Genomic DNA, 178057 nt, shown 5'->3' with positions numbered 1-178057 from the left:
GCCGGCTGACCCCCATCGAATTCGAGACCCTCATGACCACACCGGCCCTCCAGGCCGCGTGACCGAACCTGTCACCCGAACCTGCATCAGACCCCTGCGCTCCCGCGCGTACAGCTACCGCGCCGACCATCATCTGCAGCTCGTCACGGACCGGCTGACCGGCCGGACACAACGGTTCAGCCTCGATGCCGACGGCCGGCCGACGGGCCTGGACGCCGGTCGGTGGTCCGAGAGGTATCTCTACGACGACGAGGGCAATCAGACCGAGGCCATGTGGCCCGACAGTGCTCCGAACTCCGAGTCGAGGGGGCCTCGCTCCTACGACGGCATGCGACTGCGGTCTGCGGGGGCACTGCGCTACACCTATGACGCCGCCGGCCGAGTCGTCGAGCGCCGGAAGAAGCGCCTGTCCCGCAAGCCGGACATCTGGCGCTACGAGTGGGACGCCGAGGACCGGCTCGTCTCCTGCACCACACCCGACGGGGTCCTCCGGGCTTACACGTACGACGCCTTCGCCCGCCGCACGGCCAAACGCAAGCACGGGCCGGGCGGCGAAGTCGTCGAGGAAACCCGCTTCGTGTGGGACGGCGGACAACTGGCCGAGCAGTGGGACAGTGTCACACGGACGACGCTGACCTGGGAGTACGACGGTTTTCGCCCGCTGGCTCAAGCCGAGCGGCGTACGCGGCCGGATCACGTTCCCCTGGGGCGGAATGACGACGGAAGTCCCGACCAACGGGATGTCGACACGCGGTTCTTCGCCATCGTCACCGATCTGGTCGGTACGCCGACCGAACTGGTCGACCCGACCGGCGGTATCGCCTGGCACAGCCGCGCGACGCAGTGGGGCACCACGACGTGGAGCCGTGACGCGACCGCGTACATCCCGCTGCGCTTTCCCGGCCAGTACGCGGATCCCGAAACGGGGCTCCATTACAACCACTTCCGCCACTATGATCCCGAACCCGGCCGCTATGTAACGCCCGACCCGCTCGGTCTCGAGCCAGCGCCGAATCCCGCCGGATACGTGACGAATCCTGCGACGGTTTGCGATCCCATGGGGCTCGCGCCCTGCATGCAGCGCCTGGAGGATCTGGCCACACAGATCAACAACCTCAAGACGAATCCCATAGCCCGCGAGAAGCAGACCGTCGCAGTGATCCATGCTCAGGGCCCCAAGGGACCGATCACGTTCGTCTCCGGTACCAGCAAGAGCAAACTCGATGACGAACAGATGAAACTGGCCAGGAGTCTCGGACTGGTCCCCTTGCCCAACGACGAATACATGAAGGTGCCCAAGGGTGACAAAGGTGGCCACGCCGAGCAGAACATCCTTCAGTACCTGCACAGACTCAACGAGGGAAAGAAGACCCCCGTCTGGCTGCCGACTCACGGTGCGGCATCGAACGTCGTCTGCACGAAGTTCTGCTCCCCGATCATCCGCGGCAGTTCGGGCGCCATGTTCGGGCAGGTGTACCCCGGCACTCAGGGAACACAACAGAAGCAGTTCTACTGGCCCGCGCGGCACTCCCCTCGATGAACGAGGTAGAAAGGGACCCATGGAATACACGCACCTCTCCGCGGAACTCGTCGCTGATGAGGAGTTCACCGGCTTCGAACTCTTCGCGCATGACGCTTGGCAGGCACGTGACCGTGCGAACTGGCTGGTGGCGAAGACCCCGGAAGAGATCGTCGTCGGACGTGTCGGCGAAGCGTCGTCGTCGGATCTGTTCGCCGGGCGGTACCGCTGGCCCTTCGCGCAGGCAGCGGATGCTCGCGTCTTCGCCACTCCGCTGCCTGACGGCGGGCTCGCCGTGAGCGCCGACGGAGTCGTGACCACTTTCGAGGCCGACGGACGGGTGCGCTGGACCCACGAGCATCAGCCCTGGTTCGACCAGCGCATCGCAGCGGGTGCCTGCGCCGCAGACTCGGCGGGACGCCTGCTCCTGGTCACCATGATCGGCCACACGGAGGGCGGTGGCTCCTACGAGGGAGACCTGTGCGTCGCGCTGGACCTGGCGAACGGGCGACGCGTCACGCACACCGTGCTGCCTTCGGCCTCGGCCGGGTACGCCTTCCAGCAGGCGCTCACCGACCCGGCGCAGCTGTTCTTGAACGCGGCTCAGGGGGACACGTTCCACTCGCTCCTGGTGAGTGTCGAGCACGACCGGATCACGGCGGAGCACGTGGGCTTCGAGGACGAACCATTCGCGGGACTCAGCATGAATGGGGCCTTCCTGAAGATGGACGTAGGCGGTGAGTGGCTGAGCCGATACGAGACGGGGCGGCCGGATGTCAGCGTCGATGCCGAGGACGTATTGCCCGAGGGGTTGCGCTTCGTCGGCTACCGGCCGGGATTCCTGGACCCCGACCGTGTCCTGACCGCTGTCGCCGCGGACCAGGATTCGGCGGACAACCGGCATCTCGTGCTGGACGGGCGGACCCTGCAGCCGGTGGCGGAGATCGAATACGCCGGAACCAAGTGTTCTGATCCCCTGGCGCTGGGCGACGGCACATGGCTGACGGTGGAGGGCACCTCGATCCGGCGCTGGCGGACTGCCTGAGCGAGACCAGAGCCCTGTCCGGGGCGCGCAGGCATTTCCAGCAGGACTGCGCGCACCCGAGGGTGAGGAGGGCTTCGTGGATGTCATCGGCTGTCTCCAGCCGATCAGCCGGACGAATGGACGGTGAAGGGCAGTGAAGGCCGAGGACACCTCCCTACGACAGCGGCCCCTTCCCGTCGACCCCGAGGACGAGACGATGACGAACGGCCCGTGACTGTACGACCCCATGGACGACTGGCAGCGGCTACCCGGCTGGGTCGGGTTCAGCAGCTCTCGCCGAACTTGACGGCCTCGATGGTCACCGGCTGCCCGTCGAGCTTCGCGCCGGCCGCCGGGTCGGTCGAGCAGACCTGCCAGTTCGACTCGACGAGGACCATGCGGTCCTGGCCGGACACGTCGGTGACGGTGATGCTCGTGGAGCTGTCGAGCGCCTGGCGGGCGACCTTGACCGCCTTGCCCGTGAAGTCGGGCATGGTCGAGCCGGCCGCCTCGGGTTGCTTCTGGTCTCCGCCCGCGGGGCACTCCTCCTCGAGCTTGACCGTGCCGAAGTCGACCTTCACGTCGGTCGCTTGTGTGCCGGGTGCCGGCTTCTGGGAGCAGACCTTCCAGCCCCGGTCGAGGATCTGGTTGCGGCCCCGGCCGAGTGCGTCGTGCGACGTAAGGAGATAGAAGCCGGCGGCCTGCGCCTCGTCCTGGGCGCTCTGCAGGCCCTTGCCGACCATGTCCGGCAGCGTGGCGCTGGTTGCGGGCTCCGGCGTCGCCGTGTCTGCGCCGGAGGCGGGCGCCTCGGACGTGGGGGCGGTGGGTTTGGCGTCCGCGCCGGTGTCGGCGGTCGGGCCGCAGGCGGTGAGCGCGGCGAGCAGCAGCGCGGCGGCCGTGGCGGTGGTTGCGGTGCGGGTGATGCTCATGGTTACCCCAGGGACGTTGCAGAACAGAGTCGGCCGGGCGCGCGGAAGCGGACGGCCCCGTACTTCGAAAGCCTTCCCGGCAAGTCCGGCCTGTCCGGGGACGACTCATGTGGTGATGTCCTGTACGGACCCTCAGTATGCAATGTACGCACTGAGTTCACAAGCCGACACGATACACTGCACGTTCACTCCTTCCGTTCCACGCCGGGGCCCCATAGGCTCTGAGGCGGCTCAACACCGGGCGCCGAGGCGGGGAGAGAACGATGCAGAAGGACACGCCGGAGTACGAGCAGGCGCTGAACGCCGTGGTCGACATCCTGCGGGAACGCGCATGTGCGGGTGCGGCACCGTTGTCGTACGGCGATCTCAGCCGCGAGTTGGCCCAGCGCGGTCATCACGTCCCCGCCTACGAAGGCCCCATGCCCTACCTCCTGGAGGACGCGTCCGTCCGGGAGAGCCCCGACGGATCGCTGCCGCTGCTCTCCGCCCTCGTAGTGCTGAAGGACAGCGGCCATCCGTCCGGCGGCTTCTTCAAGCTGGCCCGCCGTGACCCCTACAAGCGCCCGGGTGACGACACGGAGCTGTGGATCGAGGAGATCAAGCGGCTGGCAAGGCACTTCGCCGATCGCTGACGGCTCGTCGGCACCCCAGACGGCCAAGGCCCGCCCGGCAGGCAGGGGGTCACCCCGGACCGAAACGGCGGACGAGGATCGGTGTTTGACCCTCGACATGGTCGAGGGCCCAGAGTTCTGGGCGTGGAGAACGACATGCACAGCATTGGCGAGACCGCCCGGGACAGCGGCCTGAGCATCAGCACCCTGCGGTTCTACGACCGCGCCGGTGTGCTGGTCCCCGCCTGGGTGGATCCCGCTACCGGCTACCGCTGGTACGCCCCCGAGCAGCTCGAAGAGGCCCGGCTACTGGCCCGGTTGCGCCGGGCCGCCATGCCCCTTCCGGACATCCGGCTGGTACTGGCCGGGTGGTCCAGCGCGGACACGGACCTGGTGCGAAAGCTGCTTCAGGACCATCTGCACCGTCTGGAAGCGGGGTTGGCCGATGCCCGCAGCGAGTTCTCCACGCTCCGAACTCTGATCGAACGCAGGGAGATCCCCATGACAACGCTCCGCACCGCCGCCGTCCGGCTGTCCGTCTCCGCCCCCGAGGCGGCCGCCGCGCTGGACGCGGTCCGCTTCGCCGCCGGCAGCGACCCGGAGCTGCCGATGCTCGGCGGCGTCCTGTTCGACGTCGAGGGCGACGCCCTCAGCTTTGTGGCCACCGACCGGTACCGGATGGCCATCGCGCGGACCGGTACCACCGGACACGGCGGGCCCCGTGTCCAGGCCATCGTCCCGGTTCCGCTGGTCGACGCGATGCGGGCCCTGCTGCACGGCGAGGCGCCCGTCCGGCTCACCCTGGAGGGTGACCGCGTGACGCTGAAGGCCGGGGACCGCCAGGTGGCCGGTCAGTGCCTCGACCACGACTTCCCCGACTACCGTCGCCTCGTCCGCCTGCCGGCCGGGCGGCGCGCCCTCGTCGATGTGGCGGCGTTCCGGCAGGCTCTGGAGACCGGTCCCGTCCGCGCGGGCGAGATGCCCAAGCAGGACGGCGTGACCTGTGACCTCAGCGTACTCAAGGTGACGTCCGACGGCGCGGTGGCCGTCTGCGAGGACGGGGACGACGACGAGAGCCAGGTCGCCGTCAACCGCGAGTTCCTGCTCCACGCGCTCGACGCGGGAGCCGGCGAGCGGCTCATCCTTGAACTCGGCGCTCCGACGGCGCCCATCGTGATCCGCCGACCCGCCGACGAGGACACGTACTCACTGCTGATGCCGGTCCGCCTGGACAACTGACCCAGCGGTTTGCCCTCGGCGCTCGCCCTTGCCGGCCCGGACACGAAGACCGTCTCCGCGCCGACAAGGGCGGGCTGTCCGTCATCGCTCCTTGGACGATGAACGCGCGGCCAGGGAGCCTGCCCGCCCCCGAAGCGGCGCCCGAGTCCTACGCTGCCCGTATGCCCGTATCGTGCGGCGTGCGGCCGTGCGCAACTCCCGAACGACGCCTGCCCGAGTGCGACTTGTTCTCACGCGTTTCTGAGCACGATGTCCGCCTCGGCTGTGCCCCCGGCCCAGCCCGGCGGGAGGGCGTTCATTTACGGCTCGGTCCGCGACTGATGGTGGGTGTAACCCCGTCTCGGGGGCCAGCTGATCTGGGGTGTTGCGACGACCGTTGACCAGCCCGGGGGTGCTGTGATGGGCGGTGCCCGGTCGGGATATTCGCTGGTCGCTGCTTGTTGATGGTGGTCATACTGCCGCGATGGATCCAGTGACTCTTGAGACCGACCGTCTGGTGCTGCGGGCCTTCACACCTGCCGACGTGGATGCGGTGTACGAAGCCTGCCAGGACGAGGACATCCAGTTCTACACCTCGGTGCCGGCGCCGTACCGGCGTGCGGACGCGGAGAAGCTCGTCGGCGAGAAGCTGCCCGCTCAGTGGGCCGAGGACAGGGACTACACCCTCGGCGCGTTCCGCAAGGACACCGGCGCCCTGGTCGGCTCGTACTGCCTGACCCTCATCAGCCGCGGCGTCTGGGAGCTTGGTTACTGGGCAGCCAAGGAACAGCGCGGACGCGGGTACTCCGTGGAGGCCGCTCGGACCCTGTGCGACTGGGGCTGGGCCACGCTCGACGCGCACCGCATCGAGTGGTGGGCCATGGCCGGGAACACCGGCTCGCGTGCCGTCGCCGAGAAACTCGGCTTCTCCGTCGAAGGGACACTGCGCAATCGCGGCATTGCCAACGATGGCAAGCCGCACGACTGGTGGGTGGGCGGACTGCTGAGGCCCTGATGCCCGGGGCCGGTGCTTGGCCCACAGATCGGCCAACTCTTCGATCGAATCGCCGAGATGCGCACGCGAGACGCTCGCCCGGTGCGAGTCGGAGCTTCGTGAGCGGCGTGGTGCCGAGCGGCAGCGGGAGGCCGGTCCCGGCCCGGAGCACGACCTGGTCTTCACCGACCGCCTGCTCGTCACCCTGGTCCGTCTACGTACTGGGCTTACGTACGCCGCGCTCGCCGAGCTGTACGGCATCGCCCGCTCCACGATCTCCCGTGCCATCGGGGAGATCCGCCCGTTCCTGGCGAGCACCGAGCACCGAGCACCGAGCACCGAGCACCGAGCACCGAGCACATGCTGGCCCAGCAGGCCGCCTGCTGCTCAACCACCAGCCGACCCGCCAGGCCAACACGCCCAGACCTCAATCGCGGACCAAGTCGTCAGCTGGGCTGCCGGGCGAGCGGTTGAGGAGGAGGTCGCCGGCGCGGGCCTTGACCTGGTCGCGGGTGCGGCCGGGGTGGTCGGCGGCGAGGAAGTGGCTGCCGATGGCCATGCAGAAGGCGAGCAGGCTGCGGGCCTCGACCTCGTCGGGGTCGGAGCAGAAGGTGCTGATCGCGTCGCGCAGCAGCTGCATGCGCCGGTTGTCCACCCGGCGCAGGCGGTCGGCGACCGCCGGGTCACGGCGGGCCCAGTCGCGGACGGCAAGGTCGATGGGGAGCAGGCGGTCGCAGGAGAAGGTGAGCTGCCCGGCGAGTCGGACCTTGTCCAGCACGTCGCCGCCCTCCTTCTCGATCCGGTCGAAGACGTCGTCGACGCACTCGCGCTCCCAGGCGTCCAGCATCTCGGTCAGCAGCGCGCCGCGGTCGGCGAAGTACCCGTAGAACCCGCCCTTGGTCACGCCGAGCGCCTTGGCCAGCGCCTCGACGCGCACGGCGTCCACACCGCCCGCGGCCAGCGCCCGCAGCCCCTCCTCGACCCACCGCTCGCGCGGTGTGCGCAGCGCACCCATCCTGTGCCTCACCTCACTCCCCGCCGCGTTGTGCGGGGCCGTATAACGGATTACTCTCGATATGTACGCCACCGTACAACGAGTCGGGAGGCGACGCGACGGAGCAGTCGCACGGCTCTCCGCCGCCGGCTCCCGAGCACCCAAGAGGAGTTCTCCGACGGCTGCCACCAGGTCATCGACGCACGGCCTACCCGGTTCGCTTCACACACAACGGAGCAGCGACATGACACTTCCCCCCGGCCAACGCGCCGTGGACGGGTTCCCTCGTTTCGGCACGCACCTCCATCACCCGCCTCCGCCCGTGCCCGCCGACCCGGTGATCGAGCTCTGCGGGGCGCTCACCGAGGCCGTCACCCTGCCCGTGGCCGACATCGCGAAGCTGCCACGGCAAGAGGTACGAGCCGACTTCCACTGTGTCGCCGGGTGGTCGGCCACCGACCTGCTGTGGGAAGGAGTCGCGTTCCAGACCCTCTACCGCACACGGGTCGAGCCGCTGCTCGGGCCGGGTGCGCCGGTCAGCCACGTCAGCTTCGAGGGTCTCGACGGCTACCGGTCGGTCGTGTTGCTCGAGGACGCCTTGGCCGACGACGTACTCATCGCCGACCGTCTCGACGGGCGGCCGCTCGACGGCGACCACGGCGCTCCGGTGCGGCTGGTCAGCCCCGGGCAGTACGGCTACGTCAACATCAAGCACCTCTGCCGAATCGAGTTCCACGTATCCGAACCCCCGGTCACCGACCGGTGGTCTCCCCTGGCGGGGCACGGCAGGGCGAGGGTCTGGAAGGAGGAGCGTCACCGCTATCTCCCCGGCCGCGTGGTGCGGCCGGTCTACCGGTCGCTGATCGGTCCTATCCGCGCACTGAGCGCCCGCGGCAGCCGCAAGCCGCCGAGGTGACACCGCGCCCCGACCGGGTCGGGGCAGGCGCCGTCCGGGCTGGATCGGGCCCGGCTAACACCCTGACCCCGGACGCCGCTTGGGCGCCGACAGTCGCCCCGTCATGCCGGTCGGGTCGCAGCCGCTTTGGCCCCGGGCTCATTCCTGACGCAACGGTCGCACCCCCCGAGCTGCCGGCGCCTTCCGGCAAGCGCCCTTGAGACCGGCCCCGTCCATAGGAGGGGCCCGGGCCTTCGTCCTGCCTGCCTGTCTTTCGCCATGGCACAGACGTCCTTGATGACGGCATACGCGGGTCCCGGCGAAACGCGGGTCCCGGACGGCACATCGGCACACATGGCCGCGCGGAAGGCTCTCAGGTGAGCTGCACCAGAGGTTCGGTGTTCGGCACCGGACCCCTGGTGGGCAGTCGCTCGAGTGCCGGACATGCCGGTCCGCCGCTCGGTCGTGGTCCCACGTGACGGTGGGTCAGTCGCAGCTTTGTACGGGCTACGCTCTGCACGGACCACTCCTGCAGATAGCCTGCGGGCCATGCCTGAACCCTCTCCCTTCGCCGTCCCCACCCGCTTCGACGGTGACCCCGACCGTGTCGCACTCGTCGTTCCAGGCGTCGGCTATTCGCCCGCCAGGCCGCTGCTGCACTTCGCCCGTGACTTGCTCGTCCAGCACGGCTGGACGGTCCAGGAGCTGTGGTGGCGGGTCCCGGACGACTTCTCGCAGTTCACCGTGGACGACCGGACAGCGTGGGTCGAGCGCCAAGTCACCCAGGCCATCGAGGCGGAGGCAGGGGCCTGTCGCCTTCTCGTCGGCAAGTCCTTGGGCTCACTCGCCTGCGGCATCGCGGCCGATCGGAACATCGCGGCAGCCTGGCTCACGCCTCTCCTGACCATCGGCCATGTGGTCCGTGCTCTCCAGCGAGCCGAGGCGCCGACCCTCCTCGTCGGCGGCAGCGCCGACAAGCTGTGGGATTCGCGGATCGCCGAGTCCCTACGACACGACGTCCTGGAAGTTCCCTCGGCGGATCACGCCCTGGAGCTCGCGGGCGATGTCGCGGGATCCGTCGACGTGTTGCGGCAAGTCGTCTCGCGGCTGGACCGCTTCATCGGCACTCTCGGCCGCTAGAAATCACCTCCCAGATCGCCGCCCGGAGGGGGTTCAAGACGCCGACTCGTCACGCCTCTATGCGCAGCCAGATGTCGCCGGTGCGGAGCCACAGGACGCCGTCGCGGCCCTGGCCGCACCGCAGGACGACGCGTCCGGGGACCTCGATCCTGCGGCGGCCGGTCACGGCCCAGCCCGTACCGCCGAGTTCGGCGTATACGAGTTCGACGGTCCGTTCGTTGTGGTCGCGGCGGCTCAGCACCGCACGGTTGCCGCGGACCGCGAACCCGTCCGGGGAGTCGACGGGGCTCGCGTAGCTGGTCACTTCGCCCGTGGTGCGGGTGATCCGAGTGAGGAAGGTGCCGGACCCGTCGCCCGCGTACCAGACCAGCCACACCTGGTCGCCCTCGGTCGCGGCGGTGCACCCTTCCAGCGGGGCGCTGGGCAGCCTGCGGTGCTCCCCGCGGCCGAGAACACCACGGCATTGGGTTCCCAGACGCCTTCGGTCCTGCTCGGGAAGGTGCGCCCGCCGACCAGCAGAAAGCGGGAGCCCGGAAGCAGAGCCAGGTGGCTGGGCCGGCTCTGGATGTTCACCAGCGGCGTTCGACGCTCCTGCTGCCCGGTGACGGTGACCAGTTCGGCGTCGAACGCCCCCTTCGGCCTCCACCCGAGCCATCCCTTGACGGAGGTGTTGTGCTGCAAGTACCGCCGGTGGACCAGTATGACCGCGAGTTCGCCGGCCGGCCCGGCCGTCCACCCCAGAGCCCGGTAGCCCCGCGAGACGTCGGCGGCAGGCAGGCTCCACGCCTCATGAATTGCCGGACCGGAGTGATGACTCGACTCGGAATGACGGTTCGTCACGAGCGATCGCCTCTAGGACTCCGGTGGCCTGCGCCGCCCGAAGATCCCAACTTTACCCGGCACCGGGGCGGCTCGGAAGACGCGCAGACAGACGCGGCCGTGGTGGAGGCGGTGCCCCTGCACCCCGCCGCGCCCGTGGCTACGCTCCTGTACGGCCGTGTCGCCTACGGTTCCGCGGCGCCTGCCGACCGCGCTTCCGTAGGGCATACCGTTCACCCTCCCGTATAGAACGCGATCGTCGCCGCCGTCGTGGCCGCCACGACCTCCGCGCCCGCCCCCGAGGCGGCGTACGCGGCGCCCCATGCCTCGCCCGACCGCGTCATGAAGTCCTTCGCCTCGGGCGAGGTCTGCCAGTCCGCGGCATCCACGCCGCTGATCCCGCTGCCCGTGAGGTGCTTGCCGAGCCCCAGGAGCATCAGGTCCCAGCCGATCCCGACCGCCCCCGGCCCGAACTGCCCCCGGAACTCCTCCGGCACCACGGCCACATGCTCCAGCTCGAACACGGTCCGCCCCGCACCCTCCGGCGTCAGGCGCAGCTCGACCTCGCTGAACCCGGGATCCGGCCCGAACAGCCAGCTCACCCGCAGCCGTTCCGGCGCGACACACTCAAGGATCTCGCCCCCGGCGTTCCCCTCCAGCTGATAACGCCCGCCGACCTTGAACTCCCCGCTCACCGGCAGGAACCATCTCCCGATCCGCTCGGGAGAGGTCACCGCGTCCCACACGTCGGCGATCTCCGCGTCGTAGGTACGCCGCAGCAGCACCGTACTGGCCTCACCCGCCTCGATCTGCCGCGCACCGACCTCCCGGTGCACCCGGTTGATCTCCTCGACGATCTCGCTCATCCCACTCACTGGTCCTCTCTCAGCCTGCGCTCGCGCTCACCCCGCGCCAGTTCCGTCCCCAGCGCGTCCAGCCGCTGCTCCCAAAAGCCGCGGAACCGGTCGAGCCATGCGTCCACCTCGCGCAGCGGCGCGGGCTCGACGGCGTACAACCGCCGGGTTCCCTCCGCCCGTACGGACGCGAACCCGCTCTCCCGCAGCACCCGCAGATGCTGCGACACGGCCGGCTGAGAGATCCCGAACTCCTCGCGGATCACGGCGCTGACCTCGCCCGACGCCTGCTCGCCCGACGCGAGCAGCTCCAATATCCGGCGCCGGACCGGATCCGCCAGAACATCGAAGGCGTACATGCGCCCCACTATGCCACCACTCACTTATTTAAGCCAAGGCTTATACGTCGCGAAGGTAGGGGTGTGCACATGGGCGGCGCTTCGGGCGTCCGTCCCAGCGGTGGGTCGCCAGGCGGAGCTTTGGTGATGGAGCCGTCGACAACGATCCGACCGAGGACGAGGCCGACAATCCGGTTCCCCGACAAACCCACCGACTCGCCGGAGTGCGACCTGCCCCTCGGCCGGCCTACGGGCCTTCCGGCGCTCCCGGTCCGACAGTCACCCCCACCGCACGGGACGCGAACTGCGCGAACAACGCGCCCGTCGACCCAAGACCGTCACGGCGTTTCGGGACGTACGAGTGCGGCGGCGATCGACTCACCCGTGTGCTCGGCGTACGCCATCCGCTCGCACACTTCGTGCAAGGTGCGCGGACGGTAACCGGGCCCGCAGCACCCCATATGGAAGCGGACGCCCGCGTGCAGCAGGACGGACAGCGTCCGCCAGGCAGCGGTGTCCCGGCGACGGGGCGCCGCGAACGCGGAGCCCACGCGGATCAGCGGCAGCACTATCCCTGGCATGAAGGGCCGCAAACCCCCCACCCTCCACACTTCCCACACAGCCACCCCACAGAGTGACCTTGTGAACAAAGTCAATCATCGTAGTAGCCTGGCATGACTACGGCCGCCGGGACACCGACCAACCCGGTGGCCCGATGAACCCGGAGCCTCCGCAGATGAGCACACCCAACGCCGTACCCGTCAGCCTGGCCGAAATCGCCCGGATCGCCGGGGTGGGACGCGCGGCAGTGAGCAATTGGCGCCGCCGCCACGACTCCTTCCCGTCCCGCATCGGGGGCACCGACGTCAGCCCGCAGTTCTCGCTCTCCGAAGTGGAGCAGTGGCTGCGCGATCACGGGAAGCTCGACGGCGCCGGCGGACGTGAACTGCTCTGGCCGCGCTTCGAGGCACTGGGCAGTCGCGACGAGTCGGGGCTCGCGATCGCCGAGGCGGCACGTCGCATGCGCAGCCCCCGCTCACGCACGACCGGCACGGGGCTCACCGCCCCGGCCGTCGATCTGGTCGGCGAGGCGGCCCGGCTGGGGCGGGCGGAAGGTCAACGGGAGACGTTCGAGTTCCTGCTGCAGCGCTGGCTGGACACCCACGTCCGCCAGCTGAGCACCACCCCGCCGCAGCTCGCGTCGCTGATGACCCGGCTCGCGCTCCGAACACGCGTCGACGGGGGCGACGGGGGCGGGCTCACCGTCTTCGACCCGGCCTGCGGCACGGGGCACCTGATGGCAGCTGCCGCCGAGGAGTACGGCGGCCCGGACCTGGCACTGCTGGGCTGCGAGAAGGACACGGCTCTCGCCGCCCTCGCCTCCGCCCGGCTAGGCTTCGCCCTCGAAGGACGCGACGTACGGGCGGAGATCGCCACGGCGGACGCCTTGCGGGACGATCCGTTCGCGCGGCTGCGGGCCGACATCGCCCTGTGCAATCCGCCGTTCAACGAGCGGGACTGGGGCTACGAGCAACTGGCCACGGACCAGCGCTGGACGCACGGGCTGCCGCCGCGCACCGAGCCCGAACTGGCCTGGGTGCAGCACCTGTTGGCCCATCTCCGACCAGGCGGCTCAGCCGTGGTCGTGCTCCCGCCCGCCGTCGCCTCCCGCAAGGCCGGCCGCCGCATCAGGGGGTCCCTGCTGCGTACTGGTCTGCTCCGGGCGGTGGTGGCCCTGCCGCCCGGGTGCGCGCAACCGCACAGCGTCTCGCTGCAGTTGTGGGTGCTGCGCGCGGCAGGGGAAGGCGGCTCCGCGGGTCCGGTCGCCCAGGACGCGCTCCTCGTCGACGCGACCCGGTTCGGCCGCCCGGGGGCGCGCGAAACCGGTCCGGACTGGGAGGCGTTGTCGTCCTTCGTACTGCGGGCCGTCGCCGAACTGGACGCGCCCGCAGCGAAACTGCCGGAAAGCGCCGTACGCGTCTCCCTGCTCGATCTGCTGGACGACGAGGTCGACGTCACCCCTGGCCGCTACACCGCGTCCGGCGCCGAGACGAGCGGCGTCGAACTCGCGGCGTCGTGGGACGAGTTGTCGGGAGCACTGGGTGAACTCACCCGGCTGACGCAACACCTGTCGAAGCTGGACTTCGAGGAGGGCGAGTCGCGCACGGCCACCACCGTCGGCGATCTGGTCAAGGCCGGCGCCCTGACACTGCGGGCCGGCCAGCAGCCGGCGGAACCGGTCGGTTCGGTACTTGGCAAGGACGTTCCCCTGCTGACCGTTGCCGACCTGCTCATGGGCGGCGCGCCCAGCGGAACGGTGGCAGCCGGCGCCGATCACACTGTGGCCGAGGAGGGCGACGTCGTGGTGGCCGGGGTGGTCCGCGCGTTCCGGGCGTGGGTGCATCAGGGGCCTCCCCTGGCGCTGGGGCCCCAGCTCTACGTGCTGCGGATGGACCCGGAGAAGCTGGACGCCCACTTCCTGGCCGGGTGTCTGCGCGCCCCGTCCAACGGCCGCCAGGCCGGCACGCACGCCTCCAGCTCGTCACGCGTGGACGTCCGGCGGCTCCAGGTGCTCCAACTGCCGCTGGAGGAGCAGACCGTCTATGCGGAAACCTTCCGCCACCTGAGCTCGCTCCAGGAACTGCTGACGCAGGCAGGGAGTTTGGGCGTGGGGCTGATCGACGATGTACGCGACCGCCTGGCGGCGGGCGGCCTGACGACCTGACGACCTGACGGCGGAGCGGACTTGCGGCGCGAGGCGTACGCACGGCCACCCTGGTTACGAGGGTGCCGACGCGAACCTGTAGGACCGCTGCCGCCCACGACTGGCACTCGAGCCGTGGGCGGTAGCCAGTACTACTCCGGTGTCAGCTCTCAGGCATCAGCTCAGCCGGCGCCGCCGCCGAGGAAGAAGCTCGGGTGCGGAGGCTGGTTGTACGCCGTGTTCTGCCACGCCAGGCCCGTGCGGTACATCCGGTCCTGGAGCAGTGTCACGAACCGCCGGTCCGTCTCGATGGGCGTGGAGTAGATGCGCAGCGCGTTGTCGTCGCTCCTCGGCCAGATGACCTCCTCGCGCCAGTCGCCGAAGATGTCGCCCGACAGCGACGGGGTGGCCTTGGTGCCGTTGTTGGAGTGCACGTTCGAGCCGGTCAGCAGCCGGGTGTCACCACCAGTGCCGTACTTGTCGATGCGGGTACCGTCCAGCAGTTCGCGGGTCGTGTCCCCGTCCCACCAGGCGAGGAAGTTGGCGGACGACGGCTTGCGGCCCCGGGTGGCGCCGCTCGTGTCGCGGATGGAGGAGTCGGCGGCCGACCACATCTCCGCACCGGCGTTGCCGGCCCAGATGTCACCGGCGACGCCGCGGCCGTTGTCGGTGCCGGAACCGGTCCTCCAGCGGATGCTGCCGTTGGCCGGGTCGATGTAGAGCGAGGAGGGCTGGCTGCGCGACTCGGACACCTTGAAGTACTCCAGGCCCGGGTCGCGGGGGTCGAGGTCGGCCAGGTGCTGAGCGTCGCCGTGGCCCGTGCGGGTGGTCCACAGTCCGTGGCCGTTGTCGTCGACGGCCATCGCGCCGTAGACGATCTCGTCCCTGCCGTCGCCGTCCACGTCGCCGATGGACAGGCTGTGGCTGCCCTGGCCGTCGTACCCCTTGCCGACGTTGGTCGAGCTGTTGGTGTCGAAGGTCCAGCGGCGGGTGAGCTGCCCGTTCCTGAAGTCCCATGCGGCGATGACGGTGCGGGTGTAGTAGCCGCGGGCCATGACGAGGGACGGGGTGCTGCCGTTCAGATACGCGGTGCCGGCGAGGAAGCGGTCGACCCGGTTGCCGTAGCAGTCGCCCCAACCGCAGACATCGCCGCGCGCCGGGACGTAGTCGACCGTGGACAGCGCGGCTCCGGTGGAGCCGCTGAACATCGTGAGGTACTCGGGGCCGCTCAAGACCCTGCCCTCGCTGTTGCGGTGGTCGGCCCCGGGGTTGCCGATGACCGTGCCTCTGCCGTCGCGGGTGCCGTCGGCGGTCTTCATCGCCACCTCGGCCTTGCCGTCGCCGTCGTAGTCGAAGACCTGGAACTGCGTGTAGTGCGCGCCGGAGCGGATGTTGCGGCCCAGGTCGATGCGCCACAGACGGTCGCCCTGGAGTGTGTAGCCGTCGACGATGGTGTGTCCGGTGACGCCCGACTGCGAGTTGTCCTTGGAGTTGGAGGGGTCCCACTTCAGGACGATGTCCAGGTCGCCGTCGCCGTCGAGGTCGCCGACGGAGGCGTCGTTGGCGGCGTAGCTGAAGCCGGAGCCGCCCGGCGGTCGTGAGATGGGCACGTCCAGGTAGCCGCCGCGGAACTGGACGGCGTGCTCGGAGAGTCCCTGCTCCTGCCCGTTGACGACGGCCTTCACCTGGTAGCCGGCGTGGGAGGGCGCGTTGTGGTGCCGGAAGTTCGTCGAGCCCGTGATCGGCGCGGAGTTGACCTTGGTGCCGCCGCGATAGACGTTGAACGCGACATCGGCCGGGTCGGTGGCCAGCAGCCGCCAGCTGACGAGATTGTCGTCGCCGTCGTGGACGCTGACCAGCCCGCGGTTCAGGTTCTTCTCCGCCTGTACTGTGACGCCCGCGGCGCCGGCGTCGAGCGCGGCGGCCGGGCGGGGCGCGGCCGGCTTCGCGCTCTCGCTGGTCCCGTTCGACGCGGCCACCGCGAGGCTGCCGACCGTCAGACAGCCGACCGCCACGGTCGCGGCGACTCCTACAAGTCTCGGCATACGGCTCGGGCGCCTGCGACGCCCGCCTTGTCCTGTTCCCACGTGCACTCCTGGGGGGTGAGGAAGCGATGTTCGGGCCATTGCTTCTCCCCCGGTCGCCACCGGACGGGGAAAGGTTGCCGCTGCGGCGGGGGGCGGGTTTCCTGCTCCCCGTGTCCGGCCGCACCCGTGGCAGGCAGATGGACGCCCGGTGAGACCATCTGTCCGGTGCGGCTCCTGGCATCAGCCCTATGCGACCAGCGCGGCAGCTGCTCGGGGTTGCCCACTGTTGCCAAGAGCCCCGGCACGCTGGATGGGCCGGCCGGTGACTGAGCCTTTTCAGCTTCGCCACTTCAGGGTGAGGACGGCCTTGGCGACTGACGTCACACGGTGGGGTTGACGCGAGTTCCGTCAGCGGGTCCGGAGCCGGGTGAAAGTCAACAAGGAAGCGCAGGAGACAGGCGGTTCGGTCTGTGTACTTGACGGCCTCGCCGGGCGGCCGGTGCGGTTCCTCGTGCAGGACGTCACGGCGGATGTCGTCCTTGCTGGTTGCCATGGAGGTTCCTCGGCTGGGCCCACCGGGCACAGCGGCCTTGTTTGTGAGGAGTTGGCGGACGGTCACCTCGCTGAGCGTGCCGGTCCTGCACTTCGGGCCGGAGGTGGTCGTGGGGCAGGAAACCTGCTCGGAATACCATCCCTGCGAGGTTCTCCGGTCGGTGCTCCGCAACCCCTGCAGTGGCGCCGTCGTATGGGGTCATCCGTGTAGAGAGGGCAGAGGGTAATGAGTGTGGCGGAGAGCTGGTCCCGCGTGATGAATCTTCTTCGGCAGCACGCCCCGGCCGATCACGCGGATCTGCCTGGGCCCGCTACGGAGCAGATGCTCGCGGCCGCCGAGGAACGGATGGGCATCCCCCTCCCACAGGATCTGCGGGCGTGGCTGCTGCAGAACAATCTGGATCTTCCTGAGGAAGATGTGGACGACGGTGTGGCATGTTGCGGCTTCACCGGGTTCCCGGATGAGGGAAGCTTCTTTCTGGGCATCCGGGCGATGGAGAAGCTTTATGTGAACCGCTCCATGCCCGGTGGATTCGATCCTCCGGACCAGCCGGACAATCCGTTCTGGCGCAATGAGTGGATCCCCTTCCTGTCGGACCAGGACGGCTGGACGGGCAAGTTCATCGACGTGCGGGACGGGCGTGTCGGCAGGTGGTTCGTGGGTGAGATCACGATCACGGGCGAGTACGAATCGCTGGCTCACTATTTCGACTCCGTGGCGGAGATGCTGACGAAGATCGCCGATGGAAGCTATCCGGTCTGTGAGGTCACCGAAGGGCGACTCGTCTGGTCGTGAAACAAGAGATCCCGTGTCAGTCCCGACTGAATGACCGTCATCGCGAAAGCCGTCCACACTTTTGACTCCTTCCCCCACAGCGCCTCCAGAAGCCTGGACCGCCCCAAGTACCGCGCGGACCTCGGCCGGGTCTACTCCAGCCGGATCGGCTTCCTCATGCCGACAGATCACCGCCCCCTGCGGCGATGACGAGAACACCCGCCGCATCGGCCACCCCTTCGGCAGTCAGGAAAGCACTCGCCGAGTCATGACCTGGGTTCCTCCAGCTTGACGGCAGTGGTGTCCGCGCCGTGCTGTTCAGCCTGCGCTGTGGCGAAAGACCCGTGGTCTTCCACGACTTCGCCGTCCACGACTTCCCCGTCCATCACTCGGTGCGACGGCTCCACCAGCGGCAGGCTGGCGAGGTGTCTCTTGAGCCTCTTGGCCATCGGAAGGTAGGTCGCAAGAGTGAGCCCGCCAGAGACAACAGCCCCTACGAGAGGGATGGCCTTCGAGACGGTCGTCGCGAAGGACTGCGTCGTCATCCTGACACCGAGGTAGCCCGCGACTTTTTTCACTATGGGGTAGATGACCCCATGGGTGAGTGCCTTCTGGGGCAGCTTCTTGGCGACCTGCTCCGCCATCATCCCCGCAACTTTCCCTACTGCGGCGTTCGCCGATTGGGTGCCGAACATCACGCCGAAGAACAGCGTGAGCACCCCCTTGGTCGCGTCATCGACGTCATCGCTCTCGTCGGAGAACAGATCGGGCCAGCTGTAGAGATAGGCGAGCTTCTGCGCGATACGCAGCATGTGGCCGAAGTACTGGGCCGTGTCGGCGGGCACCGTGGCGGGAAGGGCGATGATGCCGGGTACCCCCGCGGCGGCGGAGAGGGCGCTTACCTTGGCCGTCTCGTAGCGGATGGAGTCGTTGGCCGCTTTCTCCAGAACGTCGACGGTGATACCTGCCGCCGCGGGGGTCTCTTCGATCGCTCTGCGGATCTCGTCCTCGGTACAGTGGCGCGCCAGCGCCGTCCGCAGGTATGCCTCCCGCTGGATACGCACACCAGGGAGCTTGGCTGCCCCCACCAACACCGCGAAGAAGCGCGACTCGGGATTCTCTATCCCTTTACCCTGTTTCATGGCAGGAACCTACAGTAGCTCCGCGTTCCATGGGCCGGACTGAGTCAGCTCCGTTGAGACCCTCGTCATGCGAGTGCTGGTGGTGTGCGGCCCGGTCCACCACGATGCCGATCGCCATCCGGGAAGGCGACCGCCGTCGCGACCGAGCGCCTGTGGGCGGACGTGCCCGTCGTGACAGCAGGCCACGACGAACGGCTCCACCGCCGCCCGTACCCTGCGGGCGATAGCCGATGCTACCCGGTCTGACGGTGCCGGCGCGGGTGCGCGGGCCCGGAGTCACGGAGCAGGGCCGACCGTACGGGTGGGCTGAACTCGCCCGGATTCGGCGGCCTCCCCGGGTCACCGCACCGCGGCTGTCTCCGCGACACCTGCGGTCCGTGCTGCCTTCGACGCCCACGTCGCCAACTCCGCCCGGGCCGCCCGCAGCAGGGCTCCCGAAGGGGCCGTCGCACCGTTCGTGACCAGCGCGAAGTGCGTGCCGGCGGGCGCCGTGAGGAGGAGGCGGCGGCTGCCCGTGCCGCCGGGTTCTGCCGACACCGCGACCGGTAGGCCCTTGTCGTACGCCGGCGGGCCGTGGACCGTGGCCAGGTCGGAGACGACGGTCGTGGTCGCCGGGTCGAACGATGCCGGGAGGTGGAGCTCCGTCGGGGCCGGGGAGCCGTCCGAGTGCCACAGCAGGACGCCGTAGCGGCCCGTGCCCACCAGCTCCGACACGCGTGGCAGGGACAGCGGGACCGGGTTCCAGGTGAGGGTGGTGGAGCCGTCGCGGGAGCGGTCCTCGTAGGTGAAGGCGAGCAGCCGGCCGGCGGTGGCGCTCGGATAGAGGCGGTCGAGGAGGCGGGCGTCCTGGCGCAGTGCGGGGGCGCCCGAGGCGTCGAGGTGGACGGCCGACAGGTCCTCGTCGTTCCAGGCGTCGCCTTCCGTGAGGACCTTGCCGGGGTTGCCGTTCATCAGCTCGTGGTGGCGGCCGTTGTAGATGTCCCACTGCCATTGGGTGCCGGAGAGGACGGGTCCGGAGTCCTGCGGGCGCGACCACCAAGTGGCTCCCGGAATACGGGAGTCGAGTGCCTGGTACATGGCCTTCATGACCGTCGGCGCCTTGTCGGCGACCGCACCGGCCAGCGGATGGCCGAACTCGCTGACGATGCCCGCCGTGCCCGCGCCCGCCGCGCGGTCGCGGACGGCGGAGAAGTCGCCCGCGTACTGGCCGTCCTTCGCCTTGCCCCACATGAAGACGCCGGAGATGGCCTTCTGGTCGTAGAAGTGGGTGTTGAAAACATAGCGCGGGCCGAGGCCGGAGCCGGCGTCGAGGAGGCCGCCCTCCTGCCGCTGGAAGTCGAGGTTGGCGTTCCAGAAGAGGTTGGGCTCGACGAACGCGGGCTTGTCTCGCCAGCCGGCGGCGTCCATGCCGGCGCGGAACTTCTCGTAGAAGGGCCGGAGCAGGTCCCGTTCCCAGGTGCGGCTGTTCTGCCCGGATTCGTACGTCCCCGCGTGCGGCTCGTTGTACGGGTCGAAGCCGATGACGCCGTCGAACTCCTCGGGCGTGAGGTGCTCTGCGAGGTACGCCATCGTGGTCCGCGCGGTGACGAGGAAGGCGTCCTGGACGCCGCCCGTGTTGTGCCAGAAGTCGTACGCCGCCTGTGTCACGGCCTTGTTCTGGGTGATGTTCTGGCCCCAGAAGAGGCAGATGCCGCAGAATTCACGCGGGTATCCCCCGGCCTCCACGGCCCAACGGGGCGCGCCGTCGCCCGTGTACCAACTGCCCTCGTGGAAGAGGTGGCGGGAGTACAGATCCTGATGGAAGTCGGGATAGACCCGGATACCGGCCCGCAGGAACGCCCGCAGCCGGCCGGTGACGGCGGCGAGGTACTGCTCGTCGACCTGGCCGCGGACCGGTTCCGCGTAGGCCCACGAGAGCAGGAACCGGGCGGTGTTGGCCCCGCCGAGCGTGCGCATGGCGGAGGCGGACTTCTCGGCGTCGGCGACGGAGGCGAAGGGCAGGCCGTCGTTCTCGGCGAGTTTCGTCTCGCCGGAGACGTTGTAGCCGCGCAGCACGACTTCGCGGCCGAGTCCGTCGGTGAAGCGGCCGTCCTTGACTGTGAAGTCGGCGGTGGCCTGTTCGTCGAACCACAGGGAGCCGGGCAGCGAGCGCCCGGCGCCCGCCTCGGCGACAGTAGTCGCTCCGGCGGGCGACGGGGTGCCCGTGGCGGTGAGCGAGGCGCCGGCAAGGGCAAGTGCACAGGCCAGTGCAGGCAGACCGGGCAGACGTGCGTCACGCATCTTCGCCATGGCAGTGGACGGTGACTGACGAAGCGTCAGAAGTCAACGCTTCTCACGCCGCACACGGCCGGCGGCGCAGCCTTGTCAGGCCCGCGAGTTGACGCTCACCGGCCAGGTACCCGTCCACGGCGTCCAGCCCTGGAGGGTGGCGGGGATGCCGACGCGGGTGTTGCAGTCGATGACCTGGAAGTGCAGGTGGGCTCCGTGGGCCGCGCCCGTCGCGCCCGACCAGCCGATGATACGGCCCTGCGGGACCCAGTCGCCCCTGTTGTAGAGGGCCCGGTTGAGGTGGGCGTAGTGGGTGCACCGGCCGTTGGAGTGGCGGATGATCACCTCGATGCCGTTCTGCCAGTACGGCGACCAGTCCGAGACGAGGACCGTGCCGCCCTGGGCGGCGGAGACCTCGTAGTTCGCGGGGAGCCCGAAGTCCCAGGCGTACTCGTTGTACGGCCCGGTGTGCGAGTAGGTCCCTTCGGGTCCCTGGGTGACCAGGTAGGACTCACCGGCCGGGTAGGGCAGTTCGTAGTAGTAGTCGGCTGCGGCGGCCGGCGGGGCCGCGGCCAGGCCGATCCCCGCCACGGCCGCTACCGCGCTCGCGGCAGCGGCAAGCCTTCGCAGTGTCTTCCTCGCACCGTGTATCACTGGCGTCTCCCGTCGTTGCGTCCGGCGTGCGTTGCGCCGCGCCCTGCCTTCGGCACGGCATGACAACGTTGCCCCGCAACTCCTGCATGACGCATGGCGTGTCCTAAAGCTGCCATGGAACACGGAGGACGGCCGTCCGTGGCCGTGGCACGCTCAGACGTCTGCCTCGTCCGGCGCGGGTGCCGCTGCCGGTGCCGGTGCCGGTGCCGGTGGGCGGAGCATCTGGCCTGAGGCCAGTTCACGGTAGGCAGCGCTTGTCGACAGAAGCTCCTTGTGCCGTCCGCAGGCCACCGTCCGCCCGTCCTCCAGCACCACGATCCGGTTGGCATGCTGAACCGTGGAGAGCCGGTGGGCGATCACCAGCACGGAGCACTCCTGGGCGACGTCGTGCATCACCGTGGTGAGCGCCTTCTCGTTGACGGCGTCCAGTTGGGAGGTGGGCTCGTCGAGCAGGAGCAGTGCCGGGCGGGCGAGCAGGGCGCGGGCCAGCGCCACGCGCTGCCGCTCGCCGGCGGACAGGGCTCCGCCGCGTTCGCCGAGCGGGCAGGCGAGCCCGCCGGGCAGCCGCCTCACCAGGGTGTCCAACTGGGCGAGTTCGACGACCCTGCGGACCTCCGCCTCGGTGGCCTCAGGCACCGCATAGGTGATGTCGTCCCACAGTGAGCCCTGCACCACATGGGTGCTCTGGTCGACCATCGCGATACGTGCCCGGCACTCCGTGCGGCTCAGTTCCGCCGCCGGATGCCCGTCGAACAGCAGGCGCCCGGAGTCCGGCTCGTAGAACCTGGCCACCAGGGCGAACACGGTGCTCTTGCCCGCGCCCGACCGGCCCACCCGGCGAGCGGGGCGCGAGGCGCGTCGGCGTGCGCGCCGTCGTTCGCGTCCGGCTCGGCGCCGGTCACGGTGCACCGCAAGGGGCCTGGAAAGCGCGAGACCGCCCGACAGCAGAGTGACATGGCCCTGCCATAATTGAGGGATACGGCCCGGTGACCAGCCCGGCCCCCGACCCGAACCTGATCACGGCCATGGCCACAACTGCGCTGCGGCTGCGACACAGACGCCGGACCTGAAATACTTCCCGCCGTGGACAACGATCAGGTGGCGTCCTTGCCGAGGGGCGCCACCGACCCGACGACGTCCGGGCAGCACCCGGGCCGTGCGCCCGCCTGGCCGCAGTGGCAGGACGCGTACCCCGTCACTTCTCCCGGCGGACATCCGTACCTGCTGGCCGCGTTGCGGATGACGGTCCCCGGCGGCCGGCACTGGCAGCAGCACCGCCTGGTCGAGGACGACGATCTGCCGTCGAGACTCGGGCCCTTGTTCAGCACCGTGCCCGTCAGCCACTCGTTGCTCCAGGAGCCGCACGGCGGTCAGCACTGCCGCTTCAGCACCGACGGCCCGCGGCTGTGGCAGGACGACGACCCCGACCGCTGGCCGAACACCCTGTACCGGCAGCTCGCCCAACAGGACGGCCCACGGCCGGGGTTGGGTGAAGTGACGGTGACGATGCGTCTGGCGTCCCGGGACGGTCTCACCACCCGGCAGGTCTCCCGCACCATCAGCGAATGCAACGTACGGGCGGACGCCCGGCTGCTGCTCGCCCAGGTCCCGCACCGGCTGGGCGACGACGGCCGCTGACGGGCGCGGAGGCGCCACCCGCGGGCCATCGGCCCGTCCGGCCTCGTGGGAGGATCACAGGGTGCTGCGAACCGTCGAGATCACCGCCGAGTTGGAACTGCCGCTCCCCGCCCGGAGTTCCACAACCTCCACTGGCAGATGAAACTCGACCTGAGCCTGGACTGCTTCATCTGCGAGGGCACCGGCCGCACCACGCGCTTCGAGTGCGTCGAGGAACGCGCCGCCTGCACGGGGAACGACGGAGCCGGGCACCCCGCCCCGGCCCGGATCGCCGGATTCGACGTCACCAGCGGGCAGGACCGGCTGATGGTCCGGTCCGTCGTCGACTACTGGTGGGCGCCGTTCCACGACACCAGACGCGACCGGCCGGCGAGTGCGCTGACCAGCGGCCCGTGGGTCCGTCTGTACCTGGGATACGACTGCCTTCTGTCGCGGGAGCCGGGGTCCTTCAGCACGCAGAGCAACATGGTCCGCCCGGTGAGCGAGGTCTGCACCCACTGCGCGGCCCCGCTGGCGACCGACGCCCGGGCTCCCGGCATCCGGCTGCTGACCTGACCCGGCTTTCCGCGCCTCGAACGCCTGCCACGCGGGTGCCGAGGCGGCGGCCGGGAGGGACACGGTCGCGGCACGGTAGATTCCGGGCATGGCCGACGACTGGCGGACGGACCGGATCGGGAGCGCACTGCGGGGTGAGAACCCGACGGTGCTTCGGCGCCTGGACGCCGGGTTCGCGGTGATCGGTGACGTGCAGTTCCTGCCGGGCTATTGCGTGCTGCTGACGGACGATCCGGGAGCGGAGAGGCTGTCGGACCTCCCGAGGGCCGAGCGGCTGTCGTTCCTGGCCGACATGGACCGGCTCGGAGAGGCGGTCGAGCGCGCCTGCCGCGCGACGGACGCCGCATTCCGGCGCGTCAATCTGGAGATCCTCGGCAATGCCGACGGGTTTCTGCATGCGCACGTATGGCCGCGGTACGAGTGGGAACCCGCCGAGCTGGTGCGTATGCCGGTGTGGCTCTATCCACGGGAGAGGTGGGGCGACGAGCGGTTCGCGCTGGGTCCGCGCCACGACCCGCTGCGTGCCGCGATCGCCGCCGAGCTGGATGTGCTGCGCACCGCCGCGTCGGCCGCATGCCCGTGACGAGCGCGCTCAGGCAAGCGGGCCCGGGTCGGGGCCCGCCGCTTCGCGCGGTCGGCGGACGAGCGCGCCGTGGGTCCACCAGCCCAGCCCCGCCCCCACGGCGTACCAGGCCAGGTCGGGCGCGTTGAAGGTGGACCCGAGGACGAGCCGGGCGACGACGCTGTGCGCGGACAACGCCGCCGGCAGCCCCGTCAGTTGCAGGGCCTCGACCGCCCAGCTGAACGCCAGCGCCGCCCCGGCGGCCACCGCGGGCCGTACCCGGGGCGCCACGCACACGACCAGAGCGAGTACCAGGACGGTGTAGAGCGCGTCCCCCGCGTACTTCGCGACGCTCCCCTGCGCCAGCGCCCGCACCCCGAGCCCGGCGGCGACGGTGAGGACCGCGGCGGCGACTGCCGCCGGCCGGGTCCAGGAGGATGGACCGGCTCTCTGGGAATTCACGACGATCACCCTAGGACGGTCCGCGTCCCCTCCTTCACCGCACGGGAACCGCTCAACCGGCAGGCGGGGGCCGGAGTTCCGGAACCCGGTCGAGTTGCTAGGTTGGTACCTGGTACAGAAGATCGAATCTGGTGTGTGCCACCAACTCGACGGAGAACAGCACGGGGGAAGGCGTCTTCATGGCCTGGGACGAGTGGGAGCAGCTCAAGAGCTCGACGGCGATGCAGCTCAATGGTGCACCTGCCCAAGGGGGTGGCGGCTCCGCCGGAGGCGGTGGCCCTGAACTGAGAGCAAGTCAGCAGGACCTCGCGGCCGTCGGCGACTCCGCGTTCCGCCTGTTCGACAATCTGGGCAAACACGGTCGCGACGCCTGGTCCATCAGCCAGACAGCCGCCAAGGATCTGAGCACCCAGGGCTTCGCGCTGGGCGGTGCCCTCGATCACGTACAGGACAAGTGGGAGAAGCAGCTCAAGACCCTGCTGGACGCGTGCGCGCACATCTCCAATCACATGGACTACACAAAGGGCGCACACGCCGGTGACGAGTACCACATCCAGGGCGTTGTGAGCAGCATTGCGACACTGGACGCCGGATTCACGGAGAGGACGCAGCGCTGATGAATCTCGAGACGCTGCGTCAGGCGAGTTTTACCCAGCTCAACCAGGCCATCACGGCCTGGAAGGGTGTGGTGGACAAGCTCAAGACACTGGAGACCGACGCCCGGGACGATCTCAAGGCAAAGGCCGACAAGGCCAACTGGGCGGGCGTGAACGCCACCGTCTCGCGTGAGTTCGTCACCAAGACCGCGGGCGAGTTCGGCGATGCCCACACCGAGGCCACGTCGATCTACAACATATTGAAGGACACCCGCGACGAGCTGGAAAGCTACAAACAGCAACTCGACGAGGCTCTGGAGCGAGGCCGCAAGAAGAACCTGACGGTCACCTCGACCGGCGGCGGCGGATTCACCGTGACGATGATCCTTCACCCCGACCGCGCCGCAAAGGGCCACGAGGTCCCCGACCACTCGCCACAGGACGCGGAGCACCTGCGGGACGACGTGCAGCGCATCCTGAACCGGGCGACGGAGAGCGACTCAACGGCGGCGACCGTACTGCGTGCCCTCGTCGACCAGGCCGAGTACGGTTTCTCCGGCGCCTCGTACGGCGACCGGGACTCCGCGATCGAGGCGGTGCGCAAGGCGGAAGAGGCCGCGAAGCTCATCAAGGAGCACGGCGACGAGATGTCGCCCGAGCAGTTCCAAAAGCTCAATGGGCTGCTCACCTCGTACAAGAACGACCCCCTGTTCCAGGAGAAGTTCGCGACCCAGGTCGGCTCGAAGGGCATGATGGAGTTCTGGGCGGACCTGTCCAGCCCCGACAATCCGAATGAGCTGACCCGCACCCAGCTCAACCAGCTCGGCGAGTTTCAGAAGAATCTCGGTACGGTCCTTGGCGGCGCGACCCAGTCGGACAGCCCTGCCATGCGGCAGTGGGAGAACGACATGCTGAGGCTCTCCGGAGATCGTTTCCAGACGCGCAACGGCAGTATCTGGGGCTACCAGATCATGAGCAACCTCATACGCACCGGCGATTACGACGACCAGTTCCTCAACAGATACGGAAACGATCTGGTCGCCAAGGAGAGGGAACTCAAGATACCGGGCAACACCTGGAATTCGCCGCCGATGCCGAAGCTGAACTTCATCGGCGACTCGGAGTTCGGCCGTGACCCGATGGCGGGTTTCCTCACAGCTCTGGCCAACAGCCCGGATGCCTCGACGGACTTCTTCAACACGAAGGAGCCGCAGGACAATGCGCAGTGGGTACTCAAAGACCGGCCGTACTTCGACGACTCGCCGCTGGACGACGGGCCGAACGAGGCGAAGGACGCCGCGGGCAAGGCCATGTTCGCGGCGGTGTCGGGGGTCACCGACCCGGAGTCGGGTGCGAAGTTCACGGAGCACACCCCCGAGCAGCGGGAGGCCATGAAGCGCTCCCTGTCCATCATGGCGAGCACCGGCAACGACTTCCCGCCGGAGATGCGCGACAGCATGGCGTACGCCATGGGCAACCACGGCGACTGGGTGCACAAGGCCATGAGCAGCCCCCTCGTCGAGCATGAGCTGGACTCGGGGCAGCTGATGGAGGTCAGCAAGCAGATCTCACGGAACCGGGACGATTACCAGACCCTCACCCAGGTCATGCACCAGTCGATGGTGGCGGACATCCTCACGGAGAAGGCTCACCCCGAGGACAGCCTCGACCGTGCCGGCCGCACGGTGGGATTCCTGGAGGAGGCCCGCTACCAGGCGACCAACACCGCCAAGGGTGACGCTCTGGCCGACGCCTCGTGGGAGAAGTCGTGGAGGTACCACATCGTGGGCGGTCTCCTCACGCCGTGGCACCCGGCGGGCGACGCTGTGCAGCGAGGTGTGGACCTGATCACCGCGAAGATGCTCGAGGACGAGCAGAACAGGATCAACAACCAGGCGACCGCCGATCACACCGAGACGTACGCCAACCGCCGCCGGGAGCTGCAGTCGCTCGCTGACGTCTGGTACCAGCAGAACAAGGACTGGGCGGAGGACCCGACACACGAGGGCTACTCCAAGGATCAGGGCGCCTACTCCCAGATCGAGGGCTCCGCCAACGACGGCAACAAGAAGGCCGAAGGAGTGGCAGGCATCCAATGATGAAGGCACGCCGCCGATCGGCGGCTCCCGCACTCACCGCGTGCCTCGCGCTCTCCCTCGCGGCTTGTGGGGGCGGCCGGGAGTACACCCTCCCGGAAGAGGCCTGCGGGGTCACGCTCGACGAGACGAAGCTCGACCCCTTCCTCTTCGACGGCAAGAAGCTCAAGGTCACCGGTGCCCTGATCGAGACAGGAGGGGACACACGCGGCCACTGCGAGATCCGGGTGGACGGCAAGAAGGTGATCTGGATCCGGGTCAGCCAAGTCGACAGACTCTATGACCCGATGGATCCCTCCGAGGAGTTCCGGTTCCGCAACCGCGAGAAGCTGAACGGTCTCCCCTTCGCCGGTTTGGGGGCGCTGGGCGACGCCAGCGCTATGGTCAACACCGGCTGCGGCGGTCCGAAGGCGGACCACATCAGCGTGCTCGTAACCGTCGACGGCCAAGCCGGGGGCGACGTCGACGAACGCCGCAAGCAGATCGAATCCTTCACCGTGGACTTCGTGCCGAAGGTGAAAAAGCAGCTGGGCTGCACCGTCTGACCACGACACGCTCACGGCCGGCTCCCACGCGAGTCGGCCGTGAGCGCGGTAGGACGATCCTCTCCATACTGCCGGAAAAGCGAAAAGACCCCAGCTGAGCTGGGGTCCTGCTGGTGTCCGAGGGGGGACTTGAACCCCCACGCCCGATAAAGGGCACTAGCACCTCAAGCTAGCGCGTCTGCCATTCCGCCACCCGGACTCAGGTGATGCGCCCCGGTCTCCCGCGGCGACATGGACAACAATACCAGGGCTCCGGGGTGCCTCTCACCCGCATATTGCGTGGTCAGGGACGCCGGGGGCCCGGTAAACACGGGTGGCACAGCGTGTATCCGCGCGGACGCGTTCCGTGAGACTACGGTCGGTTGCGTGAGCCTTCGTACCCATCGGCAGCCGCGGCCCCTGTCCCCGCTGCGCGAGCATCTGCGGGACACCTTCTGGTTCGCGCCCAGCGCGGCGCTCGTGCTCGTCTTCGTGCTCTGGGTGCTGACCGACGCTCTCGACGCGGCGCTGCTGGAGGCGCTGCGGGAGGACGGCGACCTCGACTCCGTGCGCACGCTGATCGCGTGGGCGGAGGACGCTAAGACCATTGTGACCACGATCGCCTCCGCGATGATGACCTTCATCGGTGTGGTGTTCAGCATCTCGCTCGTCGCGGTGCAGATGGCGGCGGGGAACTTCAGTCCCCGCATCGTGCGGACCTTCATCCGGAGCCGGATCAGCAAGGCCACGTTCTCCGTCTTTCTGGCGACGTTCCTGCTGTCGCTGCTGGTGCTGACCTCCTACGACAGCGAGAAGAACCCCGAGAAGGTCGTCTCGGTGCCGCTGCTGCAAAGTGCACTGACGCTGCTGATGGTGGGGCTCAGTCTGCTGCTGTTCATCGCCTATGTGACCCAGACGCTGCAGCTGATGAAGGTCGGGCCCGTGGTGGAGCGGGTGGCGCGGGAGGCGTTCCGGGTGCTGGAGCGGATGCCGGCGCCCGGCACCGACGGGGCGCCGCTGACCGAGGTGGTGGCGACCGTCCCGCACCGCGGGCGGTCGGGGACGCTGCGGGACGTGCATGTGGCCCGGCTCGTGCGGGCCGCCCGCCGCAAGGACGTCGTGCTGCGGCTGGTGCCCCGGATCGGGGACTTCGTGGTGCCCGGGACGCCGGTCATCGCCGTGCACGGTCCGCAGGACGGCGGCCCGCGGAAGGGGCTGCCGGCGCGTCAGGTGCTGCAGGCCTCGGTGTCCGTGGGGGTGGAGCGGACGTTCCATCAGGATCTCGGGTTCGGGCTGCGGCAGTTGTCCGACATCGGGCTGCGGGCGCTGTCGTCGGCGGTGAACGATCCGACCACCGCCGTGCAGTGCGTCGACCGGATGGTGCAGTTCCTGGCGGCCGCCGCGCACCGGCCGCTGGGGACCGTGCACCACCGGGACCGCGACGGGGTGGTGCGGCTGGTGCAGGGCGGTCCCGAGTGGGGGGACCTGGTCGATCTCGGCTTCGCGGAGATCCGCGGTCAGGCCGTCCGCGACCCGCAGGTGTCGCGGCGGCTGATGGCCGCGTTCGACGATCTGCTGCGGCTGGTTCCGGACGGGCGGCGGGAGCCGTTGGAGCGGCACCGTGCGCTGCTGGTGCAGGCGGTGGAGCGGGGTGTGGCCGAGGCGGCCGACCGGGCGTTCGCGCTCACGCCCGACCGCCAGGGCATCGGATGAGACGGCGCGGCCAGAGGGCCGGCGGGGGCTCCGCTACCGGACCGCGGTCAGGGTCGCGTAGACGACGACGTTGCCCTGGTAGCCGGTGCCCCGGGAGTAGGCGCCGCCGCAGGTGATCACCCGTAGTTCGGGCCGGCCGGAGTCGCCGTAGACCTTGTCGTCCGGGAAGTCGTCGCGATCGTGGACCTCCACGGCGTCGACGGTGAAGACGGCCGTACGCCCGTCCTCCCGCATGACCTCGACGGTGTCGCCCTTGGTGAGGGCGCCGAGCCGGTAGAAGACGCCGGGGCCCATGGGGGTGTCCACATGGCCGGCGGCGACGGCCGTGCCCACCGCGCCGGGCGCCGTGCCGCGGCCGTACCAGCCGGCCAGGGCGGGTTCGTCGGCGGGCGGTGGCTGCAGCGCACCGGTGTCGTCCAGTTCCAGTGGCGTCATGAGGGCATTCACGCCGATGGCCGGGATCAGCATCCGGACGGGGTCCGACGGCGGCAGGGCCGGGGCCGCGGTGGGCGCCGGCGTGGCGCGCGGAGCGGGGAGGGCGGCGGCGGACCGGGCCTGGGCGGCCGAAGGCTGCGGCGGCTGCTCGTCCCGTACCGCGTTGGCGACGAGCAGGCTTCCCGCGATCGCCGCGCAGACGAGCACCTTGAACGAGGGGACCAGGGACGCCGGCCCTTCGGCGCTACCCGGCCGGTGACCGTTTTCCATCGTGGCGGGCCTCTGTTTCGGCAGCGGACTGTTTCGGCAGCGGACGTGACGATCCCCGCGGGCCCCCGGCACCATCGGTGCGTCGACGGTGACGGGGGCCGCGGGAAAGGCGGGCAGGGGGCAGGGGGCAGCGACGGTCAGGTGGTGGGGACGCTGTTCGCGCGACGGCGCGTCCTCGCCACCGTGCCGGCCGCCGCTCCGGCGAGCAGCACACCGCCCAGGGCGAACTGGGTGGTCCGGCCCGTGGCGTCGCCGAAGCCCGCGTCCACCGCGCCGCTGGGGCGGCCGGTGATCTGGTACGTGCCGGTGACCTTGACCCGCGGGGGGCACTTCAGGGTGACGGTGTCGCTGCCGGACGCCGCGTCGGCGGGGACCTGGAACTCGCCCACCAACTCCCCCGCCCGGTCGCCCTCGAAGAGATGGAACGAGCCCGCCGCCTCCGACTCCCCCTTGCCGTACGTCTCCTTCCCGCAGGCGGTGGTGGTGACGGTGATCGTGGTCCCCGGCGTGGCCCTTCGCTCGCTGATGCTGACGCTCCCGTCGCCCTCTCCGGCCGCGACGGCCGCGGCCGCCGGGGAGGACAGGGCGAGGGCGCCGAGGATCAGGGCTGCCGGGAGTCCGGCACGTGCGATACGCATGAAGTCCTCCAGTGAGCAGTGTCCGGCCTGTCTGCGCGGCGCCTGTGCCGAGCTCGATTGCCGTGCTCGGCACAGGCGGCCGACAGTTAGAGATCACCGCAACGGGACGAACCGACACCTCGCCGTCACCCGGTGAGCCGTACGGCCGACTCCGTCCGCGCCGTCGCCGCAGGTCGCCGCGGAGCGCGGCACGGGAAGGCGGGCGCAGACGGGCTAGTGGGCATCACGGGCCCACCCCCGGCGGCACGTCGAGCGGTGCCTGCTTGGCGGCCGGCTGGTGACGTGCATGGTCGCGGGCGGCGCCATGAGTCACGGCTACGGCGTGGCGCGGGGCAGTCCCGTCGGCGCCGCGGTCTGCGCCGGGGTGTTCCTGGTCGTGGGCCACCTCGGGGTCTGGCTCTGGATCTGGACGCCGGACGCGCCCGAGCCCGCCCGGCGCGGGCCGGGCGCGGGTCGGCGGCGGTGACGTCGCGTCCTGCGAGTCCGCGGCCGGCCGGCCGGGACGTGGGCCGAGGAAGCCACCTGCGTCCGGCCACGGGTGGCCGCGGCGGCCGGGAGACCGGTCGCCGCGGCCACCCGGCCCGGTGCGCGGGGCCGTTACGAGAGCTGGCCGTCGTAGTCGGGGAGCTTGAAGGTGCGCTCGGCGTGGCCGCCGACCAGGTCGGTGGTGTTGTTGCCGATGTTGGCGATGATCGTGTAGCCCTTGGCCTCGATCTCGGCACGCTTCTCGGTCTTGTAGGCGCTGACCTCGTGGAACAGGTCGGGCAGATCGCGGACGTACAGGCCGTCGACCGGGTAGCCGACCCGCTTCAGGTTCCAGTCGGTGAGGGAGTGGATGATGCCGGGGCGCGCGGTGACGAAGAAGACGGCGACGCCACGGGAGTCGGCGTAGCGGGCGAGGTCGCGCATCCGCTCGATGGCCGGGGTGGGCAGCTGCCAGAACGGGTGGAAGTGCGTCTCCAGCGAGGTGTTGTCGATGTCGAGGACGATCGCCTGCTTCTCGCCGTCGGCGTCGGCGGTGCGCTGCTCGATGTAGGGGCGTGCCTCGTCGACGACGGCGGCGACGTCGCGCAGCCAGGTGTCGTAGTCGACGCTCTGCGCCGGTACGGCGCTCGCCGTCCGGGCGGTGGTCGTGTCCGCGTGGGCGGAGGCGGCGGGGAGGGCCGCGACGAAGGTCAGAGCGGCGGCGGTCGCGGCGGCGCGGACCGTCCAGATGCGTGCGTGCATGGGGGGTTCTCCTGGGTGTGGAGGCAGCTCAGGGAGCCCGTTCGGCCGTGATCGGACGAACGGGTTGACATGCTCGCGCTTAATGATGGACGGCAGGCGACGTTCTTACTACCGGTCGGTAGCGTCTTTTGTTTCTCCGCGGGGCGGGCGGGCGGCCCTCCCGGTGGACCCCTGGCCACCGGGAGGGTCGCCGCCGGATCAGCGGCGGGCGCGCAGGGCCGCCAGATTGATGTAGCTCTTCCGCGCGACCTCGAGGGACTGGCCCGGGTCCGTGGCGCTGGGCGCGCCGTCGTGCTCGATCATCGGGTTGTGATAGTTCTTCGCTCCCACCCGGCGGAAGAACCTCCGGTAGTCGATGTCGCCCTCGCCGAACGTCACCATGTCGTAGCCCTGCCCGCTCTGGGTGTTGACCGCGCCGTCCTTGGCGTGGAACAGCGGGTAGCGCATGTTGTGCCGGGCCACCAGACCGGCCGGGTCGAAGACCTGCTGGCGCTGCGAGCCGTCGTGGGCGGTGTACGTGTGGAACTTGTACTGGGCCACGTGCGCCCAGTAGATGTCCATCTCCAGCCAGACGGCGTGCGGGTCGGTGACGTCCAGGAAGTACTCCAGCTTGCGGATGCCCGAACTGCGGGTCGGCCGGCCCTGGTCGTCGAGCGGGCCGCCGTCGAGCAGGAAGCCGTACGCCGAGTCGTGGTTGTGGGTGTAGAGCTTGACGCCCTCGCGGCGGGCGATGGCGCCGAGGGCGTTCCACTTGTCGGCGGCCACGTCCCAGTCGGCCCGGTAGGAGCTGCCGGTGGGGTCGCCGCCGGTGCCCATGTGGCCCATGCCGAGGATGTTGGCGATCTCCAGATGGCGCTTGAAGTTGTCCAGGTCGGCGGAGGTCAGCGGCCAGGACCCCGGGATGAAGCCGTGGTTGCCCTGCGCCCGCAGCCCGTACTCGTCCAGCCAGGACCGCAGCAGTCGCGCGCCCTCGACGCTCTCCAGGCTCGCGCCGCCCGGGGCGTTCGGGTGCTGGCGGTATCCGGCGAACTCCACCTGCTCGTAGCCGTAGCGGGACAGCTGCCTGAAGACCTCGCGGAAACCGGACGGCAGGGTCGTCGACAGCGGATCGCGGCCCGTCGCGTCGCGGACCGTGTAGAGGATGATGCCGCGCTTGTGCGGCGGGATCAGCGCGGACCTGCCGTGGTCCGCCGCGCCGGCGTCCGGCTCGCTCGCCAGGGCCGGTGCGGCGCCGACGACCGGGGCGGCGATCGCCACCGCGGCCCCGGTCGTGCAGGTGCTGAGGAAACGGCGGCGGCTGACGCCGAGACTGCGGCGCAGCGAGTCGTCGGTGGCGGTCTCTTCGAGATACGCGGTCACGTGATTGCCTCTCACTTCGAGTGGACACTTCTGCCGGGCGCGCTGCCTTCCCCGCCGGGTCCCTGGCCGCCGAGGCCGGCCAGGGAGAGCAGCAGGGACTTCACTTCGGTGGCCGCGACGCGGCCCGACACGGCGCGGGGGGTGGAGCACAGGACGAGCGGGCCCTCTTCGTCGCTCGCGGGGAGGCGGCCATGGCTGCCGCGGATCGGTGACGGGTCCAGCGGCACGACCGCGAGGCGGTAGCGCATGCCGAGCTTCTTGCGGGCCACGGCCTTGGCCGCCTTGAGGCGCACATACGGGTCGTGCGGGTCCATGAACAGCTCGACGGGGTCGTAGCCGGGTTTGCGGTGGATCTCCACGAGCTGGGCGAAGTCGGGGGCACGGGCGTCGTCGAGCCAGTAGTAGTACGTGAACCAGGCGTCCGGCTCGGCGATCGCCACCAGCTCCCCCGAGCGCGGATGGTCGAGCCCGTACTCCTTCTTGCCCTCGTCGCCGAGGAGCTGTTCGATCCCGGGCAGACCGGCCAGTGCCTCGCGGGTGGCGCCCAGGTCCTCGGGCCGGCGCACATAGACGTGGGCGAGCTGGTGGTCGGCCACGGCGAAGGCGCGGCAGGCCATCGGATCGAGGTACTCCATGCCGTCCTGGGTGTGCACCTCCAGCAGACCGGCCCGCCGCAGCGCGCGGTTGATGTCGACCGGGCGACTCACCCCTGTGATGCCGTACTCGGACAGGGCGACCACCGTGCGGCCCTCCTGCCGGGCGTCGTCGAGCAGCGGGCCGATGACGGCGTCGAGATCGGCGGCGGCGCGGTGCGAGCGGGGGTCGTCGGGGCCGTAGCGCTGGAGGTCGTAGTCGAGGTGCGGCAGGTAGCACAGGGTCAGGTCGGGGTGGCGGGTGCGCATGATGTGGCGGGTCGCGTCGGCGATCCACCGGCTGGAGGCGATGCCGGCGCCCGGCCCCCAGAAGTGGAAGAGGGGGAACGTGCCGAACTTCTGGGTCAGTTCGTCGTGCAGGGCCGGCGGGCGGGTGTAGCAGTCGGGTTCCTTGCGGCCGTCGGCGTAGTACACCGGCCGGGGGGTGACGGTGATGTCGGTGGCGGCGCCCATCGCGTACCACCAGCAGATGTTGGCGACGGTGTAGCCGGGGTGGGCGCGGCGGGCCGCGTCCCAGATCTTGTCGCCGGCCACCAGGCCGTTGTGCTGCCGCCACAGCAGTACGTCGCCGAGTTCGCGGAAGTACCAGCCGTTGGCGACGATGCCGTGCTCGGCCGGGAGGGCGCCGGTGAGGAAGGTGGACTGCGCGGCGCAGGTGACGGCCGGCAGCACAGTGGTCAGGTTCGCCTGCGAGCCGGCCGCGGCGAGCGCTTTGAGGCGGGGCATCCGGTCCAGGAGCCGGGGGGTGAGGCCGACGACGTCCAGGACCAGAAGGGGGGTGGGGCGTGTGTCGCTCATGGCAGTTCCTTTAGGCCGAGGTCGGTCAGCAGGTCGCGGGCCAGGGTGAGTTCGGCGGCGATGCCGTCGGCGAGCTGCCCCCGGGTGCGGGGTCGCAGCTCGGGCGGGAGTGCCTGCCAGGTGTAGGTCTCGACCTCGAGATGGCGGGTCAGGGGCTCGGGCACGCCCACGAGCCGGGTCAGGGTGTCCTGGAGCACGGGCAGCGTCGAGGTGAGCGGCTCGGCGGGCGGCGCGTGCAGCGGGACGTGGAAGTGGGCGCGCCAGGGGGCGCCGTCGGGGAGCGTGTCGCCGGCGACGGCCTGGTCCAGGTCGTCCGTCCCGCGCAGGCCGGCCGCGGTGAGGGTCCGGGTCTGGTGCAGGAATCGGGGCTCCGCGAAGGCGGCGAGCGCGTCGCGCACCTCCGGCAGGTGCGGGTTCTCCGCGTGCAGCGCGGCGGACAGCTGCGCCTTGGGGACGGTGACGCCGGCCGCGGCGAGGGCGGCGAGCGCCGTGCCCGGGTCCTCGAAGGAGGTGGCGAGGTGGCAGGTGTCGACGCACACCCCGATGCGGCTGCCGGGCAGGGCGCTGAGCGGTCCGATCGCGTCGGCGGTGGTCTCCACCGTGCAGCCGGGCTCCGGTTCGAGGGCGATACGGATCGACTTGCCGGTCAGTTCCTCGAGCGCGTCGAGCCGTTCGGCGAGGGTGGTCAGCGCGGCGCCGGCGAGCGCTGCGGCGTGGTCGTCGAAGTCGGTGCGCCAGGCGAGCGGGAGCGTGGAGATCGTGCCCTCGGTGACGTCGTCGGGCAGCAGGGCCGCGAGGAGACGGGCCAGGTCCGTGGTGTGGGCGAGGCGTTCGGCGTCGGCCCAGTCCGGTTTGTAGACGCGGTACTTGACCTCGTCCGCGCCGAAGCCCTCGTAGGGGAAGCCGTTGAGCGTGACGACCTCCAGGCCGCGCCGTTCCAGTTCGGCGCGCAGCCGCCGCAGCGCCGCCGGGTCGGTGACCAGGGAGCGTGCGGCGTCCCTGGCGAGCCACAGGCCGATGCCGAGGCGGTCGCGTCCGAGGCGTCTGCGGACCGGTTCGCAGTGGTCGCGCAACTGGGCGAGGACGCCGTCGAGCGTCTCCGCGGGGTGGACGTTGGTGCAGTAGGAGAGGTGGACGGTGGAGCCGTCGGGGTGACGGAAGCGCATCCGAGTCTCCCCTCATTCCCCGCCGCGCAGCACGGAGTTGCCCTCGTGCAGGCTCTCCGGCTTCGGGACGTCGAGCTGGAGACGGCCGCTGAGGCCGTAGAAGGCGACCGGATTGCGCCACAGGACCTGGTCGACGTCGTCGTCCGTGAAGCCGGCCGCGAGCATGGCGTCGCCGACCCTGCGGGTCTTGAGCGGGTCGCTTCTGCCCCAGTCGGCGGCCGAGTTGACGAGGACCTTCTCCGTCCCGTACGTCCGCAGGATGGTGATCATGCGGTCCTCGTCCATCTTGGTGTCCGGGTAGACGGAGAAGCCGAGCCAGCAGCCGCTGTCGCGGGCGGGCCGCACGGTCGTCTCGTTGAGGTGGTCCAGCAGGACGCGGTCCATGGGCAGGTTCGACGCGCGGACGACGTCGACGGTGCGCCGGAGGCCGGCCGGCTTGTCGCGGTGCGGGGTGTGGACGAGGGCGGGCAGGCCGTGGTCGGCGGCCAGTTGGAGCTGCGCGGCGAGCGCGGCGTCCTCCGCGGGGGTCATGGAGTCGTAGCCGATCTCGCCGACGGCGACGACCGAGTCCTTGACGAGATAGCGGGGCAGCGCGTCCAGCACGGGCGTGCAGCGGGGGTCGTTCGCCTCCTTCGGGTTGAGCGCGATGGTGCAGTGGTGGGCTATCCCGTACTGGGCGGCGCGGAACGGCTCCCAGCCGAGCAGGGCGTCGAAGTAGTCGAAGAAGCTGGCCGGCGAGGTGCGGGGCTGGCCCAGCCAGAACGACGGCTCGACCAGGGCGCGCACCCCGGCGGCGTACATCGCCTCGTAGTCGTCGGTGGTGCGGGACGTCATGTGGATGTGGGGGTCGAAGATGCGCATCACAACTCCTGGGGCCGCCGGGCCCGCTCACCGGTCAGGGCGAGCGCGCGGTCGAGATCGTGGGGGGTGTCGCGGCCGGCGGCGGTGCGCTCGGCGGCGTAGTCGGTGAGCATCCGGGCGAGTTCGCCGTCGCCGGCCGCCCGTGCGGCCCGGTCCGCGACGGCGTCGAGGGGCACGCCGGTGAACAGGCACTTGAGGACGGCGTGCCGCCAGGCGTGCGGGTCGAGATGGGCGGCGGCATAGGGGCCGACGGCGGCGGAGACGAGCCGGGTGTCGTTGGTGCGCAGCGCGTCGTCGACGAGGTGCACGGCGCACGGGCCGTCGACCAGGGCCGGCAGCGCCAGGAGCACGGCGCGGCGCTCGGCGGCGCTGCCCTGCTGGTAGAGCCGCGTCAGGGTCTCGACCCCGGCCCGTGCCGCGACGAGCAGCAGCGTACGGACGGCGTCCGCGTTGTCCTGGCCGCAGTGCCGCCCTGCGGCGGCGAAGCGCAGCTCCCAACTGTGCGCGGTGTACGGGGAGGAGGCGGCCTGGGGCGCCTGCGCCGCGCGGGCGGCGTCGGCCAGCGCCTCGTCGAGCCAGGCCCGGGCGGTGTCGTCGGCCAGCCGGGCGCCGACGTCCGCGCGGGTCGGGGGGACTGGTTGCGTCACGGTGCCGGTGCTCCCTTCGGGGCGGGGGCGCTGTCGGCGCGGGTCGTGTGCGCGGGGCTCGCGGATCGGAGGAACTCGATGGAGCGGCGGGCCTGTTCGGGGCCCGCGTGGGAGTGGCGGGGCAGCTCGACGACCGTGAGGCCCTGGTAGCCGGTGGCGGCCAGCGCCGCCAGCACGGGCGGGAAGTCGATCTCCCCTTCGCCGAACGGCAGATGCTCGTGCACACCGCGGCGCATGTCCTCGATCTGCACATGCCGCAGCCACGGCGCGGCCGCGCGGACGCACTCTTCCGGCGAGTCCGGCTCCAGACACCGGCAGTGGCCGATGTCGAGGGTGAGGCCGAGCGGAGCGGGGTTGCCGAGGGACGTGCGCAGATGGTGGAAGTCGGCGAGGGTGGCGAGGAGGTGGCCCGGCTCGGGTTCGATCGCGACGGGCACGCCCGCGAAGGCGGCGGCGTCGAGCACCGGCAGGATCGCGTCCTCCAGACGCTTCCACGCGGTGTCGGCGTCCGTGCCGGGCGGGGTGGTGCCGCTGAAGCAGTGCACCGCGTGCGCGCCGAGGTCGGCGGCGACCTTGACCGCGGTCACCAGCAACCGGGTACGGGCCGCGCGGCCGTCCGGATCCGGGTCGAGCAGGGACGGGCCGTGCTTGCGGCGCGGGTCGAGAACGTAGCGGGCGCCGGTCTCGACCGCGGCCGTCAGCCCGAGCTCGCCGAGCCGGCGGGCGACCCTTCCGGTGCGGGCGGCCAGGCCGGGGGCGAGCGGGTCGAGGTGCATGTGGTCGAGCGTGAGCCCGACGCCGTCGTAGCCGAGGTCCGCGAGGAGAGCGAGGGCGTCGTCGAGACGGAGGTCGGTGAGGCCGTTGGTTCCGTAGCCGAGGCGGAGGCGGTCCGGGTTCGTCTCAGGGCTCATGTGGGACTCACCTTCCGTGCGAGCCTGCGGGCGATCGGCACGAGCGCCATCACCGCGAGCCCGGTGACGCCCGCGCCGGACCGGACGGCGAGCGCGGCCTGAAGCGGGATCATGGCGCGGATGCCGCCGCCGACGGCGCGCTGCGTGAGCGGCGGGGACGGGTTGAGGGCGGCGTGCAGATAGGGGGTGGCGGCGGTACGCAGGTACGCGGCGGCGAGCAGAGCGGGTCCGGGCCAGAGCCCGGGCCCGGCGGGTGGGCGTGCCAGGGCGGCGGCCGTCGCCGCGGTGGCCGCGAGGGCGGCGAGCGGGGTGGTGGTGGAGCCGCCGTGCGCCTCGTGCCGGGACACGGCGGTGACGGCGTAGGTGTGCGCAGCGAGCACGGCGGCGGCGCGGGTGGCGCGGGCGGGGATGGTAAGTCCCCCACCCCGCCCCTTCCCGAAACCCTGACGGGACCCAGGGGGCGCCGCCCCCGAGCCCCCGGCGGCAGTTGTGCGCCGCAGCGACCGGGCGAGGGCGCCGGCGGCGGAAGGCGGGACCGGGCCGCCGGCCGCGGGCGGGCGCGGGACCGTGCCGGTGAGGCGCCCCGACGGGGCGGCGGCGCGGGTGGAACCCGGACGGGAAACAGGGGGCACCGCCCCCGAGCCCCCGGCGGCAGTTGTGCGCCGCAGCGACCGGGCGAACGCCCTGGCGGCGGAAGGCGGGACCGGGTTCGCGGCCGCCCCGCGCCGGGGCGCGGGGGCCGGTGCCGCCGGCGGCGCGGCCGGTCTGGTCGACCGAACCGCCGGGCCGGCGGCGGTCCGCACGGTCCCCGGCACGCCCCCGGGCGCAGGCGCCTCCCCCGGGCGCGCCGTCCCCCGGGCGGCCGCCCCGGACAACGTTGCCGCCGTACCCAGGAGCAGGTCCAGCGCGCGGGCCGTGGCCATCGTCGCGGGGGCCGCGCGGGTGTGTTTCAGGTGGAGGTCGTAGGACCAGACCGTTGCGGTGAGGGCCGTGGCCAGGGCCAGGGCGGGGCGGCCGGCGCGGGAGGCGAGGGTCAGGCCCGTCGCGGTGAGGGCCGCGGCCGCGGTCAGGGCCGCGGTGGGGGTGATGCGGCCCGAGGGGATCGGGCGGTGGGGGCGGTCGACGGCGTCCTCCTCGCGGTCGGCCCAGTCGTTGAGCGCCATGCCCGCCTCGTACAGGAACAGGGACGCGCCGACGGCGTACGCCGTGCCCCGGTTGGGCCGCAGCCCGGCGCAGGCCGCGCCCGCGAGGGCGTCGCCGGGGACGGTGAACAGCGCGGAAACGCGCAGCAGTTCGGCCCAGGCGCTCAGCCGGGCGCGGGTCATCGCGCCTCCCGCAGGCGGTCCGCGAACGACAGCAGCGCGGTGAACTGTTCGGACAGGCCCGCCGGGCCGCCGTCCGGGTCCTTGAAGTAGAAGCCGAGTTCGGGCAGCGGCCCGGACAGACCGGCCTCGTGGGCGCGGGCCACCAGCCGGGCCAGGTCGAGGACCAGAGGGGCCGCGAGGGCGGAGTCGCAGCCCTGCCAGATGGTCTGGAGGATCATCCGGGAGCCGAGGAAGCCGTCGAAGGCGATGTGGTCCCACGCGGTCTTCCAGTCGCCGAGCGCGGGGACGTCGTCGATGTGGACCTTGCCCTCCGGCGTCGTCCCGAGGGTGTCGGCGAGGACGCGTTCCTTGCCGGCGTTCTTCGCCGCGGCCGCGGCCGGATCGGCCAGCGCCGCCCCGTCGCCGCCGCCCAGCAGGTTCGTGCCGGACCAGGCCCTGACGGACAGGGCCCGCTGCAGGAACATCGGGGCGAGCACCGACCGCAGCAGTGTCTGGCCGGTCTTGCCGTCGCGGCCCGCGTGGGGAAGTCCACCGGCCGCGGCGGCGCCGGTGAGGGCGGGGGTGCGCAGCCCGGTGGAGGGGGTGAAGTTGACGTACGGGCAGCCGGCCCGCACCGCGGCGGCCGCGTAGAGGGAGCTGGGCGGCAGCCGTACGGCGTCCGGCTCCGGCAGGGGTTCGGTGGAGGCGACGTTGACGACGACGACGCGGGCGAGGGCGTTCCGCGAGCGGAAGGCGTCCATGTCGGCGGCGAAGGCGGCGATGAGTTCCTCGTCGCCGCGGGTGTCGCCGGCGCCGGGTCCGCCGGGCCGTATCTCCCGGTCGGCCGCGTCCAGTTCGGCGCGGACGGCGGCGGCGAGTCCGTGCGGCAGGACGCCGGCCCCGGTGAGGTGCTCCGCGCGCTTGGGCAGCGGGCAGTGGGTGGTGTCGTGTCCGCCGAAGACGAGGGTGGGCAGGGCGGGCAGCCCGGTGCCGGTGAAGGCCGGCGTCTCCGTGACCATGCCGGTCGGCGGGTGCAGTCCGGCGGTGACCGCCGCGCATCCGGCGACGGCCGTGGTGGCCACGGAACCGCGTGCTCCGACGAACCAGACTCCGGTGCGTGTGTTCCCGTCTGTCACGGGCTGCCTCCCTGCCAGGTCGTTGTTGCGATGGGGTGGAGGACGGCGGGCGGGGGGTACGGCGCCTCCCCGCCCGCCGCCGGCTCATGGGGCGGCCCCGCGGTCCTACGAGGGCAGCTCCTTCAACTGGATGTTCCGGAAGGCCACCTGGTCGCCGGACCCGTGGTTCTGGAGGCCGATGTGGCCGTCCGCCAGGCTGCGGGCCGGGTCGGTGTTGGTGAAGTCGTTGATCTTCTCTCCGTTGAGGAAGACCTGCAGACGTTCGCCCTTGACCCGGATCTCGTAGCTGTTCCACTCGCCGGGCGGCCGCAGCACCCGGTCGCGGGTCTCGGTGTCCGCCGACTTGAAGCCGTAGACCGCGCCGGTGGTGCGGTCGGCGGCGTCGGTGGCGTCGATCTGGATCTCGTAGCCCTTGTGCACCGCCGACCACGGGTCGTCAGAGGCGGGGAAGCCGACGAAGACGCCCGAGTTGTCGTCGCCGTCCATCTTCCAGTCGAGCTTCAGCGAGTACGAGCGCAGCTCCTTGGCCTGGTACCAGAGCAGGCCCATGCCGCCCACGGTGTGGAGTTCGCCGTCGACGACGTCGAACCGGCCGGGTCCGGCCTGCTTCCAGCCGTCCAGGGTCTCGCCGTTGAAGAGGGCGCGATAGCCGGTGCGCGGCTTGCAGTCGGCCTTGACCTGCCCGGTCACGTACCGCAGTCCGCCGAGGAGGTGCTGCCGGAAGGCCGGCTCCGTGTACGACTCCTTGGTGTGGCCGCCGCCGGTGTAGAAGGCGCGGCCGCCCTCGTAGGTCTGGCACCAGGCGATGGGGTGGTCGCCCTTCATGGTGCCGCCCTCGTAGGTGGTCTCGTCGAGGGTGGCGAGGACGCGGGCCTGCTCGCGCGGGTTGGAGCGGTAGTTGTACCACTCGTCGGTGCGCTCCCAGGGGCCGTCGATGTGCGCGGTGGCCGGGTGGTCGTGGTCCTCCACGCGGACGGTCGCGGGCTGGATGCGCGGGTGGGAGTCGAAGTAGGCGCCGACGAGGCCGCCGTAGAACTCCCACTCGTACTCGGTGTCGGCCGCCGCGTGGACGCCCATGTAGCCGCCGCCGGCGGCGACATACTCCTCGAACGCCTTCTGCTGGTCGGCGTTCAGCACGTCGCCGGTGGTGGAGAGGAAGACGACGGCGTCGTAACGGGCGAGGTTGGCGGCGGTGAACTGGCCCGCCGCCTCGGTGGCGTCGACGGTGATGTCACCGCTCCGGCCGAGTTCCTTCAGCGCGGCGACGCCGGCCGGGATGGAGTCGTGGCGGAATCCGGCGGTCCTGGAGAAGACCAGGACCCGCTTGGCCTTGCGGTCGACGGGGGTGTCGGAGAGCTTGAAGTCGTCCACGTCGTACAGGGCTCCCGCGCCGCCCTTGAAGACCAGGAAGAGCTTCGTGGTCTTCCCCGGCACGCCTCGTAGGGGTACGTCGATGTCCTGGAACGTCTCCCAGCCGCCGGTGACGGGTACCGGCGCCGAGCCGAGGACCTTGCCGTCCGCGGACCCGATGCGCACTTCGAGGGTGCCGCCGGCGCCGCCGGAGGAGATCCGGGCGGTGAGCTTCTTGGAGCCGGTCAGGTTGTACGGCGTGAAGGAGATCCAGTCGCCGTTGTGGATGTCGCCGACGGTCTTGCCGCCGTGGGCGGCCGCCTTGTCGAAGGTGTTGACGCCCGACTGGTCGTCGAAGTGCTCGGCCTGCCGGTGGCGGGGCTGGAGCTGCGCCTGGTCGTGGCCGGTCAGCGCGGCCTGGCCGCCGCCGCCTCCGTCGGTGTACTCGGCGTCGAGGACTCCGAAGATGTTGGCGTTGGGGTCGTGTCCGCCGTCCGCGGAGGTCTTGATGGCGCCTTCGCAGCCGGTGGCCGAGGTGATGGGGTGGCCGTGGCTGTCGTGGCCGAGGATGTAGTTGACCGTGACCTTGGAGCAGTCGACGGTGCCGTCCTCGGGGTCGGTGACGGTCACCTTGAACGGGATCTCGTCGCCGAAGTCGAACAGCGCGCCCTCGGCAGGCAGTTCGAGCTTGACCTTGGGTGCGGTGTTGCCGACGACGACATGGACGCTGGCGGAGCCGGTGCGGCCCGTCGGGTCCTTCGCGGTGACCGTGGCGGTGTAGGTGCCGTTCTCGGTGTATTTGTGGACCGGGTTGGCCTCTGTGGAGGTGGAGCCGTCGCCGAAGTCCCAGCTGTAGGTGAGGGCGTCGCCGTCCGCGTCGGTGGTTCCGGCGGAGGAGAAGGCGACGCGCAACAGCGCCTGGCCCGACGTCTTGTCGGCGGCGGCCTCGGCGACCGGCGAGCGTCCGCCGGTGGCGTTCTCGATGCGGTAGAGGCCGGAGTTCTCGTCGCCGCCGAACCAGGCGGTGCCGTAGTCGAGGACGTACAACGCGCCGTCCGGGCCGAAGGCCATGTCCATGACCTGGGTGCCGGTCCACGGGACGGGGTTGATGGAGCGGACCGTGCCGTCCTCCGCCGTGTCGATCCGCTTGATCCAGCGGCGGCCGAACTCACCGGCGAAGAAGTCGCCGTCGTACGCCTCGGGGAACTTCACCGGGGAGTCGAGCTCCGCGTCGTAGTGGTAGACCGGGCCGCCCATCGGGGACTCGGAGCCGCTGCCGAACTCGGGGAGCGAGCCGCCGTCGTACGGGATCCAGGCCGGCTGCGCGGGCGGCAGGTCGACGAGGCCGGTGTTGTGCGGCGACGTGTTCTTCAGGTTGGCGCAGTCGAAGGTGGCGCCGGAGGTCTTGGTGGCGAAGTCGTAGTCGACGTACGGGTCGTTGTCGCCGGTGCAGAAGGGCCAGCCGAAGTTGCCGGGGCCGGTGACACGGGCGAACTCGACCTGGCCGGCGGGGCCGCGCTTCGGGTCGGCGACGCCGGCGTCGGGGCCGTAGTCGCCGACGTAGAGGACGCCGGTCTTCTTGTCGACGCTGAAGCGGAACGGGTTGCGGAAGCCCATCGCGTAGATCTCGGGGCGGGTCTTCTCCGTGCCGGGGGCGAAGAGGTTGCCCTCGGGGATCGAGTACGAGGCGTCCTCGTTCACCTTGATGCGCAGGATCTTGCCGCGCAGGTCGTTGGTGTTGCCGGAGGTGCGGCGGGCGTCGTAGGCGGGGTTGCGGCCGGGGCGCTCGTCGATGGGCGTGTAGCCGTCGGAGGCGAAGGGGTTGGAGTCGTCTCCGGTCGACAGATAGAGGTTGCCCTCTGCGTCGAAGTCGATGTCGCCGCCGACGTGGCAGCAGATGCCGCGGGTCGCCGGGACGTCCAGGATCTTCTTCTCGCTGGCGTTGTCCAGCGTGCCGTCCGCACGGAGCACGAACCGCGAGAGCCGGTTGACGCCGTCGAACCTGGCGAAGTCGGCCGCGGTGCCCTCATTGGGTGCGTCGCCCGCGGGGGTGTCCATGGGCGGCGCGTAGTAGAGGTAAACGAAACGGTTCTGCGCGAAGTTGGGGTCCAGGCCGATGCCCTGGAGGCCCTCTTCGTCGTGCGAGTAGACGGGGACGGTGCCGACGACGCGGGTGTTGCCGGCCGCGTCCGTCATCCGCAGCTCGCCGCTGCGCGAGGTGTGGAGCACGCTGCGATCGGGCAGCACGGCCAGCGACATGGGCTCGCCGGTCTCCTCACCGCCCTTGGCGAGCGTGACCTGCTGGAAGTCCTCCGCGGCCGCGGAGACGGCCGCTACGGGGCCGGCCGCGGACGCGGGGGTCGGCGAGGTGAGGGCCAGCGAAGTGGCGGCGAGCAGGCCGCCGGTGAGCAGTGCGAGTGCCTTGCGGCCTCTGGGCCTTGTTCTGTGCACGAATGTCCTCCGGTAATCCGGTCGAACGGGCGGTGTGCCGTGGAACCGGAGTGCGCCGTCACTCCCGAACCACCTATGTCGTGTACACGAGATGGGACCGTAGCCGGGTTCGTCCTGGACGGAAAGCCCTTGTGCAGCAAGGAAGTTGAACTTTTTCCCAGCGCAGGACAAAGACGCCCCGGGGCAGCCCGGACCGACCCGGCGGCAACTCTCCCCACCGGGCCCTGACCTGGCCTGTTCTAGTTGTCGCCGCCCCCGAAGGCGGCGTCGAAGGAGGCGGTCGGCGGCTCGAAGTCGAACCGCTTCAGATCCGCAAGCGCTTGTGGCGCGCCCATGAGCCGGTCCATTCCGGCGTCCTCCCACTCCACCGAGATGGGCCCGTCGTAGCCGATCGAGCGCAGCATCCGGAATACGTCCTCCCACGGCACGTCACCGTGCCCGGCGGAGACGAAGTCCCAGCCGCGCCGCGGGTCGCCCCACGGCAGATGGGAGCCGAGCCGCCCGTTGCGCCCGTCCAGGCGCTTGCGGGCCTCCTTGCAGTCGACGTGGTAGATCCGGTCCCGGAAGTCGTACAGGAAGCCGACCGGGTCGAGGTCCTGCCAGACGAAGTGGCTCGGGTCGAAGTTGAGGCCGAAGGCCGGCCGGTTGTCCACCGCCTCCAGGGCGCGTTTGGTGGTCCAGTAGTCGTAGGCGATCTCGCTGGGGTGGACCTCGTGGGCGAAGCGGACACCCTCGGCGTCGAAGACGTCCAGGACCGGGTTCCAGCGTTCGGCGAAGTCCTCGTAGCCGCGCTCGATCATCCGCTCGGGGACCGGCGGGAACATCGCGACGAGATGCCAGATGGACGAGCCGGTGAAGCCGATCACGGTGTCGACGCCGAACGCCGCCGCGGCCCGCGCGGTGTCCGTCAGCTCGGCCGCCGCCCGCCGCCGCACCCCCTCGGGCTCGCCGTCGCCCCAGATCCGGGCGGGCAGGATGCCCTGGTGGCGTTCGTCGATCGGGTTGTCGCAGACGGCCTGGCCGACGAGATGGTTGGAGATCGCCCAGCACTTGAGGCCGTACTTCTCCAGCAGCGCGTGCCGCCCGTCCAGGTAGGACGGGTCGGCCAGCGCCTTGTCGACCTCGAAGTGGTCGCCCCAGCAGGCGAGTTCCAGGCCGTCGTAGCCGAAGCCCCGGGCGAGCGAGCAGACCTCCTCGAGCGGCAGATCGGCCCACTGGCCGGTGAACAGGGTGAACGGGCGTGGCATGGTGCCTCCAAACCGGGTTTACTGCCTGCCGGATCTGTTCCGGACTGCTGCCGGACTGCTGCCGGTCCGATGCCGGATCGCTGTCCGGACCGGTGCATGCCGGACCTCAGACCTCTGCTGTCTGGACGGGTGTGTAGACGGCGTTCTTCTCGGCGCTCTCCTCGACCGCCGCGAGCACCCGCTGCACCTGGAGCCCGTCGGCGAACGACGGCACCGGGTCGGTGCCGGACGCGATGGCCTCCACCAGGTCGCGGGCCTGGTGGGCGAAGGTGTGCTCGTAGCCGAGGGCGTGGCCCGGCGGCCACCACGCCTCCAGGTACGGGTGCTCCGCCTCGGTGACGAGGATCCGCCGGAACCCCGCGGTCGCGGCGGGCTCGTGGTGGTCGTGGAAGGACAGCTCGTTGAGCCGCTCCAGGTCGAAGGCGAGCGAGCCGTGCTCGCCGTTGATCTCCAGCCGCAGGGCGTTCTTGCGGCCCGTGGCCATCCGGGTCGCCTCGAAGGTGGCGAGCGCCCCCGACGCCAGCCGGCCGGTGAAGACGGCCGCGTCGTCGACGGTGACGGGCCCCCGCTCACTGCCGCCCGAGGCGGTCAGACCGGCCGAGGCGCCCTCGAGCCGGGGCCGCTGCCTGACGAACGTTTCGAGCTGCGCGGAGACGCCGACCAGCACCTCCCCCGTGAGGAACTGCGCGAGGTCGACCACGTGCGCGCCGAGGTCGCCCAGCGCCCCCGACCCCGCGTGCTCGCGCTGGAGCCGCCAGGTCAGCGGGAAGTCCGGGTCGACCAGCCAGTCCTGAAGGTACGTCACCCGAACATGGCGCAGGGTGCCGAGGCGGCCCTCGCCGATCAGCCGGCGGGCGAAGGCGAGCGCGGGGACCCGGCGGTAGTTGAAGCCGACCATCGCCAACTGCCCGTTACACCTGGCCCGTTCGGCGGCCGCGACCATGGCCTCGGCCTCCGTGACCGAATTGGCCAGGGGCTTCTCGCACAGGACGTGCTTGCCCGCCTCCAGGGCCGCGATCGCGATCTCCGCATGGCTGTCGCCCGGCGTGCAGACGTCGACGAGCTGCACATCGTCGCGGGTCACGAGGGCGCGCCAGTCGGTCTCCGCCGCGGCCCAGCCGTGCTTGGCGGCCGCCGCACGCACGGCGGCGGCGTCACGGCCGCCGATCGCGGCGAGGACCGGCCGCAGCGGCAGGTCGAAGACGCGCCCCGCGGTGCGCCACCCTTGGGAGTGGGCGGCGCCCATGAACGCGTAGCCGACCATGCCGACGCCGATGGTCGGCGGTGCGGCCTCACTGTCCCTCAGTTCCATTGCGGAATCCTCCTCGTCGGAGTCACGATCTCGTCGGTGTGCTCGGTGGGGGCGGGCAGGCCCTGCGCCGGTCAGTTGAAACCGGTGGGCAGGTACTGGTCGACGTTGTCCTTGGTGACGACGGCCGAGTAGAGGGTCAGGGAGGCCGGGATCTCCAGCTCCGCCATGCCGCCGATGCCCTTGCCCTGCCCGAGCGCGCGGGCGAGGTCGATGGCGGAGGCGGCCATGGTCGGCGGGTACAGGACGGTGGCCTTCAGCACGCTGTCGTCGGCCTTGATGGCGTCCATCGCGGACTTGGCGCCCGCTCCGCCGACCATCAGGAAGTCCTTGCGGCCCGCCTGGGCGATGGCGCGCAGCGCGCCGACGCCCTGGTCGTCGTCGTGGTTCCACAGCGCGTCGAACTGCGACTGGGCCTGCAGCAGTTGCGCCATCTTGGCCTGGCCGGACTCGACGGTGAAGTCGGCCGCCTGCCGGGCCACCTTCTTGATGTTCGGGTAGTTCTTCAGGGCGTCGTCGAAGCCCTGGGTGCGCTGCTTGGTGAGTTCGAGGTTGTCGAGCCCGGCCAGTTCGATGACCTTGGCGTTGGGCTTGTCCTTGAGCTGCTCGCCGATGTAGTTGCCGGCGTTGAGGCCCATGCCGTAGTTGTCGCCGCCGATCCAGCACCGGTACGCCTGCGGGGAGGCGAAGATCCGGTCCAGGTTGACGACGGGGATACCCGCCCGCATGGCCTGGAGGCCGACCTGGGTGAGCGCCTTGCCGTCGGCCGGCAGGACGACCAGGACGTCGACCTTCTTGTTGATCAGGGTCTGGACCTGGCCGATCTGGGCGGCCGTGTCGTTGGAGCCCTCGGTGATCTCCAGGGTGACGTCGGAGTACCGCTCGGCGCGGGACTTGGCGTTCTGGTTGATGGCGTTCAGCCACCCGTGGTCGGCCTGCGGTCCGGCGAAGCCGATGGTGACGGGCTTGCCCGGCTTGTCGTCGGCGACGGGGGCGTTGGCGCTGGGCTGCTTCTCCGTCTTGGGCTCGTTGCTGGTGCAGGCGGTCAGCAGGGCGCCGGCGGAGACCGCGGCGGTGCCGAACAGCAGTCCTCTGCGGCTGGTGGCTGGCATTTCTGGCATGACGGATCAACCCTTCAACTGGGCGGTGCGACAGGGGTGGAGGAAGTGGGTGCGGGCGGGGTCAGGCCTCGCCGGAGCCGCGCGTCGAGCGGTGCTGGACGAGTACGGCGGCGACGATGATGGCGCCCTTGGCGATCTGCTGGACGGCGCTCTCGAGGTTGTTGAGGGCGAAGATGTTGGTGATCGTGGTGAAGACGAGGACGCCGAGGACGGAGCCGACGATCGTGCCGCGGCCGCCGCTGAGCAGGGTGCCGCCGATGATGGCGGCGGCGATGGCGTCCAGTTCGTAGAGGTTGCCGTTGGTGTTCTGGCCGGAACCGGCGAGGACGATCAGCATGAAGGCGGCGATGCCGCAGCACAGGCCCGACAGCAGATAGAGGTAGAGCCGCTGCCGGCGGACGTCGATGCCGGCGAGCCGCGCGGCCTCCGCGTTGCCGCCGACGGCGACGGTGCGGCGACCGAAGGTGGTGCGGCCCAGGATCAGCCAGCCGATGACGGTGACGGCGGCGAAGACCAGCACCAGGGGCGGGATGCCGAGGATGTAGGCGTCCCTGATGCCGAGGTCGAGCACCGAGTCGACGGTGACGATCTGAGTCCTGCCGTCCGTGATCTGCAGGGCGAGGCCCCGGGCGGAGGCGAGCATCGCGAGGGTGGCGATGAAGGGCACCATCCGGCCGTACGCGATGAGCAGCCCGTTCACGAGTCCGCAGCCCACGCCGACGATCACGGCCGTGAACAGGATGCCGGCGAAGCCGAATTCCTGGGTGGCCACCGTGGTCGCCCACACGGAGGCCAGGGCCACGATCGCGCCGACGGACAGATCGATGCCGCCGCTGGTGATGACGAAGGTCATGCCGACGGTGACGACGCCGATGACGGACGCCTGGGTGAGGACGAGCTGCAGATTGCTCGTGGCGAGGAACTCGTCGGGCTTGGTGATGCCGCCCACCGCGACGAGCACGGCGAGGACACCGAGCAGCGACAGATTGCGGATGTCCAGCCGCAGCCCCAGTGGACGGCGCGGACCTCCCTGGTCCGGTGCGGACTTGGCGGCGGGCATCGGCGCGTCCTGCTGCGCCGGGGTGGCCGGCTGCGTCATGCCGTCTCAGCTCCCTTCCATCACAAGATCGAGTACGCGGTGCTCATCGAGCTCCCGGGCGTCCGCCGTGTGCACGACGCTGCCTTCACGCAGCACCAGCACCCGGTCGGCGAGGCCCAGCACTTCGGGCACTTCGCTGGATACGAGAAGTACGGCGAGGCCCTCGTCGGCCAGGCGGCGGATCACCGCGTAGAGCTCGGCCCGTGCGCCGACGTCGACGCCCCGGGTCGGCTCGTCGAGCAGCAGCACCTTGCAGCCGCGCAGCAGCCAGCGCGCGAGCACCGCCTTCTGCTGGTTGCCGCCGGACAGGGTGCGGATGCGGGCGTCCGGGTTGTCGGGGCGCAGGGAGAGTTCCCTGGTGGCCTGCTGGGCGGCGGCGCGCTCTGCACGGTGGTCGAGCCAGCCGGCGCGGGAGAAGCGCGAGAGGGTCGAGACGGAGACGTTGCGGGTGACGGATTCGAGCATCAGCAGCCCCTGCGCCTTGCGTTCCTCGGGGGCGAGGCCGATGCCGGCGCGGACCGCGGCCCGTACGCTGCCGGGCCGCAGCACGGCGCCGTCCATCAGGACGCGGCCGCCGTCCGCCTTGCGCGCGCCGTAGACCGTCTCCAGGATCTCGCTGCGGCCGGAGCCGACGAGACCGGCGAGGCCCACGATCTCGCCGGGGCGCAGCTCCAGGTCGACGGGGGCGAACTCGCCCCGGCGGGTGAGGCCTTCGACCCGCAGCACCGGCTCCCTGGCCGCGGCGACGTCGGCTGGCGGCCGCTCGGGGAAGACGTACTCGACGTTGCGGCCGGTCATCAGCGCGACGACGTCACGGGTCGGGGTGGTCTCCGCGGGCAGTCCGACGGCGACGGCCCGGCCGTCCTTGAGGACGGTGACCCGGTCGCCGATGCGCCGGATCTCCTCGAGGCGGTGGGAGATGTAGACGACGGCGACGCCGTCGGCCGTCAGGTCGCCCACGATCCTGAAGAGGTTGTCGACCTCGTCGGGGTCGAGCGCGGCCGACGGCTCGTCCATCACGATCAGCCGCACGTCGTGGGAGAGGGCGCGGGCCATGGAGACGATCTGCTGCTGGGCGGCGGACAGGTCGCCGACGAGCCGGGCGCTGTCGATCTCCGGATGGCCGAGGCGTTTCAGCAGTTCGGCGGCGGCACTGCGGGCGGCGGCGCTGCGGACGACGAAGCCGGCGGACGTCGGCTCGTGCCCGAGGAAGACGTTCTCCGCGACGGACAGCCCTTCGACCAGGTCGAGTTCCTGGTAGATGGTGGCGATGCCGAGGCGCATGGCGGCGATCGGCGACCTGAGGGAGACCGGTTCGCCCCGCCAGGTGATCTCGCCGCCGTCGGGCTGGTGGGCGCCGGCGAGGACCTTGATCAGGGTGGACTTGCCGGCGCCGTTCTGGCCGAGGAGGCAGTGGACTTCGCCGGCGTGGACCTCCAGGTCCACGCCGTCCAGGGCGCGAACGCCGGGGAACGACTTGGTGATGCCGGACATGGTGAGCAGGGGTGGTTCTGGTGCCATGACGATCCCCTCGGCGGGTGCGGCCGGTGACCGGGCGGGTCGGGCGGTGCAAGCTGCTGCGGACGCGGATACGGGCGGCTCTGGGGCGCCCCTGGCGTGGTGCGTGCCGGGGCGTACGGGTGGTGCGGGCGGGGCGGACGGAGCCGGTGGAGCGGGCGTGGCGGGTGCGCCATGCGACCAGTGCGGGTGCTGCGCCTGTGCGGGTGGTGGTGATGCGAGGTGGTGCGGTGGTGGTGCCGGTGGTGGTGCCGTCTTGCGTGTCGTCCGGCCCGGTCAGGCCGGCGAGAACAGGTGGTCGCTGATGAGCCGGGCCGCGCCGATGACCCCGGCGGTCGGCCCCAACTCGCCCAGCACGATGGGGAGATTGCCGGTGGCCAGCGGCAGGGACTGCCGGTAGACCTGGGTGCGTACGCTGGCCAGCAGCGTGTGGCCGAGACCGGTCACACCGCCGCCGATGACCACGAGCCCCGGGTTGAAGAAGCTGACGAGCCCGGCGATGACCTGGCCGAGCCGGTTGCCTCCCTCCCGGATGAGGTCGATGGCGGTGGCGTCGCCGGCGGCGGCCGCCGCCGACACGTCCGCGGCCGTGAGGTGCCCGGCCGCCTCCAGCCGGGCGGCGAGCTCGGGGGAGCGTCCGGCGCGTGCCGCGTCCTCGGCGTCACGGGCCAGGGCGGCGCCGCTGAAGTGCGCCTCCAGACACCCGCGGTTGCCGCAGGCGCAGGCCCGGCCGTCCGGCTCGACCTGGATGTGGCCGATGTCGCCGGCGCTGCCGGTCGTACCCCGGTAGACGCCGCCGCCGACCACGATCCCGCAGCCGATGCCGGTGCCGATCTTGACGCAGAGGAAGTCGCCGACCGAGCGTGCGACGCCCGCGTGCTGCTCCCCCATCGCCATCAGGTTCACATCGTTGTCGACCATGACGGGGCAGCCGAGGTCCTGGCTGAGCGCCTCGCGTACGGGGAAGCCGTCCCAGCCGGGCATGATCGGGGGCGCGACGGGCACGCCCTCCGGGTAGCGGACCGGGCCGGGGACGCCGATGCCGGCGCCGTCGAATCCCTCCGCGAGACCGGACGCCTTGAGCTTCTCGGCCATCGACAGCACCTGCTCGAAGACCGCGACGGGGCCTTCGCGGACGTCCATGGGGTGGTTGAGATGCCCCAGGACCTCCAGCTCCGCGTTGGTCACGGCGACGTCGATCGAGGTGGCGCCGATGTCGACGCCGAGGAACCGGAGCGCGGGCGCGAGCCGGATGTTGTGCGAGCGGCGCCCGCCCCTGGAGGCGGCGAGCCCGTCGGCGACGACGAGCCCGGTCTCCAGCAGCCGGTCCACCTCGACGGCGAGCTTGGAGCGGGACAGGTCCACCTGATCGCCCAGCTGCGCACGGGAGTTGGGCCCGCCGTCACGCAACAGGCGAAGCAGTCGCGCCTGGTGCGCGTTCGCAGGTCGAGCGGTCATCCGTCTCACGTGCCCCTCCCCTCCCCTGGCCTTCGGCTGGGGACCCGGTCGGCCGTCTCCGTCGGGCTTTGGAGGGGAACGTAGCAGCGCTTTACCGAACTGGGAAGAACTTGCGCACAGATCCGGGCCAACTTTCTCCACACCCGGGACAAAGGGTCGCCCACCGGTCCCTCATCCCGCGCCGCATACGGTGGGACGGATCCAACGGGCCTGCGCCGACGGGCTCTTCCGGCCGCCGATCCCGGACGTCGGATGTCCGGGTGTCACTCCCGGACGAGTTCGTACATGAGGCAGGCGAGGCCGTCACCGACGGTCCGGTTGCCGAGGAGCCGGACGGTCTGGACGACTCCGTCGAGCGAGACGTTCTCGCTGATCACGATTCTTCCCATGACGGTCTCCTTCGTCGGCGCAGTCAGTGCTACCACCGATGCGGAGACCGGGGGCGGCGACATGCGGCCGGCCGCCCGCGCGGCCCGATCGGGCGCCGGGTCAGGAGCGCTCGTGCTGGTGGCAGGTCCTGCGGGTGTGCTCCGTGTGGGCCCGCATGACCTCCGTGGCCCGCTGCTCGTCGCGGGCGGAGATGGCCGCGATCAGCTCGCGGTGCTCGATCCACGACTGGCGTCCCCGCTGCCGGGCGACCGGGGTGTAGTACCAGCGGACACGGCGGTCGACCTGGCCGGCGAGCTCCATCACCTTGGCGTGGAAGGCCGCGTTGGTGGCGACCGCCAGGTCGACGTCGTCGTCCGCGACGGCCTGTTCCCCCTTGGCGCACAGCTCTTCGAGGGCCTCGATACCGGCCGTGCCCGAGTTCGCGACCGCGAGCCTGGCGGCCTCCGCCTCCAGCAGTGTGCGCACGGACAGGAGCTGGTCGGCCTCCGCCTCGGTCGGCTCGTGGACGAACGCGCCCTGGGCGGGCCGCAGATCGACCCAGCCCTCGGTGTTCAGCCGTTGCAGCGCCTCGCGCACGGGCTGGCGGGAGACGCCGAGATGGCCGGCGAGCTCGCTCTCGACCAGATGCTGGCCGGGCCGCAGCGCACGGGTGGTGATCAGTTCCAGCAGCGCCTCGTACACGCGCTCGCGCAGTGGGCCGGGCCGCTCCAGCTTGGGCACGGTTCCCTGCGGCAGTCCTGCGGACAGCATCGGCGGTCCCCTTCCGGGCGATGGTGCGGACGAGCGACGGACGACGACAGTGATCATGGAATTGGCTATCGTCTACAGTCTACCGAGCGCGATCGTCACCGACACCGAGACGCCGGTCACGTCGGGGGTCTTGATCCAGTCACCTCAACCGTCCCGCCGGACGAGCGGTACCAGCCGATCCAGGAAGACCCGCTGGCCGCTGAGCAGCTTCGCCCGCGCCTCCTCCAGCCCGTACCACTCCGCCCGGTCGACCTCCGGGAACTCCCTGAGCTCACCCGATCCCCGCGGCCACTCCATGGTGAAGGTCCCCGGCACGACGAGGGACGTGTCCAGATCGCCCTCCATCGCCCAGACCGTCACGATCTTGCCGCTCGACTGACGCGCCTCACCGAGCGGATGCCAGTCGCCGTCCGGAGCCTGGAGCCCGAGCTCCTCCTCGAACTCCCGCCGCGCCGCGGCCATCGGCTCCTCATCGGGGGTGTACTCACCCTTCGGGACCGACCATGCCGCCTCGTCGCGCGCCTGCCAGAACGGGCCTCCCATGTGCGCGATGAGGACCTCGACACCGGCCTCCCCGCGCCGCCACAGCAGCAGCCCGGCGCTTCGCTTCGCCACCATGCCGTTCAGTGTGCCGCGCCGGCGCGGGCAGGGCAGCGGACGACCTGGCCGGGTCGTCAGGGGCAGCGGACGACCTGGCCGGCGTACGAGAGGTTCCCGCCGAACCCGAAGAGCAGCACCGGGTCCCCCGACGTGACGTCACCGCGTTCGACCAGCTTGGACAGGGCCATCGGGATCGACCCGGCCGAAGTGTTGCCGGACTCGACGACGTCACGGGCGACGACGGCGTTCACGGCGCCGATCTTCTGCGCGAGCGGCTCGATGATCCGCAGATTGGCCTGATGCAGGACCACCGCCGCGAGGTCCTCGGGGGTGAGGCCCGCACGCTCGCAGACCTTGCGGGCGATCGGCGGGAGCTGGGTGGTGGCCCACCGGTAGACGGCCTGGCCCTCCTGCGCGAAGCGCGGCGGGGTGCCCTCGATCCGTACGGCGTGCCCCATCTCGGGCACCGATCCCCACAGCACCGGGCCGATCCCCGGCTCCTGCCCGTCGGGGACGGTCTCCACCACGACCGCACCGGCGCCGTCGCCGACGAGGACGCAGGTCGAGCGGTCGGTCCAGTCGACGATGTCGGCCATCTTGTCCGCCCCGATGACCAGGGCCCGGGTGGCGGCTCCCGCCCGCAGGGTGTGGTCCGCGGTGGCGAGCGCGTGGGTGAAGCCGGCGCAGACCACGTTCAGGTCCATCACCGCGGGCGAGCCCATGCCGAGGCGCGCCGCGACCCGGGCGGCGGTGTTGGGCGACCGGTCGACGGCGGTGGACGTCGCGACGAGGACCAGGTCGATGTCGGCGGGCGTGAGCCCGGCCGCAGCCAGCGCCTTGGCCGCGGCGTGCGCGGCCAGCTCGTCGACCGGCTCGTCGGGGCCCGCCACATGGCGGGTTCTGATCCCGACGCGGCTGCGGATCCATTCGTCGCTGGTGTCGACCATGGCCGCCAGGTCGTCGTTGGTGAGCACTTTTGCGGGCTGGTAGTGCCCGAGCGCGACGACACGTGTGCCGGTCATGGATGGCTTCTCCTCGATCAGAAGTCAGGAACCACACAGTCTTGGCTGCTACCGGCCGGTACGACGGCAAGTGATCCCACAGCGTCCGGGCCAGGACTTTGGAGCCTTCCGTCGGATCGGACCCTGCGGCGTCGGCCGCAACCTCACTGTGCGGGTGCAGGAGAATGAGATCGTCGAGGTCACCTCCGCACCAAGGGCCGTTTCGGCCGCCAATGCGCACCAATACATACCAACACGTACAGAATCGGGTCTGAGCTCATGGGACGGGTCACCGAGCGCCGCCGCACCATCCGTATCCGGGACGGGGTGGTGTCGACCCGTCCCGACACCCTGGTGGCCGAGGAGCCGCTTGAGATCCGGCTGAACGGCAAGCCCCTCGCCGTCACCATGCGCACCCCGGGCGACGACTTCGCGCTGGCCGTGGGGTTCCTGGTCAGCGAGGGCGTGATCCACTCGGGGGCGCAGGTGCGGTCGATCGTGTACTGCGCGGGCGCCCAGGAGGACGGCAGCAACACGTACAACGTGGTGGACGTGGCCCTCGCGCCGGGCGTGACGGTGCCGGACATCACCCTGGAGCGCAACGTCTACACGACGTCGTCGTGCGGGCTGTGCGGCAAGGCCAGCCTGGACGCCGTACGCACCACCGCGCACTACCCGATCGCCGACACTCCCCCGGTCCGGGTCACGCCCGCTCTCCTCGCCGGCCTCCCCGACCAACTGCGGGCGGCGCAGCGGGTCTTCGACCGGACCGGGGGCCTGCACGCGGCGGCGCTGTTCTCGCCGGAGGGCGAGCTGCTCGACGTCCGCGAGGACGTCGGCCGGCACAACGCGGTCGACAAGCTCGTCGGCCGGGCGCTGACGGACGACCGGCTGCCGCTGTCCCGGGCGGTCCTGCTGGTCTCGGGGCGGGCGTCGTTCGAGCTGGCGCAGAAGGCGGTGATGGCGGGCATCCCCGTCCTGGCGGCCGTCTCCGCGCCGTCCTCACTGGCGGTGGACCTGGCCGCGGAGACCGGTCTGACCCTGGTCGGCTTCCTGCGCGGCGCCAACATGAACGTGTACGCGGGCGACGAGCGCATCGCGCTCGGCACTGAGGTGTGAGGCGCCCCGATACGGACCCGGCCGGCGGGGAGCGCCCCCTGCGCCGGCCGGGTCCTTCCGTCTCCGCGGCGCTCAGCGCCCGACGCGACGCCGGGCGTCGGACGGCGGCGGAATCATCTGGAGCGTGAGCGTCGCCGGCGGTTCCGCGATCCCCGGCCCGCCGGCCGCGACCCACGCCAGCACGTCGTCGGTGGCGTCGTCGTCGAGCGCCCACCCGATCCACGCGGCACGTGCCCCACGCCGCCGACCCTCGGTGGACGGCTGCACGACGACCACATTGGCCTGCCCGCACGGCCCGAGACAGTCACTGGTCCGCACCGCGAGCCGCCCCCCGGACTCGGCGGCGGCGTCCCGCAGCCTGGCGAGCTGCCCGGCGTGGTCGGTGCCGGGATTCTTCCGCGCGTCACCACAGCAGCAGCCACGGCAGACGACCAGCGTGCAGGGCCGGGCGCCGAAGGGTCGTATCGGATACGTCGTCACCCGGCGATCTTCCCATGCGGAGTCGCCACGCCGGGGCGCAGCGGCGGACGCCTCACCGGGTTCGCAGCGCGGTGGGCGGCGGACCGGTTCGTTCCGTCGGGTCCGCGGGGCGCGGGGTGTCGTGGGCGCGGCGTTTCGCGATCACCGCGCAGACCATCAGCTGCATCTGGTGGAAGAGCATCAACGGCAGCACCGCCAGGCTCGCCTGCGCGCCGAACAACACGGTCGCCATGGGCAGTCCGGCGGCCAGGCTCTTCTTCGAGCCGGCGAACTGGATCGCGATCCGGTCCGCCCGCCCGAAGCCGAGGCGCTTCGCGCCGAACCAGGTGAGGGTCAGCATCGCAGCCAGCAGCACCGCCTCGACGGCGAGCAGCGCCCCGAGCCGCACCGGGGTGACCCGCTGCCAGACACCGGCGGCCATGCCTTCGCTGAAGGCCGTGTAGACGACGAGCAGGATCGAGCCGCGGTCGACGTAGCCGAGCACCTTCCGGTGGCGGGCCAGGAAGCCCGCGACCCAGCGGCGCAGCAGCTGGCCCGCCAGGAACGGCGCGAGCAGTTGGAGGACGATCCGCAGCAGCGAGTCGGCCGAGAAGCCGCCCGCCGCGCCGCCCAGCAGCAGGGCCGCGAGCAGCGGGGTGAGCACGATGCCGGCGAGGCTGGAGAAGGAGCCGGCGCAGATCGCGGCGGGCACGTTGCCGCGGGCCATCGAGGTGAAGGCGATGGAGGACTGGATGGTCGACGGGACCAGGCACAGGAAGAGCAGTCCGGTGTAGAGCTCGGGTGTCAGCACCGCCGGTTCGAGCAGCCGCCCCGCGAGCCCCAGCAGCGGGAAGACGACGAAGGTGGCCGCGAGCACGGTGACGTGCAGGCGCCAGTGCCGCAGTCCGTCGAGCGTCTCGCGCGTCGAGAGCCGGGCGCCGTAGAGGAAGAACAGCAGCGCCACCGCGCCCGTCGACGCGCCGCCCGCGGCGTCGGCCGCCGCTCCCGTCGCGGGCAGGAGCGCGGCGAGGGCCACCGTCCCGAGGAGCGCCAGGATGTACGGGTCGATCGGCAGCCAGGACGGCAGGCGCGGGGTGCGGCGGCGGCTCATGTGCTCCACTTGCTCTCGGTCAGGATCGTGCCCTCCCCATGTTCCCGCCGCACCGGATGATCGGGTATCCCGTACACCGCACTGACTGCCATCACGATTCGCGATGGCGGCGTAGGATCGGCGCCGTGTACGACCCCACCCAGCTGCGTACCTTTCTCGCGGTGGCGCAGACGCTGAACTTCACGCAGGCCGCGCGCCGGCTCGGGCTGGGCCAGTCGACGGTCAGCCAGCATGTGCGCCGGCTCGAGGACGCCGCCGGCCGGCCGCTGTTCAGTCGCGACACCCACGGCGTGGAGCTGACGGAGGACGGCGAGGCGATGCTCGGCTTCGCCCGCACCATCCTGCAGGCGCACGAGCGCGCCTCGGCCTACTTCACGGGCACGCGGCTGCGCGGCCGGCTGCGGTTCGGCGCGTCGGAGGACTTCGTGCTGACGCGGCTCCCCGAGATCCTGGAGGCGTTCCGCCGCGACCATCCCGAGGTGGACCTGGAGCTCACCGTGGAGCTGTCCGGCACCCTGCACAAGCGGCTGGAGGCCGGCCGGCTGGACCTCGTGCTGGCGAAGCGGGGGCCGGGGGCGACGCTTGGCGAGCTGGTGTGGCGGGACCGGATGGTGTGGATCTCGGCGGAGGGACTGCGGGTGGACCCGGACCGCCCGCTGCCGCTGATCCTGTTCCCGCCGCCGGCCCTGACCCGCGCCCGCGCGCTGGAGGTGCTGGAGCAGACGGGCCGGTCCTGGCGGATCGCCTGTACGAGCGGCAGCCTGAGCGGTCTGGTGGCCGCGGCCCGTGCCGGCCTGGGCGTGATGGCGCACACCCGCGGGCTGATCCCGCCCGGTCTGGTCGCGGTGCCGGAGCGGGCGGGCCTGCCCGAGCTGGGCTCCGTCGACTTCGTCCTGCTGCACGGCCGGCGCAGGGACGCGGCCAAGGAGGCCGCCGAGGCGCTGGCGGGCGCCGTGCTCGCGGCGGGCGACCGGCTGCACGCGCCGGTGCCGGGCTGACGGGGGCCGGGCCGTGACCACGGCGCCGACACTGCCGGTCGAACTGCACTCGCCGGTGCCGGGGCTGACGACGGCCGGGTGTGACCACGGGGCCGCACCGCCCGGTCGACCGGCCTTGACCTCGGGGGCCGCACACCGGCCTCGGCCACGTCCGCGCCCGGTGGAGCGACGGCCAGGTGATCGGGCCGTACAGATTCGGTGGAGATTGCGCACCGGGCTACTTACCGACGAGTCAGGTATCGGGCCCCACGGTCCGTCCCACGACCCGCCCACCGCCCTGACCTGTGTCTACGCCATTCGTCCACGCTTCACGAAGACCCTCCCGCCCGACGAGATCGTGGGGTACGGTCTCGGCGCTGTGCGGAGCGCCACAAGGAGCAGCCATTGCGCGAGTTCACTGTCCCACCCATGGCCGCTGCGCCTCAGGTCGGCGGGCTTGCGGACGCGGTCTTCGACCATGCCCTCGACGACCCCGACCGCGTCGCGCTCGGCCGCAAGGACGGCGCGGGCCGGTGGCAGGACGTGACGTCCGGAGAGTTCCGCGACGAGGTCCTGGCGCTGGCGAAGGGGCTGCTGGCGCACGGGGTGCGGTTCGGCGACCGGGTCGCCCTGATGTGCCGTACGCGCTACGAGTGGACGCTGTTCGACTTCGCCCTGTGGACCGTCGGGGCCCAGTCCGTGCCGCTGTATCCGACCTCCTCCGTCGAGCAGGTCTTCTGGATGCTGCACGACTCCGGGGTCACCGCCTGCATGGTGGAGCACGAGGACCACGCCATGACGATCGGTTCCGTGATCGACCGGCTGCCGCTGATGAAACGGCTGTGGCAGCTCGACGCGGGCGCCGTGGAGCAGCTCGTCGAGGCGGGCGCGCACATCGACGACGAGGTGGTGCACCGGCACCGGCGGGCGGTCACCCCCGACTCGGTGGCCACAATCATCTACACGTCGGGCACCACGGGCCGCCCCAAGGGCTGCGTCATCACCCACTCGAACTTCATGTTCGAGGCGGACACGATGGTCCGCCGCTGGGAGCCGGTCTTCCGTTCCAAGCCGGGCGACGAGGCGTCGACCCTGCTGTTCCTTCCGCTGTCGCACGTCTTCGGCCGGATGGTCGAGGTCGCGGGGATCCGCGGCCGGGTCAAGATCGGCCACCAGCCGGTGCTCCAGGCGAGCGCCCTGCTGCCCGATCTGGCCGCGTTCCGGCCGACGTTCATCCTGGCCGTGCCGTACATCTTCGAGAAGGTCTTCAACAGCGCCCGCCGCAAGGCCGAGAGCGCCGGCAGACTCGGCGCCTTCGACAAGGCGGCCGACGTCGCCGTGAAGTACGCGGAGGCCCTGGAGCACCGCGCCTTCGGCCTGGGCCCCGGCCCGTCCGCCGGACTGCGCATGCAGCACCAGCTGTTCGAGAAGCTGGTGTACGCCAAGGTCCGCGACGCGATGGGCGGCCGGGTGCGGCACGCGATGTCCGGCGGCTCCGGCATGGACCGGCGGCTCGGGCTGTTCTTCGAGGGCGCCGGCGTCACCGTCTTCGAGGGCTACGGGCTGACCGAGTCGACGGCCGCCGCCACCGCGAACCCGCCGGAGCGCACCCGCTACGGCACCGTCGGGCTGCCGATCCCCGGCACCACGGTGCACATCGCGGAGGACGGCGAGGTGTGGCTGCACGGGGCGAACATCTTCCAGGGGTATCTGGGCGACCGGAAGGCCACCGACGCCGTGCTGCACGACGGCTGGCTGGCCACCGGCGACCTGGGCGCGCTCGACGAGGACGGCTATCTGACGATCACCGGGCGCAAGAAGGAGATCCTGGTGACCTCGGGCGGCAAGAGCGTGTCCCCCGCGGGCCTGGAGGAGCGGGTGCGCTCGCATCCGCTGGTGGCGCAGTGCATCGTCGTCGGCAACGACCGGCCGTACATCGCGGCGCTCGTCACCCTCGACCCGGAGGCGGTCGACCACTGGCTGGCCGTCCAGGACAGGCCGCCGCTGCCGCCCGCGGAGATGGTGCGCGACCGGGAGCTGGAGATGGAGATCCGCCGCGCCGTGGTCACCGCCAACACCCTGGTCTCCAAGTCCGAGTCGATCCGTACGTTCCGGATCCTGGCGCATCCCTTCAGCGAGGAGCACGGGCTGCTCACACCGTCGCTGAAACTGAAGCGGAAGGCGATCGAGAACGCGTACGCGGCCGAGGTGGAAGCCCTGTACCGGTGAGCGGCATTCCCCGCCGCGCGGGGAATGCGCGGCGGGCGATGATCGTTGACGCCGGGAGTACCTCAACCGACGACGTAAGGATCGACCGCTCGTGAGCAAGGTCCCCTTCACCACCCTCCACAACGGCGTCGCGATGCCGCAGCTCGGTCTCGGTGTCTGGCAGGTGCCCGACAACGAGGCGGAGCAGACGGTCGCCACGGCCTTGGAGGCCGGCTACCGCAGCATCGACACCGCGGCCATCTACGGGAACGAGTCGGGCACCGGAAAGGCCGTCAACGGCTCCGGGATCGCCCGCGAGGACCTGTTCGTCACCACCAAGGTGTGGAACTCGGACCAGGGTTACAACGCCACCCTGCGCGCCTTCGACACCTCCCTCGGGAAGCTCGGCCTCGACCACGTCGACCTGTATCTGATCCACTGGCCGATGCCGGCCAAGGACATGTACGTGGACACGTACCGCGCCCTGGAGAAGATCCACGCCGAGGGCCGCGCGAAGGCGATCGGCGTGTCCAACTTCCGGCCCGAGGACCTCGAACACCTCATCGGCGAGACATCGGTCGTCCCGGCGGTCAACCAGATCGAACTGCACCCGCAGCTCCAGCAGTCCGAGCTGCGCGACTTCCACGCGCGGCACAGCATCGCCACGGAGGCATGGTCCCCCCTCGGCCAGGGCAAGGACCTGCTCCAGGCGCCCACGATCGTCGCGGTGGCCCGCAAGCACGACCGCACCCCGGCCCAGGTGGTGCTGCGCTGGCACCTCCAGGTGGGCAACGTGGTGATCCCCAAGTCCTCGACGCCGTCGCGGATCCGGGAGAACATCGACGTGTTCGACTTCGAGCTGGACGCCGACGACATGGCCGCCCTGGCGGCCCTCGACGAGGGCAAGCGCCTCGGCCCGGACCCGGCGGACGTCAACTCCTGACCGGGCGCCGGCTCCCGAGCGACATCGGGTCGACGTCGACTCCTGACCCGGACGGCGCCGTCGGCGCGCCGGCACCGGTACGGCGCAGCAGCGGGCACCGCGGCTGCACCGTTTCCAGCAGCCGCGCGGAGACGCCGGCCCTGCCACACCTGTTCCCGCTCCATGGCGCCTCCGCCGTCCTCGCCGGGTGGACCGCCCCAGAATCCCGCCCCCGGCGTGCCGTGCACAGCGGACACGTCGAGGGACGCGCGTCGTTGTCAGTGGCGGGTGCGACGATGATCGCGTCGGTCGCCCGGAGGGGCCGGGCGGGGACACGGGGACGAGGCGGGGAAAGTGAACGGGCCACTCGAGCCGGGGCTCTACCTGGTGCGGAACGTGGGCAGCGGACTGCTGCTCGAGGTGTACGGCGGAGGCAGGGGCAGCGGGACCAACGTCCAGCAGGGCAAGGAGACGGGCACGCCGGCCCAGCAGTGGCACATCGCCCCGGTGCCGAACGGCAACGGGCTGTACCACTTCGTCAACGCGGCGAGCGGCAAACGCCTCGATGTGGCGAACGCTGCGGTGGACAACGGTGCCAACGTCCAGCAGTGGAAGCCGAACAACTTCGGCGCCCAGGAGTGGATCGTCGAGCGCCATCTCGACTCGCCGGGCACGGTGACGGTCGTCAGCTTCATCAGCGGGCTGCTGCTCGAGGTGGCCGATGCGTCCACCGCCGACGGGGCGAATGTACGGCAGTGGGAGGACACCGACTCCCCCCACCAGTGGTGGCGGCTGGAGCCGGTGGCCGCGGGCACGGAGGGCGGCTGACGGGCGGGGCCGGGACAGGAGCCCGGACCCGCCCGCCGCCCGCGTCCGGTCAGTCCTTGCGCGCCGTGAACACCGTGCGCGCGGTGAGGAAGTACGCGTCCGGGCGCCGCAGCAGTCCCTCCGGGTCCTCGGGGTCCAGCAGCCGGTCCATGACCGCGAGATCATCGGCGGGCAGCACCTCCTCCACCATGCGGCGCTGCCACGCGAAGCCGGACACCAACTGCTCGCGCACCACGGCCGGCAGGGGCGCCGGGATGTCGAGGAGGAAGGAGCGCGTGCCGCTCGGGGTGAGCCCCGCGGCGGCCAGCAGCGCGCGCCAGTCCTCGCTCTCGTCCTTCGCGCCCGGCAGCTCCGCCCGCATCCGGGCGAACCACTCGTCGACGGCCGCGCCGATCCGGCTCTCCAGGCCGGGCCTGCCGAGCCCGATGTCGCGCGGCAGGTGCCGGGCGGGCAGTCCGCCCTCGAGGAGGGCGAGCATCCCGCCGGGCCGCAGCAGCCCGGCGAGCGCGCCGGTCGCGGCGCGCTGGTCGCCGAGGTGGTGGACCGCCCCCGACGCCCAGATGAGGTCCGCCCCGCCCAGGTCCTCGATCCCGTCGGGCAGTTCGGCGTGGCGGATGCTGATCCGGTCGGCCTGGCCGTTGCGGGCGGCGCGGGTCAGGGCCCGCTCCAGCAGCGGCGCGGTGGCGTCGACGGCGACGACCTCGGCGTACGGGAAGGCCTCCGCGAGCACCCCGGTGATCACGCCGGGGCCGCTGCCGATGTCGAGGACGCGGCGGACGCCGCCTGCGGGGACCAGCTCGCGCAGCCAGTCGGTCGCCTGCCGGTACAGAGGGCTCTGCACCTCCGCGCCGCGCTCCAGCAGCTGGGCCTGCTCGTTCCAGTCGATATGGGTGGAATCGTGGTGATGGCTCATGCCGTCAGGGTCGCGCGAGCGGTCCCGTCCTGGCGAATTTTCTTGCCGTTCCGGCAAAGCACCACCCGTTCGGTGCTCCCGCGGACCGATCGCGCCGGCGCCTTCGAACGCGGCGCCCAGTGCGGCAGCCGCCCGCGCCGGCGCCGGTCAGCCGTCCTTGCGGAAGGCGTGCAGGGCGTACGACGGGTCCGGGCGGCGGACGTCCTGGCCGGGCAGGCGCGCCAGCCGCTCGGCGAGTTCGCGGGCCGTCGTGCCGTCCCGGTCGTCGGTGAACCAGGAGCGGAAACGCCCGGCCAGCAGGTCCTTCGCCGTGCCGCGGGGGCTGCGCCCCTGCCCGTGGCCGGCGAACCGCGCCCGGCCGGCGGGCCGCAGTCCGCCGGCGGCGGCGTACTTCTCGATCAGGCCGGCCCGGTCGGACGCGGCGGCGAACGAGCGGTGGGGGCGCAGTACGGCGTCGATGTCGCTGTCCACGTCGTGGCCGGCGTCCTTGTCGACGGTGGTGACGAACAGCCCGCCGGGCCGCAGCACGCGGGCGGCCTCCGCCACGACGGTGGCAGAGGCGGGCACCAGATGCAGCAGCCAGACGGCGCTGACCGCGTCGACGGCCGCGTCACGCAGCGGCAGCCGCCGCACGTCGCCGAGCACGACGGCCGCCCCGATGCGGCCGGCGGCCTTGCGGGCCATGCCGTGCGAGCCGTCGCAGCCCAGTACGCGCAGGCCGGGGCGGCGCAGCCGCTCGGTCACCAGGCCGGTGCCGCAGCCGATGTCGAGGAGGGTGCGGGCCCGGTCCGGGACCAGACCGAGCACGGCCGCGGCGGCGGCCTCCGCCCTGGGCACACCGCCTCGGGTCGCGTCGTAGACGGCGGCCTCGCGGTCGTAGTCGAGCATGGGCAGAGCATGCCAAACGAAGGCCCTGGTTCGCGCCGGCCCTGGTTCGCACCGGCCCTAGTTCGCGCCGTGGCCCTCGGCGATCCGCTCGACTCGCTCCGCCAGGTTGAAGTCCCGGTCCGTAAGGGCGTTCACATCGTGGGACTGGACGGTGAGGGCGACCGTGTTGTAGCCGAGGGTGAGGTCCGAGTGGTGGTTCAGCTCCTCCTGGATCTGCGCGATGTGCACGACCATGGCGGTGGCCGCGAAGTGCGAGCCGAGGCGGTAGGAGCGGGCGATCCTGTCCCCCTCGAGGGACCAGCCGGGGAGCTCCCGGAGCCGGTCCTCGATCTCCTTCTGTGACAGCGGCTCTGTGGGCATGGCCAGGCTCCTTCCGTGCGGGGCGACAGGTCGGGGACACCATAGATCCGATGCCCGGTAAACCGGATGCCCGCACCCGGCCACGCTGTTACGTTCCACCGGGTGGAACCATTGACCGACAAACAGATCCGTACGTCCTTCGTGAACTGCACCAAGGGTGAGGCCACCCGGATGCGCCTGCCCGCCGACTTCGCGGCGCTTCCCTGGGAGGACCTCGACTTCCTCGGCTGGGTCGACCCGGGCGCCCCGCTCAAGGCGCACCTGGTGCTGCCGCGGGAGGACGGCCCGACCGGCATCACCCTGCGCGTCCCGTCCACGGGCCGGACCAGCGCCGTGAAGTCGAGCATGTGCCAGGCGTGTCTCACCGCGCACGCCTCCTCCGGCGTGACCCTGTTCGCCGCCCCGCTGGCGGGCCCCGCCGGGCGGGAGGGGAACACGGTGGGCACGTATCTCTGCGCGGACCTGGCCTGTTCGCTGTATGTGCGCGGCAAGCGGCAGCCGAAGCTGCGGCACGGGCGGTACGAGGAGAACCTGACGCTCGAGGAGCAGATCGCCCGGACCATGGCCAACCTGTCGGCGTTCGCCGACAAGGTACTGGGCCTCCGCTGAACGCCGGCGCCGGCCGGACGGCCCGCGAGCGGGACCCGAGGACACCCAGAGCCGGGGCGGGTGGCGGCAAGGCTTCCCGACGGGCCGCATCCAAGGCAAGCAGGGCGTCCGGCCTCGGCGAGCCGTCCGCTCCGCCGTCATTGGGCGGATGAATGACGACACCGTGCCCTCGTTGACACGCGTTGACAACAGACCCACACTCGATCAGGTACACGTCAAAACAGAGGGGGTGGGTCAGGTCGATGCACAGACCTTCGACTGCCGTCCCCTCCCGCTCCACCCTCCTCGTTCTCGCCCGGTCGGCCACCGGCGCGTCGGAAGTCGCCACCGCAGGAACCGCTCAGGCCGACGGCTGCCGTACCTGGTCGCCGCACCGGCGGCGTGGCCGGCCCCGCGAGGGCGAGGATTCACCGGCCGCAAGACGACGGCTGCCCTCTGGTCCACTCGGCCCGCGGTGCCCTGAACACCTGCGGCACCAGAGGCTTCTGCACCTGTCCGGCAGCAACGCGGGCGGACCCGCCGCGTCGAGCCGCCGTCCGTACAGTGACGCCGTCGCCCCGGCGCCGGTCGACCCTCGTTCTGCCCTCTCCCCTACGAGCCCGGTACCAACGGTGTCGACGGCCTCCTCCGCCCCATCAGCTCTTGTGCCCCCGATGCCCCGGCACGGCGACCCCCTCACGTCGAGCACCTGAGCAATTGAACACCTGAGCACCCCCTTTGATCTCCTCCAGTCGCGGCATCCGAACCGGTCGCGCCTGCACCGGTCGGCTCCCGGCCGCGCGCTTCGACGGCTCTCCGCGCCTCGCCGTCTGCCCGCCCGGCACACCTTTCTCCCCTACGAAAGGAACACCGCCCATGTTCTCCGCACCGTCCCTGAAACTCACCGTCGCCGCTCTTGCCGTCACCGGTCTGCTCGCCGTCGCGCCTTCGGCGTCGGCGACCCCTGGGGGCTCTGCCACGCTTCCCGTGACCGCCGTCGAGTCGCCGTCCGCCGAGTCACCGTCCGCCGGTGTCACCGCGAAGATGTCGGACGCCGTCGCCGACCGTCTCGGCAACGGCCGCAAGGCACTGATGGACGCCGTCTCCGCGGACGTCCTCTCCCGTTCCCACGACGCCAGGCAACTCGCCCCGGGGGCCGCCGTCGCCAAGCTCGCCGAAGAGGGCCGCAAGGTGGTCGTCGACGTGCGCACCGTTTCACGCGACTGGGCCCGTGGCGTCGCCTACGTCGAGGCGTCGCGCGCGCAGCACGGCGAGCCGGAGGGCTGGCTCTACATCGCCCACCGTAAGGACGGCCAATGGGTCTCGGGCCTCGAAGGCGACCGCGAGTTCGCCGCACACGTGGCCAGATCACCGCTGGTCGGCGAGGCCGAACGGCAGACCATGACGGCCTACGCCGAGCGCAAGGCGACGCCTGAGACGCAGGTGTCGCCGACCGGGGCCCTGGCCAACACGAACGGGCTGCTGCTGCCATGGATGCCCGACTACTACATGACCCTGACCGGTGGCCCGCACGCCCACGACGGCGGGTCCGGCTACTGGAGCGCCCTCGACTTCGCCGGCGGCAACGCCAGCGGGCGAGTCCGTTCGTCCCGTGAAGGCACGGCGACCTCGATGTGCGGCGCCGGTGGCGGCTGGACCCGGGTGATCCACCCCGGCGGCTTCTCCACGGACTACTACCACATGTGGAACGCGACCTACTACAACGGGACGGCGATCTCCCGCAGTGCCCTGCTGGGCAACATCGGCACCGACACCTGTGCCGGTGGTTCCGCATCCGGCGCCCATGTGCACTGGAGCCTGCGCACGTACGACGCCAACTACTCCGGCCGGTACACCTGGCTGAACGGCCGCACCATAGGCGGCTGGACATGGTGGAACGGCTCCAGCCAGTACTCCGGCTGCGGTACCCGTCTCGGCTACACCGCCTGCCCCGGTACGGCGATCTACAACCGCGCCGACTGACGGTATCCCACCCCCTCAACGGGGCGGCACCCCGAAGCCGCCAGGGTCATTGCCGTCGCACGGGCCCTCGCGGCGACGGCCCTGCCGGACGGGCGGCAGCCCGCGCCGCTGTGCCGGCGCCGGCTCTCATGGGCGCCGGCCCGGCCGGGGGCCGGCTCGCCGGAGTCGAAAGCGCCGGCCCGCCCGCCCAGGGAGCCACCGCCCGCGGCCCGGCCCGCCCCGCCGGGCCGGGCCGCGGGCAACGCGGAGACGGCTCTGACCGTCACCGTGCCGTACGGCGTCACCCGACGCGGAAGCCCGCGGCCGGCAGCCGTCCACCGGCAACCAGGCAACGACCCGGGGCGCGCCGTCGGTGGGCAGGACACGGGGGATGGCGACATCAGCCGGCAAAGCCCCGAAGGTCCACCTAGTGTGCGACGGACGCAGGCCTCGACGAGGAGTCGGCGGGCCAGGTCGGGCCGGGCGTGCTGGATGGAGGCGGCCCCTGCGACCAACTCCCGTGATGTGGCCGCCAGTCGGCGCCGACGGTGATCGGCCGGCGCCCCCGGCCGGCGTGTGGGCCCGTCAGCCCGCGGACAGGACCTGTTCGATCGTGTCCGCCTCGGTCGCCGGCTTGTCCGGCCGGTGGCGCAGTACGCGCGCGAAGCGCAGGGCGACCCCGGCCGGGTAGCGGCTGGAGCGCTGCAGTCCGTCGTAGGCGATCTCGACGACGAGTTCCGGCCGCACCCGGACCGTGAAACCGTCGTCGTCGACGGCGAGTTCGCGCAGGATCTCGGTCTGCCGGCGCAGCATCTCGTCGGTGAGCCCCTTGAAGGTCTTGCCGAGCATCACGAAGCCGCCGTCCGCCGCGCGGGCGCCGAGGTGGAGGTTGGACAGCAGTCCGGTGCGCCGGCCGTGGCCCCATTCGACGGCCAGGACGACGAGGTCCAGGGTGTGGACGGGTTTGACCTTGAGCCAGGAGCGGCCGCGGCGCCCGGCGCTGTACGGGGCGCCCAGGGCCTTGACCAGGACGCCCTCGTGACCGCGGTGCAGGGTCGCGGTGAAGAACTCCTCGGCGGCGGCGACCTGTTCCGCCGCGGCCGGGTCGCCGACGACGACGCGCCGCACCCGGGTCGGCTCGGGGACGAGCCGGGCGAGGATCGCGTGCCGTTCGTGGCCGGGCAGGTCGAGCACCAGCTCGCCGTCGGCGGCGAGGACGTCGAAGTACACCGGGTACAGCGGCAGCGTGGCGCGGGCGGTCTCGACGTCGAGGCGGGAGCCCACCCGGGAGGCGATGTCCTGGAACGGTACGGGCCGGCCGTCGTCCGCCATCGCGATGACCTCGCCGTCGAGAATGAACCCGTCGCCGGTCATCTCCCGCGCCTGCTGCGCCACTTCGGGCAGCCGGCCGGTGATGTCGTCGAGGGACCTGGTGTAGATCCGGACATCGGTTCCGGCGCGGTGCACCTGGACGCGGATGCCGTCGAGCTTCTCCTCGACGGCGCAGGGGGCGCCGAGCGCCGCGACCGCCTCGGTCACGGACTTCGCGGTGTGCGCCAGCATCGGCTGCACGGGGCTGCCGACCCGCAGCCGGAACCCTTCGAGGGCCGCCGGCCCCTCGGCGAGCAGCGCCGCGGCCACGCGGGGCAGCGAGCCCTCCAGCATGACGGCGCGCCGTACGTCGGCCGCGGGCGCGCCGGCCGCTTCGGCGACCGCTTCGAGCGCGACGGCGTCCAGTGCTCCCTGGCGTACCTCACCGGTGAGGAGCCGCAGCAGGAAGCGCTGCTCCTCGGCGGTGGCCGCGGACATCAGCCGGTGGACGCCGCTGCGGCGTTCCGCCTGGGCGCCGGGACCGGAGACCCGGGCGAGGGCGGCGAGCGCGGCGTCGGTCTCGCCGACGGTGAGGGCCGGCGCGGGGGCTGGTGGTACGGGCTCCTTCAGGACGCTCCAGCCGATGCCGATGCGGCCCTGCGGCACCCGTCCGGCGAGGTAGGAGATGACGAGCGCGACGTCCTCGGGCGATGCCTCCGCGAACAGGTCCGCCAGCGCAGCGATCTTGCGCGAGCGGGCGGAGGTGGCGGCGACCTCGCGGGAGACTTCGGCGACGCGGGCGAGCAGCATGCGGCCATCGTGCCCCGGCCGGACGGCGCCCGCACCCCGGCACGGCGCCCGCCGGAACGGCCCTTCGGCGGGCGGACACCGCGGCGATTCCGGGCCCCGCAGTGGCCGGGTACAGTCTCCCCACGGTTCACCCAACTCCCCTAGCCTTCCGTCGACTTGACCCCGTCATGCAGCGATCCGCCGGGCGGGGCCCACCATCCGACGCAAAGGCAGGGACCCCCCATGGGCACGTTCTCGCGCGCCGCTGTGACGACGACCGTCGCGGCCGGACTGCTCTCCCTCGCGCTCGCCCCCGCACAGGCGACCACCACCGGCCAGGCGGACACGGGGCGGCTCCCGTACTCCGCCACCACCGGGGTCGGCGTGCACAACGCCTACGAGAAGTCGAAGTACCCCTATTTCGCGGACGCGCTGGACTCCGGCGCGGGCATGCTGGAGATCGACGTGTGGACCAACGCCTTCGGCCGGTCGTGGCGGGTCTCGCACAGCAATCCGACGGGGAACGACAACAACTGCGTGAACGCGTCGACGGCCGCCGAGCTGCGCGCCGGGTCGAGGAACCAGGACCTCGGGGGCTGTCTGGCCGACATGCGGGCCTGGCACGACGCGAACCCCGGGCACCGGCCGATCCTGATCAAGCTGGAGCTCAAGGACGGTTTCCAGGGCCGGCAGGGCCGCGGGCCGGCGGCGCTGGACGCGCTGCTGACCGCGCGCCTCGGTGACGCCCTGTACCGGCCGGCGGACCTGGTCCGCGGGCACCGTGACCTCGACACGGCGGTGCGGGCGGACGGCTGGCCGGCGCGTTCGGCGCTGGCGGGGAAGTTCATGGTCGAGCTGATCCCGGGCACGCTGGAGGAGGACAATCCGTTCGACTCCCTGTGGACCGACCGCGAGTACGCGACACATCTGCGCGGCCTCGCCGCGGCGGGCCGCCTCGGCGAGGCGGGCGCGTTCCCGGCGGTCCACCACGCCGCGGCGGGCGACCCGCGCGGCCGGTACGCGGACGCCTCGATCCGCCCCTGGTTCGTCGTCTTCGACGGGGACGCGGCGGCGTACGCGGGCGGCTCGATCGACACCGCCTGGTATGCCCGGAACCACTACCTCGTGGTGATGACCGCCGCGCACAACGTCGCTCCGGCGATCGACGGCACGAACCCGACCGAGCAGCAGGCCCGTGACCGCCTGTCGCTGCTGGCGGGGCGGCACGCGAGCGTGGTGTCCGCCGACTGGTATCCGCTGCCGTCGGTGCTGGGCTCGGTGGTCGCCAGGGGCGGTGCGTGACCGGCCGCGGGAGGCGTGTCCCGAAATCATCGCTCAGCCGGTAACTGGGGGTAACGCTCGTCACAGCCGGGCCCCGGAGTTCCCGGAATGCTACTGAGTGGTTTATCGTTCATCTACACGTGGGTGTGGACGGGACAGTGTCCCCGGGCCTCACCTTTTACCCGCAGGGAAGATCGTCCGACCGAAGCCCTGTGGGGCGTTCCGCCGAGAGGCGACCGCCGTTCGCGCCCACGCCCTGTGACCGCCCCGGCCGGAAACCCCCGTCCGGCCGGGGCACCCTCATTTCCCGCCTCCGCCGCCGCCCCTCCCGGGCGGCGGCGGTCGGCGATGCGACGCCGGCCCGCCCGCTGGTGCCGGGTACCCGCGCGTAACCAGCCAGGTGTCCCGTTTACGGGGATATGCGTTGGCGCAAAAGCCTAGCCATCCTGGCGCAATCGTTTCAGTCTTGGTGATGCAGGTCACACGCGCCACTGGCGTCGCGCCCCGGCTGAGCCGGACCGTGCCGGCGTACGTGCACGAGAGCGGAACCGCACAGCAGCAGAGGAGCGAGCGATGTCATCGACCATCGAGCAATCCGTCCGGGCCCGCCTCATCAGCGACGCGCCCCACTCCATGGCCGTCCCGGTGGTCCTCCGCTACAGCGACACCGACCCGTTCGCCGTCCGGATGGCCTTCCCGCCCGAGGCCTGCCTGAACGAGACCGGTGTGACCTGGACCTTCGCCCGCAGCCTGCTCGATGCGGGGCTGCGCGCCCCGTCCGGGGACGGCGACGTGCACATCTGGCCGTGCGGGCGGGTGCAGACCATGATCGAGCTGCGCTCGCCGGAGGGCGTCGCGCTGCTCCAGCTCGATACGGCCAGCCTGCGGCGGTTCCTGGTCCGCAGCTACGCGACCGTGCCGGCGGGCAACGAGGCGGCCGCCCAGGACCTCGACCGGGCGCTCGCCGCACTGCTGGGCAACGCACGCGGCTGAGGCGCGGACGGGCCGTGTCGTAATACCGTCCGGTCATGACAACTGCCGTGTCCGGTACCGGAGTCGGGCCGCTGCTGCGCCGCTGGCGCGAGGAGCGCCGGATCAGCCAGCTCGAACTGGCCCTGCGCGCCGATTCCTCGGCCCGCCACATCAGCTTCGTGGAGACGGGCCGCTCCCGCCCCAGTGAGGAGATGGTCCTGCGTCTGGCCGAGCACCTCGACGTCCCCGTACGGGAGCGCAACTCCCTGCTGCTGGCGGCCGGTTACGCACCCCGTTACGCCGAGACGCCGCTGGACGACCCGTCGATGGAGGCGCTGCGCGAGGGCATGGAGCGGCTGCTGCAGGGCTACGAGCCGTACCCGGCGCTGGTCGTCGACGGCGCGTACAACGTGCTCGCCGCCAACCGGGGCATCGCGATGCTGCTCGACGGGCTGCCGGAGCATCTGCTCACCGCGCCGCTGAACGCCATGCGGATCACCCTGCACCCCGAGGGCCTCGCGCCCAGGATCCGCAACCTGCCCGAGTGGCGCGGCCATCTGCTGGAGCAGATGCGGCGGCAGCTCGCCCCGGCCCGCTCCGGCGCGCTGCGCAGGCTGTACGACGAGGTCGCCGCGTATCCGCTGCCCGAGGGGGCCGGTGACGAGTGGAGCGTCGCGCCGGGCGAGGCGCCGTACCCGTACTTCGCGCTGCCGCTGCGGATCGAGCACGCGGGCCGGACGCTCTCCTTCGTGTCCTCGATCTCGACCTTCAACACGCCGCTGGACGTGACCGTCGCCGAGCTGGCCATCGAGACGCTGCTCCCGGCCGACCCGGCGACGGCGAAGTATCTGCGGTCGCTCACTCCGTAGCGGCGGCGCGCAGCGCCGACCACTGCAGGACGGCGAAGCCCGCGACGACCAGCGCCTGCAGCACGGTCCAGACCGCGCCCACGGCGGTGGGTTCCAGCCACAGCGCGAGGGCGGCGACGCTGAGCAGGGACCACAGGATGTTGGCGTCGACGACGAGCGTGACGCCGGCCCGCGGCGGCCGGGGACGGGCGGCGAGGAGGCCGACGCCCAGCCCGTAGGCGACGAGGAAGACGCCGAGGCCGGTCAGGAGCGTGCCGTCGACGCCGAGCAGCCGCCCGAGCGGCCCCGAGGCCGCCGCGTACGCGACGCCGTTGGCGCCGGAGACGACGGCGTCCGCGGCCAGGAACCGGCGCAGCACGGTCCGCGGCTCGGTGGTACGGGAGATGCCGGTGAGCAGGGCAGTGGACATGGCGGATCAGCCTCCGTCGAGGTGTACGGGCCGGTCGTGGGGCCGGAACCCGGGCGGAGTGCGCCGCCCGGGACCCGGTGCACTCAGCCTGCCGCGCGCCGCAGGAGCGGTCGATTACGCGTGAGGTAATGCGGCTTGTCGGGCGGCTGCACTCGGCATCCGCCCGACTTCGCGGGTAGGCCCCTGGATCGTCCACCGAAGTCCACGGGAGTCCGCCTAGTGTCGCCCCGGGTGGCTCCCCTTCTGGCTCCCATGGCTCCCCTCACCGCCGGAGCCGGACGCAGGCCACAAATAGCCCGCATCAATTCAAGACCGACCGGAGGTCGCATGGAATTCGCCAGCTACGCTGGTACGCACCACTTCAGAATGGAGAGTGCTGCGCGGATGGGACCGAAGACGGCGAAGGTCTACGAAACGATTCGTGCGCGACTCGCTTCGGGCGAGTACGCCCCCGGTGACAAGCTGCCGTCGGAGCGTGCCCTTGTCGAAGAACTCGGCATCGGGCGGACCGCGCTGCGGCAGGTCTTGGCGCGCCTGGTCGGAGAGGGAGCGCTGGAGGTCCGCGACCGCAGCTCCTACCGAGTCCCGGGCGGCAGCGTGAGCGTCAAGACGCCGGAAGGGCTGGAGGCGTGGCGCATCCACGGTGAGCGCAACGTCTATGACAACCGCTGGGTCAAGCTCGAACTCTGGGACGTGGAGCCGCCCGGAGTGAAGCGCTTTGAGCACCACGTCGTGAAGCTTCACCATGTCGCGATCACGGCCGTACTGGACGACCGGGATCGAGTGCTGATGATGTGGCGGTACCGCTTCGTCCCGAAGCAATGGGGCTGGGAGCTCCCTGGCGGCATCGTTGACGAGGGGGAAGAGGCCAGCGCCACAGCGCTCCGCGAAGTCGTGGAAGAGACCGGCTGGCGGCCCAAGTCACTGGAGCACGTCGTCACCTATCAGCCCATGGTCGGCATGGTGGACTCGCCCCATGAGATCTTCGTGGGTCGCGGAGCCGAGCAAGTTGGCGAGCCGACAGACCTTGAAGAGGCCGGCCACATCGAGTGGGTGCCGCTCGCGGACATCCCGGGTTTGATGGCCCGCGGTGAGCTCATGGGCTCCGGCACCCTCGTTGCTCTGCTCCACATCCTGGCGAACCGCAGCAAGCCCGGAGCTACAGCCGGGCGCTGAGAAGGTCGATGCGGCGGCGCTGCCGCACGGACCCGGTGCGGTTCGCGAGTAGTCGGGCCTGCCGCAAGTGCGAGTTGGCTTCGTCGTATTCGGCGCGAGCGAGGTGGGCCTGGACCAGATCGCTGTGGAGACCGGCTTGCGCCCGGATGAACGTCGCGTCCATGACCTTCAATGCGCCGTACAGGCTGGTGACGGCTTCATCGTCGCCGAGAAGGGCGAGGACGTTGCCCCGCCACCGGGCGAGGTGGGCGCCATTCAGAAAGATGCTCAGCATGTCCGGGTCGCGGTCTTCCGGCCCGGCCGGGATGACTGCCTCGGCTGCGTCAAGGGCTTTCCGGCAGTCATCAGGCATGTCGGCGTGGGCGCATAGCTCTGCTTCGGCCGCGTAGAGCCATGCTCGCAGCCGAGGAGATCCCGCCTGCGCCAGCGTGCGATGCGCATCGCGGACCAGGTCGACACCGAGCGCCGGCCGACCGGCCGCGCACAGGACGTACGCCTGCTCTGCCGTGGCGTGGGCCAGGTACATCGGTGCTTCCGCATCCCGCGCTGCCCGCTTGGCGAGTTCGTAGTGCCTCCAGGCGCGTTCGACTGCGCCCGAGTCGATGGCCTGCCATGCCGCGAGCGTTGAAGCACCGGCCAGGGCGAGCGCCACAGGGCGCCGTGCGCTGGGAAGAACAGCGAAGTTCAGCGTCTCTTCGAGTGATGCCAGGTGCCCCGTCATTTGGTCAACGAGACCAGCGGAACCCATTTGGCGGTCCATGGTGCGGAGCAACTCGGTCTGGTCGTTGAATGCCTTCACCATGGACGCGCTGACACTGCCGGCAGCATCGATCCGGCTCAGCAGTTCGTCGTATCCGTCCGCCCTCTCTGGTGTGGCCTGCGGCGGGCTACTCCTGAGTTCTGTGTCGGTGGCACCGAGGAGTTGGCGGAGGATCGCCGCGTAGCGGTCGGAGATAGCCCGCTTGCCGTTCTCCCATTCGGACACGTAGACGCGCAGGCTTGCCGTGGATGCGACATCGGTGACGTGCCTCCGGGCGTACTGCTCGATCTCCCGAATCAGTCGTTCCTGAGACCAGCCCCGCGCTGTCCGCGCGGTTCGAAGTCCTGTGCTCACAGGTCACCACCAGGTGGTTGATCGGTTCACGGACCGTTCCAGCATGCCTCACATCGTCGCAGGTCAACAAGGGTTAACAGGCCTGCTGTTAAGGGCTGTTGGCTACCGGCCATGCCCCATGAGCGGGTCTTCTGTAGATGCGCCAAGGCGGGCGACCGCCACCCCAATCGGTGATGCCGCTTGACTCTGGTGCGCACCAGATGCAATCTGTTGGTGCGCACCAGATGGGCGGAGCTTCTCCGGTCAGAACGGTGCGCTGAGGGGCCTTCTTTGGGCTGCTCGGACTTGCTGAACAACTGGACAGCGTGATCCACCGCAGCACCACGGCCGTGAGGACGCCGGCCGAGGCGAGTGGAGACCAGCCGACCGAGAAACGGCCCGTGTCACAACCGGGCCCACACCCCCTGACCGGGGAACGCCATCGGCTCTAAGAACCGCACGACACACCTTGAAGCTGCAACGACATCCGGGATTTCGGACCTCTCCGGGTCGAGCAGCGTCGTGCGAAAGAGGAGATCCGAACCCTGTACCAGCGCTCACGGTGCCCGACACCACAGCCGTTTCGGCGGTGTCGGGTCGCCGTGGTCGCTCGTAGCCCACGACCGACCCACCCAACGGCGCGGCTCCGGTGTCCTACCACCGGAGCCGCTTCGAGCCGTTCCTGTCTGAGAGGAACACGACTCATGAAGCACATCGTTGCTGTTCAGGCGGTTGTTACCGCCGCCCCGTTTGACCGTGAGCCGTCGGCCGCGGAGCTGGACGCGATCGAGCGTGAGATGCCCGTCATCGTGGCGGAGGTCGAGTTGCTGGACGCGCAGATCACCGCCATGGACCGGCCGGTGAACGAGCTGGACATGCGGCGGGTGCGTCGGGCCCGGAACCGGGTGATGGCCGCCCGCCGCGACCTGACCAACCGCACCGCTTCCGTTGCGGCGCCGGGGGGTGCGGCATGACGCGCACCGCTCGGTTGTCGAACACGTTCCTTGGCGATTGGGAGGTGTACGTCGTCACCGACGCTCCCGACGCCCTGGACTGGCCCACCCATCGGTTCGGCCGTTCTGCCCCGATCCCGACGCTCGATCAGCGGGTCGAGGCGCTGGCCGCTCTCGGCTACGCGCCGGTCGGCGGGGCCGAGTGGGAGTGGTTGGAGCTGTCCGACCTGGGCGACACACGGGTCTGGTTGTTCGCCTCGCTCACCGTCCGGCGGGTGGACGGGGGTGCGGCATGAACGCCAAGACTGTTCTGCCGGCCGTCGCGATGACGGGCGTGTCCATGGTGTTGACCCTCGCGGTGGTCGTGATGTGGCTGGGCGGGGCGATGCCGTGGCCGGTCGCTGTGGTCGTCGGTCTGGGGATCGATGGCGGGTGGCTCGCCACTCTGGCCTACGAACGTCGCCTGGCCGCGCAGGGTGACCACTCCACTCCGGTCACGGCGGTGGGCTGGTTCTTCGGTCTGGTCGCCACGGCGGTTCTGGTCGCCCACGCGCTCACCGCCGAAGAGTCGGCCGGCGCGTGGCTGGCGGTCGCCTGGCTGCCCATCGCGGCGAAGGCGCTGTGGCTGGTGCACGGTCTGTGGGAGCGGACCGCGCTCACCCCGTCCGCGCTCGGTGCGATCCGCGGTATTCAGCAGGAGGCCCGCGACGAAGCGGCCGTGGCGCGTGCCCGGCTGCGGGCCGACTCTGTCACCGAGGAGACGCGGCTGACCGCTGTGACGGCGGCCGGGGCGCGCGTCGCACGCGTCCAGGCGAAGACCGCGCAGACGCTCTCGCGGGCGTGGTCGACGCTCGAATCCGCCCGGGACGGTGAGGACACGAGTAGGGCGCTGACCAGCGTGACGAGCCGCGTCACGTCCGGCGTCACACCGTCGTGGGAGCTGCCGGTCTGGGGCCCCACCGAGCCGGTTCCGACCCTCGCCCTGGAAGCGGCACCGGCACTCACCGATGAAGTCCTGGAGCGGCTGGTCGACCAGATCCGGCACAGCGAAACCCCCGCCCTGTCGTATCGCGAGATGGCCACCCGGTTCCGTGCGGCCGGGCACTCCGCATCCGAGGTCCGGCTGCGGGCCGCGTGGAAACGCGTGGCGGCGTAATGGCCGGGCTGCCGGTCTACCGGTGGCGTCTTGCCCCGGACGGCTACGCCACCCGCCGCCAACTGCGGACGCTCGGGCTGCGGCCCGGCGGGCAGGACGTGGCCGCGCAGCTTGAACGGCCCCGCCGCCGTCGTGGCCCGCTGGTCGCCTACCTGTACCGCATCGACCGCGCGGTCCCCGTCCGGCCGATGACCCCGGGCCGGTGGGCGGCTCTGGCGAAGGCGAATGCCGCCCGCCGCGTGTGCCCCGAGTGCGGGCGCGATGCCGGATACGTCATCCCCGTGTCGCTCGGCACCTGCGTGCCCTGCGCCTACCCGCAAGGAGAAGCCCATGGATTCGCTGCCTGAGCTGGCCCGTGTGGTGCAGCTCCCGGACGGCACCCACGTCTACGTCCAGCCCGACCAACTGCCCGCCGTGCCGCAGCCCTACAGCGGCCCGCAGGTCGTGCACCAGCACGTCCACCACGCCCCGCCGGACCGGACGGTACAGCGCATCGCGCTCGGTTCCGGTGTCGGCGCCGGGGCGGTCGCGGCCGGCGTCTACTTCGGCCCCCTGCTCGTCGGCGTGCTGACCGCGATGGCCGCCAACCTGGCACTGCTCGCCCTGATCGCGTCGGTGTGCGCCTGGGGCGTGGTCACGGTCGTCAAGTCGGTCGGTGGTGCGGACGGCAAGGCCGCCGCGAAGAACATCGCCAAGGCCCGTCGCCGTCGCTGACGGCTGCCCCTCGTTGCCCGCCACCACGGCGGGCAACGGGAGGGAGCCGGACAGTCCGGCCCGGACGGGAGAAACAACCGTGACCAGCAACGACTACCGCGAGCAGGCCGAGAAGCTGCTCACCGGCAGGGCGCCCGGCGACATGCCGCAGCGCGTTGTCGAGCAGGCGGCGGTGTGGGCGCAGCTCGCCACCGCGGCAGCCATCTCCGAGCAGGGTCAGGCGGTGCGTGATGGCGAGTAACCCGAAGCTCACCGCGGGCGAGACGGCCAAGCTCGTGTGGCTCACCGCTCGGATGGCCAAGCGTGGCATTGCGGATGACCCGGCGAACGGTGTCCGGGTCTCGCAGCGCGACTTGGAGCGCAAGTTCGACCGCGTGTTGGAGCAGGCCCGCGAGCGCGAGGAGCGCGACGCGAAGAAGAACGGGCGCAAGTAGCTGTGCCCCGGGGCGGTCGACAGCCGCCAAGCATCCCGGCCGCCCCGGGCCCTTCCCACCACCCCATTTCCGAGCAGCGGGAGAGACCAGCATGACCGACACCTCTTCGGCCGCGCACCTGCGGCCCGTACCCGACATCGACCACACCGACGACGTGCCGGCGGGGCCGGTGCCGGTCGACAACCCGACGCTGCCTGACCCGAAGGTCAGCATCGAGAAGCGCAAGCCGGTGCTCGCCGGATGGCTGACCAACCGGCGCGACTTCCTGGCCACCGCCCGCCACGCCGGGGCCAACCTCGGCTACTCCGCCCTCTTCCATGGGGCGCGGCTGCCCGTCTACGCGGGCCGCCTGGCCCTCATGTCCCCGCGCGGCGCCTGCCGGTTCATCGCCACCACCAACCGGTGGGTGTGGGACCGCGAGGCGGCCCCGCTGCGCGACTACGCGGTCCGCACCGAGGACGTCGAGGAGTACATGCGCCTCGCCCGTCTGCGTGCCGGGCGTATCCGGCTGCGCGGGCTCGTCACGCTGGTCGCGGCCGTGTTCGGGCTCGGGTTCGCCCTCTACCTGTACGTCCTGGCCCCGGCTTTCCTGTACGCGTTCGCCGCGGGCGGGGTGCTGCTGCTCGGACTGGGCGGACAGCAGCCCGACGCGCCCGTGGTCGGCCCGGCGGTGCTCAAGACCGAGGTGCAGAAGCTCACCGGCTCGATCGTGCTCCGGGGCCTGGACTCGATCGGCAACGCCAAGGTGTCCGCCGCCATCAAGAAGGGCGGCGACATGAACGGGCTGCGCTTCACCTCGGAGATCGTCCGGGACGGGCCCGGCTACCGCGCCGACCTCGATCTCCCCTACGGCGTCACGCCGGAGGACATCATGGAGGCCCGCAAGCCCCTCGCGTCCGGTCTGCGCCGCAAGGTCGGCTGCGTGTGGCCCTCCCCGGACCCGGAGCAGCACGAGGGACGGCTGGTCCTGTGGGTCGGTGACAAGCCGATGAACGAGACCACGAAACCGGCCTGGCCGCTGCTGAAGTCCGGGACGGTTGATCTGTTCCGGCCGGTGGTGTTCGGCAACGACCAGCGGATGCGGGACGTGTCCGTGACGCTGATGTTCGCGGCGATCGTGGTCGGCTCCATCCCCCGGATGGGCAAGACGTTCCTCATGCGGCTGCTGCTGCTCATCGCCGCTCTCGACCCGCGCTCGGAGGTGCACGCGTTCGACTTCAAGGGCACCGGCGACTTCGGGGCTCTGGAGCCGGTCTGCCACCGCTACCGCGCCGGTGAGGAGGACGACGACATTGAGTACGTCGTGGAAGCCCTGCGGGAGCTGAAAGAGGAACTGCGCAGGCGGGCGAAGGTCATCAAGTCCCTGCCGCGCACGCGGTGCCCGGAGTCGAAGGTCACCCCGGCCCTGGCCGGTGACAGGTCGCTGGGGCTGCATCCGATCGTGGTCGGGTTCGATGAGTGCCAGGTGCCGTTCGAGCATGAGGAGCACGGCAAGGAGATCGAGGCGATCTGCACCGACCTGGTCAAGCGCGGCCCCGCGCTTGGCATCGTCACGATGTTCGGCACCCAGCGCCCCGACGCGAAGTCCCTGCCCACCGGCATCTCCGCGAACGCGGTGCTGCGGTTCTGCCTCAAGGTCATGGGCCAGCCCGCCAACGACATGGTCCTCGGTACGTCGATGTACAAGTCGGGGTACCGGGCCACGATGTTCTCCCGGTCCGACCGGGGGATTTGCTGGATGGCCGGTGAGGGCGACGATCCGCGCATCGTCGCTTCCGCGTTCGTGGACGCGGTCGCCGCCGAGCGGATCGTCGCTCGCGCCCGTCAGGCGCGCGAGGCGTACGGGAACGTCACCGGCCACGCGATCGGTCAGGGCCCGGAGAAGACCGGCGCCGGGTCGGACGTCCTCGCGGACGTGCTCGCCGTCCTCGCTGCCGATGAGAAGTCCGTGTGGTGCGAGCGCATCGCGCAGCGTCTCGCCGCGGCGCAGCCCGAGACGTACGGCGGGTGGAAGGGCGAGAACGTCACCGCCGCGCTCAAGCCCTGGGGCATCAAGCCCGGCCAGGTCTGGGGCCAGACCGACGACGGCAAGGGCGCGAACCGGCGCGGCATCGACCGGTCCGACATCACCGCCGCCATCACTCGCCGTGACGCCGACCGGGCCGCCGCCTGAGCCGAGCAGCGCTGCTAGACCTAGCACCCGCGACTGCTAGGTCTAGCAGCCCCGCTAGCACCCCATAGGGCCTGTGATCAGGCAACTAGCGTCTAGCGGCCCACCTGCGAAAACCCCCGGAAACCGCCCTGAGAGGGGAGGTGAACCCCCTGTGGCCCTCGCTAGCCTCGCCGTCCTGCTGATCCTCGCCGGTTACGCAGCGTTGTGCGCGCTCAGCCCCTTCGCGCCCTGCCGCAAGTGCGCCGGCACCGGCATCCGACAGGCCCGCCGCACCGTCAAGCCGTGCCGCCGCTGCTGTGGCCGGCGCTACCGGCTGCGGATCGGCCGCCGCCTGCTCAACACCGGCCGCGACATCCAAGACTCCGGCACCCGACCCCACCGACCCACCGTCCGCCCCTGACCCGGAACGGAGGTCTACGGCATGGCCGTGACCGTCTCCCTCGTCCTGCTCTTCGGCCTGGTGCTCGTCTTCCTGCTCCGCTCCCACAGTCTCAGCGCCGGAGCCGCGTTCACCGCCGCCGGGTTCGGCTTCTTCCTCGCCTCCACCGGCGCCGCCGAACCCATCAACAACCTGGCCAACGCCGTCATCAACGCCATCCCGAACATCTGATGTCGAGCCCGTTCGAGATCCGCATCATCTACGCCCCTGGCGACGCTGACCGCATCACGGCCGCGCTCGCCCGGACGTTCACCACCGGCCCCGTCCGGGCCTACCCGACGCGCGACAGGCGGAAGGTCCGGCTCTACATCACCGCCACCGCCCGCTGACGAACGCCGAGAGCGGCCCCCACTCACGCCAATGACTGGGGCCGCTCTCGTCTGCCAGTACTCACGAGAACTGGAGACATCCAGCATGACTCAACCGACACCCATCCGGCGAGAGGCCGGTGCGTCACCTCGCGTGGTGGCGCTGTGCGCCGGCTATGGCGGCCTGGAAGCCGCTTTACGGTCCGGACTGGGCGGCCTGGTCGCCGCCTATGCGGAGAACGACCCGTATGCGGCGGCCGTGTTCGCCGCCCGTCATCCCGGGGTGCCGAACCTCGGGGACATCACTGCCGTGGACTGGGAACGGGTCCGTGACCTGTACCGGCCGGACGTCATCGGCGCGGGCTTCCCGTGCCGCAACATCTCCAACGCTGGACGAAGGGACGGAATCGGTGGCCAGTGGTCTCGGGTCTGGAAGAACGTCGCTACGGCTGTGGGCGTCCTTCGACCGCGTCTCGTGTTCCTGGAAAACGTGGCGGCGCTCCGCTCGCGGGGGCTGGACGTCGTCGCCGCGGACCTGGCCGCGCTCGGGTATGACGTCCGGTGGACATGTCTACGAGCTGGTGACCCCGAAGTCGGCGCCCCGCACACCCGGGACCGCTGGTTCGCCGTCGCCCATCCCGCTGATGCCGACCCCCACCACCTCGGACGGCACTGGCGGCCCCGGCACCAGCCCGAAGCGCAAAGGCGGGATGAACCTGCGCACCATGGTCACGCGACTGCCCGCACCGCCGGAAACCTGACCCTGCTGCCCACGCCGGCTGCGCGGGACTGGAAGTCCGGCGCCTCCAACCTGTTGGGCCGCAACTCCCGACCGTTGAACGAGGTCGTGGTCAACCTGCTGCCCGGCCGGGCCGTGCATCGCGACGAGCGGTGGGTGGCCGTGGACGGCACCGACTACGGGCCCGCCATCCACCGCTGGGAGCAGGCGACCGGACGGCCCGCGCCGTGCCCGACCGAACCCGGCACCCGCGGCAACCGCCGCCTGTCCCCGGCCTTCGCCGAATGGCTCATGGGCCTGCCGGCCGGCTGGGTCACCGCCGTGCCCGACATCCCCCGCAAGGAACAACTCAAGATCCTCGGCAACGGCATCGTCCCCCAACAGGCCCACCACGCCTACGGACTCCTCCTCGGAGCCACCATCCCCGCTTCCCTGGAATGGAGGACCGCCGCATGACCACCAACCTGTTGTCCGCCGCCCTGGACGCCGCCGCCCGCGGCTGGCCCGTCCTGCCGCTGCGGCCCGGCGGCAAACGCCCCGCCCTGCACGGCGAGAGCGCCTGCACCCGCACCGGCCCGTGTGCCGGCGGACACGTGAAGTGGGAGCAGCGCGCCACCACCGACCCCGACCGCATCCACGCTGCCTGGTCCACGGGCGCGTTCAACGTCGGCATCGCCACCGGCCCCGCCGGTCTGCTCGTGATCGACCTCGACAAGCCCAAGACCAACAGCAATGCGGACACGCCTTGCGGCGTGACGACCTTCAAGGCGCTCTGCGAGCGCACCGGACAGGCCGTGCCCACCACCCGCACGGTGCGGACTGCGGGCAGCGGGGTGCATCTGTACTTCATCGCCCCGGCCGGGGCGCGGCTGGTGAACAGTGCGGGCACGCTCGCGCCGCTGGTCGACACCCGCGCGCACGGTGGCTACGTCGTCGCCCCCGGCAGCGTGACGCGTGCCGGAACGTACGACGTGGTGGACGACCGGCCGCCCGCCCCGCTCCCGGAATGGCTGTACGCCCGCCTGACGGTCCGTCAGACTCCGCGGGCACTAACGGCTGCACCGGTCGCGTCCCGGTCCTCTCGCTGCGCCACAGCAGCGTTGAACGCCGAAATCGCCGCCGTGGCCACCGCGAGTGAGGGCGGACGGAACGCCCGGCTGCTCGCCGGGGCCCGCGCGGTGGGGCGGTTCGTCGCGTGGGGCGAGATCCCGCGCACTGTGGTTGAAGAGGCTTTTCAGGGGGCGGGCGAGGCTGCCGGACTCCCGCCGGCCGAGTGCCGCGCCACCATCCGCTCCGCGCTCAACTGGTCCATCCGCACCGCCCGACCCAGGGCGGCGGCATGAGCGAGCAGCCGCATCCCCCGGCCCTGAAAAGCCTCACCGCCCCCACCGGCCAGGCACAGGCGGCCGAACAACCGGTCATCATCACCGGCATCATGCCCGGCCTGCACATCCGCATGGCCCTGCGCCCACCGGTCGCGGACTGGCTCTGCCGCTGCGGACACCACGAACGCGCCATCGGTCGCGCCGCCGTCATCGAACTCACGACACGGGTCCGCGTCTGGCACTGCCCGCACGCCGCCGACGAACAGACCACCCCCACGAGCGAGGGCGCGAAAGTCGCCGCCCGCCAGGGCGTCCGCTCTGCTCTTCGTCCTGACCCGCACCCGACCACTACCGCCGGACCGGCGGACAGGAGGACCGCCGCATGACCGCCACCAACGCCACGGCGCCCGCCATCGACGGGGCCGCACTGCTGCGCGAGGTGGAAGCCTTCCACCGCCGGTTCAACGTCTTCCCGCGGGAAGCCGCCTACGTGGCCGTGGCGTTGTGGGACGCGCACGCGCACCTGCTCGACTCCTTCGACTCCACACCCCGCGTGGCGTTCCTGTCCCCGGAGCCCGGCTCCGGGAAGTCGCGGGCACTGGAAGTAGTCGAGACCCTCGTGCCGCGCCCCATGCTCGCCGTGAACGCCCGTGCCGCCGCTCTGTTCCGGTCCGTCTCCGACCCGGCGGGGCGGCCCACGATCCTCTTCGACGAGATCGACACCGTCTTCGGCCCGAAGGCCGGGGACAACGAGGAACTGCGCGGCTTCCTGAACGCCGGACACCGCCGCTCCGGGGTCACCTACCGGTGCATCGGCGACGGGGGCAATCAGACCGTGGTGGAGTTCCCCTCCTACACCGCCGTAGCCGTCGCCGGACTCGGCTACCTGCCCGACACCATCACCACCCGCTCGATCATCATCCGTATGCGCCGACGCGCGAGGAACGAGACGGTGGAGCCGTTCAGGGCCCGGCTGCACGAAGCCGAGGGCAACGCCCTGCGAGACCGCCTCGCCCAGTGGGCCGACACCGTCCGCGAGGACATCGCCGGACGCTGGCCCGAGATGCCCGAGGGCGTCACCGACCGCCCGGCGGACGTGTGGGAACCGCTGCTCGCCGTAGCCGACGCCGCCGGGGGCGACTGGCCCGAGCGGGCCCGCGCCGCGTGCGTCGAACTCGTCAACGCCGCCCGCGCCGACGACAAGGGCTCTCTCGGCATTCGGCTGCTCACCGACCTGCGCGACCACGTCATGACCGGTATCGATCGCCTGCCCACCGTCGCCGTGCTGGACCGGCTGTGCGCGCTGGACGAAGCGCCGTGGGCGGACATGGGCGGCCGGCCGCTCGACTCCCGGGGCCTGGCCAAGATGCTCGGGGAGTACATGACCAGCGACAACACCCCGATCAAGGCGCGGAACATCAAGACCGCCGGGACCGTGCTCAAGGGCTACTACGCCCTGGATCTCCACGACGCCTGGCAGCGCTACTGCCCCCCTCCCCCCTCAGGGGCCGCTACCTCCGCTACCTCCGCTACCTCGCAGGTCAGCGGCCTGGAAACGGTAGCGGAAGGGCTGTTCCCGTCCGCTACCTGAGCGCTACCGCTACCGGCCCCGCGCCCCACTCGGGCCGGGGCCGGTAGCGGATCCATCCGCTACCGCTACCCCCATCCGCTACCGCGATCATGCCCCTGACCAGGGCGGTAGCGGAGGTAGCGGAAGTAGCGGACCTGACAGGAAAGGGGGCTGTGCCCCCGAACGGCCCGCGCCACGAAGGAGAGTCAGCCACATGGACACGGCCCCTGCCGCCTCCACACCGCAGCGCCGCCTACACCGCGTAGAAGCCGCCGCGGAGGCGCTCGGCGTGAAGCGTTCAACCGCCTACGAGGAGATCCGCCTTGGGCGGCTCCGCACGGTCCGAGTCGGTCGTCGTCGCCTCGTACCCACGGAGTACATCGAGGAGTACGTGCAACTGCTGAAGCAGGAGGCGGAAAGCGCCAATTGATCTCGTCCGAACTACTGGAGCCGCACCCCAAGGGGTGCGGCTCCAGTCATCTGAGAGGCACAGGAACCGATGACGACGGATACCGCCGATCGCCGTGCCAAGGCTGGCAACGGCGAGGATTCCATCTATTGGGACAAGTCTAAGAATCGCTATGTCGGGGCAGTTTCTTTGGGCTACACACCGGACGGCAAGCGTCGGCGGCCGAAGGTGTACGGAAAGACCAAGACCGAGGTACGCAGCAAACTCCGTGAGCTCAAGAAGGAACTGGACGCCGGTGTCAGAACTTCGAGTTCGTACACCATCGAGCAGGTGGTGAACGACTGGCTCGTACGGGGCCTGCGGGGCAGAGATACCGCCAGCATCAAGGCCTATCGCAGCTTGGCCAAGAATCACGTCATTCCTGACCTCGGCAAGGCAAAGTTGCGCGAGCTGGACCCGGACGACGTTGACGAATGGTTGGAAGCAAAGTCCGAGGAGCTGGCACACGAGACGTTGAAGCGGATCCGATCCATTCTGCGGCGCTCGATCGCCATGGCGCAGCGGCGGGGTGCCGTCCTGCGCAACGTCGCTGAGCTTACGGAGCTCCCCGAGGGCAAGGCCGGGCGACCGAGTAAGTCCCTGACGCTGGACCAGGCGGAAGCTGTCCTCCGTGCGAAGCAGGGGACATGGATTCACGCCTACGTCGTTCTGGCGCTTCTCGTAGGGGTACGGACGGAGGAAGAACGGCCCCTCACCTGGACCCACGTTCACATCGACGCTCAGAACGGTGCGAAACCGCACGTTGATGTGTGGCGGTCAGTCCGAAAGAAGGGGGAGACAAAGACCCGCCTGAGTCGCCGTTCATTGGCCATGCCGCAACAGGCTGCATCCGTGCTGGCGGATCATCGAAGGCGACAGCAGGAGGCCTACCAAGCCGCCGGCGTCCAGTGGGGCCCTGCTGGCCTCGTCTTCCCTAATCCGGATGGCACCGAGCGGAGTTCCAAGAATGTACTCAGCAACTTTCGGGGCCTGCTCAAAGAGGCAGGATTCGATGCCCCGATGGAATGGACCACTCGGGAACTGCGAACGAGTTTCGTCTCCTTGATGTCCGATCACGGCATCCCCATTGAGGTCATTGCCCGAGTCGTCGGCCACAGCGGCACAGCAGTGACAGAACGCGTCTACCGCAAGCAACTTCGCCCGGTCATCACGGACGGAGCTGAAGCCATGGAACACATCTTCAAGTCCGACGAGTCGCCGTCCACCGACGTCGCGGCCAATGCCTGATTCGGGGCACCGTGGCTCCCCTTATGGCTCCCCCTGCCTGATACGCATCGCTGCATCTGCCGCTTGACCAGGCCGAACACCATGCAGGCAGGGGGAATCTGGGTTACGCGTGAGGTAATGCCGCCTCAGCGGCTCGCCTCGTCTTCCGGCCGGGGAACCTTCGCCGGTCCGACCGGCGCCGGCGGCCCCTCGCTCTCCCGCAGCCAGCGCCGCAGCACCCGGTGCACCTGTTCCGCCCCGATCAGCTCGTCGTCGGGACCCGTGGGCGGCGAGAGCTCCAGGGGCGACAGCAGGAACGCCTGCGACTGCTCGCCGCCGAGGCCGCCGTGCGAGCCGATCTGCTCCTCGAAGGCGTGCACCACGCCGGTCCCCGGGTCGTGCATCGAGTTGACCATGATGTCGGCGACGTGCGGGAACGAGTCGGTGCGCCGCACCGCGTCGGCCGCGCCAGGACCGAAGCCGGCGAGCGGCCCGTCGTCGTCCTTCAGCGCGTCGACGGGCACCTCGGCGCCGTCGGCGGCCAGCACCACCGAGCCGTGCTCCTCGCTGCGCACCAGCAGGAAGCCGACGCCGGGGTGGTTGGCCAGCGTGCCGAGCAGCGCCGGGTGGCGGCGCCCGATCTCCTCGCGGCTCATCCGGTACGGCACGTCGGGGAACGAGATCAGCGCCAGGTTCCCCGAGGCCAGCACGATCGGGTCGGAGCCCGACGCCGGCCGTTCCTCCTCGCCGTCGCCGGCCGGCTGCCGGTGCAGCGCCGTCAGCAGGGCGTCGCGGGCCGCGTCCCTGGCCTCCGCGCCGCTCTTGGAGTGCTCCGCCCGCCGCGACACCGGCAGCCCGCACCCGGCGCGCACCAGGTCCTTCAGGGTCAGCCCGTACGCCGCCTCGAAGGTCTCCCCCGGGCTCTGGCCGTGGTCGGAGAGGAGCACGATCCGGTACGGGCGCGGCGCGTGGTCGGCGACCTTGGCGATCAGCGCGATCGAGCGGTCCAGCCGCTCCAGCACGGCCTGCGCGTCCGCGCTGTGCGGCCCGGAGTGGTGCGCCACCTCGTCGTAGGCGACCAGGTCGGCGTAGACGGCCCGGCGTCCGGCGAGCATGTCCCCCATCACCGCGGCGACCACCACATCGCGCTCGACGACCGTCGCGAACGCCCGGATGAACGGGTAGAGACCGCCGCGGCCGACCCTCGGCGTGTCCCCGCGGAGCCTGGCGCGGGTCGACTGCCCGATCTCCCTGCCCACCTCCGCGACGAACGACAGCGCGGTGCGGACGGCGTTGGCCGGGTCGGAGAAGTACGCGAAGTAGCCCGCCCGGGAGCGGTTGCCCCGGCCGCGTCTGGCCGCCATCGACAGCACCAGGGCGAGCTGGCCGGCGCCGCCGCTGAAGAGGTTGCCCCGGCTCGCGCCGTCCACCGCCAGCAGCCCGCGGTCGCCGGTGCGCGCGACGGCCCGCCGCTGCAGTTCCGCGGCGCTCGCCGGACGGTTGCTGACCACGATCCGGCGGGTGTCCTTCTCGTACCAGCGGAAGGCGGGCACGTCGTGGTTGGAGCCGTGCAGGATGCCGAGCTGGCTCGCGCCGGTCTGGCTGGACCAGTCGGTGCGCCAGGAGGTGAGCCGGTGCGTGGCGCCCGTCCAGCTCGCGACGGTCGGCATCACCCCGCTGTCGGCGGCGGCGCGCAGCACCTCGTAGCCGACGCCGTCGAGCTGCAGGAAGACCGTGCCGGGCGAGCCGGAACGGTCGTGGGCGGCCTGCCAGCGGCCGCGGCGGTGGGCGAGCCGGGAGAGCCTCCTGCGGTAGGCGTTGTCGTCGCGGACGGCGAGCGCGGTGGAGGTGGCGGAGGCGACCGCCGACATCACGGCGGCGACCACGACCGCGGTCTCGGCGTCCGCCGTGCCGCGGCCGTCGGGGATCAGCCACAGGGCGATCAGCAGCAGCGACCCGTTGAGGAAGAACACCAGCAGGCCGAGCACCAGGGCCGGTACGAGCAGCAGGGCCCTTACGACCACGGGCCACACCAGGCCGGTGAGCAGACCGAACGCCCCGGCGCCCCAGGCCGCGGTGATCCCGGTCCGGGTGATGCTGTCGCCGTCCCCCGACTGGAGCCGGAAGTCCGGCAGCAGCGCGGCCAGCGCGAGCATCGTCAGCGTGGAGACCCCCCACACGACGGCCACGCGCACCAGCGCGCTCCCGGCCCGGCGCCATCGCCTTTCGACCACGCCTCGTTCACCTCGTCTCTGAGCCGGTCTCCAGCGTGGCACAGCGCCGGACCCGTCCGACCCCGGCCCGTCCGACCCTCCCGTTAGGCTCGTACGCACGGGGAGATCCACAGCGAGGAGGCGTCGCGTGCCGGTGGAGGTCACCTGGTGGGGTCATGCCACCTGCACGATCGAGGACGCCGGGGTACGGGTGCTGACCGACCCGCTGTTCGTGCGGCGCCTGGCCCATCTGCGGCGGCGCCGCGGTGAACTGCCGCCCCGGCAGGCGGCCGTCGCCGACGCCGTCCTCGTCTCCCATCTGCACTCCGACCATCTGCACCTGGCGTCGCTGGCCCGGCTGGCGCCCGGCACCCGGCTGGTCGTGCCGCGCGGCGCGGCCCGTGCGGTGCCGGGGCTCGGCCGGCTGGTGCGCACGGCGGGGCTGCTCGTCACCGAGGTCGCGCCGGGCGACGAGGTGCGGGTGCGCGACGTGCGCGTGCGGGCCGTGCCCGCGGAGCACGACGGGCGGCGGCTGCCGCTCGGACCGCACCGCTCGCCCGCCCTCGGCTTCGTCGTCAGCGGCGAGTCGCACACGTATTTCGCGGGCGACACCGGGCTGTTCGACTCGATGGCCGACGAGGTCGGCCCCGTCGACATGGCGCTGCTGCCGGTCGGCGGCTGGGGGCCGTATCTGGGCCACGGTCATCTGGACGCGGGCCGCGCGGCACAGGCGGTGGCCCGGCTCTCGCCGCGGGCGGCCGTGCCGGTGCACTACGGCACGTACTGGCCGATCGGGATGGACGCGATCAGGCCGCACGAGTTCTACGCGCCCGGCGACGAGTTCGTGCGCAAGGCGGCGCAGCTGGCGCCGAAGGTGACGGTGCACCGGCTCGGGCACTGCGAGCGGACCGGGCCGGAGGACGCCCGGTGAGCGCACCGGGGGCCGAGGCGCTCGGCCGGCTGTCCGAGATGGTGAGCGGGCTCCCCCCGGAGTCCACCCAGCAGGCCGTGGGCTATCCGTCCCTGTTCCTGCTGGTGGCGCTCGGCGCGCTGGTGCCGGTGGTGCCGACCGGCGCGGTGGTCAGTTCCGCCACGGTGGTGGCCCTCCACCAGACGAGCCCGCTGTCGTTGCTGTTCGTCTTCCTCGTCGCGTCCGCGGCCGCGTTCGCCGGTGATGTGACGCTCTACTGGCTGGGGCGGCGCGGGATCCGGTCCAGGAACGGTTCGCGCTGGCTCGCCGCGCTGCGCGAACGCGCCGCGCCGGACCGGCTCGCCCGGGCGCAGCGGGGGCTCGACGAGCACGGGGTGACGGTGCTGGTGCTGTCCCGGCTGGTGCCCGCCGGGCGGGTGCCGATCATGCTGGCGTGCCTGCTGGCCCGGATGCCGCTGCGCCGCTTCGTCCGGGGCGATGTCCCCGCGTGCCTGGCATGGGCGGCGACGTACGGGCTGATCGGCGTCCTGGGCGGGGCGCTGTTCGCCGAGCCGTGGCAGGGCGTCGTCGCGGCGGTCGTGCTGACGGTGGTCATCAGCGGCGGGCCGGCGCTGTGGCGCAGGTTCCGCCCGGCGCGCGGCTCAGACGGTCAGCACGCGTGAGCCGCCGACCGGCAGGTCCCACAGTTCGTGGCGCGGCCGGCCGGTGCGTTCCCAGGCGGCCAGCAGCCGCCGCAGCGGCTCCATCACGGGCTCCGCGGAGAGCACGAACGTCGCCCAGTGCATCGGCGCCATGTTCCGCGCCCCGAGGTCGGTGAAGGCGCGCACGGCCTCCTCCGGGTCGGTGTGCACGTCGCTGAGCCACCAGCGGGGGGCGTACGCGCCGATGGGGAGCAGGGCGAGGTCGAGGCCGGGGTGGCGGCGGCCGATCTCGCCGAACCAGTGGCCGTAGCCGGTGTCGCCCGCGAAGTACACCGAAGGGCCGCCGGTGCCCGTACCGGTCGCGGTGAGCACCCAGCCGCCCCACAGGCTCCGGCAGGTGTCGAGCAGGGTCCGCTTCGACCAGTGGTGTGCGGGGACGAAGTCGAACCGTACGCCGCCGAGTTCGGCCCCCTCCCACCAGTCGAGTTCGGTGACGTGCGTGAAACGGCGGCGGCGGAACCAGCGCCCCAGGCCCGCCGGGACGAAGAGCGGTGTCCGGCGGGGCAGCCGCCGCAGGGTGGGGGCGTCCAGATGGTCGAAGTGGTTGTGGCTGATGACCACAGCGTCTACGGGCGGCAGTTCCTCCCAGCGGACGCCGACGGGGGTGATCCGTACGGGCGTGCCGAGGATGCGACGCGACCAGACGGGGTCGGTCAGCACGGTCAGTCCGCCGATGCGCAGGATCCAGCTCGCGTGCCCGGCCCAGGTGACCGCGAGGGTCCGCTCGTCGACCGCGGGCAGCGGTCCCGGTTCGAACGGCAGCGCCGGGATGTCCCGCAGCCCGTCCGGGCCGGGGCGCACCGCGCCCTCCGTGGCGAGCCTGGCCATGGCGCGCACACCGGGGAGCGGGGCGGTCAGCCGGTCGGCGAAGGACACGGGCCAGGTGCGCTGCTCGTACAGGGGTCGGGTACAAGGCCGTGGCCGCGGGGGGCGTGCCACTGCCGGTGCGGGGTGCTCCGCCGGTCGCTCCGTCTGTTCCGCCATCGGGGTCTCCGATCAACGCCGGTCCGGGTCCTTCAGCGCTCGTCCTGGCGCGTCCGCCGCCGTGCGGGCGGCCGCGCGGCTCACCGCAGATCCGCGAAGGCCGCTCGGAGCCTCTCCAACGCCGCCGCGACATGGGGCAGTTCCAGCGGGTCCGGGGAGGCGAGCGCCGCCAGCCGCTCCTCGTCGGTGGCGCCGATGAAGGGCGCCGTGTCCAGCCGTACGTGCAGGGCGCCCAGTTCGTCGCCGAACCGGTGCCCGCCGGGCACCGGCATGTCGAGGCGGTCGCCGAGATGGTCCTCGAGCTCCATGGAGTCGCTGACGCCGCGCGCCGCGAGCGGCCCGCGCAGCGGGCCCAGGTCGGCGTAGAGGTGACGGCCCGCCTGCGGGGGCCGGGAGACCGCGCCGGCCGTCTGCACCGCGTGGTGGGCCGCCGCGGCGACGCGCGCGTGCAGGGCGGCCGCCCGCACCGCCCGGTCGGTGACCTCCGGGGGCTCGTCGAGCGCGTGCGCCGCTGCCGCCGCCACCGGCGCGGGCACCACGGCCCCGAGCGCGGTGACGATGTCCAGGGTCCTGGCGCGCCGGGCCGCACCCTCCTTCCCCCGCGGGAAGCGGGCGACGGCGACCGGCCAGGCGGACGGGGTGAGCGCGCCCGCGAGGTCGCTGATGACGGTCACGTCGTCGGGGTACATCTCGGCGGGGCTGACCAGCACGGTCGCGTGCGGCTCGTGCACCGTGTCGCGCCAGGTCTCGTCGCTGACGATGTGCAGGCCCTCGCCGAGCGCCGCCTCGCACGCCTCGCGCACGGTCTCCGGCGGGGCGACGGTGGCGGTCGGGTCGTCGGCGACGGACAGCAGGAGCAGCCGGGGCCGGCCGCCCTCCGCCCGTACCCGGCGTACGGTCTCCAGCAGCGCGAAGGGGTCCGGGACGCCGCCGCACTCGGCGGGGACCGGGACATGGTAGGCGGGCCGTCCCAGCAGTCTGACCTGCGGAGTCCACCAGGCGGGGCACGGCCGGGGCATCAGCACGTCGCTGTCGAAGGCGCCGAGCAGCGCGAAGAGCAGGGCCTGCGGGCCGGACGCGGCGACCACCTCGCCCGGACGGGTGCGCAGTCCGCGCCGCCACCAGTAGCCGCAGGCCGCCTCGCGCAGGGTGGGCCCGCCGCCGGGCGACTCGTCCGCGGCCTTCCCTGCGGCCGCCGCGAGCACGGCGCTCAGCACGGGCAGCACCGGCAGTCCCGCGCCGGGGGCTGGCGGCCCGTAGCGGACGGGTCCGCGGCCCTCGGTGTCCGTCGCCGTCATCGCACCCACCTCCGCCGTTCCCTCGCACGCCGGAACGTCTGCCCGGTCCGCGGGCCCTCCATACGGAGGACCACGAGCCCTTTATACGAAGGATCGGCCGCCCCCGCCCCGCGAGCGGCCCGGATGTCGCGGCGGGCGTTTTGCCGGGGCCGGCCTGCGTGGTGTGAGCGGGCTCGGGGTATCCGCCGAACATGTCCGACGCGTACGCACAGGGAGAACAGGCGCTGCGCCGACAGGTCGCGGCGCTGCTCGGCGGCTGGGACCGGCGGCTGCTGCACGCCGTGGCGGCACGGCAGTGGCCGGGCGCGGAGCCGGTGCTGCCGAGGCTGAGCCACAGCGCCAACCACGGGCTGCTGTGGTTCGGCGCCGCCGCCGGCATCGCCGCGCTGGGGCGCGGCACCCGCTCACGGCGGGCGGCGGCGCGGGGGGTGGCATCGCTCGCGGTCGCCTCCGCCGTCATCAACACCGTCGGCAAGCGGTCGGTGCGCAGGACGCGGCCGCTGCTCGACGCGGTGCCGGTGATACGGCAGCTGAAGCGGCAGCCGTTCACCACGTCGTTCCCGTCCGGGCATTCCGCGTCGGCGGCGGCGTTCGCGACCGGGGTCGCGCTGGAGTCGAAGGCATGGGGCGCGGCGGTCGCGCCGGTGGCGGCGTCCGTCGCGTTCTCGCGGATCTACACGGGCGCGCACTACCCGAGCGACGTGTTCGTCGGCGCGGCGCTCGGCGTGGGGGCCGCCTTCGCGGTGCGGGGCGCGGTGCCGACGAGGTCGCAGCTGCCCGCGCCGGGCACCCCGAACGCCGACGCCCCGGCGCTGCCCGGCGGCGAGGGCCTCGTCGTGATCGTCAACCGTGAGTCCGGCTCCGCGGACATGGCCGGGCCGGTGCGGACGGCGCTGCCGCTCGCCGAGGTGGTGGAGTGCGCACCCGAGGAGCTGCGTGCCGAGCTGGAGAAGGCGGCGGGGCGCGGGCGGGCGCTGGGCATCGCCGGCGGGGACGGGACGGTCAACAGGGCGGCGGCGGTCGCGGCGGAGCGCGGCGTGCCGCTGGCCGTGTTCCCCGGGGGCACGCTCAACCACTTCGCGTACGACCTGGGCATCGAGTCCGTCCACGACACCTGCCGTGCGCTCACCGCCGGTGACGCGGTCCGGGTGGACCTGGGCCGGTTCACCCCGGGCCCGGGCGGCAGCGTGGAGCCGGGCCACTTCCTGAACACCTTCAGCCTGGGCGTGTACCCGGATCTGGTGCGCATCAGGGAGCGCTGGTCACCGCGGATCGGCGGCTGGCCCGCGGGAGTGCTGGCGGCGGCGCTGGTGCTGCGCGGGCGGCGGCCGCTCGAGGCCGAGGTGCAGGGGCGGCGGCGCCCGCTGTGGCTGCTGTTCGCGGGGAACGGCGTCTACCGGGGCGTCGACCCCACACCGGGCCACCGGCAGAGCCTGGTGGACGGCCTGCTCGACGTCCGCGTGGTGCACGCCGGCCGCGCCCCTGGCTGGCGGCTGTTCGGCGCGGCCCTGGCTGGCCGGCTGAACCGCTCCCCCGTCCACGCGGCGCAGCAGTTGCGCCGGCTGCGGATCGGCGGGCTCGAGCCGGGGACGCTGCTCGCCTACGACGGCGAAGTGGCGGACGCGCCGACAGAGTTGGTGGTCGACAAGATCACGGAGGCGTTGACGGTCTACCGTCCGCAGGCGCTGCTGTAGCGCCGCGACTCGCGTCCCGTATTGCAAGACACGGGTCTCGCGATACGGGACGAAGGCGTAGCGTACGGCTGTACTCGCCTCAGCAGAAGGAGACGTCATGCCGCAGGAGACCGCCGTCTACACCCACGGGCACCACGAGTCCGTGCTGCGCTCCCACATCTGGCGCACCGCCGCCAACTCCGCGGCGTATCTGATCGGCGAGCTCCGGTCCGGCCTCGACGTGCTGGACGTGGGCTGCGGCCCGGGCACCATCACCGCCGACCTGGCGGAGCTGGTCGCGCCGGGGCGGGTCACGGCGGTCGACGCCGCGGCGGACGTGCTCGACCGGGCCCGGGCGTACGCGGAGGAGCGCGGCCTGGACAACGTCCGCTTCGCGGTCGCCGACGTCCACGGCCTGGACTTCCCCGACGACTCGTTCGACGTCGTCCACGCCCACCAGGTGCTCCAGCACGTCGGCGACCCGGTCCAGGCGCTGCGCGAGATGCGGCGGGTGTGCCGGCCCGGCGGCGTCGTCGCCGTGCGCGACAGCGACTACGCGGCGTTCAACTGGTACCCCGAGCCGCCGGTCCTGGACGAGTGGCTGGAGCTGTACCGGCGCGTCGCCCGCGCCAACGGCGGCGAGCCCGACGCCGGCCGCCGCCTGCTCTCCTGGGCCCGCGCCGCCGGCTTCACCGACATCACCCCCGGCGCGGCGGCATGGTGTTTCGCCACACCCGCCGACCGGGCATGGTGGAGCGGCCTGTGGGCGGACCGCACCGTCGCGTCGGGATACGCGCGGATCGCGGTGGAGGGCGGCCACACGTCCCGCGAGCAGCTCGAGGCGATCTCGGAGGGCTGGCGCGCGTGGGGCGAACACCCCGACGCCTGGTTCATGGTGCCGCACGGCGAGCTGCTCTGCCGGGTGTGACGGCCGGGGTCGCACAGAGCGGGCAGTACGCGCCGGGGGTGTGTGACCGGCGGGCTCCACACGCCCGGTGCCGCCCGGACGAGGCGCCAACTACCCTCGTCCGTATGGAGATCCTCGGAACCACACTCCGCATCTGCGTCGACGATCTGGAAGCCTCCGCGGCCTTCTACGAACGCCTCACCGGCGCCCCGCCGCTCCGTTTCGAGCGCGGCGGGGTCTCCGTCGCGGCCGTCGGCTGCTTCCTGCTGATGAGCGGCCCCGAGTCGGAACTGGAGATCCTGCGGAAGGTGTCGGCGACGATCGCCGTCAAGGACGTGGACGACGCGCACGCCACGCTCAACGAGGTCGGCGCGCAGGTGCTCGCCGGCCCGCTGGAGACGCCCGTCGGCCGGAACCTCATCGCGGTCCACCCCGACGGGTCGGTCTTCGAGTACGTCGACCGCAAGCCGGCGGCGGCCTGAACGTCTGCTGCTGGAACGTCTACAGCGGGCGCTGGACCGTCATCTCCCGGGTGATGGCCCAGCGCTCGTGGTCGCGCCACGCGCCGTCGATGAAGAGGAAGTCCGGCGAGTAGCCCTCCAGCCGGAAGCCGGCCGAGCGGACGAGACCGATGGAGGCCGCGTTCAGCGGCTGGATGCTCGCCTCGATCCGGTGCAGGCCCAGGCCGCCGCGCGCGAACGCGTGGCCGAGCAGCAGCCGCAGCGCCTCGCCCGTCAGCCCGCGGCCCACGGCGTGCTCGAAGGCCCCGTAGCCGATCGCACCGCTCTGGAGCGCGCCCCGGACGATGTTGTTGACGTTGATGAAGCCCGCGATCCTGCCGGTGGCCAGCTCGCAGAAGAGATAGCCCTCCTTTGCGGGGTCCTCCAGGAGGCGCCGGGCATAGGCGGCGTAGTCGTCCTCGGTGAGCGGCGGGAACAGCCAGGGCCGGTGGTGCGCCGTGCTCCGCCGCGCGGACGCGGTGAACTCGACGGCGTCGTCGTAGGTGACGGGACGCAGGCCGACGCGGGCGCCGGCGGCCACATAGCGGCCACCGGCCGATGGTGTCTCGGACATCGCGTCAGGTTACGGAACGGGCCCGCCGCCCGGCCACTTGCCGGACCACCACCCTGCGCGGCCGGTGGTTCAGCGCCGCCGGCGGCCGCCGGACGCGAACGTCACGGCGAGCGCCAGGGATCCGACCAGGACCGCCACCCCGAACGAGGCGAAGAACAGCACCTCGGCCCAGGCGGCGTTCGCGCCCGTCGCCGTGCCGTTGGACTGCCGGCACGAGACTTCCGGCGGGAAGCTCTGCCGGTGGATCTCCAGGCAGAAGTTGGGCAGGTCGTCGTTGACCCCGTACGCGTTGAACCAGGTGAGTGCCCAGGTCAGCAGGAAGACGGCGAGCGCCCCCGCGAAGACGCCCCAGAGCAGGGTGGGGCGTTCGGCGAGCGGCTCTGCGGGCGGGGCGGGGTCGGTCATGGGGCGAGCGTAGCCAGTGCCCGCCGCGTCAGCTCAGGGCGGCCAGGTCCAGGGTCAGGGTGCGGGCGTCCGCGTCCAGGACGGCCGGGATGCCGAGCGGGACCGTCAGGTTCGTGGGGCCGTGGCCGAAGCCGAACTCCTCGACGACCGGGACGCCGAGCCCGCCGAGCCGGTCGGTGAGGACCGCGCGGATCTGCTCGTACGGGCCGCACTCCGCCCAGGAGCCGAGGAGCACGCCCGTGACGCCGTCGAGCCACCCGGCCCGCAGGAGCTGGGTGAGGATCCGGTCCAGGCGGTAGTCCTCCTCCCCCACGTCCTCGATCAGCAGCAGCCCGCCCCGCGCCGACGGGCGGGCGTGCGCCGTGCCCAGGTCGGCGGCGAGCAGGGAGACGCAGCCACCGAGGGTGGTGCCGCGGGCGCGGCCGGGGACCATCGTCCGGGCGCCGTCCAGAGCGTGCAGGATCTGTACGGACTCCGGCTCGAAGAGCGTGGCCCGCAGCGACTCCTGGGTGCGGGCGTCCTTGAGGAAGGTCGTGGCCCCGGCCATCGGGCCGTGCAGGGTGGCGACGCCCAGCCGCACCGCGAACGCCTCGTGGAGCGCGGTGATGTCGCTGTAGCCGACAAAGACCTTCGGGCCGGCGGCGCGCATCGCGGTCCAGTCGGCGAGGTCGGCCATGCGCTGGACGCCGTAGCCGCCGCGGGCGCAGATCACGGCGGCGACGGACGGGTCGCACCAGGCCTCGGTGAGATCGCGGGCGCGGGCCTCGTCCGCGCCCGCGAGATAGCCCAGCGCGGGGTGGGTCTCGCGGGTGTGGGGCATGACGACGGGGTCGAGGTCCCAGCCGCGCAGGATGTCGAGGCCGGCGTCGAGCCGTTCGTCGGGCACGGGGCCGCTGGGCGCGACGAGGGCGACCCGGTCGCCCGGTCGCAGGCGCGGCGGTCGGGTCAGCGCTGTCATGTCGTCAACTCCGTTATTTCCTCAGCTCCAGCAGCGGGACGTCGCCCCGCTGGACGCGGAAGGTCTGGGCGTACAGGGACAGTTCGGCCTCGAGCGCGCGGACCAGGGTGTCGGCCCGGCGGAATCCGTGGCCCTCGCCCTCGAAGGCGATGTAGGCGTGCGGGACCCGGCGGCCCGCCATCTGCTCCAGGAACCGTTCGCACTGCACGGGCGGGCAGATGACGTCGTCCAGTCCCTGGAGCAGCAGGAAGGGCGCGGTGATGTGCTCGACGTGGTTGATCGGCGAGCGTTCGTCGTAGCGGCCGGGGACCTCGGTGAGTGGGCCGACCAGCGACTCCAGGTACCGCGACTCGAAGTCGTGAGTCTCGCCCTCGGCCCAGGAACGCAGGTCGAGGATGGGGTAGATGACCGTTCCGCAGGCGTACACGTCGGTGGTGGCGAGGGAGGCGGCGGCGGTCCAGCCGCCCGCGCTGCCGCCGCGGATCGCGAGCCGTGCCGGGTCGGCGGTGCCCTCGTCGGCGAGGGCCTGGGCGACGGCGGCGCAGTCCTCGACGTCGACGACACCCCACTGGCCGCGCAGCCGCTCGCGGTAGGCGCGGCCGTAGCCGGTGGAGCCGCCGTAGTTGACCTCGGCCACGCCGATGCCGCGCGAGGTGAAGTAGGCGATCTCCAGGTCGAGGACGAGTCCGGCCCGGCCGGTCGGGCCGCCGTGCGCCCACACCACGTACGGCGGCAGTTCGTCGTCGGGCGCGACCCGGTCGGGGCTCTGCGGCGGGTAGATGTGGGCGTGGATGTCGCGGCTGTCGGGGCCCGTGAAGGTGCGGATCTGCGGCTCGGGGTAGTACGCCGGGTCGACCGGGTCGTCGTGCGGGCTGCCGACGACGCGGGTGCGTCCGGTACGGGTGTCGAGCTCCACGACCTCGTACGCGCTGCGCGGGCTGGCCGCGACGCCGAACACGCGGTCCCCGTGCACGGCGAGGGTGGACGCCCACTCGCTCCACGGGCCCGCGGCGTCGACGAGTTCGCCGGTCTCCGGGTCCAGTATCCCGAGCGCGGTGGCGCCCCTGCCGTGGATGACGGCGACCAGTCCGCTCTCCAGCGGCTGGAACCACTGGGAGCCGAGCTTCCACAGCGGTCCGCCGAACTCCTCGCTCCGGCCCGGGCACAGCGCGGTCCGGCCGGAGAGTTCCGTCGCGCCGGGCCGGCGGCGCTGAAGCTCCCACCAGCCGCTGTGGTCGCCGGTGAACAGCAGGGAGCCGTCCGCGGCCCACTCGACCTGGGCAACCGACTCGTCGCTCTCGCCGGCGACGGCCCGCACGGAGGTGAACGGGCCGTCGTCCGTCACCTCGCCGAGCATCACGGCCGTGCCGTCCCACGGCATCCGCGGATGGTCCCAGGCGAGCCAGGCCGCCTGGCGGCCGTCCGGCGACAGGCGCGGCCCGGTGACGAAGCGGTGACGGTCGTCGGTGAGTTCGCGGACCGCGGACCGGTCGCCGGCCGCGGAGCCGTCGAGCGGTACGGCGGCGATCACCCGGCGTACGTCGGTGGGCGAGGGCCCGGTGAACTCCTCGAGGACGCACCAGACTTCGCCGCGCTCCGGCAGCAGCCGCGGATCGGCCCAGCGCAGCCCGCCGCCGACCGCGGAGAGGGGGGTGAGCGGCCGTGGCTCGGCGTCCGGCAGGTCGGGCTCGTAGGCGTACAGCCGCTGGTCGGGGAAGTGCACGAAGACGACGAGCGGGCCGGCGCCGTCCCGTGCGATCCCGGCCCACGGCAGGCCGCCGTACTCGATGACCCGGCTGCGCACGTTCCACGGGGCGGGCAGGACCGACTCCTCCGTGCCGTCGGCACGCCGGCGCACCAGGGCGCGCCGGCCGCCCTCTTCGGGCCGCGGCGCGGTCCACCACACCTCGTCGCCGACGACGCCGAGATACTCGGGGCGGCCGTCGTGCGAGGCGGCGAGCGCCGCGTCGATCGGTGACGGCCAGGTTCCGTACGGCCCGGTGGGCACCATGTCCGTTCCCCCTACGCCGTCTGCAGATAGTGGTCGAGGACCCGGACGCCGAAGTGGAGGGCGTCCACGGGTACGCGTTCGTCGACGCCGTGGAAGAGGGCCTGGTAGTCGAAGCCCGGGGGCAGCTTGAGCGGGGAGAAGCCGTAGCCGGTGATGCCGAGCCGGGAGAAGTGCTTGGCGTCGGTGCCGCCCGACATGCAGAACGGGACGACGTGGGCGCCGGGGTCGAACGCTTCGAGGGCGGCGCGCATCTTGGCGAAGGTCGGGGAGTCGACGGGGGCCTGCAGCGGGATCTCGTTGTGGTCGAACTCCCAGGAGACCTCGGGGCCGGTCAGCGCGTCCATGGTGGCGTGGAACTCGGCGTCGGTGCCCGGCAGGACGCGGCCGTCGACGAGGGCGGTGGCGCTCCCCGGGATGACGTTCACCTTGTAGCCGGCGTCGAGGATGGTGGGGTTGGCGCTGTTGCGCACGGTGGCCTCGACCAGTTTGGCGGCCGGGCCGAGCTTGGACAGCAGCTCGTCCACGTCGAAGCCGGTGGTCTCCAGGTCGGCCGCGGTCAGCGAGATGCCGTGCAGCGCGGCCAGTTCGAGGAGCGCCGCCTTGACGGTCGGGGTGAGCCGTACCGGCCACCGGTGTTCGCCGATCCGGGCGACGGCGGCGGCGACCCTGGTGACGGCGTTCTCGCGGTTGACCTTGGAGCCGTGTCCGGCTCTGCCCTCTGCGGTGAGCTTCATCCAGGCCGTGCCGCGCTCCCCGGCGGCGACGGGGTAGAGCGCGAGGTCGGGGCCGGCGTGGAAGGTGTAGGCGCCGGACTCGCTGATCCCCTCGGTGCAGCCCTCGAAGAGGCCGGCGTGCTCCTTGGCCAGGTAGGCGGAGCCGTCCTCCGCGCTGGCCTCCTCGTCGGCGGTGTACGCGATGACGATGTCGCGGCGGGGGCGGACGCCGTGCCGTGCCCAGGCCCGCAGAACGGACAGGATCATCGCGTCCATGTTCTTCATGTCGACCGCGCCGCGGCCCCAGATCACCCCGTCGCGGATCTCGCCGGAGAAGGGGTGGACGGTCCAGTCGGCGGGCTCGGCGGGGACGACGTCGAGGTGGCCGTGGACGAGGAGGGCGTCCGCGCCGGGGTCCCAGCCCTCGTAGCGGGCCACGACGTTGGTGCGGCCGGGGGCGCGCTCCAGCAGGACGGGGTCGAGCCCGGCGCCCACCAGCCGTTCGGCGACGTATTCGGCCGCGGGCCGCTCCCGGCAGTCGCCGCCGCCGCGGTTGGTGGTGTCGATGCGGATGAGTTCGGAAGTGAACGTCACCACCTCGTCGAGGGCGCGGACGTCGATGGGGGTGTCGTTCACGTCAGCCATACTGCTCCTCCACTGCCGCCGAGACGATCGTCGTGACCGCCTTGAATGTCCGGATGCCCTCGTACATCGTCCCGCTGGTGTACACCACCCGCCGTTCGCCGCGGGCCCTGGCCACGCCGGGGACGACGGTGGCCGCGGCCGCGAGGTGTTCGGCGTCGAACTCGATCTCGACGGTGAACGGCCCGCCCGCGACCGGCTCGTGGCGTACGGCCAGGGCGGCGGCCTCCTTGGCCGCGGCGCGGATGTCGGCGGCGGTGCGCGCCGGGGTGCGGCAGACGGCGGCGTAGCGGGAGACGTGGTCCTTGACGGCGACCTTGAGCGCTCCGGGCGCGTAGCCGAGCGCGTCCTCGCAGGTCAGGTCGTCGCCGGTGACGAGGACGACGGGGACGCCGTATTCCGCGACGACATGGGCGTTGAGGTGGCCCTCGCTCGCGCGGACGCCGTTCAGCCAGACGCCGGTGATGGAGTTGGCGAGGTAGGTGTGGGCGAGGACGCCCTCGGTGCCGGCGCCGGTGTGGTAGCCGACGAAGGCGATGCCGTCGACGTCGCCGTGCTGGACGCCCTCCACCATGGACAGGGACTTGTGGCGTCCGGTGAGCATCTCGGCGCGCTCGTCGAGCTGCTCGATGAGCAGGTTGCGCATGGTCCAGTGCGCCTCGTTGATCAGCACCTCGTCCGCGCCGCCGTCGAAGAGGCCGAGGACGGCCGCGTTCACGTCGGAGGTGAACAGGGACCGGCAGCGTTCCCACTGGGGTGTGCCGGGCAGTACGTCGGCCGGCCAGGTCACCCCCGTGGCGCCTTCCATGTCGGCGCTGATGAGGATCTTCACGCTGTCTCCGTTCCGCCTCTGCCACGCTGCCAGAAGTGCACCTTACGACAGCGTGGCCGTGGACCGGAGGGCTGGTCACCCGCGCCCCGGACGTGGTCGGGGCGCGGGTGGCGGTGCCTACTGGCCGAGGACCTTCTCCAAGGAGGCGAGGGCCGTTTCGAGTTCCTCGCGGGTGATCGTCAGCGGCGGTGCGATGCGGATCGTGGAGCCGTGGGTGTCCTTGACGAGGACGCCCTGTGCCATCAGCCGTTCGCTGATGTCGCGGCCGGTGCCGATGGCCGGGTCGACGTCGACGCCCGCCCACAGGCCCCGGGCGCGGAAGCCGACGACGCCGTTGCCGACGAGGGCGGCCAGCCCGTCGCGCAGCACCTCGCCCAGGTCGGCCGCCCGGCGCTGGAACTCGCCGGTGGCGAGCAGGTCGACGACGGCCGAACCGACCGCGGCCGACAGCGGGTTGCCGCCGAACGTCGAGCCGTGCTCGCCCGGCCGCAGCACGCCGAGGACGTCGCGGCGGGCGACGACCGCGGAGACGGGGACGATGCCGCCGCCGAGCGCCTTGCCGAGCAGCAGCATGTCGGGGACGACGGACTCGTGGTCGACGGCGAGGGTGGTGCCGGTGCGGCCGAGGCCGGACTGGATCTCGTCGGCGATGAACAGGCAGCCGGCCCGGCTGGTCAGCTCACGCACGCCCGCCAGGTAGCCGTCGTCGGGGATGAGGACGCCCGCCTCGCCCTGGATGGGCTCGATGAGCACGGCGGCCGTGGTCTCGTCGATCGCGTTCGCGAGCGCGGCGAGGTCGTTGTAGGGGACGACGCGGAAGCCGGGGGTGAAGGGGCCGAAGCCGCCGCGGGCGCTCTCGTCGGTGGAGAAGCTGACGATGGTGGTGGTGCGGCCGTGGAAGTTGCCGTCGGCGACGACGATCGTCGCCCGGTCGGGGGCGACGCCCTTGACCTCGTAGGCCCATTTGCGGGCGACCTTGACGGCGCTCTCGACGGCCTCCGCGCCGGTGTTCATCGGCAGCGTCATCTCGAGGCCGGTGAGCTCGGCCAGGCCCTCGGCGAAGCCGGCGAGCCGGTCGTTGTGGAAGGCGCGGGAGGTGAGGGTGACCTCGTCGAGCTGGCGGTGCGCGGCGGCGACGAGGCCGGGGTGGCGGTGGCCGAAGTTGAGCGCCGAGTACCCGGCCAGCATGTCCAGGTAGCGGCGGCCCTCGACGTCCTCGACCCAGACGCCCTCGGCGCGGGCGACGACGACGGGCAGCGGGTGGTAGTTGTGCGCGAGGGCGGTCTCCTCGGCGCGGATGAGCTCCTCGGAGGAGCGCCGGTTGCGTACGGGGGTGAGCGTCATGCGCGGATCTCCTGAGTGCAGCACTTGATGCCGCCGCCGGCCTTGCGGAACTCGGACATGTCGACGGGGACGGGTTCGTAGCCGTGCGCGGCGAGCTGTTCGACCAGGGCGTGCGCCTGCGGGGCGACGAGGACGTTGCGGCCGTCGGAGACGGAGTTCAGGCCGAACGCCAGGGCGTCCTCCCGGGTGGCGGTCAGGGCGTCGGGGAAGAGCCGCCGCAGCACGGCGAGGCTGCCCGGCGAGAACGCCTCCGGGTAGTAGACGATGTTCGCCTCGCGCCCGTCGTGCCCGTCCTCGAGGACGAAGAGGGCGGTGTCCAGGTGGTAGAAGTACGGGTCGACCAGCTGGAGTCCGACGACCGGGACGCCGAAGAACTCCTGCACCTCGCGGTGGGCCCGGACGGTCGTGCGGAAACCGGTGCCGGCCAGGATGTGGCCGCCGACGGGAACGAGGTCGCCCTCGCCCTCGCACACCGCTTCCGGCCGGTGCACGTCGAATCCGGCGACCTTGAACCAGGCCGCGTACGCCTCCTCCTCCGGCCGCCGCTGCGGCGCGTGGAAGCGGGAGCCGAGGACCAGGCCGTCGAGGACGAGGGCCCCGTTGGCGGCGAAGACCATGTCGGGCAGTTCGGCGAGCGGTTCGACGGTCTCGACCCTGTGGCCGAGGGCGCGGTAGGCGTCGGTGAGGGCGGTCCACTGGGACCGGGCGAGGTCGAGGTCGACCTCTGTGTGCTCGCTCATCCACGGATTGATGGCGTACTTCACGTCGAAGTAACGGGGTTCGCAGACCAGGTAACGCCTGGGACGCGGCACGCGGCTGGGTGGCACCCGGGGTTCCTCCCGATTCCTGAGATGGCCAGTGACGACCGGTGACGACCGGTGACGTCTCAACGGTAGGAATCGGGAGGTTCGGGCGACAAGGAACAAGTGCTGCGTGTACACGCAGGAATGCTGCGTCGTGGGGCCGTTCGGCGGCGTTTCGCGTCGCCGCGGCCCGCACACCACCCATTCGGGGGTCAGGGCCTCTCGTTCGGTCAGGCCGGATCAGGCCGGATCAGTGAGCGGGGCTCCGTACCATCGCCACGCGCCGGGGCGGGGTCGGCCGGGGAGGTCGGCGCGGCCGGTCGACCAGAGCAGGGCGGGCCAGGGCGCGGCGTCCTCCGGCACGTCCCGGAAGAGGCGGGCGAGGACGCGCGCGCAGAGGCCGGCGGGCGGCTCCCAGGGCAGACCGAGCCCCTCGGCGAGGTCGTGGGTGTGCACCAGCGTCTCCACGACGCCCATCGCGGCGAACCCCTCCGGGTCCGACGCCCCGAAGACGTGATGGGACCGGAGGTCAGGGGATGCCGTGCGCACCATTGCGGTCAGCAGCGCGCCGCTCGCCTCCAGCACCTCGAACAGCCCGTCGGGGCCCGCGTCCCGGTCCGCGTGGACGGAGTTCGCGGGGCCGCCCGGTCGGCGGCTCTCGTAGTGGAAGGGCACCCCGCGGTCGAGCGGCGGGGTGCGCGGGCCGAGTTGGACGGCGTACGCGAACAGGTCGTCGGCGAGGTGTTCCGCCGTCTCCCAGCAGGTCCACTCCAGGGTGCCGGCCGCGCCGTCCCAGGCCGCGGGCGGCGCGTCGCGGAGGGCCGCGACGGCGAGGGCGACCGCCAGGTCGACGTCGTCGGCGGTGACAGGGGCGCGTTCTGCTGCGGCGGTTGGCGACATGGCGGGAACGGTACGCGGTGCGTCCGACAACCCGGCCGGCCGTGGGCGTCAGACGGCGCTCCCGCCCGAGGTCGCGGCGCGGCCGGCGCCGGCTTCCGGGCTGCCGGTCAGCAGGTGGGAGAGGACCATGTAGCTGATCGTCTTGCGGATGAACGGCTCGGCCCTGATGCGTTCCAGCACCGCCTCGAAGTGCTCGACGTCCGTCGCCCGTACGTGCAGCAGCGCGTCGGCGCCGCCGGTGACCGTCATCGCGGCGGTGATCTCCGGGTGGTTGCGCACGACCTCGGCGAGCCGCCGGGGCGGCGCGGCGCTGGAGCAGTACACCTCCACGTACGCCTCGGTCGCCCAGCCCAGCGCGGCGGGCCGCACGGTGGTGGTGAAGCCGGTGATGATGTCGTTCTCGCGCATCCGGTCGACACGGCGTTTGACCGCCGTGGCCGAGAGCCCGATCGCCGCGCCGATCTCGGAGAAACTCGTCCGCGCGTTGGCCACCAGAGCGGCGACGATCTTGCGGTCCAGCTCGTCGAACGGCGCGGATCTGTTCGTCATATGGTGTTCCTTCGGACGGCCCTGTCGCGCGCGGACCCTATCGGAAGAAGGCCACGGCCCGCACGCGGCGGTGTCAGCCGCCGGCCAGGCGGACGCTGCTCAGGATCTTGGCGACGGTCGCGTCCGGCACCTCGTCGTCGACGCCCTTCGCCCCGATGAACGTCCAGGAGACGATGTCGCCCTTCGCGTTCTTGAAGGCGAACGTGGTCGCCTTGCCGTCGGTGTCGCACTTGCCCTTCTTCGCCACGCCCGCGGAGGCGGCGGTCGCCACACTGCCCTGGATGCCCGACGCGGTGGTGTACGGCTTCGCCGCGCCCTGGGTCACCTTGTCCCGGTTCGGCTGCGCGTGCGCGCCGTACACCCACAGGGAGGCGTTGTCGCGGGCGGCATCCTCGAGGGTGCGCGCCCCGCGTTCGGCACGGGAACCGGCGGCGGCGAGCCGGCTCTCCTCCGGAGACCCGTCGAAGTCCCCGTCGGACACGCACCACTTCTCCTTGAGTACGGCCGGGGCGGAGAAGCCGATCAGGGGCCGCTCCTCCAGGTCGCCGTCCTCCATGACGAAGCTGACCCAGGACACCGGCTTGAGCCCCCACGCGGGCGGCACGTCGAAGACGATGCCGGTCTTCGGGTTCGTCACCGTCCGCCGGCCGGGCACGGTCGCCTGCTCCTCGGCGCCGGTACGGGCGCCCTCCGTCGCGGGTGCGGAGGAACCGGTCGGCGCGGGCGGCCGGGCCCTGCCGTCGCTGTCGCCGTCACCGCCGAGGAGTACGTACCCGGTGACCGCCGCGGCCACGACGACGACCGCCGCGGCGGCCACCGCGACGACGGTGGCCGTGTCGCGGCGCCGCGGGGCGGGCACGGGCGTCCCGGCGGTCTGCGTGGGCATGTTCCACGGCTGCTGCGGGCCGCCCGGCGCCCCCTGGGGGCCGGGACCGGGCTGCGGGTGGTGCGGTTGCTGCCCGCCGTCCGGGTTCTGCTGTCCAGGCCACATGGCCACCAAGCCTACGACCGCGCCGGCCGGCGCCTTACGGGAGGGCGAGTTCGAACCAGACCGTCTTGCCGTCCGCCGTGCGGCTGGTGCCCCATGCGCCGGCCAGGCTGCTCACCACTCTCAGTCCCCGTCCCCGCTCGGCGTCCGGGCGGGCGTCCAGCAGGGTCGGCAGCGTGTGGTCGTCGTCCGCCACCTCGAAGAGCAGCGACTCGGCGCGTACGAGCCGCAGTTCGGCCCGGTGGCCGCCCGAGTGCCGTACGGCGTTGGCCACGACCTCGCCGGCCAGCAGTTCGGCGTTCTCCGTCAGCGCGTCGAGCCCCCAGGCGGCGAGCTGGTCCCGCACCAGGCGGCGCGCCCTGGGCGCCTCGCGCGGTTCGAGGCCGAGCTCCCAGGTCGCGACGGACTCCGGGGCGATGCCGCTGAGGCGGGCCATCAGAAGGGCCACGTCGTCCCGGCGGCCGCCCTTGGCGCCCAGCGCCCGGATGATCGCGTCGCAGGCGTCGTCCATGGAGGCGGCCGGGTGGGCGGCGGACTCGCAGAGTGTGGCCAGCCCGACGCCGATGTCCTCGCCCCGCATCTCGACCAGGCCGTCGGTGCACATGACGAGCCGGTCGCCCGGCGACACCGGCACACGGATGCTCTCGAAGGGCACGCCGCCTACGCCGATCGGCGCGCCGGTGGGCAGCTCCAGCAGTTCGCTGCGCCCGTCGGCGGCGCGGACGAGGACGGGCGGCACATGGCCCGCGTTCGCGAGCCGGAGTTCGCCGGCGACCGGGTCGTAGACCGCGTACAGACAGGTGGCGAGGTAGTGCTCGCCGAGGCGCTGGGCCAGGTCGTCGAGGTGGCGCAGCAGTTGCGCGGGCGGCAGGTCGAGCGCCGCCAGCGTCTGCACGGCGGTGCGCAGCTGGCCCATCATGGCGGCCGAGTCGAGGCCGTGGCCCATGACGTCGCCGACGACGAGCGCGGTGCGTGAGCCGGGGAGTTTGACGGTGTCGAACCAGTCGCCGCCGACCTTGCCGAGGAAGGTGCCCGGCAGATAGCGGGTCGCCGTGTCGCAGCCGGCCATCCGCGGGGTGACCTGCGGCAGCATCGAGTCCTGGAGGGTCTCGGCGACGTTCTCCTGGTACGTGTACATCCGGGCGTTGTCGATGACGAGCCCGGCCCGCGCGGCGAGTTCGGCGCCGGTGACCCGGTCCATGTCGTTGAACAGAGGGCGTTCGGGGTGGCGCAGCAGGATCATGCAGCCGAGGACGACGTTGCGTGCCTTGAGCGGTGCGATGAGCATGGAGCGGCCGTTGATCAGCGGCCGCATGTCGCGCTTGTCGAACTGCTCGGCCATGGCGGTGCCCATCTCCTCGGTGAGCCGGGGCACCAGCACCGGTTCGCCGGTGATCATGCACTGGAAGAAGGGCGTGTGGGCGGGGAACGGCATGGACTCGCCGACGGGCACGACGTCGTCCCACCGGCCCGGCTCGTCGACGTGCTCGAAGGCGACCCGGTGCCACAGCGTCGTCGCGTCGGGGTCCCCGTCGCAGAGCCCCTCGCCGGCGACGACCTCCTCGCGCAGATAGGTGCAGGCGACGTCGCTGAAGCGGGGTACGACGGCGGCGCTGACCTCCCGGATCGTACGGGCGAGGTCGAGCGAGGAGCCGATGCGTCCGCTGACCTCGTTGAGGAACTCCAGCCGCTCGCGCACCGCCGCGTATTCGAGGTCCTGTGCGAAGTCGGCGGCGACGACGGGGTGTCCGGCCTCGGCGGCCGGCCGGCGCGCGCGGCGCCCGGCCCGCCGCGGCACACCCCAGTCGGGGGTGACGGGCACCCGGTCGTGGTGGCTGAACTCCAGGACCGGGTAGCCGAGTTCGAGTATCTGGGCGACGATCCGCGTCGAGTCCCGGACGCTCATGCTCGGCAGGATCTCGGGCAGGGCGCGGGCCAGTTCGTCGGCGCCGGGGAACTCGGTGTGCAGGGCGAAGCCCGGCGCGATCCGCTCGGCGCTCTCGTCGTCGGCGCGCAGCCGCCGGGCGTCCGCCGCCAGCACGAGCAGCCGCTCCTCGCCCGGGCCGACCATGGGGTACGCCCACCACAGCACGTCGAGCCGCTCCTGCCCCGGCTCGGAGAGCCGGGCGCGGCCGGCCGTCGGGTAGGCGGTGAGGCCGCCCAGACACGCCTCGAGTCCGTGTCCGGCCCCGCTGTAGCCGTCCCAGGGCTCGTGGCCCTCGTCGCCGGCCAGCACCCCGGAGACGGGGAGCAGTTCGACGGCGGGGCGCCCGACGGCGTCCGCCCGGCCCGGGCCGAAGAGCCTGCGGGCGCCGGTGGACCAGTGCGAGACGAGGCCGTCGCCGTCCACAACGACCACGGCAAGCGGAATCCGGCCGGCCACGGCTCGCCGCTGCTGTGGCGACTCCGGCGGAGCACCGCTGTCCATGGGTGGATCGCTCCTTCCCCGCCGCCCGGATGGCGGCCCGCTGTCCACCGTACGACCGGTTCGGCGTCGTGCGCCGGGCATTCACGGAAGAGGTCGTGCGCCGGAGTGAAACCGGCGCACGCCCAATCCGCCGGTGGTGCACGGCACATGACGCGCCGGACCGGCGCACCCCCGTCTCCGCGGGCGGCCGCGTCAGTCGGCGTGCCCGAGCTGGACGTCCCGCTCGGTCCGCCCGCCGCCCGCGACCTGGAGCACGGTCGCGACCGGCGGATAGCCGGAGGCGATGACCGTGTACTCGCCCGACGACAGGTCCACGAAGCGGAATGTGCCGTCCGGCCCGGTGGTGAGCGTGTCGAAGACATTGCCCGCCGCGTCCAGCAGCGTGACGCGTGCGTCGTCGACCGGCCGGCCGTCCCCGGCGCGTACGGTCCCGCGCAGCACGGCGCCGCCGGCCAGTTCGATGTCCTGCCGGGTCTCCCGGGACGGCTGCACGCTCACGGGGTGGGCGGACGGCCGGAAGGCGGGGGCGCTCGCGGCCAGGGTGTACTCCCCCGCCACCAGGTCCGACATCACATAACCGCCCTCCCGTCCGCTGCGGGTGGTGGCCACGACCTCGCCGCGCACATCGGTGAGGGTGACGGCCGCGTCCCGTACGGGGCTGCCGTCGGCCGTGAGCACGGCGCCGGCCAGCCGGCCGGCCCCGCCGAGTACGACGTCGAGGTCGACGGGCCGTTCACCGACGGTGACGGTGACGGCCTGCGGCTGGTGCCCGCCGGCCGCCGCGATCAGCACATAGGAGCCGGGGCCGGGGACGCTCAGCGCGTACCGGCCGTCCTCGCCGCTCGCGCCCCGGCCGATCTGGGCCCCCTGAACGTCGATGAGGGTGAGGGCCGCGCGCGGAACGCTGCTGCCGTCGTGGTGCTGGACGGTGCCGCAGACCGGCACGCCTGCGAGGTACGACGTGGCCGCCGCCCGGAAGGAGGCGGCCGGTGCGGTCCGCGCGTGCGGGACGGCGGTGGACTCGGCGGAGGCGTTGTGGGACACCAGCGGTCTCTCCTTGAGGAAGAAGGCGATGAACAGGCCGAGTACGAGCACCGGCACGAGGTAGAGGAAGATCCGGGGCATCGCGTCCGCGTACGCCTGGATGTATCCGTCGCGCAGCGCGGGCGGCATGGCGTGCACCGCCTGCGGCGTGACGGAGGACGGATCGGGCAGCCCGGCCCCGGCGGGCAGGCGGTCGGCGAGCGCGCCGGTGAGCCGGTCGGCGAAGAGGGTGCCGAAGACGGCGGCGCCGACGCTGCCGCCGATCTGGCGGAAGTAGTTGTTGGCGCTGGTGGCGGTGCCGAGGTCGGCGGGCGGCACCGCGTTCTGCACGGCGAGGATCAGCACCGGCATCACCAGGCCGATGCCCACGCCGAGCGCCGCCTGCCAGATGCTGTACTCCAGCCGCGGGGTGTCCGTCTCCAGCCGGGAGAGCAGCCACATCCCGGCGGCGGCGAGGGCGCAGCCGAGCACCGGATAGACCTTGTAGCGGCCGGTGCGGCTGATCAGTTGTCCGGAGAGGATCGAGGCGACGACGATTCCGCCCATCATGGGCAGCATCAGCAGGCCGGACTCGGTGGCGCTCGCCCCGTCGACCATCTGGAGGAAGGTGGGCAGATAGCTTGCCGCGCCGAACAGCGCGACGCCGACGACCGCGCCGACGAGCGAGGTGATGTTGAAGACGGAGTCGCGGAACAGGCGCAGCGGGATGACGGGTTCGGGCGCGAAGCGCTCGACGAGCAGGAAGAGCACGGTGGTCGCCAGCGCTCCGGCGCCGAGCCCGATGATGACGCGCGAGCCCCACGCGTGCTCGGTGCCGCCCCAACTGGTCAGCAGGACCAGGCAGGTGGAGGCGGCGGCGAGGAACAGCGCGCCCATGACGTCGAGCCGGGCCCGCATCCGGGGCTTCGGCAGTTTCAGCACCGCGCTGACCACGATCAGGGTGATCAGGCCGAAGGGGACGTTGAAGTAGAAGCACCAGCGCCAGGAGACATGGTCGGTGAAGAAGCCGCCGAGCAGCGGTCCGGCGACGGAGGCGAGCCCGAAGGCGGCGCCGATCATGCCCATGAAGCGGCCGCGTTCACGGGGCGGGACGATGTCGGCGATGATCGCCTGCACACCGATCATGAGCCCGCCGGCGCCGACGCCCTGGACGGCGCGGAATGCGATCAGCTCGTTCATGGTGCGCGACCAGCCGGCGAGCGCGGAGCCGGCGACGAAGACGACGATGGCGAACTGGAAGACACCCTTGCGTCCGTAGAGGTCGCCGAGTTTGCCGTAGATCGGCAGCCCGACGGTGGCGGTGAGCAGATAGGCGGTGATCGCCCACGGCATCCGGTCGAGGCCCTGGAGGTCGCCGACGATCTTCGGCAGGGCGGTGGCGACGATCATCTGCTCGAGCGCGGCGAGCAGCAGCGCGAGCATCAGGCTCAGGAAGACGAGCCGTACGCGGCGGGGGCTCAGCGGCGCGGCGGCCGTGCCCTCGGCGGGCGGCGGCGGGCCGGCAGGGCCGGTGGCCGTGGCGGCCGCTGCGGCCTGCTCGTCCTTGACCAGAGTGATGCCGCCCACGTCCGTCTCCCCTCGACGCACCGCTCGTCGCGCTGTGCGGCGTCATTCTTCGCATTGCACGCGAAGGGGGAGCAAGTCGGGCACGACCCCGGCCAGGCGTTCGAGAGGGGCCTCAACAGCCCCTGGAAACGGCGCATTTGAGGCGCTCACCAGGGGCTTTCCCGCCCGCCCGGCGCACGCGGGGGTGCGCCGGGCGCACGTCGGGACGGCGGGAAAGACCACTCGAACCGGTGAGGTTACTTCTCCATGTTCGCGGCGAGGTTGGCCAGCACACCGTCGTAGATGCGGCCGAGCCCCTTCGGGGCGAAGGTCTTCTCGAAGAAGCCGCCGATGCCGCCCGCGCCGTTCCAGACGGTGGTGACGACCACCTTGCACTTGCCCTCGCCGGCCGGGGTGACCGTCCAGGTGGTGACCATGGAGGAGTTCCGGTCCTTCTCGACGAGGCGGCCGTCGGTGGGCTCGCTCACCTCGAGCAGGCAGTCGCGGACGCGCTTGCTCGTCGCCTGGAGCTTCCAGTGGACGAGGGTGCCCTCCCCGTCGCCGCCCTCGCGGACCTCGTACTCGCTGAAGTGCTCGGTCAGGAGCTTCGCACGGGTGTTCTCGTAATCGGCCACGGCATCGAACACCGTCTCCGCGTCCGCCGCGACGATCCGTTCCGTGGTGGCCTCGACCTGCGCCATGTAGTTGCTCCTCCATCACTCGCTCCAGCGGGACGCCGCTAGCCAACCACCTCCGGCACGGGCCCCCAAATCGCGCTTGCGGCGATCATGGGAACAGGTGTTCTATTCTGGGGTCAGTGCGAACGAGGAGGCACCCATGCGCTGGGACAATCTGGCCGACGGCCCCGCCCCGCCCGGCGAATCCGCCCTGTTCGGTACGTCCGCGGTCACCACCCGGACCTTCGACACCCCCGAGTTCCGGGGCATCACCTTCCACGAGGTCCGGGCCCGTTCGATCCTGAACCGGGTGCCGGGCGCGTCACGGATGCCGTTCGAATGGACGGTCAATCCCTACCGGGGCTGCACCCACGCCTGTGTGTACTGCTTCGCCCGCAAGACCCACAGCTATCTGGACCTGGACACCGGGCTCGGCTTCGACTCCCAGATCGTCGTCAAGGTCAACGCCCCCGAGCTGCTGCGCCGCCAGCTGGCCTCGCGCCGGTGGCAGGGGGCGCACATCGCCATGGGCACCAACGTCGACTGCTACCAGCGGGCGGAGGGCCGCTACCGGCTGATGCCGGGGATCATCTCGGCCCTGCGCGACCACGCCAACCCGTTCTCGATCCTGACCAAGGGCACGCTGATCCTGCGCGACCTGGATCTGCTGGTCCAGGCCGCGGACGTCACCGACGTCGGCATCTCCGTCTCCGTCGGCTTCACCGACCGCGAGCTGTGGCGCACCGTCGAACCGGGCACCCCGTCCCCCGAGCGCCGCCTGGACGTCGTGCGCACCCTCACCGAGCACGGCATCGGCTGCGGCGTCCTGATGGCGCCGGTCATCCCGTTCCTCGGCGACCACCCCGACCAGCTGCGGGCCACGGTCCGGACGATCGCCGCCGCGGGCGCGACCTCCGTCACCCCGCTCGTGCTCCACCTGCGCCCCGGCGCCCGCGAGTGGTTCATGGCCTGGCTGCGCGAACACCATCCGCAGCTGGTGGCGCGGTACGAGCGGCTGTACGCGGAGGGCGCGTACGCGCCCAAGTGGTACCAGCGCCGGATCACCCGTCATGTGCACGAGCTGGCCACCGAGTTCGGCATCGGCCCCGCCGACCGGGGCGACCACCGCCGGCTGCCCGCGCCCGCGGAGGCTCAGAGGCCGGAACCGACCCAACTGACGCTGCTCTGACACCGATTCCAGTAGCGTCGACGGACCTCGGCAGGCAGTGTGGTGCCTTCTGGCGGCACGGAGGGGAGGCCACGCAGCGATGACCATGCGGGTGAGGGACATGACGATCGGCGACTGCGACGCGGTCGCCTCGATCAGGGTGGGCGGCTGGCGGTTCGCCTACACCGGGCTGATGCCCCAGTCGTACCTGGACGCGATGGACCCGGCGGACGACGCGGCCGAACGCCGCCGCTCCCTCCTGGCGGACGGCGCGGACGCCGGCGTGAGCAACGTGGTCGCCGAGTGGGACGGCGAGGTGGTCGGCTGGGGCTGCTTCGGCCCGCTGCGCGACAAGGACGGCGCCAGGCGCCCGGGGGCGTGCGAGCTCTACGCGATCTACGTCCGCCCGGAACGCATCTCCTCCGGCGTGGGCCACGCCCTGATGGCCGAGCTGACGGGCCGCGCGAGAGCCGCCGGCTTCGAGGAGATGCTCCTGTGGGTCCTCAAGGACAACGCCCGCGCCCGCCGCTTCTACGAACGCGCGGGCTTCACCCCGGACGGCACGGAGGAGCCCTTCGAGGCGGACGGGGAACTCGTCCCGGAGGTCAGGTACGTCCGCCGCCTGACTGCGTGACGGCGGCCGGACGTCCCCTCACGCCTCCAGCCGCGCCAGCGCCGCGTGCGCCGCCGCCGACAGTCGCGGGTGCGGCAGCGCCGCCCGTACGGCCTCGGCGGCCCGCCGGTCGCCCAGCGCGCCCAGCCCCTCGACGCAGGCCAGCGCCACCCGCCAGTGCGGGTCCCCGGGGACGAGCCGGCGGCCGAGGACCGTGATCAGGGCCGGGACGGACTCCGGTGCGCGCAGCCGGGCGAGCAGCCGCACCGGAACCAGGGCGTAGGCGACGCGGAGTTCGTTGGTGGCGAGCGCGGCGGCGGCGCGGGGCGTGCGGGGGTCGCCGAGTTCGGTGAGCGCGTGGGCCGCGGAGACGCAGCGCTCGGGGTCGCGGTGGTTGAGGAGCAGGACCAGCGACTCGAAGGCGCGGCGGTCGCCGGCGCAGCCGAGCCGGAAGGCGGCGAGTTCGCGCGCCCACAGGGGGCGGCCGGACTCGGTGAGGACGGCGGCGAGTTCGTCGTGGTCGGCGGTGGTCAGCAGCCGTTCGTACGCGGGCCCGCCGCCCGCCTCGTCACGCAGCCGGACCGCGAGCGACCGTAACTCCTCGTTCATGACGGAAGGGTATCCACGGGGCGGGCGCGAGCGATCCAGATCACAGGAATGCGTCCCGGCCGGGGGCTGGCGCGCTCGTTACCCGCGAGTTAATCTCAGGTGAGCGGGTAACCCCCGCGCTCCCGGTGGCCTGGTGACGCAGCCGCCGAGAGGTTTGTCGGTTCGGCCTCGTTGGTGTTCAGACACGACGAAGCACGAAGTACGGCGCGGCCAGGGACAGGCCCGTCGGCCCAGTAACACGACTCGCGGTTCCCGCGCGCCGTGCGCCCTCCCGGCGTGCGGCCCCCCGCGCCTGCGGCGTTCCCTGCATTCCGCCCTGCCGCGCGCTCCTCATTCAGTCGTCACTCATCCCTGGAGTCCCGTGATGGACACCCCTCTCCACACCATTGCCGTCGTCGGCCTCGGCACCATGGGCACCGGCATCGCCGAGGTCCTGGCCCGCGCCGGCCGTGAGGTCATCGGCATCGACGTCAGCGACGCCGCCGCCCGCCGGGCCGTCGTCGCGCTCGAGGCCTCCACCGCCCGCGCCGTGGAGCGCGAGCGGATCACCGAGGAGGAGCGCCGCAACATCCTCGCCCGCTTCCGCACCTTCTCCGACCCGCAGGCCGCCGCGGAGGCCGATCTGGTCATCGAGGTCGTGCCCGAGTCGTACGAGGCCAAGCAGCAGGTCTTCCGGGATCTCGACGCCGTCGTCCGCCCGGACACGATCATCGCGACCGGCACCAACGCCCTCTCGGTGACCCGCCTCGCGGCCGACTCCGAGCACCCGGAGCGCGTGCTCGGGCTGCACTTCTTCAACCCGGCGCCGGCGATGAAGCTCGTCGAGGTGGCCTCCTCCGTGCTGACCGCCCCGGCCGCCGTGGAGGCCGTCACGGCGCTCGCCCGGGAGCTCGGCAAGACGCCCGTCGCGATCGGCGACCGTCCCGGATTCGTCGCGGACGGCCTGCTGTTCGGCTACCTCAACCAGGCGGCGGCGATGTACGAGTCGCGCTACGCCTCCCGCGAGGACATCGACGCGGCGATGAAGCTGGGCTGCGGGCTGCCCATGGGGCCCCTCGCGCTGCTCGACCTGATCGGCATCGACACCGCCCGCACCGTCCTGGACGCGATGTACGCGGAGTCGCAGGACCGGCTGCACGCCCCGGCGCCCATTCTCAAGCAGCTCAGCGAGGCCGGGCTGACGGGCCGCAAGGCGGGCCGCGGTTTCTACACCTACGCCGCGCCCGGCAGCGCCGACACCGTGGACGACGCGCTCACCCCGCGGCCGGCCGACGGGGCGGCCGCCGGCCGTGAGATCCGCTCGGTCGGCGTGGCCGGCTCCGGCACCATGGCGAGCGGCATCGCGGAGGTCTTCGCCAAGGCCGGTTACGACGTGGTGCTCGCCGCCCGCAGCCTGGAGAAGGCCGACGTGGCCAAGGCCCGCATCGGCAAGTCGCTGGCCCGCTCGGTCGCCAAGGGCCGGATGACCGAGGAGGCCCGCGAGGCCACCCTCGCCCGTATCGCCCCGGCCGGTTCGCTGGACGCGTTCGCCGAGGTCGACCTGGCGCTGGAGGCGGTGGCCGAGGACCTGGAGATCAAGCAGCAGCTCTTCGCCACCTTCGACAAGGTCTGCAAGCCCGGTGCGGTGCTCGCCACCACCACCTCCTCGCTGTCCGTCGTCGCCTGCGCCCGCGCCACCTCGCGCCCGCAGGACGTCATCGGTATGCACTTCTTCAACCCGGCCCCGGCGATGAAGCTGGTCGAGGTGGTCCGCACCGTCCTCACCTCGGACGATGTGCACGCCACGGTCCGCGAGGTCACGGCGAAGATCAAGAAGCACCCGGTGGACTGCGGCGACCGGGCGGGCTTCATCGTGAACGCGCTGCTCTTCCCGTACCTCAACAACGCGATCAAGATGGTCGAGCAGCACTACGCGACCCTCGACGACATCGACGCCGCGATGAAGCTCGGCGGCGGCTACCCGATGGGCCCCTTCGAGCTCCTCGACGTGGTCGGCCTCGACGTCTCGCTCGCCATCGAGAAGGTGCTGCACCGCGAGTTCCGCGACCCGGGCCTCGCGCCTGCGCCGCTGCTGGAGCACCTGGTCGCCGCGGGGTGCCTCGGCCGTAAGACGGGGCGCGGCTTCCGCGAATATGCCCGGCGCTGAGGTCGACGCAGGGTGGGGCGGGCTGCTCGGTCCGGGCGGCCCGTCCCCTGCTCCGGGCGAGGCGGGCGGCGGCCCGCAGGCGCATCCGGCCGAGCGGATGCAGTACGTTCAGATCATGCCCCAGCCCGCTGACATCTCCCGCCGCACCGGCCGCGCCGGTGCCCCGACCGACGTTCCGGAGAGCCCCGCGGGCTCCCGCGCCGCCGCGCAGCGCCTGAAGATGCGCCGCGAACTGGCCGCGGCGGCGATGGAGTTGTTCGCGACCAAGGGCTACGAGGCGACGACGGTCGACGAGATCGCCGCGGCGGCGGGCGTGGCACGGCGTACGTTCTTCCGGCACTTCCGCTCCAAGGAAGAGGCGATCTTCCCGGACCACGACGACACGCTGGTCCGTGCGGAGGCGGTGCTGAACGCGGCTCCGCCCCACGAGCATCCGCTGGACACGGTCTGCCGGGGGATCAAGGAGGTCATGCGGATGTACGCCTCCTCCCCCGCCGTCTCCGTCGAGCGCTACCGGCTGACCCGCGAGGTGCCGACGCTGCGGGAGCGCGAGATCGCCTCCGTGGCCCGTTACGAGCGGCTGTTCACGCGCTATCTGCTGGGCCACTTCGACGAGCGCGACCACCACGACGGCAACGACGACCCGCTGCTCGCGGAGGTCGCCGCGTCCGCGGTGGTCACCGCGCACAACCATGTGCTGCGCCGCTGGCTGCGGGCCGGCGGGCAGGGCGACGTGGAGACCCAGCTCGACCACGCGTTCGCCATCGTCCGCGACACCTTCGGGTCCGGGATAGGGGCCGGCCGCAAGCACGCGGCGGTCGTGGCCGACGCGACGGCCCAGGAACCGGTCGCGACGGCCCGCGCCCAGGGCGAGGTGCTGGTGGCCGTGGCACGCACGGACGCACCGCTGAGCGAGGTCATGCGGACGATCGAGCAGGCGCTCAAGCAGTCCTGACCGGCACCACCCACCCGGCTGAGGGCCGCCCGATTCGGGCGGCCCTCAGCCGTTTTGTGCAGCGTTTCGATCGATCATCGCTCATATGTGTCGCACAGATTGCATCTGAGAGAAATTCTTGGCACGGAGTGTCTTGCGACCTGGCACGGCGTGCCATACGTTGAGAGTGTCCGGGCGGCCGGCGTGCAGAGAACACTCGTACGCCGGCTGTCCCAGCAACCCTCGTGGCTGCCCGCCCGGACGCCTGCGTCACAGGCACCTTCAAGCGCCCACCACAGCGCTGCCACAGCAGCACCACCGCCGAACCGACGGCACACCTCCACAGAGCACCACCCCGACGTACCCCTCAGCGTCCGCGCATGGACGCTTCCCGCCGGAGGCAACACCGTGAAGGAAATCCTGGACGCGATCCAGTCGACGGAATCCACGTCGGCCGACTTCGCCGCACTGAAGCTCCCCGAGTCGTACCGCGCGATCACCGTGCACAAGGACGAGACGGAGATGTTCGCCGGCCTCGAGACCCGCGAGAAGGACCCGCGCAAGTCGATCCACCTGGACGACGTGCCGGTGCCGGAACTCGGTCCGGGCGAGGCGCTGGTGGCCGTGATGGCCTCCTCCGTCAACTACAACTCCGTGTGGACCTCGATCTTCGAGCCGCTGTCCACCTTCGGGTTCCTGGAGCGCTACGGACGGCTGTCCGAGCTCACCAAGCGCCACGACCTGCCGTACCACGTCATCGGCTCGGACCTCGCGGGCGTCGTCCTGCGCACCGGCCCCGGCGTCAACGCCTGGAACCCGGGCGACGAGGTCGTCGCGCACTGTCTCTCGGTCGAGCTGGAGTCCTCGGACGGCCACAACGACACGATGCTCGACCCCGAGCAGCGCATCTGGGGCTTCGAGACCAACTTCGGCGGCCTGGCGGAGATCGCGCTCGTCAAGTCGAACCAGCTGATGCCGAAGCCGAAGCACCTCAGCTGGGAGGAGGCGGCGGCCCCCGGCCTGGTCAACTCCACCGCGTACCGCCAGCTGGTCTCCCGCAACGGCGCCGGGATGAAGCAGGGCGACAACGTCCTCATCTGGGGCGCGAGCGGCGGACTCGGCTCGTACGCCACGCAGTTCGCGCTGGCCGGCGGCGCCAACCCGATCTGTGTCGTCTCCAGCGACCAGAAGGCGGACATCTGCCGGTCCATGGGCGCCGACGCGATCATCGACCGCAACGCCGAGGGCTACAAGTTCTGGAAGGACGAGCACACCCAGGACCCCAAGGAGTGGAAGCGCTTCGGCAAGCGCATCCGCGAGCTCACCGGCGGCGAGGACATCGACATCGTCTTCGAGCACCCGGGCCGCGAGACCTTCGGCGCCTCCGTGTACGTCACCCGCAAGGGCGGCACCATCACCACCTGCGCCTCGACCTCGGGCTACATGCACGAGTACGACAACCGCTACCTGTGGATGTCGCTGAAGCGGATCATCGGCTCGCACTTCGCGAACTACCGCGAGGCGTGGGAGGCCAACCGCCTCATCGCCAAGGGCAAGATCCACCCGACGCTGTCGAAGGTCTACTCCCTGGAGGAGACCGGCCAGGCCGCGTACGACGTGCACCGCAACCTGCACCAGGGCAAGGTCGGCGTCCTCGCGCTCGCCCCGCAGGAGGGCCTCGGCGTCAGCGACCCGGAGATGCGCGAGAAGCACATCGACGCCATCAACCGCTTCCGGAACGTCTGAGGAGTCTGAGGTTCCCAGATGACAGAGCGCAAGAAGGACCGGCCCTGGCTCATGCGGACGTACGCCGGCCACTCCACGGCCGAGGCGTCCAACGAGCTGTACCGGCGCAATCTCGCCAAGGGCCAGACGGGTCTGTCGGTGGCCTTCGACCTGCCGACCCAGACCGGTTACGACCCCGACCACATCCTCGCCCGCGGCGAGGTCGGCCGGGTCGGTGTGCCGGTCTCCCATCTGGGCGACATGCGCCGACTGTTCCAGGACATCCCCCTGGAGCAGATGAACACCTCCATGACCATCAACGCCACGGCCATGTGGCTGCTGGCGATGTACCAGGTGGTCGCGGAGGAGCAGGGAGCAGACACCACCAAGCTCCAGGGCACGACCCAGAACGACATCGTCAAGGAGTACCTGTCGCGCGGGACGCACGTCTTCCCGCCCGGTCCTTCGCTGCGCCTGACCACCGACATGATCACGTACACGGTGGCCAACATCCCCAAGTGGAACCCGATCAACATCTGCAGCTACCACCTGCAGGAGGCCGGGGCCACGCCGGTGCAGGAGATCGCGTACGCGATGTCCACCGCGATCGCCGTCCTCGACGCGGTGCGCGACTCGGGCCAGGTGCCGGCCGAGAAGTTCGGCGACGTCGTCGCCCGGATCTCCTTCTTCGTGAACGCGGGCGTCCGCTTCGTCGAGGAGATGTGCAAGATGCGCGCCTTCGGCCGCATCTGGGACAGGATCACCCGCGAGCGGTACGGCATCGAGAACGAGAAGCAGCGCCGCTTCCGCTACGGCGTCCAGGTCAACTCCCTGGGCCTCACGGAGGCCCAGCCGGAGAACAACGTCCAGCGCATCGTTCTCGAGATGCTCGCCGTGACGCTCTCCAAGGACGCCCGCGCCCGTGCCGTGCAGCTGCCCGCCTGGAACGAGGCTCTGGGCCTGCCCCGCCCCTGGGACCAGCAGTGGTCGCTGCGCATCCAGCAGGTGCTGGCGCACGAGAGCGACCTGCTGGAGTACGAGGACATCTTCGCCGGCTCGCACGTCATCGAGGCGAAGGTGGGCTCGCTGGTCGAGGAGTGCCTCGCCGAGATCGACCGGATCGAGGAGATGGGCGGCGCGATGGCGGCCGTCGAGTCCGGCTACCTCAAGTCGCGGCTGGTCTCCTCGCACGCCGAGCGGCGCGCCCGGATCGAGGCGGGCGACGAGAAGATCGTCGGCGTCAACATCTACGAGACGACCGAGGAGAACCCGCTCACCGCGGACCTCGACACGGCGATCATGACGGTCGACCCGGCGAACGAGGCCCGGGTCGTCGCGGCGCTCCACGAGTGGCGCGCCGGCCGTGACGAGTCCCGTGCGGCGGAGGCCCTGGCGGCGCTGAAGAAGGCCGCGGCGGGCACCGAGAACCTCATGGCGGCCACCGTCGAGTGTGCGCGTGCGGGCGTCACCACCGGCGAGTGGGCCTGGGCGCTGCGTGACGTCTTCGGCGAGTTCCGTGCGCCGACGGGCGTCAGCAGCGCCCCGGTGGCTGTCACCGCGGAGGCGGGCACCCCGCTCGCCGCGGTGCGCGAGAAGGTGACGCGCACCGCGGACGAACTGGGCGCGGGCCGGCTGCGGCTGCTGGTCGGCAAGCCGGGCCTGGACGGGCACTCCAACGGCGCCGAGCAGATCGCCGTACGGGCCCGTGACGCCGGGTTCGAGGTGGTCTACCAGGGAATCCGGCTGACCCCCGAGCAGATCGTCTCCGCCGCGCTCGCGGAGGATGTGCACTGCGTCGGTCTGTCGATCCTGTCCGGCTCGCACGCCGAGCTGGTGCCGGACGTACTGGAGCGGCTGCGCGAGGCCGGCGCGGCCGACGTGCCCGTGATCGTCGGCGGGATCATCCCGAACGCCGACGCGACCGACCTGAAGGCGGCGGGAGTGGCCGCCGTCTTCACCCCGAAGGACTTCGGTATCACGGAGATCATCGGCCGTATCGTCGACGAGATCCGTAAAGCGAACAAGCTCGACCCTCTGGAGGTCCCCGCATGACTACCCCTGTGAACCGGCTGCGTCCGCGCCGCTCCTGCCTGGCGGTGCCGGGTTCGAACCCGCGCTTCCTGGAGAAGGCCCAGGGACTGCCGGCCGACCAGGTGTTCCTGGACCTCGAGGACGCGTGTGCGCCGCTCGCCAAGCCGGACGCGCGCCACACCATCGTGAAGTTCCTCAACGAGGGCGACTGGACCGGCAAGACGCGGGTCGTGCGCGTCAACGACTGGACCACGCACTGGACGTACCGCGACGTCGTCACCGTCGTCGAGGGCGCCGGCCAGAACCTCGACTGCATCATGCTGCCGAAGGTCCAGGACGCCCAGCAGGTCGTCGCGCTGGACCTGCTGCTCACGCAGATCGAGAAGACGATGGGCTTCGAGGTCGGCAAGATCGGCATCGAGGCGCAGATCGAGAACGCCCAGGGCCTGAACAACGTCAACGAGATCGCCCAGGCGTCGCCGCGCGTCGAGACCATCATCTTCGGCCCGGCCGACTTCATGGCCTCCATCAACATGAAGTCCCTGGTCGTCGGCGAGCAGCCGCCCGGCTACCCGGCCGACGCCTACCACTACATCCTGATGAAGATCCTGATGGCCGCCCGCGCCAACAACCTCCAGGCGATCGACGGCCCCTACCTGCAGATCCGCAACATCGAGGGCTACCGCGCGGTCGCCCAGCGCGCCGCGGCCCTCGGCTTCGACGGCAAGTGGGTGCTGCACCCGGGCCAGGTCGAGGCGTCCAACGAGATCTTCTCGCCCTCGCAGGAGGACTACGACCACGCCGAGCTGATCCTGGACGCGTACGACTACTACACGTCGGAGGCCGGCGGCAAGAAGGGCTCGGCGATGCTCGGCGACGAGATGATCGACGAGGCCAGCCGCAAGATGGCCCTGGTCGTCTCCGGCAAGGGACGCGCCGCCGGCATGAAGCGCACCAGCAAGTTCGAGATCCCGGAGGCGTGACGCAGATGCAGTTCGGACGCACCTACGAGGAGTTCGAGGTCGGGGCGGTCTACAAGCACTGGCCCGGGAAGACGGTCACCGAATACGACGACCACCTCTTCTGTCTCCTGACGATGAACCACCACCCGCTCCACATGGACACCAACTATGCGGAGAAGACGACGGACTTCGGCCGGAACGTCGTCGTCGGGAACTACATCTACTCGCTGCTGCTCGGCATGTCCGTGCCGGACGTCTCCGGCAAGGCCATCGCCAACCTGGAGATCGAGTCGCTGCGCCACGTGGCCCCGACCTTCCACGGCGACACGATCTACGGCGAGACGACGGTCCTCGACAAGACCCCGTCGAAGTCGAAGAGCGACCGCGGGATCGTCTACGTCGAGACCAAGGGCTACAAGCAGGACGGCACCCTCGTCTGCGTCTTCCGGCGCAAGGTGATGGTCCCGACCGAGACGTACATCAAGGAGCGCGGCGGCGAGCAGCCCGGCCGCCCCGAACTGCTGGACAGTTCGAAGACGAAGCAGGAGAAGTAGTCATGGCCCGACTCGCCCAGACCGCAGGTCTGACCGACGTCCAGCAGGAGATCCTGTCCACCGTCCGGGACTTCGTCGACAAGGAGATCATCCCTGTCGCGACCGGGCTGGAGCACAAGGACGAGTACCCGCAGGAGATCGTCGACGGTCTCAAGGAACTCGGCCTGTTCGGCCTGATGATCCCGGAGGAGTACGGCGGCCTGGGTGAGTCCCTCCTCACGTACGCGCTGTGCGTCGAGGAGATCGCCCGCGGCTGGATGTCCGTCTCCGGCATCATCAACACGCACTTCATCGTGGCGTACATGCTCAAGCAGCACGGCACGCAGGAGCAGAAGGACACCTTCCTGCCGCGGATGGCGCTGGGCGAGGTGCGGGGCGCGTTCTCGATGTCGGAGCCGGGTCTCGGCTCCGATGTGTCGGCCATCACGTCCAAGGGCGTGAAGGACGGCGACGAGTACGTCCTGAACGGCCAGAAGATGTGGCTGACGAACGGCGGCACGTCCACTCTGGTCGCGGTGCTGTGCCGGAGTGACGAAGGACACCCCGAGGGGACCGCCCCGCACAAGTCGATGACGACCTTCCTCGTCGAGAAGGAGCCCGGCTTCGGAGAGGTCCGCCCCGGCCTCACCATCCCCGGCAAGATCGACAAGATGGGCTACAAGGGCGTCGACACGACCGAGCTCATCATGGACGGCCTGCGGATTCCCGCCGACCGGGTGCTCGGCGGGACCACCGGCCGAGGGTTTTACCAAATGATGGACGGCGTCGAGGTCGGCCGCGTCAATGTCGCGGCCCGTGGCTGCGGTGTCGCGCAGCGTGCCTTCGAACTGGGTGTCTCCTATGCCCAGCAGCGTCACACTTTCGGCAAGCCGATCGCCGCTCACCAGGCGATTCAGTTCAAGCTCGCCGAGATGGCCACCAAGGTCGAGGCCGCGCATGCGATGATGGTCAATGCAGCGCGCAAAAAGGACTCCGGGGAACGAAACGACCTGGAGGCAGGGATGGCGAAGTACCTCGCCTCCGAATACTGCAAGGAAGTCGTCGAGGACGCCTTCCGCATCCACGGCGGTTACGGCTTCTCCAAGGAGTACGAGATCGAGCGCCTCTACCGCGAGGCTCCGATGCTGCTGATCGGCGAAGGTACCGCCGAGATCCAGAAAATGATCATCGGCCGCCGACTGCTCGAGGAGTACCGATTCCAGGGTTGATTGTCGCCTTTGGGTCGGTTACGGCCGGAAGATGATCACACCCTGTCATCATCTTCCGGCCGCCGACTCGGCTTCTGCCTTTCCCAGTTGCCGGTCGCAACCGATACGATCGCGGGAAAGCCGCCGTCCCCGTTGCCAGCGCGGCATCATCCGCTACGAAGGTCATCCATGCCCCACAGCCAAACCTCTGCACCTCGCGACAGCCTCCGTGGCGTGCGCATCGCTCGCGGAGCATCGCCGTGGCTCCTGCCGACCGTCGCCACGGCCGCACTCAGCCTGGCCCGCTCACGCCGCTCCCGGCGCGCCGCGGCCATCGCCGTGCCCACCACCGTCCTCGCGGCGGGCATGCTGTGGTTCTTCCGCGACCCCGAGCGTGAGATCGCACACGGCCGGGTCATCTCGCCCGCCGACGGTGTGGTGCAGAGCATCATGCCGTGGAAGGACGGACGCACCCGCGTCGCGATCTTCATGAGCCCGCTCAACGTCCACGTGAACCGCGCGCCTCTCGCGGGCACGGTGACGTCGGTCGAGCACATCCCGGGCGGCTTCGTCCCCGCGTTCAACAAGGAGAGCGAGAACAACGAGCGCGTTGTCTGGCACTTCGACACCGAGCTCGGTGACATCGAGATGGTGCAGATCGCCGGCGCGGTCGCGCGGCGGATCGTCCCGTACATTCCGCAGGGCACCAAGGTTGAGCAGGGCGACCGCATCGGACTGATCCGCTTCGGATCGCGCGTTGACATCTACCTTCCGGAAGGTGTCGACGTCGCTGTCGAGGTCGGTCAGACCACGACTGCGGGGGTGACTCGAATTGACCGTGATTGATCCCGACACACAGGCGACGAACTGGGTCGCGGAGGACGAGGACGACGACGCGGAGGAAATGCCGCTGTCCCTCCGGCTGTCGATAGCGGACACGCTCACCCTCGGTAACGCGACGTGCGGCTTCATGGCGGTGTACTTCACCACCACCGGCATCCTCATCCCGCACCTCTCCGGCGACGAGTCGGGCATGGCCCGCAACAGCGCGGCCACAGCCGTGATACTGATGCTGTGCGCGGCGGTCTTCGACCTGTTCGACGGCCTCGTCGCCCGCAAGCTCCGGTCGTCGCCGATGGGCGCGGAGCTGGACAACCTCTCCGACCTGATCAGCTTCGGCCTGGCCCCCGCGTACTTCGTGCTCGTGTACGGCATGGTCGCGAGCGACGCGCACGAGCGGGTCGCGGCGGTGGGCGCGATCGTTGTGCTGCTGGCGGTGGTGCTGCGGCTTGCCCGCTTCTCGTGCGTCACCGTGAAGGACGGCACCTTCCAGGGGATGCCATCGCCGTTCGGTGCGCTCACGGTCGTCTCGATCGTGCTGCTCGAGCTGCCGTTCGAGGCGACGCTGCTGGCGGTCGTCGGCACCGCGTGGCTGATGGTGAGCCGGGTCGAGTACCCGAAGCCGCGGGGCGTCCTCGCGGTGGCGGTCCTCGCCTGGATCGTGGCGGCCATGGGCATGCTGGCTGCGTGGGCGTTCGACGCGCCCGGCGGCCAGGTGCTGCTGCAGATGGGCTGCGCGCTCCAGATCGTGATGGCGGCGACGATCCCCCTCTTCGCCACCGCTCGCCGCGTGAACACGTTCCGCGACAACCGCCGCGAGAGCCGCGAGGCTCGGGCGGCACAGATCCCGTAGCGGGTTCTGACACACGCCGAGGGGCCCAGAGGCATTCGCCTCCGGGCCCCTCGGCGTTTCCGGGTCAGGCACCGGTCAGGGGCGATAGCGCAGCGGATGGTCCGCCGGCACCTCGACCAGCGCGATACGCACCCCGTCCGGGTCCGCGATCCACATCTCGATCAGCCCCCACGGCTCCCGCAGCGGCTCCCGCAGGATCTCCACGCCCCGCGCCAGCAGCTCGTCGTGGGCGGCCCGCACATCGGGCACCTGGAGCCACAGCCGCACGGCCGGCGAGGGCGGGGCGTCGGAGCGGCCGGAGAGCTCGAGGAACCCGCCGCCGAGGAAGTACACCGTCCCCCGGTCCGTGCCGGTCCCGAATTCGCGGTAGACCGCCAGCCCCAGAGCGCCGCCGTAGAAGTCGCGGGAGCGCCGCGGATCGGTGGGGCTCAGCAACGTCCTGCTGCTCAGTACATGCACCATGATCGGAGCGTAGCCGCGGGGGCCGTCACCGGTCACCGGTGACGGCCCCCGCCACGGCATACGCCCCGGACGGGCCGGGGTCATGGGCCGGGGGTCATCCTCCGGGCGCGATGCGGCCCCGCCAGGCGCCGCTCTCGCCACCGCGGTGCTCGATGTACTCCTTGAAGCGGCGCATGTCGCCCTTCACCCGCCGGTCGATCATGCCGGTCATGTCACCGGTCTTCTCGGCCATGCCGCCCGGCTCGACGTCCATCACGAGTTCCACGCGGGTGTGCGTGTCGTCGAGGCGCTGGAAGCTGACCATGCCCCGCTGCTTGGTGTCGCCGGTGACGGTGCGCCACGCGATCCGCTCGTCGGGGAGCTGGTCGACGATCTCGGTGTCGAACTCGCGCCGCACTCCCCCGATCTTGGTGGTCCAGTGGTTGTGGCGGTCGTCGAGCTGGGTGATCTCCTCGACGCCCTCCATGAAGTTCGGGAACTCCTCGAACTGGGTCCACTGGTTGTAGGCGGTGCTGACGGGGACCTCGACCTCGACGGTCTCCTTCACCGTGCTCATTATTGCGCCTCCTGACGGTTCTACGTGGTCCTGCTCGGATCCGCACGGTCCGCCGCGGGCAGGGTGTGCCCTGCGGGCCGTGCACACCGGGGCGGGTACCCAGTGACGGCGTTCCTGCACCCGCCGAACACGGCCCGCGCCGGCCCCGCCCGGAAACGCAGCACCCCCTGGCGGCGTGCGCCAGGGGGTGCGGTGCGGGCCGGAGCCCGCGGTGGCCGGTCGGATCAGCCGCCTGACGGCTTGTAGGACTCCGCCGCCTTCGCGGCCGTCGCCTCGCGGACCACCTTCAGGCCGCCCGGAACGGACTTGTCGGGCTTCATGATCAGGCTCTGGCGGGTGGAGGGCGCCTTCGGGTCGGAGAAGTCGTGGGTGATGCCGAAGCCGTTCTCGTACGCGCCCAGCGTGAGCAGCGCCTTGCCGACTCCTTCCCTCGTCAGGTCCTTGTCCGCGCACGCCTTCTTCAGCGCCTCGCCGAAGACCGCCGCCGCCGTGTGTCCGGCGACCACGCCGTTGTCGAGGCCGTCCTTCGGGTAGGCGGCCGTGTACTCCTTGGCGAGCTTCGACGGGCCGGCGTCCGGCGCGCCGATGGGGAGCGTGGAGGCGGCGATGTAGAAGTCCTTGGTCAGCGCCGGCGCCGCCGGCGTGCCCAGGAGCTGCGGCGCGAACGCGGAGTTGTTGCCGACGATCGGCACGTTGAAGCCGCCCGCCGCCGCCACACCGGCCAGCGAGGCCGCCTGCCGCGGACCGGCGCTGAGCAGGATCGCCTTCACGCCCGCCTTCTTGAGGGCCGCGACCTGCGCCGTCATGTCGTTGTCGGTCGGCTTGATCTTCTGCTCGACGACGGTGAGCCCGGCCTGCTCGGCCGCGTACTTCGAGCCGGCCAGCGCGTTCTCGCCGTAGTCGCCCTCGAAGAAGACGTGCCCGATCTTGTCGCCCTTGGCGATGCGCTTCTCGGCGAGCAGGTAGTCGACGGCGTTGATCGTCTCGATGTCGTACGTCGCGCCGACGACCCGGACGTACGGGCTGCCGAGCAGGTTCGCGGACCACGCCTGGGGCATGACCAGCCCCTTGTCCTGGCCGTCGATGCGCTGCTCCACGGCCGCGACGAACGGCGAGCCGATGAACTGCGCGAAGCCGAGCACCTTCGGCTCGAGCTCGGTGTAGCCGGCGAGCGCCTTCTGCGGGTCGTAACCGTGGTCGCGCACGGTCAGTTCGATCTTCCGGTCGCAGATGCCGCCGGCCTCGTTGGTCTGCTTCGCCCACAGCTGCTGGGCCTGGGTGACGCTCTTGCCGAGCGACGCGTAGACACCGGTCATGTCGGTGAGCACGCCCAGCGTGATCGCCTTGTCGGTGACGCCCTCCCCGGTCTTCACTCCCCCGGCGCCCTTGGTGTCACCGTCGCCGGTGGTGGCCTTGGAGCTGCAGCCGGCCGTCACCGTCAGCGCGAGGACGGCGAGAACCGCCGCGTACGTTCTTGACTTCATTTCTTCTCCCGAGGGGACGGAACGAGGCGGGTGAGTCCGCCGGGCAGGAACAGCACGACCGCGACGACAGCCGCGCCGTACAGATAGCGGGAGGCCTCACCCGGGGAGACGCCGCCGGTGCCCGGTGCGGAGACCAGGGGCAGGGCGTCGCTCCAGCGGGTGAGCACCTGGGGCAGCAGCGAGACGAACACCGCGCCGACGACGGCTCCCGCGACCGTGCCGAGACCGCCGATGACGATCATGGCCAGGTATTCGAGGGAGAGGATCATGCCGAAGTACTCGGGCACGGTCCGCTGGAAGACCAGGGCGAGCAGGACGCCGGCGAGGCCCGCGTACATCGACGACAGGACGAAGACGGAGGCCCGGTAGCGGGCGACCGGCACACCCATCACGCCGGCGGCGATCCGGTGGTCCCGCAGCGCGTTCATCGCCCGGCCGGGCCGGCCGCGGAGCACGCCGCGGGCGAAGAGCCCGCAGGCGAGGAGCGCGACGAGCGCGACGTACCAGAGCTTCTCCATCGACTGGAACGGGACGGCGGCGACGAGCACTTCCGTGTCGTCGAAGTCGAACCCGAAGAGGGAGAGCGGGGGCACCGACCGGCCGTTGAAGCCGCCGGTCAGATCACGGGCGTTGAACAGCACATGCTGGCCGACGAAGATCAGCGCGAGGGTCGCGATACCGAGGTACGCCCCGCGCAGCCGGCCCGCGATCGGGCTGAACAGGCCGCCCGCCAGCCCCGCGAGGCAGACGGCGAGCACGGCGGCCAGCCAGGTCGGCAGGCCGAGCCCGGTGAGCGCGTGGCCGCTCTCGACGTCGTTCCCGCCGGCCAGTACGGAGTAGCCGTACGCGCCGACGGCGAGGAAGAAGGCGTGGCCCATGGAGAGCTGCCCGGTCGCACCGGTCAGCAGGTTGAGCCCGATGGCCCCGATGGCGGCGGCCATGGCGAACAGCCCGGCCTGGAGCCAGAAGCGGTCGAGGTAGAAGGGCAGTACGAGGAGAAGCACCGACAGCAGGCCCCAGGCGTACGCGCGGGACCGTGGCCGCAGCCGCGACCACGCGGGCCGCGCGACGGCGGCGGCGTCCTTGGCCGGCGCGGGCTCGGACTGGGCACGGGTGGACTTTGCCGGTGCGGGCACGGCTGCCGCGGGCTCGGCCGGCTGCGCCGGCTCCGGCGGGGGCGTGGGCCCGGCGGCCGCGTCCGGGCGCGGGCGGGAGGTGTCAGACACGCGCGAGCTCCTTCGTGCCGAAGAGTCCGGCCGGCCGCACGAGTAGCACGAGCAGCATCACCAGATACGGGGCGAGGTCTCCGATCCCGCCGCCCAGGAACGTCAGTTCGCTCTGGTAGCCCGTCGCGAACGACTCCGTGACGCCGACGATCAGCCCCCCGGCCAGCGCGCCCGTCGTCGAGTCGAGGCCGCCGAGGATCGCCGCGGGGAACGCCTTGAGGGCGGCGAGCGACGTGGCCCGTTCCAGGCCGGGCGTCGGGAAGACGGTCAGGAAGAGCGCCGCGACCGCCGCGAGGGCGCCGGCGACCGCCCACGCCGACATGGAGACCCGGCCGAGGCGTACGCCCATCAGCGCGGCCGTCTGCGGGTTCTCGGCCGCCGCCCGCATCGCCACGCCCCACGAGGTGTAGCGGAAGGCCAGCAGGAAGGCCGTGATGAGCAGGGCCGCCGCGACGAACGCCGCGATCCTCGTCTGGGCGATGGTGATCTCACCGAGGTTCACGACCCGGTCGCCCCACGGGTCGCCGAGCGCCAGCACGTCCGTGCCGATCATCCGGGTGAGTTCGGTGGTGAGGAGGATGTCGACACCGATCGTGACGATGGCGAGGACGCTGTGGTCGGAGCCCCGGTAGCGGCGCATGACCAGGAAGTCGACGGCGGAGCCGACGACCGCCGCGCCCGCGATGCCGACGGCCAGCGCCGGCCAGAAGCCGAGGTCGTCGTGGAGCACGGCGGTGATGTAGCCGCCGGCGAGGAGCAGCGAGGCGTGGGCGAAGTTGACCACTTCGGTCGCCTTGAAGATCACGACGAAGCCGAGGGCGATCATGGCGTAGACGGAGCCGATGGACAGTCCGCCGAGGAGGAGTTCGGTGAAGGTGGTCATGGCGTGGCCTCCGTACCGAGGTACGCCTGGACGACTGCCGGATCACTCTGCACCTGGGCGGGCGTGCCGCCCGCGATACGGCGTCCGAAGTCGAGCACGGTCACGGCGTCCGCGAGCCGCATCACCACCCCCATGTCATGTTCCACGAGCACGATCGATATTCCGAGGCTGTCGCGTACGCCGGCGACGACCGCGGCGGTCTGCCGCCGTTCGTCGGCGGTCATGCCCGCGACGGGTTCGTCGAGGAGCAGGATCCGCGGCTCCATGCACAGGGCGCGGCCCAGTTCCACGAGCTTCTGCTTTCCGTAGGGGAGTTCACCGGCACGCCGGTGGAGGTCGTCCGCGAGACCGACGAACTCGGCGATCTCCGCGACGCGTTCGCGGTGCCGGCGTTCCTCGCGGACCGCCGACGGCAGCCGCAGGCCCGCCGCCACGAACCCGGTGCGGGTGAGCCGGTGCCGGCCGAGCAGCAGGCTGTCGGCGACCGTGGCGCTGGGCGGCAGGGCCAGGTTCTGGAAGGTACGGGCCACGCCGAGGGCGGCGATGCGGTGCGGCGGGAGACCGGTGAGCTCGTCGTCGCCGAAGCGGACGCGGCCCTCGGTCGCCTTGTAGACACCGGAGAGGACGTTGAACGTGGTGGACTTGCCGGCTCCGTTCGGTCCGATGACGGCGTGCACGCTGCCCGGCTCGACGGTGAACGAGACCCCGTCGAGGGCGGTGAGCCCGGCGAACCGGACGGTGACGTCCTCGACGGTGAGCGCCACGTCGGTGACGGTCGTCGTCGTGCTCATGCGGACCACCTCCTGAGGGTGGGCGCCGCGCGCCGGGCGCTGTCGGCGTCCTGCGCGGCGCTCTCGTCGACGACGCCGAGGTAGCGGCGCCGGACCTCGTCGGAGGCGGCCAGTTCGTCGGCGGGCCCGGAGAGCGCGACCTCGCCGACGTCGAGGACGTAGGCGGAGGAGGCGAGGCGCAGGGCGATCGCCGCGTTCTGCTCGACGAGGAGCACGGAGGTGCCAGCGGCGTTGATCTCCTGCACCGTCTCGGCGATCCGCTCCGCCATCAGCGGGGCGAGGCCGAGCGACGGCTCGTCCAGCAGCAGCATGCGCGGCCTGGCCATCAGCGCCCGCCCCATGGCGAGCATCTGCTGCTCGCCGCCGGACAGCAGACCGGCCTTCTGGTGGGCGCGGTCGGCCAGTACGGGGAACAGTTCGTGGACGCGGGCGAGCGCGGCGGCGGACTCCCGCCGGCCACGCACCCCGAGTGTGCCGGCCCGCAGATTGTCCGCCACGGTCATCCGTGCGAAGACCTGCCGGCCCTCGGGGACCTGCACGACCCCGGCGGCCACGACGCCGGCGGCGGCGAGTCCGTGGAGGGCGCGGCCCTCGAACATGATCGTCCCCGCGGTGACCCGCCCACGCTGGAACGGCAGTGTGCGTGACACCGCCCGCAGCAGGGTGGACTTGCCGGCGCCGTTCCCGCCGAGCACGGCGACGACAGCGCCCTCGGGCACGTCGACGGACACGTCCCGCAACGCCCGCACCGGGCCGTACCCCACGGACAGCGCCCGCACCTCAAGCGCGGCGGCCATACGCAACCCCTTGTCCGGCTCACCAACGGTCGGCTCGCCTCTCGGGGGCCAACATCAGCACCGGGGAGTGGTCGGGGTCCATGCCTGCGGGGCGACTCGCTGCGTCTGACCAGCGGCGGGACCCGCCCCTTGTGCGGCGGCACAACGTGCGGACCGGCGCGCAGAGGGGGCGGGTCGCCCCCGTGCACCGGGAAGGCCGGCAGAAAGCCGGTGCCCGGGACTCTTTACGGAGCGGGGTTGCCCGAGTAACTTGCCGCCGCTGTAAGGAGTTTCAGAAAATTTCCGTTCGCCTTTCCAGCGCGGAATCCCGCGCCGGAGCCCTGAGCGCGTCAGGGGAGGCGGCCGGACGGGCGCTTCTCCCGGCGCCCGGAGAGCCGGCAGCCGCGGCACCGTCGCGGCCTTCCCTGGAGAGAGCATGAAACGCATCCCCACCTGGCTGCTCACGCGCCCGACGGTCGCCGTGGTGGCCGCCGCCGGTATCGCCGGAGTGCTGACCGCGACGCCCGCCGACACGCCGCCCCCGTTCGCACCGTCCTCCGCGGCGGAGAACACGGCGACGGTCTTCTACTACACGAAGACGAAGAACTGGGACCGCTACAACCTGCACTACGCACCCGACGGAGGAGCCTGGACCACGGTGCCGGGCGCCGCCATGGAGTCCGCCTGTACCGACTGGGTGAAGAAGACGGTCGCCCTCGGCAGTGCCGCGGGTCTGCAGGCCACCTTCAACAACGGTTCGGGCACGTGGGACAACAACGCCGGCGGGAACTACGACCTGGGCACCGGCAGCATCACCGTCAAGGACGGCGTCGTCGCCCACTCCGACCCCTGCGCCGGCAGCGATGACCCCGACCCGACGCCCGCGCCGGGGCAGGGCAACGAGGCCACGCTCTACTACTCCACGGCGACCCTCGGCTGGACCACCGCCAACATCCACTACCAGCCCGCCGGCGGCGCCTGGACCGCCGTCCCGGGTGTCGGCATGCGGGCCGCGTGCACGGGCTGGTGGAAGCAGACCGTGGACCTCGGTCCGGCCACGTCCCTGAAGGCCGCGTTCAACAACGGCAACGGAACCTGGGACAACAACCGGGGCGCCGACTACGCCCTCGCCGCCGGCGTGAGCACCGTGGAGAACAACACCGTGACCCCGGACGCGGACGATCCGTGCGCCCAGGAGGCCCCGGACACCGAGGCGCCGAGCGTCCCGGCCCGGGTGGCCGCCGATGGCGACGGCGTGTCCGTCGTGCTCACCTGGGAGCCGTCCACCGACGACAGGGGCGTCACCACGTACCAGGTCACCCGTACCGGGGGCACCACGGGCGACGTCGTGACCGACGTGGGCTCCACCGTCTTCTCCGACACGGACCTGGAGGAGAGGACCACCTACGCCTACACGGTGCGGGCCGTCGATGCGGCGGGCAACGTGTCGCCCGCCTCGGCGGAGGCGATCGCGACCACCGGCAGCAGGCCGCCGGCTCCGGCCGCGGGCAAACCGCTCGGCACCGACCCGCGCAAGGACCCGATCTACTTCGTCCTCACCGCCCGGTTCAACGACGGCGACACGGCCAACAACCGGGGCGGCAGCCAGCACACCAAGTCCGGGAACGCCGCGAACAACGACCCCATGTTCCGGGGTGACTTCAAGGGCCTGGTCGAGAAACTCGACTACATCAAGGGCCTCGGCTTCTCCGCCGTCTGGATCACCCCCGTGGTCCTGAACCGCTCGGACTACGACTACCACGGCTACCACGGTTACGACTTCTACCGGGTCGACGCCCGCCTCGAGTCGGCGGGGGCCTCGTACCAGGACCTGATCAACGCCGCCCACGCCAAGGGCATGAAGATCTACCAGGACGTCGTCTACAACCACTCCTCCCGCTGGGGCGCCAAGGGCCTGTTCACGCCCAAGGCCTACGGTGTCCGCGACGCCCAGTGGAGCTGGTACTACGACGAACGCGACGACGGCTTCGAGTACGACGGCCTGACCGTCGAGCCCAAGTCCGGGAAGTCGTACTACAACGGCGACCTGTGGTCGACCGCCGAGCCCACCGGCAACACCTGCGTCGACTGGGGCAAGCCCACCCAGTACACCTCGCCCGAGGGCTACCGCATCTACAACTGCCAGTGGCCGAACCCGACCTCCGGCATGTTCCCGAAGGCGCTCTACCACAACTGCTGGATCGGCAACTGGGAGGGCGAGGACTCCCGCTCCTGCTGGCTGCACGACGACCTCGCCGACTTCAACACCGAGAGCGCCCGGGTGCAGAACCATCTGATCGGCGCCTACAACAAGTACATCGACATGGGAGTCGACGGCTTCCGCGTGGACACCGCCGTCCACATCCCCCGCACCACCTGGAACCGCCGCTTCCTGCCCGCCATCCAGGAGCGCGTCACCCAGCAGCACGGCGCGGAGGCAGCGAAGAACTTCTTCGTGTTCGGGGAGGTCGCGGCCTTCGTCAACGACAAGTGGAACCGCGGCTCCGTGAACCACTCCGCCCAGTTCTTCACCTGGAAGGAGCGCAAGGAGTACAGCGCGGACGACGAGAAGGCCGCGCTCGAGATGTACGACCACGAACAGCAGCTGGGCACCGGGAACCAGCCGACCTCCCGCAACGCCTTCCTCGACGGCAACAGCTACCACGCACCCGACCACAGCCGCTTCTCCGGCATGAACGTCATCGACATGCGCATGCACATGAACTTCGGTGACGCCTCCAACGCCTTCCACAACGGCAAGGACTCCGACGACAGCTACAACGACGCCACCTATAACGTCGTCTACGTCGACAGCCACGACTACGGACCCAACAAGAGCAGCGAGCGCTACGCCGGCGGCACCGACGCGTGGGCCGAGAACATGTCGCTGATGTGGACCTTCCGGGGCATCCCCACCCTCTACTACGGCTCGGAGATCGAGTTCCAGAAGGGCAAGAGGATCGACTGCGGCCCGACCTGCCCGCTCGCGACCACCGGACGCGCCTACTTCGGCGACCACGTGGCGGGCGAGGTCAAGGCGTCCGGGTTCTCCAGGATCGAGTCCGCGAGCGGAACGGTCGCCGGCACTCTCGCCCAGCCGCTGGTCAGGCACGTGCAGCGGCTGAACGAGATCCGCAGGGCGGTCCCGGCCCTGCAGACGGGCCAGTACTCCACGGAGGGCATCCAGGGGGACATGGCCTTCAAGCGGCGCTACACGAGTGGTTCCACCGACAGCTTCGCGCTCGTCACTGTCACAGGCGGGGCCGCTTACACCGGCATCCCGAACGGCACCTACACCGACGCCGTCACCGGCGACACACGGGTGGTCAGCGACGGGAAGCTCACCGTCGCCGCCCCCGGCAAGGGCAATCTCCGCGTCTACGTCCTGAACGGCCCGGGGAGGATCGGCGCCGCCGGGCCCTATCTGAAGTAGTCCCCGAGCCGAAGAACCCGGCCCGGGAAGGAGCCGGCCCGAAGGAACCAGGACGGGCCGCCGGAGAGCGGGGGCGGCGGCACCGGCCGCCGTCCCCGCTCTCCCGCGCCCCGGGGGCGTGCCGACGCGGGGAACGTCCGGCTCAGGTCAGGAAGTCGCGGGCGATCGACTCCGCCGCCCGCTCCAGCAGCGGCCCCGCCTCCGCCATCGACTTCGCCGGGTCCGGCTCGAGCGCCGTCAGGGCGTAGGCGCGGCGGATGCCGGCGCGGCCGAGGGCCTCCGGGGGGAGCGCCAGGCGGCCGCAGACCGCGACGACCTCGACGCCGCGCGCACGCGCGGCCGCCGCGACGCCCGCGGGGGCCTTGCCGTGCAGGGTCTGCTCGTCGAGGGAGCCCTCGCCGGTGATGACGAGGGTCGCCCGCGCCAGCGCGGGCGCGAAGCCGAGGACGTCGAGCATGACCTCGATCCCGGGCCGGAAACGCGCGCCGAGCGCGACGAGCGCCCCGTAGCCGATACCGCCCGCCGCGCCCGCGCCGGGCGAGGCCGCCTGGTCGGGGCCGAGGACGGACGCGTAGTGCGCGAGGGCCTCGTCGAGGACGGCGACGTCCTCGGGCGTGGCGCCCTTCTGCGGACCGTAGACCGCGGGCGCGCCCTTCGGCCCGGTCAGCGGGTTGTCGACGTCGCTCGCGAGGATCAGGTCCACGTCCTTGATGCGGGCGTCGAGCCCGGACAGGTCGGCCGTGGCCAGTTCGCGCAAACCCCCGCCGCCGGGCGGCACGGGCCGGCCGGACGCGTCGAGGAGACGCGCGCCGAGCGCGGCGAGCATCCCGGCCCCGCCGTCGGTGGTCGCGCTGCCGCCGACGCCGAAGACGATCGTGCGCGCGCCCGCCTCGATCGCGGCGAGCAGCAGCTCCCCGGAGCCGTACGTCGTCGCGGTCAGCGGCGCGAAGACGCCCGCCGGCAGGTGCTGGAGGCCGGAGGCCTCGGCCATCTCGACGACGGCGGTGCCGTCCCGCAGGGCGTACGCCGCGGTGAGCGGCTCGCCGCGCGGCCCGGTGACCGGCACCTCGCGGCGTTCGAATCCGGCCGCCACCGCCGCGGCGACCGTGCCGTCGCCGCCGTCGGCCACGGGCAGGGCCTCGACGGCCAGCCCGGGCACGATCCGCTGCAGACCGGCCGTGACCCGCTCGGCGACCTGCACGGCCGTGAGCGAGCCCTTGAACTTGTCAGCCGCGACGAGTACCCGCGCGGGCTGAGAAACTGCTCCGTCCGTCACCTTGCATCCCTTGCTATCGAACAGGCAGTCGCGCCGCCCCGACCCTATCGGCACCGCCGAAGGGCGTGCCACCCTGCCATCGTCCGACATCGCACCCCGAAGATGGTCGTGAAGCACGAATTCCGTCCGGCGCGTCGCCCGGTGCCGTGACCTGGGCGGGACGCCCGCCCGGTCAGGGCCGGTTCGCCCCGTCCCGCCGGTAACCGGTTCGGCCCGGTCGCGCTGGACGACGGCCGGTGCTTACGCGGGCGACGCCGCCCGGGTCCGGGGCCGGACCGGCGTCGCGCCGACGCCGTTCACCGCCGTCACGCCTGGTGGTGTTCCGGAGGCGTGATGTCGCGCCGCGTGCGGGGCTCGTCGCGTGCGGCCGCCCGCGCCTCCGTGCGGTGGCCGCGCGCGATGTAGTCGCGCACGACGAGTTCGACCGCGTCCTGCGGACTGCCCACGCCTGCCAGCACCATGACCTCTACGACCAGTTCGGCGTCGAGGGTGACCGTAACCTTCGCCATGATCGGACGGTAGCACCGGTGCTGTGGAAAAGGTTCGCGAACGCCGAAGTGGCCTGCGTAATCTCGGCTCATGACTCTCGTCGCGATCCTGAGCGGCGCCGGTGTCTCCACGGACTCCGGCATCCCCGACTACCGTGGCCCGCAGGGCCTCTGGCGGCAAGATCCGGAGGCCCAGAAGCTCGTCACGTACGACTGCTACATGGCCGATCCCGACATCCGCCGCCGCTCGTGGATCATGCGGCGCGAGAGCGCGACGTGGAACGCGGAGCCGAACGCCGCGCACCGGGCCGTGGCCGAGCTCGACCGCCGTCCGGGCGTCGCGGTGCGGGTCATCACGCAGAACGTGGACGGGCTGCACCAGCTCGGCGGGATGCCCGGCCGCAAGGTGCTGGAACTGCACGGCACCGCACGGACGGTGACCTGCACCCGCTGCCATGCCCGCTCCCCGATGGACGAGGCGCTGGCGCGCGTCGCGGCCGGGGAGGAGGACCCGGCGTGCACGGTGTGCGGCGGCATCCTCAAGTCGGCGACGGTCATGTTCGGTGAGCGGCTGGACCCGGAGGTGCTCGGCCGGGCCATGGCGGTCACCAAGGCGTGCGAGGTGTTCGTCGCGGTCGGCACGACGCTCCAGGTGCAGCCGGCCGCGTCGCTGGCCGGCGTCGCGGCCGAGCACGGCGCCCGGCTGATCGTGGTGAACGCCGAGCCGACGCCGTACGACGAACTGGCCGACGAGGTCGTGCGGGAGCCGATCGGGACGGCGCTGCCCGCGCTGCTGGAGCGGCTGGCCGGCTAGCGGAGCCGGCCGGGGACGACGGCAGGAGCGGGCCGGGCCGGCTGGAAGAGCGCTTCGTCGGCCGCGCCGCGCTCGAACGCGAGCAGCCGCTGCTTGCGGTCCAGTCCGCCGCCGTAGCCGACGAGGCTGCCGGAGGAGCCGATGACGCGGTGGCAGGGCACGATGATGCCGATCGGGTTCTTGCCGTTGGCGAGGCCCACCGCGCGGGAGGCGCCCCGGTTGCCCAGTTCCTCGGCGAGCTCGCCGTAGGTGCGGGTCTCGCCGTACGGGATGTGCCGCAGCAGGTCCCAGACGCGGCGCTGGAAGGGCGTGCCCGCGAAGTGCATCGGCAGGTCGAAGTCGGTCAGTTCGCGGACGAAGTACGCCTCGAGCTGGCGGACTGCCTCGCCGAACGGCGTCTCGTCGCGGTCGCCGAAGGTCTCCTCGGCGGGGCGGTGCCGCTGGCCGGTCATGTAGAGGCCGCTCAGCACGCCGTCGGTGGCCACGAGCGTCAGCGGGCCGTACGGACTGTCGACGACCGTGTGCTGCCGTTTGCCGGTCTCGGTGGTGGTGAGGCTGGTCATGACTGGACTTCCTTACGCGGGAAGGTGGTTGATCGGGTGGTCGTCCGACGCCCACAGGTACTGGACGGCGTAGGCGCGCCAGGGCCGCCAGGCCGCCGCGCGTGCGGTGAGCGCGGCGGGGGTGGCGGGCAGCCCGAGTGCCGCGGCGGCGCGCCGCATGCCGAGATCGGTGGGCAGGAAGGCGTCGGGGTCGCCGAGGGCGCGCATGGCGATGACCTCGACGGTCCACGGTCCGAAGCCGGGCAGGCCGGTGAGGTGGGCCCGTGCCCGGTCCCAGTCGCTGCCGGGGTCGAGTTTCAGCGTCCCGTCGGCGAGGGCGGCGACCAGTGTGGTCAGGGTCGTGCGGCGGCTGCGGGGCAGCGCCAGGGCCTCGGGGTCGAGCGCCGCCAGCGCCTCCGAGGCCGGGAAGAGGTGGGTGAGGCCGCCCTCCGCGTCCGCCACGGGCACGCCGTGCGCCCGGACCAGCCGGCCCGCGTGGGTGCGGGCGGCGGCCGTGGAGACCTGCTGGCCGAGCACGGCCCGTACGGCGAACTCGGCCGCGTCGACGGTGCGCGGCACACGCCGCCCGGGCGCCTTGTCGACCAGCGGGGCCAGCAGCGGATCGTCCCGCAGCTGGTCGTCGACGGCGACCGGATCGGCGTCCAGGTCGAGCATCCACCGGCATCGGCTGATGGCGATGGTCAGATCGCGCGGGTCGGTCATCGACAGCCGGCAGCCGATGTGGTCCGGGTGCGGGGTGAGGGCGACGATCCCGTGCCCGTACGGCAGCCGGAGCGTGCGCCGGTACGCGCCGTCCCGCCACTCCTCCACACCGGGCACCCCGGTCGCGGCGAGATGACCGAAGAGGTTGCTCGGTTCGAGGGGCGCCCGGTACGGGAGCCGGAGCGCGATCACGCCCGGCGTGGGCGGGGCCGAGGACGCGGCGCGGGTGCGTCCGGCCCGTTCGCGCAGCTCGCCGGGGGCGAGGGCGAAGACCTCGCGGACCGTGTCGTTGAAGGTGCGGATGGAGGCGAAACCGGCCGCGAACGCGACCTCGGACATGGGCAGCGGGGTCGTCTCGATGAGCAGCCGCGCGGTCTGGGCGCGCTGCGCCCGGGCCAGTGCGAGCGGCCCGGCCCCCAGTTCGGCGAGCAGCTGGCGCTCGACCTGCCGGGCCGAGTATCCGAGCCGCGCGGCGAGCCCCGGCACGCCCTCCCGGTCGACGACGCCGTCCCTGATGAGCCGCATGGCCCGCGCGACGGCGTCGGCGCGCGCGTTCCACTCGGGCGATCCGGGGCTGGTGTCGGGCCTGCACCGCTTGCAGGCCCGGAAGCCGGCCTGCTGGCAGGCGGCGGCGCTCGGGTAGAAGGTCATGTTCTCGGCCTTCGGGGGCACGACCGGACAGCTCGGACGGCAGTAGATCCGGGTCGTCAGCACGGCGGTGAAAAACCATCCGTCGAACCGCGCGTCCTTGGACCGTACGGCGCGCACGCAGCGCTCGGTGTCGGTGTGCATGCGTCCAGGATGAGGCCTGCGCGGCGCCAGGGCTGGCGGGAATCCGACACCATCCTCGCCGTGCCAGGGCGAAAACCAGTTCCCGTACGTCCGCGGCAGCTCCTAGGGTCGCACCATGCAGCAGTTCCCCCGGCACGAGGTCCGTGCGGTCTTCACCGATGAGACGATCACCGTGTACCAGGCGTACGCCGCCCGGATCGCGGACCCGGCGACGGCGGCGGGGACCTTCGTCGACCCGTTCAAGCGCACGCGGATGACGTGGATCAAGCCGTCGTTCCTATGGATGATGTACCGCTGCGGCTGGGCCACCAAGCCCGACCAGGAACGGGTGCTGGCGATCGAGATCAGCCGCGAGGGTTTCGAGTGGGCCCTCTCCCACGCCTGCGTCAGCCACTTCGACCGGTCCCGTTTCGCGACCGAGGCCCAGTGGCGCGAAACGCTCAGGTCGAGTCCGGTCCGGGTCCAGTGGGACCCCGAGCGGGACCTGCGGCTGAACCCGCTGCCGCACCGGGCGATCCAGATCGGGCTCTCGGGGCCGGCGGTCGCCCGGTACGTGGACGACTGGATCACCGGCATCCGTGACGTGACACCGCTGGCGCACGAGATCCACCGGGCGGTGGCGGCCGGCGACGTCGAAGGGGCCCGGGAACTGCTGCCGCCGGAGCGGGCGTATCCGCTTCCGGCCCAGGCGGCCGACCGCGTCGGGGCGCGCCCGGATCAGCCGTAGGTCGCGAGCGCGGTCTCGAACGCCGCGTACGCCGTCTCGTCGAAGAGCACGAACCGCACCTCGGTGACCGGCTCCGCGGCGCTCTCACGGACCGTGCGGACCGCGATGCGGGCGCCGTCGTCGAGGGGCCAGCCGTAGACGCCGGTCGAGATCGCGGGGAACGCCACCGTCCGCGCTCCCAACTCGGCGGCCACCCGCAGCGATTCGCGGTAGCAGGAGGCCAGCAGCTCGGAACGGTCCTCGGAGGTGCTGTGCACCGGGCCGACGGTGTGGATGACGTGCGCGGCGCCGAGACGCCCGGCGGTGGTGGCGACGGCCTGCCCGGTGGGCAGCCCCTTGCCGTAGTGGGAGGCGCGCAGGGCCCGGCACGCGGCCAGGATCTCGGGGCCGCCCTTGCGGTGGATGGCGCCGTCGACTCCGCCGCCGCCGAGGAGCGAGGAGTTGGCGGCGTTGACGATCGCGTCGGCGCGCTGCTCGGTGATGTCGCCGCGGACGAGGGTGATGGCCGGGTGGTGAGGCTGTGTCATGCACCCATGGTGGCCGCTGCGGGCGCCACCGCGCCCGTCATCACTCTCACCACCCGCCCGTGGTTCCTCAGCCCTCGCCCTTCACGATCCGCCGGGCGAGCAGTTCCCGTGCCCCGGCCAGTTCGTCGCCGACGGCGGCCAGCCGTGCGTCGTCGGCGGTGACGCTCGCCGGGAGCGGCACGGCGGTGAGCAGGCAGGCACGGCGCAGGTGGGTCGGCGGGTGGGTGGTGTCGACCGCGTGGCCCCGGCGGGCGCTCAGCCGTCGCTGCCGTTCGATCTCGTGCTCAGGAATCGACTCGGCGTGGGCCGCGAGCCGCTCCCAGAGCCCGCGCCATGCCTCCCGATGGGACGTGTCACCGGCCCGTCGCATCTGCCGGGTGTTGGCCTCGCGCCGCAGGGCGGATTCCACGGAGCCCACCACGAGCAGCCGGTCCATCAGCTCGACGGCCGCCTCGGTGGAACCGGCCCTGGCCGCGACGGTGTCCGCCAGGTACTCGCCGCGCTGCGCCGCGCGCAGCGTGAGCTGGTCGAGCAGCATCAGCAGCCCGAGGACGATGCAGCGGGGCAGGAAGTAGCAGGCGTTGACGAACATCTCGCCGATGGTCGGATCGGGGGTCCGGCGCACCAGGTAGTGCCAGGTGGCCAGGGAGCGCAGGGCGTTGAAGGTGACCAGGCCGCGGCGCGTGTCGCCACTCGCGTAGTGGCCGAGTTCGTGGCCGAGCAGGGCGACCTTCTGCCGGGGCGTGAGGACTTCCCAGAGCCCGAGCCCGATCTCCAGCAGGCGGCGCTGGCGGATGCCGTAGGTCGTCACGCCCGCGTTGGCCGCGGCGCTCACGACGACGGTGTCCACGCCCGCCGTGCCGGCGACGGCGGCGATGTCGTCGAGCAGGTCGAAGAGCCGGGGCGCGTCGGCCCTGCGCAGCACCGGCAGGTCGTCGGGAAGGGCGCCGAAGCGGGGCCGCAGCAGCACGGCCAGCAGCAGGAGGAGTACGCCGAACACCGGGGCGGCGGTCCCCCAGCCGAGCGTGGCCAGCAGGACACCGCCGACGACGAGCGCGACGGTGAAGCCGTGGACGCAGAGGGAGACGGCCTGGGCCAGCACGGCAGCGGTGTCGCGGTGCGGCTTCAGCGTCGCGCCCGACGTCACCTCCGCGTGGAGCTCCTGCCCGTGCCGCTGGGCGAGGGTGCGCCGAAGCCGGTCGATCCTTCCCTGGTCCTCCTCGTCCGGCGGTTCGGGATCGAGGTTCCACTCGCACTCCGAGCACCATGCGGTGAAGCGGTGATCGGTCCGCACGGTGTGCCCGCAGTCGGGACACTGCCGCACGGTTTCCGTCGTGATGTCCACGGCGTTACTTCCCTCCCCACGGCCCCTCCCCAGAGGCCGCCACTGTGTGCGCCGTGGCCACAGCAGCCACGTCGGCCGCCGCAGCGTAGTCCACGCGTCACCGCGCTGACCAGCTCTTTCGGCTCAGCGGGCGCGCAGGCGGCGCCAGACGGCCTTCGCCGCGTGGTGGCCGGACATGCCGTGGACTCCGGGGCCGGGCGGGGTCGCGGAGGAGCAGATGAAGACCGCGGGGTGCGCGGTGGCGTAGGGGACGCGGGCGAGCTTCGGACGGAGGACGGTCTGGAGGCCGGCGAACGCGCCACAGGCGATGTCGCCGCCGACGTAGTTGGCGTTGCGCGCGGCCAGTTCGGGCGGGCCGGCGACGGCGCGGGCCAGGACGAGGTCGCGGAACCCGGGTGCGAAGCGCTCCAGTTGGCGTTCGACCGCCTCGGTGGCGTCGCCCTCCCAGCCGGCCGGGACGTGGCCGTACGCCCACAGGACGTGCTTGCCCTCCGGCGCTCTGCTCGGGTCGATCACGGTCGGCTGCGAGGTGATCAGGAACGGCGTCTCGGGGGCGCGGCCGGAGACCGCGGCGTCGAGGGCGGAATCGATCTCGGCCGCGGTGGGGCCGATGTGCACGGTCCCGGCGGTGCGGGCCTCCTCCGCGGTCCACGGCATCGGGCCCGACAGCGCGTAGTCGACCTTGAAGGCGGAGGCGCCGTACTTGTAGCGCCAGTACGCCTGGCCCAGGCCGGCGATCCTGGCGAGCGCGGTCGGTGAGGTGTCGAAGATGTACGCCCGGGCGGGCGGCAGCTCGTCGAGCCGCTTGACGGTGCTGCCGGTGTGCACCGTGCCGCCCTGTTCGCGCAGGTAGGAGGCGAGGGCGTCGGAGATCGCCTGCGAGCCGCCGCGCGGGACGGGCCAGCCGACCTCGTGCGCGGCGAGGGCGAAGAGCAGGGCGATGCCGCCGGTCGCCACGCCGCTGGTCGGGGCGATGGCGTGGGCGGCGAGCCCGGCGAGCAGGCCGCGCGCCTTCTCGCCGTGGAAGCGGCGGGCGAGCATGCTCGCGGGCCGGATCGCGTCGAGCCCGAAGCGGGCGTACCGGTACGGGTCGCGGGGCAGCCCGTCCCACGGGGTGCGCAGGAAGTCCGCGGCAAGGCTGTCCCAGTGGCCGAGGTACGGCGAGAGAAGTCTGCGGTAGGCGCCCGCGTCGGCCGCGCCCAGGGACATGGCGCTCTCGCCGACGGAGCGGCTGAGCACCGCGGCGGTGCCGTCGGGGAACGGGTGGGCCAGCGGCAGTTCGGGGTGCAGCCACTCCAGGCCGTGCCGTGCCAGCGGCATGGCGCCGAAGGCGGGTGACCCGACCCCGAGCGGGTGGACCGCGGAACACGGGTCGTGGCGGAAGCCGGGAAGGGTCAGTTCCTCCGTCCGCGCGCCGCCGCCGACGGTGTCCAGGGCCTCGTGGACGGCGACCGAGAAGCCGCGGCGGGCCAGTTCGACCGCGGCGGTCAACCCGTTGGGCCCCGCTCCCACGACGACGGCATCGAGCATCGACGGCACCTTCGGACTCCTTCGTCAGCCGACGGCCAGGAGGGCCAAGGATATTCCCGGGCGGTGACATCGTGCGGCCGGGTACCGTCCGGTCCCGATGGAGAACATGATCGAGGACATGGCGGAGCGGCTCGTGCGGACGCCCGGTGTCCGTGCGGTCGCCCTCGGCGGCAGCCGGGCGCGGGGCAGCCACCGGCCGGACTCCGACTGGGATCTCGGCGTCTACTACCGGGGCGGCGTCGACACCGGCGCCCTGGCGGCACTGGCGTCCGAGCTGACCGGCGGGCCGGTGGAAGTGGCCGGACCGGGCGGCTGGGGCCCGTGGGTCAACGGCGGTGCGTGGCTGTCCCTCGACGGTGTGCCGGTGGACTGGATCCTGCGGGACCTGGACCGGGTCGAACGGGTCTGGGCGGACTGTCTGGCCGGGCGTTTCGAGACAGGTACGCAGCCTGGGCACCCGCTGGGCTTCTGGTCGCCGGCGTACGCGGGCGAGGTGGCGCTGTGCCGCGTACTGGCCGACCCCGGAGGCGAGTTGACGGCGCTGCGGGAGGAGACGCGGGAGTATCCGGAGCCGTTGCGGCGTGCGCTGGCCGACGCCGCGTGGGAGGCGGAGTTCTCGGTCGCCGCCGCGGCCAAGTCAGCCAGCGCCGGGGACACGCTGCATGTGTCGCTGTGCCTGTCACGGGCGTTCGGCGTGCTGGCGCAGGCGCTGCACGCCCACCACCGGGTGTGGTGCCTCAACGAGAAGGGCGCGCTGGCGGCGGCCGCCGCGTTCGCGGAGGCGCCCGCGGACTTCACGGAGCGGGTGACGGCAGCGCTGCGCGGCCTGGACACGGCGGCGGTGGCGGACGCCGACGCCCTGGTACGGGAGGTACGCGCCCGGCTGGGGTGAGCGGGCCCGGCGTTCGCCGCCGCCGGGCGCCGTGGGTCAGCGGGCCCGGGGTGAGCCGGGCGCCGTGGGTGTGGGCCTGGGTGAGCCGGGCGCCGTGGGTCAGGTCAGCAGCTCCCTGACCACGCGGGCCGTGGTCTCGTCGCGTGCCGCCGTGAACGGCAGCGCGTTGGAGCCCGTGATACGGAACGGCTCGCCGGTGATCGTGAGATGCGCGCCGCCCGCCTCCGTGACCAGCAGCAGCCCGGCCGCGTGGTCCCAGGCGAGCTCCCACGAGAACGCCACCGCGTCCAGGTCGCCGCGTGCCACGGCCAGGTATTCGAGGCCCGCGGAGCCGCAGGGCCTGGTCTCGACGCCCGGCACGGCGAGGCCCAGCAGCGCGCGCTTCTGCTCGGGCGTCGTGTAGTCCGGGTGGGACATCGCGACGCGGAGCACCGAGCCCGGTGCGGGCGAACCGGGCCGCAGCGGTGCGCCGTCCAGCCGGGCGCCCCCGCCGCGGACCGCGACGGCGAGCTCGTCCAGCACCGGCGCGTACGTCCAGGACGCGAGCACCTCGCCGCCGAGGGCGAGCGCGACGAGCGTGCAGAACCCGGGCTCGCCGTGCACGAACTGGCGGGTGCCGTCGACCGGGTCGACGATCCAGACCGGCGCGTCGCCGTGCAGCGCGTCCGCGACGGCCGGGTCGGCGTGCACCGCCTCCTCGCCGACGACCACGGAGCCGGGCAGCAGCGCGGTGAGCGAGGCGGTCAGGTGCTCCTCCGCGCTGCGGTCGGCGATCGTGACCAGGTCGTGCGGGCCGGTCTTCTCGTCCACCTCGTGCGCGGCCAGCCGGCGGTAGCGCGGCATGATCTCGGCGGCCGCCGCCTTGCGGACGGCCTCCTCGACGTCGGACAGATCACCGGTCAGAAAATCATCGATCATGCCTCAAGACAATCACGCCCGGCTGACATCGCGGGAGGCGTTCAGCGCCCCACCGCGTAACCCTGCATTCCCCTGGGGTTCGCCGCGGCGGACAGCACGCCGGTGGCCGGGTCGCGGGCGACCGCGCAGAGCCGGCCCTCCGACCAGGGCGGTCCGACGGTGACCCGGTGCCCGCGCCGCCGCAGCTCCTCCACGACGGCGCCGTCCGTGCGGGACTCGACGGTGACGCCGCCGGGGCGCATGCCCCGCGGGTAGAAGGAGCCGGGGAAGGCGTCGGTGTGCCAGTTCGGGGCGTCGATCGCGCCCTGGAGGTCGTAGCCGCCGCGGACCGTGCCGCGCAGGGCGACGGCGAGGAAGAAGTGGAGCTGCCACTGGTCCTGCTGGTCGCCGCCGGGGGTGCCGAAGGCCATCACCGGCACGCCGTCGCGCAGCGCCACAGAAGGCGTCAGGGTGGTGCGCGGACGGCGGCCGGGGGTGAGGGAGTTCGGCAGGCCGGGCTCGAGCCAGGTCATCTGCAGCCGGGTGCCGAGCGGGAAGCCCAGCTCGGGCACGACGGGATTGGACTGCAGCCAGCCGCCGCTGGGGGTGGCCGCGACCATGTTGCCCCACCGGTCGACGACGTCGACGTGGCAGGTGTCGCCCTGGGCGGCGCCGTTCCGCGCCACGGTCGGCTCGCCCGCCCCCGCCGGCCCCGGGCCGGTCCCGTCGGCGATCACGTCGGCGGCCCGGGGGCTCAGCACCGGGGTGCGGCCGCCGGGGCTGCCGGGCCGCAGCTCGTACGACGCCTTGTCGCCGACGAGTGCGCGGCGGGCGGCGCTGTACGGCTCTGAGAGCAGCTCGGCGAGGGGGACGTCGGCGGCGTCGCCGTACCAGGCCTCGCGGTCGGCCATGGCCAGTTTGCAGCCCTCGATCAGCAGGTGGACGTACTCGGCGGAGCCGTGGGCGGGCAGCTCCGGCGGCAGCAGGGCGAGCTGCTGGAGGAAGGCGGGGCCCTGGCTCCAGCCGCCGGCCTTGCACAGCGTCCAGCCGTTCCAGTCGTACGTCACGGGCGCCTCGTACGTGGCCGCCCAGCCGGCCAGGTCCTCGGCGACGAGGGTGCCGGTGTGGCGTTCGCCGCTGGTGTCCAGGGTGGGCCGGGCGGCCTGGCGGACGAGCGCCTCGGCGACGAAGCCGGTACGCCACACCTGCCGGGCCGCCTCGATGCGCCCCGTCCGGTCGGGTGCGGCCGCCTCCGCCTCGGCGATCAGCCGCCGCCAGGTGGCGGCGAGGGCCGGGTTGCGCAGCAGGGCGCCGGGGGCGGGGGCACGGCCGCCGGGCAGGTACACCTCGGCGGACGAGGTCCATTCGGTCTCGAGGAGCCCGCGTACGGTTTCCACGGTCGCGCAGAGCCGTTCGACGGGAGGGTGCCCGTGCTCGGCGTAGCCGATGGCGTACTCCAGCACCTCGGCCAGGGGCTTGGTGCCGTGGTCGCGCAGCAGGACCATCCAGGCGTCGAACGCGCCCGGCACGGCGGCGGCCAGCGGGCCGGTGCCGGGGACGAGGTCCAGCCCGAGCGAGCGGTAGTGGGCGGCGGTGGCCCCGGCGGGCGCGACGCCCTGTCCGCACAGTACGCGGACCTCGCCGCCGGCCGGCGCGACGATGACCGGCACCTCACCGGCGGGTCCGCACAGATGCGGCTCGACGACCTGGAGCACGAACCCGGCGGCGACGGTGGCGTCGTAGGCGTTGCCGCCCCGCTCCAGCACGGCCATCGCGGACTGGGAGGCGAGCCAGTGCGTGGAGGACACCATCCCGAAGGTGCCCTGGAGCGTCGGCCGGGTCGTGAACATGTGGCTCTCACTTCGCTGTTCGTCCGGACCGGGCCGGAGACGACTGTCGGGCGGGCGAGTTCGGCGCGGCGTTGAACACGTCGCCCGCCGTGTGCGTATGGGACTGGACGTGCCCCTTTCCGGACGCCGTCATGCCCACCTGACGACGAAGCAGATGGAGTTCTCCATGGGACGGACGACGCGAAGACGCCCGAGAGCAGGCAGGCGGACGGCCGCTGCCTCGATCGCCCTCATCCTCGGCGGAGGCGGTCTCATCGCGGTCAACTCCTATGCCGCCGCCGGTGAGGGTCAGGGCCCCTGGCCGGGCGGCACGACCAGCCAGGAGCAGCCGGGGACGTTCGGCGCGGGGCCGGTCCCGGCAACCGTCAAGTGCCCGGAGGTGGCGAACGGGCTGCCGGAGGTGCCGGACGCGGCCAGGGCGGAGGTCGACCGCGAACTGGCGACGATGGACAGCCAGATCACCGAGGCGTATCAGCGGTTCGCCGACGAGAGGGAACAGATCGAACGCGACCCGCAGTTCGTGCAGAACGCGATCCTCGGGCCGCTGCAGAGCAAGCGGGAAGCGGGCCTCGACCGGATCGCGGAGGCCATCGGCCGGGTCACCGGGCAGCGGCCGGAGGGCCTGCGGGCGCTGGCCCCGTGCAGCCTGCAGACCGACGGCGCGGACCGGGGCGACCAGGGCGGGGGCGACGGCGGCCGGGACGGGGACGACCAGGACGGGGACGGCGACGGGCAGGGGGACGGCGGCCGGGCGGACAACGGCGGGCAGGCCGGCAACGGCCCCGAGGCGTCCGACTTCGCCGACATCCGCACCGTCGCGCCGAACGTCCAGCAGCCCCCGCTGCTGCGCGGCGCCTCCCGCGGCACGTTCACCACGGAGTGCGGCGTCAACGCGAACGGCAAGTTCAACCCGGACAACATCATCGTCGCCCCCGGGGTGGCCAACGGCGCCCACCACATGCACGACTACGTGGGCAACCAGGCCAACGACGCGTTCGCCTCGGACGACGATCTCGCGGCGGGCGAGACCACCTGCCGCGACCAGGGTGACCGGTCGACGTACTACTGGCCGGTGCTGCGGCTCCAGAACGGCCGGGACGAGGACGACGTCCGGGCGGACGGCGGCGGCAAGGACCAGAACGTCGGCGAGATCCTGACCCCGTCCGAGGTGACGCTCGACTTCGTCGGCAACCCGCGGGGCAAGGTCACCGCCATGCCGCGCTTCCTGCGGATCATCACCGGCGACGCGAAGGCGTTCGTCAACGGCGACGCGAACGCCAACGCCTCGTGGAGCTGCACCGGCTTCGAGGACCGGCAGCTCAAGAACAAGTACCCGATCTGTCCCGGCGGCAGCAGAGTGGTGCGCAGCTTCACGTTCCAGAGCTGCTGGGACGGCCGGAACGCCGACAGCGCCAACCACCGCACCCACGTGGCCTTCACGGACCCGAGCGGCCGCTGCCCCGGCGGCTTCGTCCCCATTCCCCAGCTGGTCCAGCGGATCGTCTACGACGTGCCGCCGCCGGTCTTCGACGGTGCGGACGCCGCGGTCTACGCGCTGGACTCGTTCCCCGAGCAGCTGCACAAGCCGGTCACCGACCACGGTGACTTCATCAACGTGTTCGACGAGAAGCTCATGCGGGAGCTGGTGAACTGCCTGAACGAGGGACGGCGTTGCGGCCCCGGCGACGGGGGGCAGGCTCCGGGCGGCAGTGGCCCGGAGCCGAAGGACGCCCCGGCGACGGCCACCGCGTCCCCCACGGGCGCGCCCGCGCCCGCCCCGGAACCGAAGCCGGAGCCGGAGCCGGAGCCGGAGCCGGAGCCGGAATCGGAGCCGGAACGCGCGGCACCCCATGAGCCGACGGCGCCCGCCACGACCGCCGCGCCCGCTACGGCCACCGCGTCCCCCGCCGAGCAGCCCCGGCCGAAGGCGCCCGCCGCCGAGCAGCCCCGCACGGAGAAGCCGTCCGCCGAGACGCGCCGTACCGAGGCCGAGCAGGTACCCAGGTCACCCGAAGCGGCACAGGCCCCCGCGGAACCGGCCGCCGGCCGACCTGCCGGCCCCTCCCCCACGCGCAGCGAGCCCGCCGCGGCCTCAGCGGAGAGCCCGGCGGCCACGACGCACAGCCCGCCGGCCACGCCCCCGGCCGACGAGTCGAACGTCCCCCTGCCGGCCGGTGGCATCGCGCCGCAGGCCGTGGAGGGCGGTCTGGCCCAGACCGGCGCCCAGTTGTGGCCGTCGGCGGCCGGAGCCGTACTGCTGGTCGCGGGCATCGCGCTCCTGCGCGTACGCGGCCGCCGCGCGGTTTCCCGTCACCGCTGACGCGGCCCCGCAGCTGGACGGATCAGCTCGCCGCCCCGGACCAGGTCGGTCATCTCGACCAGGTCCGGGGTCAGGTAGCGGTCGTCGTGGAGGGGCTCGATGTGCGCGCGGACCGTGTCGTGGAGCGAGCGGACGCCCGCACCCAGGGACAGGCCGGCCATCTTCTTCTCGATCAGGTCGATGCCCTGCGCGGACATCAGTGCCAGCACGGCCTGCACGGTCTCGAGGCGGTCCAGGTTCTGGTGGAGGTGGCGTACGGAGGCCATCGCCATGGTGTTGTGGTCCTCCTGCCCGTCCTTGGCGGGCCGGGAGAGCGCACCGGCGGGCATGGCACGGACCTGCATCTCCGGGACGAGCGCGGCGGCCACGGTCTGGACCTGGACCATGCCGGAGTTCAGACCGGGCGTGCCGCCCGCGAGGTTGGCGGGCAGGCCGTAGCTCCACTTGGGCGAGAGCAGCCGCGCGGAGAGTTCCTGGGTGTGGACGCCGAGATCGGCGATCTGGGCGTTCAGTGCGTCGGCGGCATGACCGAGGAGGGCCCCGTCCCAGTTGCCGCCCATCACGAACTCGTGGCCCCGGCCCGAACCGCGGGCGAACACCAGCGGGTTGGAAGTGGAGGCGTTGGCCTCGCGTTCGATGTCGCGGCGGCCGTCCGCGAGGGTCTTGCGCAGCGCGCCGTAGATGTGCGGAGCGGCGCGCAGCGACACCGCGTCCTGGATCCGGGGGTGGTCCTCGCCGAGCCGCTTGCGGCCCTCCTCGGTGGTCCACCGGCTGCCGCGGAGCAGTTCCCGGAGGCGTTCCGCGACCTTCTCCTCCTCGGGGATCCGCCGTTCGGCGTGGGTACGGGCGTCCAGGCTGCCCGTCTCCGCCCGGGTGACGTCCATGAACATGGCGAGCGTGCCCTCGGCCAGGCCGGCCGCCTTGGTGGCGCGGTGCAGGGCGTCGGCGTAGGAGGCGAAGACGACGGTGCTGCCGCTGATGATGGGCAGGGCCTCGCCCTGCTCCAGCTCGAAGGACGGTGCGAGACCGGCGCGGCCGAGGATCTGTGCGGCGGGGCCCTGCTCACCGCGGTAGCGGGCGGGCGCCTTGTCGCCGGTGAGGACCATGCCGACCGCGGCCATGGGCTGGAGGTCGCCGGAGCCGAGCGAGCCGATCTGGGGGACGACCGGGGTGACGCCGGCGGTGACCAGGTCGTTCATCCGGTCGACGAGTTCGGGGCGGACGGCCATCGCGCCGCGGGCCATCTGGTTGGCGCGGAGCACCATGACCAGGCGGGCGACCCGCTCGGGCAGCGGCTCGCCGACGCCCGCGGCGTGCGAGCGCAGGATGCGCTTCTGGAACTCCTTCTGCTGCGCGCTGTCGAGCTGCTTGTCCTTGAGCGGGCCCAGTGCCTGGTTCCAGCCGTACACGCGGGCGCCCTTGGAGAGTTCGTTGAGCGCGCCGTCGCGGATCTGCCGCATCCGTCTGCGGCTGTCGTCGGAGAGTTTCACCGCGACCGACTTGGCGTCCAGGACGTCGAACATGTCCTGGGCGGTCAGCGAGTCGCCGTCCAGGACCAGTTGGAGGTGCGCCTCGGTCCGCCCGCCGGCCCCGGGGCCGGTCGGCCCGCCGGCGGCGGCGTCGGGGGCGAGGAACAGCATGATCAGGGTGGCGGAGGCGAGGAGGGAGAGGGACTTCCGCGGGGAGCGGACGGGGCGCACGGGGTGCGCCGCGGCGGGGGGAACGTGGCCTATGCGGCCAGGGGTGTCCGTCGGTGCAGGCGGCATGGTGGGGGAAACCTTTCCCGGGGAACGGAGATCGTTCGGCCTCTGGAAGGCCATACCGTGAACCTAATGTCCATGCACGCGTGGCCGCCTGCCCCGGCCGTGCGGCACGGGCTGTTCGAGTGAGAGACCGGCCGGGGTGTCCGGTCCGGGGGCGGACGGGTGTCCGGCCCCGGGAGCGGCCGGGGTGTCCCGTCCGGAGGCGGCCGGGTCAGGTGCCGTCGGCGGAGAAGTGGTGGTAGTCCGGGGGCGACCAGCGGCCGCCCCACTCCCAGCCGGCCTCGGCCATCGCCGTGGTGACCGCGTCGCCGGGAGTGATCATGCCCTTGGCGGGCGGGTCGCGGTCGAGGTGGTCCTCGCCGGCCGGCGGGTGCACCTGTCCGGAGCGGTCGACGTACGGGTTCTCCGCGGGGTTGATGTCGACCGCGTCGCCGTAGGAGTGCCGCGACAGATGGCGGGCGTCGCCCGTCACCCGGCGGCAGTTGAAGGCGGAGGTGTTGTCCGCCGCCATGGCCAGGGCGTCGTCGCCGTCGTACTCGGCCATGACGTGCATACGACGGATGGGGAAGCGTTCGTCGAAGGCGCTCTCGAAGACGTGCAGCAGGGGCCGGACCTGGTCCTGATGGACGATCAGCTCCCCTCTGTGGACCCGGCCGTCGAAACCCCAGTGGTTCATGGTGATCAGCCGCAGCCGGGACGGGGGCACCGGGCAGCCCGGTTCGTGGCTCGCGCCGAGTTTGGCCGGCGGTACGTCGCTGACGGTGGCCGACAGCTCAGGGGCGGCGGCCGCGGCGCTCTGTGCGGGCACGGCGCCGAGTGTGAGCCCGAGGGCCAGGGCGGGCGCGGCGGCCCGGCGCGCGAAATTCACCCTTTCAGGGTAAGGACCCCGCTGCGGACCTGCCCCTCCACACGGCGTCTGCCGAGGTCAGAGCCTTCAGGGCCGGGCCTCGGCGAGCCGGTCCGCGAGCCGGCCCAGCAACTCGGCGAGGTCGGCGCCGAGGCGGGTGCGGGTCTCCCCGCCGACGCCGGACAGGACGGCGCTCTCGTAGGCGAGCCGCTCGGGCAGCAGCCGGTCGAAGAGGTCACAGCCGTCGTCGGTGAGCCGTACGTGGGCGACACGGCGGTCACGCTCGTCGCCGCGCCGGTCGACGAGCCCCCGCTCCTGGAGGGCCCGCAGGCGCTTGGTGACGGCCGCCCCGGAGGAGAACGTCTCACGGGCGAGCTCGCCGGGGGTCAGTTCGCGGGCGGCGCGTCCTCCGCCTGCCGCAGCAGCGCGGCGCAGCGGTTGATGCGGCCGATCAGTTCCATCGGTGCGGTGTCCAGCGCGGGATCGATCGCCTGCCACTGCCGTACCACCGAGGCGACGCTGTCGTCCGTCACACCGCTCCCTTCTTCAGGGCGGGGCCGGGCCGGTCCGGGCTGCACACGCCGGTCTGCTGTCGCTGCGAGCGTACGGTGTGCCGTCCGGCCGGTTGCGGGCACCCGCTCGTAGCCCGTCCGCGCCGTGCGGCCGTGCCCCGGATGTGCGGGCCCCGCACCGGCGGGTCACTTGTCGCCGCGCGGCTCCACCAGCCCCGACTCGTAGGCGAACACCACCAGTTGCGCCCGGTCGCGCGCGCCGAGCTTGGTCATCGCGCGGCTGATGTGCGTCTTGGCGGTGAAGGGGCTGATCACCATGTGCGCGGCGATCTCCTCGTTCGTCAGCCCGCGGGCCGCCAGCGCGGTCACCTCCCGCTCACGGCGCGTAAGGGTCTCCATCCCGGGCGCGGTCGACCGGTCCGGCGGCCGGGACACGAACTCGCCGATCAGCCGGCGGGTGATCGCCGGCGACAGCAGCGCGTCACCGCGTGCGGCGACCCGCATGGCCTGCACCAGCTCCTCGGGTTCCGTGTCCTTGAGGAGGAAACCGGCGGCTCCGGCCCGCAGCGCGTCGAAGACGTACTCGTCCAGGCCGTAGTTGGTGAGGATCACGACGTGCACCTGGGCGAGCAGCGGCTCCGCGGCGATGTGCCGGGTCGTCTCGATCCCCGTCATCACGGGCATCTGCACGTCGACGAGGGCGACGTCGGGCACCAGCCGCCGGGCCATGTCGAGGCCCTGCCGGCCGTCGGCGGCCTCGCCCACGACCTCGATGCCCTCCTCGGCGTCCAGCAGGGCCCGGAATCCGGCGCGCATCAGCGCCTGGTCGTCGACCAGCAGCACCCGGATCACAGCGCCGCCGGCTGCGTCTCGAGCGGGATACGGGCCCGCACGGCGAAGCCGCCGCCGGGCCGCGGTCCCGTCTCCAGGCTGCCGCCGAGGGCGGTGACGCGCTCCCTCATGCCGGTCAGCCCAGTGCCTGGCACCACCGGGTCCCCCGGTGCGGCCGGTCCGTCGTCCTCGACGGCGACCGTCACCTCGCCCGCGCCGTAGACGACGCTGATGCCGGTGCCGGCACGGTCGGCGTGCCGCGCCACGTTCGTCAGCGCCTCCTGCACGATCCGGTACGCCGCCCGGTCCACGTCCGGGCGCAGCGGCCGCTCCCGGCCGCCGACGGAGAAGGAGACGGCGATGCCCGCGGCCCGGGCCCGTTCGACGAGCTCGCCGACCCGCGCCAGGCCGGTGCCGGACTCCTGCTCGTCCGCGCGCAGGACGTCGAGGGTCGCGCGCAGCTCCCGCATGGCCTCCCCGCTCGCCTCCTGGATGGCGAGCAGCGCGGCCGGCACGTCCTCACCGCGTTTACGGGCCAGATGCACGGCGACTCCCGCCTGGAGCTTGACGATCGAGATGGAGTGGGTGAGCGTGTCGTGCAACTCCCGCGCGATCCGCAGTCGTTCCTCACCGGCGCGGCGCAGCGCCGCCTCCTCACGGCCCCGTTCGGCCTCCAGGGCCCGCTGCTCGGTCTGGCGCAGATATGCCTGCCAGTTCTTGTCGATGAGCCCCGTCACCCCGGCGCACAGGAACCAGCCGGCCAGCAGCAGGGTGCGCTCGGCGCCGTCGCCGTGCGGGTCGGCGGCGAAGAACACGGCGAGGAACACCACTCCCGCCCCGATACCGACTTGGCGGTGCCCGCTGCGCGCCGCCGCGTGCACCGCGACGATCACCGGGAACGCCGCCCACGAGCCGGGCCCGGCATGGAGGACGTGCCCGAGCAGGCTGAGCGTGGTGACGGCGAGGACGATGCGCGGGGCCCGCCGGTGGCCCGCGAGGGCGAGCGACCCGGCCACGACGAGCAGCACGTCGAGGGCGCCGGGCGGCGGCTGTGCGGCGTACGCGGCGAGGAGCACCGCGCCGGCGATCACGCCGGCGAGCACCGTGTCGAGCAAGGTCTCTTTCACCCTCGGGTCCGCCCCCATGGGCGCAGCCTATGACGCCCCCGCAGCCCGCCGCCTCGTCCCGTGAGACGCCTTCCGCGCTACTCCCGGTGCAGTAGTCGCGGCGGGTGACCACCCGTCAGGACCGGTCCGCGATGCCTCCGGCCGTACGACGACGGGAACACCGGGAGGGCGTCAGCATCGGTGCCATGACCACAGCCTTCCGTTTCACCCAGCCCCAGCCGCCCGCGTCCGCGACCGGCGTGACCGCCGACGTGTACGCCCAACTGGCCGCCGACTTCGGCATCCCGAGCGCCCCGACCTTCGTGGTGCTGTCCGACTCTCCTCCGCTGCTGACCGGGGCGTGGGCGCTGCTCCGCGAGTCGCTGCTGGCCGGCCGGGTCTCCCGTACCGACAAGGAGGTCGTCGCGGCCGGGGTGTCCCTGGCCAACCGCTGCCCGTTCTGCGTGAACGCCCACACCGTCCTGCTGCACGCCACCGGCGACCACGCGCTCGCCGAGACGATTGCGCGGGGCGAGCAGCCGGCCGAGCCGGCGCGCCGACTGCTGCTCGCCTGGGGCAAGGACATCCGCGGGCCGCGGCCCTTCCCGGCGGCGCACACCGCCGAACAGGTCGGCACCGCGCTCGCGTTCCACTTCATCAACCGGATCGTCTCCGCCCTGCTGCACGAGGACATGCTGCCGGGCGGTACGCAGAAGTACCGGCTGGTGCGGAGCGTGGCGGGCCGGACCCTGGCGCGCACGGTACGCCGCGAACTCGTCCCCGGGGAGAGCCTGAAACTGCTGCGGACCAAGGGCGCGGAGCCCGCGTGGGCGGCCGGCTCGCCGGTCGGCACCGCGTACGCGGCGCTGCGCGCGGCGGCGCTGATGGGCGCCGGGCTGCTGTCGGACGACGACCAGGCGCTGGTGCGCAAGACGGTCGCCGCCCACGACTGCGTCGACCATCCGCCGCTGTCGGCCGACTGGCTGCCCGCCCGCGACGACCGGCCGGGCGCCCGGCTGGCGCTGCTCGCGGCACTGGCCCCGTACCGGATCACCGGCGAGGACGTGACCGCCTGGCGCACCCCGGAGCACTCGGACCACTGCCTGGTGCATCTGGTCGCCTACGGGGCGATGCTCGCCGTCGAGCGCATCGAGGAGCAGTTGTGACGGCGGCCGTGAAAACCTGGCGGGCTACCCGAGGGCCTCGGCGCCCACCGCGCCGCGCGCGAGCAGGAGCAGGGCGTCCCCAGGTCCTCCGCGGGGGGACCGGTGGCGAGCCGGCGCAGTTGGAGGCCCATCACCAGCGCGACCGTCGTCGCCGCGAGACGCTCCGCGTCCGGGACGCCGAGCCCGGTCAGGATCTACGCGGCCGGCTGGTCGTACGCGGCGAACGCCTCCGCGGCCGCCTCCCGCAGCCGCTCGTCGCGGCCGTCCTCGACGTACAGCTCGAACGTCGCGATGTGCCCGCTGTCGAACCCGGTCCCGCCGGCCACCCGCCCGGCGACGGCTTCGTACGGGACGTGGGCATGTTCGCCGTGACCGGTGCGAAGCCCCCGGCGGGCATCCGCACCGTGTCGCCGCGGCAGGTCGTTGCGGGGGTGGTGCGCGCCGTGGAACGCGACGTCGCCGAAGTCGACGTCGCACCGCTGGAGTTGCTGCTGCTCAGCGCCATCGCCGGGCAGTTCCCCGGCTTCGCGGAGCGCACCCGGCGCGGCGGCGCCGACGACCGCACCCTGCGCCAACTGGCGGCGACGCAGCGCTCGCGCCGCTGAGGGGCTCGCCGCCGGGCGGGCTGTCAGAGGGCGTTGTTACGGTCGGCCCCGTACCGCTCCCGTGACGAGGAGGACTCCCCATGCACCGCCGGGCCGCCCTCGACCATGTGCTGCGCCTGAACGCCGGCGCGCCCTGGTCCGGCGCGCTGGTGCTGCGCGGCAGCATGACCCTCGCGGCGTGGGCGGGCGCGGCCGCGCGGGAGCCGGGCGACCTGGACTTCATCGTGCTGGAGCCGGGCGCGTCCTGCTTCACGGACCCGCTCCACCCCTTCCCGTACGTCGACGCCGTCGATGACGTCCAGCAGTGGCCGGAGGCCGCGCACGGCGCCGCCGGGCCCGAGTTGTGGGACCCGGAGGGCGCGACCGGCACGTACGGCGTCCGGCCGGTGCTGCCGCCGGACGGGCTGCGCTGGATGCACCCCGACTCGTACGAACCGGTGGAGCTGTGCACCCGGCTGCAGGAGACGGTCGCGGCCGACCCGCACGCGGGTGGCGGTGTCACGCTGGACCCCTGGGGGATCCAGGAGGACGGCGACTGGACCTACCGCACCTACGAGACGCCCGGCGTCCGCCTCACCGTGCCCTACCGCACCGCGGACGGCGAAGCGGGCACGGTCCAGCTGGACTTCGCGAGCGACGAGACACTGCCCCAGGCCCCCGTGTGGACGTCCCACGCGGCGACGGCGGACCGCCCACGCCCGTCCTGACCGCGAGCCCCGGGCTGTCGCTCGCATGGAAGCTCCTGTGGCTGTGCGCCGACGACGTCGCCCGGGGCAAGGACCTGTACGACGCCGTCCTGCTCGCCGAGTCCCCCCGCACCCACCTCGACACCCGCCTCCTCCACCGCGTCCTCGGCCCCCACGCCCCCGCCTTCGGCCCGGACCGCATCCGAACGCTCCCGGTGGACTGGAGGGCGTTCCGGGCCGCCCACCCGCTGGTCACCGGCAGCGCGTCCGCGTGGCGTGAGCGGCTGGCAAGCGCCCTCAGGCGGGCCGGCGTGGTCTGAGGCGCATCAGGGTCAGGTAGAGGACCAGCGACGTGGCGAGGCCCACCGCCCAGCCGTAGTCGGCCAGGGGGCGCAGGAAGGGGATCAGGCCGTCCTCGGGGAACGGGCCCTTGCCCGGGGCCGAGTGGGAGCCGCCGACCGCGAGGATGCCGCCGGTCGCGAAGGCGGCGACGGCGCGGAGGTTCCAGCCGGCGGTGTACCAGTAGGGGCCGCCGGGGGTGTAGAGGGCGGTGAGGTCGAGGACGGTGCGGCGCAGCAGCCAGTAGTCGGCGATGAGGATGCCGGCGACCGTGCCCAGCAGCCCGCCGACCAGGCCGAGCCAGGTGAAGATGTACAGCTCGGGCGTCTCGGTCAGCTTCCACGGCATGATCACCACTCCGACGACGCCGGTGATCAGCGCGCCGGTGCGGAAGTTGATGAACTTGGGCGCCAGGTTCGCCAGGTCGTACGCGGGCGAGACGACGTTCGCGGCGATGTTCACCGAGATCGTCGCGATCAGCACCGTCACCAGGGCGAAGAGCAGTCCGAAGACGTTGTCGGTCTTGGCGGCGAGCGCGACGGGGTCCCACACGGCGGCGCCGTACACCGCCTGGGAGCCGGAGGTGACGAACACGGACAGCAGCGCGAACAAGGTCATGGTGGTGGGCAGACCGAGCGTCTGGCCCCAGACCTGGGCGCGTTGGCCCGCGCCGAAGCGGGTGAAGTCGGGGATGTTCAGCGACAGGGTGGCCCAGAAGGCGATCATGCCCATCAGGGACGGGAAGAAGACCGGCCAGAAGTCCGCGCCCCAGCCCAGTTTCGACGGCTGGTCGAGCAGCGGCCCGAGGCCGCCCGCCTTGGCCGTGACCCACCACAGCAGCACCAGCGCGCCGACGATGACGAACGGCGCGGCCCAGTTCTCGAAGCGGCGCAGCGCCTCCATCCCCCGGTAGATGATGGCGAGTTCGAGCGCCCAGAAGAGGAGGAAGCAGACCCACAGCGTCCACGGCTGGCCGCCGATCCTCGACGCCTCCGCCCAGCCGCCGAAGATCTTGCCGAGCAGGACGAAGATGCCCTGGCCGCCGATCCAGGTCTGGATGCCGAACCAGGCGCAGGCGACCCCGGCGCGGATCATCGCGGGCAGGTTGGCGCCGCGCAGTCCGAAGGAGGCGCGGGCGAGGACGGGGAACGGAATGCCGTACTTGGGGCCCGCGTGCCCGGTCAGCAGCATCGGCAGCAGCACGATGACATTGGCCAGGGCGATGGTGAACACGGCCTGTTTCCAGTCCATGCCGAGCGCGACGAGCCCGGATGCCAGCAGCCAGGAGGGGATGTTGTGGGCCATGCCGACCCACAGGGCGGCGAAGTTGTACGTGGTCCAGCGGCGGCGGGCGACCGGCACGGGCAGCAGGTCGTCGTTGACGAACCGGTTGCCGGTGAAGTCGGTGCCGGGCGGGAGCTCGACGCGTCCCGCCGGGTCGGATATGGGGCCCCCGGCCGACACCGGCGGCACGGGCGGGACGGTCGCGGTCATGGGCGTGACCCTTCGCAGGCGGGACCGGTCAGCGGCTGAGTGCCGGGATGATCTCCGCGCCGTACGCGTCGATCGTCGTTTCCTTCGCGTCGTGCATGTTGTAGACGGCGAACTGGTTGACGCCCAGGTCACGCAGGGCCTGGAGCTTCGCGATGTGGGCCTCGGGGGGCCCGAGCAGGCAGAACCGGTCGACGATCTCGTCGGGGACGAAGTCGGTGGACGGGTTCCCGGCGCGGCCGTGGTGGCTGTAGTCGTAGCCGTGCCGCTCCTTGATGTACGCGGTCAGCGCCTCGGGGACCATGTCGGAGTGCTCGCCGTAGCGGGAGACGAGGTCCGCGACGTGGTTTCCGACCATGCCGCCGAACCAGCGGCACTGTTCGCGGGCGTGGGCGAGGTCGTCGCCGACGTACGCGGGGGCGGCGACGCAGACCGTGACGGAGGCCGGGTCGCGTCCCGCGTCGGCGGCGGCCTGCCGTACCGCCTTCACCATCCACTCCGTCAGATACGGGTCGGCCAGCTGGAGGATGAACCCGTCGGCCTTCTGCCCGGCGAGGGCGAGCGCCTTCGGCCCGTACGCCGCCATCCAGACGGGCAGTTTCCCGTTCCGCACCCACGGGATGCGCAGCGGCTGCCCGTCGACGTCGGCCTCGCGGCCCTCCGCGAGGTCGCGGATCGCGTCGATCGCCTCGCCCAGCCGGGCGAGGGTGTTGGGCCTGCGGCCGGCGACGCGCATCGCGGAGTCGCCGCGGCCGATGCCGCAGACGGTGCGGTTGCCGTACATGTCGTTGAGCGTCGCGAAGGTGGAGGCGGTGACCTCCCAGGTCCGGGTACCCGGGTTGGTGACCATAGGCCCGACGATCAGCTTCTCGGTGTGTTCGAGGATGCGGCTGTAGACGACGAACGGCTCCTGCCACAGCACCGCGGAGTCGAAGGTCCAGCCGTAGCGGAAGCCGTTGCGTTCCGCGCGCCGCATCAGCCCGACGACCGCCGATGCGGGCGGGTCGGTCTGCAGGACGAGTCCGAAGTCCACGGGGGGCCTTTCTAGTGGTCGAGGTACTGGCAGGTGGAGCGGGGGGTGTAGACGCCGTGGCCGGCACGGCCGGTGAACCGGCGGTTGTCGATGACCACTTCGCCGCGCGACAGGACGGTCTCCACCCGGCCGGTGACCCGACGGCCCTCGTAGGCCGAGTAGTCGACGTTCATGTGGTGGCTCTCCACGGAGAGGGTCTGCTCGGCGTGCGGGTCGTAGACGACGATGTCGGCGTCGGCGCCGGGGGCGATGGTGCCCTTCTTCGGGTAGAGGCCGAACATCCTGGCGGGGGTGGCGCAGGCGATCTCGATCCAGCGGCGGCGGGTGATGTGGCCGTCGACGACGGCCTGGTGGAGGAGGTCCATCCGGTTCTCCACGCCCGGCAGCCCGTTGGGAATCTTGGAGAAGTCGCCCCGGCCGAGCTCCTTCTGGCCCGTGAAGCAGAACGGGCAGTGGTCGGTGGAGACGACCTGGAGATCGTTGGTGCGCAGCCCGCGCCACAGGGCCGCCTGGTGCTCGCGCGGCCGCAGCGGGGTGGAGCACACGTACTTGGCGCCCCCGAAGTCCGGCTCCGCGAGGTTGTCGGTCGACAGGAAGAGGTACTGCGGGCAGGTCTCGCCGAAGACGGGCAGGCCCTTGTCGCGGGCGGCCGCCAGCTCGGCCACGGCCTCCTCCGCGGAGACGTGGACCACGTACAGCGGGGCGCCGGCGACGCGGGCGAGCTGGATCGCCCGGTGGGTGGCCTCGGCCTCCAGCAGCACCTTGCGGACCTCGCCGTGGTGACGCGGGTCGGTGCGGCCCTCGGCGAGCGCCTGCTCGACGAGTACGTCGATGGCGATGCCGTTCTCCGCGTGCATCATGATCAGGCCGCCGTTGCGGGCGGACTTCTGCATGGCGCGCAGGATCTGGCCGTCGTCGCTGTAGAACACACCGGGATAGGCCATGAAGAGCTTGAAGGAGGTGATGCCCTCCTCGACCAGCAGGTCCATCTCCTTGAGCGACTGCTCGTTGACGTCGGAGAGGATCATGTGGAAGGCGTAGTCAATGGCGCAGTTGCCGTCGGCCTTGGCGTACCAGGCGTCCAGTCCCTCGCGCAGCGCCCGGCCCCTGGACTGGACGGCGAAGTCGACGATGGTGGTGGTGCCGCCCCAGGCGGCGGCCCGGGTACCGGTCTCGAAGGTGTCGGAGGCGAACGTCCCGCCGAACGGCAGCTCCATGTGGGTGTGCGCGTCGACGCCGCCCGGGATGACGTACTTGTTGGCCGCGTCGATCGTCCGGGCGGCCGTCCAGCCCTCCGAGACCGGCGAGTTGTGAGAGGCGATCGCGGCGATCCGGCCGTCCTCGACCAGTACGTCGGCGTGCATCTCGTCGGCGGCCGTGACGACCAGACCGCCACGGATCAGGGTGCGGTTGCTCATGGTCTCCTCGCGGTGCGACTAGAGGCTGTGCAGGGCTTGTTCGAGGATGAGAGCGCCTTGCTCGGCCTCCGCGACGGTCAGTGACAGCGGCGGGGCGACGCGCAGGACGCTGGTGCTGTGGCCGCCGCCCTTGCCGATCAGCAGCCCGCCCTCCCGGGCGGCCTCCAGGACGGCCGCGGCGGCCTGCGGGTCCGCCTCGTCCGTGCCGGGTCTGACCAGCTCGATACCGATCATCAGCCCGCGGCCGCGTACCTCGCGCACGGCCGGCACGCTCGCGGCGACGGAGCGCAGCCGCTCGATCAGCAGACCGCCGACCCGGCGGGCGTTGCCCTGGAGGTCGTGCTCCAGCAGGTACGAGAGGTTGGCGACGCCGGCGGCCATGGTGACCGGGCTGCCGCCGAAGGTGGAGATGGAGTTGGCGTCGAGGCAGTTCATGATCCCGGCGCGGGCGACGACGCCGCCCACCGACATGCCGTTGCCGATGCCCTTGGCGAAGGTCAGGATGTCCGGCGGGCCGTTCCCGTCGTGCGCCTGCCAGCCCCAGAAGTGGTCGCCGGTGCGCCCCCAGCCGGTCTGCACCTCGTCGGAGATCCACAGGATGCCGTGCCGGTCGAGGACCTCGCGGAACGCCGCGTACAGCCCGTCGGGCGGCGAAGTGAAACCGCCGACGCCCTGCACCGGCTCCGCGATCAGCGCGGCCACGTCGTGGGTGTGGCCGAGCAGGTCCTCGAGGTCGGCGACGCACGCCTCGATGAACTGCGCGTCGGAGAGATGCGCGAACGGGCCGCGGGAGCGGACGCCGCCGTGCACGTACAGGGTCTGGAGGGGCGACAGGCTGGTCGGTGACCAGGCGTGGTTGCCGGTGATCGACACCGCGGAGAACGACCGGCCGTGGTAGCTGTTGCGCATCGCCAGGATCTGGTTGGAGCGGCGGTGGCCGGTGGCCAGCAGCAGGGCGGTGTCGTTGGCCTCCGTGCCCGAGGTGGTGAAGAAGACCCGGGCGTCGGGGATGCCCGACAGCGCCGCGATCCGCTCCGCGAGCTCCACCATGGGGCGGTTGAGGTAGAGGGTGGAGGAGTGGAGGAGCCGCCCGGCCTGTTCGCTGACCGCCTTGGTGACCTCGGGCAGGGCGTGCGCGGTCATCGTGGTCAGGATGCCGCCGAAGAAGTCGAGGTAGCGGTTGCCGTCCGCGTCCCAGACGTGGCGGCCCTCGCCGTGCGTGATCTCGATCGGCCGCTTGTAGTAGAGCGACACCCAGTCGGGGATGACGGCCCTGTGCCGCTCGTACAGGTCGGTCACGGCTGCACCAGTCCCTCGTACGCGTCGGGGCGGCGGTCGCGGTAGAACGCCCACTGCTGGCGGACGGTCTCGATCAGGTCGAAGTCCAGGTCGCGGACGACCAGTTCCTCCTCCTTGTCGCTGGCGAGGTCGCCGACGAACTGGCCGCGCGGGTCGACGAAGTAGCTGGTGCCGTAGAAGTCGTTGTCGCCGTACTCCTCGATGCCGACGCGGTTGATCGCGGCGACGAAGTACTCGTTGGCGACGGCGGCGGCGGGCTGCTCCAGCTGCCAGAGGTGGGACGACAGGCCGCGGTGGGTGGCGGACGGGTTGTAGACCAACTGGGCTCCCTGGAGACCCAGCTGGCGCCAGCCCTCGGGGAAGTGGCGGTCGTAGCAGATGTAGACCCCGACCCTGCCGACGGCCGTCTCGAAGACGGGCCAGCCCGCGTTGCCGGGCCTGAAGTAGTACTTCTCCCAGAAGCCCTTGACCTGCGGGATGTGGTGCTTGCGGTACTTGCCCAGATAGCTGCCGTCGGCGTCGATCACGGCGGCGGTGTTGTAGTAGAAGCCCGCGCCCTCGACCTCGAAGACGGGGACCACGATCACCATGCCGGTCTCCCGGGCGAGTTGCCGCATCCGCCGGACCGTCGGGCCGTCCGGGACCGGCTCCGCCCAGCGGTAGTGCTCGGGCTCCTGGACCTGGCAGAAGTACGGAGCGTTGAACACCTCCTGGAAGCCGATGACCTTGGCGCCCTGCCGGGCCGCTTCGCGGGCGTGTTCCTCGTGTTTGGCGATCATGGATTCGGTGTCGCCGGTCCAGGTGGCCTGGACGAGCGCGGCGCGTACGACAGTGGCCATGAGCTGCTCCTTCGACGGGACGCCAGAGAGCCTCTACGCACGTAGACGCGGGTACGTAGGAGGAGAACGTAAGCCGCGTCACACACTGGGGCAAGACCATCGTCGTGAACCCGCTGAGTCGATCTTGTTTCGCACCCGAGCGGTCGACAACGGACAGACTCAGCTGTGGATGTGTCCCGCCACGCGCAGCGCGTGCACGACGTCCCGCTGCCGCGCCGGGGACGCGGCACGGGCCGCGTCGAGCAGCAGCGGCACCAGACGGGCGGGGTCGCCCGCGGCCACGGCGGCGGTGTCCGCGGGGGCGCGGACCTGCACGAACGCGGCGAGGAGCGAGTGGGCGCGGTGGGGCGTGCCGTCCGCTTCCAGGGTGAGGGCGGCGTCCGCGATCTCGTCGGCGGAACGGTATACACCCTGGCGCAGGAGCTGCCGGCCGTCGTCGCCCCGGCCGGCGGCGACGAGCGCGTCCGCGGCGGCCGCGAGCCGTAGGGCCGGCTGCGACGCCGCCTCCCAGAGGAGGGTGGCCCAGTCGGCCGCGAGCCCGGAGCGGTGCAGTTCGTCGGCGAGCGCCGGCAGCCAGGCGGTGGGGCGGGCGGCGGCCTCGCAGATCAGGGCGTGCGCCTCGCCGCCGCGGCCCATCGCACGGAGCCGGCCGAGGGCCGCGACGGTCTCTCTCGCTGCCCGCGCGGCGCCCTCGTCGGGCGCGGGGGGCGGCTCGTGTACGGGGCCGGTGGCGGCGGTGCCGCCGCCGTAGCGGGCTCCGCGGGGCGCGTCCCCCGCGGCCCCCGCGACCGGCAGCACGGGCACGGCGACGGCCTCCTCCCCACCGCCTTCGACCCCGGCGAACCGGGCGCCGCCGCGGGGGCGCTTCTTGCTCTTGCGGGCGGGCGCGGGCCGGCTGTCGCGCTCGCCGGGCGACTCTCCCCCACCCCGCCCCTTCCCGAAACCCTGCGGGGCGGGGGGCGCTGCGGGTGCAGGGGGCGAAGTTTCCCCGAACCCCTGCGGGGCCGCCGGCCACTGCGGCCCGGAGGACTCCGCCGAAGCGGCGCCGTTCCCGCCGTGCCCCTGGGCTTCGCCGGGCCCGGGGCGCGACCCCGCGTGCCGGGCGGGGCCCCGGGGCCGGCCCTGGCCGGGACGCGACGTGGCCTGCGGGGCCTGGCCAGGGCCCGGAGACCCGACGTCGCCGTCGGGAGTCCACACGGCTTGCGGGGCCTCCGCCTGGGCGGCGCCCAGGGATTGGCCTTGGCCGGCCCGCGGGGCCGGGGCCGCAGCTCCGGGCCGATCACGGGCCGGCGCCCACCCGGCGTGCGGAGCCGGACCAGGGTCCGGAGGCCCGACATCGTCAGGAGTTCCCCCTGCTGGCGGGGCCTGTGCCGACGCCGGGCCCAAGGGCTGGCCTTGGCCGGCCCGCGGGGCCGGGGCCGCAGCCCCAGGACGGTCATGAACAGGAGCCCACCCCGCCTGCGGGGCCGGGGCCGGCCCCGGGGAACCGACCTCGTCGGGGCCCCGCCCGGCGTGCGGAGACCCGGGACGGTCATGAGACGGCGTCCACCCGGCCTGCGGGGCCTCCGTCTGGGCGGCGCCCAGGGGCCGGCCAGGAAGAAGGTCGCCCGATGGACGGGTTCGGGGCCGGTCGGAGGGCGGGGGGTGGGCCAGGGACGTCGCGCGGGACTCCAGTTCGGACTGGCGGCGGACCGCGCGGCTGTGGTCGTCGCGGGTCCAGGCGAGCTCGTTGACGAGGCGGGGCTCGTCCGGGGAAGCGGCCAGGTGGCGCAGCAACTCCTCCACCCGGGCCTGCGCGCGCAGGCGCTCGTGGCGCATGAGTTCGGCGCGTTCCTCCAGCGTTTCGCGGCCGCCGGGCAGCCGGTCGTGCGCGGCGGCGGCCGCGGCGTACAGGGCGGCCGCTCGCCGGAACTCCGCCGCGTCCGCGCCCGGCAGGTCCTGGAGCAGGGACTCGACCACGTCCCAGGGCGGGATCTCGACCCCCTGGCAGCACGCCCGCATACCGTCCGGGTCGCGCTGCGCGAAGATCTCGTACCAGCCGCCGCCCCGGTCCAGCCGCGTCAGCAGCTCGTTGAAGTACCGCGCGAACGCCCGGACGTCCGCCGGGAGTTGGTTCACCGTCATAGAACGCCTGCCACCGCCCGTCACAGAACGGTGCCCTCCGCTCCGAGGGCACCGCAGGCATTCGACCGCAGGCGTGTTACGGGACGGCTACCGTCCCGTTTTCAGAACGTGACTGCGATGCCGGTGTGCGGACGCCTGCCGAGGCGCGCAACGGTCGCCGGCCAGTCGACGGCCCGGAACTGCCAGGTGTACTTACGGGCCAGCAGCTTGCGCACCGCGCCGGTTCCGGCGGCGTCGAGCAGCCGGGCGGTGCCCTCCGCGGTCGGCGCGCCCTCCTCGACGTTGCCGCGCGCGTCGCAGACAGTGACGACGACCCGGCTGTCGTTGCGCAGGCGCTTGACCTTCCACGAGTCGGTCCGGGTCCACACGAACAACTCGCCGTCGTCGACGGCGAACCACACGGGCGTGGCGACGCCGGTCCCGTTCCTACGGAAGGTGGTGACGCTGACATACCTGGCGCTGGCGAACTTCTCGGCACTCACGCCCGCGAGACTACGCCGGGCCGGCCGGCCTCACGCCACCGCCTCCACCGGGCCCTGCGCCTCCGCCGGCGCACAGCGCACGACGAGTTCGTCCATGGACAGGCCGATCGCCGCGGCCAGCGCGGCGACCGTGAAGAAGGCGGGCGTCGGGGCCCGGCCCGTCTCGATCTTGCGGAGGGTCTCCGCGGAGAGTCCGGCGGCCGCGGCGACCTCGACCATGCTGCGGTCCCCGCGGGCCTCGCGCAGCAGCCGGCCGAGCCGTTCGCCGCGTTCGCGCTCTTCGGGGGTCAGAGGGGTACGGACCATACCGGCATTCTAATGCCGGTACGGAAATACCGGCAGTACGGTGGCCGGCGGCCCGCCGATCCTCAGCGCCCCTCGGCCCCCTCGGCCCCTTCCGCACCGGCCAGGAAGCGCCGCACCAGCTCCTCGCCCAGCTCCACCGCCGACGCGTGGCTCTCGATCGGCGACACCTTCGAGTCCTTGAAGACGATGTACGTGACCCCCGAGGGGACGCCGCCGGTCGCCGGGTCCGGATCGATCCCGAGCGCCTGCGCCGCCGCGTACGACGCCTCTCCGATGATCCCGCTGGGCCCGGTGTCGCCGACCACCCCGTACACCATCCTGCCCTCGTAGATCATCACGGCGGCCGACCCGCCGCGGATGCCCGACGACCGGTAGTCCCAGATCCCGCTGGGGACCGGCACGACGACGAACGGCAGCTGCTCAGCGTTCAGATATCTGCCGTCGGACCCGGCGAAGGCCGTGGTCGGCTGGTACGAGGGGTCGGTGTCGCGGTTGCACCGCGCCGTGCGCCGGCCGTCGCAGTCGATGTCCATGTCCGCCTTCCAGAACACGGCCCCGCCGTGCTCGCAGACCGGAATGTTCGCGGGCCTGCCCCGGTCGGTGGCGTACTTGCCGTTCGAGACCTGGTTGCAGTGGCCCAACTCGGCGAGCAGCGCGGCCGCGTCGGCGCCCGCCTCCGGTGCCGCACGCCGGCTGCCGGGGGCGGGCGGCGGCGGGACGGTCGTGGGCTGCGCGGCCGCGGGCAGTGCCGCCGTCGAGAGCAGGGCGGAGCCGGCAGCCAGGGTGAGAGCGATGTTCCGAAAGCGCACGGGGGAACCTTTCTGTCGAAAGGCTCCCTACCCCTGCGCGTCCGCACCCCCTCCCCCGCACGGCCGGACGGGTTACCCGCCGCTCGGCCGTCCAGGGCCGTCCAGGTCAGCGGCCGGGGCGTACCACCATCGCGGAACCGCCGCCGCGCCGCTGCTTCTCAGCCGCCGCGAGCCATCGGCCGTCGGGCAGCCGCTGGACGGCGGTGGCCGCGCCGATCTCCTCGATGAGCCGGAACTCGTGCCCGATCGCCTCGAGCCGTGCCCGCAAGGGGCTGTTCCACAGGCCCGGTTCGAGCTGGGTCGTCGTCTGGTTGCGCTGGCTGGCCCGCGGTGCCGCGATCGCGTCCACCAGGGGCAGCCCCCGGTCCAGATGCCCCGTCAGCGTCTGGAGGACGGTGGTGATGATGGTCGCCCCGCCGGGCGAGCCGAGCGCCAGCACGGGGCGGCCGTGGTGGTCGAGCACGATCGTCGGGGCCATCGAGGAACGCGGCCGCTTGCCGGGGCCCGGCAGATTCGGGTCGTGGACCGCGGGGTCGGCGGGCGCGAAGGAGAAGTCGGTCAGCTCGTTGTTGAGCAGGAAACCGCGCCCGGGCACGGTGATGCCGCTGCCGCCGGTCTGCTCGATGGTCAGGGTGTAGGCGACGACGTTGCCCCACTTGTCGGCGGTCGTCAGATGGGTGGTGTCCTCGCCCTCGTACGTCGTCGGCGCGGCCCGCCCCGACGTCCCGCAGCGCTCGGGCCGGTTCGGGTCGCCCGGCGCCAGCGGGCTGGTGAGCACGGCGTCGTCCTTGATCAGGCACTCGCGCGAGTCGGCGAAGCGCTGTGACAGCAGGCCCCACGTCGGCACGTCCTCGAACGCCGGGTCGCCGACCCACCGTCCGCGGTCCGCGAAGGCGATCCGGCTGGCCTCGATGAACCGGTGCAGATACCGCTCCTGCGAGGCGTGCGAGAGGTCCGTGCGCTCCAGGATGTTGAGCGCCTCGCCGACGGTCGTGCCGCCGGAGGAGGACGGCGGCATTCCGTACACGTTCAGGCCGCGGTACGAGACCTTGGACGGGGTGCGCCGCACCGTCTCGTACGCCCGGAGGTCACCCTCCGTCAGGTCGCCGGGGCGTACGTTCCGGGTGGCGTCCTCGGCGACGGGCGGGGTGCGCACGGTGCGGACGATGTCCCGGGCGAGGCCGCCCTCGTAGAGCGCGTCCGTGCCGTTGCGGGCGAGTTCCTGGTAGGTGCGGGCCAGGTCGGGGTTCTTGATGACGGAGCCGACGACCGGGAGCCGCCCGCCGGGCAGGAACAGCTCCGCGGACGCCGGGAAGTCGCGGAAACGCTCCTCGTTGGCGGCGGTCTGCGCCCGGAAGGTGGCGTCGACGGTGAAGCCCTGCCGGGCCAGCCGCTGGGCCGGCTTCAGCAGTTCGCCGAGCGGCCGGCTGCCCCAGGAGTCGAGCGCGGCGTCCCAGGTGGCGGCGGTGCCGGGGGTGCCGACACCGAGGCCGCTGGTCACGGCCTCGGCGAACGGGACCGGTTCGCCGTTCTCGAGGAAGAGCGAGGCGTCGGCGGAACGGGGCGCGGTCTCCCGGCCGTCGATGGTGTGCACGGCGCGGGTCCTGGCGTCGTAGTGGACGAAGTAGCCGCCCCCGCCGATGCCCGCGGAGTACGGCTCCGTCACGCCGAGCGCCGCGGCGGTCGCCACGGCCGCGTCCACCGCGTTGCCTCCCTTGCGCAGCACCTCGATGCCCGCCGCGGACGCGTCCGCGTCGACGCTCGCGACCGCGCCGCCGTGGCCGACGGCGACCGGCGTCTTGGCGGGCGGCGCCGGCGGCGCGGCGGTGCGGGGCGTGGGCGGGGCCGCGTGGGGCGTGGGCGGGGCGGCCACGCCGATCGATACGACGGCCGCGGCAAGGGCCACGACCGTCATGTTCCGTGCGGCGGAGCGACGCATTCGTACCTCCAGTCAGCCGGTGTCGGCGCAGCGTAACCGTCCGGCGGCGCCGCCGACAGCACCGGCACGGACCGGACTCGAACAACCTTGCACCGCACCGATAGCATGCGCGCCCATGACTGACGACGTACGCAACATCGTGCTCGGCATAGTGGCAGCGGGAATCAGTGCGACGTTCGGTTGGCTCTCCCGCACCTACCTCTGGCGCCGCCGACTGCGGCGCAAGCAGGCGTTCTTCGGGCTGCCGGGGAACTCGGAGTCGCTCCTCGTCGTCAACCGGGAGGCCGGACGGGACGGTTCCGTGCACCGTTTCGACGTGTTCGCGCTCATCGAACTGTCCGCGCTGATCAAGGGCTGCGGAGCGAATGCGCAGATCGTCTGGCACGACCTCGCGCAGCAGGGCTTCGGGGAGCGCACCGAGTTCTGCGTGGGCGGGCCGTTCTCGAATCGCCGGATGGCCGCTCATCTGCTGAGCATGCTCCCCGGCGTGAAGGTGAACACCGACACCGAACCGGGCCCGGACCAGGGCGCGTTCCAGATCGGTTCGGAGCGCTACCGCATGGAGCCGGGCATGGCGGAGTACGTGCTGCTGGCGCGGCTGACCGCCGGTCAGGAGGCCCGGCCGGTCTTCCTGTTCTGCGGGCAGCGCGCCATCACCAACCAGGCGGCCACCCGTTATCTGGCCCGGCACCACGAGAAGCTGGCCCGCAAGCACGGCAACGGGTCCTTCTGCCTGCTGCTGAAGGTGGTCAACTCGGCGGCGTACGGCCCCGATGTGGTCGAGCTGGTGGCCGACGTGACGCGGCAGGCGCAGACGGCGGTCCCGGCGGCGCGCGCCTCGCACCGGGCGGCGACCTGACCGGCCGCGTCAATCGCACCGCAGCGGCAGGGACTTGATCCCGTTGATGAAGTTGGACGAGTCGGCGGGGCGGCGCGGCCGGTGTGTACGGGGGCAGGACGGTGCGCGCCTCCTCGTGCAGGATGCGCAGCTGGAGGTGGGCGAAGTGCGCCCCCAGGCAGATGTGCGGTCCGTCCCCGAAGGAGACGTGCGGGTTGGGCGTGCGGTACAGGTCCAAGCGGTGAGAGCGAGTCTCGGCCGAGCCGGTCGGCGAGCGTGATGACGTCGGCGGCCCCCTCGGGGGTCGTGTACGGGCCCTTCGCGTCGCACGCCTCAACGTAGCCGCGCAGGCAGGTCGACGAACGCGTAGTTGAATCCTCCCCTCCCTGATAGGAGGGGATTCCTGGCTCAGGCCGCCTCCTGGAGCTGCGCTCCAGGAGGTCTTGTGCCATCGGCGCCAGCCGGGTTGAGACCAGCCCGGACGAGCATCACGCGTGCGGAGTTCTTGTCCCGAGGGGACACGGCTCCGCCTCCCCGCAAGAAACAGGTGAAGCTCTGCCCGTCAAGGTCGGGGCGGACGGTGTCGTAGGCGGAGCGGTCGGCGAACCAGCCGTGCACCACGAGCACCCGGTGCTCGCCGGAGCCGTGCAGGGAGTGGGGCAGCAGGAAGGGGGCCACGGCGTCTCCGTTCACCGGCTCATACGGACGTCACCACAGTGCTGCCGGCGGCGGCCGCGGACAAGCCCTCGATCGGTGGATTGATTTTTCCGTACGCCAACTGACACGACGTCCAACAATTGTTACGCTGGCGTAACTTACCGGGGAGTTACCTCCAGTAGCACTTCACCCTTACCGTCGGGTCACTTCATTGGGACGGATGAGTCAGGAGTGACCCGTGGGACTTCCCCGCAAGGTTCTGCGCACCACCGCCATCGGCACTGTCTCGGCAGCGCTGCTCGCCGGTTCCGCCACCGCCGCGCCCGCGGCGCTCCCGGCCGCCCCGGCCCAAGTCCAGGCCCCGCTCCAGCAGGAGACGGACGGCAGCACCGCCTCCCCCGACATCCGGTTCGTCGACATCGAGGGCCACGGCGGCACGGTGCTGAAAGCCAACGTCGTCACGCCCGCGGGCGCGGCCGGCGGCGGGACGTACCCCGTCGTCGTGCTGCCCACCAGCTGGGCGATGCCGCAGATCGAGTACCTCGCGCAGGCCCAGAAGCTCGCCGCCTCCGGGTATGTGGTGGTGAGTTACAACTCCCGCGGCTTCTGGCAGTCGGGCGGCGAGATCGAGACCGCAGGCCCGCCCGACATCGCCGACGCCTCCAGAGTGATCGACTGGGCGCTGGCCAACACCCCCGCCGATCCCGGCCGGGTCGGCATGGCCGGCGTCTCCTACGGGGCCGGCATCAGCCTGCTCGCCGCCGCGAAGGACGAGCGGATCAAGGCCGTCGTCGCGCTCAGCGGCTGGGCCGATCTCATCGACTCCATCTACAGCGGCCGCACCCAGCATCTGCAGGCCGCCGCGATGCTCAGCGGCGCCGGATACCTCACCGGCCGCCCCAGCGCCGAACTCCAGCAGATCATGTCCGACTTCCTGACCTCGAACCTGGCCAGGGAGCAGCAGATGATCGAGTGGGGACGCAAGCGCTCCCCCGCCGCGTATCTCGACGAGATCAACGCCAACGGCGCCGCGATCATGCTCGGCAACGCCTGGGGCGACTCGCTCTTCCCGCCCAACCAGTACGCCGACTTCTATGAGCGGCTCGACGTCCCCAAGCGGCTCGAGTTCCGCCCCGGCGACCATGCGACCGCCGAGGCCACCGGCCTGCTCGGCCTGCCCAACGACACCTGGCACAGCGCCCAGCGGTGGCTCGACCACCATCTGAAGGGCGCCGGCAACGGCGTGGACCGCGAGCAGCCGGTGCGGATCAAGACCCGCTCCACCGGCGCGTACGAGACGTACCCGGACTGGAAGTCGGTGGGCGCCGACCGGCACAAGATCGAACTGGGTGGCGCCAAGAGGATCTGGGCCAACGTCGATTCGGGGGCGAACGGCGGGACCATCTTCCTGTCCAGCCTGCTCGACCAGTTCGCACAGCTGCCCCCGACTGCGTCGATCCCGCTGCTGCCGCGGTCGTTCGCCGCCGTATGGCAGTCGGAGCGCTACCAGGCCGGGCAGCAGGTCCGCGGGACGGCCGAGCTGCACACCACGGCCACCAGTACCAAGGAGAGCGGCACCCTCGTCGCATACCTCTACGACGTGGGCCCGCTCGGCCTCGGCAAGCTGGTCTCCCATGCGCCGTACACCTTCCACGGCAAGGAGCCCGGCCGGCCGTTCGCCGTGGACCTGGAGTTGTTCTCCACCGCCTACGACGTACCGGCCGGCCACCGTCTCGCCGTGGTCGTCGACACCGTCGACCCGCTCTACATCGAGCACAACCCGAGCGGCGCGCAGCTGACCTTCTCCTCGCCCGCGGCCGACCCTTCGTATCTGTCGGTCCCGCTGCGCCAGGAGTGATCACCGGCTGCTGCCGGCCGGCCCCGTGCTCGCACGGGGAGTGGGTGGTGCTCCATGATCCACTGGGCTGTCCCGTGCGCGCCCGCCGGCGCCGGGACGGCCGGGGGTCAGTGCTTGAGAATCTTGGAGAGGAAGTCCTTGGCCCGGTCGGTCTGCGGGTCGGTGAAGAAGTCGTCCGGCCGGCGGTCCTCGATAATGCGGCCGTCGGACATGAAGACGACGCGGTTGGCCGCGGAGCGGGCGAAGCCCATCTCGTGGGTGACGACGACCATCGTCATGCCCTCGGCCGCGAGCTGCTGCATCACCTCCAGCACCTCGTTGATCATCTCCGGGTCGAGGGCGGAGGTCGGCTCGTCGAAGAGCATGACCTTGGGGTCCATGGCCAGGGCGCGGGCGATGGCCACGCGCTGCTGCTGGCCTCCGGAGAGCTGGGCGGGGAACTTCGCGGCCTGGTCGGCCAGTCCGACCCGGTCGAGCAGTTCGCGGGAGCGTCGCTCCGCGTCCTCCTTCCTGATGCCCCGGACCTTCACGGGGCCCAGCGAGACGTTCGCCAGGACGGTCTTGTGCGCGAAGAGATTGAAGGACTGGAAGACCATGCCGACGTCGGCGCGGAGCTTCGCCAGGGCCTTGCCCTCCGCCGGGAGGGGCTGCCCGTCGATCGTGATGCGGCCGGACTCGATGGTCTCGAGTCGGTTCATGGCCCGGCACAGTGTCGACTTCCCGGAGCCGGAGGGTCCGATGACCACCACCACCTCCCCGCGGCCGACGGTGAGGTTGATGTCCTGGAGAACGTGTAACTGCCCGAAGTGCTTGTTCACCTCACGCAGTTCGATCAACGGATCGACGGCCATACGCTGCCCTGCCCACTCGTCGATGTGTGTCGCGGTCAGCGCAAACTATCCAGCCCGCCAAAGAGCTTCGCAGCCGACACGCATGAAGTCGGCATAAGCCGTACTAATACGGAAGCCGGTCGAGCGGCGTCGGGCACGGCCGTACGCACCCCGGCGCCGGGGGCGAACCAGGATCCGTGACGCCCCTACGCCTCGGCCGCCTCGCCGTAGACCTGGGAGAGCTCCGGCGCCCCGTTGAACGCCCACTCCACGCCCGCCTCGACCACGCTGATCTCCCGGCCGGACGCCAGCCGCACGACCGGGTGGCCGCCCGGCCAGATGTGCCAGGCCGCGCCGGGAACGGTGCGCACGATCACCGTGCCGAGGTAGAGGCCCGCGTCGTTGCCCAGCCAGGGCAGCTCCTCCGGGTCGTCGCGCCAGCGCGGCGGGAGCTGGTCCAGCGCGGTCAACGAGCCCGGGGAGTCGTCCAGTTCCAGTCCGGCCTGGGCCGCTCTGGCGCGCAGCAGCTCGCACTCGGACAGCAGCTCGGTGATGGCCGCCGCGCGCTCGGGGTCGTGCACGGTGGCAGCCGCCTCTGCGCCCTTGTCCCGTTCGCCGTTGCGTCCCAGCCAATGGTCCAAGAAAGGGATGTTCATACTGCAAAGACTCCCATCCGGACACCCGGGCGCACCACAGGGCGCGCGCCGGTGAACCTCAGGCGTCCAGGTCGACGACGACCGGTGCGTGGTCGGAGGCCCCCTTGCCCTTGCGCTCCTCCCGGTCGACATAGCTGTCCTTGACCGCCTTGGTGAAGGGCTCGTTGCCGTACACCAGGTCGATGCGCATGCCGCGGTTCTTGGGGAAGCACAGCTGGCGGTAGTCCCAGTACGTGAACGGGTGCTCGTACTTCAGCGGACGCGGCACCACGTCGGCCAGGCCCCGCGCCCGCAGCGTCTCCAGGGCGGCCCGCTCGGCGGGGGTCACATGCGTCATGCCCTCGAAGAAGGACGGGTCCCACACGTCGTCGTCGCTCGGCGCGATGTTGAAGTCGCCGAGCACGGCGAACGGCCGTCCGGCCGCCGCGTCCCCGGTCACCGCGACGGACAGGGCCGCCAGCCAGCGCAGCTTGTAGTCGTAGTGGTCGTGAGCGACTTCGCGGCCGTTGGGCACGTAGACCGACCAGAGGCGGACCGGGCCGCAGGTCGCCGAGATCGCCCTCGGCTCCTGCAGCCCCCCGTAGTCGGGGCCGCCGGGCAGGCCGCGGACGACGTCCTCGAGGCCCACCCTGGAGACGAGCGCCACCCCGTTCCACCGGCCGTCGGCGTGGACCGCGGACTCGTAGCCGAGCTCGCGCAGCTCCGCGGCGGGGAACTGCTCCTCGGTGCACTTGGTCTCCTGGAGGCAGAGCACATCGGTGCCGCTGCTCTCCAGCCAGGCCAGCAGCCGGGGCAGCCGGGCGGTGATCGAGTTGACGTTCCACGTGGCGATACGCATGGGTCAAAGCGTAACGGCGGGGTACGACAGTCACGGCCGGCCCGCCGCGGCCTCACACGTCGAGCGACTCGCCGGGTGCCAGCCGGCCGTGCTCCGCGCCGCCGAGCTCGCCGATCTGCCGGTCGTAGATCGGCCGCGCCAGCTCGGTCAGCAGCGCGTCGTGCACGTCGACGGCGCGGCGCGGCCGCACCTCGCGTACGTAGTCGATCACCTCGGAGATCTTGTTCCAGGGGGCGTGCACCGGCAGCATCAGTGTGTCCACCGCGTGGTCGGGCACGGTGAGCGCGTCGCCCGGGTGGAAGACGGCGCCGTCCACCAGATACCCGACGTTGGTGATCCGCGGGATGTCCGGGTGGATCACCGCGTGCAGCTCGCCGTGCACCTGGACCTCGAAGCCGGCCGCCGTGAACGTGTCGCCGTGACCCACGGTGTGGACGCGCCCCGGGAAGGCCGCCGAGAGCTGCTGCGCGACGCTGCGCAGCGTCCACAGCGCGGCGCCGGGGTTCGCCTCCAGCGCCGCGCGCAGTCTGCCCTCGTCGAAGTGGTCGGGGTGCTCGTGCGTGACGAGTACGGCGTCGGCCCCCAGGGCGGCCTCCGGTTCGCTGAAACCGCCGGGGTCGATCACCAGACGCCGCCCGTCCTTCGCGAGCTGCACGCAGGCATGGGTCTTCTTGGTGAGCCTCATGCCGCCATCCTGCTACGCCCGGGGCGTCGTCTCCTGCTGTATCACGCTCTGCGCCACCCTGAAGGCCGCGTTCGCCGCGGGGACGCCGCAGTACAGGGCGGTGTGGATCAGGACCTCCCGGATCTCCACCGGGGTCAGCCCGTTGCGCAGCGCCGCGCGGGTGTGGACGGCCAGCTCCTCCAGGTGTCCGCCCGCGACCAGCGCGGCCAGCGTCACACAGCTGCGGGTGCGCCGGTCCAGGCCCTCGCGGGTCCACACCTCGCCCCAGGCGTAGCGGGTGATCAGCTCCTGGAAGTCGCCGGTGAAGTCGTCGCCGTCGGCCATGAGCGCGTCCACGTGCGCGTCGCCGAGCACCTCGCGGCGCACCTTCATCCCGGCCTGGTACGGGTCGGGCCGGCCGGACCCGGTGGCGTGCGGCTGCTCGGGCGCGGGCGGGGCGATCTCGGCGACCGGCGCGACGGGCGCTGAGGTGACGGGCGCGGCCGGTACGGGGACGGCGGCGAGGGTGTCGTGCCAGGCGGTGGCGAAGTGGTGGGCGAGCAGGTCCGTGACGGCGGCGGGCTGCTCGACCGGCGCCAGATGGGAGGCGCCGGGCACCAGCGCCAGCCGGGCGTCCGGTATCCCGGCGACCAGCGTGCGGGCCTCCGCCGGTCCGGTCACCTGGTCCTCGGACCCGACCACGACGAGCGTGGGGGCGCCGATCCGGGCGAGCTCCGCACGGGCGTCGAAGGCGGCGAGGGCCTCGCAGGCGGCGATGTAGCAGCCCGGGTCGGTGGTGCGGACCATCTGGACGGCCCATTCGACGATGGCGGGCTGCGCGGCGGCGAAGGCCGCGGTGAACCAGCGCTCGGGCGCGCTGTGGGCCATCGGGTCCAGCCCGTTGGTGCGTACCACGACGCCGCGCTGGCGGAACTCGTCGGCGGTGCCGAACCGCGGGGAGGCGGCGACGAGCGCCAGGGTCGCCACGCGGTGCGGATGGCGCAGCGCGAGTTCGATGCCGACGGCGCCGCCGATCGAGCAGCCCGCGTAGCCGAACCGCTGCACGCCCAACTGGTCCAGGGTCGCGAGCAGCCGCTCCGCGAGCTCGCCGACTGAGGTGGCGGGGTGCGCCGGTGCGCCGCCGTGGCCGGGCAGGTCGTACCGGACGACCCGCCACCGTCCGGAGAGCTCGGCGATCTGCCGGTCCCACATGTGCCATGTGGTACCCAGTGAGGGACCCAGGATCAGGACAGGGGCGTCTTCCGGCCCGTCAACGCGGTATTGCAGGGTGTTCGGTGGTGTCTCGCTCACGCCCCAGACCCTCTCACGTCTCACGAAATCTCACACAGCCCGGGGAAGCCGGCGCCCGATGCACCCGCGGCTCGACTCGTCGGGCACTGCCGACGGCCTCGTCGATCGAGTCCTAGTACTGCAACGGTCTTTTGCGTGACGGTGGGGCAGTTTCTGGTGGTGTGTGGCCTCGTCGCTTGTAGTGGCTGATACGGGCTTGGTGTTGTCGTCC

The 178057-nt window shown here is 71.9% G+C and carries 165 protein-coding genes, 1 tRNA gene and 7 pseudogenes; 73 read left to right on the top strand and 100 right to left on the bottom strand.

Annotated features, from left to right (window positions below; genetic code table 11):
• Both ACWD01_RS18975 and ACWD01_RS18970 read left to right on the top strand, forming a co-directional pair.
• Positions 1 to 1075 (top strand): annotated as a pseudogene (locus ACWD01_RS18975) (RHS repeat domain-containing protein); the annotation flags it as partial.
• A gap of 484 nt (positions 1076 to 1559) precedes the next feature.
• Positions 1560 to 2564: a hypothetical protein gene (locus ACWD01_RS18970; RefSeq protein ID WP_451163194.1), complete on the top strand. Its 1005-nt coding sequence runs from the start codon at positions 1560 to 1562 to the stop codon at positions 2562 to 2564.
• A gap of 263 nt (positions 2565 to 2827) precedes the next feature.
• On the opposite strand, the gene ACWD01_RS18965 is transcribed toward ACWD01_RS18970, so the two are convergent.
• Positions 2828 to 3472 carry a hypothetical protein gene (locus ACWD01_RS18965; protein WP_451163192.1) on the bottom strand — a complete coding sequence of 215 codons (645 nt, stop codon included), beginning with the start codon at positions 3470 to 3472 and terminating at the stop codon, positions 2828 to 2830.
• Between the two features lie 263 nt (positions 3473 to 3735).
• On the opposite strand from ACWD01_RS18965, the gene ACWD01_RS18960 reads away from it, so the two are divergent.
• The 4 genes and pseudogenes from ACWD01_RS18960 to ACWD01_RS18945 form a co-directional block, all read left to right on the top strand.
• Complete coding sequence (locus tag ACWD01_RS18960) at positions 3736 to 4104, top strand: hypothetical protein (protein ID WP_451163190.1); 369 nt, start codon at positions 3736 to 3738, stop codon at positions 4102 to 4104.
• A gap of 135 nt (positions 4105 to 4239) precedes the next feature.
• On the top strand, positions 4240 to 5322 hold the full coding sequence (locus ACWD01_RS18955; protein ID WP_451163188.1) for a DNA polymerase III subunit beta family protein: 1083 nt from the start codon (positions 4240 to 4242) through the stop codon (positions 5320 to 5322).
• 463 nt (positions 5323 to 5785) lie between these two features.
• Positions 5786 to 6316 carry a GNAT family N-acetyltransferase gene (locus tag ACWD01_RS18950; protein WP_451163186.1) on the top strand — a complete coding sequence of 177 codons (531 nt, stop codon included), beginning with the start codon at positions 5786 to 5788 and terminating at the stop codon, positions 6314 to 6316.
• A gap of 16 nt (positions 6317 to 6332) precedes the next feature.
• Positions 6333 to 6596, top strand: a pseudogene (locus ACWD01_RS18945) (helix-turn-helix domain-containing protein); the annotation flags it as partial.
• A 126-nt stretch (positions 6597 to 6722) separates the two neighbouring features.
• Here ACWD01_RS18945 and ACWD01_RS18940 read toward each other — a convergent pair.
• Positions 6723 to 7310: a TetR/AcrR family transcriptional regulator gene (locus ACWD01_RS18940; protein WP_451163184.1), complete on the bottom strand. Its 588-nt coding sequence runs from the start codon at positions 7308 to 7310 to the stop codon at positions 6723 to 6725.
• A gap of 223 nt (positions 7311 to 7533) precedes the next feature.
• On the opposite strand from ACWD01_RS18940, the gene ACWD01_RS18935 reads away from it, so the two are divergent.
• Both ACWD01_RS18935 and ACWD01_RS18930 read left to right on the top strand, forming a co-directional pair.
• The gene (locus ACWD01_RS18935) at positions 7534 to 8205 is read left to right on the top strand and encodes a molybdopterin-dependent oxidoreductase (protein ID WP_451163182.1); all 672 of its coding nucleotides are present in this window, start codon (positions 7534 to 7536) and stop codon (positions 8203 to 8205) included.
• A 528-nt stretch (positions 8206 to 8733) separates the two neighbouring features.
• Positions 8734 to 9324 (top strand): alpha/beta hydrolase, encoded by a 591-nt coding sequence (locus tag ACWD01_RS18930; RefSeq protein ID WP_451163180.1) that lies wholly within the window; start codon positions 8734 to 8736, stop codon positions 9322 to 9324.
• Positions 9325 to 9373: 49 nt separating this feature from the next.
• On the opposite strand, the gene ACWD01_RS18925 is transcribed toward ACWD01_RS18930, so the two are convergent.
• The 5 genes and pseudogenes from ACWD01_RS18925 to ACWD01_RS18905 all read right to left on the bottom strand — a co-directional run.
• Positions 9374 to 9700 (bottom strand): hypothetical protein, encoded by a 327-nt coding sequence (locus ACWD01_RS18925; RefSeq protein ID WP_451163178.1) that lies wholly within the window; start codon positions 9698 to 9700, stop codon positions 9374 to 9376.
• Between the two features lie 676 nt (positions 9701 to 10376).
• The gene (locus tag ACWD01_RS18920; RefSeq protein ID WP_451163176.1) at positions 10377 to 11009 is read right to left on the bottom strand and encodes an SRPBCC family protein; all 633 of its coding nucleotides are present in this window, start codon (positions 11007 to 11009) and stop codon (positions 10377 to 10379) included.
• A 5-nt stretch (positions 11010 to 11014) separates the two neighbouring features.
• A complete protein-coding gene (locus tag ACWD01_RS18915; RefSeq protein WP_451163174.1) occupies positions 11015 to 11356 on the bottom strand; it encodes an ArsR/SmtB family transcription factor in 342 nt (113 codons plus the stop codon).
• Between the two features lie 83 nt (positions 11357 to 11439).
• Positions 11440 to 11532, bottom strand: a pseudogene (locus ACWD01_RS18910) (IS5/IS1182 family transposase); the annotation flags it as partial.
• Between the two features lie 141 nt (positions 11533 to 11673).
• Positions 11674 to 11913: pseudogene (locus ACWD01_RS18905) on the bottom strand (deoxyxylulose-5-phosphate synthase); the annotation flags it as partial.
• 158 nt (positions 11914 to 12071) lie between these two features.
• On the opposite strand from ACWD01_RS18905, the gene ACWD01_RS18900 reads away from it, so the two are divergent.
• Positions 12072 to 14060 (top strand): N-6 DNA methylase, encoded by a 1989-nt coding sequence (locus ACWD01_RS18900; protein ID WP_451163172.1) that lies wholly within the window; start codon positions 12072 to 12074, stop codon positions 14058 to 14060.
• A gap of 161 nt (positions 14061 to 14221) precedes the next feature.
• Here ACWD01_RS18900 and ACWD01_RS18895 read toward each other — a convergent pair whose 3' ends face one another.
• A complete protein-coding gene (locus ACWD01_RS18895) occupies positions 14222 to 16165 on the bottom strand; it encodes a rhamnogalacturonan lyase (RefSeq protein WP_451163170.1) in 1944 nt (647 codons plus the stop codon).
• 679 nt (positions 16166 to 16844) lie between these two features.
• Between ACWD01_RS18895 and ACWD01_RS18890 the strand changes: the two genes are divergently transcribed.
• On the top strand, positions 16845 to 17414 hold the full coding sequence (locus ACWD01_RS18890; RefSeq protein WP_451163169.1) for an SMI1/KNR4 family protein: 570 nt from the start codon (positions 16845 to 16847) through the stop codon (positions 17412 to 17414).
• 245 nt (positions 17415 to 17659) lie between these two features.
• Here the strand turns inward: ACWD01_RS18890 and ACWD01_RS18885 are convergent, their stop codons facing one another.
• The 4 genes from ACWD01_RS18885 to ACWD01_RS18870 all read right to left on the bottom strand — a co-directional run bounded on the left by ACWD01_RS18885 (position 17660) and on the right by ACWD01_RS18870 (position 22291).
• A complete protein-coding gene (locus tag ACWD01_RS18885) occupies positions 17660 to 18535 on the bottom strand; it encodes a hypothetical protein (protein WP_451163168.1) in 876 nt (291 codons plus the stop codon).
• Positions 18536 to 18874: 339 nt separating this feature from the next.
• Positions 18875 to 20824, bottom strand: coding sequence for a cellulase family glycosylhydrolase (locus tag ACWD01_RS18880; RefSeq protein WP_451163167.1), 1950 nt, complete (start codon positions 20822 to 20824; stop codon positions 18875 to 18877).
• Between the two features lie 75 nt (positions 20825 to 20899).
• Complete coding sequence (locus ACWD01_RS18875; RefSeq protein ID WP_451163166.1) at positions 20900 to 21394, bottom strand: M23 family metallopeptidase; 495 nt, start codon at positions 21392 to 21394, stop codon at positions 20900 to 20902.
• 216 nt (positions 21395 to 21610) lie between these two features.
• Complete coding sequence (locus ACWD01_RS18870) at positions 21611 to 22291, bottom strand: ATP-binding cassette domain-containing protein (protein WP_451163164.1); 681 nt, start codon at positions 22289 to 22291, stop codon at positions 21611 to 21613.
• A 249-nt stretch (positions 22292 to 22540) separates the two neighbouring features.
• On the opposite strand from ACWD01_RS18870, the gene ACWD01_RS18865 reads away from it, so the two are divergent.
• The 3 genes from ACWD01_RS18865 (at position 22541) to ACWD01_RS18855 (ending at position 24233) form a co-directional block, all read left to right on the top strand.
• Positions 22541 to 23095 carry a hypothetical protein gene (locus tag ACWD01_RS18865; protein ID WP_451163162.1) on the top strand — a complete coding sequence of 185 codons (555 nt, stop codon included), beginning with the start codon at positions 22541 to 22543 and terminating at the stop codon, positions 23093 to 23095.
• Positions 23096 to 23233: 138 nt separating this feature from the next.
• On the top strand, positions 23234 to 23650 hold the full coding sequence (locus ACWD01_RS18860) for a hypothetical protein (RefSeq protein WP_451163160.1): 417 nt from the start codon (positions 23234 to 23236) through the stop codon (positions 23648 to 23650).
• A gap of 88 nt (positions 23651 to 23738) precedes the next feature.
• The gene (locus ACWD01_RS18855) at positions 23739 to 24233 is read left to right on the top strand and encodes an HIT family protein (RefSeq protein ID WP_451163158.1); all 495 of its coding nucleotides are present in this window, start codon (positions 23739 to 23741) and stop codon (positions 24231 to 24233) included.
• Between the two features lie 9 nt (positions 24234 to 24242).
• Here the strand turns inward: ACWD01_RS18855 and ACWD01_RS18850 are convergent, their stop codons facing one another.
• Complete coding sequence (locus ACWD01_RS18850) at positions 24243 to 24674, bottom strand: ribosomal maturation YjgA family protein (protein WP_451163156.1); 432 nt, start codon at positions 24672 to 24674, stop codon at positions 24243 to 24245.
• A 179-nt stretch (positions 24675 to 24853) separates the two neighbouring features.
• Between ACWD01_RS18850 and ACWD01_RS18845 the strand changes: the two genes are divergently transcribed.
• Genes ACWD01_RS18845 through ACWD01_RS18835 form a run of 3 tightly spaced genes read left to right on the top strand, consistent with a single transcriptional unit; the run spans position 24854 to position 27911 of the window.
• Positions 24854 to 25291 (top strand): hypothetical protein, encoded by a 438-nt coding sequence (locus ACWD01_RS18845; RefSeq protein WP_451163208.1) that lies wholly within the window; start codon positions 24854 to 24856, stop codon positions 25289 to 25291.
• Entirely contained in the window at positions 25291 to 27369 is a 2079-nt protein-coding gene (locus ACWD01_RS18840; RefSeq protein WP_451163154.1) for a hypothetical protein, read from the top strand. Before ACWD01_RS18845 ends, ACWD01_RS18840 begins: the two co-directional genes overlap by 1 nt.
• On the top strand, positions 27369 to 27911 hold the full coding sequence (locus tag ACWD01_RS18835) for a hypothetical protein (RefSeq protein ID WP_451163152.1): 543 nt from the start codon (positions 27369 to 27371) through the stop codon (positions 27909 to 27911). Before ACWD01_RS18840 ends, ACWD01_RS18835 begins: the two co-directional genes overlap by 1 nt.
• A 111-nt stretch (positions 27912 to 28022) precedes the next feature.
• Here ACWD01_RS18835 and ACWD01_RS18830 read toward each other — a convergent pair.
• Positions 28023 to 28110 (bottom strand) — tRNA-Leu (locus ACWD01_RS18830).
• 167 nt (positions 28111 to 28277) lie between these two features.
• Here ACWD01_RS18830 and ACWD01_RS18825 point away from each other — a divergent pair.
• Positions 28278 to 29603 carry a DUF2254 domain-containing protein gene (locus tag ACWD01_RS18825; RefSeq protein WP_451163150.1) on the top strand — a complete coding sequence of 442 codons (1326 nt, stop codon included), beginning with the start codon at positions 28278 to 28280 and terminating at the stop codon, positions 29601 to 29603.
• Positions 29604 to 29636: 33 nt separating this feature from the next.
• Here ACWD01_RS18825 and ACWD01_RS18820 read toward each other — a convergent pair whose 3' ends face one another.
• Entirely contained in the window at positions 29637 to 30308 is a 672-nt protein-coding gene (locus ACWD01_RS18820) for a class F sortase (RefSeq protein WP_451163148.1), read from the bottom strand.
• Positions 30309 to 30445: 137 nt separating this feature from the next.
• Positions 30446 to 30946, bottom strand: coding sequence for a sortase (locus ACWD01_RS18815; RefSeq protein ID WP_451163146.1), 501 nt, complete (start codon positions 30944 to 30946; stop codon positions 30446 to 30448).
• A 286-nt stretch (positions 30947 to 31232) separates the two neighbouring features.
• Here ACWD01_RS18815 and ACWD01_RS18810 point away from each other — a divergent pair, with 286 nt between their 5' ends.
• Positions 31233 to 31412: a hypothetical protein gene (locus ACWD01_RS18810; RefSeq protein ID WP_451163144.1), complete on the top strand. Its 180-nt coding sequence runs from the start codon at positions 31233 to 31235 to the stop codon at positions 31410 to 31412.
• A gap of 131 nt (positions 31413 to 31543) precedes the next feature.
• On the opposite strand, the gene ACWD01_RS18805 is transcribed toward ACWD01_RS18810, so the two are convergent.
• The 20 genes from ACWD01_RS18805 to ACWD01_RS18710 form a co-directional block, all read right to left on the bottom strand.
• Complete coding sequence (locus ACWD01_RS18805) at positions 31544 to 32173, bottom strand: HAD family acid phosphatase (protein WP_451163142.1); 630 nt, start codon at positions 32171 to 32173, stop codon at positions 31544 to 31546.
• A gap of 198 nt (positions 32174 to 32371) precedes the next feature.
• Positions 32372 to 33532, bottom strand: coding sequence for a sugar phosphate isomerase/epimerase family protein (locus ACWD01_RS18800; RefSeq protein ID WP_451163140.1), 1161 nt, complete (start codon positions 33530 to 33532; stop codon positions 32372 to 32374).
• An 11-nt stretch (positions 33533 to 33543) separates the two neighbouring features.
• Positions 33544 to 34983 (bottom strand): alkaline phosphatase family protein, encoded by a 1440-nt coding sequence (locus ACWD01_RS18795; RefSeq protein ID WP_451163138.1) that lies wholly within the window; start codon positions 34981 to 34983, stop codon positions 33544 to 33546.
• A complete protein-coding gene (eboE, locus tag ACWD01_RS18790; RefSeq protein ID WP_451163136.1) occupies positions 34980 to 36149 on the bottom strand; it encodes a metabolite traffic protein EboE in 1170 nt (389 codons plus the stop codon). The genes ACWD01_RS18795 and eboE overlap by 4 nt, the downstream gene beginning before the upstream one ends.
• A gap of 12 nt (positions 36150 to 36161) precedes the next feature.
• Positions 36162 to 37010, bottom strand: coding sequence for a TatD family hydrolase (locus tag ACWD01_RS18785; RefSeq protein WP_451163134.1), 849 nt, complete (start codon positions 37008 to 37010; stop codon positions 36162 to 36164).
• Positions 37010 to 37657 (bottom strand): EboA domain-containing protein, encoded by a 648-nt coding sequence (locus ACWD01_RS18780; RefSeq protein ID WP_451163132.1) that lies wholly within the window; start codon positions 37655 to 37657, stop codon positions 37010 to 37012. The genes ACWD01_RS18785 and ACWD01_RS18780 overlap by 1 nt, the downstream gene beginning before the upstream one ends.
• A complete protein-coding gene (locus ACWD01_RS18775; RefSeq protein WP_451163130.1) occupies positions 37654 to 38568 on the bottom strand; it encodes a sugar phosphate isomerase/epimerase family protein in 915 nt (304 codons plus the stop codon). The genes ACWD01_RS18780 and ACWD01_RS18775 overlap by 4 nt, the downstream gene beginning before the upstream one ends.
• Positions 38565 to 39893 carry a UbiA family prenyltransferase gene (locus tag ACWD01_RS18770; protein WP_451163128.1) on the bottom strand — a complete coding sequence of 443 codons (1329 nt, stop codon included), beginning with the start codon at positions 39891 to 39893 and terminating at the stop codon, positions 38565 to 38567. Before ACWD01_RS18770 ends, ACWD01_RS18775 begins: the two co-directional genes overlap by 4 nt.
• On the bottom strand, positions 39890 to 41008 hold the full coding sequence (locus ACWD01_RS18765) for an inositol-3-phosphate synthase (protein ID WP_451163126.1): 1119 nt from the start codon (positions 41006 to 41008) through the stop codon (positions 39890 to 39892). The genes ACWD01_RS18770 and ACWD01_RS18765 overlap by 4 nt, the downstream gene beginning before the upstream one ends.
• Before the next feature lie 105 nt (positions 41009 to 41113).
• Positions 41114 to 44809 (bottom strand): ThuA domain-containing protein, encoded by a 3696-nt coding sequence (locus tag ACWD01_RS18760; protein ID WP_451163124.1) that lies wholly within the window; start codon positions 44807 to 44809, stop codon positions 41114 to 41116.
• Between the two features lie 239 nt (positions 44810 to 45048).
• Complete coding sequence (locus tag ACWD01_RS18755) at positions 45049 to 46056, bottom strand: sugar phosphate isomerase/epimerase family protein (RefSeq protein ID WP_451163122.1); 1008 nt, start codon at positions 46054 to 46056, stop codon at positions 45049 to 45051.
• Positions 46057 to 46162: 106 nt separating this feature from the next.
• A complete protein-coding gene (locus tag ACWD01_RS18750) occupies positions 46163 to 47368 on the bottom strand; it encodes a Gfo/Idh/MocA family protein (RefSeq protein ID WP_451163120.1) in 1206 nt (401 codons plus the stop codon).
• Between the two features lie 71 nt (positions 47369 to 47439).
• Positions 47440 to 48477 (bottom strand): substrate-binding domain-containing protein, encoded by a 1038-nt coding sequence (locus ACWD01_RS18745; protein WP_451163118.1) that lies wholly within the window; start codon positions 48475 to 48477, stop codon positions 47440 to 47442.
• A 70-nt stretch (positions 48478 to 48547) separates the two neighbouring features.
• On the bottom strand, positions 48548 to 49585 hold the full coding sequence (locus tag ACWD01_RS18740) for an ABC transporter permease (RefSeq protein ID WP_451163116.1): 1038 nt from the start codon (positions 49583 to 49585) through the stop codon (positions 48548 to 48550).
• Positions 49586 to 49591: 6 nt separating this feature from the next.
• A complete protein-coding gene (locus tag ACWD01_RS18735) occupies positions 49592 to 51106 on the bottom strand; it encodes a sugar ABC transporter ATP-binding protein (RefSeq protein ID WP_451163114.1) in 1515 nt (504 codons plus the stop codon).
• 273 nt (positions 51107 to 51379) lie between these two features.
• Positions 51380 to 52561, bottom strand: a complete 1182-nt coding sequence (locus ACWD01_RS18730) for an ROK family protein (protein WP_451163112.1) — start codon at positions 52559 to 52561, stop codon at positions 51380 to 51382.
• Between the two features lie 263 nt (positions 52562 to 52824).
• Positions 52825 to 52950 carry a hypothetical protein gene (locus tag ACWD01_RS18725; RefSeq protein ID WP_451163110.1) on the bottom strand — a complete coding sequence of 42 codons (126 nt, stop codon included), beginning with the start codon at positions 52948 to 52950 and terminating at the stop codon, positions 52825 to 52827.
• Between the two features lie 100 nt (positions 52951 to 53050).
• Positions 53051 to 53701: a GntR family transcriptional regulator gene (locus tag ACWD01_RS18720; protein WP_451163108.1), complete on the bottom strand. Its 651-nt coding sequence runs from the start codon at positions 53699 to 53701 to the stop codon at positions 53051 to 53053.
• A 144-nt stretch (positions 53702 to 53845) separates the two neighbouring features.
• Positions 53846 to 54319: an NUDIX domain-containing protein gene (locus ACWD01_RS18715; RefSeq protein ID WP_451163106.1), complete on the bottom strand. Its 474-nt coding sequence runs from the start codon at positions 54317 to 54319 to the stop codon at positions 53846 to 53848.
• Positions 54320 to 54375: 56 nt separating this feature from the next.
• Positions 54376 to 55323 carry a beta-ketoacyl-ACP synthase III gene (locus tag ACWD01_RS18710; RefSeq protein WP_451163104.1) on the bottom strand — a complete coding sequence of 316 codons (948 nt, stop codon included), beginning with the start codon at positions 55321 to 55323 and terminating at the stop codon, positions 54376 to 54378.
• Between the two features lie 258 nt (positions 55324 to 55581).
• On the opposite strand from ACWD01_RS18710, the gene fdhD reads away from it, so the two are divergent.
• Positions 55582 to 56421 carry a formate dehydrogenase accessory sulfurtransferase FdhD gene (gene fdhD, locus ACWD01_RS18705; protein ID WP_451163102.1) on the top strand — a complete coding sequence of 280 codons (840 nt, stop codon included), beginning with the start codon at positions 55582 to 55584 and terminating at the stop codon, positions 56419 to 56421.
• Between the two features lie 72 nt (positions 56422 to 56493).
• On the opposite strand, the gene ACWD01_RS18700 is transcribed toward fdhD, so the two are convergent.
• Both ACWD01_RS18700 and ACWD01_RS18695 read right to left on the bottom strand, forming a co-directional pair.
• Positions 56494 to 56901 carry a (2Fe-2S) ferredoxin domain-containing protein gene (locus ACWD01_RS18700; protein ID WP_451163100.1) on the bottom strand — a complete coding sequence of 136 codons (408 nt, stop codon included), beginning with the start codon at positions 56899 to 56901 and terminating at the stop codon, positions 56494 to 56496.
• Positions 56902 to 56953: 52 nt separating this feature from the next.
• Positions 56954 to 57991 carry a bile acid:sodium symporter family protein gene (locus ACWD01_RS18695; protein WP_451163098.1) on the bottom strand — a complete coding sequence of 346 codons (1038 nt, stop codon included), beginning with the start codon at positions 57989 to 57991 and terminating at the stop codon, positions 56954 to 56956.
• Positions 57992 to 58107: 116 nt separating this feature from the next.
• On the opposite strand from ACWD01_RS18695, the gene ACWD01_RS18690 reads away from it, so the two are divergent.
• From ACWD01_RS18690 to ACWD01_RS18675, 4 genes are all read left to right on the top strand, one after another.
• Positions 58108 to 58989 (top strand): LysR family transcriptional regulator, encoded by an 882-nt coding sequence (locus tag ACWD01_RS18690; RefSeq protein WP_451163206.1) that lies wholly within the window; start codon positions 58108 to 58110, stop codon positions 58987 to 58989.
• Positions 58990 to 59397: 408 nt separating this feature from the next.
• Entirely contained in the window at positions 59398 to 61197 is a 1800-nt protein-coding gene (locus ACWD01_RS18685; protein ID WP_451163096.1) for an AMP-dependent synthetase/ligase, read from the top strand.
• Positions 61198 to 61288: 91 nt separating this feature from the next.
• Positions 61289 to 62119, top strand: a complete 831-nt coding sequence (locus tag ACWD01_RS18680; protein WP_451163094.1) for an aldo/keto reductase — start codon at positions 61289 to 61291, stop codon at positions 62117 to 62119.
• Positions 62120 to 62452: 333 nt separating this feature from the next.
• Entirely contained in the window at positions 62453 to 62926 is a 474-nt protein-coding gene (locus ACWD01_RS18675; protein ID WP_451163092.1) for an RICIN domain-containing protein, read from the top strand.
• A 49-nt stretch (positions 62927 to 62975) separates the two neighbouring features.
• On the opposite strand, the gene ACWD01_RS18670 is transcribed toward ACWD01_RS18675, so the two are convergent.
• The 3 genes from ACWD01_RS18670 to ACWD01_RS18660 form a co-directional block, all read right to left on the bottom strand.
• Positions 62976 to 63839 (bottom strand): class I SAM-dependent methyltransferase, encoded by an 864-nt coding sequence (locus ACWD01_RS18670; RefSeq protein WP_451163090.1) that lies wholly within the window; start codon positions 63837 to 63839, stop codon positions 62976 to 62978.
• Between the two features lie 147 nt (positions 63840 to 63986).
• Positions 63987 to 64727: a class I SAM-dependent methyltransferase gene (locus ACWD01_RS18665; protein WP_451163088.1), complete on the bottom strand. Its 741-nt coding sequence runs from the start codon at positions 64725 to 64727 to the stop codon at positions 63987 to 63989.
• Between the two features lie 57 nt (positions 64728 to 64784).
• Complete coding sequence (locus ACWD01_RS18660) at positions 64785 to 65087, bottom strand: 4a-hydroxytetrahydrobiopterin dehydratase (RefSeq protein ID WP_356890482.1); 303 nt, start codon at positions 65085 to 65087, stop codon at positions 64785 to 64787.
• A 102-nt stretch (positions 65088 to 65189) separates the two neighbouring features.
• Between ACWD01_RS18660 and ACWD01_RS18655 the strand changes: the two genes are divergently transcribed.
• Both ACWD01_RS18655 and ACWD01_RS18650 read left to right on the top strand, forming a co-directional pair.
• On the top strand, positions 65190 to 65696 hold the full coding sequence (locus ACWD01_RS18655) for an FBP domain-containing protein (RefSeq protein WP_451163086.1): 507 nt from the start codon (positions 65190 to 65192) through the stop codon (positions 65694 to 65696).
• 855 nt (positions 65697 to 66551) lie between these two features.
• Positions 66552 to 67658 (top strand): M23 family peptidase, encoded by a 1107-nt coding sequence (locus ACWD01_RS18650; protein ID WP_451163084.1) that lies wholly within the window; start codon positions 66552 to 66554, stop codon positions 67656 to 67658.
• A 564-nt stretch (positions 67659 to 68222) separates the two neighbouring features.
• On the opposite strand, the gene ACWD01_RS18645 is transcribed toward ACWD01_RS18650, so the two are convergent.
• A complete protein-coding gene (locus ACWD01_RS18645) occupies positions 68223 to 69758 on the bottom strand; it encodes an ATP-dependent DNA ligase (protein WP_451163082.1) in 1536 nt (511 codons plus the stop codon).
• Between the two features lie 222 nt (positions 69759 to 69980).
• On the opposite strand from ACWD01_RS18645, the gene ACWD01_RS18640 reads away from it, so the two are divergent.
• The 3 genes from ACWD01_RS18640 to ACWD01_RS18630 all read left to right on the top strand — a co-directional run bounded on the left by ACWD01_RS18640 (position 69981) and on the right by ACWD01_RS18630 (position 72859).
• The gene (locus tag ACWD01_RS18640) at positions 69981 to 71039 is read left to right on the top strand and encodes a phosphatidylinositol-specific phospholipase C domain-containing protein (protein WP_451163080.1); all 1059 of its coding nucleotides are present in this window, start codon (positions 69981 to 69983) and stop codon (positions 71037 to 71039) included.
• Between the two features lie 552 nt (positions 71040 to 71591).
• Positions 71592 to 72011 (top strand): SsgA family sporulation/cell division regulator, encoded by a 420-nt coding sequence (locus ACWD01_RS18635; protein ID WP_451163078.1) that lies wholly within the window; start codon positions 71592 to 71594, stop codon positions 72009 to 72011.
• A 35-nt stretch (positions 72012 to 72046) separates the two neighbouring features.
• Positions 72047 to 72859 (top strand): helix-turn-helix domain-containing protein, encoded by an 813-nt coding sequence (locus ACWD01_RS18630; protein ID WP_451163076.1) that lies wholly within the window; start codon positions 72047 to 72049, stop codon positions 72857 to 72859.
• Here ACWD01_RS18630 and ACWD01_RS18625 read toward each other — a convergent pair.
• On the bottom strand, positions 72849 to 73268 hold the full coding sequence (locus ACWD01_RS18625) for a hypothetical protein (protein ID WP_451163074.1): 420 nt from the start codon (positions 73266 to 73268) through the stop codon (positions 72849 to 72851). The two genes, ACWD01_RS18630 and ACWD01_RS18625, sit on opposite strands and share 11 nt — an antisense overlap.
• Before the next feature lie 384 nt (positions 73269 to 73652).
• On the opposite strand from ACWD01_RS18625, the gene ACWD01_RS18620 reads away from it, so the two are divergent.
• Positions 73653 to 74444 (top strand): GntR family transcriptional regulator, encoded by a 792-nt coding sequence (locus ACWD01_RS18620; RefSeq protein ID WP_451163204.1) that lies wholly within the window; start codon positions 73653 to 73655, stop codon positions 74442 to 74444.
• On the opposite strand, the gene ACWD01_RS18615 is transcribed toward ACWD01_RS18620, so the two are convergent.
• Positions 74428 to 75558: a helix-turn-helix domain-containing protein gene (locus ACWD01_RS18615; protein WP_451163072.1), complete on the bottom strand. Its 1131-nt coding sequence runs from the start codon at positions 75556 to 75558 to the stop codon at positions 74428 to 74430. The genes ACWD01_RS18620 and ACWD01_RS18615 overlap by 17 nt on opposite strands.
• A gap of 683 nt (positions 75559 to 76241) precedes the next feature.
• Here ACWD01_RS18615 and ACWD01_RS18610 point away from each other — a divergent pair.
• The 17 genes from ACWD01_RS18610 (at position 76242) to ACWD01_RS18530 (ending at position 87044) form a co-directional block, all read left to right on the top strand.
• The gene (locus ACWD01_RS18610; RefSeq protein WP_451163070.1) at positions 76242 to 76511 is read left to right on the top strand and encodes a DUF6284 family protein; all 270 of its coding nucleotides are present in this window, start codon (positions 76242 to 76244) and stop codon (positions 76509 to 76511) included.
• Positions 76508 to 76786: a DUF6303 family protein gene (locus ACWD01_RS18605; RefSeq protein ID WP_451163068.1), complete on the top strand. Its 279-nt coding sequence runs from the start codon at positions 76508 to 76510 to the stop codon at positions 76784 to 76786. The genes ACWD01_RS18610 and ACWD01_RS18605 overlap by 4 nt, the downstream gene beginning before the upstream one ends.
• Positions 76783 to 77646 carry a protein spdB gene (locus tag ACWD01_RS18600; protein ID WP_451163066.1) on the top strand — a complete coding sequence of 288 codons (864 nt, stop codon included), beginning with the start codon at positions 76783 to 76785 and terminating at the stop codon, positions 77644 to 77646. Before ACWD01_RS18605 ends, ACWD01_RS18600 begins: the two co-directional genes overlap by 4 nt.
• A complete protein-coding gene (locus ACWD01_RS18595) occupies positions 77646 to 77993 on the top strand; it encodes an RRQRL motif-containing zinc-binding protein (RefSeq protein ID WP_451163064.1) in 348 nt (115 codons plus the stop codon). The genes ACWD01_RS18600 and ACWD01_RS18595 overlap by 1 nt, the downstream gene beginning before the upstream one ends.
• Complete coding sequence (locus ACWD01_RS18590; RefSeq protein WP_451163062.1) at positions 77977 to 78360, top strand: DUF6251 family protein; 384 nt, start codon at positions 77977 to 77979, stop codon at positions 78358 to 78360. Before ACWD01_RS18595 ends, ACWD01_RS18590 begins: the two co-directional genes overlap by 17 nt.
• A gap of 79 nt (positions 78361 to 78439) precedes the next feature.
• A complete protein-coding gene (locus ACWD01_RS18585) occupies positions 78440 to 78601 on the top strand; it encodes a hypothetical protein (protein WP_451163060.1) in 162 nt (53 codons plus the stop codon).
• Complete coding sequence (locus ACWD01_RS18580) at positions 78591 to 78794, top strand: DUF6257 family protein (protein WP_451163058.1); 204 nt, start codon at positions 78591 to 78593, stop codon at positions 78792 to 78794. The genes ACWD01_RS18585 and ACWD01_RS18580 overlap by 11 nt, the downstream gene beginning before the upstream one ends.
• 91 nt (positions 78795 to 78885) lie before the next feature.
• Positions 78886 to 80967, top strand: coding sequence for a cell division protein FtsK (locus tag ACWD01_RS18575; RefSeq protein ID WP_451163056.1), 2082 nt, complete (start codon positions 78886 to 78888; stop codon positions 80965 to 80967).
• Between the two features lie 151 nt (positions 80968 to 81118).
• The gene (locus tag ACWD01_RS18570; protein WP_451163055.1) at positions 81119 to 81367 is read left to right on the top strand and encodes a hypothetical protein; all 249 of its coding nucleotides are present in this window, start codon (positions 81119 to 81121) and stop codon (positions 81365 to 81367) included.
• A gap of 21 nt (positions 81368 to 81388) precedes the next feature.
• Positions 81389 to 81577 (top strand): hypothetical protein, encoded by a 189-nt coding sequence (locus ACWD01_RS18565; RefSeq protein WP_451163053.1) that lies wholly within the window; start codon positions 81389 to 81391, stop codon positions 81575 to 81577.
• The gene (locus ACWD01_RS18560) at positions 81577 to 81735 is read left to right on the top strand and encodes a hypothetical protein (RefSeq protein ID WP_451163051.1); all 159 of its coding nucleotides are present in this window, start codon (positions 81577 to 81579) and stop codon (positions 81733 to 81735) included. The genes ACWD01_RS18565 and ACWD01_RS18560 overlap by 1 nt, the downstream gene beginning before the upstream one ends.
• 85 nt (positions 81736 to 81820) lie before the next feature.
• Positions 81821 to 82909: a DNA cytosine methyltransferase gene (locus ACWD01_RS18555; RefSeq protein WP_451163049.1), complete on the top strand. Its 1089-nt coding sequence runs from the start codon at positions 81821 to 81823 to the stop codon at positions 82907 to 82909.
• A complete protein-coding gene (locus ACWD01_RS18550) occupies positions 82906 to 83796 on the top strand; it encodes a bifunctional DNA primase/polymerase (protein ID WP_451163047.1) in 891 nt (296 codons plus the stop codon). The genes ACWD01_RS18555 and ACWD01_RS18550 overlap by 4 nt, the downstream gene beginning before the upstream one ends.
• Positions 83793 to 84164 carry a hypothetical protein gene (locus ACWD01_RS18545; RefSeq protein ID WP_451163045.1) on the top strand — a complete coding sequence of 124 codons (372 nt, stop codon included), beginning with the start codon at positions 83793 to 83795 and terminating at the stop codon, positions 84162 to 84164. Before ACWD01_RS18550 ends, ACWD01_RS18545 begins: the two co-directional genes overlap by 4 nt.
• Positions 84161 to 85369 carry a DUF3631 domain-containing protein gene (locus tag ACWD01_RS18540; RefSeq protein WP_451163043.1) on the top strand — a complete coding sequence of 403 codons (1209 nt, stop codon included), beginning with the start codon at positions 84161 to 84163 and terminating at the stop codon, positions 85367 to 85369. The genes ACWD01_RS18545 and ACWD01_RS18540 overlap by 4 nt, the downstream gene beginning before the upstream one ends.
• A gap of 193 nt (positions 85370 to 85562) precedes the next feature.
• Positions 85563 to 85778, top strand: coding sequence for a helix-turn-helix domain-containing protein (locus ACWD01_RS18535; protein WP_451163041.1), 216 nt, complete (start codon positions 85563 to 85565; stop codon positions 85776 to 85778).
• 69 nt (positions 85779 to 85847) lie between these two features.
• The gene (locus tag ACWD01_RS18530; RefSeq protein ID WP_451163039.1) at positions 85848 to 87044 is read left to right on the top strand and encodes a site-specific integrase; all 1197 of its coding nucleotides are present in this window, start codon (positions 85848 to 85850) and stop codon (positions 87042 to 87044) included.
• A 125-nt stretch (positions 87045 to 87169) separates the two neighbouring features.
• On the opposite strand, the gene ACWD01_RS18525 is transcribed toward ACWD01_RS18530, so the two are convergent.
• Positions 87170 to 89257, bottom strand: a complete 2088-nt coding sequence (locus ACWD01_RS18525; RefSeq protein ID WP_451163037.1) for a phage holin family protein — start codon at positions 89255 to 89257, stop codon at positions 87170 to 87172.
• A gap of 127 nt (positions 89258 to 89384) precedes the next feature.
• Between ACWD01_RS18525 and ACWD01_RS18520 the strand changes: the two genes are divergently transcribed.
• Together ACWD01_RS18520 and ACWD01_RS18515 are read left to right on the top strand one after the other, a co-directional pair.
• Positions 89385 to 90167: an MBL fold metallo-hydrolase gene (locus ACWD01_RS18520; RefSeq protein WP_451163035.1), complete on the top strand. Its 783-nt coding sequence runs from the start codon at positions 89385 to 89387 to the stop codon at positions 90165 to 90167.
• 38 nt (positions 90168 to 90205) lie between these two features.
• On the top strand, positions 90206 to 90829 hold the full coding sequence (locus ACWD01_RS18515; RefSeq protein ID WP_451163202.1) for a DedA family protein: 624 nt from the start codon (positions 90206 to 90208) through the stop codon (positions 90827 to 90829).
• Here ACWD01_RS18515 and ACWD01_RS18510 read toward each other — a convergent pair.
• Together ACWD01_RS18510 and ACWD01_RS18505 are read right to left on the bottom strand one after the other, a co-directional pair.
• On the bottom strand, positions 90809 to 91852 hold the full coding sequence (locus ACWD01_RS18510; RefSeq protein ID WP_451163033.1) for an MBL fold metallo-hydrolase: 1044 nt from the start codon (positions 91850 to 91852) through the stop codon (positions 90809 to 90811). The two genes, ACWD01_RS18515 and ACWD01_RS18510, sit on opposite strands and share 21 nt — an antisense overlap.
• Positions 91853 to 91932: 80 nt before the next feature.
• Complete coding sequence (locus ACWD01_RS18505; protein WP_451163031.1) at positions 91933 to 93150, bottom strand: aminotransferase class I/II-fold pyridoxal phosphate-dependent enzyme; 1218 nt, start codon at positions 93148 to 93150, stop codon at positions 91933 to 91935.
• A 191-nt stretch (positions 93151 to 93341) separates the two neighbouring features.
• Between ACWD01_RS18505 and ACWD01_RS18500 the strand changes: the two genes are divergently transcribed.
• The 3 genes from ACWD01_RS18500 (at position 93342) to ACWD01_RS18490 (ending at position 96212) form a co-directional block, all read left to right on the top strand.
• Positions 93342 to 94844: a phosphatase PAP2 family protein gene (locus ACWD01_RS18500; RefSeq protein ID WP_451163029.1), complete on the top strand. Its 1503-nt coding sequence runs from the start codon at positions 93342 to 93344 to the stop codon at positions 94842 to 94844.
• A 97-nt stretch (positions 94845 to 94941) separates the two neighbouring features.
• Complete coding sequence (locus ACWD01_RS18495) at positions 94942 to 95751, top strand: class I SAM-dependent methyltransferase (RefSeq protein ID WP_451163027.1); 810 nt, start codon at positions 94942 to 94944, stop codon at positions 95749 to 95751.
• A gap of 104 nt (positions 95752 to 95855) precedes the next feature.
• The gene (locus ACWD01_RS18490) at positions 95856 to 96212 is read left to right on the top strand and encodes a VOC family protein (RefSeq protein ID WP_451163025.1); all 357 of its coding nucleotides are present in this window, start codon (positions 95856 to 95858) and stop codon (positions 96210 to 96212) included.
• Positions 96213 to 96231: 19 nt separating this feature from the next.
• Here ACWD01_RS18490 and ACWD01_RS18485 read toward each other — a convergent pair whose 3' ends face one another.
• The 14 genes from ACWD01_RS18485 to ACWD01_RS18420 all read right to left on the bottom strand — a co-directional run bounded on the left by ACWD01_RS18485 (position 96232) and on the right by ACWD01_RS18420 (position 112667).
• Positions 96232 to 96804, bottom strand: coding sequence for a GNAT family N-acetyltransferase (locus ACWD01_RS18485; protein ID WP_451163023.1), 573 nt, complete (start codon positions 96802 to 96804; stop codon positions 96232 to 96234).
• A gap of 69 nt (positions 96805 to 96873) precedes the next feature.
• On the bottom strand, positions 96874 to 97209 hold the full coding sequence (locus ACWD01_RS18480) for a hypothetical protein (protein WP_451163021.1): 336 nt from the start codon (positions 97207 to 97209) through the stop codon (positions 96874 to 96876).
• 28 nt (positions 97210 to 97237) lie between these two features.
• Complete coding sequence (locus ACWD01_RS18475) at positions 97238 to 98167, bottom strand: S66 peptidase family protein (protein WP_451163019.1); 930 nt, start codon at positions 98165 to 98167, stop codon at positions 97238 to 97240.
• 13 nt (positions 98168 to 98180) lie between these two features.
• Positions 98181 to 100178 carry a prolyl oligopeptidase family serine peptidase gene (locus ACWD01_RS18470; protein ID WP_451163017.1) on the bottom strand — a complete coding sequence of 666 codons (1998 nt, stop codon included), beginning with the start codon at positions 100176 to 100178 and terminating at the stop codon, positions 98181 to 98183.
• A gap of 11 nt (positions 100179 to 100189) precedes the next feature.
• Positions 100190 to 101536 (bottom strand): M20/M25/M40 family metallo-hydrolase, encoded by a 1347-nt coding sequence (locus ACWD01_RS18465; protein WP_451163015.1) that lies wholly within the window; start codon positions 101534 to 101536, stop codon positions 100190 to 100192.
• Positions 101529 to 102365, bottom strand: a complete 837-nt coding sequence (locus tag ACWD01_RS18460; RefSeq protein ID WP_451163013.1) for a M55 family metallopeptidase — start codon at positions 102363 to 102365, stop codon at positions 101529 to 101531. The genes ACWD01_RS18465 and ACWD01_RS18460 overlap by 8 nt, the downstream gene beginning before the upstream one ends.
• A gap of 117 nt (positions 102366 to 102482) precedes the next feature.
• Entirely contained in the window at positions 102483 to 103709 is a 1227-nt protein-coding gene (gene rocD, locus ACWD01_RS18455; protein ID WP_451163011.1) for an ornithine--oxo-acid transaminase, read from the bottom strand.
• Positions 103706 to 104536: a dimethylargininase gene (gene ddaH, locus ACWD01_RS18450; RefSeq protein ID WP_451163009.1), complete on the bottom strand. Its 831-nt coding sequence runs from the start codon at positions 104534 to 104536 to the stop codon at positions 103706 to 103708. The genes rocD and ddaH overlap by 4 nt, the downstream gene beginning before the upstream one ends.
• Before the next feature lie 216 nt (positions 104537 to 104752).
• Entirely contained in the window at positions 104753 to 105412 is a 660-nt protein-coding gene (locus ACWD01_RS18445) for a hypothetical protein (RefSeq protein ID WP_451163007.1), read from the bottom strand.
• 48 nt (positions 105413 to 105460) lie between these two features.
• Positions 105461 to 105961 (bottom strand): Lrp/AsnC family transcriptional regulator, encoded by a 501-nt coding sequence (locus tag ACWD01_RS18440; RefSeq protein ID WP_451163005.1) that lies wholly within the window; start codon positions 105959 to 105961, stop codon positions 105461 to 105463.
• 73 nt (positions 105962 to 106034) lie between these two features.
• Complete coding sequence (locus ACWD01_RS18435; RefSeq protein WP_451163003.1) at positions 106035 to 106952, bottom strand: hypothetical protein; 918 nt, start codon at positions 106950 to 106952, stop codon at positions 106035 to 106037.
• Between the two features lie 34 nt (positions 106953 to 106986).
• Entirely contained in the window at positions 106987 to 109377 is a 2391-nt protein-coding gene (locus ACWD01_RS18430) for an ATP-binding SpoIIE family protein phosphatase (protein WP_451163001.1), read from the bottom strand.
• A 192-nt stretch (positions 109378 to 109569) separates the two neighbouring features.
• Positions 109570 to 111987, bottom strand: coding sequence for an MFS transporter (locus tag ACWD01_RS18425; RefSeq protein ID WP_451162999.1), 2418 nt, complete (start codon positions 111985 to 111987; stop codon positions 109570 to 109572).
• A gap of 236 nt (positions 111988 to 112223) precedes the next feature.
• A complete protein-coding gene (locus tag ACWD01_RS18420; RefSeq protein ID WP_451162997.1) occupies positions 112224 to 112667 on the bottom strand; it encodes an SRPBCC family protein in 444 nt (147 codons plus the stop codon).
• A gap of 136 nt (positions 112668 to 112803) precedes the next feature.
• Between ACWD01_RS18420 and ACWD01_RS18415 the strand changes: the two genes are divergently transcribed.
• Both ACWD01_RS18415 and ACWD01_RS18410 read left to right on the top strand, forming a co-directional pair.
• Entirely contained in the window at positions 112804 to 113832 is a 1029-nt protein-coding gene (locus tag ACWD01_RS18415) for an Rv2578c family radical SAM protein (RefSeq protein WP_451162995.1), read from the top strand.
• 79 nt (positions 113833 to 113911) lie between these two features.
• Entirely contained in the window at positions 113912 to 114445 is a 534-nt protein-coding gene (locus ACWD01_RS18410; protein ID WP_451162993.1) for an N-acetyltransferase family protein, read from the top strand.
• 18 nt (positions 114446 to 114463) lie between these two features.
• On the opposite strand, the gene ACWD01_RS18405 is transcribed toward ACWD01_RS18410, so the two are convergent.
• Positions 114464 to 115033: an adenylosuccinate lyase gene (locus tag ACWD01_RS18405; RefSeq protein WP_451162991.1), complete on the bottom strand. Its 570-nt coding sequence runs from the start codon at positions 115031 to 115033 to the stop codon at positions 114464 to 114466.
• A gap of 364 nt (positions 115034 to 115397) precedes the next feature.
• On the opposite strand from ACWD01_RS18405, the gene ACWD01_RS18400 reads away from it, so the two are divergent.
• The 9 genes from ACWD01_RS18400 to pssA all read left to right on the top strand — a co-directional run bounded on the left by ACWD01_RS18400 (position 115398) and on the right by pssA (position 126265).
• On the top strand, positions 115398 to 117179 hold the full coding sequence (locus tag ACWD01_RS18400; protein WP_451162989.1) for a 3-hydroxyacyl-CoA dehydrogenase family protein: 1782 nt from the start codon (positions 115398 to 115400) through the stop codon (positions 117177 to 117179).
• 97 nt (positions 117180 to 117276) lie between these two features.
• Entirely contained in the window at positions 117277 to 118134 is an 858-nt protein-coding gene (locus ACWD01_RS18395; RefSeq protein ID WP_451163200.1) for a TetR family transcriptional regulator, read from the top strand.
• A gap of 387 nt (positions 118135 to 118521) precedes the next feature.
• The gene (ccrA, locus tag ACWD01_RS18390) at positions 118522 to 119859 is read left to right on the top strand and encodes a crotonyl-CoA carboxylase/reductase (protein ID WP_451162987.1); all 1338 of its coding nucleotides are present in this window, start codon (positions 118522 to 118524) and stop codon (positions 119857 to 119859) included.
• Between the two features lie 18 nt (positions 119860 to 119877).
• Positions 119878 to 121890, top strand: a complete 2013-nt coding sequence (locus ACWD01_RS18385; protein ID WP_451162985.1) for a protein meaA — start codon at positions 119878 to 119880, stop codon at positions 121888 to 121890.
• Complete coding sequence (locus ACWD01_RS18380) at positions 121887 to 122852, top strand: HpcH/HpaI aldolase/citrate lyase family protein (protein WP_451162983.1); 966 nt, start codon at positions 121887 to 121889, stop codon at positions 122850 to 122852. Before ACWD01_RS18385 ends, ACWD01_RS18380 begins: the two co-directional genes overlap by 4 nt.
• Before the next feature lie 5 nt (positions 122853 to 122857).
• Complete coding sequence (locus ACWD01_RS18375; protein WP_356891163.1) at positions 122858 to 123385, top strand: MaoC family dehydratase; 528 nt, start codon at positions 122858 to 122860, stop codon at positions 123383 to 123385.
• Positions 123386 to 123387: 2 nt separating this feature from the next.
• A complete protein-coding gene (locus tag ACWD01_RS18370) occupies positions 123388 to 124593 on the top strand; it encodes an acyl-CoA dehydrogenase family protein (RefSeq protein ID WP_451162981.1) in 1206 nt (401 codons plus the stop codon).
• A 168-nt stretch (positions 124594 to 124761) separates the two neighbouring features.
• Positions 124762 to 125418: a phosphatidylserine decarboxylase gene (locus ACWD01_RS18365; protein ID WP_451163198.1), complete on the top strand. Its 657-nt coding sequence runs from the start codon at positions 124762 to 124764 to the stop codon at positions 125416 to 125418.
• On the top strand, positions 125405 to 126265 hold the full coding sequence (pssA, locus tag ACWD01_RS18360) for a CDP-diacylglycerol--serine O-phosphatidyltransferase (protein WP_451162979.1): 861 nt from the start codon (positions 125405 to 125407) through the stop codon (positions 126263 to 126265). Before ACWD01_RS18365 ends, pssA begins: the two co-directional genes overlap by 14 nt.
• Positions 126266 to 126340: 75 nt before the next feature.
• On the opposite strand, the gene ACWD01_RS18355 is transcribed toward pssA, so the two are convergent.
• The 7 genes from ACWD01_RS18355 to ACWD01_RS18325 form a co-directional block, all read right to left on the bottom strand.
• On the bottom strand, positions 126341 to 126727 hold the full coding sequence (locus ACWD01_RS18355; protein ID WP_451162977.1) for a VOC family protein: 387 nt from the start codon (positions 126725 to 126727) through the stop codon (positions 126341 to 126343).
• 94 nt (positions 126728 to 126821) lie between these two features.
• On the bottom strand, positions 126822 to 127283 hold the full coding sequence (locus ACWD01_RS18350) for an SRPBCC family protein (RefSeq protein ID WP_451162975.1): 462 nt from the start codon (positions 127281 to 127283) through the stop codon (positions 126822 to 126824).
• A 224-nt stretch (positions 127284 to 127507) separates the two neighbouring features.
• Entirely contained in the window at positions 127508 to 128767 is a 1260-nt protein-coding gene (locus ACWD01_RS18345; RefSeq protein WP_451162973.1) for an ABC transporter substrate-binding protein, read from the bottom strand.
• A complete protein-coding gene (locus tag ACWD01_RS18340) occupies positions 128764 to 129813 on the bottom strand; it encodes a branched-chain amino acid ABC transporter permease (RefSeq protein ID WP_451163196.1) in 1050 nt (349 codons plus the stop codon). The genes ACWD01_RS18345 and ACWD01_RS18340 overlap by 4 nt, the downstream gene beginning before the upstream one ends.
• Before the next feature lie 172 nt (positions 129814 to 129985).
• Complete coding sequence (locus tag ACWD01_RS18335) at positions 129986 to 130876, bottom strand: branched-chain amino acid ABC transporter permease (protein WP_451162971.1); 891 nt, start codon at positions 130874 to 130876, stop codon at positions 129986 to 129988.
• Positions 130873 to 131667 carry an ABC transporter ATP-binding protein gene (locus tag ACWD01_RS18330; RefSeq protein ID WP_451162969.1) on the bottom strand — a complete coding sequence of 265 codons (795 nt, stop codon included), beginning with the start codon at positions 131665 to 131667 and terminating at the stop codon, positions 130873 to 130875. Before ACWD01_RS18330 ends, ACWD01_RS18335 begins: the two co-directional genes overlap by 4 nt.
• Positions 131664 to 132464, bottom strand: a complete 801-nt coding sequence (locus tag ACWD01_RS18325; protein ID WP_451162967.1) for an ABC transporter ATP-binding protein — start codon at positions 132462 to 132464, stop codon at positions 131664 to 131666. The genes ACWD01_RS18330 and ACWD01_RS18325 overlap by 4 nt, the downstream gene beginning before the upstream one ends.
• Before the next feature lie 415 nt (positions 132465 to 132879).
• Between ACWD01_RS18325 and ACWD01_RS18320 the strand changes: the two genes are divergently transcribed.
• Positions 132880 to 135876 (top strand): carbohydrate binding domain-containing protein, encoded by a 2997-nt coding sequence (locus ACWD01_RS18320; RefSeq protein WP_451162965.1) that lies wholly within the window; start codon positions 132880 to 132882, stop codon positions 135874 to 135876.
• Between the two features lie 142 nt (positions 135877 to 136018).
• Here the strand turns inward: ACWD01_RS18320 and ACWD01_RS18315 are convergent, their stop codons facing one another.
• Positions 136019 to 137152 carry a glycerate kinase gene (locus ACWD01_RS18315; protein WP_451162963.1) on the bottom strand — a complete coding sequence of 378 codons (1134 nt, stop codon included), beginning with the start codon at positions 137150 to 137152 and terminating at the stop codon, positions 136019 to 136021.
• Positions 137153 to 137457: 305 nt separating this feature from the next.
• Positions 137458 to 137661, bottom strand: coding sequence for a type II toxin-antitoxin system VapB family antitoxin (locus tag ACWD01_RS18310; protein ID WP_356890384.1), 204 nt, complete (start codon positions 137659 to 137661; stop codon positions 137458 to 137460).
• A gap of 70 nt (positions 137662 to 137731) precedes the next feature.
• Here ACWD01_RS18310 and ACWD01_RS18305 point away from each other — a divergent pair, with 70 nt between their 5' ends.
• Complete coding sequence (locus tag ACWD01_RS18305) at positions 137732 to 138454, top strand: SIR2 family NAD-dependent protein deacylase (RefSeq protein WP_451162961.1); 723 nt, start codon at positions 137732 to 137734, stop codon at positions 138452 to 138454.
• Here the strand turns inward: ACWD01_RS18305 and ACWD01_RS18300 are convergent.
• Both ACWD01_RS18300 and ACWD01_RS18295 read right to left on the bottom strand, forming a co-directional pair.
• Positions 138451 to 139017: a methylated-DNA--[protein]-cysteine S-methyltransferase gene (locus ACWD01_RS18300; RefSeq protein ID WP_451162959.1), complete on the bottom strand. Its 567-nt coding sequence runs from the start codon at positions 139015 to 139017 to the stop codon at positions 138451 to 138453. The genes ACWD01_RS18305 and ACWD01_RS18300 overlap by 4 nt on opposite strands.
• Positions 139018 to 139029: 12 nt before the next feature.
• Positions 139030 to 140511, bottom strand: coding sequence for an AlkA N-terminal domain-containing protein (locus ACWD01_RS18295; RefSeq protein ID WP_451162957.1), 1482 nt, complete (start codon positions 140509 to 140511; stop codon positions 139030 to 139032).
• Positions 140512 to 140626: 115 nt separating this feature from the next.
• On the opposite strand from ACWD01_RS18295, the gene ACWD01_RS18290 reads away from it, so the two are divergent.
• Positions 140627 to 141238, top strand: a complete 612-nt coding sequence (locus tag ACWD01_RS18290) for a DUF4291 domain-containing protein (protein ID WP_451162955.1) — start codon at positions 140627 to 140629, stop codon at positions 141236 to 141238.
• Here the strand turns inward: ACWD01_RS18290 and ACWD01_RS18285 are convergent.
• From ACWD01_RS18285 to ACWD01_RS18275, 3 genes are all read right to left on the bottom strand, one after another.
• Positions 141229 to 141765: an O-acetyl-ADP-ribose deacetylase gene (locus ACWD01_RS18285; protein ID WP_451162953.1), complete on the bottom strand. Its 537-nt coding sequence runs from the start codon at positions 141763 to 141765 to the stop codon at positions 141229 to 141231. The genes ACWD01_RS18290 and ACWD01_RS18285 overlap by 10 nt on opposite strands.
• Before the next feature lie 67 nt (positions 141766 to 141832).
• Positions 141833 to 143110: a M48 family metallopeptidase gene (locus ACWD01_RS18280; RefSeq protein ID WP_451162951.1), complete on the bottom strand. Its 1278-nt coding sequence runs from the start codon at positions 143108 to 143110 to the stop codon at positions 141833 to 141835.
• A gap of 123 nt (positions 143111 to 143233) precedes the next feature.
• Complete coding sequence (locus tag ACWD01_RS18275) at positions 143234 to 144649, bottom strand: phytoene desaturase family protein (RefSeq protein WP_451162949.1); 1416 nt, start codon at positions 144647 to 144649, stop codon at positions 143234 to 143236.
• Between the two features lie 88 nt (positions 144650 to 144737).
• Between ACWD01_RS18275 and ACWD01_RS18270 the strand changes: the two genes are divergently transcribed.
• The gene (locus ACWD01_RS18270) at positions 144738 to 145532 is read left to right on the top strand and encodes a nucleotidyltransferase family protein (protein ID WP_451162947.1); all 795 of its coding nucleotides are present in this window, start codon (positions 144738 to 144740) and stop codon (positions 145530 to 145532) included.
• 99 nt (positions 145533 to 145631) lie between these two features.
• Here ACWD01_RS18270 and ACWD01_RS18265 read toward each other — a convergent pair whose 3' ends face one another.
• Positions 145632 to 146450, bottom strand: coding sequence for an inositol monophosphatase family protein (locus tag ACWD01_RS18265; protein WP_451162945.1), 819 nt, complete (start codon positions 146448 to 146450; stop codon positions 145632 to 145634).
• A gap of 41 nt (positions 146451 to 146491) precedes the next feature.
• Positions 146492 to 148279 (bottom strand): gamma-glutamyltransferase family protein, encoded by a 1788-nt coding sequence (locus ACWD01_RS18260; protein WP_451162943.1) that lies wholly within the window; start codon positions 148277 to 148279, stop codon positions 146492 to 146494.
• Positions 148280 to 148445: 166 nt separating this feature from the next.
• Here ACWD01_RS18260 and ACWD01_RS18255 point away from each other — a divergent pair, with 166 nt between their 5' ends.
• Positions 148446 to 150599: a DUF1996 domain-containing protein gene (locus ACWD01_RS18255; RefSeq protein ID WP_451162941.1), complete on the top strand. Its 2154-nt coding sequence runs from the start codon at positions 148446 to 148448 to the stop codon at positions 150597 to 150599.
• Here ACWD01_RS18255 and ACWD01_RS18250 read toward each other — a convergent pair.
• The 5 genes and pseudogenes from ACWD01_RS18250 to ACWD01_RS18230 all read right to left on the bottom strand — a co-directional run bounded on the left by ACWD01_RS18250 (position 150590) and on the right by ACWD01_RS18230 (position 155697).
• Positions 150590 to 152365, bottom strand: a complete 1776-nt coding sequence (locus ACWD01_RS18250; RefSeq protein WP_451162939.1) for an HAL/PAL/TAL family ammonia-lyase — start codon at positions 152363 to 152365, stop codon at positions 150590 to 150592. The two genes, ACWD01_RS18255 and ACWD01_RS18250, sit on opposite strands and share 10 nt — an antisense overlap.
• A gap of 208 nt (positions 152366 to 152573) precedes the next feature.
• Positions 152574 to 153230: a M15 family metallopeptidase gene (locus ACWD01_RS18245; RefSeq protein ID WP_451162937.1), complete on the bottom strand. Its 657-nt coding sequence runs from the start codon at positions 153228 to 153230 to the stop codon at positions 152574 to 152576.
• A gap of 66 nt (positions 153231 to 153296) precedes the next feature.
• Positions 153297 to 153742 (bottom strand): annotated as a pseudogene (locus tag ACWD01_RS18240) (MarR family transcriptional regulator).
• A 165-nt stretch (positions 153743 to 153907) separates the two neighbouring features.
• Complete coding sequence (locus tag ACWD01_RS18235; RefSeq protein WP_451162935.1) at positions 153908 to 154573, bottom strand: response regulator; 666 nt, start codon at positions 154571 to 154573, stop codon at positions 153908 to 153910.
• Positions 154570 to 155697 (bottom strand): sensor histidine kinase, encoded by a 1128-nt coding sequence (locus tag ACWD01_RS18230; protein ID WP_451162933.1) that lies wholly within the window; start codon positions 155695 to 155697, stop codon positions 154570 to 154572. The genes ACWD01_RS18235 and ACWD01_RS18230 overlap by 4 nt, the downstream gene beginning before the upstream one ends.
• Before the next feature lie 167 nt (positions 155698 to 155864).
• On the opposite strand from ACWD01_RS18230, the gene ACWD01_RS18225 reads away from it, so the two are divergent.
• From ACWD01_RS18225 to ACWD01_RS18210, 4 genes are all read left to right on the top strand, one after another.
• The gene (locus ACWD01_RS18225) at positions 155865 to 156824 is read left to right on the top strand and encodes a carboxymuconolactone decarboxylase family protein (RefSeq protein ID WP_451162931.1); all 960 of its coding nucleotides are present in this window, start codon (positions 155865 to 155867) and stop codon (positions 156822 to 156824) included.
• Positions 156825 to 156943: 119 nt separating this feature from the next.
• Positions 156944 to 157429 (top strand): hypothetical protein, encoded by a 486-nt coding sequence (locus tag ACWD01_RS18220; protein ID WP_451162929.1) that lies wholly within the window; start codon positions 156944 to 156946, stop codon positions 157427 to 157429.
• 80 nt (positions 157430 to 157509) lie between these two features.
• Complete coding sequence (locus ACWD01_RS18215) at positions 157510 to 158136, top strand: nucleotidyl transferase AbiEii/AbiGii toxin family protein (protein WP_451162927.1); 627 nt, start codon at positions 157510 to 157512, stop codon at positions 158134 to 158136.
• Positions 158091 to 158435: a hypothetical protein gene (locus tag ACWD01_RS18210; RefSeq protein WP_451162925.1), complete on the top strand. Its 345-nt coding sequence runs from the start codon at positions 158091 to 158093 to the stop codon at positions 158433 to 158435. The genes ACWD01_RS18215 and ACWD01_RS18210 overlap by 46 nt, the downstream gene beginning before the upstream one ends.
• On the opposite strand, the gene ACWD01_RS18205 is transcribed toward ACWD01_RS18210, so the two are convergent.
• The 10 genes from ACWD01_RS18205 to ggt form a co-directional block, all read right to left on the bottom strand.
• Positions 158413 to 159948, bottom strand: coding sequence for an NCS1 family nucleobase:cation symporter-1 (locus ACWD01_RS18205; protein ID WP_451162923.1), 1536 nt, complete (start codon positions 159946 to 159948; stop codon positions 158413 to 158415). The two genes, ACWD01_RS18210 and ACWD01_RS18205, sit on opposite strands and share 23 nt — an antisense overlap.
• A 28-nt stretch (positions 159949 to 159976) precedes the next feature.
• Positions 159977 to 160978 carry a TIGR03842 family LLM class F420-dependent oxidoreductase gene (locus ACWD01_RS18200; protein ID WP_451162921.1) on the bottom strand — a complete coding sequence of 334 codons (1002 nt, stop codon included), beginning with the start codon at positions 160976 to 160978 and terminating at the stop codon, positions 159977 to 159979.
• Positions 160979 to 160989: 11 nt separating this feature from the next.
• Positions 160990 to 162396, bottom strand: a complete 1407-nt coding sequence (gene hydA, locus ACWD01_RS18195) for a dihydropyrimidinase (RefSeq protein ID WP_451162919.1) — start codon at positions 162394 to 162396, stop codon at positions 160990 to 160992.
• Positions 162397 to 162414: 18 nt separating this feature from the next.
• Positions 162415 to 163695: an aspartate aminotransferase family protein gene (locus tag ACWD01_RS18190; RefSeq protein WP_451162917.1), complete on the bottom strand. Its 1281-nt coding sequence runs from the start codon at positions 163693 to 163695 to the stop codon at positions 162415 to 162417.
• Positions 163692 to 164534: a nitrilase-related carbon-nitrogen hydrolase gene (locus tag ACWD01_RS18185; RefSeq protein WP_451162915.1), complete on the bottom strand. Its 843-nt coding sequence runs from the start codon at positions 164532 to 164534 to the stop codon at positions 163692 to 163694. Before ACWD01_RS18185 ends, ACWD01_RS18190 begins: the two co-directional genes overlap by 4 nt.
• A gap of 159 nt (positions 164535 to 164693) precedes the next feature.
• Positions 164694 to 166658, bottom strand: a complete 1965-nt coding sequence (locus ACWD01_RS18180) for a hypothetical protein (RefSeq protein ID WP_451162913.1) — start codon at positions 166656 to 166658, stop codon at positions 164694 to 164696.
• Positions 166659 to 166759: 101 nt separating this feature from the next.
• Positions 166760 to 167140, bottom strand: a complete 381-nt coding sequence (locus ACWD01_RS18175; RefSeq protein ID WP_451162911.1) for a PPOX class F420-dependent oxidoreductase — start codon at positions 167138 to 167140, stop codon at positions 166760 to 166762.
• Between the two features lie 30 nt (positions 167141 to 167170).
• A complete protein-coding gene (locus ACWD01_RS18170; RefSeq protein ID WP_451162909.1) occupies positions 167171 to 167446 on the bottom strand; it encodes a helix-turn-helix domain-containing protein in 276 nt (91 codons plus the stop codon).
• 62 nt (positions 167447 to 167508) lie between these two features.
• Positions 167509 to 168255, bottom strand: coding sequence for a glycoside hydrolase family 75 protein (locus ACWD01_RS18165; protein WP_451162907.1), 747 nt, complete (start codon positions 168253 to 168255; stop codon positions 167509 to 167511).
• A 106-nt stretch (positions 168256 to 168361) separates the two neighbouring features.
• A complete protein-coding gene (gene ggt, locus ACWD01_RS18160; protein WP_451162905.1) occupies positions 168362 to 170194 on the bottom strand; it encodes a gamma-glutamyltransferase in 1833 nt (610 codons plus the stop codon).
• A gap of 115 nt (positions 170195 to 170309) precedes the next feature.
• Between ggt and ACWD01_RS18155 the strand changes: the two genes are divergently transcribed.
• Positions 170310 to 171053: a hypothetical protein gene (locus ACWD01_RS18155; RefSeq protein ID WP_451162903.1), complete on the top strand. Its 744-nt coding sequence runs from the start codon at positions 170310 to 170312 to the stop codon at positions 171051 to 171053.
• A 9-nt stretch (positions 171054 to 171062) separates the two neighbouring features.
• Here the strand turns inward: ACWD01_RS18155 and ACWD01_RS18150 are convergent.
• A pseudogene (locus ACWD01_RS18150) lies at positions 171063 to 171276 on the bottom strand (cytochrome P450); the annotation flags it as partial.
• 164 nt (positions 171277 to 171440) lie between these two features.
• Positions 171441 to 171560, bottom strand: a pseudogene (locus tag ACWD01_RS18145) (RNA-guided endonuclease TnpB family protein); the annotation flags it as partial.
• A gap of 367 nt (positions 171561 to 171927) precedes the next feature.
• Here ACWD01_RS18145 and ACWD01_RS18140 point away from each other — a divergent pair.
• Positions 171928 to 173547 carry a CocE/NonD family hydrolase gene (locus ACWD01_RS18140; RefSeq protein WP_451162901.1) on the top strand — a complete coding sequence of 540 codons (1620 nt, stop codon included), beginning with the start codon at positions 171928 to 171930 and terminating at the stop codon, positions 173545 to 173547.
• A gap of 107 nt (positions 173548 to 173654) precedes the next feature.
• Here ACWD01_RS18140 and ACWD01_RS18135 read toward each other — a convergent pair whose 3' ends face one another.
• The 5 genes from ACWD01_RS18135 to pcaDC all read right to left on the bottom strand — a co-directional run bounded on the left by ACWD01_RS18135 (position 173655) and on the right by pcaDC (position 177846).
• The gene (locus ACWD01_RS18135) at positions 173655 to 174398 is read right to left on the bottom strand and encodes an amino acid ABC transporter ATP-binding protein (RefSeq protein WP_451162899.1); all 744 of its coding nucleotides are present in this window, start codon (positions 174396 to 174398) and stop codon (positions 173655 to 173657) included.
• Between the two features lie 185 nt (positions 174399 to 174583).
• Positions 174584 to 175033, bottom strand: coding sequence for a DUF6278 family protein (locus ACWD01_RS18130; protein ID WP_451162897.1), 450 nt, complete (start codon positions 175031 to 175033; stop codon positions 174584 to 174586).
• 58 nt (positions 175034 to 175091) lie between these two features.
• On the bottom strand, positions 175092 to 175871 hold the full coding sequence (locus tag ACWD01_RS18125) for an exodeoxyribonuclease III (protein ID WP_451162895.1): 780 nt from the start codon (positions 175869 to 175871) through the stop codon (positions 175092 to 175094).
• 52 nt (positions 175872 to 175923) lie between these two features.
• Positions 175924 to 176556 carry an MBL fold metallo-hydrolase gene (locus ACWD01_RS18120; protein WP_451162893.1) on the bottom strand — a complete coding sequence of 211 codons (633 nt, stop codon included), beginning with the start codon at positions 176554 to 176556 and terminating at the stop codon, positions 175924 to 175926.
• 12 nt (positions 176557 to 176568) lie between these two features.
• Positions 176569 to 177846 (bottom strand): bifunctional 3-oxoadipate enol-lactonase/4-carboxymuconolactone decarboxylase PcaDC, encoded by a 1278-nt coding sequence (gene pcaDC / locus ACWD01_RS18115; RefSeq protein WP_451162891.1) that lies wholly within the window; start codon positions 177844 to 177846, stop codon positions 176569 to 176571.
• Positions 177847 to 178057 lie beyond the last annotated feature (211 nt).

This window comes from Streptomyces sp. NPDC002835 (genome assembly GCF_053591995.1).
The sequence above is the reverse complement of the archived record's forward strand: the minus strand, read 5'-3'. Positions and strand labels throughout refer to the sequence as shown.

What these genes read in the sequence shown, in the direction of transcription:
- ACWD01_RS18935 (WP_451163182.1), top strand. Translation starts at nt 7,534, where the DNA reads ATGACACTTCCCCCCGGCCAACGCGCCGTGGACGGGTTCCCTCGTTTC.
- ACWD01_RS18900 (WP_451163172.1), top strand. Translation starts at nt 12,072, where the DNA reads ATGAGCACACCCAACGCCGTACCCGTCAGCCTGGCCGAAATCGCCCGG.
- ACWD01_RS18335 (WP_451162971.1), bottom strand. Translation starts at nt 130,876, where the DNA reads ATGACCACCTTCACCGAACTCCTCCTCGGCGGACTGTCCATCGGCTCC.
- ACWD01_RS18565 (WP_451163053.1), top strand. Translation starts at nt 81,389, where the DNA reads ATGGCCGTGACCGTCTCCCTCGTCCTGCTCTTCGGCCTGGTGCTCGTC.
- ACWD01_RS18820 (WP_451163148.1), bottom strand. Translation starts at nt 30,308, where the DNA reads ATGGAAAACGGTCACCGGCCGGGTAGCGCCGAAGGGCCGGCGTCCCTG.
- ACWD01_RS18350 (WP_451162975.1), bottom strand. Translation starts at nt 127,283, where the DNA reads ATGAGCACGGTGAAGGAGACCGTCGAGGTCGAGGTCCCCGTCAGCACC.
- ACWD01_RS18810 (WP_451163144.1), top strand. Translation starts at nt 31,233, where the DNA reads ATGGTCGCGGGCGGCGCCATGAGTCACGGCTACGGCGTGGCGCGGGGC.
- ACWD01_RS18770 (WP_451163128.1), bottom strand. Translation starts at nt 39,893, where the DNA reads ATGACCCGCGCCCGGCTGAGCGCCTGGGCCGAACTGCTGCGCGTTTCC.
- ACWD01_RS18745 (WP_451163118.1), bottom strand. Translation starts at nt 48,477, where the DNA reads ATGCCAGCCACCAGCCGCAGAGGACTGCTGTTCGGCACCGCCGCGGTC.
- ACWD01_RS18480 (WP_451163021.1), bottom strand. Translation starts at nt 97,209, where the DNA reads ATGACCGACCCCGCCCCGCCCGCAGAGCCGCTCGCCGAACGCCCCACC.
- ACWD01_RS18650 (WP_451163084.1), top strand. Translation starts at nt 66,552, where the DNA reads ATGTTCTCCGCACCGTCCCTGAAACTCACCGTCGCCGCTCTTGCCGTC.
- ACWD01_RS18950 (WP_451163186.1), top strand. Translation starts at nt 5,786, where the DNA reads ATGGATCCAGTGACTCTTGAGACCGACCGTCTGGTGCTGCGGGCCTTC.
- rocD (WP_451163011.1), bottom strand. Translation starts at nt 103,709, where the DNA reads ATGACGCTCACCCCCGTACGCAACCGGCGCTCCTCCGAGGAGCTCATC.
- ACWD01_RS18405 (WP_451162991.1), bottom strand. Translation starts at nt 115,033, where the DNA reads ATGAACGAGGAGTTACGGTCGCTCGCGGTCCGGCTGCGTGACGAGGCG.
- ACWD01_RS18665 (WP_451163088.1), bottom strand. Translation starts at nt 64,727, where the DNA reads ATGCTCGACTACGACCGCGAGGCCGCCGTCTACGACGCGACCCGAGGC.
- ACWD01_RS18755 (WP_451163122.1), bottom strand. Translation starts at nt 46,056, where the DNA reads ATGCCACGCCCGTTCACCCTGTTCACCGGCCAGTGGGCCGATCTGCCG.
- ACWD01_RS18300 (WP_451162959.1), bottom strand. Translation starts at nt 139,017, where the DNA reads ATGACCAGCCTCACCACCACCGAGACCGGCAAACGGCAGCACACGGTC.
- ACWD01_RS18595 (WP_451163064.1), top strand. Translation starts at nt 77,646, where the DNA reads ATGGCCGGGCTGCCGGTCTACCGGTGGCGTCTTGCCCCGGACGGCTAC.
- ACWD01_RS18435 (WP_451163003.1), bottom strand. Translation starts at nt 106,952, where the DNA reads ATGTGGCCTGGACAGCAGAACCCGGACGGCGGGCAGCAACCGCACCAC.
- ACWD01_RS18485 (WP_451163023.1), bottom strand. Translation starts at nt 96,804, where the DNA reads ATGTCCGAGACACCATCGGCCGGTGGCCGCTATGTGGCCGCCGGCGCC.
- ACWD01_RS18795 (WP_451163138.1), bottom strand. Translation starts at nt 34,983, where the DNA reads ATGAGCGACACACGCCCCACCCCCCTTCTGGTCCTGGACGTCGTCGGC.
- ACWD01_RS18255 (WP_451162941.1), top strand. Translation starts at nt 148,446, where the DNA reads ATGGGACGGACGACGCGAAGACGCCCGAGAGCAGGCAGGCGGACGGCC.
- ACWD01_RS18645 (WP_451163082.1), bottom strand. Translation starts at nt 69,758, where the DNA reads ATGCTGCTCGCCCGCGTCGCCGAAGTCTCCCGCGAGGTCGCCGCCACC.
- ACWD01_RS18380 (WP_451162983.1), top strand. Translation starts at nt 121,887, where the DNA reads ATGACTACCCCTGTGAACCGGCTGCGTCCGCGCCGCTCCTGCCTGGCG.
- ACWD01_RS18695 (WP_451163098.1), bottom strand. Translation starts at nt 57,991, where the DNA reads ATGAGCCGCCGCCGCACCCCGCGCCTGCCGTCCTGGCTGCCGATCGAC.
- ACWD01_RS18660 (WP_356890482.1), bottom strand. Translation starts at nt 65,087, where the DNA reads ATGCCCACAGAGCCGCTGTCACAGAAGGAGATCGAGGACCGGCTCCGG.
- ACWD01_RS18420 (WP_451162997.1), bottom strand. Translation starts at nt 112,667, where the DNA reads ATGGCGCAGGTCGAGGCCACCACGGAACGGATCGTCGCGGCGGACGCG.
- ACWD01_RS18960 (WP_451163190.1), top strand. Translation starts at nt 3,736, where the DNA reads ATGCAGAAGGACACGCCGGAGTACGAGCAGGCGCTGAACGCCGTGGTC.
- ACWD01_RS18715 (WP_451163106.1), bottom strand. Translation starts at nt 54,319, where the DNA reads ATGGTGGCGAAGCGAAGCGCCGGGCTGCTGCTGTGGCGGCGCGGGGAG.
- ACWD01_RS18930 (WP_451163180.1), top strand. Translation starts at nt 8,734, where the DNA reads ATGCCTGAACCCTCTCCCTTCGCCGTCCCCACCCGCTTCGACGGTGAC.
- ACWD01_RS18845 (WP_451163208.1), top strand. Translation starts at nt 24,854, where the DNA reads ATGGCCTGGGACGAGTGGGAGCAGCTCAAGAGCTCGACGGCGATGCAG.
- ACWD01_RS18560 (WP_451163051.1), top strand. Translation starts at nt 81,577, where the DNA reads ATGTCGAGCCCGTTCGAGATCCGCATCATCTACGCCCCTGGCGACGCT.
- ACWD01_RS18205 (WP_451162923.1), bottom strand. Translation starts at nt 159,948, where the DNA reads ATGACCGCGACCGTCCCGCCCGTGCCGCCGGTGTCGGCCGGGGGCCCC.
- ACWD01_RS18540 (WP_451163043.1), top strand. Translation starts at nt 84,161, where the DNA reads ATGACCGCCACCAACGCCACGGCGCCCGCCATCGACGGGGCCGCACTG.
- ACWD01_RS18130 (WP_451162897.1), bottom strand. Translation starts at nt 175,033, where the DNA reads ATGAACATCCCTTTCTTGGACCATTGGCTGGGACGCAACGGCGAACGG.
- ACWD01_RS18310 (WP_356890384.1), bottom strand. Translation starts at nt 137,661, where the DNA reads ATGGCGAAGGTTACGGTCACCCTCGACGCCGAACTGGTCGTAGAGGTC.
- ggt (WP_451162905.1), bottom strand. Translation starts at nt 170,194, where the DNA reads ATGCGTCGCTCCGCCGCACGGAACATGACGGTCGTGGCCCTTGCCGCG.
- ACWD01_RS18215 (WP_451162927.1), top strand. Translation starts at nt 157,510, where the DNA reads ATGCACCGCCGGGCCGCCCTCGACCATGTGCTGCGCCTGAACGCCGGC.
- ACWD01_RS18915 (WP_451163174.1), bottom strand. Translation starts at nt 11,356, where the DNA reads ATGTACGCCTTCGATGTTCTGGCGGATCCGGTCCGGCGCCGGATATTG.
- ACWD01_RS18260 (WP_451162943.1), bottom strand. Translation starts at nt 148,279, where the DNA reads ATGTTCACGACCCGGCCGACGCTCCAGGGCACCTTCGGGATGGTGTCC.
- ACWD01_RS18470 (WP_451163017.1), bottom strand. Translation starts at nt 100,178, where the DNA reads ATGGTGCCCACCGGGCCGTACGGAACCTGGCCGTCACCGATCGACGCG.
- ACWD01_RS18135 (WP_451162899.1), bottom strand. Translation starts at nt 174,398, where the DNA reads ATGGCCGTCGATCCGTTGATCGAACTGCGTGAGGTGAACAAGCACTTC.
- ACWD01_RS18590 (WP_451163062.1), top strand. Translation starts at nt 77,977, where the DNA reads ATGGATTCGCTGCCTGAGCTGGCCCGTGTGGTGCAGCTCCCGGACGGC.
- ACWD01_RS18510 (WP_451163033.1), bottom strand. Translation starts at nt 91,852, where the DNA reads ATGGCGGAACAGACGGAGCGACCGGCGGAGCACCCCGCACCGGCAGTG.
- ACWD01_RS18740 (WP_451163116.1), bottom strand. Translation starts at nt 49,585, where the DNA reads ATGACGCAGCCGGCCACCCCGGCGCAGCAGGACGCGCCGATGCCCGCC.
- ACWD01_RS18920 (WP_451163176.1), bottom strand. Translation starts at nt 11,009, where the DNA reads ATGAGCGAGATCGTCGAGGAGATCAACCGGGTGCACCGGGAGGTCGGT.
- ACWD01_RS18415 (WP_451162995.1), top strand. Translation starts at nt 112,804, where the DNA reads ATGCGCTGGGACAATCTGGCCGACGGCCCCGCCCCGCCCGGCGAATCC.
- ACWD01_RS18320 (WP_451162965.1), top strand. Translation starts at nt 132,880, where the DNA reads ATGAAACGCATCCCCACCTGGCTGCTCACGCGCCCGACGGTCGCCGTG.
- ACWD01_RS18530 (WP_451163039.1), top strand. Translation starts at nt 85,848, where the DNA reads ATGACGACGGATACCGCCGATCGCCGTGCCAAGGCTGGCAACGGCGAG.
- ACWD01_RS18365 (WP_451163198.1), top strand. Translation starts at nt 124,762, where the DNA reads ATGCCCCACAGCCAAACCTCTGCACCTCGCGACAGCCTCCGTGGCGTG.
- ACWD01_RS18710 (WP_451163104.1), bottom strand. Translation starts at nt 55,323, where the DNA reads ATGACCGGCACACGTGTCGTCGCGCTCGGGCACTACCAGCCCGCAAAA.
- ACWD01_RS18545 (WP_451163045.1), top strand. Translation starts at nt 83,793, where the DNA reads ATGAGCGAGCAGCCGCATCCCCCGGCCCTGAAAAGCCTCACCGCCCCC.
- ACWD01_RS18605 (WP_451163068.1), top strand. Translation starts at nt 76,508, where the DNA reads ATGACGCGCACCGCTCGGTTGTCGAACACGTTCCTTGGCGATTGGGAG.
- ACWD01_RS18285 (WP_451162953.1), bottom strand. Translation starts at nt 141,765, where the DNA reads ATGACACAGCCTCACCACCCGGCCATCACCCTCGTCCGCGGCGACATC.
- ACWD01_RS18635 (WP_451163078.1), top strand. Translation starts at nt 71,592, where the DNA reads ATGTCATCGACCATCGAGCAATCCGTCCGGGCCCGCCTCATCAGCGAC.
- ACWD01_RS18375 (WP_356891163.1), top strand. Translation starts at nt 122,858, where the DNA reads ATGCAGTTCGGACGCACCTACGAGGAGTTCGAGGTCGGGGCGGTCTAC.
- ACWD01_RS18840 (WP_451163154.1), top strand. Translation starts at nt 25,291, where the DNA reads ATGAATCTCGAGACGCTGCGTCAGGCGAGTTTTACCCAGCTCAACCAG.
- ACWD01_RS18120 (WP_451162893.1), bottom strand. Translation starts at nt 176,556, where the DNA reads ATGAGGCTCACCAAGAAGACCCATGCCTGCGTGCAGCTCGCGAAGGAC.
- ACWD01_RS18395 (WP_451163200.1), top strand. Translation starts at nt 117,277, where the DNA reads ATGCAGTACGTTCAGATCATGCCCCAGCCCGCTGACATCTCCCGCCGC.
- ACWD01_RS18940 (WP_451163184.1), bottom strand. Translation starts at nt 7,310, where the DNA reads ATGGGTGCGCTGCGCACACCGCGCGAGCGGTGGGTCGAGGAGGGGCTG.
- ACWD01_RS18775 (WP_451163130.1), bottom strand. Translation starts at nt 38,568, where the DNA reads ATGAGCCCTGAGACGAACCCGGACCGCCTCCGCCTCGGCTACGGAACC.
- ACWD01_RS18685 (WP_451163096.1), top strand. Translation starts at nt 59,398, where the DNA reads ATGGCCGCTGCGCCTCAGGTCGGCGGGCTTGCGGACGCGGTCTTCGAC.
- eboE (WP_451163136.1), bottom strand. Translation starts at nt 36,149, where the DNA reads ATGCGCTTCCGTCACCCCGACGGCTCCACCGTCCACCTCTCCTACTGC.
- ACWD01_RS18225 (WP_451162931.1), top strand. Translation starts at nt 155,865, where the DNA reads ATGACCACAGCCTTCCGTTTCACCCAGCCCCAGCCGCCCGCGTCCGCG.
- ACWD01_RS18965 (WP_451163192.1), bottom strand. Translation starts at nt 3,472, where the DNA reads ATGAGCATCACCCGCACCGCAACCACCGCCACGGCCGCCGCGCTGCTG.
- ACWD01_RS18370 (WP_451162981.1), top strand. Translation starts at nt 123,388, where the DNA reads ATGGCCCGACTCGCCCAGACCGCAGGTCTGACCGACGTCCAGCAGGAG.
- ACWD01_RS18325 (WP_451162967.1), bottom strand. Translation starts at nt 132,464, where the DNA reads ATGGCCGCCGCGCTTGAGGTGCGGGCGCTGTCCGTGGGGTACGGCCCG.
- ACWD01_RS18345 (WP_451162973.1), bottom strand. Translation starts at nt 128,767, where the DNA reads ATGAAGTCAAGAACGTACGCGGCGGTTCTCGCCGTCCTCGCGCTGACG.
- ACWD01_RS18155 (WP_451162903.1), top strand. Translation starts at nt 170,310, where the DNA reads ATGACTGACGACGTACGCAACATCGTGCTCGGCATAGTGGCAGCGGGA.
- ACWD01_RS18580 (WP_451163058.1), top strand. Translation starts at nt 78,591, where the DNA reads ATGGCGAGTAACCCGAAGCTCACCGCGGGCGAGACGGCCAAGCTCGTG.
- ACWD01_RS18890 (WP_451163169.1), top strand. Translation starts at nt 16,845, where the DNA reads ATGAGTGTGGCGGAGAGCTGGTCCCGCGTGATGAATCTTCTTCGGCAG.
- ACWD01_RS18170 (WP_451162909.1), bottom strand. Translation starts at nt 167,446, where the DNA reads ATGGTCCGTACCCCTCTGACCCCCGAAGAGCGCGAACGCGGCGAACGG.
- ACWD01_RS18725 (WP_451163110.1), bottom strand. Translation starts at nt 52,950, where the DNA reads ATGGGAAGAATCGTGATCAGCGAGAACGTCTCGCTCGACGGAGTCGTC.
- ACWD01_RS18475 (WP_451163019.1), bottom strand. Translation starts at nt 98,167, where the DNA reads ATGACAGCGCTGACCCGACCGCCGCGCCTGCGACCGGGCGACCGGGTC.
- ACWD01_RS18305 (WP_451162961.1), top strand. Translation starts at nt 137,732, where the DNA reads ATGACTCTCGTCGCGATCCTGAGCGGCGCCGGTGTCTCCACGGACTCC.
- ACWD01_RS18885 (WP_451163168.1), bottom strand. Translation starts at nt 18,535, where the DNA reads ATGAAACAGGGTAAAGGGATAGAGAATCCCGAGTCGCGCTTCTTCGCG.
- ACWD01_RS18270 (WP_451162947.1), top strand. Translation starts at nt 144,738, where the DNA reads ATGGAGAACATGATCGAGGACATGGCGGAGCGGCTCGTGCGGACGCCC.
- ACWD01_RS18860 (WP_451163160.1), top strand. Translation starts at nt 23,234, where the DNA reads ATGAAACTCGACCTGAGCCTGGACTGCTTCATCTGCGAGGGCACCGGC.
- ACWD01_RS18575 (WP_451163056.1), top strand. Translation starts at nt 78,886, where the DNA reads ATGACCGACACCTCTTCGGCCGCGCACCTGCGGCCCGTACCCGACATC.
- ACWD01_RS18600 (WP_451163066.1), top strand. Translation starts at nt 76,783, where the DNA reads ATGAACGCCAAGACTGTTCTGCCGGCCGTCGCGATGACGGGCGTGTCC.
- ACWD01_RS18430 (WP_451163001.1), bottom strand. Translation starts at nt 109,377, where the DNA reads ATGGACAGCGGTGCTCCGCCGGAGTCGCCACAGCAGCGGCGAGCCGTG.
- ACWD01_RS18410 (WP_451162993.1), top strand. Translation starts at nt 113,912, where the DNA reads ATGACCATGCGGGTGAGGGACATGACGATCGGCGACTGCGACGCGGTC.
- ACWD01_RS18610 (WP_451163070.1), top strand. Translation starts at nt 76,242, where the DNA reads ATGAAGCACATCGTTGCTGTTCAGGCGGTTGTTACCGCCGCCCCGTTT.
- ACWD01_RS18180 (WP_451162913.1), bottom strand. Translation starts at nt 166,658, where the DNA reads ATGACGGTGAACCAACTCCCGGCGGACGTCCGGGCGTTCGCGCGGTAC.
- ACWD01_RS18230 (WP_451162933.1), bottom strand. Translation starts at nt 155,697, where the DNA reads ATGGGGGCGGACCCGAGGGTGAAAGAGACCTTGCTCGACACGGTGCTC.
- ACWD01_RS18805 (WP_451163142.1), bottom strand. Translation starts at nt 32,173, where the DNA reads ATGCACGCACGCATCTGGACGGTCCGCGCCGCCGCGACCGCCGCCGCT.
- ACWD01_RS18495 (WP_451163027.1), top strand. Translation starts at nt 94,942, where the DNA reads ATGCCGCAGGAGACCGCCGTCTACACCCACGGGCACCACGAGTCCGTG.
- ACWD01_RS18330 (WP_451162969.1), bottom strand. Translation starts at nt 131,667, where the DNA reads ATGAGCACGACGACGACCGTCACCGACGTGGCGCTCACCGTCGAGGAC.
- ACWD01_RS18670 (WP_451163090.1), bottom strand. Translation starts at nt 63,839, where the DNA reads ATGAGCCATCACCACGATTCCACCCATATCGACTGGAACGAGCAGGCC.
- ACWD01_RS18440 (WP_451163005.1), bottom strand. Translation starts at nt 105,961, where the DNA reads ATGACGAACAGATCCGCGCCGTTCGACGAGCTGGACCGCAAGATCGTC.
- ACWD01_RS18125 (WP_451162895.1), bottom strand. Translation starts at nt 175,871, where the DNA reads ATGCGTATCGCCACGTGGAACGTCAACTCGATCACCGCCCGGCTGCCC.
- fdhD (WP_451163102.1), top strand. Translation starts at nt 55,582, where the DNA reads ATGGGACGGGTCACCGAGCGCCGCCGCACCATCCGTATCCGGGACGGG.
- ACWD01_RS18290 (WP_451162955.1), top strand. Translation starts at nt 140,627, where the DNA reads ATGCAGCAGTTCCCCCGGCACGAGGTCCGTGCGGTCTTCACCGATGAG.
- ACWD01_RS18620 (WP_451163204.1), top strand. Translation starts at nt 73,653, where the DNA reads ATGGGACCGAAGACGGCGAAGGTCTACGAAACGATTCGTGCGCGACTC.
- ACWD01_RS18555 (WP_451163049.1), top strand. Translation starts at nt 81,821, where the DNA reads ATGACTCAACCGACACCCATCCGGCGAGAGGCCGGTGCGTCACCTCGC.
- ACWD01_RS18855 (WP_451163158.1), top strand. Translation starts at nt 23,739, where the DNA reads ATGGCCGACGACTGGCGGACGGACCGGATCGGGAGCGCACTGCGGGGT.
- ACWD01_RS18720 (WP_451163108.1), bottom strand. Translation starts at nt 53,701, where the DNA reads ATGCTGTCCGCAGGACTGCCGCAGGGAACCGTGCCCAAGCTGGAGCGG.
- ACWD01_RS18970 (WP_451163194.1), top strand. Translation starts at nt 1,560, where the DNA reads ATGGAATACACGCACCTCTCCGCGGAACTCGTCGCTGATGAGGAGTTC.
- ACWD01_RS18535 (WP_451163041.1), top strand. Translation starts at nt 85,563, where the DNA reads ATGGACACGGCCCCTGCCGCCTCCACACCGCAGCGCCGCCTACACCGC.
- ACWD01_RS18505 (WP_451163031.1), bottom strand. Translation starts at nt 93,150, where the DNA reads ATGACGGCGACGGACACCGAGGGCCGCGGACCCGTCCGCTACGGGCCG.
- ACWD01_RS18500 (WP_451163029.1), top strand. Translation starts at nt 93,342, where the DNA reads ATGTCCGACGCGTACGCACAGGGAGAACAGGCGCTGCGCCGACAGGTC.
- ACWD01_RS18550 (WP_451163047.1), top strand. Translation starts at nt 82,906, where the DNA reads ATGACCACCAACCTGTTGTCCGCCGCCCTGGACGCCGCCGCCCGCGGC.
- ACWD01_RS18835 (WP_451163152.1), top strand. Translation starts at nt 27,369, where the DNA reads ATGAAGGCACGCCGCCGATCGGCGGCTCCCGCACTCACCGCGTGCCTC.
- ACWD01_RS18465 (WP_451163015.1), bottom strand. Translation starts at nt 101,536, where the DNA reads ATGGCTGACGTGAACGACACCCCCATCGACGTCCGCGCCCTCGACGAG.
- ACWD01_RS18815 (WP_451163146.1), bottom strand. Translation starts at nt 30,946, where the DNA reads ATGCGTATCGCACGTGCCGGACTCCCGGCAGCCCTGATCCTCGGCGCC.
- ACWD01_RS18630 (WP_451163076.1), top strand. Translation starts at nt 72,047, where the DNA reads ATGACAACTGCCGTGTCCGGTACCGGAGTCGGGCCGCTGCTGCGCCGC.
- ACWD01_RS18355 (WP_451162977.1), bottom strand. Translation starts at nt 126,727, where the DNA reads ATGGTGCATGTACTGAGCAGCAGGACGTTGCTGAGCCCCACCGATCCG.
- ACWD01_RS18955 (WP_451163188.1), top strand. Translation starts at nt 4,240, where the DNA reads ATGCACAGCATTGGCGAGACCGCCCGGGACAGCGGCCTGAGCATCAGC.
- ACWD01_RS18490 (WP_451163025.1), top strand. Translation starts at nt 95,856, where the DNA reads ATGGAGATCCTCGGAACCACACTCCGCATCTGCGTCGACGATCTGGAA.
- ACWD01_RS18785 (WP_451163134.1), bottom strand. Translation starts at nt 37,010, where the DNA reads ATGCGCATCTTCGACCCCCACATCCACATGACGTCCCGCACCACCGAC.
- ACWD01_RS18445 (WP_451163007.1), bottom strand. Translation starts at nt 105,412, where the DNA reads ATGTCGCCAACCGCCGCAGCAGAACGCGCCCCTGTCACCGCCGACGAC.
- ACWD01_RS18385 (WP_451162985.1), top strand. Translation starts at nt 119,878, where the DNA reads ATGACAGAGCGCAAGAAGGACCGGCCCTGGCTCATGCGGACGTACGCC.
- ACWD01_RS18750 (WP_451163120.1), bottom strand. Translation starts at nt 47,368, where the DNA reads ATGGAACTGAGGGACAGTGAGGCCGCACCGCCGACCATCGGCGTCGGC.
- ACWD01_RS18400 (WP_451162989.1), top strand. Translation starts at nt 115,398, where the DNA reads ATGGACACCCCTCTCCACACCATTGCCGTCGTCGGCCTCGGCACCATG.
- ACWD01_RS18250 (WP_451162939.1), bottom strand. Translation starts at nt 152,365, where the DNA reads ATGCCGCCTGCACCGACGGACACCCCTGGCCGCATAGGCCACGTTCCC.
- ACWD01_RS18640 (WP_451163080.1), top strand. Translation starts at nt 69,981, where the DNA reads ATGGGCACGTTCTCGCGCGCCGCTGTGACGACGACCGTCGCGGCCGGA.
- ACWD01_RS18295 (WP_451162957.1), bottom strand. Translation starts at nt 140,511, where the DNA reads ATGCACACCGACACCGAGCGCTGCGTGCGCGCCGTACGGTCCAAGGAC.
- ACWD01_RS18625 (WP_451163074.1), bottom strand. Translation starts at nt 73,268, where the DNA reads ATGTCCACTGCCCTGCTCACCGGCATCTCCCGTACCACCGAGCCGCGG.
- ACWD01_RS18735 (WP_451163114.1), bottom strand. Translation starts at nt 51,106, where the DNA reads ATGGCACCAGAACCACCCCTGCTCACCATGTCCGGCATCACCAAGTCG.
- ACWD01_RS18880 (WP_451163167.1), bottom strand. Translation starts at nt 20,824, where the DNA reads ATGGCGAAGATGCGTGACGCACGTCTGCCCGGTCTGCCTGCACTGGCC.
- ACWD01_RS18730 (WP_451163112.1), bottom strand. Translation starts at nt 52,561, where the DNA reads ATGACCGCTCGACCTGCGAACGCGCACCAGGCGCGACTGCTTCGCCTG.
- ACWD01_RS18515 (WP_451163202.1), top strand. Translation starts at nt 90,206, where the DNA reads ATGGTGAGCGGGCTCCCCCCGGAGTCCACCCAGCAGGCCGTGGGCTAT.
- hydA (WP_451162919.1), bottom strand. Translation starts at nt 162,396, where the DNA reads ATGAGCAACCGCACCCTGATCCGTGGCGGTCTGGTCGTCACGGCCGCC.
- ACWD01_RS18265 (WP_451162945.1), bottom strand. Translation starts at nt 146,450, where the DNA reads ATGATCGATGATTTTCTGACCGGTGATCTGTCCGACGTCGAGGAGGCC.
- ACWD01_RS18185 (WP_451162915.1), bottom strand. Translation starts at nt 164,534, where the DNA reads ATGGCCACTGTCGTACGCGCCGCGCTCGTCCAGGCCACCTGGACCGGC.
- ACWD01_RS18895 (WP_451163170.1), bottom strand. Translation starts at nt 16,165, where the DNA reads ATGGCCCGAACATCGCTTCCTCACCCCCCAGGAGTGCACGTGGGAACA.